The 230,686-nt window shown below is 28.1% G+C and carries 196 protein-coding genes, 4 tRNA genes and 5 pseudogenes (2 of these 205 only partly in view); 105 read left to right on the forward strand and 100 right to left on the reverse strand.

The window, feature by feature from the left end:
- Together BFL38_RS12070 and BFL38_RS12075 are read right to left on the reverse strand one after the other, a co-directional pair.
- Positions 1–96 carry the 5' portion of an STAS domain-containing protein gene (locus BFL38_RS12070; RefSeq protein WP_069727266.1) on the reverse strand. 276 nt of this gene lie to the left of the window's left edge, so only the first 96 of its 372 coding nucleotides appear in the window; it begins with the start codon at positions 94–96; the stop codon falls past the left edge of the window.
- A 27-nt stretch (positions 97–123) separates the two neighbouring features.
- Complete coding sequence (locus BFL38_RS12075) at positions 124–360, reverse strand: DUF3467 domain-containing protein (RefSeq protein WP_069727267.1); 237 nt, start codon at positions 358–360, stop codon at positions 124–126.
- A gap of 321 nt (positions 361–681) precedes the next feature.
- On the opposite strand from BFL38_RS12075, the gene BFL38_RS12080 reads away from it, so the two are divergent.
- The 7 genes from BFL38_RS12080 (at position 682) to BFL38_RS12110 (ending at position 9,660) form a co-directional block, all read left to right on the forward strand.
- Entirely contained in the window at positions 682–1,404 is a 723-nt protein-coding gene (locus tag BFL38_RS12080; protein WP_069727268.1) for a LolA family protein, read from the forward strand.
- 14 nt (positions 1,405–1,418) lie between these two features.
- The gene (locus tag BFL38_RS12085) at positions 1,419–2,795 is read left to right on the forward strand and encodes a helix-turn-helix domain-containing protein (RefSeq protein ID WP_069727269.1); all 1,377 of its coding nucleotides are present in this window, start codon (positions 1,419–1,421) and stop codon (positions 2,793–2,795) included.
- 67 nt (positions 2,796–2,862) lie between these two features.
- The gene (gene rimO, locus BFL38_RS12090) at positions 2,863–4,185 is read left to right on the forward strand and encodes a 30S ribosomal protein S12 methylthiotransferase RimO (RefSeq protein ID WP_069727270.1); all 1,323 of its coding nucleotides are present in this window, start codon (positions 2,863–2,865) and stop codon (positions 4,183–4,185) included.
- Positions 4,186–4,202: 17 nt separating this feature from the next.
- Positions 4,203–6,041, forward strand: a complete 1,839-nt coding sequence (gene clpX, locus BFL38_RS12095) for an ATP-dependent Clp protease ATP-binding subunit ClpX (RefSeq protein WP_069727271.1) — start codon at positions 4,203–4,205, stop codon at positions 6,039–6,041.
- 82 nt (positions 6,042–6,123) lie between these two features.
- Positions 6,124–6,696 (forward strand): RNA polymerase sigma factor, encoded by a 573-nt coding sequence (locus BFL38_RS12100; RefSeq protein ID WP_008722679.1) that lies wholly within the window; start codon positions 6,124–6,126, stop codon positions 6,694–6,696.
- The gene (locus BFL38_RS12105; RefSeq protein WP_069727272.1) at positions 6,693–7,022 is read left to right on the forward strand and encodes a hypothetical protein; all 330 of its coding nucleotides are present in this window, start codon (positions 6,693–6,695) and stop codon (positions 7,020–7,022) included. The genes BFL38_RS12100 and BFL38_RS12105 overlap by 4 nt, the downstream gene beginning before the upstream one ends.
- 151 nt (positions 7,023–7,173) lie before the next feature.
- On the forward strand, positions 7,174–9,660 hold the full coding sequence (locus BFL38_RS12110; RefSeq protein WP_069727273.1) for an ATP-dependent Clp protease ATP-binding subunit: 2,487 nt from the start codon (positions 7,174–7,176) through the stop codon (positions 9,658–9,660).
- 76 nt (positions 9,661–9,736) lie between these two features.
- On the opposite strand, the gene BFL38_RS12115 is transcribed toward BFL38_RS12110, so the two are convergent.
- The 5 genes from BFL38_RS12115 to BFL38_RS12135 all read right to left on the reverse strand — a co-directional run bounded on the left by BFL38_RS12115 (position 9,737) and on the right by BFL38_RS12135 (position 15,871).
- Positions 9,737–10,303 (reverse strand): DNA/RNA non-specific endonuclease, encoded by a 567-nt coding sequence (locus BFL38_RS12115; RefSeq protein WP_069727274.1) that lies wholly within the window; start codon positions 10,301–10,303, stop codon positions 9,737–9,739.
- A gap of 220 nt (positions 10,304–10,523) precedes the next feature.
- A complete protein-coding gene (locus BFL38_RS12120) occupies positions 10,524–12,389 on the reverse strand; it encodes a LysM peptidoglycan-binding domain-containing protein (RefSeq protein WP_069727275.1) in 1,866 nt (621 codons plus the stop codon).
- Positions 12,390–12,410: 21 nt separating this feature from the next.
- Positions 12,411–13,025, reverse strand: a complete 615-nt coding sequence (locus tag BFL38_RS12125) for a hypothetical protein (RefSeq protein WP_069727276.1) — start codon at positions 13,023–13,025, stop codon at positions 12,411–12,413.
- Positions 13,026–13,289: 264 nt separating this feature from the next.
- Positions 13,290–14,714 carry an NADPH-dependent glutamate synthase gene (gene gltA, locus BFL38_RS12130; RefSeq protein WP_069727277.1) on the reverse strand — a complete coding sequence of 475 codons (1,425 nt, stop codon included), beginning with the start codon at positions 14,712–14,714 and terminating at the stop codon, positions 13,290–13,292.
- A 242-nt stretch (positions 14,715–14,956) separates the two neighbouring features.
- Positions 14,957–15,871: a dihydrodipicolinate synthase family protein gene (locus tag BFL38_RS12135; protein WP_069727278.1), complete on the reverse strand. Its 915-nt coding sequence runs from the start codon at positions 15,869–15,871 to the stop codon at positions 14,957–14,959.
- A 444-nt stretch (positions 15,872–16,315) separates the two neighbouring features.
- Here BFL38_RS12135 and rpmB point away from each other — a divergent pair, with 444 nt between their 5' ends.
- Both rpmB and ispH read left to right on the forward strand, forming a co-directional pair.
- Complete coding sequence (rpmB, locus tag BFL38_RS12140; RefSeq protein ID WP_008727936.1) at positions 16,316–16,507, forward strand: 50S ribosomal protein L28; 192 nt, start codon at positions 16,316–16,318, stop codon at positions 16,505–16,507.
- 35 nt (positions 16,508–16,542) lie between these two features.
- Positions 16,543–18,288 (forward strand): 4-hydroxy-3-methylbut-2-enyl diphosphate reductase, encoded by a 1,746-nt coding sequence (gene ispH / locus BFL38_RS12145; protein WP_069727279.1) that lies wholly within the window; start codon positions 16,543–16,545, stop codon positions 18,286–18,288.
- Positions 18,289–18,362: 74 nt separating this feature from the next.
- Here the strand turns inward: ispH and BFL38_RS12150 are convergent, their stop codons facing one another.
- A complete protein-coding gene (locus BFL38_RS12150) occupies positions 18,363–19,130 on the reverse strand; it encodes a DUF4912 domain-containing protein (RefSeq protein ID WP_069727280.1) in 768 nt (255 codons plus the stop codon).
- 155 nt (positions 19,131–19,285) lie between these two features.
- Between BFL38_RS12150 and BFL38_RS12155 the strand changes: the two genes are divergently transcribed.
- Together BFL38_RS12155 and BFL38_RS12160 are read left to right on the forward strand one after the other, a co-directional pair.
- Positions 19,286–19,819 (forward strand): hypothetical protein, encoded by a 534-nt coding sequence (locus tag BFL38_RS12155; RefSeq protein WP_069727281.1) that lies wholly within the window; start codon positions 19,286–19,288, stop codon positions 19,817–19,819.
- 66 nt (positions 19,820–19,885) lie between these two features.
- A tRNA-Asn gene (locus BFL38_RS12160) sits at positions 19,886–19,958 on the forward strand.
- Positions 19,959–20,005: 47 nt separating this feature from the next.
- Here the strand turns inward: BFL38_RS12160 and BFL38_RS12165 are convergent.
- From BFL38_RS12165 to BFL38_RS12180, 4 genes are all read right to left on the reverse strand, one after another.
- Complete coding sequence (locus tag BFL38_RS12165) at positions 20,006–21,682, reverse strand: ABC1 kinase family protein (RefSeq protein ID WP_069727282.1); 1,677 nt, start codon at positions 21,680–21,682, stop codon at positions 20,006–20,008.
- A gap of 106 nt (positions 21,683–21,788) precedes the next feature.
- Positions 21,789–22,100: a phasin family protein gene (locus BFL38_RS12170; protein WP_069727283.1), complete on the reverse strand. Its 312-nt coding sequence runs from the start codon at positions 22,098–22,100 to the stop codon at positions 21,789–21,791.
- A gap of 129 nt (positions 22,101–22,229) precedes the next feature.
- The gene (locus BFL38_RS12175) at positions 22,230–22,445 is read right to left on the reverse strand and encodes a hypothetical protein (RefSeq protein WP_069727284.1); all 216 of its coding nucleotides are present in this window, start codon (positions 22,443–22,445) and stop codon (positions 22,230–22,232) included.
- 12 nt (positions 22,446–22,457) lie between these two features.
- Positions 22,458–23,213, reverse strand: coding sequence for a TM2 domain-containing protein (locus BFL38_RS12180; protein WP_069727285.1), 756 nt, complete (start codon positions 23,211–23,213; stop codon positions 22,458–22,460).
- A gap of 123 nt (positions 23,214–23,336) precedes the next feature.
- Here BFL38_RS12180 and BFL38_RS12185 point away from each other — a divergent pair, with 123 nt between their 5' ends.
- Positions 23,337–24,077: a DNA methyltransferase gene (locus BFL38_RS12185; RefSeq protein ID WP_069727286.1), complete on the forward strand. Its 741-nt coding sequence runs from the start codon at positions 23,337–23,339 to the stop codon at positions 24,075–24,077.
- Positions 24,078–24,147: 70 nt separating this feature from the next.
- On the opposite strand, the gene flcA is transcribed toward BFL38_RS12185, so the two are convergent.
- From flcA to BFL38_RS12215, 6 genes and pseudogenes are all read right to left on the reverse strand, one after another.
- On the reverse strand, positions 24,148–27,642 hold the full coding sequence (flcA, locus tag BFL38_RS12190) for a periplasmic flagellar collar protein FlcA (protein ID WP_069727287.1): 3,495 nt from the start codon (positions 27,640–27,642) through the stop codon (positions 24,148–24,150).
- Between the two features lie 42 nt (positions 27,643–27,684).
- On the reverse strand, positions 27,685–28,125 hold the full coding sequence (locus BFL38_RS12195) for a hypothetical protein (protein WP_069727288.1): 441 nt from the start codon (positions 28,123–28,125) through the stop codon (positions 27,685–27,687).
- Entirely contained in the window at positions 28,125–29,021 is an 897-nt protein-coding gene (locus BFL38_RS12200) for a hypothetical protein (protein WP_069727289.1), read from the reverse strand. Before BFL38_RS12200 ends, BFL38_RS12195 begins: the two co-directional genes overlap by 1 nt.
- Positions 29,018–29,665 (reverse strand): annotated as a pseudogene (locus BFL38_RS12205) (phage tail tape measure protein); the annotation flags it as partial. The gene BFL38_RS12200 and the pseudogene BFL38_RS12205, both read right to left, overlap by 4 nt.
- Positions 29,666–29,821: 156 nt before the next feature.
- On the reverse strand, positions 29,822–30,214 hold the full coding sequence (locus BFL38_RS12210; protein ID WP_069727291.1) for a LuxR C-terminal-related transcriptional regulator: 393 nt from the start codon (positions 30,212–30,214) through the stop codon (positions 29,822–29,824).
- A 1-nt stretch (position 30,215) separates the two neighbouring features.
- Positions 30,216–30,407 carry a hypothetical protein gene (locus BFL38_RS12215; protein ID WP_069727292.1) on the reverse strand — a complete coding sequence of 64 codons (192 nt, stop codon included), beginning with the start codon at positions 30,405–30,407 and terminating at the stop codon, positions 30,216–30,218.
- Between the two features lie 185 nt (positions 30,408–30,592).
- Between BFL38_RS12215 and BFL38_RS12220 the strand changes: the two are divergent.
- The 6 genes and pseudogenes from BFL38_RS12220 to BFL38_RS12245 all read left to right on the forward strand — a co-directional run.
- Positions 30,593–31,093: pseudogene (locus BFL38_RS12220) on the forward strand (ankyrin repeat domain-containing protein); the annotation flags it as partial.
- A gap of 26 nt (positions 31,094–31,119) precedes the next feature.
- Complete coding sequence (locus tag BFL38_RS12225; protein ID WP_069727293.1) at positions 31,120–32,223, forward strand: ankyrin repeat domain-containing protein; 1,104 nt, start codon at positions 31,120–31,122, stop codon at positions 32,221–32,223.
- Between the two features lie 275 nt (positions 32,224–32,498).
- Complete coding sequence (locus BFL38_RS12230; protein ID WP_069727294.1) at positions 32,499–33,590, forward strand: ankyrin repeat domain-containing protein; 1,092 nt, start codon at positions 32,499–32,501, stop codon at positions 33,588–33,590.
- Positions 33,591–33,805: 215 nt separating this feature from the next.
- On the forward strand, positions 33,806–34,669 hold the full coding sequence (locus tag BFL38_RS12235; RefSeq protein ID WP_069727295.1) for an Rpn family recombination-promoting nuclease/putative transposase: 864 nt from the start codon (positions 33,806–33,808) through the stop codon (positions 34,667–34,669).
- A 65-nt stretch (positions 34,670–34,734) separates the two neighbouring features.
- Positions 34,735–35,994, forward strand: a complete 1,260-nt coding sequence (gene icd, locus BFL38_RS12240) for an NADP-dependent isocitrate dehydrogenase (protein ID WP_069727296.1) — start codon at positions 34,735–34,737, stop codon at positions 35,992–35,994.
- 62 nt (positions 35,995–36,056) lie between these two features.
- The gene (locus BFL38_RS12245; RefSeq protein ID WP_069727297.1) at positions 36,057–37,400 is read left to right on the forward strand and encodes a citrate/2-methylcitrate synthase; all 1,344 of its coding nucleotides are present in this window, start codon (positions 36,057–36,059) and stop codon (positions 37,398–37,400) included.
- A 202-nt stretch (positions 37,401–37,602) separates the two neighbouring features.
- Here the strand turns inward: BFL38_RS12245 and serB are convergent, their stop codons facing one another.
- From serB to BFL38_RS12260, 3 genes are all read right to left on the reverse strand, one after another.
- On the reverse strand, positions 37,603–38,223 hold the full coding sequence (gene serB / locus BFL38_RS12250; protein WP_069727298.1) for a phosphoserine phosphatase SerB: 621 nt from the start codon (positions 38,221–38,223) through the stop codon (positions 37,603–37,605).
- Positions 38,224–38,241: 18 nt separating this feature from the next.
- Positions 38,242–39,846: a phosphoglycerate dehydrogenase gene (gene serA, locus BFL38_RS12255; RefSeq protein WP_069727299.1), complete on the reverse strand. Its 1,605-nt coding sequence runs from the start codon at positions 39,844–39,846 to the stop codon at positions 38,242–38,244.
- 439 nt (positions 39,847–40,285) lie between these two features.
- A complete protein-coding gene (locus tag BFL38_RS12260) occupies positions 40,286–41,431 on the reverse strand; it encodes a pyridoxal-phosphate-dependent aminotransferase family protein (protein WP_069727300.1) in 1,146 nt (381 codons plus the stop codon).
- A 210-nt stretch (positions 41,432–41,641) separates the two neighbouring features.
- Here BFL38_RS12260 and BFL38_RS12265 point away from each other — a divergent pair, with 210 nt between their 5' ends.
- From BFL38_RS12265 to BFL38_RS12275, 3 genes are all read left to right on the forward strand, one after another.
- The gene (locus BFL38_RS12265; RefSeq protein ID WP_069727301.1) at positions 41,642–42,253 is read left to right on the forward strand and encodes a hypothetical protein; all 612 of its coding nucleotides are present in this window, start codon (positions 41,642–41,644) and stop codon (positions 42,251–42,253) included.
- Positions 42,254–42,440: 187 nt separating this feature from the next.
- The gene (locus tag BFL38_RS12270) at positions 42,441–45,005 is read left to right on the forward strand and encodes a hypothetical protein (RefSeq protein ID WP_069727302.1); all 2,565 of its coding nucleotides are present in this window, start codon (positions 42,441–42,443) and stop codon (positions 45,003–45,005) included.
- A 212-nt stretch (positions 45,006–45,217) separates the two neighbouring features.
- Positions 45,218–45,646, forward strand: a complete 429-nt coding sequence (locus tag BFL38_RS12275) for a PepSY-like domain-containing protein (RefSeq protein ID WP_069727303.1) — start codon at positions 45,218–45,220, stop codon at positions 45,644–45,646.
- Between the two features lie 305 nt (positions 45,647–45,951).
- Here the strand turns inward: BFL38_RS12275 and BFL38_RS12280 are convergent, their stop codons facing one another.
- Together BFL38_RS12280 and BFL38_RS12285 are read right to left on the reverse strand one after the other, a co-directional pair.
- Positions 45,952–48,210, reverse strand: a complete 2,259-nt coding sequence (locus tag BFL38_RS12280) for a lytic transglycosylase domain-containing protein (protein WP_069727304.1) — start codon at positions 48,208–48,210, stop codon at positions 45,952–45,954.
- A 109-nt stretch (positions 48,211–48,319) separates the two neighbouring features.
- Entirely contained in the window at positions 48,320–50,575 is a 2,256-nt protein-coding gene (locus BFL38_RS12285) for a lytic transglycosylase domain-containing protein (protein ID WP_069727305.1), read from the reverse strand.
- Positions 50,576–50,755: 180 nt separating this feature from the next.
- On the opposite strand from BFL38_RS12285, the gene BFL38_RS12290 reads away from it, so the two are divergent.
- On the forward strand, positions 50,756–52,126 hold the full coding sequence (locus BFL38_RS12290) for an aldehyde dehydrogenase family protein (protein WP_069727306.1): 1,371 nt from the start codon (positions 50,756–50,758) through the stop codon (positions 52,124–52,126).
- A gap of 326 nt (positions 52,127–52,452) precedes the next feature.
- Here the strand turns inward: BFL38_RS12290 and BFL38_RS12295 are convergent, their stop codons facing one another.
- The 5 genes and pseudogenes from BFL38_RS12295 to deoD all read right to left on the reverse strand — a co-directional run bounded on the left by BFL38_RS12295 (position 52,453) and on the right by deoD (position 57,185).
- Positions 52,453–53,559: a SpoIID/LytB domain-containing protein gene (locus BFL38_RS12295; RefSeq protein WP_176720586.1), complete on the reverse strand. Its 1,107-nt coding sequence runs from the start codon at positions 53,557–53,559 to the stop codon at positions 52,453–52,455.
- A gap of 178 nt (positions 53,560–53,737) precedes the next feature.
- The gene (locus tag BFL38_RS12300; RefSeq protein ID WP_069727308.1) at positions 53,738–54,739 is read right to left on the reverse strand and encodes an NADP-dependent oxidoreductase; all 1,002 of its coding nucleotides are present in this window, start codon (positions 54,737–54,739) and stop codon (positions 53,738–53,740) included.
- 137 nt (positions 54,740–54,876) lie between these two features.
- Positions 54,877–55,920, reverse strand: coding sequence for a 3-deoxy-7-phosphoheptulonate synthase (aroF, locus tag BFL38_RS12305; RefSeq protein ID WP_069727309.1), 1,044 nt, complete (start codon positions 55,918–55,920; stop codon positions 54,877–54,879).
- Positions 55,921–56,049: 129 nt separating this feature from the next.
- Positions 56,050–56,186 (reverse strand): annotated as a pseudogene (locus BFL38_RS15790) (3-deoxy-7-phosphoheptulonate synthase); the annotation flags it as partial.
- 300 nt (positions 56,187–56,486) lie between these two features.
- A complete protein-coding gene (gene deoD / locus BFL38_RS12310) occupies positions 56,487–57,185 on the reverse strand; it encodes a purine-nucleoside phosphorylase (protein ID WP_069727310.1) in 699 nt (232 codons plus the stop codon).
- Positions 57,186–57,418: 233 nt separating this feature from the next.
- On the opposite strand from deoD, the gene BFL38_RS12315 reads away from it, so the two are divergent.
- Together BFL38_RS12315 and BFL38_RS12320 are read left to right on the forward strand one after the other, a co-directional pair.
- Positions 57,419–57,991 carry a GNAT family N-acetyltransferase gene (locus BFL38_RS12315; protein WP_069727311.1) on the forward strand — a complete coding sequence of 191 codons (573 nt, stop codon included), beginning with the start codon at positions 57,419–57,421 and terminating at the stop codon, positions 57,989–57,991.
- Positions 57,992–58,026: 35 nt separating this feature from the next.
- Entirely contained in the window at positions 58,027–58,389 is a 363-nt protein-coding gene (locus BFL38_RS12320) for a methionine-R-sulfoxide reductase (RefSeq protein ID WP_008725065.1), read from the forward strand.
- A 321-nt stretch (positions 58,390–58,710) separates the two neighbouring features.
- Here the strand turns inward: BFL38_RS12320 and BFL38_RS12325 are convergent, their stop codons facing one another.
- Complete coding sequence (locus tag BFL38_RS12325) at positions 58,711–60,114, reverse strand: alanine/glycine:cation symporter family protein (protein WP_069727312.1); 1,404 nt, start codon at positions 60,112–60,114, stop codon at positions 58,711–58,713.
- Positions 60,115–60,809: 695 nt separating this feature from the next.
- Here BFL38_RS12325 and BFL38_RS12330 point away from each other — a divergent pair.
- From BFL38_RS12330 to clpB, 3 genes are all read left to right on the forward strand, one after another.
- Positions 60,810–62,585 carry a hypothetical protein gene (locus BFL38_RS12330; protein ID WP_083249423.1) on the forward strand — a complete coding sequence of 592 codons (1,776 nt, stop codon included), beginning with the start codon at positions 60,810–60,812 and terminating at the stop codon, positions 62,583–62,585.
- Positions 62,586–62,750: 165 nt separating this feature from the next.
- Positions 62,751–64,490, forward strand: a complete 1,740-nt coding sequence (locus BFL38_RS12335; protein WP_069727313.1) for a hypothetical protein — start codon at positions 62,751–62,753, stop codon at positions 64,488–64,490.
- 317 nt (positions 64,491–64,807) lie between these two features.
- Entirely contained in the window at positions 64,808–67,387 is a 2,580-nt protein-coding gene (gene clpB, locus BFL38_RS12340) for an ATP-dependent chaperone ClpB (protein WP_069727314.1), read from the forward strand.
- 88 nt (positions 67,388–67,475) lie between these two features.
- On the opposite strand, the gene dnaE is transcribed toward clpB, so the two are convergent.
- Positions 67,476–71,186, reverse strand: a complete 3,711-nt coding sequence (gene dnaE / locus BFL38_RS12345) for a DNA polymerase III subunit alpha (RefSeq protein ID WP_069727315.1) — start codon at positions 71,184–71,186, stop codon at positions 67,476–67,478.
- A gap of 284 nt (positions 71,187–71,470) precedes the next feature.
- Between dnaE and BFL38_RS12350 the strand changes: the two genes are divergently transcribed.
- From BFL38_RS12350 to ybiA, 5 genes are read left to right on the forward strand one after another with little or no spacing between them, the layout of a single operon-like run.
- Positions 71,471–71,971: a chemotaxis protein CheX gene (locus BFL38_RS12350; protein ID WP_008725054.1), complete on the forward strand. Its 501-nt coding sequence runs from the start codon at positions 71,471–71,473 to the stop codon at positions 71,969–71,971.
- A gap of 9 nt (positions 71,972–71,980) precedes the next feature.
- Entirely contained in the window at positions 71,981–72,655 is a 675-nt protein-coding gene (locus BFL38_RS12355; protein WP_069727316.1) for a peptidoglycan recognition protein family protein, read from the forward strand.
- Between the two features lie 24 nt (positions 72,656–72,679).
- Complete coding sequence (locus BFL38_RS12360) at positions 72,680–74,068, forward strand: hemolysin family protein (RefSeq protein ID WP_008725050.1); 1,389 nt, start codon at positions 72,680–72,682, stop codon at positions 74,066–74,068.
- 38 nt (positions 74,069–74,106) lie between these two features.
- Complete coding sequence (locus BFL38_RS12365) at positions 74,107–75,276, forward strand: CapA family protein (RefSeq protein ID WP_069727317.1); 1,170 nt, start codon at positions 74,107–74,109, stop codon at positions 75,274–75,276.
- 48 nt (positions 75,277–75,324) lie between these two features.
- The gene (gene ybiA / locus BFL38_RS12370) at positions 75,325–76,131 is read left to right on the forward strand and encodes a riboflavin biosynthesis intermediates N-glycosidase (RefSeq protein ID WP_069727318.1); all 807 of its coding nucleotides are present in this window, start codon (positions 75,325–75,327) and stop codon (positions 76,129–76,131) included.
- Positions 76,132–76,142: 11 nt separating this feature from the next.
- Here the strand turns inward: ybiA and BFL38_RS12375 are convergent, their stop codons facing one another.
- From BFL38_RS12375 to BFL38_RS12400, 6 genes and pseudogenes are all read right to left on the reverse strand, one after another.
- Positions 76,143–77,039, reverse strand: coding sequence for an Rpn family recombination-promoting nuclease/putative transposase (locus BFL38_RS12375; protein ID WP_176720579.1), 897 nt, complete (start codon positions 77,037–77,039; stop codon positions 76,143–76,145).
- Positions 77,040–77,080: 41 nt separating this feature from the next.
- A complete protein-coding gene (locus BFL38_RS12380) occupies positions 77,081–78,175 on the reverse strand; it encodes an ankyrin repeat domain-containing protein (protein WP_069727320.1) in 1,095 nt (364 codons plus the stop codon).
- A 276-nt stretch (positions 78,176–78,451) separates the two neighbouring features.
- Positions 78,452–78,879 (reverse strand): annotated as a pseudogene (locus BFL38_RS12385) (nuclease/transposase family protein); the annotation flags it as partial.
- Positions 78,880–79,189: 310 nt separating this feature from the next.
- Positions 79,190–79,909, reverse strand: coding sequence for a hypothetical protein (locus tag BFL38_RS12390; RefSeq protein ID WP_176720580.1), 720 nt, complete (start codon positions 79,907–79,909; stop codon positions 79,190–79,192).
- Positions 79,890–80,192: pseudogene (locus tag BFL38_RS12395) on the reverse strand (hypothetical protein); the annotation flags it as partial. The pseudogene BFL38_RS12395 and the gene BFL38_RS12390, both read right to left, overlap by 20 nt.
- A gap of 196 nt (positions 80,193–80,388) precedes the next feature.
- Positions 80,389–80,883, reverse strand: a complete 495-nt coding sequence (locus tag BFL38_RS12400; RefSeq protein WP_069727322.1) for a hypothetical protein — start codon at positions 80,881–80,883, stop codon at positions 80,389–80,391.
- Between the two features lie 163 nt (positions 80,884–81,046).
- Between BFL38_RS12400 and BFL38_RS12405 the strand changes: the two genes are divergently transcribed.
- From BFL38_RS12405 to BFL38_RS12425, 5 genes are all read left to right on the forward strand, one after another.
- The gene (locus BFL38_RS12405) at positions 81,047–82,522 is read left to right on the forward strand and encodes a leucyl aminopeptidase family protein (RefSeq protein ID WP_069727323.1); all 1,476 of its coding nucleotides are present in this window, start codon (positions 81,047–81,049) and stop codon (positions 82,520–82,522) included.
- 385 nt (positions 82,523–82,907) lie between these two features.
- A complete protein-coding gene (locus BFL38_RS12410; protein WP_069727324.1) occupies positions 82,908–83,177 on the forward strand; it encodes an NAD(P)H-dependent oxidoreductase subunit E in 270 nt (89 codons plus the stop codon).
- Entirely contained in the window at positions 83,174–84,337 is a 1,164-nt protein-coding gene (locus BFL38_RS12415; RefSeq protein WP_069727325.1) for an NADH-ubiquinone oxidoreductase-F iron-sulfur binding region domain-containing protein, read from the forward strand. Before BFL38_RS12410 ends, BFL38_RS12415 begins: the two co-directional genes overlap by 4 nt.
- A 36-nt stretch (positions 84,338–84,373) precedes the next feature.
- Complete coding sequence (locus tag BFL38_RS12420) at positions 84,374–85,780, forward strand: 2Fe-2S iron-sulfur cluster-binding protein (protein ID WP_069727326.1); 1,407 nt, start codon at positions 84,374–84,376, stop codon at positions 85,778–85,780.
- 105 nt (positions 85,781–85,885) lie between these two features.
- Positions 85,886–87,439 carry an FAD-dependent oxidoreductase gene (locus BFL38_RS12425; RefSeq protein ID WP_069727327.1) on the forward strand — a complete coding sequence of 518 codons (1,554 nt, stop codon included), beginning with the start codon at positions 85,886–85,888 and terminating at the stop codon, positions 87,437–87,439.
- A 1-nt stretch (position 87,440) separates the two neighbouring features.
- Here the strand turns inward: BFL38_RS12425 and hisH are convergent, their stop codons facing one another.
- Both hisH and hisB read right to left on the reverse strand, forming a co-directional pair.
- The gene (hisH, locus tag BFL38_RS12430) at positions 87,441–88,070 is read right to left on the reverse strand and encodes an imidazole glycerol phosphate synthase subunit HisH (protein WP_069727328.1); all 630 of its coding nucleotides are present in this window, start codon (positions 88,068–88,070) and stop codon (positions 87,441–87,443) included.
- Positions 88,071–88,210: 140 nt separating this feature from the next.
- The gene (gene hisB, locus BFL38_RS12435; RefSeq protein ID WP_069727329.1) at positions 88,211–88,813 is read right to left on the reverse strand and encodes an imidazoleglycerol-phosphate dehydratase HisB; all 603 of its coding nucleotides are present in this window, start codon (positions 88,811–88,813) and stop codon (positions 88,211–88,213) included.
- 108 nt (positions 88,814–88,921) lie between these two features.
- Between hisB and BFL38_RS12440 the strand changes: the two genes are divergently transcribed.
- On the forward strand, positions 88,922–89,374 hold the full coding sequence (locus BFL38_RS12440; protein ID WP_176720581.1) for a hypothetical protein: 453 nt from the start codon (positions 88,922–88,924) through the stop codon (positions 89,372–89,374).
- 23 nt (positions 89,375–89,397) lie between these two features.
- Here the strand turns inward: BFL38_RS12440 and BFL38_RS12445 are convergent, their stop codons facing one another.
- Positions 89,398–90,528, reverse strand: coding sequence for a glycerate kinase family protein (locus tag BFL38_RS12445; RefSeq protein ID WP_069727479.1), 1,131 nt, complete (start codon positions 90,526–90,528; stop codon positions 89,398–89,400).
- Positions 90,529–90,708: 180 nt separating this feature from the next.
- Here BFL38_RS12445 and BFL38_RS12450 point away from each other — a divergent pair, with 180 nt between their 5' ends.
- From BFL38_RS12450 to BFL38_RS14975, 4 genes are all read left to right on the forward strand, one after another.
- Complete coding sequence (locus BFL38_RS12450; RefSeq protein ID WP_069727330.1) at positions 90,709–92,076, forward strand: GntP family permease; 1,368 nt, start codon at positions 90,709–90,711, stop codon at positions 92,074–92,076.
- A gap of 170 nt (positions 92,077–92,246) precedes the next feature.
- Positions 92,247–93,383, forward strand: a complete 1,137-nt coding sequence (locus tag BFL38_RS12455) for a CdaR family transcriptional regulator (protein WP_069727331.1) — start codon at positions 92,247–92,249, stop codon at positions 93,381–93,383.
- A 217-nt stretch (positions 93,384–93,600) separates the two neighbouring features.
- Positions 93,601–95,097 (forward strand): sodium-dependent transporter, encoded by a 1,497-nt coding sequence (locus BFL38_RS12460; protein WP_069727332.1) that lies wholly within the window; start codon positions 93,601–93,603, stop codon positions 95,095–95,097.
- Positions 95,098–95,121: 24 nt separating this feature from the next.
- The gene (locus tag BFL38_RS14975; protein ID WP_142950341.1) at positions 95,122–95,217 is read left to right on the forward strand and encodes a MetS family NSS transporter small subunit; all 96 of its coding nucleotides are present in this window, start codon (positions 95,122–95,124) and stop codon (positions 95,215–95,217) included.
- A 77-nt stretch (positions 95,218–95,294) separates the two neighbouring features.
- Here BFL38_RS14975 and BFL38_RS12465 read toward each other — a convergent pair whose 3' ends face one another.
- The 4 genes from BFL38_RS12465 to BFL38_RS12480 form a co-directional block, all read right to left on the reverse strand.
- Positions 95,295–96,128 (reverse strand): hypothetical protein, encoded by an 834-nt coding sequence (locus BFL38_RS12465; protein WP_069727333.1) that lies wholly within the window; start codon positions 96,126–96,128, stop codon positions 95,295–95,297.
- A gap of 26 nt (positions 96,129–96,154) precedes the next feature.
- A complete protein-coding gene (locus BFL38_RS12470) occupies positions 96,155–97,375 on the reverse strand; it encodes an AAA family ATPase (RefSeq protein WP_069727334.1) in 1,221 nt (406 codons plus the stop codon).
- 130 nt (positions 97,376–97,505) lie between these two features.
- On the reverse strand, positions 97,506–98,216 hold the full coding sequence (locus BFL38_RS12475) for a zinc metallopeptidase (RefSeq protein ID WP_069727335.1): 711 nt from the start codon (positions 98,214–98,216) through the stop codon (positions 97,506–97,508).
- Between the two features lie 195 nt (positions 98,217–98,411).
- Positions 98,412–99,386 (reverse strand): M28 family peptidase, encoded by a 975-nt coding sequence (locus BFL38_RS12480; protein WP_069727336.1) that lies wholly within the window; start codon positions 99,384–99,386, stop codon positions 98,412–98,414.
- 292 nt (positions 99,387–99,678) lie between these two features.
- Here BFL38_RS12480 and BFL38_RS12485 point away from each other — a divergent pair, with 292 nt between their 5' ends.
- Complete coding sequence (locus tag BFL38_RS12485; protein ID WP_008722293.1) at positions 99,679–100,515, forward strand: flagellin N-terminal helical domain-containing protein; 837 nt, start codon at positions 99,679–99,681, stop codon at positions 100,513–100,515.
- Between the two features lie 453 nt (positions 100,516–100,968).
- Here the strand turns inward: BFL38_RS12485 and BFL38_RS12490 are convergent, their stop codons facing one another.
- The gene (locus BFL38_RS12490; RefSeq protein WP_069727337.1) at positions 100,969–101,463 is read right to left on the reverse strand and encodes a tRNA (cytidine(34)-2'-O)-methyltransferase; all 495 of its coding nucleotides are present in this window, start codon (positions 101,461–101,463) and stop codon (positions 100,969–100,971) included.
- A gap of 152 nt (positions 101,464–101,615) precedes the next feature.
- On the opposite strand from BFL38_RS12490, the gene BFL38_RS12495 reads away from it, so the two are divergent.
- From BFL38_RS12495 to purN, 8 genes are all read left to right on the forward strand, one after another.
- A complete protein-coding gene (locus tag BFL38_RS12495; protein ID WP_069727338.1) occupies positions 101,616–103,109 on the forward strand; it encodes a hypothetical protein in 1,494 nt (497 codons plus the stop codon).
- A 138-nt stretch (positions 103,110–103,247) separates the two neighbouring features.
- On the forward strand, positions 103,248–103,988 hold the full coding sequence (locus BFL38_RS12500; RefSeq protein ID WP_069727339.1) for a hypothetical protein: 741 nt from the start codon (positions 103,248–103,250) through the stop codon (positions 103,986–103,988).
- Between the two features lie 28 nt (positions 103,989–104,016).
- A complete protein-coding gene (infB, locus tag BFL38_RS12505; protein ID WP_069727340.1) occupies positions 104,017–106,335 on the forward strand; it encodes a translation initiation factor IF-2 in 2,319 nt (772 codons plus the stop codon).
- A 125-nt stretch (positions 106,336–106,460) separates the two neighbouring features.
- The gene (locus tag BFL38_RS12510; protein ID WP_256097267.1) at positions 106,461–106,961 is read left to right on the forward strand and encodes a hypothetical protein; all 501 of its coding nucleotides are present in this window, start codon (positions 106,461–106,463) and stop codon (positions 106,959–106,961) included.
- Between the two features lie 19 nt (positions 106,962–106,980).
- Entirely contained in the window at positions 106,981–107,892 is a 912-nt protein-coding gene (locus tag BFL38_RS12515) for a hypothetical protein (protein ID WP_069727341.1), read from the forward strand.
- A gap of 13 nt (positions 107,893–107,905) precedes the next feature.
- Positions 107,906–108,571: a hypothetical protein gene (locus BFL38_RS12520; protein WP_083249424.1), complete on the forward strand. Its 666-nt coding sequence runs from the start codon at positions 107,906–107,908 to the stop codon at positions 108,569–108,571.
- 108 nt (positions 108,572–108,679) lie between these two features.
- The gene (gene purM, locus BFL38_RS12525) at positions 108,680–109,693 is read left to right on the forward strand and encodes a phosphoribosylformylglycinamidine cyclo-ligase (protein ID WP_069727343.1); all 1,014 of its coding nucleotides are present in this window, start codon (positions 108,680–108,682) and stop codon (positions 109,691–109,693) included.
- On the forward strand, positions 109,681–110,241 hold the full coding sequence (gene purN, locus BFL38_RS12530) for a phosphoribosylglycinamide formyltransferase (RefSeq protein WP_069727344.1): 561 nt from the start codon (positions 109,681–109,683) through the stop codon (positions 110,239–110,241). The genes purM and purN overlap by 13 nt, the downstream gene beginning before the upstream one ends.
- Before the next feature lie 223 nt (positions 110,242–110,464).
- Here the strand turns inward: purN and BFL38_RS12535 are convergent, their stop codons facing one another.
- From BFL38_RS12535 to BFL38_RS12550, 4 genes are all read right to left on the reverse strand, one after another.
- On the reverse strand, positions 110,465–110,983 hold the full coding sequence (locus tag BFL38_RS12535) for a zf-HC2 domain-containing protein (protein WP_069727345.1): 519 nt from the start codon (positions 110,981–110,983) through the stop codon (positions 110,465–110,467).
- A complete protein-coding gene (locus BFL38_RS12540) occupies positions 110,980–111,525 on the reverse strand; it encodes an RNA polymerase sigma factor (protein WP_069727346.1) in 546 nt (181 codons plus the stop codon). The genes BFL38_RS12535 and BFL38_RS12540 overlap by 4 nt, the downstream gene beginning before the upstream one ends.
- Positions 111,526–111,546: 21 nt before the next feature.
- Positions 111,547–112,005 carry a Spy/CpxP family protein refolding chaperone gene (locus BFL38_RS12545; protein ID WP_069727347.1) on the reverse strand — a complete coding sequence of 153 codons (459 nt, stop codon included), beginning with the start codon at positions 112,003–112,005 and terminating at the stop codon, positions 111,547–111,549.
- Between the two features lie 82 nt (positions 112,006–112,087).
- Complete coding sequence (locus BFL38_RS12550) at positions 112,088–112,486, reverse strand: hypothetical protein (protein WP_069727348.1); 399 nt, start codon at positions 112,484–112,486, stop codon at positions 112,088–112,090.
- 151 nt (positions 112,487–112,637) lie between these two features.
- Here BFL38_RS12550 and BFL38_RS12555 point away from each other — a divergent pair, with 151 nt between their 5' ends.
- A complete protein-coding gene (locus BFL38_RS12555; protein WP_069727349.1) occupies positions 112,638–113,717 on the forward strand; it encodes a hypothetical protein in 1,080 nt (359 codons plus the stop codon).
- A 112-nt stretch (positions 113,718–113,829) separates the two neighbouring features.
- A complete protein-coding gene (locus BFL38_RS12560; RefSeq protein ID WP_069727350.1) occupies positions 113,830–116,982 on the forward strand; it encodes an efflux RND transporter permease subunit in 3,153 nt (1,050 codons plus the stop codon).
- A 92-nt stretch (positions 116,983–117,074) separates the two neighbouring features.
- Here BFL38_RS12560 and BFL38_RS12565 read toward each other — a convergent pair whose 3' ends face one another.
- The 6 genes from BFL38_RS12565 to coaBC form a co-directional block, all read right to left on the reverse strand.
- Positions 117,075–118,268 (reverse strand): cation:proton antiporter, encoded by a 1,194-nt coding sequence (locus BFL38_RS12565; RefSeq protein ID WP_069727351.1) that lies wholly within the window; start codon positions 118,266–118,268, stop codon positions 117,075–117,077.
- A gap of 294 nt (positions 118,269–118,562) precedes the next feature.
- Positions 118,563–119,597 (reverse strand): N-acetylneuraminate synthase family protein, encoded by a 1,035-nt coding sequence (locus BFL38_RS12570; RefSeq protein WP_069727352.1) that lies wholly within the window; start codon positions 119,595–119,597, stop codon positions 118,563–118,565.
- Positions 119,598–119,712: 115 nt separating this feature from the next.
- Positions 119,713–119,785 (reverse strand) — tRNA-Thr (locus tag BFL38_RS12575).
- Between the two features lie 75 nt (positions 119,786–119,860).
- Positions 119,861–122,182, reverse strand: coding sequence for an ABC transporter permease (locus tag BFL38_RS12580; RefSeq protein WP_069727353.1), 2,322 nt, complete (start codon positions 122,180–122,182; stop codon positions 119,861–119,863).
- 6 nt (positions 122,183–122,188) lie between these two features.
- Positions 122,189–122,896, reverse strand: a complete 708-nt coding sequence (locus BFL38_RS12585) for an ABC transporter ATP-binding protein (protein ID WP_008726638.1) — start codon at positions 122,894–122,896, stop codon at positions 122,189–122,191.
- Positions 122,896–124,107 carry a bifunctional phosphopantothenoylcysteine decarboxylase/phosphopantothenate--cysteine ligase CoaBC gene (gene coaBC, locus BFL38_RS12590; protein WP_069727354.1) on the reverse strand — a complete coding sequence of 404 codons (1,212 nt, stop codon included), beginning with the start codon at positions 124,105–124,107 and terminating at the stop codon, positions 122,896–122,898. Before coaBC ends, BFL38_RS12585 begins: the two co-directional genes overlap by 1 nt.
- 756 nt (positions 124,108–124,863) lie before the next feature.
- On the opposite strand from coaBC, the gene BFL38_RS12595 reads away from it, so the two are divergent.
- From BFL38_RS12595 to tlyC, 4 genes are read left to right on the forward strand one after another with little or no spacing between them, the layout of a single operon-like run.
- Positions 124,864–125,523, forward strand: coding sequence for a PhoH family protein (locus BFL38_RS12595; protein WP_083249426.1), 660 nt, complete (start codon positions 124,864–124,866; stop codon positions 125,521–125,523).
- A gap of 31 nt (positions 125,524–125,554) precedes the next feature.
- Positions 125,555–128,032, forward strand: coding sequence for an HD family phosphohydrolase (locus tag BFL38_RS12600; RefSeq protein WP_069727356.1), 2,478 nt, complete (start codon positions 125,555–125,557; stop codon positions 128,030–128,032).
- A 6-nt stretch (positions 128,033–128,038) separates the two neighbouring features.
- Positions 128,039–128,464, forward strand: a complete 426-nt coding sequence (ybeY, locus tag BFL38_RS12605) for an rRNA maturation RNase YbeY (RefSeq protein WP_069727357.1) — start codon at positions 128,039–128,041, stop codon at positions 128,462–128,464.
- 21 nt (positions 128,465–128,485) lie between these two features.
- Positions 128,486–129,313, forward strand: coding sequence for a hemolysin C (tlyC, locus tag BFL38_RS12610; protein WP_069727358.1), 828 nt, complete (start codon positions 128,486–128,488; stop codon positions 129,311–129,313).
- Positions 129,314–129,544: 231 nt separating this feature from the next.
- Here the strand turns inward: tlyC and BFL38_RS12615 are convergent, their stop codons facing one another.
- Entirely contained in the window at positions 129,545–131,152 is a 1,608-nt protein-coding gene (locus tag BFL38_RS12615; RefSeq protein WP_069727359.1) for a peptide ABC transporter substrate-binding protein, read from the reverse strand.
- Between the two features lie 174 nt (positions 131,153–131,326).
- Between BFL38_RS12615 and BFL38_RS12620 the strand changes: the two genes are divergently transcribed.
- The 5 genes from BFL38_RS12620 (at position 131,327) to pncB (ending at position 135,478) form a co-directional block, all read left to right on the forward strand.
- The gene (locus BFL38_RS12620; RefSeq protein ID WP_069727360.1) at positions 131,327–132,016 is read left to right on the forward strand and encodes an ankyrin repeat domain-containing protein; all 690 of its coding nucleotides are present in this window, start codon (positions 131,327–131,329) and stop codon (positions 132,014–132,016) included.
- Positions 132,017–132,117: 101 nt separating this feature from the next.
- Entirely contained in the window at positions 132,118–133,062 is a 945-nt protein-coding gene (locus BFL38_RS12625) for an N-acetylmuramoyl-L-alanine amidase family protein (protein WP_069727361.1), read from the forward strand.
- Between the two features lie 79 nt (positions 133,063–133,141).
- Positions 133,142–134,041, forward strand: a complete 900-nt coding sequence (locus tag BFL38_RS12630) for a M23 family metallopeptidase (protein ID WP_069727362.1) — start codon at positions 133,142–133,144, stop codon at positions 134,039–134,041.
- Complete coding sequence (locus tag BFL38_RS12635; RefSeq protein ID WP_008726678.1) at positions 134,038–134,268, forward strand: AtpZ/AtpI family protein; 231 nt, start codon at positions 134,038–134,040, stop codon at positions 134,266–134,268. The genes BFL38_RS12630 and BFL38_RS12635 overlap by 4 nt, the downstream gene beginning before the upstream one ends.
- Positions 134,269–134,278: 10 nt before the next feature.
- Complete coding sequence (gene pncB, locus BFL38_RS12640; protein ID WP_069727481.1) at positions 134,279–135,478, forward strand: nicotinate phosphoribosyltransferase; 1,200 nt, start codon at positions 134,279–134,281, stop codon at positions 135,476–135,478.
- A gap of 479 nt (positions 135,479–135,957) precedes the next feature.
- On the opposite strand, the gene BFL38_RS12645 is transcribed toward pncB, so the two are convergent.
- The gene (locus tag BFL38_RS12645) at positions 135,958–137,439 is read right to left on the reverse strand and encodes a tetratricopeptide repeat protein (RefSeq protein ID WP_069727363.1); all 1,482 of its coding nucleotides are present in this window, start codon (positions 137,437–137,439) and stop codon (positions 135,958–135,960) included.
- A gap of 232 nt (positions 137,440–137,671) precedes the next feature.
- Here BFL38_RS12645 and flgE point away from each other — a divergent pair, with 232 nt between their 5' ends.
- The 6 genes from flgE (at position 137,672) to BFL38_RS12675 (ending at position 144,097) form a co-directional block, all read left to right on the forward strand.
- Positions 137,672–138,997 (forward strand): flagellar hook protein FlgE, encoded by a 1,326-nt coding sequence (flgE, locus tag BFL38_RS12650; RefSeq protein WP_008722355.1) that lies wholly within the window; start codon positions 137,672–137,674, stop codon positions 138,995–138,997.
- An 89-nt stretch (positions 138,998–139,086) separates the two neighbouring features.
- Entirely contained in the window at positions 139,087–139,311 is a 225-nt protein-coding gene (locus BFL38_RS12655) for a flagellar FlbD family protein (protein WP_008730646.1), read from the forward strand.
- A 49-nt stretch (positions 139,312–139,360) separates the two neighbouring features.
- Positions 139,361–140,152, forward strand: a complete 792-nt coding sequence (locus BFL38_RS12660) for a motility protein A (RefSeq protein ID WP_069727364.1) — start codon at positions 139,361–139,363, stop codon at positions 140,150–140,152.
- A gap of 20 nt (positions 140,153–140,172) precedes the next feature.
- On the forward strand, positions 140,173–140,973 hold the full coding sequence (locus BFL38_RS12665) for a flagellar motor protein MotB (protein WP_069727365.1): 801 nt from the start codon (positions 140,173–140,175) through the stop codon (positions 140,971–140,973).
- 16 nt (positions 140,974–140,989) lie between these two features.
- The gene (locus tag BFL38_RS12670; RefSeq protein WP_069727366.1) at positions 140,990–141,862 is read left to right on the forward strand and encodes a class I SAM-dependent methyltransferase; all 873 of its coding nucleotides are present in this window, start codon (positions 140,990–140,992) and stop codon (positions 141,860–141,862) included.
- Positions 141,863–142,072: 210 nt separating this feature from the next.
- Complete coding sequence (locus BFL38_RS12675; RefSeq protein ID WP_069727367.1) at positions 142,073–144,097, forward strand: hypothetical protein; 2,025 nt, start codon at positions 142,073–142,075, stop codon at positions 144,095–144,097.
- Between the two features lie 65 nt (positions 144,098–144,162).
- Here BFL38_RS12675 and ptsP read toward each other — a convergent pair whose 3' ends face one another.
- The 5 genes from ptsP to aroC all read right to left on the reverse strand — a co-directional run bounded on the left by ptsP (position 144,163) and on the right by aroC (position 150,053).
- Positions 144,163–145,908 (reverse strand): phosphoenolpyruvate--protein phosphotransferase, encoded by a 1,746-nt coding sequence (gene ptsP / locus BFL38_RS12680; protein ID WP_069727368.1) that lies wholly within the window; start codon positions 145,906–145,908, stop codon positions 144,163–144,165.
- A gap of 27 nt (positions 145,909–145,935) precedes the next feature.
- Positions 145,936–146,202, reverse strand: coding sequence for an HPr family phosphocarrier protein (locus tag BFL38_RS12685; protein ID WP_069727369.1), 267 nt, complete (start codon positions 146,200–146,202; stop codon positions 145,936–145,938).
- A gap of 467 nt (positions 146,203–146,669) precedes the next feature.
- Positions 146,670–147,452 (reverse strand): type III pantothenate kinase, encoded by a 783-nt coding sequence (locus BFL38_RS12690; protein WP_069727370.1) that lies wholly within the window; start codon positions 147,450–147,452, stop codon positions 146,670–146,672.
- 2 nt (positions 147,453–147,454) lie between these two features.
- The gene (locus BFL38_RS12695) at positions 147,455–148,849 is read right to left on the reverse strand and encodes a CCA tRNA nucleotidyltransferase (protein ID WP_069727371.1); all 1,395 of its coding nucleotides are present in this window, start codon (positions 148,847–148,849) and stop codon (positions 147,455–147,457) included.
- Between the two features lie 94 nt (positions 148,850–148,943).
- Complete coding sequence (gene aroC, locus BFL38_RS12700) at positions 148,944–150,053, reverse strand: chorismate synthase (RefSeq protein ID WP_069727482.1); 1,110 nt, start codon at positions 150,051–150,053, stop codon at positions 148,944–148,946.
- A gap of 222 nt (positions 150,054–150,275) precedes the next feature.
- Between aroC and BFL38_RS12705 the strand changes: the two genes are divergently transcribed.
- The 4 genes from BFL38_RS12705 (at position 150,276) to BFL38_RS12720 (ending at position 152,314) form a co-directional block, all read left to right on the forward strand.
- The gene (locus BFL38_RS12705) at positions 150,276–150,845 is read left to right on the forward strand and encodes a DUF2589 domain-containing protein (protein ID WP_069727372.1); all 570 of its coding nucleotides are present in this window, start codon (positions 150,276–150,278) and stop codon (positions 150,843–150,845) included.
- A 154-nt stretch (positions 150,846–150,999) separates the two neighbouring features.
- A complete protein-coding gene (locus BFL38_RS12710) occupies positions 151,000–151,650 on the forward strand; it encodes a DUF2589 domain-containing protein (RefSeq protein WP_069727373.1) in 651 nt (216 codons plus the stop codon).
- A gap of 35 nt (positions 151,651–151,685) precedes the next feature.
- Complete coding sequence (locus BFL38_RS12715) at positions 151,686–152,027, forward strand: hypothetical protein (RefSeq protein WP_069727374.1); 342 nt, start codon at positions 151,686–151,688, stop codon at positions 152,025–152,027.
- A gap of 17 nt (positions 152,028–152,044) precedes the next feature.
- Positions 152,045–152,314 (forward strand): hypothetical protein, encoded by a 270-nt coding sequence (locus BFL38_RS12720; RefSeq protein WP_069727375.1) that lies wholly within the window; start codon positions 152,045–152,047, stop codon positions 152,312–152,314.
- Between the two features lie 5 nt (positions 152,315–152,319).
- Here BFL38_RS12720 and map read toward each other — a convergent pair whose 3' ends face one another.
- Genes map through BFL38_RS12740 form a run of 4 tightly spaced genes read right to left on the reverse strand, consistent with a single transcriptional unit; the run spans position 152,320 to position 158,252 of the window.
- Positions 152,320–153,114, reverse strand: coding sequence for a type I methionyl aminopeptidase (gene map, locus BFL38_RS12725; RefSeq protein WP_069727376.1), 795 nt, complete (start codon positions 153,112–153,114; stop codon positions 152,320–152,322).
- A 14-nt stretch (positions 153,115–153,128) separates the two neighbouring features.
- Positions 153,129–153,392, reverse strand: coding sequence for a hypothetical protein (locus BFL38_RS12730; protein ID WP_069727377.1), 264 nt, complete (start codon positions 153,390–153,392; stop codon positions 153,129–153,131).
- Positions 153,393–153,419: 27 nt separating this feature from the next.
- Positions 153,420–156,170 (reverse strand): midas domain-containing protein, encoded by a 2,751-nt coding sequence (locus BFL38_RS12735; protein ID WP_069727378.1) that lies wholly within the window; start codon positions 156,168–156,170, stop codon positions 153,420–153,422.
- Positions 156,171–156,191: 21 nt separating this feature from the next.
- Positions 156,192–158,252 carry a hypothetical protein gene (locus BFL38_RS12740; protein ID WP_069727379.1) on the reverse strand — a complete coding sequence of 687 codons (2,061 nt, stop codon included), beginning with the start codon at positions 158,250–158,252 and terminating at the stop codon, positions 156,192–156,194.
- Between the two features lie 485 nt (positions 158,253–158,737).
- Here BFL38_RS12740 and BFL38_RS12745 point away from each other — a divergent pair, with 485 nt between their 5' ends.
- Together BFL38_RS12745 and BFL38_RS12750 are read left to right on the forward strand one after the other, a co-directional pair.
- A complete protein-coding gene (locus tag BFL38_RS12745; protein WP_069727380.1) occupies positions 158,738–159,340 on the forward strand; it encodes an HAD-IA family hydrolase in 603 nt (200 codons plus the stop codon).
- 13 nt (positions 159,341–159,353) lie between these two features.
- Positions 159,354–161,144: a sensor histidine kinase gene (locus tag BFL38_RS12750; protein ID WP_069727381.1), complete on the forward strand. Its 1,791-nt coding sequence runs from the start codon at positions 159,354–159,356 to the stop codon at positions 161,142–161,144.
- On the opposite strand, the gene BFL38_RS12755 is transcribed toward BFL38_RS12750, so the two are convergent.
- Complete coding sequence (locus BFL38_RS12755; RefSeq protein WP_008722389.1) at positions 161,139–161,495, reverse strand: response regulator; 357 nt, start codon at positions 161,493–161,495, stop codon at positions 161,139–161,141. The two genes, BFL38_RS12750 and BFL38_RS12755, sit on opposite strands and share 6 nt — an antisense overlap.
- A gap of 28 nt (positions 161,496–161,523) precedes the next feature.
- Positions 161,524–161,607: transfer RNA gene (locus BFL38_RS12760), tRNA-Leu, on the reverse strand.
- A gap of 167 nt (positions 161,608–161,774) precedes the next feature.
- On the opposite strand from BFL38_RS12760, the gene BFL38_RS12765 reads away from it, so the two are divergent.
- Together BFL38_RS12765 and BFL38_RS12770 are read left to right on the forward strand one after the other, a co-directional pair.
- Positions 161,775–162,785 (forward strand): hypothetical protein, encoded by a 1,011-nt coding sequence (locus BFL38_RS12765; protein WP_069727382.1) that lies wholly within the window; start codon positions 161,775–161,777, stop codon positions 162,783–162,785.
- A gap of 118 nt (positions 162,786–162,903) precedes the next feature.
- Entirely contained in the window at positions 162,904–164,043 is a 1,140-nt protein-coding gene (locus BFL38_RS12770; protein ID WP_069727383.1) for an HD-GYP domain-containing protein, read from the forward strand.
- Positions 164,044–164,046: 3 nt separating this feature from the next.
- Here BFL38_RS12770 and BFL38_RS12775 read toward each other — a convergent pair whose 3' ends face one another.
- Both BFL38_RS12775 and BFL38_RS12780 read right to left on the reverse strand, forming a co-directional pair.
- Entirely contained in the window at positions 164,047–164,379 is a 333-nt protein-coding gene (locus tag BFL38_RS12775) for a hypothetical protein (protein WP_069727384.1), read from the reverse strand.
- Positions 164,380–164,381: 2 nt separating this feature from the next.
- Positions 164,382–164,855: a chemotaxis protein CheX gene (locus tag BFL38_RS12780; RefSeq protein ID WP_069727385.1), complete on the reverse strand. Its 474-nt coding sequence runs from the start codon at positions 164,853–164,855 to the stop codon at positions 164,382–164,384.
- A gap of 201 nt (positions 164,856–165,056) precedes the next feature.
- On the opposite strand from BFL38_RS12780, the gene BFL38_RS12785 reads away from it, so the two are divergent.
- Positions 165,057–165,374: an SLBB domain-containing protein gene (locus BFL38_RS12785; protein ID WP_008722401.1), complete on the forward strand. Its 318-nt coding sequence runs from the start codon at positions 165,057–165,059 to the stop codon at positions 165,372–165,374.
- Between the two features lie 2 nt (positions 165,375–165,376).
- The gene (locus BFL38_RS12790) at positions 165,377–169,801 is read left to right on the forward strand and encodes a hypothetical protein (protein WP_069727386.1); all 4,425 of its coding nucleotides are present in this window, start codon (positions 165,377–165,379) and stop codon (positions 169,799–169,801) included.
- A 71-nt stretch (positions 169,802–169,872) separates the two neighbouring features.
- Here the strand turns inward: BFL38_RS12790 and pyrR are convergent, their stop codons facing one another.
- Positions 169,873–170,400: a bifunctional pyr operon transcriptional regulator/uracil phosphoribosyltransferase PyrR gene (gene pyrR, locus BFL38_RS12795; protein ID WP_008729178.1), complete on the reverse strand. Its 528-nt coding sequence runs from the start codon at positions 170,398–170,400 to the stop codon at positions 169,873–169,875.
- 231 nt (positions 170,401–170,631) lie between these two features.
- On the opposite strand from pyrR, the gene BFL38_RS12800 reads away from it, so the two are divergent.
- From BFL38_RS12800 to dapD, 8 genes are all read left to right on the forward strand, one after another.
- On the forward strand, positions 170,632–171,180 hold the full coding sequence (locus tag BFL38_RS12800; protein WP_069727387.1) for a flagellar basal body-associated FliL family protein: 549 nt from the start codon (positions 170,632–170,634) through the stop codon (positions 171,178–171,180).
- 40 nt (positions 171,181–171,220) lie between these two features.
- Complete coding sequence (fliM, locus tag BFL38_RS12805; RefSeq protein ID WP_008722421.1) at positions 171,221–172,252, forward strand: flagellar motor switch protein FliM; 1,032 nt, start codon at positions 171,221–171,223, stop codon at positions 172,250–172,252.
- A 4-nt stretch (positions 172,253–172,256) separates the two neighbouring features.
- Positions 172,257–173,333, forward strand: coding sequence for a flagellar motor switch protein FliN (fliN, locus tag BFL38_RS12810; protein WP_069727388.1), 1,077 nt, complete (start codon positions 172,257–172,259; stop codon positions 173,331–173,333).
- A 137-nt stretch (positions 173,334–173,470) separates the two neighbouring features.
- Positions 173,471–173,770 carry a flagellar motor switch protein FliN gene (gene fliN / locus BFL38_RS12815; RefSeq protein WP_069727389.1) on the forward strand — a complete coding sequence of 100 codons (300 nt, stop codon included), beginning with the start codon at positions 173,471–173,473 and terminating at the stop codon, positions 173,768–173,770.
- A gap of 377 nt (positions 173,771–174,147) precedes the next feature.
- Positions 174,148–175,329, forward strand: a complete 1,182-nt coding sequence (locus BFL38_RS12820; RefSeq protein ID WP_069727390.1) for a M20 metallopeptidase family protein — start codon at positions 174,148–174,150, stop codon at positions 175,327–175,329.
- Positions 175,330–175,395: 66 nt separating this feature from the next.
- A complete protein-coding gene (dapA, locus tag BFL38_RS12825) occupies positions 175,396–176,277 on the forward strand; it encodes a 4-hydroxy-tetrahydrodipicolinate synthase (RefSeq protein ID WP_069727391.1) in 882 nt (293 codons plus the stop codon).
- A 30-nt stretch (positions 176,278–176,307) separates the two neighbouring features.
- Positions 176,308–177,003 carry a 4-hydroxy-tetrahydrodipicolinate reductase gene (gene dapB / locus BFL38_RS12830; protein ID WP_069727392.1) on the forward strand — a complete coding sequence of 232 codons (696 nt, stop codon included), beginning with the start codon at positions 176,308–176,310 and terminating at the stop codon, positions 177,001–177,003.
- A gap of 43 nt (positions 177,004–177,046) precedes the next feature.
- The gene (dapD, locus tag BFL38_RS12835) at positions 177,047–177,751 is read left to right on the forward strand and encodes a 2,3,4,5-tetrahydropyridine-2,6-dicarboxylate N-acetyltransferase (RefSeq protein WP_069727393.1); all 705 of its coding nucleotides are present in this window, start codon (positions 177,047–177,049) and stop codon (positions 177,749–177,751) included.
- 94 nt (positions 177,752–177,845) lie between these two features.
- Here dapD and BFL38_RS12840 read toward each other — a convergent pair whose 3' ends face one another.
- Positions 177,846–178,031 (reverse strand): hypothetical protein, encoded by a 186-nt coding sequence (locus BFL38_RS12840; protein WP_069727394.1) that lies wholly within the window; start codon positions 178,029–178,031, stop codon positions 177,846–177,848.
- Between the two features lie 309 nt (positions 178,032–178,340).
- On the opposite strand from BFL38_RS12840, the gene BFL38_RS12845 reads away from it, so the two are divergent.
- On the forward strand, positions 178,341–179,474 hold the full coding sequence (locus tag BFL38_RS12845) for a pyridoxal phosphate-dependent aminotransferase (protein WP_069727395.1): 1,134 nt from the start codon (positions 178,341–178,343) through the stop codon (positions 179,472–179,474).
- A gap of 60 nt (positions 179,475–179,534) precedes the next feature.
- Here the strand turns inward: BFL38_RS12845 and BFL38_RS12850 are convergent, their stop codons facing one another.
- The 9 genes from BFL38_RS12850 to BFL38_RS12890 form a co-directional block, all read right to left on the reverse strand.
- Entirely contained in the window at positions 179,535–181,307 is a 1,773-nt protein-coding gene (locus tag BFL38_RS12850) for an SWIM zinc finger family protein (protein ID WP_069727396.1), read from the reverse strand.
- A 9-nt stretch (positions 181,308–181,316) separates the two neighbouring features.
- Positions 181,317–181,988, reverse strand: coding sequence for a DUF3226 domain-containing protein (locus BFL38_RS12855; RefSeq protein ID WP_069727397.1), 672 nt, complete (start codon positions 181,986–181,988; stop codon positions 181,317–181,319).
- Between the two features lie 6 nt (positions 181,989–181,994).
- Complete coding sequence (locus tag BFL38_RS12860) at positions 181,995–183,062, reverse strand: AAA family ATPase (RefSeq protein ID WP_069727398.1); 1,068 nt, start codon at positions 183,060–183,062, stop codon at positions 181,995–181,997.
- Positions 183,063–183,213: 151 nt separating this feature from the next.
- A complete protein-coding gene (gene secF / locus BFL38_RS12865; RefSeq protein ID WP_069727399.1) occupies positions 183,214–184,137 on the reverse strand; it encodes a protein translocase subunit SecF in 924 nt (307 codons plus the stop codon).
- Positions 184,138–184,173: 36 nt separating this feature from the next.
- Positions 184,174–185,685 (reverse strand): protein translocase subunit SecD, encoded by a 1,512-nt coding sequence (gene secD / locus BFL38_RS12870; RefSeq protein ID WP_069727400.1) that lies wholly within the window; start codon positions 185,683–185,685, stop codon positions 184,174–184,176.
- A gap of 34 nt (positions 185,686–185,719) precedes the next feature.
- Positions 185,720–186,154, reverse strand: a complete 435-nt coding sequence (gene yajC / locus BFL38_RS12875; protein WP_008722449.1) for a preprotein translocase subunit YajC — start codon at positions 186,152–186,154, stop codon at positions 185,720–185,722.
- Positions 186,155–186,461: 307 nt separating this feature from the next.
- Positions 186,462–187,436, reverse strand: coding sequence for an ABC transporter substrate-binding protein (locus BFL38_RS12880; protein ID WP_069727401.1), 975 nt, complete (start codon positions 187,434–187,436; stop codon positions 186,462–186,464).
- A gap of 46 nt (positions 187,437–187,482) precedes the next feature.
- Complete coding sequence (locus BFL38_RS12885; protein ID WP_069727402.1) at positions 187,483–188,205, reverse strand: ABC transporter ATP-binding protein; 723 nt, start codon at positions 188,203–188,205, stop codon at positions 187,483–187,485.
- Entirely contained in the window at positions 188,195–188,950 is a 756-nt protein-coding gene (locus BFL38_RS12890) for an ABC transporter permease (RefSeq protein WP_256097268.1), read from the reverse strand. The genes BFL38_RS12885 and BFL38_RS12890 overlap by 11 nt, the downstream gene beginning before the upstream one ends.
- A 135-nt stretch (positions 188,951–189,085) precedes the next feature.
- On the opposite strand from BFL38_RS12890, the gene BFL38_RS12895 reads away from it, so the two are divergent.
- Positions 189,086–189,170: transfer RNA gene (locus BFL38_RS12895), tRNA-Leu, on the forward strand.
- Between the two features lie 76 nt (positions 189,171–189,246).
- Entirely contained in the window at positions 189,247–189,447 is a 201-nt protein-coding gene (locus BFL38_RS12900) for a hypothetical protein (protein ID WP_176720582.1), read from the forward strand.
- Between the two features lie 7 nt (positions 189,448–189,454).
- On the opposite strand, the gene BFL38_RS12905 is transcribed toward BFL38_RS12900, so the two are convergent.
- The 6 genes from BFL38_RS12905 to BFL38_RS12930 all read right to left on the reverse strand — a co-directional run bounded on the left by BFL38_RS12905 (position 189,455) and on the right by BFL38_RS12930 (position 200,667).
- Positions 189,455–189,742 carry a DUF6506 family protein gene (locus BFL38_RS12905; protein ID WP_069727405.1) on the reverse strand — a complete coding sequence of 96 codons (288 nt, stop codon included), beginning with the start codon at positions 189,740–189,742 and terminating at the stop codon, positions 189,455–189,457.
- A 183-nt stretch (positions 189,743–189,925) separates the two neighbouring features.
- Positions 189,926–191,890, reverse strand: coding sequence for a methyl-accepting chemotaxis protein (locus BFL38_RS12910; RefSeq protein WP_069727406.1), 1,965 nt, complete (start codon positions 191,888–191,890; stop codon positions 189,926–189,928).
- A 146-nt stretch (positions 191,891–192,036) separates the two neighbouring features.
- A complete protein-coding gene (gene lpxD, locus BFL38_RS12915) occupies positions 192,037–193,077 on the reverse strand; it encodes a UDP-3-O-(3-hydroxymyristoyl)glucosamine N-acyltransferase (protein ID WP_069727407.1) in 1,041 nt (346 codons plus the stop codon).
- 107 nt (positions 193,078–193,184) lie between these two features.
- Complete coding sequence (locus BFL38_RS12920) at positions 193,185–193,610, reverse strand: OmpH family outer membrane protein (RefSeq protein WP_069727408.1); 426 nt, start codon at positions 193,608–193,610, stop codon at positions 193,185–193,187.
- Positions 193,611–193,654: 44 nt separating this feature from the next.
- Complete coding sequence (bamA, locus tag BFL38_RS12925) at positions 193,655–196,273, reverse strand: outer membrane protein assembly factor BamA (RefSeq protein WP_069727409.1); 2,619 nt, start codon at positions 196,271–196,273, stop codon at positions 193,655–193,657.
- On the reverse strand, positions 196,273–200,667 hold the full coding sequence (locus tag BFL38_RS12930) for a translocation/assembly module TamB domain-containing protein (RefSeq protein ID WP_069727483.1): 4,395 nt from the start codon (positions 200,665–200,667) through the stop codon (positions 196,273–196,275). Before BFL38_RS12930 ends, bamA begins: the two co-directional genes overlap by 1 nt.
- A 291-nt stretch (positions 200,668–200,958) precedes the next feature.
- Here BFL38_RS12930 and BFL38_RS12935 point away from each other — a divergent pair, with 291 nt between their 5' ends.
- The 10 genes from BFL38_RS12935 (at position 200,959) to BFL38_RS12980 (ending at position 209,155) form a co-directional block, all read left to right on the forward strand.
- The gene (locus BFL38_RS12935; RefSeq protein WP_069727410.1) at positions 200,959–201,393 is read left to right on the forward strand and encodes a PTS sugar transporter subunit IIA; all 435 of its coding nucleotides are present in this window, start codon (positions 200,959–200,961) and stop codon (positions 201,391–201,393) included.
- Positions 201,394–201,569: 176 nt separating this feature from the next.
- A complete protein-coding gene (locus tag BFL38_RS12940) occupies positions 201,570–202,001 on the forward strand; it encodes a PTS sugar transporter subunit IIA (protein ID WP_069727411.1) in 432 nt (143 codons plus the stop codon).
- Between the two features lie 37 nt (positions 202,002–202,038).
- The gene (gene ulaG, locus BFL38_RS12945) at positions 202,039–203,097 is read left to right on the forward strand and encodes an L-ascorbate 6-phosphate lactonase (protein WP_069727412.1); all 1,059 of its coding nucleotides are present in this window, start codon (positions 202,039–202,041) and stop codon (positions 203,095–203,097) included.
- 32 nt (positions 203,098–203,129) lie between these two features.
- The gene (gene ulaA, locus BFL38_RS12950; protein WP_069727413.1) at positions 203,130–204,596 is read left to right on the forward strand and encodes a PTS ascorbate transporter subunit IIC; all 1,467 of its coding nucleotides are present in this window, start codon (positions 203,130–203,132) and stop codon (positions 204,594–204,596) included.
- Positions 204,597–204,622: 26 nt separating this feature from the next.
- The gene (locus BFL38_RS12955) at positions 204,623–204,931 is read left to right on the forward strand and encodes a PTS sugar transporter subunit IIB (protein WP_069727414.1); all 309 of its coding nucleotides are present in this window, start codon (positions 204,623–204,625) and stop codon (positions 204,929–204,931) included.
- A 6-nt stretch (positions 204,932–204,937) separates the two neighbouring features.
- Positions 204,938–205,858, forward strand: a complete 921-nt coding sequence (locus BFL38_RS12960; protein ID WP_256097269.1) for an L-ribulose-5-phosphate 3-epimerase — start codon at positions 204,938–204,940, stop codon at positions 205,856–205,858.
- Positions 205,859–205,861: 3 nt separating this feature from the next.
- Complete coding sequence (locus tag BFL38_RS12965) at positions 205,862–206,557, forward strand: L-ribulose-5-phosphate 4-epimerase (RefSeq protein ID WP_069727415.1); 696 nt, start codon at positions 205,862–205,864, stop codon at positions 206,555–206,557.
- 28 nt (positions 206,558–206,585) lie between these two features.
- Complete coding sequence (locus BFL38_RS12970) at positions 206,586–207,224, forward strand: 3-keto-L-gulonate-6-phosphate decarboxylase UlaD (RefSeq protein WP_069727416.1); 639 nt, start codon at positions 206,586–206,588, stop codon at positions 207,222–207,224.
- A 3-nt stretch (positions 207,225–207,227) separates the two neighbouring features.
- Entirely contained in the window at positions 207,228–208,031 is an 804-nt protein-coding gene (locus BFL38_RS12975) for a Cof-type HAD-IIB family hydrolase (protein ID WP_069727417.1), read from the forward strand.
- 83 nt (positions 208,032–208,114) lie between these two features.
- Complete coding sequence (locus BFL38_RS12980) at positions 208,115–209,155, forward strand: hypothetical protein (protein ID WP_069727418.1); 1,041 nt, start codon at positions 208,115–208,117, stop codon at positions 209,153–209,155.
- Here the strand turns inward: BFL38_RS12980 and BFL38_RS12985 are convergent.
- Both BFL38_RS12985 and BFL38_RS12990 read right to left on the reverse strand, forming a co-directional pair.
- Positions 209,152–209,883, reverse strand: a complete 732-nt coding sequence (locus tag BFL38_RS12985; protein WP_069727419.1) for a ComF family protein — start codon at positions 209,881–209,883, stop codon at positions 209,152–209,154. The two genes, BFL38_RS12980 and BFL38_RS12985, sit on opposite strands and share 4 nt — an antisense overlap.
- Before the next feature lie 11 nt (positions 209,884–209,894).
- Positions 209,895–210,686: a prohibitin family protein gene (locus tag BFL38_RS12990; RefSeq protein ID WP_069727420.1), complete on the reverse strand. Its 792-nt coding sequence runs from the start codon at positions 210,684–210,686 to the stop codon at positions 209,895–209,897.
- 224 nt (positions 210,687–210,910) lie between these two features.
- On the opposite strand from BFL38_RS12990, the gene BFL38_RS12995 reads away from it, so the two are divergent.
- Positions 210,911–211,846, forward strand: a complete 936-nt coding sequence (locus BFL38_RS12995; protein WP_069727421.1) for an alpha/beta fold hydrolase — start codon at positions 210,911–210,913, stop codon at positions 211,844–211,846.
- Between the two features lie 244 nt (positions 211,847–212,090).
- Here the strand turns inward: BFL38_RS12995 and BFL38_RS13000 are convergent, their stop codons facing one another.
- From BFL38_RS13000 to BFL38_RS13030, 8 genes are all read right to left on the reverse strand, one after another.
- Positions 212,091–212,579 carry an NUDIX domain-containing protein gene (locus BFL38_RS13000; RefSeq protein ID WP_069727422.1) on the reverse strand — a complete coding sequence of 163 codons (489 nt, stop codon included), beginning with the start codon at positions 212,577–212,579 and terminating at the stop codon, positions 212,091–212,093.
- A 21-nt stretch (positions 212,580–212,600) separates the two neighbouring features.
- Positions 212,601–213,974, reverse strand: a complete 1,374-nt coding sequence (gene tilS / locus BFL38_RS13005) for a tRNA lysidine(34) synthetase TilS (RefSeq protein WP_069727485.1) — start codon at positions 213,972–213,974, stop codon at positions 212,601–212,603.
- A gap of 33 nt (positions 213,975–214,007) precedes the next feature.
- Positions 214,008–214,913 (reverse strand): DUF1848 domain-containing protein, encoded by a 906-nt coding sequence (locus BFL38_RS13010; RefSeq protein ID WP_069727423.1) that lies wholly within the window; start codon positions 214,911–214,913, stop codon positions 214,008–214,010.
- Positions 214,914–214,925: 12 nt separating this feature from the next.
- Positions 214,926–215,549 (reverse strand): MBL fold metallo-hydrolase, encoded by a 624-nt coding sequence (locus BFL38_RS13015; RefSeq protein WP_069727486.1) that lies wholly within the window; start codon positions 215,547–215,549, stop codon positions 214,926–214,928.
- Positions 215,550–215,565: 16 nt separating this feature from the next.
- Positions 215,566–216,321 (reverse strand): hypothetical protein, encoded by a 756-nt coding sequence (locus tag BFL38_RS13020; protein WP_069727424.1) that lies wholly within the window; start codon positions 216,319–216,321, stop codon positions 215,566–215,568.
- Between the two features lie 54 nt (positions 216,322–216,375).
- Positions 216,376–216,759 carry a PepSY-like domain-containing protein gene (locus BFL38_RS13025; RefSeq protein ID WP_069727425.1) on the reverse strand — a complete coding sequence of 128 codons (384 nt, stop codon included), beginning with the start codon at positions 216,757–216,759 and terminating at the stop codon, positions 216,376–216,378.
- A gap of 52 nt (positions 216,760–216,811) precedes the next feature.
- Complete coding sequence (locus tag BFL38_RS15210; RefSeq protein WP_008722499.1) at positions 216,812–216,952, reverse strand: hypothetical protein; 141 nt, start codon at positions 216,950–216,952, stop codon at positions 216,812–216,814.
- A gap of 516 nt (positions 216,953–217,468) precedes the next feature.
- Positions 217,469–217,924: a PepSY-like domain-containing protein gene (locus tag BFL38_RS13030; RefSeq protein ID WP_083249427.1), complete on the reverse strand. Its 456-nt coding sequence runs from the start codon at positions 217,922–217,924 to the stop codon at positions 217,469–217,471.
- 179 nt (positions 217,925–218,103) lie between these two features.
- Between BFL38_RS13030 and BFL38_RS13035 the strand changes: the two genes are divergently transcribed.
- Positions 218,104–219,462, forward strand: coding sequence for an MATE family efflux transporter (locus BFL38_RS13035; RefSeq protein WP_069727426.1), 1,359 nt, complete (start codon positions 218,104–218,106; stop codon positions 219,460–219,462).
- Between the two features lie 80 nt (positions 219,463–219,542).
- Here BFL38_RS13035 and BFL38_RS13040 read toward each other — a convergent pair whose 3' ends face one another.
- Positions 219,543–220,520, reverse strand: a complete 978-nt coding sequence (locus BFL38_RS13040; protein ID WP_069727427.1) for a cobalamin biosynthesis protein CobD/CbiB — start codon at positions 220,518–220,520, stop codon at positions 219,543–219,545.
- A 44-nt stretch (positions 220,521–220,564) separates the two neighbouring features.
- Positions 220,565–221,149 carry a histidine phosphatase family protein gene (locus tag BFL38_RS13045; protein WP_069727428.1) on the reverse strand — a complete coding sequence of 195 codons (585 nt, stop codon included), beginning with the start codon at positions 221,147–221,149 and terminating at the stop codon, positions 220,565–220,567.
- A 276-nt stretch (positions 221,150–221,425) separates the two neighbouring features.
- Here BFL38_RS13045 and BFL38_RS13050 point away from each other — a divergent pair, with 276 nt between their 5' ends.
- The 4 genes from BFL38_RS13050 to BFL38_RS13065 all read left to right on the forward strand — a co-directional run bounded on the left by BFL38_RS13050 (position 221,426) and on the right by BFL38_RS13065 (position 227,954).
- On the forward strand, positions 221,426–223,822 hold the full coding sequence (locus tag BFL38_RS13050; RefSeq protein WP_069727429.1) for a sodium-translocating pyrophosphatase: 2,397 nt from the start codon (positions 221,426–221,428) through the stop codon (positions 223,820–223,822).
- Between the two features lie 150 nt (positions 223,823–223,972).
- Complete coding sequence (locus tag BFL38_RS13055; RefSeq protein ID WP_069727430.1) at positions 223,973–224,734, forward strand: hypothetical protein; 762 nt, start codon at positions 223,973–223,975, stop codon at positions 224,732–224,734.
- A 284-nt stretch (positions 224,735–225,018) separates the two neighbouring features.
- Positions 225,019–226,851, forward strand: coding sequence for a methyl-accepting chemotaxis protein (locus BFL38_RS13060; RefSeq protein WP_069727431.1), 1,833 nt, complete (start codon positions 225,019–225,021; stop codon positions 226,849–226,851).
- Positions 226,852–226,967: 116 nt separating this feature from the next.
- Complete coding sequence (locus tag BFL38_RS13065) at positions 226,968–227,954, forward strand: P1 family peptidase (RefSeq protein ID WP_069727432.1); 987 nt, start codon at positions 226,968–226,970, stop codon at positions 227,952–227,954.
- 232 nt (positions 227,955–228,186) lie between these two features.
- Here BFL38_RS13065 and ftsH read toward each other — a convergent pair whose 3' ends face one another.
- Together ftsH and BFL38_RS13075 are read right to left on the reverse strand one after the other, a co-directional pair.
- A complete protein-coding gene (ftsH, locus tag BFL38_RS13070; RefSeq protein ID WP_069727433.1) occupies positions 228,187–230,280 on the reverse strand; it encodes an ATP-dependent zinc metalloprotease FtsH in 2,094 nt (697 codons plus the stop codon).
- 74 nt (positions 230,281–230,354) lie between these two features.
- Positions 230,355–230,686, reverse strand: the end of a protein-coding gene (locus BFL38_RS13075) for an NlpC/P60 family protein (protein WP_069727434.1). It continues 355 nt past the right edge of the window; the window shows 332 of its 687 coding nt (coding positions 356–687); its start codon lies beyond the right edge, outside the window — the gene reads right to left on this strand; it ends in the stop codon at positions 230,355–230,357.

A 230,686-nucleotide genomic window follows, 5' to 3' on the forward strand; every position in this document is an offset into this window, starting at 1 on the left:
GCTTAAATTAATATCTTTATCTATTATTAGTATTATATTTTTATCATCATTTATATAGTATTCTTTTATACTATTTTTTCTAATATTTTTTTCCATAAATTTACTCCTTTTTATTAATTGATTTTATATTAGATTTCCCCCTTCTCTAAATTTATCAACTTTTTCTTTTAATGTATCATAGAGCCTCAGAAAACTAGGCAAAGATAAATATACAGCAGTGTCAACATCTACAGTATTTTCTTTTCTCATTTCATTTCCAAGCAGAAGTACAATTTCTTCATCATTTTGTATTATGGCACTTCTATTACTGTATATGCTTCTTGATTTTTTCATATTGTATTTTGTATTATTTATTTTCATATTACCTCCTTTTATGATTTATCTATATCATCACAATGTTGTTGTTAATTTTATATTTATATATTTAAATATACTTTATATTTTAAATAAGTCATTAATATGATGTAATATATAGTTCCTATAAATATTAAAAAGTATATATATTATAAAAAAAACCGAAATTTATACGCATTTTTTACAAAAAACGAGTATGAATTTATTCGTTTCAAATAAAAAAATAAAAAAAATAAAATACTTGTTTTTTATACATTTTTATTATATCATATAATATTAGTAAAAAATTGAGTTCAAGTTTAATATTTAAGGAAAGAAAAATAATTTATGAAAAAAATTGTATTGTTTATTATATTGCTAAGTATTCAAGCCCATTCTCAAATAATGACTCCCGAAAAAGTTGTTAGTATGATATCTAATAGATTTTCTGCTATTAAAGGTTTTTCAGCTAATTTTGTAGAGAGAAATGGTGAAAGAGTTTCTTACGGAGATGTTATAACTAAAAATCCTAATTTATTTAGAATGCAATACTCAAGCGGGGGAAATGGACAGTCTATATACTGCAATGGGGAAACTCTATGGATAATATTTCCTAGAAATAATGTTGTTGCAGAGCAGAAATTAAATTATGGTGATTCAGGTGCTATATATACTCCCGAAGGAATTATGAGACTTACTACTAAATTTAATATAGATTTTTATAATGAAAGGGGACTTGTATCTGTAAATAGCTTTAACGATTCTGAATTGGGAATAGCTAAGTATAATAGTTCTTATGCAGCAAATGATAATAGAAAGGCCTATCATATGCTATTAACTTCAAAACAAGCTAGCGTAGACAGAACAGGTTTTACTAAAATACATTTATGGGTAGATAATACAGGTATGATTATAAGAATATTGGGAATAACAACTACAAATGTTCCGGTTGAGTATTTATTTACATCTATTAGATATAACCCAAATTATGAAGATAATAACAAGGATTTTGAACCAGAGATATCAGAAAATATGCAGGTTCTTAAAGATGGTTTAGTACCTAACAATTAATTTTAAGGATTTATATGGAAACTATAGGTCAAATATTAAAAAATGCTAGAGAAAAGAAAGGGCTTACAATAGAAGAACTTGAGGCTACTACTCATATAGTTGCAAGATTTATAAAGGCTTTAGAGAATGAAGAATTTGATGTTCTTCCGGGAGAGATATATGTAAAAGGATTCATAAAGAATTTAAGTGATAAATTATCATTAGATGCTGATATGGTTCTTGAAAGATATAATCTGCAGAAAAACGGCATTAAGTCTGAACAAGATTTATTAAAAGGTAATAAGGGAATAAAAAATATTAAAAAAAATAAAGAGCCTTTTAAAGAAATCAAAGACAATAAAGATGTTAAAGATACTAAAGAACAGGAAACTAATAAAGAAACCGTAAAAGATACTAATACAAAAGAATCTCTTAAAGATGTTATCAATACTGAGAAGCATGAAGAGAAAACTATAAAAGAAACAAATAAGAAAAATAAAAATAATAATGCCAATAACCGTGCCGAAACAGATTTGATTTTTATGGCAAGGAGAGATTTATATAAATTAAGGAATAAGGATAAATCTATAGTACCTACAATAATTGTTGTACTTGCGGTTATTGTTGTTATAGCCGTTATAGTTCTTAATTGGAAGAATATAACAGGATTTATATTTCCTTCAAACAATAAGAGACAAAATAGGAATGAAGTTGAGATATCAAAGAATATAGTTGATAGTAAGGCTAAGCAAAGTGTAAAGTCTGGGGATATTATATACTTTAAGCCTCTTGGAATATCAGCTACAATTAAGTTTAATAGCATAGGAAATGTTCTTCATATAAATATTAATGGACAGGACTTATCTTTCTCTAAAAGCAGTCCTATAATATTGGATTTGAACGGTAATGGAATAAATGATTTTAAGATAAGTGTTATAGAAGTTTATGATAATTCTGCTACTGTAGAAATGGAAAAACTTGAAGAAAATCAAATGGTTAATACAGGTTATACAACTGATATTGAAACAGCTGCTGCTTTAAATAGCACTAATTATAATAACACAGTGTCTACAAATTTACTTGTAATAAATGGAGAAACTTATATAGAACAGGATACTGAGAAAGTAGATATTAGAATAGAGATAACTGCTAAGCATTTTGTATATATAAGATATTTTATAGATTCAAACAGACCGGCAACTACTAACCTTTTAAGCGGTAAAACATTGTATTTAGAGGCTAAAGATGTTGTTATGCTTACTATAGGTAATGCTGGAGAGGTTGTAGTTAAAGTTAATGGGAAAATTATTAATGTAGGAGCTGCTGGGGAAACTGTTAATAAGACTATAAAATGGGTTAAGAATTTGAATGACTCTACTAGATATAATCTTATTATGTCAGATACTAAATAATTATTTATTTTTTATCTGAATATTTTCGGCAGACTATCATATTTAAAATTAAAAAAGGAAATTTAATTTGCAGAATATATATTTACATAGTTTAGGATGCGAGAAGAATACTGTTGATGGAGAGCATATATTAGCCATATTACAGAAAAAAGGCTTTAATATTACTAATAATCCGGAAGATGCAGATATAATAGTTATAAATACTTGTGCTTTTATAGAGGATTCAAAGAAAGAGTCCATTGATGCTATATTTGATCATTCTATGTATAAAAAATACGGAAAATGTAAGAGATTAATAGTATCAGGCTGTATGAGTGAAAGATATAAAGAAAATTTTCTTGAGATGTTCAAGGAAGTTGATTCTGCTATAGGTATATATGATTTGGAGAATATATTAAAAGCTGTAGAAGAAGATGGTTTTCATGATGCCAAAGAAAATACTGAATATAAAGAGTATGGTGATAGAGTAAATACAGGCACTAAATATAGTGTTTATATAAGAATAAGCGACGGATGTCATGCCAATTGCAGTTTTTGTGCTATACCTGGAATCAGAGGAGATCATAGAAGCAGAAGAATTGAAGATATAGTAAAAGAAGCTGAAAATTATGCTGAAAACGGAGCTAAAGAAATTAATTTAATAGCTCAGGAAACAACTTTTTACGGATATGATATATATAATAGATTAGCCTTACCGGATTTACTTAAAGCTCTTTCAAAAGTTGAAGGCATTAAGTGGATAAGAGTGCTTTATCAGAATCCTGTTGTTTTGAATGATGAGATAATAGAATCTTTTTTTACTACGGATAAAGTTGTTCCTTATTTTGATATACCTTTGCAGCATGTGGACAAAAATATATTAAAAGATATGAACAGAGGCACAAGAAGCTATAAATTTTATAGGGAAATGATAGACAAAATAAGAAGCTATAATAATGATGCTGTTATAAGAACTTCTTTGATAGTTGGATTTCCAGGAGAAACTTCTGAATCATTTAAAAAGTTAATAAAGTTTGTAAGAAATGCTCAGATTGATAGGGTAGGAGTATTTACTTATTCCGAAGAGGAAAATACAAAGGCTCTTCTTATAAACAAGCCTAAAATGGGCAGAAATAGAAAATTAATGCTTAGAGAAAGACTTATGAGGGCAGCTATAGAAGTATCCGAAAAAAGATTGGAGAGATTTATAGGAAGGACTATAGATGTATTGATAGAAAAAAAAGAAGATGATAATAAATTTATAGGCAGAAGCATGTACGATGCTCCGGAAGTTGATGGATATGTTGAAGTTTATAATGAAAATACTAATAATAATATAAATATTGGCGATATAGTGCAGGTTGCCGTTACTCATAATACAGAATATGATTTAATAGGCAATGTTATTTAATTAGGAGATCTTTTGTTATGAAGAAAAAAAAGCAGGAAAATGAATCCAGCAGTATTGGAAAAGAAGAAAAAAAATCATCTTATGCTGATAAAGAAGATGCTTTCAGGGCATATTTTGAAATAGTTACTAAAATAGTTTATACATTGAATCTAATATCAGATAGAAATGATATGACTAGAAGACTTTCAAGCAATATTGACAGAGCTTTGGGTTATGATGATGAGATGATGTCCAATAATGAAAAAATGGTTAATAGCAGTAATGAAGTTGAAATACTTATAAATTCTCTTAATACAGATGTAAAAAAGATATACTCTTTTAAGAAGTATAATTTTAATATAGAAAGATTTATATCAGATAAGAATTTAGATTTAGATGAGAGATTTATTTTATATTCTGTATTAGTCTATACTATTTACGGTGATTCTATGTCTGCTATATCTGTTAGAAGAATATTAGAGCTTATCACATTAAATAATGATATATATATAAATAAGTATCATTATTTTGATAATAATAGCAAATTAATATCAAGCGGCATATTTAATCTATCACATGAACCTTATCCAAGCAGCGGTATACTTGAAGTAACAAATACATTAATAACATTTATAAATTCCAGAGTAATATTTGCGTTTTTAGAAAAAGATAGCTACAATGTTATAGAAAGTATAATCAGCAATGAAGAACTTCTAAAAAAATACTCATTAGAAAGTAAAATAGGCAGTAAAAGCAAATCTTCAAAGTCAGATATTTTAACTCCTAAAGAAATAGTTGCTCAGCTAGATAAAACGGTTATAGGTCAGGACGAAGCAAAAAAGGCACTTGCAGTACATGCATATTTGCATTGTTTGAGAATAAACGGCAATAAAGATATACCTTTCAGATCAAATATTCTTATGATAGGACCTACAGGAGTTGGTAAAACTTATTTAGTAAAGACATTGGCGGATATATTAGGACTTCCTTTCGCCCGTGCCGATGTAACTACACTCACAGAAACAGGATATGTCGGTGATGATGTAGAGGTTGTTCTTTATAATCTTTATAGAAAAGCTAACGGCGATTTGGAGCATGCTCAGCATGGCATAGTATTTTTAGATGAAGTTGACAAAATTGCAAAGGCTGATGCTCATCAATCTACTACAGGTAATCCTTCTGATAAGGCTGTACAGGAAGCACTTCTTTCTATGATGAATGGCGAGGATATAAGAGTTCCTGAATTCGGAGACAGGCGTATGATGCATTCGAGCGATGGAATACTTATGAATACTAAAAACATATTGTTTATATTCGGAGGTGCTTTTGTAGGGCTTGATGATATAATTAAGATGCGTTTGAAAGGAGAAAGCAGTTTGGGATTTGGCTCTAATGCTGTTATAAATAAACTGCAGAAAAATAGGATATTGAGTCAGGTTGATGTTAAAGATATAGAAAAATATGGTATGATACCTGAGTTTATAGGAAGAATTCCGATAATAGTAACATTAAATGATCTTACTAAAGAAAATTTGAAAGATATCTTGACAAAAACTTCGGAATCTCCTATTATTAAATATACTGAATTTTTTAAAAGTATAGGTAAGAAGCTAGTAGTAACTGCTGAAGCTATTAATTTTATAGTTGATAAGGCTTCCAGCATGAATATGGGTGCAAGATCTTTAAAAAGTATAGTTGAAACAGCGATGGTTAATATACTTTTTAATTTAGACGGAGTAAAAGGTAATACCTTAACTCTTACTAAATATGATATAGAAAATGCATTCAGTGAGAAGGAGTTTGTAACTTCAGGCAATGAAAATGACAAATTAGATAATTCCGGTAAGAATTTTTCTAAAGAATCTTTTATGGCTTGATTTTACTTTATTTTTGTTTATTTGTTATAAATAATGTATATATAATTATTTAAGAACAGGTAATATATTGGAGTTTGTAGAGATGATAGTAACTAAAGAAAAAGAATTATTAAAAGATTATGAATTAATAGAAGCACATAAGAAAGGTGATAGTGAAGCATTGGATATATTATTAACAAGATATAAAAATTACATATTTAATTTATCATATCGTTTTATGCATAATTATGAAGATGCTATGGATTTAACACAAGATGTATTAATACGCGTATACAAAGCAATAGACAGATATGAAGAACGCAATTATTTTAAAGGCTGGCTGTATCGTATAATAAGCAATACCGCTATTAATATGTATTCTAAGGCTTATAGGAGAGAATCTCCTTATTTAGAAAAATTAGAAATAGTTGATGATAAAAGGTATAATACAGAAAAAGAATATGAAAGAATATATCTTCAGGAAAAAATTTATAATGCTTCTACTAAATTAAAGGGAAAACAGAGAGATGTCTTTATATTGAGATATTATGAGAATTACTCATATAAAGAAATATCAGATATTTTGAATATATCAAGCGATTCAGCTAAGAGTAATTATTCTTATGCTCTTAAAAAAATGAAATCGCTCCTAGAAAAAGAAAGGACTCTTTTATGAAACTACATGACATGATGCAATTTAAAAGCAAAATCGAAAAGAAACGACATCATTTTGATTTGCCAAGTTTGCCTGATAGAGAATGGCAGTATATGCTTCAAAGGGCTAAGATGGAAAGTATGAAAAAAAATGAAGTTACTCCATTTTACGCTTTTATGAGTTCTGCTAGGCTTTCTATAGCACTATCTACAGTAATAGTCTTGGTATTAGCTTTATCTTTGTTTTATGGAAATCCTAGTAAGGAAGACTCCCATAATACTAATACTGCATCATCTCGTAAAACTAACATAAATGTTGTTAATGTGGCTAATAGTAGTTTTATTTAAAATTTAAAACCTATAATAGAAATTCTAAATTATACATTGGCATACCTTTATGTTAATGTATAATTTTGTTTTATTTATAATAGTATTTCTATTATATCCGATAATGACTAGTAAAATATTTTTTACATAAAATATAATACAGGATTATAATATGTTTCAATTTCATTTAACAAGCAAAGCAAAAAAGGTAATAGAATTATATGCTCAAGAGGAGGCTAAGAGATTAAATCATGATATGGTTACTCCTGAACATATACTTTTGGGGCTTCTGCATGAGTCAGAGGCTTTGGCTACTCGTGTGTTATTGAGATTGAAAATTGATTTAGACAGACTTAAATTAGAATTAGAATCAGCTATGGTAAAATCTTCAACTACAAAAGTATTTGGAACTTTGCCTACTGCTCCAAGAGTACAGAAACTTATAAGCAGATCTGCCGAAGAAGCTAGAGCTTTAAGTCATAATTATATAGGCACTGAACATTTACTGCTTGGTCTTTTAAGAGAGGAAAGCGGTACTGCTTATAATGTACTTACAAGTATGGGACTTGAGCTTACTATATTAAGACAAGAAATATTAAAAATGCTTGGTGTTGCCGGAAGTAATATGTCTTCTATGGAACAGACTAATCAGGAAGATAATGTTAAAAAGGTTAAAACTCCTACTTTGGATCAATTTGCACGCGATTTGACTAAAATGGCTAGAGATAAGGCTTTGGATAAAGTTATAGGAAGAGAAAATGAAGTAATGAGAGTTGTTCAGATTCTTTCAAGAAGAAAAAAGAATAATCCTATACTTTTGGGCGAACCGGGAGTTGGAAAAACTGCTATAGTTGAAGGGTTAGCAGAAAAAATAGTGGCTGGAGATGTACCTGATATACTTCTTAGAAAACGAGTATTAACTTTGGATTTGTCTTCTGTAGTTGCTGGTACAAAATATAGAGGTGAATTTGAAGAGAGAATAAAAAATATAGTTTTAGAAATTAAAAAAGCAAATAATATAATAATATTTATAGATGAGCTTCATACATTAATAGGAGCAGGCGGTGCTGAAGGTGCTTTAGATGCTGCTAATATGTTAAAACCTGCTCTTTCCCGCGGAGAAATACAGTGTATAGGGGCTACTACAATCAATGAATATAAAAAATATATAGAAAAAGACGGTGCTTTAGTTAGGAGATTTCAGCCTATCAATGTTGAAGAGCCTAGCGTAGAAGATACCATAGAAATTTTAAATGGAATAAAACCTAAATATGAGGAACATCATAAAGTAAAATATACCGATGAGGCTATTACTGCAGCTGCTGTATTGAGTAAAAGATATATATTTGAAAGACACTTGCCTGATAAAGCTATAGATTTAATAGATGAGGCAGGTTCAAGGGCAAGACTTCTTAATATGACAAGACCGCAGGAGTTTAAAGATTTAGAGAAGAAAATAGAAGAACTTAATCAAAATAAGAAAAATGCAGTTGATAATCAGAATTTTGAAGATGCTGCTAGAATAAGGGATGAGATTAGTTCTTTGCAGGAAGAGCTTTCAATTAAAGAAGAAAAATGGCGTGGAGAAAGAGAGAAAATAGAAACATTTATTGAAGAAGATGATATAAGACATGTTATATCTGAAATAACTAATATACCTATAAAAAGATTATTAAATTCAGAAAGCAAAAGACTTATAGGTATGGAAGAAGAACTTCATCAGAAAGTTGTAGGACAGAAAGAGGCCATATCTTCTATATCTAAAGCTATTAGAAGAAGCAGAGCAGGGCTTAAAACCTCAAAAAGACCGCTTGGAAGTTTTATTTTCTTGGGACCTACAGGCGTTGGTAAAACTGCTTTAGCTAAAGTTCTTTCAGAGTTTATGTTTGGAGATAGCGATGCTCTTATCAGAATAGATATGAGTGAGTTTATGGAAAAGTTTGCTGTTAGCAGACTTATAGGAGCTCCTCCTGGATATGTAGGTTATGAAGAGGGCGGCGGACTTACTGAAAAGGTGAGAAGAAAACCTTATTCTCTTATACTTTTTGATGAAATAGAAAAAGCTCACCCAGATGTTACTAATATACTTTTACAGGTACTTGAGGAAGGTCAGCTTACTGATAACTTTGGAAGGAAAGTTGATTTTTCAAATACTATTATAATTATAACAAGCAATTTGGGTGCTAGAGATATTGTTAAAGGAAGTTCTTTAGGATTTAATGCTGTTGGAAGCGAGAAAGATGCTAATGATATTAAAAATTTCGCTTTGGAAGAATTAAAACAGAATTTCAATCCGGAATTTTTAAATAGAATTGATGATATTATAGTATTCCATACTCTTAGCAAAGATGATTTGAAAGATATTATTAATATAATGCTTAAAGAGCTTAATGATGCTATTAAAGAGAGAAATATTGTTATTAATTTAAGCGAAGAGGCTAAGAATTATATCATAGATAAAGGATTCGACAAGAAGTATGGTGCTAGAAGTTTGAGAAGAGCTATACAGAAAGAGATAGAGGATTATGTGAGTACCGAAATATTGTTCGGTAATATAGAAGATGGTGATACTATTAATGTTGATGCTAATGATGGCTCTTTGATATTTTCTTATGACAAGTCAGTTAGGACAGAAAATAAGGAATTATCTAAAAGTTAGTTAACATACTCCTATAAATATTTGTGATGCTTCCAAAATTATTTTATGATTTTGGGGCGTCTTTTATTTATAGATATCAGTCATTTGTCAGCATTTTTTTTACCCTGTAATTCGTATAATCTTTTTCTACATTATAATCTATAATAATCAAATATGGTCTTGTATTAGTATATATATATTTTATATCTATAATAATATTATTTATTTTCTCTCCATTTATTATGCTTTCTCTCCATTCCATTTCTGTTTTTTTCATTTCTCCCATATTTAGATTTTTATTTATTGGTATAAGATTATCAATATTAGGAGAGCCTCCGAATTGTCTACCTATTATATGTCCTCCTTGATCCTTACCCTTTATACCATAAAGCTCTACAATTTTTCTTTGGGCATAACCATTTCTTTTGGCATTTGAAAGTATTAAATTCTTTTTTCTTATTACTTTATATATTCTTGATGAGCTGTCAGTGCTGTATATGGTATCATTTATATTATATTTTATATTAGGTTTTAGATATTCTATTCTGTTTATTTTTATAATATGCTCTTTATCATCTTCATTTTTTATATTATATACCTGATTAGTAGTTTGGCATGATATTATAAAAATTATAGATAGTATACTGCAAATATATGTTTTCATAATCTTAATTTTTATTATGATTATATTTTTTATTTATTTAGTTACAACCTTTTAAAAAAGGAGTTTTTAATTTTTTTATATGAAAATACATTTTATATGCGGTATTTATTTTAGGAAATATTGATTTTATAAGAATTATATGTGTTATGTATATATATATATTAATAAAAAAGCCATGTATGAATTAATCATACATGGCTTTTTTTAATAACTGCTATTTTTAATTATTTGTTTGAGCAGTATTTTCTTCTTGCTGAGTATTATTCTGATTATTTTGCTGCTGATTTCTTAATATCATAGCTTCATCATAAGTTATATATTCCATATTAGGATCATAAGTACCAGCTCTTTCTTCACCGTTCATACTAGGTATAGTTAATACCTGTCCAGGAAGTATCAAGTCTGGATTATTAGGATCTCTCAATACATTTCTATTAGCCTGATACAATCTATACCATTGTATAGGATCATTATATATGAATGAGTAACCAGCTATTCTCCATAAAGCATCAGTTAGAGGAGTTCTTTGTACTACAGTATAATACATAGGAAGTACAGTAACTTTTCCTTCAGTATTAACAGTTTGACCTGTAGTAGCATCTATGATTTGACCTGTTTCATTATTGTTATTGTCGGTATCAACTAAATCACCATCTACAGGTCTTTTTGGTCCCATTTCATATATAGCATTCATAGATCTGTTAGCTTCTTCCAATTTTTCTCTAGCTAAAGTATTGTCATTATTAGCTAAAGCATCTTCAGCATCTTTTATTATTTGAGAAAGGTTTTGATCTTCTTCGCTATTTGGGATTATATAACCTTCATCAATTAATTGCTGATATCTAGCTTTTATATCATCTAATTGTCTTTGATTTTCTTCTCTTGCTATAGCATTATCACGATTATTAACTAAGTCGTCCATAGCTTTAGAAGCTTCCAATGCTTTCTGACTAGCAGCAGCAGGATCAGTTTCTACGAGATTGTTAGCATCAGCTAAAAGGGTAGATATATTCTGATCAGTTTCATCACCTCTTGTTATAGTGCTGTCATTAACAAGACTGTCATATTTCTGCTGTGCATTAGCAATATCTTGTTTAGCTTTAGCAACGGCATCTGCCTGTTCTTTAGCAAGTGCTTCTTGTTCTGCTTTTTGTCTGGCTTCTTCTTCAGCTTTTCTTTTAGCTTCAGCTTCTGCCTTAGCCTTAGCTTCAGCCTCTGCTTTAACTTTTGCCTCAGCAGCAGCTTTTGCTTTAGCTTCTTCAGCTTTTCTCTTAGCTTCAGCCTCTGCTTTAGCTTTTGCCTCAGCAGCAGCTTTTGCTTTGGCTTCTGCCTCTGCTTTTGCTTTAGCAGCAGCTGCAGCTCTTTCAGCAGCAGCTTTTGCATCTGCTTCGGCTTTAGTGATGCCAGCAAGAGCAGCAGCAACATTTTGCTGAACACTTGCAAAATTATCAGATTTTAAAGCTTCATCAGCTTTAGTTAAAGCACCGGAAACTGTTTTGTCATTATTATCACCTGCTTTTATACTTTTACCTAAAGCAGCATTATATTTAGATCTAGCATCAGCTATTGATTTAGAAGCAGTATCTCTCTCTCTTCCTAAATAACCTTCTTTAACCGAATTAGCAGAAGATAATGCATTATTATAGTATTGTAAAACTGTATTAAAAGTATTAGAAGCAGTATTAAACTCTTCATCATTTTGTGCTACTGTATCAGGACCAGGTATGCTTCCTATATTAGCATTTCCTTCTTCAAAATATTTCACAGCTTCTTCATACTGAGCTTTGAATTGATTATCACTTGCAGCTCCCATTTGATTTATTTCAGTTATTGCATTATTAGCATCATTTTTAGTTTTATTGATTCTAGCATTCATAAGTCTGTAGAACAATGCCATAGAAGCTTTATCTATGCTTACAGATGCCTCTTGAGATTTATCATAAGACTGCTGATATTGACCTTGATTTTGAAGATCATCAGCTTCTTGAGTTATTCTAGCAGCATCTTCGTAAGTTTGTGCCGGTAAAACAGACCATGTGAAAGATAATAAAGCTATAGTAGCCATTATTTTTTTTATTTTCATCATTTACTCCTTATAAATTTAGTTCTATTCCTGTTCAAAGGCTTCTATTTCCTGCATCATTTTTTCTAATTGAGCTAAACGCTCTTTAACTAATTTCAAAGCCTCATCACTTCTATCAAATTGTTCTTTAGTTTTATTGTATAGATCTGTATAAGCTACTTTAGCTTGATAAAGTTTATCTACCATAACTCTGTAATCTTTAGTTTCAGCTTTATACATTGCATTAGCTTCCTGATATACTGTATCAGCTTTAGTAAATTCATCACTGTACATTACACTAGCTTTAATATCAATAGCGTTAGTTGCACTTTCATCAGTCTGTTTTTTTAGTATTTCAGAATATGGCGGTAAACCTTTGTCTAAAACCAAATTATAATTAGTCTCAGCAGTTAATAATAATTCTTTAGCTTTTTCTGCTTCATCTTCCTTTTCTTCTTTCATTATGATATCAGCTTCAGCATAGCCTTTTTCTGCTATATCAAAATCTTCCTGAGCAAATGTTTGTATCTCTGGATATTTGTTTACTACAGTATCTCTTAGAGCAGTTACTCTTTCATACTCCTTTACAGGCAAACCGCCGCATGAAATAAGCATAAAAGCTATTAAGGTGATAAAACCTATTTTCAACTTCAATTTCATAATCAGATTAATCCTCCAGTATTTATAAAATATATTTTATGGCTTTCAATTAAGTAAAACCATAATTATTAAAATAAGAAAAAAAAATAATTGCATTTTATGAAAAAAAATGCAATTATGTTAACTATGTTATTATTAACGGTATAAAAGTCAATAGCTTTTGTAATTTTTTACTTATTTTACATATTAGATTATTTATTTTTTTGACAAAAAAAGAGACTCTTTTAAAAAGTCTCTTTTTATAGAAATATTTATAAAGAAATATTATTTATTCGATAAATATTTATCTATTCCGGCAGCAGCTTTTTTACCATCGCCAATAGCTAAAATAACAGTAGCAGCACCTCTTGCCGCATCTCCTCCAGCAAATACCCCTTCTATAGAAGTAGCACCTGTTTCTTCATCTATAACATAAGTTCCTTTTTTAGTAGTTTGTAATTCAGGCACTTTTCTAGCTATAAGAGGGTTAGGAGTAGTACCTATAGCAATTACAATAGCATCAACTTCTATATCTTCAGTTTGACCTTCAACAGGAATTGGTTTTCTTCTTCCGTCTGCATCAGGCTCTCCAAGTTCCATAACTTGAGTTCTAACTGCTATAACATTATCATTTTCATCGCCTAATATTTCTAAAGGTGCTCTTAAAAATCTAAAATCAACACCTTCTTCCATAGCATGGTGAATTTCTTCTAATCTTGCAGGAAGTTCTTTCTCAGTTCTTCTGTATATTATGTATACTTTTTCTGCACCTAATCTTACAGCAGTTCTGCAGGCATCCATAGCAACATTACCGCCTCCCAATACAGCTACTCTTTTATGTCTTATAACAGGAGTATCTACTTCAGGGAATTTATAAGCTCCCATTAAATTAACTCTTGTTAAATACTCATTAGCAGAATAAACACCGCAGAAATGTTCGCCAGGCACATTTAAAAAAGCAGGAAGTCCCGCACCTGTTCCTAAGAATATGGCATCATATTCTTTTCTTAATTCATTAAAATCTAAAGAAATACCTGCAACTTCATTAATTTTAAATTTTACACCATCTTTTTTAAGATTTTCTACTTCATGAGCTACTAATTCTTTTGGAAGACGAAACTCTGGAATACCGTACATTAATACGCCACCTATAGTATGCAAAGCCTCCAATACTGTAACATCATACCCTAATTTTATTAAATCTCCCGCACAAGCTAAACCTGCAGGACCTGCTCCGACTATACATACTTTTTTACCGTTTTTTTCTACTTTTAAATCTTCATGCTGAGCATGTTTTCTTTCATAGTCAGCTACAAACATTTCTAGTTTACCAATAGCAACAGGTTCTAAGTTTTTACCAGTAGCTTTATCTTTAGCATTACCTACAACACATCTTTCTTCGCATTGTTCTTCCTGAGGGCATACTCTTCCGCATGCAGCAGGCAAAGCATTAGTTTCTTTTATTTTTTTGGCCGCTTCTAAAAACTTTCTTTCCGCTATAAGTCCTATAAATTCAGGAATTTTTACCTTAGCAGGACAGCCTTCCATACAATGAGGAACTTTACAGTCCAAACATCTTAAAGATTCCTGATATGCCTGTTCCTCAGTATATCCTAGAGGAACCTCTTTAAAATCTTTACTTCTTTCTTCCGGACTTCTAGTAGGCATTTCCTGTCTAGGTATTTCTCCTAATTTTGATCTTGGTGGCATATATGTATCTCCTATTTTAGGTATTTTTTATTTTGGCTTTTTTATTATTGCCAAAGATTATACTATAATTTTAAATATAATCAATGCTAATATTATTTTTTTATTTTGAAGTTTTTTATTATTAGATTAATATACCTAATATAAATGAATATTATTATATGCTGTAATAAAATAAAAAACCGATCATTTAATTTAATGTGAATAAAAATGACCGGTTTTATATAAAAATTATACAAAAATAATTATTTTATACTGTTTATAGCATCATCTATCATTTTTGCACAATTTTCTATTTTCTTTTTATCTTCATCTATTATATTGCTTAATGGTTTTCTTACTCCGCCTAATTCTAAACCTTTTAATTTAAGAATAGCTTTCATTACGGCATACAAATTACCATGACATTCGCACATAGCATATATGATTCTATCTATTTTATACTGTATATCTCTTGCTTTTTCAAACTGACATTTATTAACAGCATCATTAGCAGCTAAGAATAATTCAGGCATTACGGCATAAGTACCGCCTATTCCTGCATCAGCACCTATTAATCTTCCTGCTACGAATTGTTCATCCGGTCCGTTAAATATGATGCTGTCATCGCCGCCTGCATCTTTAAACATTTGAATATCCTGTACAGGCATAGATGAGTTTTTTACACCTATAACTCTTGGGTTCTCTCTCATTTTTTTATAAAGATTAACATTTAAAGCAACACCTGCAAGCTGAGGTATATTATATATAATAAAATCTGTATTAGGTGCAGCAGCACTTATATCATTCCAATATTCTGCTATAGAGTAGTCAGGGAGGTGGAAATATATAGGAGGAATAGAAGCTATAGCATCTACGCCCAATTTTTCAGCATGAGCTGCTAATTCGGCACTATCTGCAGTATTATTGCAGCCTACATGTGCTATGATAGTGATTTTACCTTTTGCTGCTTCCATAACATTTTCTAATACTAATTTTCTTTCTTCTTTACTATGGTAAATACATTCACCTGAAGAACCGCCTACATATAAACCATTTACACCTTTGTCTATTAAATACTGTGTAAATTTTTTAACTCTTTCAGGGCTTATTTCTCCTTTTTCATCATAACAAGCATAAAAGGCAGGAATAATTCCTTTGTACTTATCTAAGTTTCTCATGTTTTCTCTCCTATATTTTATTTTTTATTAAAATTTATCTTAATTTTTTTATTCATCAAAAATATATTAAATAATTTTAATTAAACCTTAGATTAACTTTTGCAACCGTGTGCATTATTTATATTATACATCATTAATAGTTTTTTTGTAAACTAATTTCATAAAAAAAATAGTAATATACTATGAAATTATCATAATTTTTATGAAAGGTATGAATTGTTTTATAAAATTGTTTTTATATAATTTTTTATATAATATTATTTAAATATTAAAAGCTAAGAAATAAGACAATCCATCAGCTAAATAAATTTATTTGATGATTATAAGCATAACATATAATAATAAAAAATAATTTTAATAAATCATTGACTAAAATCATTTTTTAATATATAATCACTGCATTATAATTGTAAACTAAATAATATTATTTTTTTGGAGGAAAAAATGGCAAGAGTATGTGAAATATGCGGTAAAGGTAAGCAAAATGGTCATAGTGTAAGCCATTCTAATATAAAGACTAAACGCTCTTTTAATGCTAACTTACAAAATGTAAAAATAGAAGTAAATGGTTCTGTAAAAAAAGCTTTAGTTTGTACTAAATGTATTAAAGGCAATAAAATTTCTAAAGCTAAATAATAATATTATTATTCCTTATAAAAAATTATAAACAAATGAATGTAGATATAGGTAAATTTGCTGGTTTCTGTGACGGTGTGAAGTATGCTGTAGAAAATACTTTCTCTCAGGCTTCTAAAAAAGACAATGAAATATATATAGATGGACATTTAATACATAATCCTCAAACTCTTGATATGTTGGAAAATGTCGGTGTAAAAACTTATGAAGATGATGAGGATATGTCTATTTTAGATGGAAAAACTGTTATTGTAAGAGCTCATGGTATATCGCCTCAAAGAAGAGAGGCTCTTTCAAGTCATGCCAAAAAAATAGTAAATCTTACATGTAAATATGTTGCTAAAATTCAAGGACTTGTAAAAAAATATAGCTCTTTAGGATATAGAGTTATAGTAATAGGAAATCCTTCACATCCTGAAATTATAGGCGTATGCGGATATGCTGATGATGTTTATGTTGTTTATAAAGATGAGGATTTAAATAAACTTCCAAATGATTCTAAAAAAGCTTTAATCGTTGCTCAGACTACTTTGCAGAAATCTGTTTTTGACAAGTATGTAAATCAAATACAAAATAAATATAAAGATACAGAAATAATTATTAAAAATACTATATGTTCAGCTACGGATCAAAGACAAAATGAAGTATTAGAAATAGCAAAGAGAAATGATGTTGTACTTGTAATAGGCGGTTCTGAAAGTTCAAATACTAGAAATTTATATAATATAGCAGTAGCTATTAAGCCTGCATTTTATGTGGAATATAAAGAGGATTTGGATAAAATTGATTTATCAAACTATAAAAATATAGGTATAATGGCTGGAGCATCTACTCCTGATTGGCTTATAGAGGATATAGCTCAAACTATAAAAGATAGATATGCCGGTAATTTTGTTAGGTTTATGTCAAGGATATTTGACTTTCTAAATTACGGTTATATATTCTTTTCTGTAGGTGCTTTTTTGATGTCTTATGCTATATATGATATATTATCTCAGCCTTTTCAATATCAAATAGGCATTATAATATCTTTGTACTATTTATATATGAGTTTAGAAAATGGGTATAGTAATTATACTATAAAGATAAGCGATAAAAGAAGATATTTATTTTATCAAGAGTATAAGATATTTTTTAGATTTTTAATATTGATGAGTGCTGTTCTTATGTTTTATTTTGCCTATAAGATTAATGTGGGAATATTGATGCTTTCAATTCTTTCGAGTTTGCTTGGAATGGGATATAATATTAGTTTTGAAAATAAATCAAGATTTGAAAGTTCTTTTTTCTTCAGGTTATTTAAAAAACTCATACCTTTTAAAGCCATAGTAATATCTGTTGCTGTTACTGTATTATTAAATGGTTCAATATTTATTATGCATAGAAATATATTAAAAGAAAAACCGTTTTTATATTTATTTTCTATATTGACAGTATTTTTATTTATGTTTATAAGACAGGCTTTAATTGAAATAAAATTTTCTCAAAGTGATAAAATTGCAGGTGCTGTAACTTTAACTACATATATAGATTCTAATAAATTAGCATTTATAACAGGTATAATACCTATTGTTTTAGCTTTGTTTATGCTAGCGGGTATTATAATAGGCAAATTCCCATTAGAGATTAATAAATTGAAATATTGTATTCCAATTATATACAGCAGTATAATTTCATTTGTTGTGATGAAAAAGAAGATAATAACAAGCAGACATTTATTTTCTATATTGATAGATTCACCGCTTTATATATTATTTTTAGCGGCATTAATTAATATTTAATTTATAGAGTCCAATAATTGCAAAAACAGAAAAATTAATATTGTAATTTTATCAATTAATACCGCTGATTATTTTTAATTTTTTTTCATAAAAAGCGAAGATGAAGAAGAAGCTGCCAAATGATTTCTTCTTAAATCTATAAGTTCAAATATTGTAGCAGATGATAAGCTTTCTCTTAAAGCTTTAGGCGATTTTAAGAGTTTGATGATCTCTTCATTAACCATCCATTCTTCATCATAAACATTGCTCATAGAATCTCTAGGAGCATAAATCATATTACTTCTAGCTAATACTATAAATCTGTTATTTTCATCATAGTATCCAAGTTCGCCTATAAAATATGCATGAGGCATAGCCAAATTAACATATCTATCACCATAAATATAATTAACTTCTATTTCTTTATGAATTTCTCCATTAGTAATATCATAACCAAATACATGGAATATTCTTACAGATATTCTTTTTCCTTTTAAAGAATGGTAATTTATATCTTCATCGGATATATCCCAATAGAAAAAACACCATTCAGGATCACGCATCATAAGCACTAATTTTGTTTCTTTATATCTATCCGGCAATTCTCTTACTATATCAACTTCATCAGGTATATATTCATCTTTTCTGGCTTCTTCTTTTATTTCTTTTATCTCTTTTTCTATTTCTTTTTCAGATTTTTTCTTTGATTGTACTTTTTTGGCAGTAGTTTTCTTAGCGGCAGCTGATTTTACAGTAGCTTTTTTTGAAGTGCCTTCTGCTTTTTTTACAGCAGCTTTTTTTGAAGTTTCTGTTTTTTTATCAGCAGTTTTTTCAGATGCTTTTTCTGTTTTTTTAGTGGCCATAAAATTTCTCCATAAATTTATATTTTACAAAAATATTATAGAACAAATACTTTTATTGTCAAGAATTAAATTTAGTTTTTTACTTTTTTAGTTTTACTAGATTTTAATTATTACGATAATATTAAATACCATATATATTAAAAATTGGAGAATTAATGAAGAAAATAATTATATTTCTACTGTTTATATGCAATGTTATAGCATTTTCTCAAGAAAATTTTGTAGTACCTATAACACCTAGTAAAGATCAGGAATTAGATAAGGCTGCAGGATATTCTACTACATTATCTAAGTTTGACGGCAGTATGAATTCTTATATAAGATTAAAAGCATATATAAATATATTAGATTCTAAAGGAATGGCGGCATTAAAGCAGCATCCTTCATATCCGAAATTGGGCGATGTATATATGTACGGTGCTATATATTTAACTAAAGAGTTTAAAGAAGATAAAATTATTGAATTATATAAAAAAGCATTGGAGTTGAGAGCAGATCCCAATTCTAATTATCAATTAGCATCTATTTATAAAAGAAAATTTGATGCTGCTGTGAAGAAAAATGATGCAGAAAAAGAGCAGGAATATGGAAAAAATGTATATGAATATTTAAATAAGTATCTTGTTTTATCTGGAAATAATTCAAAAAAATATCAGGAAATATTAGAATATTTTAGTGTTTATAAATAAAAAAATATGTTTTATCTATTGACATTTTTTTTGCTTATGCTATAATACTTAAACATTAAATGATAATCCGAGATAGCTCAGTCGGTAGAGCAGGTGACTGTTAATCACCGGGTCGCAGGTTCGAGCCCTGTTCTCGGAGCATTTTTAAGCCCCTATTAAAGGGGCTTTTTTATTTATTAGTATTAATTATTTCTTCTTCACATACTTATTTATAAATCTGCTTATAATCATAATGAATCCCATTATTGCTGACAAGGCAAATCCTATCATTCCTATAACAGATGTTCCATGAAAAAGGGGAGGCATTTTACTTGTTATTATTAAAGCACTTGCTAGTATTAAAGAAGCTAAAACTATAGAATAGCTTAATCTATCTGCTAATCCATCTAAAGTAGAAGATAATGATTCTAGATTTTTATGCTCCATCTGAACTTTTACACTGCCTTTCTTTATAACTGATAGTAAATTCTCCAAGTCAGACGGAAATTCTTTTATTATATAGCTGTAATCATATAGCAGCTTTTTAATCTGTTTTAATAAATTATTAGGCTTCATTTGTTCTTTAACATATCTGAATGCAAATGGCTTAATATGTTCTATTAATTTAACATCTTTATCTAAATTTCTAGCAACTCCCTCAAGAACTATCAAAGATTTTATTAAAAGCATGATATTGCTAGGCAAAGTTAAACGAAATTCTCTTATTATACCTATAAGTTCATTGAATACATCTTCTATATTTATATTATCCAAAGGCATATCTACATATTTACTCACCAATATAAATATAGCCATATTAAATTCATCGATATTATTTATTTCACCATGATAGCATAAATCAAGTATTGATTTAGATAATTCCAAATAATCGGCAGAACTTATACTCATAATCAAAGAAGAAAAAGCATCTTTAGAGTTAGGTGGAATAAATCCTATCATACCAAAATCTAAAAAACATAATACATTATTTTCTAAAGCCATTAAATTACCCGGATGCGGATCTGCATGGAAAAAGCCTAACATAAATATCTGTTCCAATACAGCATCTATACCTATGGAAACAAGTTTTTTTCTGTCATATCTAGTATCGTTTTCTTCAATATCAGAGATTTTTATTCCTTCTATATATTCCATAGTTAATATGTTTTTTGTACTGTATTCATTGTATATTTTTGCTATTTTTATATTTTTATTATTTTCAAAGAATTTGGCAAATTTTAGAGTATTATTTTTTTCAAAGTTAAAATCTAATTCCTGAATAAGCTGAGATTTAAATGCCGCTATCAATTTTTGAGGCTGCATTAATGCAAATTCTTCATTATATCTTTCTATTATGTTTGAAAGCCATACTATAATTTCTATATCTGTAAGTATATTTTCTTCTATATTAGGTCTTTTTACTTTTATAGCTACTTTTTCTCCATTTTTTAATACAGCAGTATGAACCTGAGATATAGAAGCACTTGCTTTAGGTGTTAATTCAAATGATTCAAAAAAATCTTCTATTTTCCCTCCAAGTTCTTCTTCTATAATACTTTTAGCAATATTTTCATCAAAAGGTTTCACATGATTTTGCAGTTTGCTTAATTCAGTTGTAATATCTTTTGAAAGTATATCATTTCTATTTGAAAGTATTTGCCCTAACTTAATGAATGTAGTTCCTAACTCTTCGCAAGCCATTCTGATTCTTTCGGCTTTGCTGTATTTTCTTAAATCAATTCCTTTATATTTTATATTAATTTTATTTATTGGATTTTTTATTATTTTTAATATAGGAGTTATAGCTATAATATCTCTGAATCCGTAAGCTATTATTATAGAGATAATTTCTCTAGCTCTGTTTATAGATTTTATGTTATTCATATTACTTAATCACCCAAACTTTAATAAACTCATCATTTTTATAAAATAAGGAGTTTTTTTATTTATAAAAAATAATTAAAACTCCTCATAATTATCAAAAATTAGATTATTGTTCATCTTTTTTGATGGACTGTTTTAGTTCATCTAATTCTTTTCTCATAGCATCATATTCGTCTTTTTTCACATATCCCATTTTGTCAATAGCTTTTTTTACTCTTTCATCTATGAATTGTGAAATATCTTCTTTAGTTTCATTGGCTTTATTAACCATTTCTTTTACAAATTTTTCTCCTTCTTCAGCACTGACATTCTTATCTTTAATAAATTCACGTGCTGCTTCTTCCAATTTTTCTTTTCCTTTAAGCATCATACCAATGCTTGAATAAAATCCTGATTTGATATCATCTGATAATGACATAATTAAATCCTCCTATCTTGTTATATGTTTATTAATTTTTTATCATTGAAAAATAAAAAGTCAATACAATAAAATATACTTTTACGGCATAAAAACTTCTTATATATTGTTTAATAAGAATTTTTATTATTATTTTTTATCTATAGCATCAAAATAGCATGCCATAAAATCTCCTTCTCCGTTTTCAAAGTCCTGAACCATATCAGAAACTTTTTTATTAAGTTCCTTTATCATGATATACGCTATTTCCTGTGCTTTGCTTTCAGTTATATCATTATTATTTTTCTGAATATTTTTAATAACTTTATTTATGTTAACTCTCTTATATACTCCATCGCTATCCACTTTATTATCTCCTTAAACATAACCGTCTTTTTTTAATTCTGCTTTAAGTACATCTATATCGCTTGTTATATCCATAATATCATCTTTTTGTATATTTTCTAATACTTTATTTAAATATATTATTACTGATTCTATAGATTCTGTTATATCAGCTTTAATATTATTTAAATCTGATGTATTTGATAATGATAAATCTATATATGAATTAATAAGTTTTAATGTTGTAGGTATATTGTACTGAAGCATTCTATCAAGCTCTTTTTTAGGTCTTTCATTTTTCTTTAGACCGCATGATTTATCAATAATGCTTTTAAATAAGCTATTTAAATGTTTAACTTTAGATGAAAAATTATAGTCCTTTATAGAAATTGATGCTTCATTAATTAGTTTATAATATTCTAATGCCTTATTAATAATAATATTTTCTTCTGTATTTTCTTGATTATCATGATTTTCTTTTTCATCATCAACATAAGTATATTCAGCATCTATAGCATCATCAAATTTATTGCTGTAACTTTCATTATTATTTTCATAATCTATAGTTTCTATATATTTTTTATTGTATGTAATATTAAAGTCTTCTTCACTCATAAATATAAATCTTACTAAATCTATAATGCAAAGCAAATATGGTATGCCTGTCCAACAGAATAGAACATACAATATCCCTCTTTTAGTCTGACCTAAATAAAATTTTTGTATTCCTATTCCTCCAAATATCAGAGAAATAGCAGAACATATTATAGCTTTAATTCTTTTTTTCATTTATAATAACCAAATAATATTTACTGTTATATAATATCAAAGTATTTATTTTTAACAAGCAATTTTTTTATTCAGTATTTATTTTAAATGCTGATAATATATTATTTATAAAGCGAATAAAATATGAAAAAAAAGTTAGAGTTACAAACTACCACTTTATGGGATTATCCTTCTCAGCAGTATTTAAAAAGTGAAGAAGAAAAACATAAACATTATATAGGAGCAACACCTTCATATATAATTTGGAATCTTCTAAACAGATATACTAAAGAAAAAGATTTAGTTGTTGATCCTATGGCAGGAAGCGGTACTACTGTTGATGTAGCAAGAGAACTAGGAAGGAGAGCTTTAGGATATGATATAAATCCGAAAGCATTGCAGAGGAAAGATATTTTTAAAGCTGATGCCAGAAAAATACCAATAGAAGATGAAAAGGCAGATTTTGTATTTATAGATCCGCCTTACAGTACACATATAAATTATTCTGATGAAAAGAACTGTATTGGGAAATTAACTGCAAGAGAAAATGAATATTATGAAGCTATGGAAAAAGTGATAAATGAAATATTTAGAATAATGAAAAAAGATAGGTATATGGCTTTATATGTATCTGATTCCTATGAAAAGGGATTTCCTTTTATGCCTATTGGTTTTAAACTTTTTGAAATTATGAATAAATATTTTATGCCTATAGATATTATATCGGTTGTTCGTCATAATAAGACACTTAATAAAGGTAATTATCATATAGCGGCGGCAGAAAATAATTTTTATTTGAGAGGATTTAATTATCTATTTATAATGTATAAAAAAGGAAATAAAACTATAGATATGAATGGTAAGGTTCATCTTAGAAATTTATAATATTATTTTATATTTTTATCAAATAACAATAAAAAAGCAGAGACTATCAAATCTCTGCTTTTTTATTGTTTTATCTGACATAATACATATCTTTTGGTATATAATCATCTATAACAGCTGTCTGCTTCAAATTTCTTTTTCCTTGTACCGCCATTATATTATAAGCAGCTGCCCCTATATTTTGATTATCAACAAGTATGGTTCTTTTTTCTATTCTTTCTAAATCTATATTTGAAGTTCTTATCTGATCAAAATATTCGCTTGCTAATACAAAATATTTAAATGCTTCCTGTTCATTAACAATAGTATTTGTAATATTAGCGTTGTAAGCATAAGAAACACCTATATTATTGTAAAGGCTTGCTAAATAACTCACAAGTATAAAATCTCCTTCTGTACGCATTTCCAATCTGCCTAATCTGTCTCTCTTAGATAATACCTGACTTAAAGCATTTCTGTAGAATCCATTGGCTAAATTAGCTTTATCCAAATGTAAAAGCGAATTTCCTAAAGCATAAGAAACAACACTGTTGCTAGGATTTTTTTGGAATAATGCATTGAATCCTTCAAATGCTCTGTCATATTCTTCATCTGAATAATATATCCAAGACAAATTATATAAAAGTTTATCGCTTCTAAGATTAGGTGCTAAATTATCATAAGCTGTTTGATAATGCTGTTTTGCCTTTTCATAATCTTTTTCTCTATAGAAATAAACATTAGCCAAATTATAATTAGCATCAGGGTATATTGAATTAATAGCTAAAGCCTCATTAAAGTTTTTAACTGCATTTCCATATTCACCTAAATTATAATATATTTGACCTAACATATTATATACATATTCTTTTCCTCTATAGAAAGGATTAGATTCATATAAAGGAAGTGCTGCTGTATTAAGTATTTCCATAGCTCTGTCATAATGCTTTAATCTTGTTTCATAATCAGCATAACCTACTATAGATTCCAAATTATTAGGATATGCAGCTAATAGATTTTCAAACAGTATTCTTGAGCCGTAAAAATCATCTTTATCAAGTAAGTATTTGGCTAATTTAGGATAAACTTCATCATCAATATAATCTTTTTTCAATAAGTTTATATGATTTTGAAGTGCTTTTACCTGCTCATAATTATCCTGATAAATTTTTATAAGCATAGCTCTTTTTCTAGGAATTACACCATCTCCAAAGAAATTAACCATATCTCTATAATTATTATAAGCTATATCATAATAGTCAGGCTCTAGTAAATTTTTGGCTCTGCTTATCATGAGAAGACCGCGTTCATCATATATAGTTTCTTTTTCTTTTTTCTTTTCAGTATAAACTAACATATTATTATACAATTCTTCGCCTAATGTATAGTCTTCTAATGATAATTCTTTTTCTCCTTTCTTTCTATAATAGTATCCGAAAGTTATTCTAGTTTCAAAATCTCTAGGCTTAATATCTAAAGCAGCCTGTATTTTTTTAAGAGCATCATTGAAAGTTTCTCTGTCAATATAAGCCCTTGCATATTTATTATACCATTTTATCTGTTTTGGTTTTAATCTTTCACCTTCGGCAAAGTTTCTCTCAGCATCATCATAAGCTCCCTTTGATATGCTTAATAAACCTTGATTATAGTATTTATTTGCCATTACAGGTTTATAAATAAATTGGAAAGATAAAATCACTAAAGCTACAAATAATATTAAAAATACAGCCGCAACTCTTATTATTTTAGCATAATCTTTTAATGAATTAGGTATAGGTATAAGTTCTAATACATTTTTATTGCCTTCTTCTTTAAGGCTTAAACCTAATTCTTTATTTAATAATTCTGTAATGTTTTCATTAGACTCTCCTCTTTCTAAGGCATTAAGCAAAGATTCCATAGAGATTCTGTCTAATTTCTCATTAAGTATGGCATCTAAAACATGATATTGTGTGATAGAAGGAAGATGTTTTATAGCATTGATAACTTTATCAGTATCTACATCTTTATCCACATCCTCATATTTAGAAGCCGGCAGATTATTAGCTGTATCAGGAGATGGAAGAGTAGTACCTCCTGTAATTATATTATTAGAAATGCTTTTATTTTCTTCTTTTACATCATCATCGTCTAGATCTATGTTATCGTCCAGATCCAGATCATCTTTAACTTCATCTTTAGGTGATTGTCCGTATTCTTCTATAGCATCATCTAAAGATAAATCATCTAAATCTATATCGTCATGAGTCTCTTCTTCAGCTTTTTCATCTTTAATGTCTTCTTTAACTTCGTCTTTAGGTTCTTCTTCATCTTGAGTGAGGCTGTCTAAAGATAAGTCGTCTAAATCTGTATCGTCTTGAGGCACTTCTTCAGCTTTTTCATCTTTAGTGTCTTCTTTAACCTCATCTTTAGGCTCTTCATCACCATTATCTTGAGTGAGACTATCCAAAGATAAATCATCTAAATCTGTATCGTCTTGAGGCACTTCTTCAGCTTTTTCATCTTTAGTATCTTCTTTAACCTCATCTTTAGGCTCTTCATCACCATTATCTTGAGTGAGGCTGTCTAAAGATAAGTCGTCTAAATCTGTATCGTCTTGAGGCACTTCTTCAGCTTTTTCATCTTTAGTGTCTTCTTTAACCTCATCTTTAGGCTCTTCATCACCATTATCTTGAGTGAGGCTGTCTAAAGATAAGTCATCTAAATCAGTATTATCATGAGGCTCTTCTTCAACTTTTTCATCTTTAATGTCTTCTTTAACCTCATCTTTAGGTTCTTCTTCATCTTGAGTGAGGCTGTCTAAAGATAAATCATCTAAATCTGTATCATCATGAGGCTCTTCTTCAGTTTTTTCATCTTTAGCATCTTCTTTAACCTCATCTTTAGGTTCTTCTTCATCTTGAGTGAGGCTGTCTAAAGATAAATCATCTAAATCTGTATCGTCTTGGGGTTCTTCTTTTTTAGATTCTTCATCCAATTTGTCATCAGATAAAATATCATCTAAATTTGAATCTTCATTTTCTAGTATATCATCTAAGCTATTTTGAATATTATCAATGTCTAAATTGCTTATATTAGATTTTTGATTATTATCAGATTCCTCATTAGGCAAATCTGCATTGTCTTCATCTATACTAGGTAAACTATCAGGTAAAGGTAAATCATCTAATACAGGTAATTTTTCTGAATGAATATTGCTTTTTTCTGAATCATCATTGTTAATATCCATTGCTATTTTATCTTCCAATTCTTTATCTTCAGGAAGATCTAAACCATCAATATCAGCAGTTACTTTATCATCTAAATCTTCAGGTAATCCTAAATCATCTATATCATCAGATACTTTATCATCTCCTAAATCTTCAGGTAATCCCAAATCATCTATATCGGCAGATACTTTATCATTGTCTAAGTTTTCAGTAAGATCTAAATTATCTATATCAGCAGATACTTTATCATTGTCTAAGTTTTCAGTAAGATCTAAATCATCTATATCGGCAGATACTTTATCATTGTCTAAGTCTTCAGGAAGATCTAAATCATCTATATCGGCAGATACTTTATCATTATCTTCAGGAAGATCCAAATTATCTATATCAGCAGATACTTTATCATTATCTTCAGGAAATTATATGATAATATCAAAATAATCTATTTCATAATATCCGTTTTTTGTTATTACTAATGGAATATACTTGCTTATTCCTTCATTGTTGATCAAATAAAAACCTCCTAGCTCTTCATTATAATAGCAGTCTAAACTGCTTACTATTTGTGCATCTAAGTTTTGTCCATTATTAATTAATTTTAATAATATATATTTATTACTGTCATTATTTGTATTGTCTTTTAATATAATATGCTTTTTAGCTTCATATATTGAACAGCAAAACATACATACAGAACCTTTTCTTATAAATGGTATATTGTTTTTATTAGAGAAATCTATTTTTATACCCTCGAATGCAGTATGCAGAAATCTAGTATATTTTAATAATTCATTCTGTCTTTTATACGCATCTTCAATAGTAAGAGGTATGCATGAAGGCTCATAAACAAGTTCAAACATTATTTAACCTCTCTAAATGTAAGCTCTGTAGAATACTGATATAAATCATTCTTTCCTTTCTTAAAAGCTATTTCTTCATTAGTACATACATAAAGCCCAGATTTCATATAATATTTAACTTTAGATGATGTATTATCTTTTATAATAGTTGTATAGTTAACTGTATTTTGATTTTCTATTGTTTTTGTAATAGGGTTTGTTTTACTTGCATATTTAGATAATCCGTATTTACTTATATTATATTTTGCTGTTTCTATCTCTGATTCTAAAATCTCATCAGGGCTTATAGTTTCTTCTATCCATACTTGAAGTACAAAAGGCTCAAAATTACTAATATCAAAAAAGTTAATGATTTTTTCTCTGTCATCATTAGTTAGATACGGAAAAGATACTTTCCAAGTATCATAGCTTTTAGCAGGAAGTTTTCTATAAAAATAATGACCTGTTAAAGAAAAATATTGATTATGAGTATAATTTATAGTATGCGTTTTACTTTTATCATGAGGAGGAAAATCTACTCCTTCACCTATTATTAAATATCCGCATTCAAGTATATTGCTATCTTCATCTTTTATAAAAGTTATTTTGACTTTTATAAACTCTACAGCAGCTATATTATGAATAGCTTGTTTATTTATTATACTAATATTATATGTAAGCAAATCATTATTAATATTTATTATTTCTAATTTTATTTTTTGAGCATTTGTATTAAATACTGCTATTTCATTTATAATGCCGTTTCCTGATAGTGTTAAACTTCCTTCGCTTTCACTTGCAAACTTTCCAACTTCAAGAGTTTGATAATTAAACATATTAGAAATAGGGAAAAAATCATCTTCACTAGAGAAAGTATATTCAAAATTATTAAAAATATTATTCCATAATAGCCTCATAATATTCCCCTTTGTGATACTACCTTAACGCCTCGTTTGCTTAAATTAAGCATAGTACTTGCTACTATCTTTCCATCAAGCATTAAATAAACAGGCTGATTGAATACAGTTTCTGATGTTTTTGTATCAACAGAATAACTGCCATCTTCACCTTTGCTTGCTTCAAAAATCTGACTTCCTATTTTTGAAAGTATTCTATCTTCAAGAGGTATAACCGCTTCATCGCTTGCTCCCTCTCCAATTACAGCATTAATTCCTCCATTTCTTCTTTCGACAAGTCCGCCCCTCGCTAAGTATTTAGGCTCTTGCGGTTTAGCTTGGTTCATTGTTACCAAATTAATAGCACCGCTTCCTACAATTCCAAGTAAAGTAGCATAAGCAAGTAAATTAGCAGGGAAAGGGACTGCCATTGCTGAGGCTATAGCGTTTATTGCTGCCTGGGCTAAAGAAGCTGTTGCCTGAGCCAAAGACATTTTCCAACTTTCCATTTGAGAATTATATTCAAGCCTCATCTTTTCATTATTGTAGTTTTTTTCTACTTCCATTTGTTTGGCTTTAGCTTCTTCTTCTATTTGTATTTTAGCTAGTTCTTTTTGTTTCTCTTCAAGTTCAGCTTTTATTCTCTCCTGTTCATAAAGACTCAATATTTTCTTTATTTTTTTTCTCTTCATTTTTTAGTTTTATATATTTTTCTATTAATGAAGTTTCTTTTTTTGTAAGTTCTTTTATATCATTTTTTGACATAATTTATCCTTATATCTTTATTTATACTTATAATAAAAAATATAAGGATAATTCATTTAAACAACGTAAGGAATAACCTCAACAAGTGAGGTTTTTAATTCTCTCTTTATTGCCTCTAATTTTTGAGATATGCTGCTTTGAGTTACATTTAATTTTTCGCCTATTTCTTTTTGTGTATAGCCTTGTGAATATAATTGCAATAGCTCTATTTGATCTTTTGTTAATATTGCTATTATTATGCGTTTTACATCTCTATTTTCAATATCAGAAAGTCCGTGAGTATATATAATATTGTACATGTTATCTACATATAAATTATAGTCTTTAACTGTATTCTCAGAATAAGATTTATTTGTGCCTATACTATTATTTAAAGTTTTTTCCATAGCCTGACATAATTGTCTGCATGAACTTCTTTTATCACAAATATTGCATGTTAAATCCTTCATCTTAATCCTCCATATTATTAATATAATTAGCTATGACATAAGTATCATTTACAGAGAATGGTTTTTTTATATTAAGTTTTTTTGCTGCCATTTCTATATCTAATTTTAAGTCTATGCTGGAATACGAATCTTTCCTGTAAGCTATATCCTCAGTTGGCATTTCTCCAATATTTTTAACACCCAATGCTGTCATTATATAAACTCCTTATTATTATATTTGTCTTAGCTTAATTACATTATCAAAAATATTTAATTTGATAATTTCACAAAGGCATGGCTTTATATAATAACTTCCATCTTCTCTTTTATATTCTATCTCTACTATATCAAATAACTTTAGAAAATCTAAAGTTTTGTAATATTCAAATGTATAATACTCTTTTAATAGTTACAGGAGAGAATCCTTATGAAGCTTCAAAACTTTTAGTAGAAAATGGTGCCGATGTAAATGCTACAAATGATGGCGGAGTTGCTCCTGCTACTATACTTTCAGTGTCTGTTCCTGAAGTAGTTAAACTTTTAAAAGATAATGGTGCCGATTTAGATACAAAATTTTTAGATTATTATCCTCCTATAGCAATTGCTGCAGGTGAGGGTAATTTAGAAATAGTTAAGGCATTGCTTGAAAATGGTGCTGATGTGAACTATTATCCTAATGATATAAACTATACTGCGATATTTCATGCTATAGACCAACATAATTATGAAGTTGCTGAATATTTATTTAAAAATGGTGTTGATTTAAATATAAAAATGAAACCTGATAATGACTATGGCAGAAGTATAAAAGAAAGCTACAATGTTTTAGAATATGCTGAGGCTATTCAGGATAAAAAAATGATTGACTTAGTAAAAAAATATTATAAAAAGGAAAAATAAATTATAATAATGTGAGGAGTAATTAAATGAAAAAAATAATTATAACAGCTTTAATATTAATTGGTATAATAAATATAATAAGCTGCGGAGTTGGTAAAAGCGAAAAAACAAATAATACAAATAATTCAGAAGTAAATAATGAAAATGAATTAAATAATAATAATAATAATGAAATCTATCAGGGATATGCTTCTAATGATATGTGGAGTATATATAAAACTACAATGTTAGAAGATGAAGAAAAATTATTTAATGAAATTGATTCTATAAAAGATAAAAAATCTTTCGATGAATGGCAGTCAAAAAATCCTAGTAAATCTTCTTTAGTATTTGCTATTGATAAATTTCCTACAGAAGAAAAGGCTATTGAATTAATATCTTATGGTGCTGATGTAAATATGAAAGATGATAATGATAATAGGACTCCTTTAAAATTAGCTTCAGAAAATGGATATTTGAAACTTGTAAAAGAACTTATCAAACAAGGTGCTGATGTTAATTTTAGAGAAGAATATCAAGCAAATATAGATGCTTTATATTCTGCAGTAGAGTCTGAAAAAAATTATCATTTTGAAGTAGTAAAGGAATTATTAAATGCAGGAGCAGACACTGATATTATTTATGGTACTAAAGAAGAAAATGAAGATAATATATTATATCCTGCTATAAAAAGATGCGATTTAGAAAAGGTTAAACTTCTTACTGAACATGGAGCAGATATAAATTATTCAAATTTTGAGTATGGTCCTGTAATTGCTTATGCTATTTCTCAAGAATGTATTGATATAGTAAAATATTTAGTTTCTCAAGGTGTTAACCCTGCTATGACATATACCAATGGTTATTCATATTCAGGTAAAAGTTATTCATTACTTAATGCTGCAGTAGGAAATAAAAATACAGAAATAGCAGAATATTTAATAGAGCAAGGTGCTGATATTAATACTCAAACTGATAGTGTTTCTGATTTACCTTTAATATTTATTGCCCTTAGAGCTGAAAATATTGAACTTCTTAAACTTTTGATAGAGAAAGGTGCAGATACTTCTGTTATTGATAAAGACGGAAAAACAATTTTTGATTTAGCTAAAGAAGAAGGCTATGATGAGATTGCAGCTTTAGAGAAATAATAAAGTGAGAAAAAGCCGCCTCGATAAGTCATTATTGAGGGGATCATAGGCTTTTTCGAGCATAGCAGCAATAAATAAAAAATCGAGCAGCTGATAACTTTAGTTGTCAGCTATATTAAAAATAAAAAATTGAGCGTCTATCAGCTAAAAGCTGATAGAGATTTTAAAGCTAGATTTTTTATATATAATAATAAGTTTATCGAAATTAGTATTTTATTTACTTTTATATTTAGTTGTGATATTATAATAAAAAATAATGATTAAGGAGTAATTAAATGAAAAAAATAATTATAACGGCTTTAATATTAATCAGTATAATAAGCTGTAATTCTAAAAAAACTGATAATACAGAAGTAACTGCAAATACTAATGCTGTTAATACCAATAATACAGAAATATCTAATAATGACGAATATGCTGAAGATAATAATACTGAGGAAATTAATACTGATACTGAAAAAATTAGTGAAGTACCAGAATGGGATTTAGATGCTTTTAATGATCTTAAAAATGTAAAAGATGCAGAGTCTCTAAAAAGCTGGGAAGAGAAACATGGAGAAAGAAGTTTAATAATGGCAGTAAAATACGGTGATAAAAAAATGGTTACTCAATTACTTTCTTACGGTGTTAATGTTGATCAGACTTATGTTGATAATGATAGTCCATTAAAAATAGCTTCTGCAAAGGGAGATTTAGAACTTGTAAAAGAGTTTATAAAAAGAGGGGCAAATGTTAATTTTAGAGGAGAAGGAAATATTGATGCTTTACATTCAGCAGTAATGTCTACAAATGAAAATAGTTTAAAAATAATGAAAGAATTATTAGATGCAGGTGCTGAAGTAGATGTCGAGTACGGCTGGGAAGAACCTTTTCCTATATTACTTGAAACAATTGGAGTTGACGAATCAAAATGTGATTTAGAAAAATTTAAAATGCTTGCTGAATATGGAGCTGATATAAATTATGATAGTTATGGCTATCCTTTAATCCGTTATGCTGTTAATGCAGGCCGTTTAGATATAGTAAAATATTTAGTTTCAAAAGGCATTGACCCTGCTATGAAATATGAACTTAAAGAATACTATCCAAATGTAAATATTTCATTATTGGCTAGTACTCTTTATAATAGTGATACAGAAATGGCAAAGTATTTAATAGAGCAAGGTGCAGATGTAAATACTCCTACACCTTCAGAAGATGGTTATCCTTTACTGCTTCAGGCTATTGACAATGGAAAAACAGAGCTTGTTAAACTTTTAATAGAGAATGGAGCAGACACTACAGTTGTAAACAAAGAGAAAAAGACGGTATTCGATATAGCTAGAGAAAAAGGTTATAATGATATTTTAGAGTTAGAAAATAAATAAAAAGCGAGCACATAGTAGGTACCCTTTGGGTAGCCAGAAAATAAATTTATTTATTTGCTGATTATAGGCGTAGGCGACCAAGTAGGCACTCTTACTTGTAACATAAAAATAATAAAGTGAGAAAAAGCCGCCTCGATAAGCATTATCGAGGGTCTCATAGGCTTTTTCGAGCATAGCAATAATAAAAGAACAATAAATTATAATATAATGAAATTATGAGCGAAACAAAAAATATTAATGTATTGAATGATTATTTTGTGAGATATCTATTCTCATCTAAAGACAGTAATCTTATATTACTGGATTTTATTAATTCAACAATGCTTGATTCTGGTATGAAAACTTTTAGAAGCGTAGAAATTCTTACTCCGTCGCCAAAGGCGGGCAGTCGCCTTAATTATAAGGAGAACTATGAAGATAAAGAAACTATTGCAGATGTTAAATGCATAACTCAAAATGGAACCGTTGTTATTATAGAAATACAATTACAGGGCAATTCAAGGTTTCCAGAACGCATACTATATTATTGGGCTTCTAATTACAGTAAATTATTAAAACATGGTGAAAAATATGATGCTCTTACCCCAGTAATAAGTATTAATTTACTTGATTTCAATTTAGATGACTATGATAATATACATTCATGCTATATGATTTATGATACTAACAATAAAAGACTTCTTACAGATCATTTGCAGATACATATAATAGAATTAAAAAAGTTTAAATATAATTTACTCAAGCCTGATTTGAATTGCTGGCTTAAATTTTTTACTATGAAAGATAATAAGGAGGCGATTATGTCTGAATTGGTTAAAGAAAAACCTATAATGGAAGAAGTACAAAAAAGATATAACAACTTCATAAAAGACAGGCTAATGATGAATGAATATGACAAAAGACAGGCATATCTATATGGAAATCAAATAATGCTTGAAGAAGAACGAAGATTAGGAAAAGAAGAAGGTATTAAAGAAAACCAAATAACAACAGCAAGGAATATGAAAAATGATAAAATAGATTTCAATACTATTTCAAAATATACAGGATTAAGTGTAGAAGAAATAGAAAAATTGTAAAATATTATTAATAAAATAAAGTTTATTGATAACAACAAATTAATTAAAAGTAATAGGATTTTTATATGAGCAAATTAGAAATGAAAAACGGTAAATTAATAGTACCAAATCAAGTAACAATACCTTTTATAGAGGGTGACGGAGTAGGAGCAGAAATCACACCTGTTTCCCAAATGATAGTAAATGAAGCTGTTAAAAAAGCATATAACGGAGAAAAATCTATTGAATGGAAGGAAGTGCTTGCAGGAGATAAGGCACAAAAAGAATTAGGTACTCCTCTTCCTGATGAAACTATAAATATTTTTAAAGAATATCTTATAGGTATAAAAGGACCTTTAACTACTCCTGTTGGCGAGGGAATGCGTTCTTTAAATGTAACACTTCGTCAGACTTTAGATTTATATGTATGTTTAAGACCTGTAAGATGGTTTAAATGCACTTCTTCTCCTATAAAAGAGCCTAATAAAGTTAATATGGTAGTATTTAGAGAAAATACAGAAGATATATATGCAGGTATAGAATGGAAAACAGGCACAGAAGAGGCTAAAAAATTTTATAACTTCCTAAAAAATGAGATGGGAGTAACTAAGGTAAGATTTCCAGAAACTTCATCTTTCGGAGTAAAACCTGTATCAGAAGAAGGTTCTAAAAGACTTATACGCTCTGCTATAGAATACGCTATTGAAAATAAACTTCCTTCTGTAACATTAGTACATAAAGGAAATATAATGAAATTTACTGAAGGCGGATTCAAAAAATATGGATACGAACTCGCAAGAAAAGAATTTGCTAATGAAACTTTCACTATGGAAGAGTATGCCGAGATAAAAAAAGAGTTCGGAGAAGACAAAGCAAAAGCAAAATTAAAAGAAGCTAAAGAAAATGGAAAAATTATAATAAAAGATAATATTACAGACGCTTTTCTACAAAACACATTATTAAAACCTGAAGATTTTTCTGTAATAGCTACATTAAACTTAAACGGTGATTATATTTCGGATCAATTAGCAGCAATGGTTGGAGGAATAGGCATAGCACCGGGCGGCAATATCAATTATAAAACAGGGCATGCTATTTTTGAAGCAACTCATGGCACAGCCCCTGATATAGCAGGAAAAAATAAAGCTAATCCTTGTTCATTAATACTTTCTTCTGTTATGGCATTAGAGTATCTTAATATGAATAAGGCTTCTGAGTTAATAATAAATGCATTAGAAAGATCTTTTGAAAGCGGATATGCTACTGAAGATTTGGCTAGCTTTATGAATGACGGAGTATCGCTTGGTACTAAAGAGTTTGGAGAAAAAATAGTTTCTCTATTATAATTTTTATTAAAAACAAACATTATATTTTATAAACTAAAAATCAATAACAAAAGGAGTTTATTATGAAAAAAGAATACCTACTATACAAACTATACGACCATTCAAGCAAGCGTATAAAAATTGATAGCGAACTTTTTCAGAAATATAATGTAAAAAAGGGGCTTAGAAATGAAGACGGTACGGGTGTGCTTGTAGGACTTACAAATGTAGGCGATGTTGTAGGATATGATAAAGATGAAAATGGAAATGTATATCCTATAGACGGAAAACTCTATTATAGAGGATACAGCATAAATGATATAGCCGAAGACATTTTAAAAAATAAACGTTTCGGTTATGAAGAGGTTTGCTATCTTCTTCTTTCTGGAAAACTTCCAGATGAGGAAAGGCTGCAGTCTTTTAGAGAACTAATAGCAGAAAATATGTATTTGGATAAGAAAACTATTATGAATATAATAGATTTGGAAGGTCAGAATATTATGAATATATTATCAAGAAGTGTTCTTGAAATGTATATTCATGATCCTAATCCCGAAGATTTATCATTAGATAATTTAATGCTTCAGTCTATACAATTAATAGCAAGATTCCCAGCAGTTATTGCCTATGCGTATAATATGTATAAATATAGTGTTGACCAAAAATACTTAACTATTACACTTCCTAAACCTAAATATTCTATAGCTGAAAACTTTTTATATATGCTTAAACAGGAGTTCACACCTTTAGAAGCTAGAATGCTTGATTTATTATTAATACTTCATGCAGATCATGGCGGCGGTAATAACTCTACATTCACAGTACGCGTTACAAGCTCATCAAGAACTGACACCTATTCAAGTATCTCCGCAGGAATAGGCTCTCTTAAAGGAGATTTGCATGGAGGAGCTAATGCTAAAGTTATGGATATGTTTATCCATTTAAAAGACGCAATAGATAATTGGGAAGATAAAAATGAAATAGATGATTACCTTACAAAAATGCTTAATAAGGAAGCTTATGATAACAGCGGACTTATATATGGTATGGGACATGCTGTTTATACTTTATCAGATCCTAGAGCTGTGATATTAAAAGATTTGGCTCGTCAGCTTGCTAAAGAAAAGAAAAAAGAATGCGAACTTCAATTCTTGGAGTTAATAGAAGAAAGAGCTGTTGAATGTTTTATGAAAGTAAAAGGAGATAAAAAAAGAGTTTGTGCTAATGTAGACCTTTATTCTGGTTTTATATATGATATGCTTGGAATACCTAAAGAGATTTATACTCCATTATTTGCCATGTCAAGAATAGTAGGCTGGTGTGCACACCGAATAGAAGAGCTTAATTTCGATGACAGAAGAATAATAAGACCTGCATATAAAAATGTTATAGAGCCTCAAGAGTTTATTACTATGGATAAAAGATAATTATTAAAATATAGCCAACAAGAAATTAATAATAAAAAATTAAAAGGAGTTTTATTTTATATAGAACTCCTTTTTTTATTATAAAACAAGAATTATTAATTAGATATATTATATTTATATTAATTTAAATAATAAAAAAGAGACTTAAAATATTTAAGCCTCTTTTATTAATAAACTTTTTATATAAATAATTAATTTTTAATTAAATATTATCCAATATAAGCCTTAAATCTTTTTTATCTATTATAATATTAGCTTCTTTTTTAAGAACTTCTTTGGCACAGAAAGCTGCCCTATTTTTAGCATGCTTAAACATACTCAAATCATTAGCACCATCGCCAACTACTAAAGTATCATCATAAGAAACATTGAGAAGTTTTTGAAGAGTTAAAAGCATATTTCCTTTGCTGTCAGAAAACATCATCTCTCCGCCTACTTTACCTGTAAGTATATTATCTTTCACATGAAAAATATTTGCAAACTCAGCATCCAAATTAAGTTTTTGAGCAAATAAAACAGTAGCATTCTTAAAACCTCCAGAAAAGCATACACATTTATATCCTTTTTTATGAAGCTCATCAATAGTTTCTTTAGCACCATTCATTATAGGAAGAGAACTGCAAATTTCATTAACAGTTTCTAATTTGATTCCATTAAGCAAAGATACTCTCATTTGAAGACTCTCAAAAAAATCAATCTCACCTCTCATTCCTTTTGCTGTGATATCGGAAATTTCATCAGCAAAATTGGTTTCTCTTGCAATTATATCTAAAGTTTCTCCGTCCATTAAAGTAGAATCAAAATCAAAAACTGCTAATTTCATTTTATTAGTCCTTATATATTATAGAGTATACTCTGCTGTAAGCCTTACATATTTAGGTTCATGAACACCTTCTATATTAGAAATTTTTGTTATAACATCATTTCCTATACTTCTATCAACATTTATAGCCATTATAGACATATTGCTTCCTTTAATATTTTCTGATACGCTCATAGAACCAATATTAATTCCATCACCTGAAAGTACTGTTGCAACTCTAGCTATCATAGCTGGCTGGTTTATATGAGGAACAACCAATATATGAGGCTGAGGCTTAATTATAACATCATAATCATTAAGTTTAACTATTCTCGCAATATTTTTAGCTATTAATGATACTGATACGCTTGTTACATCTTTATCAGTAATTAATTTTACTTTAAGTATTCCAGTGAATGTAGAAGGAGCTTCTGATTTAACAGTTTTTACTTCGATTCCTCTTTGCTTAGCAAGATAAGGAGCATTAACATAGTTAACATCTTGGAACATATAAGATAATGCACCTTTTAATATAGCTACTTCAAGAGGCTGAATATCTAAATTGATTAAATCTCCCTGAGCAGTTATTTCTAATGATTTTATCTTACCATTAGCAAGCTGCATTATCATTTCCCCTGCATTTTCTGCTATTTTCATATAGTCTTTAACAGGCTCAAGTTTTTCTGGGTTAAGAGAAGGTATATTAACTGCTGATTCTGTATATCCTCCAGAAAGCACCTGTTTTATCTGCTTAGCAACATCCAAAGCTACATTTATCTGAGCTTCTTTTGTACTTGCACCAAGATGCGGAGTAAGTATTAAATTATTATTTTTATACTGTGTTAGAGGGCATGTTTCTATTTTAGGTTCATTTACAAAGACATCTACTGCCGCTGCTGCTATAGTTCCGTTTTCCAATGCCTCTTTTAAATCTTCTTCATTAACAAGTCCGCCTCTAGAACAGTTAATAATGATTGCAGTATTTTTCATTTTGCCCATATTATCTTTGTTGATAATATTATTAGTTTCTGGAGTTTTTGGTATATGAAGTGATAAATAATCAAGTTTTGGTAAAAAATCATCTAAAGAAGTTTCATAAATAGCTCCTGACTTTTGTACAATATCTTCAGTAGCAAAAGGATCATAAACTAATACTTTCATTCCAATAGACAAAGCAATATGAACAACCTTTCTTCCAATTCTTCCAAATCCCATAACGCCTAAAGTTTTACCGAAAAGCTCATTACCTGTAAACTTATCTCTTTCCCATTTAGCTTCTTTAGTTGATACAGCAGCTGGAACTATATTTCTTGATATGGCAAGCATTAAAGCTATAGTATGCTCTGATGCTGCAATAGTATTTCCATCTGGAGAGTTTACTACTATTACACCTTTTTCTGTAGCAGCTTCTACATCTATATTATCTACCCCTACTCCAGCACGTCCTATAATCTTTAAATTTTTTCCAGCTTCTATAATTCTTTTTGTTACTTTAGTCTGACTTCTTACCATTAAAGCATCATACTCACCTATAACCTTTACTAGTTCATCTTCACTCATTGTAGGAAGAAATACAGCCTCAGAAACATCAGCTATTATATCCTTTACACATTCATTTACCTTATCAGTTATTAAAACCTTCATGTATCGTCTCCTATTGTTGTTATGCTCGCCCACCTATAAGGTGCCTAATCGGTTCGCCTATAATTATCTGCCAAACAAGTTTGTCAGATGGCTTCGGCTCACTTTGTTGTTGTTACGCTTGAAAAAGCCTATAAACTCCTCGATAATAAATTATCAATACAGCTTTTTCTTATTGTTGTTATGCTCACCCACCTGTAAAGGTGCCTATAATCATCTGCCAAACAAGTTTGTCATATGACTTACCCAAATGTACCTAATTGGTCGGCTCACTTTGTTATTATTATGCTCGAAAAAGCCTATAAGCTCCTCGATAATGACTTTGTCCGCCTTAGGCGAATTATCAATACAGTCTTTATAGCTTCTTATTATTACTAAAAAAATAAAATATTCTAATATAATGAAAACATTATATTAGAATATATAAAACAATCCAAAATATTTATTTATTTAATTCTTCTATTAATTTTTTAACTCCGCTTCCTAGTTCAAACTTGTAGCCAAGTTTAACTAAACTAGCCTCCAAAGCACCAACTGCCATTATCAAATCGCGTTCGCAAACATATCCCAAAGTTCCTATTCTAAATATTTTATTTTCCAAAGCACCCTGTCCGTTTGCTACTATAATATCATAATCTTCTTTTAAAGTTTTTCTTATATCTGGAACGCTTATACCTTCTGGAGGAAGTATTGAAGTTATAGCATAGCTTGCATTACTATCATCTTCAACAAGAAGTTTTAACCCTATAGTTTTAACAGCAGCCCTTAAAGCAAGTGAAAACTTTTTATGTCTTTTATTAACATTTTCAATACCCTCTTCTTTTATCATTTTTAAAGCAGTATGAAGAGAAGCTATTAAATTAACTGCTGGTGTAAAAGGTGTAGTATCTTTAGCTATAGATTTTTTATGTTCTGCCCAATTAAAATAAAAACTAGGATATTTACATTTTTCATGCATTTTGAAAGCATCTTCGCTTGCTGTTAAAAAAGAAAGACCAGGGGCAATCATAAATCCTTTTTGAGAACCTGATATAGCTACATCAATATTCCATTCATCAGTTTTAAACTCCATAGCACATAAACTTGTTATTCCATCAACAACAGATATAGCTCCATGTTTTTTTATAATAGAACATAAAGTTTTTACATCATTAGCAGCACCTGTAGAAGTTTCACTATGAGTAAGCGTTACAATTTTTATATCTTTATCCTTATTTAATGCCTCTTCAAGCATTTCAGCTGTTATCACTTTACCTGCTTCAGCTTCTATTTTTGTTACAACAGCTCCTCTGCTTGCAGCAATCTTAGCCCATCTTGAACCAAAATTACCAATGGACAGACATAATACTTTATCGCCTTCATTAATAAGATTCTCTAAAGCAGCACACATAGCTCCTGTTCCGCTTGCTGTAAATAAAAATACATCATTCTTAGTTCTAAACACATATTTTAAATCTTCATAAACTTCTTTAAGTATATTTGAAAATTCTTTGCTTCTATGTGCCATAGGATGCTTTGCCATTTCTACTAATGCTGATTCTGGTACAGGTGTAGGACCTGGTATCATCAAAAAAGTTTTATCCTTCATAATACTATCAATTCTCCTTAAAGTTAAATAATTTACTATAGTATTTAAAAAATATTTATACTATTATAGTATAAATATTTTTTTTTACAATACTATATCTAGTAATATTTTTCTTTAATTTTTAAAATATATACATTTTATATAAAAAATAATTGTTTTTTATTATCTATTTTTTATATTTAAAATATTAATATGATAAAGGATAAAACAATGAAAAAAATATTAATTTTTATGCTGATATTAGTATTTGGCATATCATGCAGTAACACTAATAAAACAGGTTCAGATTATAGCGGAAACAGTAATACAGACCAAGGAGGAAGTGGAACAGATCAAGGCGGAAGCACTGCAACAGATTTTAATAAATTATGGAAAGAGAAAACAGCAAATCAAAAAATATCAAAAATGAGCTATTATTTTGATTCTAATGGTAATATAATAAGAAACTCAGATAGTACAACAATATATACATTTTATAAATCTTTAGGAAATGATACAGCAATATATTATTATGAAGGGGATCCTACAGACCTATATGGTATAGGAGATCCAGATTCTCCGTCAAATATTAACGTAAAAGTATATTGTCTTGTAAAAATACCTGAAGATGGAAATAATATATATTTTTTAGATGGAAAACAGCCTCAAAATTGTACACAACAATATGCACAAAAAATAACTTCTTTTGTTGCTGAAAATAATGATGAGCCGAATTGGACTAATTTTCCTTATATGACAGAAAATGATATAGATAATACTATAGATATTAAAGATAACAGATGGTCAGATTGGGGATATTTTGGTTCAAATATAGTGGGATAATAATTTATTTAATATAAAACTCAAAAGGTATTAGCTTATTTTTAAGTTAATACCTTTTTTATTTAATACAGAGTATACATCAAATATTTTAATACAAAACTTCTTGACAATACATTATCTTTTATATATTATTTAATATCTCATAATTACAATTATATAAGTTACTTTAATTTAAGGAAAACAAATAATGAAATCACTAAAAAAAGAAATTATATATCCTATTATATTTGCATTGCTTTCTATATTATTTTTCTACAGCAATTTAACATTTTCATACCTTCAAATGGGAGATGTTATTCTTTGGGATATTAAAAATATTAAAGATGCCATATTAAATGGAAATTTATATTTTTGGAATAATGCCTATTTTACAATAGCTTCTTCTTCAACAGTACCTATTCACCCAAAATCTTTACTAATAGCATTATTACCTAATAATATATATCCTCAAGTAAGTATAATGTTTCATATAACTGTTATGGGATATGGTTTGTTCTTATTTTTGAGAGAAAAGAAATTATCAATAAATGCTTCTATGTTTGGGGCTGTTGCTTTGATGTTTTCTAATGCTATTATAACATTAATACTTCCCGGACATTTGGGTAAATTTGAGACTTACTGTTATTTTCCATTCGTATTATATTTTCTTTCAAAAGCTATGAATACTGAAAAATGGATTCATTTCTTTTTTACAGGGGCATTTTTAGGCATAGCATTTTTAGGCGGAGCTTTGGATGTAGCTATGTACTTTGCTTTATTTTTATCATGTTATTTTTTGTATTTACTTTACAGCAAAAAAAACGAAAAAAAAATAATGGACTTTATAAAAACAGATATAAAAAAAATAATTCTGTTATGTGTAAAGTTTGCATTAGTTGCGGTATTTTCTTTTTTAATGTCTATACAAATAATAATGATTACAAGAAATACTCAAGACATGGGGGCAGCTGGAGTTACAGATAAAAATCAGTTATGGCAGTGGGCTACAAGATGGTCTTATCCGCCTGAAGAAGTATTAGGTTTCTTTATGCCTGGTTTTTTTGGATACTATTCTGGCAGCGAAACTCACCCTTATTGGGGTAGAATAGCCAATATGCCGGGAGAGCCCAAAACTTCAAACTTCTCTTTAACTTCTGCAAATATTGGGTATATAAGTTTCATCTTTATAATATTTGCAATATTTATAAGCAGAAAAAAATACAGCGAAAAACATTTTTGGATTGGTACTGCTTTATTCTTTTTAATAGCAAGTTTTGGAAGATATTTTCCTGTTATATACGGAGCTTTATTTCAAATACCAATATTCCAAGATGCAAGAAATCCTAATAAATTTATAGAAATTATACCTATTCCATTTGCAATACTATCATCATTTGCATGCGATTATATATTTAAAGCATTTGAGGCTAAAAAAGAAGATAAGCTATTAAAATATTTGGAAGACGATTATAAATATATCAATATAGCCCAAAAGATTATGTACATAATAACAATAGCTTCTGTTATATTAGCATTAATAACAATACTAACAAATGGAATGATATATAACAATTTTGCTGCAGATTGGAAAGAAGCCAATGCCGCTTTAATATCAAAAAATATATTTATGTCATTTATAAGATTAGCCTTAATATCTTCTGCTGTTCTTCTTTTAATTAATAATACAATTTCATTAAAAGAATTAACTATAAAAGATAAATTTCTTGTAATAGTACCGTTAATAGGATTTATATTATTTTCTGTATATGATTTAGGGCATATAGGTTTTCTCATTATAGGAAGTATTATAGTATTTTTCTATATTGTAATAGCAAATAAAGATAAATTATTCTATAAATATTTACCTTATATGTTTATTGCTGTTTTATTTTTGGATTTAGCACAAAGCGGAAACATGTTTATAGTAAAATCCAATTATGATCAGATGTACAACTCCACTCCTATAGTAGATCATATATTAAATGAAAAAGGAAATGAAACAACAATGCCTATATTGATTCCTTATCTATACAGATACACTACTCATACGATGCCTTACTATAAAATACCTTTAACAGAACCGCCTGCCGCAAGCCGATTATCAAAAGATATTACAGATGTATTTTCAGCATTTAGAATAAATGATTATGTAGGTTATCAGCCTAGACTTATGGATTTACTTGGAGTAAGATACATTTTAAGTCCTACATATTTGGATCAGTCTGTGCTTTCAAATGATTTAACAAAAATAACTGAATATCAGGATCAATTCTCTGCTGCTGTTTTATACGAACTTAAAGGCTATAGAAATAAATATGAATTCGTTAATAATGCCTATAATGCCGTAGATTTTAATGACGGTCTTGGAAGAATTACAATGCCTAATTTTAATTTAGCTAATGAGGTTGTTCTATTAAATAACTCAAATAATAATATTACATTAAATAATGGAAATGCAATATATACAGCTGAATTACTTGAAGAAACTGATAATAAAATAATTCTGAATGTAAAAACGCCTGAACCAGGAATTTTAGTATCTAAAGAACGTTATAATACTGACTGGTCGGTTACTGTAAATGGAGAAAAGAAAGAATTATTAAATGCCAATCTGCTATTTAGAGGTGTTTATGTTGATGCAGGAGATAATAATATAGTTTTTGAGTTCACACCTGCAATGAAATATTTATACAGTACAATAATTTGCTGGATAATATTTATAGCTTTATCTATTTTTAATATAATTCTATATTTCAAAAAACAGGATAATTAATACTAAATATTTATATTATTTAAAAAACAGTTTTAATAATTTTACATTAGAACTGTTTTTTAAATTTATAGAGAATATGTACGATAATATGTAAGTAATAATTATAAAAACAATAAACTTGTAAACAAGAAGTAAAATATTTGTAAAAAATATTGACATATAATAATAAACATGATATACTAAAATCAGAAAATAAAAGGAGGAGGTTATTTATGAAAATATTGAAAGTAATATTAACTATCATTATAATCTCTTCCAGCAGTTTATTTGCTGACGATTGGATTGTTTCTCCTGATTATTTACCCGAAAGAGCCAAGCAATTTGTAGCACAAGTATTTCCTGATGCACAGATATGGTATGTTGAAATGGATGACGGAAAATATGAAGTTGAGCTTTCAAATGGTATAAAAATAGATTTCTTAGGCAATGGAGATTGGAAGGAAATAGATGCAGAATATATAGGTATACCATATAATGTATTTCCTGCCAATGTTGCAAACACAATAAGAAATACATATCCGCAAACCGTTATAATAAGTGCTGAAAAGAAATGGGGTACTTATGAGATAAAGCTTAATAATATGATGGAGCTTTATATATCTTCTGACGGTCAGCTGATAGGACAAAAATTCGACGATTGATTTACTTTCCATCCCATATACAATGCAGGGTATTAGATTTTTATCTATGCCCTGTAATTTTTTAGCGGCACTTCATTTTATTAGACTTGTTTAAAAACTATTTTAATGATTATCTATAGTGTTCTAAATTATTTATTAGTATATACGAAATTGTACCAAGGCAGGTGTTGTCAGGTGAAAGAGACAGCATATTTATATAAAAATAGCAAATAAACAATATATAAAATATTATATATTAATTTTAAAAATTGAATTATTTTTATAATTTTCCAAAATAGTTTTGAAACAATTCTAATATATTAATATCAATCCTTATAATACTTACTGTAATATTCGTAGCTTTTAATAACTCTCTCTACATAATATTCAGTCTCTTCAATATCAATAAATCTTCCTGTACGATACATATTATTAGTACCATACTCTGCTTTCCATCTTCTTCCTCGTCCTGAACCTGCATTATAACTTGCTGCTACCAATATATAATTGCTTGCCTTTTGACTGCTGAATAGCCATCCCAAATGCGAAACTCCGAGATTAATATTTTGTTTAGGATCTGTTAAATCTAAAGGATTATATCTATATCTAGCTTTTTTATTTTCAGCTGCCGCAGTTGAAGGCATAAGCTGCATAAGTCCCATAGCCCCAACCCAAGATCTAGCCTTAGGATCAAATAAGCTCTCCTCTCTCATTATACCATATACAAATGCAGGCTCTATCTTATAATATTTAGCCTCCGGCACTACATACTCATCAAAATATCTAGGATAAACTTTTCTTCTAAGCTCATCTGGAAGCAAATCTGTATTATCTGAATATGGATATCCAAAATATTTGCCTATATTTGCTGATATCTGCATAAGCCTTTTTGTATTTTCAGAACTTATAAATATTTTTTCAGCAAAATAATATAAAGGATATGTTACCTGCGTCTTTTTAAATATCTTATCGAACTCAGTATATGCATTATCATAATCACCGTAATAATACAATATTATTGCTTTGTTAACTTCTCTTCTCGTTTGAAGTGATAATTCATTAAATAAATCTTTCTCGCTTCTATTGGCATATAAATCCTTTATAAATCTATTTCGCATAAGAATATTTTTAGCCATTGCCCTAGCCTCTTTAGTAAGTTCATCTTCTTTGCCTGTAGAAATATAATTTAAAAATTGTATCTTATCAAGCATCTGCATAGATTTAGTAAAATTAGAATCTGAATAATATTTTTTAGCTTCATTGAAATAATAAGTATTACTAAGTTCAACATTAGCTACCATCTCGCTATCAGCAAGACTCAGAGCTCCTTTAACAAAATAATGACTTTTACTAGTTAAAAGGCTCTGCATCAAATATTTATCTCTTATATCATTATCTCCAAATTCCTCAGCAGCCCACATATTCCAAGATAAAGCAAAATCATGCCTAAAATTAGGATACCTTGCCTCCAAAGCTTTAGTAGCAAAATATGTCTCTGTCTTATTTTTTAATTTGAATGCCTTTCTTAAATATGATTTCAAAGCTAATTCTGTCTGCCAACTTTTAGGAAATCTTTTCATTACATTTGTAAGATAAGTCTTTGCCTGAACAAGATTATTTCTATTAAGACTCAAATTTACAAAATTATTATATATTCTAGGAACATAATCATCTCTAGGATACTCTTTCAAAAAAGTATTATAAAGCTCAAATGATTTATCATAATCTTTCAATTTATTATAATTATCCGCAGAATAATATAAGCCTAATCTCCTATGAGTTTTATTATTAGCATTTGATAAATATTCATCAAATAAGGCAGCAGCATCTCTTCTATTTCCAGACTGCTGTTTAATTCTAGCCATATAGTATGTAGAACTTGCTTTATGAGAATTATTATCATACAAATCCTTAAAATAATTTAAAGATGCTTTTCTATATCCTGCTTCATAAAGTATAGCTGCTGTTTTAAATTTTAAAGCATTAGAAAAAGAAGAAATATCCTCAGAGAAATTATTATTATAATATATAGCTGCTTCGCTTGATCCGAATCTGCTTAAAAGTTCATAAGCTATCATTCTAGCTTTATTAGTATCATCTGTACTTCTTAAAGCTCTTATTCCTACAAATTCCTTAATCCATTTTTGAGCCTTTCCATTAAAAAAATTGCTTACAGGATAATCATCTCTGTAAAACTCAGCAAGTGCTTTATACTGCTCTGCATAAGGATATAATGATGAACGGGGATATTCTTTCATTAATAATGAATATAAATCTATTGCCTCATTATACATATTAGTAAGAAAGGCACTTTTAGCTCCGTAATATATAACATAATCTCTTATAATCATATCATCTTCTGTATTCATTATATTTGTAAATTGATTATATGCTTCTAAATATTTTTCTCTATTATGAAGTTCCAATGCTGTACCGTAATTAATTTTACTTTTTGATATAATATTCTTTTCTAATGATATATCCTGAGCACCTAATATAGATGTCATAACAATAACGATAATTTCAAAACAAAATGTAAATACTAAAATTCTTTTATTAAAGATTCTGAAAATGTTTTTTTTCATTTAATATTAGCCTAAAATAGTTTTTATATAGTAATTGTTATTGTATTACTTTTTTGATTTTTTGCAAATAAATTTTACATTTTCATTACATTTTTAATATATTTATACTTTAATCTTTATAATATTTACTGTAGTGTTCATAACTATTAATAACTCGTTCCACATAATATTCAGTTTCTTCAATATCAATAAATCTTCCCGTACGATACATGTTATTAGTACCATACTCTGCTTTCCATCTTCTTCCTCGTCCTGAACCTGCATTATAACTTGCGGCTACTATTATATAGTTACTTGCATTTTCACTTTTAAATAACCAGCTTAAATGCCCAATACCTATATTAATATTTTGCTTCGGATCTGTTAGATCTAAAGGATCATATCTGTATCTAGGATTTCTATTTTGCTCTTCAGCTGTTGCAGGCATTAACTGCATAAGCCCTGTAGCTCCAACCCAAGATTTAGCCTTAGGATCAAATGTACTTTCCTCCCGCATTATAGAATATACAAATAATGGATCTATCTTATAATATTTTGCCTCTGGTAAAACATATTCATCAAAATATCTTGGATAAACCATTTTTCTAAATTCATCTGGAAGCAAATCGGTATTATCAGAATAAGGGTAATTAAAATACTTTCCTATATTGACTGATATTTGCATAAGCCTCTTGGTATTGCCTGAATCTTTAAAAATTTTTTCAGCGAAATAAAATAACGGATAAGTTACTTCTTCTGCTTTCTTAAATATTTTATCATATTCTGTATATGCATTATCATAATCACCATAATAATATAATAATATAGACCTGTCAGCTTCATTAGTAGTTTGCAATGATAATTCATTAAATAAATCATAATCGCTTTTATTAGAATATAATTCTTTTACAAATTCATTTTGCATAAGAATATTTTTAGCCATATCTCTAGCTGATTTCATAAAATCATCTTCTTTTCCTGTAGAAATATAATTTAAAAACTGAATCTTATTAAGCATTTCCATAGATTTAGTATAATTTGAATCAGCATAATATTTTTCAACTTCATCAAAATAATAAGTATTACTAATTTCAACATTTTTAATCATCTCATCATTGGCTAAACTCAAAGCACCTTTCAAAAAATAATGATTTTTACTTGTAAGAAGTGTTTTCATTAAATATTCATCTCTTTTCTCATCATCTCCAAACTCTTCAGCAGTCCACATATTCCAAGATAATGGAAAATCGTATCGGAATTTAGTATATCTTTTCTCTAATGCTGAAGCTGCAAAATAAGTTTCTGTTTTATTTTTTAATTTGAATGCTTTTCTTAAATATGATTTTAATGCTAATTCTGTCTGCCAGCTATTTGGAAATTTATTCATAACATTAGTTAAATAAACTTTTGCCTGAACTAAATTATTTTTATTCAAACTTGTATTAACAAAATTATTATATATTCTTGGAACATAATCATCTTTAGGATATTCCTTCAAAAAAGTGTTATACAATTCTATTGATTTGCTATTATTTGTCAATTTAGAATAATTACCTGCAGAATAATAAAGCCCCATTTTTCTATATGTTTTATTATTGGCATTAGATAAATATTCATCATACAATTTAGCTGCTTCTACCCTATTTCCTTCTGCTTCATTTATTCTAGCCATATAATAAGTTGAGTTTCCCTTATTGTAATTATTAGAATATAAATATTGGAAAAGTTTTAATGCAGATTTTCTAAATCCGGCATCATACAGCACTGAAGCCGATTTATATTGTAAATTATTATCGAATAATGATATTTCATCTTCATAATTATTGTTATAATAAATAATAGCTTCAGTGTTTGTTAATTTAGTTATAAGTTCATAAGCTATCATCTTAGCTTTATTGGTATCATCAGTATTTCTTAAAGCTCTAATACCTACAAATTCCTTAATCCATTTTTGTTTCCTACTATTAAAAAAATTACTAATAGGATAATCATCTCTGTAAAACTCAGCTAATGCTTTATACTGCTCTGCATAAGGATATAATGGAGAATTTGTATATTCTTTCATAAGCAATGAATATAAATCTATTGATTCATCATACATATTTGTATTTAAAGCACTTTTGGCTCCGTAATATATAATGTAATCTTTAATAATTGAATCTTCATCTCTGTTTATTATATTTGTAAATTGATTATATGCTTCTAAATATTTTTCTCTATTATATAATTCTAATGCCGTACCATAATTTATTTTATTCTTTGAAGTTATTTTTTTCTTTAATGAAATATCCTGTGCGGTTAGAATAGAAGCAATAATAGCAATAATCAAAGAAAAAGAAATAATCAGTAGTATAAATCTTTTATTAAATAGAATTTTATTTTTCATTGAACCTCATCAAAAATAGTTTTTATATAGTAATTATTATTTTATTATTTTTTTCATTTTTTGCAAACCAATTTTACATTTTGACTTACTATGATGATTATATATTTAATTAAAATTTTTATAAAAAGTAAATAATTTTCTTATTATTTTTTATATATTTAAACAAAAAACGGAGGGAAAATGAATTTAACAGAATTAAGAGATAAACAAAAACAATTTTTCAAAAGTTCAAAAACATTATCATACGACTTTAGAATAGAACAATTAAAAAAATTACAATCAATGCTTATAAAATATGAAAGAAATTTTATAGATGCCCTGTATAAAGATATGCAGAAGTCAGAATTTGAAGCTATAGGAACAGAATTATTTTTTGTGATGGAAGAGATTAAAACATTCATAAAAAATCTAAAAAAATGGATGCATAACAAAAAAGCAAAAAGAAATATGGTAACTATAGATTCAAAAACCACTATAATAAATAAACCATTTGGAGTATCATTAATAATATCGCCTTGGAATTACCCTATACAATTAACTTTTCTTCCGCTTGTGGGGGCAATAGGAGCTGGAAATACAGCTATAATAGCACCTTCTCAATTAACTCCTACTGTTTATGATGTAATATATAATTCTATTAAAGATACATTTGATGAAGAATATATTGCCGTTGTAGATAAAAGTATACCCCCAGAAAATGTAAGTAAAATAGAATATGATAAAATATTTTTTACAGGCTCTCCTAGAGTTGGAAAAATTATTATGTCAAATGCTTCAGAGTTTCTTACACCTGTAACATTAGAACTTGGAGGAAAATCACCTGTTATAATTGATGATATAAAAGGAAATAATTTTAATAAAGCTATAAAAAGAATCATATGGGGTAAGTTTATAAACTCGGGTCAAACTTGCGTATCTCCAGATTATATACTCATAAGAGAAGATTTAAAAGAAAGATTTTTAAAAGCATTTAATGATGAAATAAAATTATTCAATGATGAAAAAAAGCTTCATAGAATAATAAATGAAAATCACTATAAAAGATTAAAATCATATTTAAATGACGGAAAAATTATTTACGGCGGAGAATATGATGATAATAATTTATCTATTTCTATAACATTAGTAGAACCTAAAGATTTAGAAACTAATATTATAAAAGATGAAATATTCGGAAGCATTTTCCCAATACTTTATTATAAAACAAAAGAAGAGGCCAGAGATATAATAGAAAAAGTATGTCCTAATCCTCTTGCTATGTATATCTTTTCTGAAGATATTGACTTTAATTATTACTTTATAGAAAAAATAACTTATGGAGGCTGCTCTGTTAATGACACTATAAGCCATATATTAAATTCTAATGCCCCATTTGGAGGAGTTGGAAATAGCGGAATGGGTAATTATCATGGATATTATAGCTTTAAATGCTTCTCAAAAGAAACAACCGTTTTAACTAAAGGATATGGTTTTGAAGTAAAAACTAAATATCCTCCTTATTCTACAAAGATTAAAGAAGTTAATTTATTATATAATTTGGTAAAGAAATAATAAACTTGTTTCAAAACTACTTGACAAGATTATATATAAAATTTTGATAATTTATAAATTATCAAATCAATGTCTTATATGTTGTATAACTTATTGTTTTAGTATATAAATATGCAGCCCTTTTGCTTCTTTGGGTCACCAAAAGAAGTGGGGTCTGGGGCAAAGCCCCAGTTATAAAAATAAAAATACTAAAAATTGAAATAGTATAAATATTTCTTAATTTAGTTTTGAAACAAGTCTAATTTTATTTTTATAACTTATAAAAATAAAAAAGGCTTGCATTAAAATTAATTAATACAAGCCTTTAATTTTATCTAGTTATAAATTTATTTTCCCCAAACATCAGGTTCAAACTCTTTATTAACTCTATTATAATCAACAATATCAATACCGTTATAATAAAACTTCAAAATTTCTTTGTAGTCTTTTTTAACCTGAGCCATACCGTAAGCACCCCATTGGCACATACCTACACCATGTCCGCTTCCTTTACCAGTGATTATTATACCATTATCTACTTTTTTAATAGTAAAATTAAGTGATGGTACCAATTTAGGAGAAAGTGTAGTTCTGAAATCTCTTGAAGTAATATCACTGTCATCTATTTTTATATTAGTAGCTTTTCCAGATTTAGGATCAGTGCTAATACCAATAGAAGATTTTTCACTTGCATGTACAGAATAATTAGCTAAATCATTATTAAGTTCATTATAGCTTAAAGCATTAGTCCAAGGTTTAATCTGAGCATTGCAGTAAGGACAAGAAACACCTTCCAAATAAGGTACAGCAACACCGAATACATTTTCAGCACTGTCAGTATGTCCGCCGCATAAAGCACTAAAGTATGTAGCTATAACTTTACCTTTATAAACAGCAATCTCATATCTTGTTCTGTCAACAGCCTGTTCAACAGACCAACTAATTTTTTCTTTGCCGTTATAAACCTGATATTTTGTAGTATTATCAACATCAAAAGGAAGTTTATTAGCATTTTTTAATATATGATACATCGCATAAGTACGGGCTGCAACTGCCTGAGCTTTTAATGCTTCCATAGGCCAATCTGGAGACATCTCATGAGGTAAAACACCTTTAACATAGTCTTCAATATTAAGCTCATTAACCACTATCATAGTATCATTATATGGAATAAACATTAAAGAACCATAATATTCTTTTCCATTTAAAGTAAATCCGTCTTGTGTTTCAAAGACTATACCCTCTTTATAAACCCCTACTTCATTAACTTTTAAACCTAATCTGTTTTCTACAACCATTACAGTTTCATTAGTTAGAGCTGATATTATTTCGCTTTCATATTTGTAATTGTACGCTTTATAAGGACCTTTGATATTAATAGTATATGGAGCTTTTACATCTGTTAATTGTACTCTGATAATATTTTGATTTGCAAATGCATATATACTATTCATTGCCAATAATACTAGCAATAAAAAGAAATACTTTTTGACTCCCATAATTTTAACGCCTCCTTGCTGTAAATAAAATTATTCGCTAAAATTATCGGCTATTTGAAAACTTGCTTTACAATATAATTTTATGTAGTTTTATCAATTATAAAGTAAGCAAGTTTTTTAATTTTAAAAACAATCACATAGATATGATTATCTTACCTTCTATACCGCCTTTAGACATAGTTTGAATAGCTTCTTTTGTATCTTCAATATTAAATACTTTAGAAAATATTTTAGGCTTTATATTTTTCTCTTCTACTATTTTTGTAATTTCTTTAAGCTCTCTACCATCAGCTCTTACAAACATAAATCTATACTCTTTTCCTTCTTTCATAGCTTTTTTATCGTATTTAGAACCTGCCAAAGAAAATAAAGTTCTTTTTAAGAAAGGAAATTGATTAACTTCAGCAAATTTTTTATTAGGGCTTGTTCTCAAACTCAAAATACGCCCTCCTTTCTTTAATACTGATAACTCTTTATCAAACTCTTTCGCCCCAAGTGTATCTATAACATAATCAGCTTCTGAAACTAACTCCCAATAATTTTCTTTACGGTAATCAATATATTTATCAGCACCCAAACTTATAAAATGCTCTTTTGACCTCTCATTACCAGAAACAATAACATTAAGCCCGAAATATTTAAAAATAGGAACTGCCATCTCTCCGAAACTTCCAGAGCCTCCTGTTATTAAAACAGTTTCACCTGTTTTAGCCTCTAATTCTTCTTTAAGTGCCTGATAAGCTGTGAGTGCTGTAAGAGGTATTGCTGCCGCTTCAATAAAACTGCAATTATTGGGCATAGAGGATAAAAACTTACTATCTACTGCAGCATAATCAGCAAAAGCACCTATTTTTGATATGGGCATACGTGTATAAACTTTATCGCCTACATTAAAATCTTTTACATTCTTACCTATTTTTTCAACCACACCAGAAAACTCATTTCCCAATGTAAGAGGCATTTTATAATCCTGTATAAGTCTTACACTGCCTGTTAATATTAATATTTCAAGCGGGTTTACTGCAGCTGCCTTTACATTAACCAATACTTCATCATCAGAGATTTCTGGCATTGGTATATCTCTAATCTTTATATCAATATCTTTTGAATATCTATCAATCTGTGCTGCTCTCATAATATCTCCTAAATTTTAATTTGAAAGATTTTATAATATTTTTTATAAAAATCAATGTAGAATATTATGCAAATAAAAAGATGAACAGAATAAAATCCATTCATCTTTTAAAAAATATAATAATAATTTATAAGTAATTATTTAGTATAAATTTTGCCGTTATGTTTTTCTTTTATTTTTTGAACAGTATCAGATATCATATTAACAGATTCCATAATATCAGCAAATACATCAGGTTTTATAGACTGTGCACCATCGCATAAAGCATGCTCTGGATCATTATGCACTTCTATTATCATACCGTCAGCACCTGCAGAAATAGCAGCCAATGTTAGAGGAAGTGCCATCCATGATTTTCCGCTTGCATGCGAAGGATCTCCTATAACAGGCAAATGACTTAAACGCTTTATAGCAGGTATTGCACTTACATCAAATGTATTTCTAGTATAAGTTTCAAATGTTCTTATACCTCTTTCGCATAACACAACATTTTCATTACCTTGATTGAGTATATATTCAGCACTCATAAGCCATTCTTCTATAGTGCTTGACAAACCTCTTTTTAAAAGTATAGGCTTTTTTAACTTTCCTACTTCTTTTAAAAGTTCAAAGTTCTGCATGTTTCTTGCACCAATCTGAATCATGTCAACAGTATTATCAAAATCTTCTAAATGCCTTATAGATACAATCTCACTTACAATAGGTATTCCAACCTCTTCTTTAGCAAGTTTTAATATTTTAAGTCCGTCCAAAGCTAAACCCTGAAATGCATAAGGGGAAGTTCTAGGTTTGAAAGCCCCGCCTCTAAGTATAGAAGCACCAGAAGCCTTTACACTTTTAGCTATATTAATAACCTGCTGTTCGCTTTCAACAGAACAAGGTCCTGCAATAATTACAGGCTTACCCTCTCCTATTTTTACACCGCTTACATCAACTATAGTGTCTTCTTTTTTGAACGCTCTATTTGCTCTTTTAAATGGTTCCTGCACTTTCAATACTTTAGATACTCCGGGCAAAGATGAAATTAAATCTCTATCTATTTTGGAGGTATCACCAACCATTCCTATTACTGTATAGTCTACTCCTACACTTTTATTAATCCCAAGACCTGCCTCTTTAAGTCTTTCTATAATGTTATTAATATGTTCTTCTTTAGCATTTGGTTTCATTACTACTATCATAATAAAGTCTCCTTAAATAAAATAATTAATTAAAAATTGATAAGCTAAAATATATAAAAATTGCGAGTGTCTGGTATTCGTAAGAATACCAGAGCCTTAAAACGAGCAATTTTTATTAGCAGCAATAAAAGTATCACCAACCATACTTATTACTGTATAGTCTACTCCTACACTTTTATCAATACCAATACCTGCCTCTTTAAGTCTTTCTATAATGTTATATTAATATGTTCTTCCTTGGCATTTGGTTTCATTACCACTATCATAATAAAGTCTCCTTAAATAAAATAATTAATTAAAAATTGATAAACTTAAATATAAAAATTAAGTATTAATAAAAAGTTTAAATATATATAAATTTGTTTTGGTTAGAAAAATAGATACTCTGGCGTCTCAAACGCCATAGCAGAAGAAGTAATAAGCGTAAATGCTTTTGAAATTAAGTGAAAATAAATTACCTTTCATTGTAACAGATTATATACAAAAAATATAAAAAGTCAAGCATTTATAAATTTTAGAACTTATAATAAGCATCTGCAAAAATACAGATGCTTATTAATTTAATATTATGCCAAAGATAAGGCAACTTCCATCATATTAGTAAAAGTTTTCTCTCTCTGTTCAGCAGTTGTAGCCTCACCTGTAACAAGAGAATCCGAAATAGTAACCATACAAAGAGCATTCACTCCAGCATAAGCAGCATTCATATATAAAGCAGCAGCCTCCATCTCAACAGCCAATACTCCCATTTTAGCCCATTTTGGCGTTGCATTATTGGCTCCGTAAAATACATCAGATGATACTATATTGCCCACATGATAGTTAATTTTCATTTCATCGGCTTTATTAACAGCTTTTCTAAGTAATTCATAACTAGCTATAGGAGCAAAAGTTCCTGGAAGTTCATACTGAGAAGCATAATTAGAATCAGTGCATGCCCCCATTCCTATAACCAAATCACCTATATGAAGTTTATCAGATAAAGCCCCAGCGGTACCAATACGAATCAAGTTCTTACAGCCGTAAAAATGAATAAGCTCATAAGAATATATACTGCAGGAAGGCATTCCCATACCTGTACCTTGAACAGAAACTTTTTTTCCTTTATAAGTACCTGTAAAACCAAACATATTTCTTATAGAATTATACTGAACAGCATTTTCTAAGAAATTTTCAGCTATAAATTTTGCTCTTAAAGGATCTCCTGGTAAAAGTATAGTTTCAGCAATATCGCCTTTATTGGCAGCTATATGAGGTGTGGCCATAGTATTTTACTCCTTTGTTTTTATATTTATTTGTCTTATTATAAATATTAATCTTTTTTATATCAAGCAAATAAATTAAATAATATTACAAGTGTAATTTTACTTATTTTTTCAATTATTTTTGCATCAGCTTTTTATTAATTTCAAAATTGACTTATAATTCGTTTTATAATATTATTTTTATACAATGAAAATAATAAAAAATACATGTATAGGAGCTATTGAATTAATATATGAAAATAAGGTTAGCAAATATTGAAGATGCTTCTCAAATTCTTTCAATATATTCTCAGTATATTGATACAAATATAACATTTGAATATACACTGCCAACTTTAGAAGAGTTTAAAAATCGTATAGAAAATATTATAGAAAAATATCCTTATTTAGTATGCGAAGACAACAGTAATAAAATAATCGGATATTGTTATGCCAATAAATTTCTTGAAAGAAGAGCATATAATTGGAGCTGTGAACTATCTATATATTTAGATAAAAATAATATCAGCAGAGGAATAGGCAAAAAATTATGTTCTATAATTATTGAAATTCTTAAATATCAGGGAATAAAAAATATTTATTCAAAGGTTACAGTACCAAATATAAAAAGTGATAAACTACATTATTCATTAGGTTTTAATCTGATAGGAAATTATAACAATATAGGATATAAAAATGGCAAATGGCATAGTGTGAGCATATTTGAAAAAGAACTTATTTTTGATTATGATAATCCAAAAGATATAATACCAATAAAAGAAATAAATGAAGAAAAAATAATTTCATTTATAGAAAATTATAAATAAATAATAATACATGTAATATATAAGGAGATAGTACAATGGAGAAAAGAGAATTAAATGAAGAAGAAAGAAATGTAATAATTTTTAAAGGTACAGAATACCCTTTCACAGGTGAGTACAATGACTTTTTTGAGGAAGGTATTTATTGCTGCAAACAATGCGGTGCAGAATTGTACCGCTCTGAAGATAAATTCAAATCTCATTGCGGCTGGCCTAGCTTCGATGATGAAATAGAAGGAGCTGTTAGAAGAACATTAGATGCAGACGGATACAGAATAGAAATAACATGCAATAATTGCGGAGGACATTTAGGTCATGTATTTACAGGAGAACATCTTACAGAAAAAAATACAAGACATTGTGTGAATTCTATTTCACTGATATTTAAACCTAAAAAATAATTATTAATTTTAAATAAAAAGGACTTATATATTTTTATATAAGCCCTTTTATTTTTATTATTATTGCTAATAAAAATTGTTCGCCAAAAATGTATAGCAAATAAATTTGCTATACGCTCCAATTTTTATATTTAGCTTCTTATTATTGCTAATAAAAATTGTTCGCTAAAAATCTATAGCAAATGACTTTGCTATACGCTCCAATTTTTATATTTAGCTTCTTATTATTGCTAATAAAAATTGTTCGCTAAAAATCTATAGCAAATGACTTTGCTATACGCTCACAATTTTTATATTTAGCTTTATAGTATCTTAAAATTATTATTTTTTCTTCATAATATTATTGTAATCTTTAAATAATGAAGAAACAACACCACCTAAAGCCAAAAGCCCTAAAAGGTTAGGTATAACCATAAGTCCATTAAAAGTATCTGCTAATGACCATACCAAATCAACTTTTAATGCAGAACCCAATAATACAAAACCAACAACTAATACTGCATAAACCTTTTTAGCCTTTACTCCAAATAAATATTTTATATTCTGCTCTCCAAAGAAATACCAGCCTATTATAGTAGTAAATGCAAAGAAAAATAAACATACAGCAACAAATATAACACCGAAATAACCGAATCCCAATCTGAATGCTTCCTGAGGCAAACCTACCCCTTTTAAAATCTCTGGTATATCGGCTGCAGATGTTAAAGGATATATTTGAGTTTGTAATATATTTGAAGTAAGTATAACCAAAGCAGTTAAAGTTACAACGATAAAAGTATCGAAGAATACACCTATCATAGCAACTACACCTTGTTCGCATGGATGTTTAACTTTAGCTAAAGCATGGGCATGAGGCGTAGAACCCATACCAGCCTCATTAGAGAATAATCCTCTAGCTACACCAAAACGCATAGCCTGCTGAACACCTATTCCTAATCCTCCTCCTATAACTGCCTGAGGATTAAAAGCAGCCGTAAATATTAATGCTATAGAGCTAGGAAGATTTTTTATATTCATCATAATTATTATTAAAGAACCTATTATATAAAATAAAGCCATTATAGGTACTATCTTTTCTGCAAATGATGCTATTCTTCTAAGTCCGCCTATAAATATAAACGCTGCTATTAATGCACAAAATATACCTACATATATAGGCTTAATTTGAGGAAAAGCATTAACAAAAGCCCCGCTTATGGAGTTAGACTGCACCATATTTCCCATAAATCCCAAAGCTAGTATTATAAATATAGCAAACAAAATAGATAAAAACTTACCAAAAACTCCTTTATAAGCAGCCTGTATATAATATGCAGGACCTCCTATAATATGACCGTCATCAGTTGTAGTTTTATATTGCTGACCTAAAGAAGCCTCTACAAATATAGTAGCCATTCCTAAAAAGGCAGATACCCACATCCAAAATATAGCACCGGGTCCTCCTGATATTAAAGCTGTAGCGGCACCAGCCAAATTACCTGTACCAACCTGAGCTGCAATTGCTGTAGCAAGAGACTGAAAAGAACTCATTCCCTCTTTATCAGCAGCTTTTCCGGCTAAAGAAAGACTTCCGAATGTTCTATCCCAGCCGTCTTTAAATTTTACAATCTGCACGAATTTAAATCTTATAGTGAAATAAATTCCGCTTCCGCATAACAAAATTATCAATAAATAATCCCATAAAAAACTATTAACCTTTGCTACTATAGATGACACCGTATCCATAATAAACTCCTAAAATTTTATTAATTAATAATACCAATATATATTATTTAATTTTATTACTACAAAAAACATTATCTTTAATAGTAATTAGTAAATTATTATATCATAAATAGTATTTTTTTGATATAGTAAAATTCATATTATAGTTATTAAAAAATAATTTTGATAATTATTTATATTAATTCTTCAATACATTCTTTATTTTATAATAAGGTTTTCATATTAAGTACATATAAAGTTTACAAATCATGTTCTTAATTCTGACTATTTTATTAAGAAAAAACATGTCAAGAGTTTATTAAATTTAGAAATTTGTTTTAACTCCCGCCCTTTAAGGTTTAAAACTTTATTCTGAAATAAGCATTTTATTGAGGCTCATTACTTTACCAATAAAAGCACACCCGCCCAAGCGTTTATTAAATTTATGACTTTAACATCACGCGGTAAATTTATTTAAATTTATAGTAAAAATTGTAATTATTGACCGTATTTATTTTTATAGCAAGTTTAACGCGTGTAGAAAATACTAATTGAAAAAAAAATATTTATAATGTAATATGGATATATGTTTGATTTATTATTAAATAATTTGCTTAAGGTTTCAAGTTCGTTATATGAGTATCAAGCATCAAAAAAAATTGCCTAAAATTTTTTAGTAATAATAATTTTATATATATCAGTAATAGGATTGTATTATGAAAAAGAATTTTATTAATAAGAAAATGTATTTTTTACTTCTTTTATTGATTTTAGTAGTAGTGATGATAATGTCATGTAAGAAGGTCAATTTATTAAGCCCCGCATATATACCTCCCCCAACAGCATTTCCAAATATAGAAGATGAGAAACCTGAAATACCAGACTACCCAAACCCAACTCCTGTTCCAACGCCTCCTGAAGAAACAGAAGAAAAGACAATAGAAATAAAACCCGAAGTAGTGGCAAACGGTACAGTATTCGGCGGATATGGAAGAAGGTTTAAGTTTAAAAATGACTGGTATGTTTTAGCTACTAATGAATACCAATATGACTACAACACAAAAACACTTAACCCCACAGGCAAAGGTGCTGTATTAAGAATAGAAAAAGACGGAAAAACAATAACCAAAATACACAGCCTTTCATCAGGCAGCGATTTAGAACAAACAGAGTATTGGACTAATCTAAATTCAAAAAAATTAATAATAGAAGCGAATAGTGTATCAATACTATCAAAATCTGAACAAAAATCATACGGCGGTAGTCACTATGTACCAAAACTTGCTCAACTAAATTTTGATGGTTTAGTACCTACTAAATATCATTTTGATGTCTATTCAAATTTTACTATAGCTTTTACCAGAAGAGAATCAGACAGTCTTATAAATTGGGCATACTCAGCAAATATAGAAAAGAAAACTTATAATATTCCGCAGCCTAATGAAGATAATCCTACTGTACAGGGAAGATATGGTTTAACACAGTTTGTTTTTACGTCACTATTTTATCTTAATGGCAGATTATTCATTTTTGCTGAAGAAACCACTGTGGATATAAATCCTGGAGCGTACAGAGATCCTTCAGCCCCTAAATTTAGTACTGGAATTAGATATTATAGTGTTGATGTAAATAAAGATACTTCAGATAATAATAATTGGGTAAAACATGAACTTCCTCTGCGCGAAGGAAGAGAAGACGTTACATTTCTTCGGTATGATAAAAACAAATTATATTTACAGGAAAATGCCTATAGTAATTATTATGAGTATAATAAAAATGATAAACGTTGGGAATTTGGTGGCGGAAAGGCTGCAGATGCCGCAAAAATATGGTCAACAGAAGACGGTATAAATTGGAAAGAAGAAAATGAAGTGCCAGATACAATAATCAATATATATAACTCAATATATTATACAATTCCTACATTATCATACGGATATCCTGACGGTACGCCTTTTGAGCCTTCTTATACTGAGTTAAACGGCAAATATTACAGAACCTTTAACAGCACTTATCCTATGCCGCCAATAAAAGAAATTATGGAGACAGTAAACAGATTTGAAACTAACTTTACCGTTACAGAAGAGCATATTAAAAAGTCTGGTTATTATCAATTACAAGTCTCTTCAATTCCTCCAGACAAAGCACAGGAATCCGACTGGGTCAATATTATGCCTAATAATCAATTAACTTCCGCTATAGGCTGGGAAAGCGGCGGTGCTGATTTATTTACTTTCAATAACAAAATAGTTCGTTTAGTGGATTATGACAGGGAATTTAAATTAAACACTCAATATGAAACTGCTTTGAATCTAGCAGAGAAATATTACAGCTTACTTTTAAACTCTGCTATATCAGACTTCAAAAATTATAATTATTATTTCTTATATTACAAAGCTATGGCTGATATGTTAAAAATAATTAAAGACAAGGGCAGCGATTATTTCCGTCCTGATGAGGCAGTTACGCATTATACTTTTGAGATTAATTGATATTATAAAAATAAGGCTTCTCTCTTCTATATAAAACTATAAAAGAGAAAAGTCTCAATTTTTTATAGTAATATTTTTTTATTGAAATATATTATTTATATTGTACAATATTAATATAAATATTTAACTATCTGTTGTTATATATTTATATTAAGGATTTTTATTTTGAAAAAAACATTTTACATTATATTATTATCAGTTTTATTTTTTACTCTATCATGCAAAAAAGTTAATTTGTTAAGTCCGTCAATAATACCTCCTCCAACTGAATTTCCAAATAACGGACAAATACCTCAATATCCAATACCAAGCCCAGCATTGCCGATACCTCCTGATAAAATAGAAGAAAAATACATAGTAGTAACCCCTGAAATAGTACAAAACGGAACAGTATTCGGAGGCTACAGCAGGAGATTTAAATTCAATAATGAATGGCATATACTTGCTACTAATGAATACCAATATGATCCGAATACTAAAAGACTAAGCCGTACAGGTAAAGGAGCCGTATTAAAAATAGATAATAATGGAAAAACTATAACAAAAGTATACGGACTTTCATTAGGTGATGATTTAGAAAAAAAAGAGTATTGGACTAATCTTAATTCAAAAAAAGTAATAATGGAGCCGAATAGAGTAACAATTCCTACAGCAGGTACTTATGGAATGACAATTGCATATCAAGAAAAGAAATATGAATATAAAAATGTAAAATTCTATAATGATAGGTTTAGGTATATACCAGAAATTTATCTTAATGTAAAGGGGAAAGCCACTTCAGATTTAATAAATTGGGCTGACTCTCCTGATTTTCATAAAAAGGTATATAAATTACCAGAATTAAATTTTGATAATCCTAATTTTCAAGGAAGAATAGGTACAGCCAATAGTGATTTGGTACTCTTATATTTTGAAGGTAAATTTTTATTATTTATACACCCTACAATATATGATTATTATAAAGATGGTTTTATTCCTCCGTCTAATGAAGATCTTTATTTAGATTCTAAGTATTATTATACATTAGATTTAGGAAAAGATTCATCAGACCCAAAAAATTGGATAACCAATGAAGCACCTTGGGGAAAAAGATATCTTGTTACCTATTTTCGTTATGACGGTTACAAAATGTATGCATCAGGAGGAAATACATCTAAATATGTATATGATTCTTCTGACGGATATTGGTATCTTACAATAGAAAACTCTTATGCTCCAGACGCTTGGGATGGAATATGGGGAACAAAAGACGGTATCAATTGGGAAAGGGAAATGAGTTCGGCACCTTTTAAAAATGCCCAAGATATTGCATATTTCTTTAAAGAAAACCCTTTGATTACATATAAAGCATCAGATGACGGTACTCCTTTTGAACCTGAATATACAGAACTTAACGGTATATATTATAGAACTTTTAATACTACATATCCAATCCCCCCTGTAAAAGAAATTATGCAGACAGCTGAAAGATTTGAAACTAATTTCACTATAACAGAAGAGCATGTTAAAAACTCTGGTATTTATCAAATTCAAATGTCTTATGTTCACCCTGATAATGCCAAAGAATCAGATTGGATTACAATAGTACCTAACAATCAAATAACTTCATCTACAGCTTGGGAAAGCGGTGGTGCGGCTTTATTTACTTTTAATGGAAAATTAGTTCGCTTAGTAGACTATGATAGAGAGTTTAAATTGAACACTCAATATGAAGAAGCATTGAATTTATCTAAACAATATTATAGTTTACTTGAAACTCGCCCAATATCAGAGTATAAAAATAATTGTTATTACTTTCTATATTATAAAGCAATGGCTGATATGATTAAAATAATTAAAGATAAAAGCAATGATTATTTTCGTCCGGAAGAAGCCTTCACACATTATACTTTTGAAATTAATTAAAAGTCAATTAGTATAAAATAATTAGTTTTAATGCTATATCAATACAGAATATATATTTATAGTATTATTTTTATACATAAATTATATTTTGATATATAAAAATAATACAATCATAATATATAGCTGTATAAGATGTTATTTTTAATATGATATAATTGTACAAAAATAAAACATTTCAAACTATTTATTTGGTATATTTTTTGCATATACAATAGTGTTCGGTAATTAAATGCTGAAACAAAATTATTTAATCAAAACTTAAATAATTAATTTATAAAGGAGTGAGGCGGTATAAAAAGCCGTCTATTAATTAGAATATGGATTATAATAAATATACAATAAAAGCTCAAGAAGCTATAAATGAAGCTGCAAATATAGCGAATGGTGAAGATCATAATGAAATAAAAAGCGAACACTTACTTCTAGCATTATTAAAACAAGAGGACGGACTTATTCAGCCTTTAGTAGAAAGAATAGGTGTTCCTATAAATACATTAATAGATAAAACTCAAAAACTAGTTGATGAAAATGTAAAAGTAACAGGAGAAAATGTTCAGCTGCATTTATCATCTAATGCTGGTAAAATTTTAGCAAAAGCAGAAAAAGAAGCTAATGCTTTAAAAGATCAGTATGTATCTACAGAGCATATATTCTTAGCACTCGTTGAAGCTGACAATAAAGCAGGAGATATGCTAAGAAAAAGCGGAATATCTAAAAAAGAAGTTTTGAGTGCATTAAAAGCATTAAGAAACGGTCAAAGAGTTAATAGCCAAGACCCAGAAGCAAAAATGCAGGCACTAGATAAATACTGCCGTGATTTAACAGAATTAGCTAAAAATGAAAAGATAGACCCTGTTATAGGAAGAGATGAAGAGATAAGAAGAGTTATGCAGGTATTATCAAGAAGAACAAAAAATAATCCTGTACTTATAGGTGAGCCGGGTGTTGGTAAGACGGCTATTGTAGAAGGACTTGCTAGGAGAATAGTTTCTCAAGATGTACCTGAAGGACTTAAAGATAAAAGATTATTAGCTTTGGATTTGGGAGCATTAGTAGCTGGTGCTAAATTCAGAGGAGAGTTTGAAGAGAGATTAAAAGCTGTTATCACTGAAATAGAAAAATCAGAAGGCAACATAATATTATTTATAGATGAGCTTCATACTTTAGTAGGAGCAGGTGCCACTGAAGGAGCAATGGACGCTTCTAATTTATTAAAACCTGCATTAGCAAGAGGCGAATTAAGAGCAATAGGTGCTACTACTTTAGATGAATACAGAAAATATATAGAAAAAGATAAAGCACTTGAAAGAAGATTCCAGCAGGTTTATTGTAAAGAACCTAGCGTTGAAGATACTATCTCAATACTTAGAGGATTAAAAGATAAATACGAAGTTCATCATGGTGTAAGAATAAAAGATGATGCTTTAGTTGCTGCTGCCGTATTGTCAAACAGATACATAACTAACAGATTCTTACCAGATAAAGCTATTGATTTGGTAGATGAAGCTGCCAGCCAATTAAAAATAGAAATAGACAGTCAGCCTACTGAACTTGATAAATTGGAAAGAAAAATATTACAGCTTAATATAGAAAAACAGGCTCTTTCAAAAGAAAATGATCCTGCTTCTAAAGAAAGATTAGAAAAACTTGAAAAAGAATTATCCGAACTTTCTGAAGAGCGTAATGCTATGAAACTTCAATGGGACAATGAAAAAGGAAGAATTGAAGAGACTAGAAAATTAAAAGAAGAACTTGAAGAGTTAAACATAAAAGAAACTCAGTACACAAGAGAAGGAAATCTAGCAAAAGCTGCCGAAATAAAATACGGTAAAATTCCAGAACTTCAGAAAAAACTTGATGAGGCTTCTAAAGCAATGGAAGATGCTAAAAACTCAGATAAAAAAAGACTATTAAGAGAAGAGATTTCTGAAGATGATATAGCAAGAGTTATCTCCGTATGGACAGGAATACCGGTAAGTAAAATGCTTGCTAGTGAAAAACAAAAATACTTGCAGCTTGAAGAAGTATTACATAAAAGAGTTGTAGGACAAGATGAGGCTATAACTTCCGTTGCTGATGCTATTAGAAGAAACAGGGCTGGACTTTCTGATGAAAATAAACCGCTTGGAAGTTTCTTATTCATAGGACCTACAGGAGTTGGTAAAACAGAACTTGCCAAAACTCTTGCTGACTTCTTATTCAGTGATGAACATGCTTTGACAAGAATAGATATGAGCGAGTATATGGAAAAATTTTCTGTTACTAGACTTATAGGAGCTCCTCCGGGATATGTTGGTTATGATGAAGGCGGACAATTAACAGAGGCTGTAAGAAGAAGACCTTATTCTGTTATACTCTTTGATGAGATAGAAAAAGCTCATCCAGATGTATTTAATGTACTTCTTCAGGTATTAGATGACGGAAGACTTACAGACGGACAGGGAAGAATAGTAGATTTTAAAAATACTATTATAATAATGACTAGTAATTTGGGATCTGATTTGATTCTTGAAGCTGATAATACTAATGACATAAAAGAAAAAATTCAGGAACTATTAAAAATGTCATTTAGACCAGAGTTCTTAAACAGAATAGATGAGATAATAACATTTACTAGACTTGACAAAAAATACATTGCTGAGATAGTAAGAAATCAAATAAATAGAGTTGCTAACAGACTTAAAGACAGAAGAATAACTTTAGATGTAAGCGATGAAGCTATAGATTATATTGCTGATATTGGTTATGATCCTCAATTTGGAGCAAGACCATTAAAAAGAGCTATACAAAACTACATAGAAAATCCTCTAGCTAAAGAAATGCTGGCTGGTAAATATTTAGAAGGAGATACTATAAAAGTAAAAAAATCTGGAGATACTTTAGTTTTTGAAAAATAATATTTAATAAACTCAATAATTAATTCCATAAAAATAAAAGGCTTACTGTTAATTTCAGTAAGCCTTATTTTTTAATAATTAAATTATTTTAAGCATATTCTATTTCTATTAATGATCTCAATGCACTTTTTGCTTCATTTAAAAATCTAGGATTAGGATCAACTTTGTAATTCTCACCTATTTTAAATACTTCCATACCGCTTTCAGATTTCAATTTTAGGAATATAGTATAGTCTCCCGGATTTGAAGATATAGCATTTTGCAAACATAATAAATCCATATCATCAAATATATTTTTATTCATATATAATGCTAATTGCTTCTTACCACTGTTATTATGTTTTACTCCAATACTGTTATTAGGTCTGCTTGTAAATGCTTCATTAGAAACAACATTATCAGATCTTTTAATATCATTCTCTTTATTAGAAGTATTTTTAAATGGAGCATCTTTTTTATTTACAGAAACCATCTTATTTTCAGATTTCATTTCGGAAGATTCTTCCCTTTTTATATTATCTCTTTTTACTTCTTTAAGTTTAAGATTTTTATCTTTTAAGAAAGAATCCAGCAATTTTATATCAACTATATTATTATATATTTTTTCTGAGAATCTATTTTTATCTCTTCGTCCTTTTATTAATATTCCTGTTTGTTCTTCTAGTATATCTCTAAATTTTTCTATCTGAGCATTGGCTGTAATATAAAATACATATTCAGTAAATATATCCATAATCTTTAATGTAATCATAGGAGTGTTTTTCTTTGTAGTTGTTTCAATAGCTGACATAACAACACAAGGAAGTAAAAACTCATCTTTATCTTTAAGATTATCAATATCCAAAGTATTATGGAAATATTTATAATCAATTTGAGAAACATATCTTGCAAAAGGATGATATCTTAATGAAAACCCCAAAACTTCTCTTTCATTTTCCATTAAAATATTAGAAGCATATTCTACTTGTTTTTCTATAACTAAAGAAGCACTTCCGCTGTCATCTTCGGACATAGAATCAAAAAGCATAGTCTGACCTGATAAAGTTTCTTTCTGATAATTAGAAGCATGAGCGAGTATCGCATCAAGAGAACCAAGCAATGCACTTTCAGTATGTCCGAATCCTGAAAAAGCACCGCATTTTATAAGAGTTTCATAAACTTTTCTATTGACCAAATGAACATCAACTCTTTTTACAAAATCTTCTAAGTTTTTGAATTGTCCGTTTTTTTCTCTTTCCTCTTGAATAGCTAAAGCAGCATGAAGCCCTACACCTTTAACCGCATGTAAAGCATAAACTATTTTACCATCTTTCTGAGAAAATAAAGCATCGCTTTCAAAAATGCTGGCTGTAACTATTTCTATGTTTTTCTGTTTAATTTCATTAAGATATAAAGCTATTTTATCAGTATCAGCTATAACAGTATTTAGTAAAGCTACATAATATTCCATAGGATAATGTGCTTTAATATATGCTTCCTGATATGCAATTAAAGCATAGCAAACAGAGTGTGATTTATTGAAACCGTATTCAGCAAAACCTTTCATAGTATCAAACAAATAAGTTAATAACTCTTTATCATAACCTCTTTCAAGTCCGCCCTTAATAAATTTCTCTTCCATAGAGTTCATTTTCTCTACGATCTTTTTACCCATAGCCTTTCTTAAATCATCAGCTTCAGCAGCAGTAAATCCGCCTATAACTCGGCTTATAGCCATGATCTGCTCTTGATATATTAATACTCCCTGACTCTCTTTAAGTATAGGCTCTAAATCTGGGTGCTTGTATACTATTTCTTTTCTTTTATTTTTTCTGTCAGCATAATCTTTATCCATTCCGGAGTTTAAAGGTCCAGGACGAAATAATGCTACACTTGATACTAAGTCATCAAATCCTGTAGGTCTGATATTTATAAGCATCTGACGCATACCAGCACTTTCAAATTGGAAAATACCGCCTGTATCAGCTTTTCTAAATATTTCATAAACAGCTTCATCATCTAAAGGAAGATTATCTATATCTATTTCAACTCCATATCTTTCTTTTATATCTTTTACAGCATCCTTTATGAGTCTCAAGTTTTTAATGCCCAAAAAGTCCATTTTTATAAGACCGGCACTTTCAACATAAGTCATTTCATATTGGCAGGCTCTAGTACCTGTTTTAGAATCCTGATAAACCGGTGCTAAATCCATTATAGGATGCGATGATATAATAACTCCAGCTGCATGTAAGCCTACATTTCTAACTAATCCGTCAAGTCTTGTAGATATTTCATACATATTTTTTAATTCTCTGCTGCTTTCTATTTCTTTAACCAAAGCAGCACAATCAGGATGATCATATATATCTACAACCCTTTTAATATCATCAGGTATACTTTTGGCAAGTCTGTCGGCAGTAGCTAAATCTATATTCATAACACGGCAAACATCTCTTATAACGGATCGTCCTCCCAAAGCTCCGAAAGTAGCTATTTGAGATACATTATCCTTACCATATTTATTTGTTACATAATCTATTACAACTTCTCTCTTATCATCTTGAAAGTCAACATCTATATCTGGCATGCTCTTTCTTTCAGGGTTTAAAAATCTTTCAAACAGCAAATTATAATCAAGAGGATTAACTTTAGTAATTCCTGTAGCAAATGCAACTATTGAACCAGCCGCACTTCCCCTACCCGGACCTACAGCAACATCATGATTTCTTGCATAGTTAATAAAGTCCTGAACTACAAGAAAATATCCTTCAAAACCCATCTTAGCTATGACACCCAATTCCATATCAAGTCTATCCATAGCTTCTTTTGGAATATTATTATTATAATGTTTATTAAGACCTTCTATACACATTTTTCTTAATGCTGTAGTTTCTGTCTCACCATTAGGAAGTTCATAATTAGGCATATAATAAGTTTTAGTCATTATATTTAAATCTTTGCATTGCTCTGCTATTTTTACAGTGTTTTCAAATGCTTTAGGAAGTTTAGCAAATGACTTCATCATCTCTTCTTCTGTTTTTAGATGAAATTCATTGCTTGGAAATTTATATCTTCTTGGCGAATCTAAAGTAGCTTTAGTCTGTATCGCTAAAAGTATCTCATGAGCTTTAGCATCTTCTTTTGATACATAATGAACATCATTTGTAACTACCAATTCTATATTATGATGTTTGGCTAATTGGTATAATGCACTATTTAAAGATTTTTCTTCAGGCATATTATGATCCTGAAGTTCTATATAAAAATCATTTCCAAAAATAGATTTATAATATTCAGCTAATTTTGAAGCCTGCTTATAATCTTTTTTTCTTATGGCAATAGGAATTTCTCCTCCCATGCATGCTGATAAACAAATTAAGCCCTTATTATATTTTTCTATTAATTCATGGTCTACTCTCGGTCTATAATAAAAACCTTCAGTATATCCGAATGTTACTAATTTACATAGATTATTATAACCTTCTTTATCTTTAGCAAGAAGAATAAGATGCATAGCACTTTTTTCTTCAGAGTTTTCCAGCTTTTTATCAAATCTTGTTTTAGGAGCAACATATACTTCACAGCCTATAATAGGAATAATACCTTTATCCTTAGCCTCAGAGAAAAATTCCATAGCACCGAACATATTTCCATGATCAGTCATAGCTATTCCCGGCATACCTAATTCTTTAGCCCTATCTATTAATCCCGGTATAAGTCTTTTAGTTTTATCCTTTTTAGAATATAATGACTTAATACGAGCAGCCCCATCAAGTATTGAATATTGTGTATGTACATGCAAATGAACAAATGACATATTAAACCCCTATTTGATGCTATTATTTTATATCATTTAAGTTAAATATCAAGTTAAATTTAACAAAATATATAAATAGTTTTTATTTGTCTACTATAAATATTTACGGTATTTAATTTATAAAATTAATATACACTATATAAAAAACATATAATTTTTTATTTTTTAAATTTGACAATTTCTCTTTTAATACTATAATTTTAATTAGATTTATTTTTTAATTGAAATAATAATCAATTATGTTATAATTAAAATATAAAAATAAAATTTAAAAGGAAATATACATGGCTACAACACCTATAAAATTTATGGACGTTAGATTCATTAATCCATTTATTGTATCTTTAGTATCAATATTTAAAGAGATGGCTGGTCTTACTATGGAAAAAGGTACTTTAGTTAAAGGACAAGGCCGTAAGCTCTTCTCCGGATACGGTGTTGCTATAGGAATTGTCGGCGATGTTAATGGACAGGTGCTTTATGAATTTCCTGAAAATTTCTCTCAGCTTCTTACTGAAAATCTTACAGATAAAAAACGCGGTGAATATGATTCTGAAGATGAATTTGAAGATATGATGAGAAGCGTTATCAATGAAATGGGAAATACTATAAGCGGTCTTGCAATTACTAAATTAGCTGAAGAAGGTATTAGCTGCGATATCACTCCCCCTATACTTTACTTTGGAAAAGAAATACAAATTATACCTAAAAATTTGCAAACTATAATTATTCCTTTCCAATCTTCTCTTGGATTTGTGAGTGTTAATATTGCTATGGATGCATAATAATATTAAATGATAAAAAACATCATATATATAGTTATAATATCTTTATTATTATCATCATGCAGTAATACTGTAAGTAATAATATAGTACATACTAATGATATAGTAGTAAAACCGTATATAAATGATAAATATAAAATCACTCCGAATGCTCTCAGATTAAAATTGTTATCTGAATATACAGAAACTCATTATGGAAGTAAACTAATATATTTAGATAATCCTCAAATAATAGTAGTACATTCTACAGAAACTCCGAATCTAAGTATAGCCGTAAATATATTTAAAAATGATACTTTAATAGGGAGACCCGATATAGAAGCAGGAGGCGAAGTAAATGTAGGAACTCATTTCTTAGTTGATTTTGACGGTACTATATACGAAAATACTCCCATTGAATATATAGCAAGGCATACTGTAGGATTTAATTATACTTCTATAAGCATAGAAAATATAGGTTATGCTGATAAATTAACAAAAGAACAATTAGAGGCTAATGTAAAATTGATAAAATACATAAAAAACAAATATAAAAGTATAAAATATATAATAGCACATTATGAATATAAAGATAAAACTTTGCCTCATTATTCTCTATATAAAGAATTAAATACAAAATACATAAATCCGGGAAAAAGGGATCCGGGTACTAATTTTATGAAAGAATTAAGAAAGAGAATTTAAATAAAAATATAAGGTTTATTATTTATGGAAATACTATTAGTTTATTTATTTGAAATATTTATCATTATTATTTTGATTATGCTCTCTGCTCTATTTTCAGGCAGCGAAACTGCATATACTTCTATTGATGATGTTACTTTGATGCGTTTAGTAAGAGAGAAAAAAATAAAGGAAGAGGATAAAAAGTATTGGGAAAAATCAAGTTCTATGATACCTACCCTATTAGTTGGCAACAACATAGTAAATATTTCAGCAAGTTCAATCATAACCGTATTTGCTGTGAGACTAGCAGACATTCTGCCTAATATATCTACTAATTTAATGGTTACAATATCTACTGCTACAATAACAATACTAATCATAATATTCGGGGAAATACTGCCTAAAGTTATTATGAGAGTTAATGCTGAAAAAATGATGCCTTATCTTCTATACTTTATGAAGTTCTGTCATTTTATATTCAAGCCTATAACTTTTTTAATGGATAAAATAACTACTTTTATAATGAATTATTTTGTACCTAAAAGATTAAGAGACGCTGAAAAAAGAAGTGCATTATCAAGCATGGACGATATAACAACTATAATACATTTGGGACATAAAGAAGGAATAATTAAAGAATATACTCATGAAATGCTTACAGGTGTAATAGATTTCAGAAATAAAACTGTAGAAGAAATAATGACTCCGCGGGTTGATATGGTATGCATTGAAGCTGAAACTGATGTAAATGAGATAATAAAACTTACTGTAGAAACAGGTCTTTCAAGATTTCCTGTTTATGAGGAGACTGTTGACCATATAATAGGAATTTTTCATACTAGAGCTTTATTTAAAGAATATGTTAAAGGCGGAGGAAAATTAAATAAAATAAAAAAGAAAGCTATTGATTATATAATGCTTCCATACTTTGTACCTGAAACTAAGACTATAAGCAGCTTATTTAATGATATGCAGAAGAAAAAACTTCAGATGGTAATTACTATTGATGAATACGGCGGAACTGCCGGACTTGTTACTATGGAAGACATAATAGAAGAAATAATGGGAGATATAGAAGATGAAAGCGATAAAAAAGAAGCTGATGTAATAAGATTTAAAGGTAAAAGAATTATAATAAATGGAAATGCTCCTATAGAAGATGTTAATAAAACTTTAAAACTGCAATTAGAGCATGAAGAATATCAAACTATAGCAGGATATGTAATTGATATGCTGGATCATATTCCTGAAATCAATGAGCGTTTCATACTTAAAGGATACAGGGTAAGAATAATGAAAGTTGAAGACAGAAGAATAGTTGAAATGGAATTCACCCCTCTAAAATATACAAGAACAAATGAAAATGAGAATACTGATACACAAGAAACATCTGATTTAGAAAAAAATGATTTAGAAATTTTAAATGAATAAGATAATTATAAAAATAATTACTAACTAGGAAAATAATTATGATAAAAAAAATAATAGTTGCTTTATCTTTAATATTACTATCTTCATGTGCTGATAATAAAGAGGAAAAAGAAAAAAAGCCGGAACCTCCTAGAAGTATTAAATTAGTATTTACAGGGGATATAATGACACACCCTACTATTGTAAATGCTTTTGAGAGTAATGATGTATTAATAGATTTGAAAGATTATTTTAAAGGGGACATTGTATTTGCTAATTTAGAATTTGTTGTAAATACAAATAAACCTCCTATGCCTTATCCTGAATTTAATGGCTCACTAGATTATTTAAAATATTTCTTTAATTATTTTAATACTTTTTCAATAGCAAATAATCATGCTTATGATCAAGGTGCACAGGCAGAAGCTGAAACTGTAGCAGAACTTCACAGAAATAATAAATTAACTTTAGGAGGCTCTACCAATTCTCCTAGTATAAGCCCTATTATAACAAATATTAATAATATACCTTTATTCATATCGGCATATACTATGCTTGATAATGGAATAAGTCATAAAACAAATAAAAACGGACATTTCTATTTTATGAATTTTTTTCCAAAACAGGAAGATTTGGTAGAAAAAGTAAAATCTGATTTAGCACTTGCTACAAACAATGAAATAAAAATAATATCTCTTCATTTCGGATTAGAATATACAACATATCCTGAAGAAAAAACAATTGAAACTGCCAGATCTTTAATAGAAAATGGAGTTGACATAATAGTAGGTCATCATCCTCATGTACCAAGACCTGTAGAAATTTATGAAGGAACTAATCATAGCGGAATAATAATATATTCATTGGGTAATTTCATTGCAAATCATAAGGGAAGATATCCGCATCTTGACATAGGTACAGTTGTATCATTAGAAATCAATGAAAATAAAGAAATTAATTTTTCTTATGTACCAACTTACTATGCTTTTTTCAAGCAAAACGGATTTGAAGTAATAATGAAGCCTATAAAAGAAGACCCTAATATTAATATGCCTGCTTTGGCAAGCAATTATGTGTACAGCACTTATGATACTAATGCTATAAAAAAAGGTTATGAGCTTATACATAATTTTTACTCTCCTCTTACAAATGATAAAGTAAAAACTATGTTTACTGACAATATAACTAACATAAGTATTATATCCAACAATAGTTTAGCACATAATTAATATTTATAAATATTTTGTTTATTTCTTATAAACTTGTAAGGATTTTTTATGCAAAATATAATGCCTCCAATATGGTTTGTCAATAGAAGTTCTTATAATAAAGTGTTCAGCAATTATTTTAATAAACTTTCAAATGATGATAAAGAAGAATATAAAAAACTTTTTGAAGAGCCTGTATTATTTAAAGGCTTTTATGACAGCAATCTAATTAATGATTATAAAACACTATATTATAATAATATAGAACTAAATCAAAAATATTCTTTGTTAAAACTTCAAAGAGATTTTAATTCTGGTAATAAGATTGACTTTCTATTCTTTTACGGACATACTAATGATAAAAAAGAAATTAATAAATCATCATTAAGTCAGTGGTATATTAAAGATTTTATAGAGAATGATTTGACATTTAACTGCATGGAAAAATATATGATGTACAATAAGGCATTATTATTTGATGACAAAAATATAGCCGATGAAATTTTGAATAATAATCAGCCTAAAGCTATAAAAGAACTTGGAAGAAAAGTTAAAAATTTCAATGATGAAGTGTGGGATAAAATGAAATACAAAATAGTATTTACAGGCAATTATTATAAGTTCTCACAAAATACTGATTTAAGAAATTTTTTATTAAGCACAAAAAACAAAGTATTAGTAGAAGCAAGTCCTTATGACAAAGTATGGGGAATAAAGATGAAATACGATGATGAAAATATAGAAAATCCGTTTTTTTGGAAAGGAGAAAATTTATTAGGCTTTGCTTTAATGCAAGTGAGAGATGAAATAAAAAGAGTATATCAAAATTATGATTTGATAGATTGTAGTAAATTAATAAATTATAAAGACATATAACTTCTATTAAATTATAATTTTTCTACTTCTTCTATACTCAAGCCCGTTAATTCGCTAATAAGATTAATATCCATATTTTTATTTTTCATATTTTTAGCTGTTAATATTTGATTTTCTCTTATACCTTTCTCTATACCTTTCTCTATACCTTTTTCCATACCTTCTTTTATACCTTCTTCTCTTTCTCTTTTAAGCATTAAAGTCTGCCCATATAAAAAAGCATCTCTGGCATTATAAACTTCCATTTCTTCTTTACTTGATATAAATCTTTCATATTTATCTATTACTTTAGGCATAATACTATTAACCTCCTTTAATTTATCTTTTACTTCTTCTAAATCTTTTACAGTAAAAAACTCTATCCAAGATAATATTTTATTTTTCTTAATATCATCTGTATTTGAATTATATAATATTTTTATAAATCTTGGTATTTCTATAATATGCATTTGAATAATATCCAATGACACATTATGATTTTGAGTATCTATGAGCTTAAAACATCTATGAGCTTTACCTTCATCATAAAAATCCATATTAAAATTCACAAAATTAATACTTATAACCTGACTAATAATATCATAAGATTCATTTTCATTAACTTCACTTACTATATTTTTTGATATGTAATAGTATATTCTCTTTACAAAATCAATATTTCCAGAAAGCTGTATCTCTATAATAATTTTTTTATTGTCTTTAGTAATTGCTTTAACATCTAAAACAGACTCTTTAAGATTAATATTTTCAGGCAGATTGTGCGGATTTATTATTTCTAAATTATAAACTTCTTCAAACCCTGAATCTCTAAGTACACAATTAACTATATTCTCAAGTATGTCCTCATTACCTACAGAGCCTAAAAGATAACGCATAAAGTAGTCATTCATTCTATTTATATTTCTCATAGGCAGATTATAACAAAAAATAAAACAAAAGTAAATATTTTTTATTTTGTAAGGAGTTTTATTACCTCTTCATTCTTTCCATATTCTCTTGCATAATACAATGCATCATAATTCCCGTCTTTTATATTTTTATCAGCACCAGCCTCTAAAAGCATTTTTGTCATTTCTAAATTTCCGCTGCGACAAGCCCACATTAATGCAGTCTTGCCATTATTTTGAACATTAACATCGGCATTATTTTTAAGAAGCACTTTTACAGCATTAATATTATTATATTCAGCGGCTTCTATCAATACAGTTTTGAAATCATAAGTTTTATAATTTACATCTGCACAGTTATCAATTATCTTCTGTAAAAAAACTTCATTGGTAGAATACACTGCGGCATTTCTCAATGGAACATTACCGCTAAGTAAAGTTGATTGATTAAGACGGCAAACTTTCAAACTTTTATCCAAAGAATCAGAACCGTTTTGAAGTAAAATATCTGCTATATCCTCATGTCCATACATATAAGCATAAATCAAAGCATTGGCATTATTGCTATTTCTTTTATTTATATCAGCTTTATTTGCAATCAAAATTTTTACAGTTTCTTTATAGCCTTTCATAGCAGCATACATTAAAGGTGTTTCTTCGTTTTCATTATCTCCGTCATAAGCTATATTAACATCAGCTTTATTTTTTATTAATAGTTTTACCATTTCAATATTTTCTTTTCTATTATACTCTAAAGCACAAAATAATGCAGTTCTTCCTCTAAAACCCTGATAATCAATATCAGCACCATAACTTAAAAGTAGTCTAACCATTTCCATATTATTATTATCAGCTGCAAGTATCAATGCAGTATCGCCATCATTTACTACAGTATTAACATCTGCTTTATATTTCAAAAGAAGTTCAGTCATTTCTATATTATTATCCATAACTGCATGTGATAATAATGTAAAATCTTCATAATCAAGATTATTAATATTTACATTATATTTCTTAAGAATATTCTCAGCTTCTTTAACATTACCTTCATTTACATAATTTATTAATTTTTCAGAAACTTTACTTTTATTATTATCATCATTTTGACTGTATAAGGTAAATAAAAACATACCAAATAATATAATAATCTTTTTCATATAGTCCCCATATGTATTGTGATTTTGTATAATAAATTAAAATGACTAAAATTGCAATATATTAATAAAAAAGTGCATACAAATGCATACATTTTTCATTATAACTTTTATATATTATAGATTTTCTATTTATTTATATTTATAAAAAATTACTCGTTTTTGAGTATTTTATAACTTTGGCAACCTTAAAATATTGATCATAATTTTTCTATTTCTTCCATATTTTATAAAAAAATTGTTCACTAACAATATCTATCAAGTGAACTTGATAGATGTTCACAAGTTTTTTATTTCTTCTATACTTAATCCTGTTAATTCGCTTATGAGATTAATATCCATATTTTTATTTTTCATGTTTTTAGCAGTTAATATTTGATTCTCTTTAATGCCTTTCTCTATACCTTGTTCTATACCTTGTTCTTTAGCCTTCTTTATATCTAATTCTATGCTCTTGTTAAAAAAATATGTGTCTACTTCTCGTTTTTTATATTTATCCATTACTGGACTATCATTAACAAATGTACGGCATTTTTTTCTACTTCTTCAAATATAGTATTTTCTTTCATCAAGACAGACATATCTTCCCCCTTAAAAAATTTTATCCAAGAAATGAATTCTCTATGTATATTATCTAAACTTTCTATTGCAGAAATATTTTTTAAATTGAATTTGGGAAACTCTAGGAAATGTAATTGACAACTCTCGTAATACTATATCCGTCTTCAAAATAAACAATAACATTTTGAGATTCTGCTAGTTTTTTGAACTTACTTTTAGTTTCAAGAGATTTACCTGTAGAGTCATCAAACTTTATAAAAGAAAAAGATTTAGTTTCTGTAGTTTCAACATCATAATATATTATGCCGTTTACTTCTGAAGGGGCTGTAATCTTATTACCTCATGAAGAAATAAATATAAAAATAATCAATAAAAATATGTAATTTATTTTCATACTAAATCCTTTATTTATAATAATTTTATTTTGTTTAAAAATACTATTTTATTATATAATCTTTAAAAAACTTTATCCATAAAATGATAGCCTTCAAGTGAGTCTAAATCAATTGATTTATATTTCATTGAAGAGTTAAGCCCATTTACCTGAGGCAAATTAATATCTACAATATCTGCTTCATCAACATACCCCACCTTTTTATTTTCAGAAGTATTTACTACAGCAGAAAAACCATTCCAACCCTGTCCGCTTAACTGCCTTGTCTTAATTTTGGCATCAGGAGGAATAGAATATGTATTATTATAAACTATCACTGATCTAGGCAATAATGGTATGCTTCCATTTTGACTTATAGCAGAAATACTTACTCCGGGAAGATCCCCTTTACTTAATCCGTCTATCCAATTAAGCATTACATCATCCATATTGTTTCCAAGACCATATTTAGATGTAATACCTGTAAGTCTTTCTTCGCTTGTTAATGAAGGACTAGAATGTGCTATTTCTTTGTAAATATTATAATTTCCGCCTGTTTTAGTATTTAGCCAGTTCATAAATATAGATGCAGAAGAATAACTTATAAAAATACCGCTTGATCCAAAGATATCATTTCCATTATTTAATTGCATATTCCAAGAATAAAAAGAATAATAAGGGGTTTCTACAAAATCCTTTTCTCTTGATTTTGTAATATACTCTGAAAATAAATAAGATGTTGATTCTGAAAGTGCTTCATCAAGCCAAACATCCATTTCTCTATTTCTGTATAACATACTCATCTATCATACCTTTTTCAGTAGAGCTTAAAGATTCTATATAAGAACCAACAATTCTTGCTACAATTTTATTTTTAGCATCCAATTCAGCTGCTTGTTTAGAAGTAAGTTCTCTCCTGAATTTATCATCTGAATCTATATCTTCTGCCGGAGAACCCATCCCCATTACTCTGAATGTATCGTCATTAATCCAACCCTCTGGTCTATTCCTGCTTACCCCGCTTCCGCATGAAATAACTAGCAGTGAAAACATTAATAGAATAATAAATAATTTTATAAATTTCATATTTAATCCTCCATAATTTTATTTTAGTATTATATATTTTGAATACTATATTGCAATAGCATAAAAAATAATTTTTATTACCATACAATATAAATATAATAAAAATAGCTGTTTTAATAATTATCTATCACAATTTTTAACTAAAAAATAATAAAGGCTCCCATTAAGGAGCCTTTATTTTATATTATTTTTATGATTATTGATAAGTTCTTACCATTCCTGCAACATCTTGAGCTGTATATTGCATTCCTACTTCATTAAGGTACTGAGTTACTAAATTATCCATTTGTTTTTTTAGATTTTTTGAATATAATTCCATGACAACAGTACAATTTTGTTTAGAATCCCATTGAGTTTCTATAACAGAAGTACCTCTTATTCTTCCGGCAACTCTTTCCTGTATAACATATTCATCTATCATACCTTTTTCAGTAGAGCTTAAAGATTCTATATAAGAACCTACAATTTTAGCGGCAATTTTATTTTTAGCATCCAATTCAGCTGCTTGTTTTGATACCACTTCTCTTCTGAATTTATCATCTATATCATCTGATGGAGATCCCATACCCATTACTCTGAATGTGTCATCGTTAATCCAGCCTTCTGGGTGGCTTCTGCTTACACCGCTTCCGCATGATATTATAAATAATACTAGAGAAATAGAAATGATAAAGCTAAATATTTTTTTCATATATTGTAAACCTCCTAAAGTAATAATATTTAAGTTTATATGTGATTATATACCTTTAGAAGTATATTGCAATATCTTTTATAATATTTTTTAATTGACATAAAATAAACATTATATATAATTATTAATCGAAAGTTATTTTAAAATCATAGAGGAACAAAAAATGAAATTAAAACATACAATCAATTTCATTAAAAAACATACTGTAGCTGTATTTGTCAAAGTTGAAAAAGAGCAGCTTAAAGTATGTTCATTTAATGAAGAGTATATAAAGTTATTTAATGATTTGGTAAAAGATAAATATTATAATACTTCTACTCCTTTTGCTTTTGCTTTTGCTAGTAATACTAGGGTAATTTATATTACATATAAAGAAGTAAAAAATTATATGTATGAAACTTGGAAGAATGCCGGTTCTTCATTAATTAAGATAATGAAAGATTTGCATATAGATGATATAGAAGTGGATATGGCTGAATTATTTGCTGAAATAGCTTCTGAAGAATCATATATTCAGTTTTGTTTGGGTATACTTCTTTCCTCTTATAGTTTTGATAATTATTTAGGTGATAAAAGATTAAAAGAACGATCCAATATTAAAAATATACTTTTAGTTTCTGAGCATAAAAAAGATACTGAAAATGCTATATCTAAAGCTACTCAGATAGCAAATAGTATATTTTGGGCAAGAGATATGGTTAATGAGCCTAGCAATGTTATAAACTCTTTGACATTCGTTGATAGAGCTAAAAAACAGGCTGAAAGCAGAAAAATAAGCACTTCAGTTCTTACTGAAAAAGAATTGAAAAATCTTGGTATGAATGGAATATTAGGGGTTAATGCTGGAAGTAAAAATCCTCCTAGAGTATTTGTTGCTCAGTACAAAAAAGCAAAAGCCAAAAAACATATATTATTGGTAGGAAAAGGTATTACTTTTGATACAGGCGGAATGATTTTAAAACCTAGCACTAGTATGCTTGGCATGAAAGATGATATGGCAGGTGCTGCTGCTGTTTGCGGGGCTTTATTTTTAATATCTGATATGAATTTAGAAGCAAATGTTACAGTAATATGTCCTTTAACAGATAATAAAACAGGAAGTGCTGCTATAAACCCAGGTGATATATTAAAAATGTATAATGGTGTTACTGTAGAGGTGGTTAATACAGATGCTGAAGGAAGGCTTATACTTGCCGATGCTTTGGCTTATGGAATAAAAAAATATAATCCAGATTTTGTTATAGATATTGCTACTTTAACAGGAGCCTGCTCAATAGCTTTAGGAAAGCATGCTTCAGGACTTATGTCTAATGACACAGCTTTATCAAGTGCTTTAAAAGATGCTGGGGACGATACTTATGAGAGGGTATGGGAGTTTCCTATGTTTGATGAATATAAAGAAGATATAAAATCTGATGTTGCTGATATAAAAAATTCAGGCGGAAGATATGCCGGAGTTATAACAGCAGGACAGTTTTTATCCTATTTTACAGAAGGAGCAAGATGGGCTCATTTAGATATAGCAGGTACTGATATGAGTGATGTAAATGTAAAATATATATCTAAAGGTGCTACAGGAGTAGGTGTATATCTTCTAGCTAAAACAGTAGAAAAACTTGTTGATGTAGATAAATTTTAATTATTAAATATTAATTTTTATTAGTTAGTTGTAAAATAATCATAGTGTTTTTATCAAATGCTATGATTATTTTTTTATTATATCGTTATTATGTTCAATGTATTATAATAATAATTAATTATAAAATAAATATAAAAAAATCAAATTAGTTTTTAGTTTTTACTTGAAATTATTTGTGTAAAATGTTATAATGAATATTCAAATTAGATAAAAATGGGAGTGTATATGCCTTCAGGAAGAAAAAGACTTCGTCAAAAGATGGCTACGCATAAACGCAAAAAACGTTTACGCAAAAATAGGCATAAGAAAAAATAATATAAAATAACATTATACATATTAATGTTTTTCATCTCTTAATATTTATGTTTTTAATTGGAATAATAGTATGGCAAGCAATGTTCAAACTGTCATAGAAGTATGCGTAGGACTTCATTGCTCTATGAAAGGTGCTTATGCCCTTTTAGAAGCTATTCGTTCTCATTATGATTTAAAAATAGGAGTGCCGTCTTCTGATGGTATGCTCCTTAAAGAGATGGAGTGTATGCATAATTGCCATAATGCCGTACCTGTCCTTATTAATGGTATGGAATGTACAAAATCGTCTTTTAAAAGTATTATTAAGTATATAGAAGCTATACATGTAAGAAAAAGATGAAAAAGTTTGTACTGCATAGTGAAAATAATATAACAGATATTCAGTCATATAAAGATAATTTCGGGGATTATTTAAATCTTCAAAGAATAGCTAATTCTTTTTTTGAAGATTTAAAAGAATATACAATCTTTAAAAGAGATATTACTCAAAGTTCTATATATCAATTATTAACCGACGGAAATATTAAAGAAGATTTTATACTAATAAATGCTGCTTCATTTGACTATTTGGTTTTTAAAGATAAATTTCTATTAAAAAATAATCCGCATCTCATATTAGATGCTTCTGTTTTTATAGCTAAGATTTTAAATATTAAAAGAATAGATATAATATTAAAAGATTATTATTTGGAAGAAAGAGATATTATATTAAAAGCTATAGTAGAGGCAGAGGATTCTAATTTTGTCAATGATATAGAAATAAATATATACGATGAATACGCTTATTATAATAAATATAATATCAGACTTACACCTTCTTTTTTAGAAAATAAAAAATACATATTTGATTTAGAAACTATATCTCAAATTGCATACTTGGCGTATATCGGAGGATTTACTTTTAAAAATTACGGAAACGGATATTATAAGGGCAGCTTTATACTTTCAGTTACAGGTGATATTATGAATCCGAATTTGTATGAATTTGAAATGAATACTCCGTTAAAAAATATTCTCAAAGCATCAGGCGGAACAGTTAAGGAGTATAGTATAAAATGTGTATTTACAAATGGTTTTTTGAATCCTCCTATAGATTTTGATACTTTTCAGAAAATGACTTTAGATTATGAATGTTTCGGAAGTTATAATATGAAAATTGGAAACGGCGGATTATGTTTTATACAAGAGGACAGATGTATGATAAGGGTTGCTGTAAAAATAATTCAGTTTGCTAAAAGTGTATCATGCGGAAAATGTTCTCCTTGTCATTACGGGTTTGATTTATGCGAATATTATATTAATAGAATGCTTTTGGGATATTCTAGTTTTGATGATTATTCCAATCTAAAATCGGCTGCTGAAATGATTAAAATAGGAGCTTCATGTTTATATATAAGAAGTATAGCTGACTGTATATTAGCTGTTATGGAAATGTTTAAAGATGAGTTTATTTATTTGATAGAAAATAAAATAACATTATATAGTTTTGTAAAAAGTTAAAAATCTTTTATAATTTTATATTAGAGGTTTTATTGAATGATAATAAAATTTAGTGTTGATGGAAAGACTGTATCATCTCAGAAAGGATATACCATACTTCAGGCACTGTCCTACATCAATGTAGATATACCTCATTTATGCTCATATAAAATAAATAGTACAAATACTTTTGAAAAGAAGAATAATATTCTAAGATGTAAATTATGCTTGGTTAAAGTAAAGAAAAAAAATGAAAATAGTTATTCTTATAGATATGCCTGCGATGAAATAGTAGAAAACGGAATGAGTGTTTTAAATGAAAAAGATGATGATATTATAAATTATAGAACCTCTTTATTAAAGGCTATACTTTATATGCATGAGCCTGTATGTGAAAGCTGTAAGGCTGATTATGTTTGCAATTTAAAAAAGTATTTAGATATTTACAATATTTCTATAGAGGCTTCTCCAAATGCTTTTAATAAAAATGATATTAATCTAATAGAATTAAAAAATATCGTAGAAAAAATGAATCTTCCAAACTTTATAAAAGCAAATTTTGAAAGATGTATTAACTGCGGTATATGCGAGGATTATAAAGTTATAGACGGATATAATTCTATGATAACAGATTTATGTCCTACTCATGTATTTGATGTTCAGAGGAATATAGATAATAAAATCAATGATGATATAAGTACAGTAAAAACTATAGAGAGTTTTTGTATAGGATGCAATTATCTATGCGATGCCAAGTACAGCTATATAAAACACAGCATAAAAGACATATCATCTCCTAAGGGTAAAAAATATGGGTTATGTGATTACGGCAGGAAATTGGATTATTATTCAAATAATACATTAGAAAAGCCTTTTTATAATGGAATGCAATGTGAATTCAATGAGGCTAAGGAACTTTATCATAAATTTATTAATGATATTGAAGCAGAATATGTATTGGCTGTAAATTCAAGTATGTATCCTATTGAAGAGATTAAGGCTTTTAATGAATTTATTGATTCTTTGGGAATACAAAATTTAGTATTTAAAAAGAATATAATGGCTACAAATTCAAAAAATATAAGGGATAATTATACAAATATTAATGATTTTTCCATAAAAGAGATTAGAGATTTAAATATGAATTTAAAGCATTCTATATTTGACGATAATATTATATATAATGGCAAATTTAAAAAATTTATTATAGTAGGCGATTCATTAGATGACAATGATAATATGATTGATTTTTCTAAGAAGAATAAGGGAAATTATATAGTATTCAGCCCGAATTTTTCTGTTTTGGCTTACAATGCTTATTTAAGTTTTCCTATATCCTATCTTGGAGAGTTTGAAGGGCATTATATAGATAATCATGGTAAGGTTAAAGAGATGAATTCATTTTTAGAAAAGAATAAAAATCGTATGAGTTTAAGAGATTTGTTAAAATATTTGTATTTATAATGATTTTGTATATACTAAAATATATAGAGTTTATATATTAATTATTATTTTTTATTATTGCTAATAAAAGTTATTATTTCCTATTATAAAAAAGGAGAGGTATTTATGGCAAAAACAAGAGATGAGATACTCCAGAATAGTAATAAAAAATATGATATTATCATTATAGGCGGCGGAGTTATGGGAGCTACTATAGCATTAAAGGCTTCTAGGGTAGGGCTTGCCGTTCTATTGCTTGAAAAGCATGATTTTGCTTTTGGTTCTTCTTCCAGAACTTCTAAAATGCTTTCGGGCGGATATAATGATATGGGCAGTAAGAATTTGATGTATACAATTCATAGGGTAAGAGAAAGAAATAACCTTATGTATAAGGCTTCAGCTTCAAATTTTGGTATTATAAATCCTATATATGAACATAGCAGAACGGGGCTTTTTAGAGAAGAGATAAAGTCAATATTATATGATGCATTTTCTTTGTTTGGTAAAACTAAAAAGCATAAATCTCTTAGCAGAAATGAAACTTTGGAAGCCTTACCTGATTTAATAAATAATGATGTCATAGCATCTATAGAATATTATGAAGGTTCATTAGATGATTCAAGATATGTTATAGAGCTTCTTTTGAAGGCGGAAGAATTTGGTGCGGATATATTAAACTATGCTGAAGTTAAGGGGTTTGAATATAATCAGAAAGAAATAGAAAATGTAGCTTTTACCGATAGAGTGGCAGGAAGAGTTTATACGGCAAGTGCTAAAACTATATTAGTAGCTGCAGGGGCTTGGGGACATAGTATAAGTTCTATGCTTCCTAATGGAAATTTTGAAGATAAGCTGGTTTATGTTAAGGGAAGTCATTTAATTATAGACAATGATTTGATTCATATAAATAAATCGGTAATCCTTCCTAAAATAAAATCAAGACCTAATGTATTTTTAATGCGTTGGAAAAATAATACGATTATAGGACCTACAATCAAAAAAAATACTCATGATTTAGATTGTATATACACTACAAGCGATGAAGCTGAATATTTGCTTGATATATATAATACTTACTTCAGCTCTATTGTTAATAAAAACCACATAATAACTACGCAGTCCGGCATGATGCCTCTTAATTCTTCGCAGGTGAAAATACATGTTCATCCGCAGTATAGATTATTTTTAGTTGAAGGAGGAAATTTTACAACTTCTTCCTCTGTTTCTATGAAAGCATTAGTAAAAATGTATGGTAAGCCTTATAAATGGTTCAGCACTCAGAAGGTTATTAATAATAAATTTGAAAAAAATACTGAATTAGTTTTGAATGAAAATTTGCTTAAATTCCTTATAGATTATTTCGGATCTGTTAATCTGATTTTAAAATTAAATGAGCTTTGTAAAAATGATTCATCTCTTTTAGTAGAAGTGGGACTTGATTATAGAATTAATAGAGGACTTATAAAATATTTTATAGAGATTGAACATGCTATTCATTTAGATGACATTATGATGAGAAGACTCAGATTCATATTGACAGAAAATGACTGCGGCACTTTAATTTCTGAGCATATAGCCGAAGAAATGGCTAATATACTTAAATGGGATAAAAGCAGAACTGAATGGGAAATAAAAAGATACAGAACAGAGATTAAAAGAACTAGAGTAGGGCTATTTTAATTTAGCCTTTTATCAAATCTTTAAATCCTCTTAATATATTAAGACCTGTATTTCCGCTTTTTTCAGGGTGAAATTGTATTCCGTATACATTGTCATTTTTTACAATGGCAGGTATTTGTACATCATACTCACTATCAGCTATTATACTCTCATCGCAGTCTTTACCATAATATGAATGTACAAAATATACATATTCCATATTATTAATATATTTAAATATTTTATCATCTTTTTTTATATTAAGATTATTCCAGCCCATATGAGGCACTTTCAAATCTTTATTTTTTAAATCTTTTTCTATAGGGCATATATTTCCTTTTATGAGTCCTAATCCATTGTACTCCCCATATTCATAGCTCTTATCAAAAAGCATCTGCATACCTAAGCATATACCCAAAATTAATTTTCCTTTTTTAGCTTCTTCCATAATAGTATTTTTAAGTGTTCCTTCTTTTCTGCTTTCAAGTTTTGCCAAAGCATCTCTGAAAGCTCCTACTCCAGGAAGTATCAAAGAATCAGCTTCTTTTATAGTTTTTTCATCATCTGTAAGTTTGGCATCTATTCCTACATACTTTAATGATGACATAAGAGAGAATAAATTTCCAACTTCATAATCTATTATAGCTGTCATAAAAAAATCCTATTAATTTTATTGAATTATTATACTAAAATAAAACATAAAAGTCAAAGTATAGGGGCGGGTGGGCGGGCTGAATAAATTAAAAAAATTAAACAGATTCCTTTTTTATAAAAAACAAAAAATCAAATTTTTTAATTTTTATTATTTTCAAGCATTCCCTTTGTAGATAATACTTCATTTTTATATTTTTCATCTATTTCACAAGCCTGTGCTAAGGCTCTTGCCGTACCTTTAAAAATGGATTCTATTATATGATGAGTATTTTCTCCATATAAAGTATTTATATGTAAAGTAATATTCATAGAATTAGTAAATGCAGTAAAAAATTCTTTAACTAGTTCAGTATCGAAATCTCCTACTTTTTCATGTTTTAAATCACTATTAAAAATTAAATGGCTTCTTCCGCATATATCAACAGCAGTTAAAGTTAAAGCCTCGCACATAGGCATGCTGAAATTACCGTATCTTTTTATTCCTTTCATGTCTCCAAGAGCATTAGCAAAACATTTTCCCAAAACGATTCCAACATCTTCAACCGAATGATGATAATCAATATGAATGTCTCCATCGCATACTGTTTCTAAATCGAATCTTCCATGTCGTGCAAACAGATCAAGCATATGATCTAAGAATCCTACTTTTGTATTGTTTTTATATTTTCCTGTTCCGTCTATATTTAATTTAATTTTTATTTTTGTTTCATTGGTGTTTCTTTCTATTTCTGATGTTCTCATCTTATAATCTCCTAAAATAAAAATTTATTTTGATAATAATATAATTATACTTTCATTTTTTTGCAATATTTATATAATTTTATATAATTATTTTGGAGATATAATATAATGGGTACTTTGGAAAATTTTGATGTTAATAATTTAAATAATTATGGTTCAAAAATGAGTAAGGAGGAAGTAAGAGATAAGGTTTATAAAGATAAAAATATAGAATTAGCTATAAAAGAGGGAGTAGAAAATTATTTGGATTTTACAATTTTAAAAATGTATCCTAATAATGCTTCTTGTGATTATGAATATACAAATAATTATACTATTATAACTACAGAAATATTTAAAGAGGGATATGTTATTTCAGATATTCATATAGATGTTACTATGATAGTATATGATTATATGAATAGAGATGATAATAAAAAAGAGAGGTATATTGCTTTAAACAAAACATATCTTATGGGACTTAATCTTAAATTCTTCTTAAAAAGTATAGATGAAGATATAGAAGATATTGAAGTGAGATATTTTAATATTTACGGAGTTTCTGACAACTTACATCAGTAATTAAATTTAAAAACTTAATATCTTTATTTTAATTCTATATTAATAAATCTTAATGCCCTTTCAGCTGCATTTTCTACTAATACAGCAGTGTTGGAAATAGATTCCTCAAGAGTCATAGCTTTTGTACATAAAGGCATTATGGATTTAATACCTAAATCATATACTATATCAGCTCCCTCTCTTATTTCGCCTACTATTGCTATTACAGGTACATTGCCAGCTCTTTTTGCCACACCTACAGGAACTTTTCCTTCTTTAGTCTGTCCGTCTATAGCACCTTCTCCTGTTATGATAAGTGAAGCATCTTTTATTTTATTTTCAAAGTCTATTATATCAAGCACTGCATCTATACCGCTTTTTAATTGAGCATTGCAAAAGGCAATAAGCCCTCCTCCAAGTCCTCCAGCAGCTCCTGAGCCTTCTATATAGTCTATTTCTTTACCAAATTGTTCTTTTACAATTTTTGCTATATTTCTAAGACCATTATCGAGTATATCAAAACTTTCATTAGTAACCCCTTTTTGTTTTCCATATACTGCTGTAGCCCCATTTTCTCCATAAAGAGGATTTTTTACATCGCATGCCGCAGTTATTTTTATATCGAATATTCTCTTATCAACATTGCTGTTGTCTATATATGCAGTTTTTATCATATTTTCAGCTGCGGCTTCAAGCTCATTATTATTTTTATCAAAGAACCTATATCCCAAAGCATTAGCCATTCCAATTCCGCAGTCATTAGTGGCACTTCCGCCTATGCCTATTAGTATTTCTTTAATATTATTATTAAGAGCATCTTTAATAAGTTCGCCCGTACCATAAGTAGAATATTTTAAAGGCTCTCTTTTTTTATCATTTATTAAAGTAAGACCAGACGCTTCGGCCATTTCTATAACTGCTTTATCTTTATTTATTATTCCGTATTTAGCTTCTATAATTTCTCCTTTAGGATTTCTAACATTTATTTTTTTTGTATGTCCTCCTGCCGCATAGAGTATTGATTCTACTGTACCTTCTCCTCCGTCTGCAACAGGTATTTTCTTTATATTAGCATCTTTAATAACTTTTAATACTCCCTTTTCTATGTAATTGCAAACTTCTAAACTGCTTGCACTTCCTTTAAAAGAATCAGGTATTATTATTATTTTTTTCATATTCATAGACTTTTCCTTTAAATACAGAATGTTAACTATATATTTCAAATATAGTATATTAATTTTAATTTTCCTTTTCCTTGTTTATTATATACAATAAATATTAAAAAAATTGTATTTATAATACAATGTAAACAGATATTATTTTTATATACTTGATATATAAATAAAGGAGGCATTATGCAAGGCGGTTTACTAATAATATTTTTTATTGTATGTATAATTTTAATGATATTGGCAATATCAAAATTAAAAATACATCCATTTTTATCAATTATGGGTGTGTCTATTCTTTTTGCTTTTATTTCTGGAATATCATTAAAAGAAATACCTAGTATAATTGGAAGTGGTTTTAGCGGCACTTTTACTAGTATAGGTATAGTAATTATTTTGGGGGCTTTAATAGGAACTGTGCTTGAAAAAACAGGAGGAGCATTAAAACTTTCAGATATGGTAATCAAAATAGTTGGTAAAAAAAGACCTGAACTTGCAATGATTATTATGGGCTGGATAGTTTCGATACCTGTTTTTTGCGATTCTGGATTTGTTATTTTAAACCCAATAAAGAAAGCATTGGCTAAAAGAACAATGACATCTTCTGTTTCTATGAGTATAGCACTTTCAGCAGGTTTATATATTTCACATGTATTTATACCTCCTACTCCTGGACCTATAGCAGCAGCTAATTCTTTGGGTATAGGAAATCATTTGCTTATGGTTATAGGTATGGGTGTTATATGTTCTATATTACCTCTAATATCTGGATACTTCTTTTCTAAATATATAGGCAGGAAAGTAAAATCAACAGATGAAATATCAAATGATGAAAATATTAAAAGCTATGAGGAGCTTGTGGAAAGCTATGGTAAATTGCCGAATGGTTTTTTAGCTGTATCTCCTATTTTAATACCTATTATATTAATGGCTTTATCTTCAGTATTTACTATGGCAAAAATAGAAGGCAGTATTTCAATATTTATACAATTTTTAGGTACTCCTATAATAGCTTTGGCTGTGGGGCTTATATTTTCTATTATTACATATTTTTCTCAAAAGAAGAATATGAAAGATTTAGAAAGTTTTTATGATATTACAAATGATACTTTAAAAGTTGTAGGTCCTATACTTTTTGTAACAGCTGCAGGCGGTGTTTTGGGTAAAGTTATCTCTTCTTCTAGTTTAGTTAAGTTTATTACAGATAATGCAGCTTTATTTGAAAGTGTAGGTATTTTCTTTCCTTTTATATTATCTGCTATATTAAAAACAGCTCAAGGTTCTTCTACAGTTGCTTTAACTACTACAGCTGGAATATTAGCACCTTTAATGGGGGCATTGGGTTTAGATACTCCTATTTTATCAGCATTAACAGTTATGGCTATAGGTGCCGGAGCTATGACAGTTTCCCATGCTAATGATAGTTATTATTGGGTTGTTACTAATTTCAGTTCTATAAAAGCTCAGGACGGTTATAAAACTCAAACTTTAATGACTTTAGTAATAGGTATTGCTGGAATAATTAATGTGTTTATAGTTTCATTGTTTTTTTAATAAATTTATATTTTCTATACTTTACTTTTATAAATATATACCTAGCTTTTACTTTATATAGTATTTGCTAGGTATATATCATATTTTAAATTATAAATATTTTTTGTTTTTTTATATATAAAGTATAATTATGTGTTATTATAAAATATTAAAAAGTTTTAAGGTTATTTATGTATATAGATAATGAAATTGCTCAAAGATTATTAGATAAAATAATGAAGGTTATAGATTATGAAGTAAATATTAACATTATGAATGAGTATGGTGAGATTATAGCAAGCGGAGATAAAGAAAGAATAGGAAAAATACATTTAGGTGCTTTAGATGTTATTAAAAATGTTAAAAGTATGAATTATTTTAATTCTATAGATAATGATAAAGAAAGCAGCAGACCCGGCATTAATATGCCTCTTATGCTGAGTAATGAACTTATAGGTGTTGTAGGAGTTTCAGGCGATCCAGATGAAATAAAATTAATAGCAAATATTATTAAGATGACTACAGAAATGCTCATAGAAAGGGAAATAGATATTGATAAAAAAATCTTGAAGCAGACAAATTTGAATAATTATATATATAAAATTATCTCTAAAGAAAATTATAAATATCTGCCTTCTATTAATATATGGGCTGAAAATAATGGTTATTCTTTTGATATAGATAGAATGGTATGCTTAATCAAATTAAAACAAAATGATGAATATGATATAAAAAAGATATCTGAATATATAATGCAGAAAATAAAATTAATAAAATATTTTAGCAAGCAGGATATAATCTCTCATATTGGAAACAGACAATTTATTATAATAAAAAGTTTTGATAATAGTAAAGATAAAAATAAAATGATATCATTATTTTTTAAATATCTTAGAAAAGAAATAAAGATTGATATAAAGTTTTCTGTTATGTGCGGCTGCATGGTTAATAATTTAGAGGATATGCCTAATAGTTTTGAACAGGCTAATTTTTTATTTAATTATATAGAGTATACAAATAATGATATTTATTTTATTGAAGATTATATATTAGAATACATTATTTTAAATGAAGGTTATTTTTCTTCTTCTATGATATTAAAAAACATATTGAATTTTATTAATAAAAATTCAATATTTAAAGAAACTATAATAACTATCAGCAAAAATGATTTGAATATTAACAAAACCTGTGAAGAATTGGGTATACATAGAAATACAGTTTTGCATAGAATGAAAAAAATTAAGGAAATTTTAGGTATTGATCCTATTAAAAATCATAATGACAGAATAAAATTTTATATTGTAGCAACTTTATTAGAAAAATAATAAAGATATAATATTGTGAAATTATTAATGTTTTAAGTTCTTTTAGTTATTATATTATTTATAAAAAATTCTTATATCAAAAATAAAATATCTTATTTAAAAATAATTTTATGTGAAAAAATAAATTAAAAATTTCTATACAAAGTATTGATATTTTATTATTTTACATATATTATAAAAAATTTATAATGAAAAAAATAAAAATAAGGAGAGAAAGATGAGTCATCATCATCACAGAGGACAATGGGGAACTAGAGCAGGTTTTATATTGGCTGCTATAGGTTCTGCTGTTGGTTTAGGTAATATATGGCGTTTCCCATATATGGTTGCATCTAATGGTGGCGGTGCTTTTATGATAGTTTTCCTTATAGCTATGCTTACAGCTGGTATACCTATAATGATACTAGAATTTTCTATAGGGCATAAAACTCATAAAAGTGCACCCGGTGCTTTAAAAGCATTAAACCCTTCTTGGGAATGGTTGGGTTGGCTGCAAGTATTTACATGTTTTGCAATAGTTATTTATTATTCAGTCATTATTGCTTGGTCATTATCTTACGGACTATTTTCTATTCAAGGCTTAAAATGGGGAGCTGATACAGCTGGTTTTTTCACAAAAGAGTATTTAAAACTTCAAGATGGTTTTTCACTTGGTAATTTTAATATTGGCGTTGCTGTGCCTTTAATTATTGTTTGGGTTATAATATTGATCTCTGTTATTGGAGGAGTTAAAGACGGTATAGAAAAAGCAAATAAAATATTTATGCCTTTATTAGCTATATTGGTAGTAATTATTCTTATTAGAGGTATAACTTTACCTGGTGCTTTATCCGGTCTTGATTATATGTTCAAGCCTGACTTTTCTAAACTTACTAATCCTAAAATTTGGATAGATGCTTATGGTCAGGTATTCTACAGTATGTCTGTTGCTTTTGGTATAATGATAACTTATTCAAGCTATTTGCCTGATGATTCAGATATAGCAAATAATGCATTTATGACAGGTTTTGCTGATACTAGTTTCAGTTTATTTGCTGGTATAACAGTATTTAGTATAATAGGTTATATGGCTCATTCTCAAGGAAAAGAAGTTGCTGAAGTTGCTGGAAGCGGCGGTATAGGTTTAGCATTTATGGTATTTCCTGAAGCTATCAACTCTTTACCTGGTTTAAATGGAGTATTTGGATTAGTATTCTTTTTGGTGCTTTCATTTGCAGGTCTTACTTCTGCTATTTCACTTGCTGAGGTTGTTATATCTTCATTTATTGATAAATTCCATTTCAATAGAAAAAAAGTAAGTATAGTTATTATAATAATACAAGGTGCTATATCTATGGTATATGCTACAGGAAGCGGACTTTCTATACTTGATATAGTGGACGCTTTTGTAAACAATTATAATATTGTAGTAAGCGGACTTATAGAAATTATATTAGTTGCTTGGGTATATAAACTTGGATCATTTAAAGAAACTATCAATACAGTAAGTGAATTCAGAGTAGGTATTTGGTGGGATTTCTGTTTGAAATTCTTAACTCCTATATTCTTAGCTGTAATGTTATCATTGAAATTAATAAATGATTTCAAAACACCTTACGGAGGTTATCCTACTTGGGCTTTAATTGCTTTGGGTTGGTCTATGCCTGTTATAGCATTTATAGTTGGTATATTATTTGCTAAATTTAAAGACAGACAGCCTAATATACCTCATTAAATAAAATAAAAGGAGAAATTAATTATGGGATTAGATTCTGCTATATTTATGGGACTTAGCTTACTTGTTATATGGGGAGGCTTTGCTTTCTTTTTAGGAATAGCTGTAAGAAAAATGTAAATTTATAATTAGATTAAAAATGTTGCGGCATAGGCTTATTTTTTAAGTCTATGCTTTTTTATATGTTTTTTAATTTCTTATATAAATTCTTTTTCTATAAAGTTATCAAACTCTTTTTCTGTATAATAATTAATATCTTTAAGTATATAATTTTTTAAATTATTTATTCTAGGAAAGTTAATAAATGATGTATTTTGTTTAGCCTGTTTTTTAACATTATTCCAAATTTTGTTAGTTGAATTCTTTTTCTCATTATATACTAGTATATATATTGTATTATTTTTAGTAGATTCTATAATATTAGGCTTTAGTTCTTTTGATATATTTGATAATATAAAAATGCTATCATATATTTTTTCTTTTAGATCATTTTCTATATTAATATAATTTATATAACCGTCTAAATTAGCTTTAATAGTTCCATTAAATTTTGATTTAATATTGTTATTATTATCAATATCACTGCCATCTATATGTCCATTAAATGTAGATTTCACATATCCGGAAAATTTATTATTTTCTATAGTTCCATTAATATAGAACAAAATGCCATTAATATTTCCTTCAAAATTAGTATTAATATATTGATTTATATCAAGTTGTCCTTTTATTTCACCTTTCATTTTACCATTAAATTGTATAATATTATTTTTTAACTTGCCATTTTTAAATTCTATAAAATAATAATTTTCATTTGATATATAAAGTGCATCATTGGATTTAGTTAAATTTTCAATACAATATTTATTTTTATATTCTATAACAACTTTATCAAAATTAATTACATTAATTTTAGATTCAGTCATATATTGAATATTGTTTTTATTAGAAAAATCTTTAGATGTATTTTTTAAAGTATCTATGTTATTTTTTAATATATCAGGTAAATTATTTATTATATATTGTTCCATCAAAATTCCAATTTGTAAATTATTAATTAATTTTCTAATTCGTCTATGGGTTCTGCCATTTTAGCATATATGTCTTCTATGTTATCATTGACTAGTTTAAAATACGAATATTTATTTTTTATATCTGATAAATAATAATTAGTTTTTTCATCTATATCATGTTTTTTAGAATATTTCTCTATAGCCTGTAAAAAATATGGGCTATGTGTAGTTATTAATATATATATATTAAATATTTTTTGTAGTAGAACTATTATTTCGGCATAAAGCAGCTGCCATTTTGGATGAAGATGTATTTCAGGTTCATCTAAAATTAAAATATCTTCTTCTTTTAATGCATTTCTTTCTAACAACATTTTTATTATTGTAAAGGATTTTAATCCTGCTGATAAATTATGTACTGATATTGGTTCTATAAAAATTTCATCTTCTTCTAAATAGAATTCATCATCTTTTTCTATAATTTTTCCATTAATAACTTTTGATAGCTTATCATATATTTCATAGAGTTTTTCCTCTATTAAAATTTTATCAATTGTGTATGGTTCTTCTGTATACAAAACATTATTTATTAAATGAGATTCTATTATTGATAGTGAATATGGGTAATCATTCTTGTCAAGTGTAAAAGGATTATCTATTAGATAGATATTATTATTATAAGAATAATTTAAATTTGTATCTATACATTCATCATTTTTGAATTTAAACATCAAATCTTTTATATTAATTTCTGAAATGGAATCTTTTTCTATTCTACTGTTTATTTGATTATTAAATATTTCTTTATAATATTCTGAAAGTTTTTTATATGCTATTTTTTCATAAGATATATCAATGTACTCTTTAACTTTTAATGAGGTTTTTTCTAATAAATCTATAACTTCTTTATTTTCTATATCCGTATAATCTTTAATATTATCTAGTAATATATTATATATTTCTATATCTGGATCATTTATAGAATCAAATATTTTTTCTATGATGGCAGTATAACTTTTTTGTATTTTAATTCTATTTTTATATCTAAATATAATATTAAGCATACTTAAAATTTCTCTTCTTATAGAATGTTCTCTTGATAGAGATATTTCCTTTTCAAGATTATTAAAAGAATTGAAACAAGAAAATAAAATTTTTCCTATTGTACTTTTTCCTGTATTATTTTCACCAGCTATTACAGTAATACCTTCTATTTTTATGTTTGCTTCTTTTATTTTGGCGAATTTTTGTATACTTAATTCCATTATTTTAATTAACCTAAAATGTATATATTTTTTATAATTATATCATTTAATAATATTTATTCAAATATAATAATTTATCGCTTTTAATAAGAAAGGCATTATTAAAAAATAATACTTTTTTTATTTTTTATTAATCTCTTCTTCTTTGTGCTAACATTAAAAGTCTTAAAAGTGTAAGTATAGCAGTAATAGCAGCAGCAACATAAGTTAAAGCAGCGGCAGATAATACTTTCTTAGCTCCGTCAAGTTCTTCACTGTCTAAAAATCCGCCTTTATCCAAAATTTTTATAGCTCTGTTTGAAGCATCAAATTCTACAGGTAATGTAACAAGAGAGAAGAATACAGCAAATGCAAAAAGCAGAATACCCGCCATCATTATGTAGTATGAAAAACTTCCAGCCCCTCCTATCATAATACCTATAAGCACTAGATAAGGACCGAATTGATCTCCTATAGCACATAAAGGATAGAAACCATTTCTTATAGAAAGAGGAGCATATCCTCTGTTATGCTGTATAGCATGTCCTACCTCATGAGCCGCAACTCCTAAAGCGGCAACATCAGTACCGTCATAAACTCCAGAAGAGAGTCTTAATACTCTTGAAGAAGGATCATAATGATCTGTTAAAGTTCCGCCTATTCTTTCTACAGGAATATCTATTCCATATCCTTCTAAAATATATCTTGCAGTTTGTGCTCCTGTAATTCCCCTTTTATTTTCAACTCTGCTGTATTTAGCATAAGTGCTTTTTACCTTCATCTGAGCCCAGAAACCTAAAAGTATACCAGGAATTAGTATCCATATATATCCGAAATAATATTCAAAATATCCGCCAAACATATTAAAAAACCTCCTTAAAATTGATAATTAGTATTTTTCATATTAAATATATGATTAATTGCAATATATTATAACATTTTTCTATAACAATGTTAATAGTTTTAATGTAAAATAAATTTATATCAAAACTATATTTTAGATATTTGATAATCGTTTTTAATTATCGTTATAACATACTTATTATAAAAGCGAAAATTAATAAATTTTATCGGCGTTCTTTATAGAGTATTCTATAGTTTTTCCTACAGCCTCCAAAGTTTTTTTATCTAATTTATCTATAGTATCCTGCGATGTATGATGAAAAGGATATCCCATATCTATAACATCAATAAAAGGTATTTTCTCAATTAGAAATGGTGTATGATCATCTACTATAGTTCCATAGTGTTCATCAATAAAATATTCTCCGTATCCTAAATCGTTTGCATACTGCCAAACTTTATTATATATTGGAGAATAATATGTATGAGCAAAACTTTCATATTTGAATTTGGCATTTTTGCTTCCAACCATATCAAGAAGAATTCCAAATTTTATTTTTTGTTTATCGATTATTTTATCTCTTGTAATAACTTCATTTACGAATGCAATGCTTCCCTGTATCCAGTCAGTTTCTATTAATGAATTGCCTTCTACATCAAATAAATTTCCATCATCTTCCAAGTCAAATAGTATAAAGCATACACTGTAAGGCAAATCATTATAATTTTTTAAAGCCTTCATAAGTTCTAGTAATACTCCGCTGCTGCTTGCTCCGTCATTGGCCCCGCTTATAGGTTTATTTCTATTGAATTGTATAGGGTCTTTTTCTGCCACAGAACGGCTATCAAAATGACTTGTAATAATTACATAATCATCTGTCTTTCCTTTAAGAAATGCGTATATATTTTCTCCGTTTCTTTCTTTTATGTATGGTGCTTGAAAATTATGACTAAAAACTTCATAACCCATATTAGAAATTTCTTGTTTAAAAAACTCTCTTACCTTTTTATGAGCTTCGCTTCCGTAGTTTCTAGGTCCTAAATCAGTCTGAGCTTTTATATAATCGTATGCATTTTCAGCATTAAAATAGAAATTAGTATTTATTTTATTATCAGTATTTGCATTTGCACTGCTGCATGAATTAAGCATAAAAAGCATTATAATCATAGCTGTTGTTATAAATTTCATAGTTTTTTATTCCAAAAAATGATGTTATGCTATTAGATTTTAAAATAATAGTGTTAAAAAGTCAATGTTATTATATTAATATGCAGTAAATTGCCCTATCGGTATTTTTTTATAAAAAATTAGTCTTTACTTTTTTTTTAAAAGATATTATAATAGTATTATACTATGAAGTTAATATTATGCAGCTGTTTTGTAGGGGATGACTAAACAGCAATTAAAAGCATAATATTTTAAAGCTTTAGAAAAATAAAAATTACAAAAATATTTTAAGCACTATTCATGGAGGGTAGTTATGATTATCAACAATAATATTTCTGCATTAAATGCAAACAGACAATTGAATTTAACAGGAAATTCAATGACTAAAACAATAGCACAACTTTCTAGCGGTATGAGAATTAATACTGCAGGAGATGATGCTTCTGGATTAGCTGTATCTGAAAAAATGCGTTCACAATACCGTGGTTTACAACAAGCTACTAGAAATGCTCAAAACGGTATATCTTTCATTCAAACAACTGAAGGTTATTTAAATGAAACTACTAACATTATGCAAAGAATGAGAGAATTAGCTATTCAATCTGCTAACGGTATTTATTCTGACAGTGACAGAGCTTTAATTCAAGTAGAAGTTAACCAATTAGTAGCTGAAGTTGACAGAATCGCTTCTCAAGCTGAATTCAACAAAATGAACATGTTAACAGGTCGTTTCGCTGCTGATGCTCAAACTCCTATGACTTTCCACATCGGTGCTAATATGGATCAAAGAGTATCTGTTAATATAGGTGCTATGACTGCTGCTAACTTACAAGTTGGAGGAGATACTCCTATTTCTATTTCTTCTGTAGAAACTGCTAACCAAGCTTTAGGAAGAATAGATGAAGGTATACAAATGGTAGTAGCTCAAAGAGCTGAATTAGGTGCTGTTCAAAACAGAATGGAATCTATGGTAAAAAGTTTAATGATCGCTACTGAAAACACTATTGCTTCTGAAAGTGTTATCAGAGATGCTGATATGGCTCAAGCTATGGTTGCTTATACTCGTGAACAAATCTTACAGCAAACAGGTGCTGCTATGTTAGCTAATGCTAATATGAAAAACCAATCTATAATGAGAATTATTGGATAATTTGATTTAAGCGACTTATTACAAATGTAGATATAAAGCCCATTGGTAGAAATACTGATGGGCTTTTATTTTAATAATTTTTAAAAAACTGCATGATTTAAAGTTCTTTTTGGAGACTGTATAGCACATTTTTATGATAGTTTTATAATATTAAATTTATTAATATCTATATAGAATAATTATTCTATAAAAAACAATTTAATAAAATATAAAAATGAATTTTATTAATATTTGATTTTTTGTTTTATTTACAATCCCGCCCTATATACTTATTGCTTATTTTAGTATCTATAATTAATTAATTTTTTTAATTTTTTCTGCAATTATAAACCCCACCCTAAATTTAATTAGAATGAAAATATTATTACCGCACGCAGAATAAAATTTTATATTTTGAATTAATTAATAAAATAATATTAATTATATAAAAAAATTCATTAACCGTGCGTTAAATTAATTATTACTTAAAATAATATGCCTATATGCCTCATAAGCAACTATAGCCGCAGTATTTGATACATTTATGGAACGAATATTATCACTCATTGGTATATATACAGAGTTTTCTAAATCATTTTCCCATAATGATTCTCTAAGTCCTGTTGATTCTCTGCCGAATAGAAGTATATCATTATTCTGATATTCAAACTCATCGTATCTGTTTTTTCCGAACTTTGTAATTGGAACTATTCTTTTATTATTGCTATTACAGTAATCTAAAAATGTATTTTCATTTTCATGTTTTACTAATTGCAGATTCCACCAATAATCAAGTCCGGCACGTTTTACTTCTTTCGAGCTTATTATAAAAGAAGGTTTTGATACTATATGCAAAGGTATATTAAGTCCAACGCATAATCTTCCAATGTTTCCTGTGTTTGCAGGTATTTCCGGACGATATAATGCTATAGTTATATTAAAATTATCATTTATTTTTTTTTGAGCCATAATTTAATATTAAAATTATAAATTTATTTTTGTTTTATTCTAGTATAGATTGCATTTTTTTCAATATGTTTTATAACATCTATTGATTTTTTTTGTTTATAAGTTAAAGTAATAAAATGCTTATTTATATAAAATAAAATTAAGGGAAGAAAGTGAACAAAATAGAAGAATTTAACCAATCCACTTCCAAATATGAATTATATACTCATTTAAGCGAAAAAATAGTATCAGGCGAAATAAAAACATTTTCCGGAATTTTTACTTATGCTAAAAATATTAATTTTGAAAAAGTACATGACAGTAGGAAGATCTTAAAAGGCTTATTTGATCTTATACGAAAAATTTATTGGGGATTTTTTAACAATTTAGATAAAGAGCTTTATCCTAAATTATGGTCTCAGTTCGTTACAGAAAATCAAAAATATAATTTTGCAGGCGATTTAAAATTAAGTCTTTCAATAGCTGATATTTATATAGCAATGCTTGATATACATGGATATACTAAATTCTGCGAAGAAAATAAGAATAATCTTTCCAAAATGCATGCTTTAGATGATTTAATGCAAAATAAGGTAAGTGAAGTAACAAGATTCTATAATGTTATATCACATAGGAAGCAGGGCGATGAAATAATTATGGTCTGTCCTACAGCGACAGATGCTTTAAGTGCCACTATAGCTACAATCGGTGTTTTAAGTAAAAAAAGATTATTAACTGAATATCCAGGTGTAGATACAAGCGGACTTCCTGAGTTTAAAATCAGTGCTGGAATATCCGGCGGTAATACTAATAGTTCTTTGATTATCACAGAGGATGGGGATTTATCTGGTTTTTTAATAAATAATGCTGCCAGAATGCAGGCTAGAGCAAACACTTTAGCACCAAAAGAAAATAAAGTAATAGTAACTAAAAATTTGCAGTTTAACTTTTTAAAAGAAAACAGCAAAGTAAAAAGTGAAATATTTGAAAAAAATATTATCTCATTTTATGATAATGGTATGATATCATTTAAAGGTACTGATATTCCTATAGTTGAAGCGATATTCAATCCTGATGAGAAATATAAAGAGCAGTTTTTTAATGAAATGGAAGAGCTTGTAAAAAGCGTTAAGGGTAATTTATGGAAGCAGAGAATGTTTACAGCTATTTTAGATTTGATATCGAAAGTTGCTAAATCAATGCCTCCTTTTCAGATAGATGAAAAAGTTAATGATTATATATCTAGTTATACTAATGGTACTATATGCGATTTATGTGATAAGGCGAACGGGGCTTATGTAGTTAAAGAAAATTATAAAGAGGCTATAGATACTTTTGCTTTGATTATTAAGCTGCTTAAAACTATTCCAGATTTTGATAAGATGGTTTTAGAATATGCTGAGAGTATTTGTGCAGGATATGAAAAGGTTTTGCCTATATATGATGTTGTTATAAAGAAAGATATAGAGGCTAATATATCTGAAATTTTCCCTGCTAATCATATATCAATATTTCAGAATGTTCAGAAGGCTAATGAAACTTATAATAAATTAATGAATATTGCTATGAGCAGTAAAACTTTAAAGAGAAGAAAATCTATATGGTACGGAATATTAGAAAAAGAACTTCCTAATTTAGTAATTAATATGTATTCCGGAAAAAAATAGCATTTATTTATTTTTTTATAATTAATTATTTTTATTAGTTTATGTATGTAAATTTTATATGTTTTTTACTTGCAGAAATATTTATATATGATACACTATACTATTATTAAATTGTTTTTTTTATTTTAAGGAGTATTTATGAGTTTGAAAAACTTGAAGAAATTAATATTGATAATATCATCATTTGCTATAATAGCTTGCTCTCAGAATCAAGGCGGAGTAAGCAGCTCAAAAACCCCATCAGATTCTTTGTCTTATTTAAATGGCGGAGCAGGAGATTGGGTTTTAAAAGTAGATGATTTTACTATTAATCAAACTAATTTTACTAAAGATTTAGAGGCTTCTTTAGTACTTCAAGGTGCTACAACTGAACAAATAGCTATGTATGCTAATGATGCTAATACTAAACAATTATATGCAGATCAGTTGATAAATTCTATTTTATTATTAAATAAGGCAGAAGAAGAAAAATTCTTTGAAACAGAAGAAGCTAAAGATTTTATTAATCTTTCAATCAGAAATATAAAGTTTCAATATTATGTAACAAAACTCATGGCAGATGCTTCTAAAAATATACCAGATCCTACCCCTGAACAGGCTCAGGCTTTTTTTGAACAGGCTAAAGATCAATTAACTCAAATGTACGGCATTACAGCATATAATACAGAAACAGCTCCTTATATTGCTCAATTATACAAAAATGCTTATGCACAGCAATTAGTAGAAAGAGATATACAAGATCTAAAAGATAAAGCAGTAATAGAAAGAAATACTGCAGTTTTAGGAGAAGCAAGCATACTTCCTCCTCAAATAGGAGACACTAATAATGCTGCATTGCCTCAGCAAACTAATAATTTATTACCAAGAACAAATAATTAAAATTTAATATTAATGGGAAAGGAAAAGAATGTCTCAAAAAAATGAGAATAATGAAAAAAATTTAAATCAGGAAAGTTCTGCAGCTGATAATAAACCTAAAGTTATTATAAAAAAAAATAATGCATCTAATAACAATAATGATGATAATCAAGCTGCAGCAGCTGTTAAGAAAGTAAAAAAAGTTATAGTAAAAAAGAAAATAATAATACATAATAAATCTGATAAGCCTTATGCTCAGAAACAGGATAATAATAATAACAATACTCCTGAAAAAAATAATATAGCAAAAGAAAATAGAGATAATAAAGAATCAAAAGGTAAACATTATTCTCATAATAGGGATAATAAAGATTTTAAAGAAAGTAAATCATATAAAGATTCTCCTGCTATAGAAGTTCCTGTAGAAGATGTATCATCATTCAAGAAAGATAATAAAAAAGATAATAAGAAAAGAGATTACGATAAAAAAGATAAAGAATACGATAAGAAATCATCTCAAAAAGATTCTAAAGCAGAAGCAGTTCAAAGGCAGGAAAATAAGATATTTAATAAACTTCAGGCTAAAAAACGTCAGCAGGAACAAAGACTTGCAAGTGTTGAAAAAGAAATCAGCATAATGGAAACAATTACTGTAGGCGATTTAGCTAAAAAGATGAATTTAAGAGCTTCTGACATAATATCCAAACTTATGGGTATGGGTACTATGGCTAGAGTTAATGATATAATTGATTCTGATACAGCTACAATTATAGCAGATGATTTTGGATGTAAAGTTAATGTTATATCTTTGCAGGAAGAGGCTACTATAGAAGTAAAAGAAGATAGAGAAGAAGATTTAAAACCTCGTCCTCCTGTTGTAACAATAATGGGTCATGTTGACCATGGTAAAACTTCTCTTCTTGATGCTATAAGACATAGTAATATTACATCAAAAGAAAGCGGCGGAATAACTCAAAATATAGGTGCTTACAAGGTAAAAATGCCTAGCGGTGAGATAGCTTTTATTGATACTCCCGGACACGCAGCATTCACTATGATGAGAGCTAGAGGAGCAAAAAGTACAGATATAGTAATACTTGTTGTTGCTTCAGATGACGGAGTTATGCCGCAGACAATAGAAGCCCTAAATCATGCTAAAGAGGCTAATGTACCTATAATAGTTGCGGTTAATAAAATGGATTTGCCTAATGCTACTATGGATAAGGTAAAAGCAGCATTGTCTGAATACGGACTTACCCCAGAAGAATGGGGAGGAGATACTCAGTATATAGGTGTTAGTGCTTTAACTAAACAGGGTATTAATGAATTATTAGAAGCTATTATACTTCAGGCAGAAATGCTTGAATTAAAGGCTAATCCTAATAGAGAGGCTATTGGTATAGTTTTAGAGGCCTCACTAGATCAGGGAAGAGGACCTGTAGGTACTGTACTTGTTCAAAATGGTACTCTAAAAATCGGAGACTATTTTGTATGCGGTCTTTCTGTAGGTAAAGTTAGAGCTATGGTTAATGATTTGGGTCAGAGAGTTACAAAGGCTTTGCCTTCTACTCCTGTTGAGGTTTTAGGATTTGAAAAAACTCCTGAGGCTGGAGAGTCATTTAATGTTATGCTTGATGAAAAAGAAGCTAAGGCTATAGCTGATAAGAGAGTTCAGTTAAAACAGCAGGAGGCTTTGAAGGCTAATGTTAAAGTTACTTTGGAAAACCTTTATGAGAAAATAGCTTCTGATGCTATGAAAGAGTTTAAGGTTATAATAAAAGCTGATGTTCAGGGAAGTGCTGAGGCTTTGAGAGATGCTTTAAGTAAAATACAAAGTGATAAAATAAGATTTGTTTCAATATATAGTGCATCAGGTGCCGTTACCGAAAGCGATGTAAACTTAGCTCATGCATCTAATGCTATTATTATAGCTTATAGAGTTCGTCCTTCAGGAAAGGCCAAAGAATTAGCTGAAAAACTCGGCATACCTATAGAAAGATATGATATAATCTATGAAGCAATAGAAGCTATTCAGAATGCTATGAAAGGTTCTCTTGAAAGAATTAAAAAAGAAGTTGATATTGGTACTGTTGAGGTGAGAGATGTATTCCATGTACCTAAAGTTGGTACTATTGCCGGATGTTATGTAACTAGCGGAAAAATAGAAAGAAATGCCGGTGTAAGAGTCATGAGAGATAATGTACTTATTTATACAAGCAAAATTTCTAGCTTAAGAAGAATTAAAGATGATGTTAAAGAAGTTGCAAGCGGTTATGAATGCGGTGCCTCTATAGAAAATTTTAATGATATTAAGAAAGGCGATTTACTTGAGATATTTAAGATTGAGGAAATAGCTCAGGATTTATAAAATATTGTTAAAGTATATTCTTATATTGTTGAAATTTATTTTATTTATTTTATCATTATACAAAATAATAGTTTATGTTAGGATTAGATATAAAATTATATGCAGTTCTTTTTTCGCTGTTAATTATGTTAATGGTTTCATGTACAAAAAATACAGGAGTTATTGTAACTAATCCCTATTCTAATTTGGTTCTAGATAAAATTAGATATGGTAATTTTAAAGGTGTAAGTTTAGATGGTAATACATTAACTATAACAGGAAGTCAAAATAATAATAATGGAACCTATCAATATTATGATTACTTTTTATCATTATTTTCTATGTTTAAAGATGGAAATGGAAATACTTTATTAGTAGTTCCATTAGGTGAAAAAGTTAATATAGTTAAGGTTAAGCAAGAAGGATTGGAGCTATTGCAGCTTCTTATGAATTCGAATAATCCCGAATATAAAAAAGTTTTAGGCAATTTATCTAAGCAGGCTATGGAAAATAATGGTCAAATAGATACTACTAAAACTGATGAAATATTTAAAGGTGTTAATTTACCTGAAACTGAACGTAATAAATTAGAGGATTTGTTAATAAAATCTAAGGATGATTTTATTAGCAGTGAATCTATAATATAATTTTTAAAGTATAATCAATATGAAAAAGTTTTTAATAATATTTTTTATTTTTATTTGTTCAATTCATACGGGATTTTCTAAGGGGCTTCCTTTATCTACAGAAGTTACAGGAGAAGATTACAGTTGGATAAAGGGAAGACAGATGATAAGTTTCAATCTCAATCCCGGTATTACAGTATTCACTCCTATGATTTTGGACACAATTTTTAAACATGGAAGGCATACAGTAGGTATGTTTGGAGCAGATCTAGGAAGTACAGGAGAATATTTACAGTATGTTAGCCTTGATGCTTTTGGCTGGTATATACCTTCTATTGAATATTCATTGTTTGTACATAATCAAATATCTGTTAGTGCCGGTATCGGATTATATGGAAGTGAATACTCTTTTAATATTAGCAAAGATAATGCGATTAAATTACTGCGAGATATTAAAGGATTAGATTTTGATTTATCTACTATTGTTGTAGGTGATACTAAATTTAATGCTTCTTTTGTAATTATGCCTGTTACATTCGGAGTGAAATTTTACGGTAAAAAAAGGCAGTTTTACAATCATTTTCGTTTGGCTATAGATGCATTTTTTTATGATATTCAAACGGAAAATGGTATCACTGGTGTTAAGGCAAGGCAGTCGGTAGCAGACGCTTCTGTTTATATTTCTTATGAAATTGGATGGAATATAGAATTATTTCCTACAAGAGAATGGAGAGTTAAGCCTACTATTGATATAGGATTGTTAGAGATAGGATATTATGTAAGACCTTGGGGAGAGAATATGGCTAATGCTTTGGCAGGAAATTTGCTGTATTTTTTTGCTGGAGGAATTTCAGGTAATTTAAACGTTTCTAATATGCCTGATTGGTCTAAAACATTACTTAATTTCAGAATAGCTTTATTTCCAAGAATAGGTTTTAGCATAAGGTTTTAACGGATATTTGATTATGAAAAAGGTTATAATATTTATATTATTATTTAATTCTTTAATTTATGCAGCAAATTATGAAAATGCTAGGCATGCTGTTGGTATAGATTTTGGCACTACAATATTTTCTGCTGCTACTTTGCCTGGTATAGCAAATTCAATATTCAAGCCTCAAAATGGAGCGACTGAACATTTGTTTAAAGGAGGATTTGGTATAGCATTTACATATAACTATGCATATTTACCAAAACAGGCTATAGATGCTTTTTTTGGAATATATAGTTTTAATGCTCATTATAATGGCACTATAACTGTTAATGGAGCAAGCAGTTATCAAAAAATATATAATGCTGATGTTGTTGTTATACCGTCATCTATAGGGGTGAGATTTTATTTTAATAAAAGTAATAGAGATAATGGTTTTTTCCTTCTTCCTAAGGTTGGTATGAATATATTTGCTGTTAAAGGGAAAGATTATGCGGCAAATAAAGAAACTTTAAGTGCTATAGTAAATTTTTATATATCTGGTGAGATGGGATTTAAGATAGATATGTTTACAAAAATGGGGGCAAATTGGCCTGTTCGTCCTTTTATTGATATATCTTTATTAGATTTGGGGTATTCATTTAATCATACTATAAGATTTGCACTACTTCCTAGATTGGCTATTGGTATAACATTCTAATAATAGTTTCTAAGCAAATAAAAAAATTTTTCTTGTAAATATATAAAATATTGGTATACTTAGTAGACATTTTTTCTATTATTAAATTCTAAAATAAGGAAATTATTTATGGGAGTTTCTTATAAAGACAGCGGAGTCAGCAGAGAAGAAGGCTATAAAGCTGTAGCTCTGATGAAAGAAGTTGTATCTAAAACTATGCATTCAAATGTACTTAATAATATAGGAAGTTTCGGTGCTTTGTATGAACTTGGTAAATATAATAATCCTGTACTTGTATCAGGAACTGACGGAGTGGGAACTAAATTAGAGATAGCATTTTCTATGAAGAAGTATGATACTGTTGGAATAGATGCTGTTGCTATGTGCGTTAATGATGTGCTTTGTCATGGTGCTAAGCCGATTTTCTTTTTAGATTATCTTGCTTGCGGAAGATTAAATGGAGAGACAGCTGCTTTAATAGTAAAAGGTATAGCAGACGGATGTTATGATGCGGGGGCTGCTTTAATAGGCGGCGAAACTGCGGAAATGCCGGGTTTTTATAAAGACGGAGATTATGATATAGCTGGTTTTTGTGTTGGTGTTGTGGAGAAAGATAAAATTATTGACGGCTCTAAAGTCAGCGAGGGCGATTCTATCATAGGTATTGCATCTTCAGGATTTCATAGTAATGGATTTTCTTTGATAAGGAAACTTGTACGAGATTACAATGCTGTATATGAAGGTGAAAAAATAGGAGAAACTCTTTTAATACCTACTAAAATATATGTAAAAAAAGTTTTGCCTTTATTAGAAAAATATAATATTAAAGGCATGGCACATATTACAGGCGGCGGTTTAATAGAAAATGTTCCGCGTTCTGTTGCTAAGGGATACAAAGCTGTAATTAAAAAGGATAGTTTTAATACTCCTAATATATTTAATTATATTCAGTATTTAGGTAATATAAAAGAAGAAGAGATGTATAATACTTTTAATATGGGGATTGGATTTGTTATAATAGCTTCTAAAGAGGATAAAGATAATATTATAAATGATTTGAAAGAACAAAATGAATCTGCTTATGAAATTGGGTATATTGCTAAAAATGATAATGAGGATAAGAGTGATATATGCTTAGAGTAGCTGTTTTAATTTCGGGCGGAGGAAGTAATTTAAAATCTTTGATAGATGCTCAGGATAATGATTATTATAAAATAGATATAGTTATTGCTGATAGGGATTGCGGGGGATTGAATATTGCCGAAAATGCTGGAATAAAAGCTTTATTATTAGATAGAAAAATATACAAAAAAGATTTATTTAAAAAAATAGATGAAAAACTTTCTAATATAGATTTAGTTGTGTTAGCTGGATTTTTATCAATAGTAGATAGTGATTTTATAAAAAAATGGGAAGGAAAAATTATTAATATTCACCCATCTCTTCTTCCTAAATATGGCGGAAAGGGAATGTATGGTATTCATGTGCATGAGGCAGTAATTGCAAATAAGGAAAAGGAATCAGGATGTACTGTTCATTATGTTACTGATACTATAGACGGAGGGGATATTATAATGCAGGCTAAAGTATCTGTAAAAGAAGATGATACTGCTGATATTTTACAAAAAAGAGTATTAGTAGAAGAACATAAATTGCTTCCTACTACTGTGAAAAAACTTTCTAAAATATGATTTAAAATAATGTTGAATTTATTCTAATTCTCCACCCTTTATATTTATTGTTATTATCATAAATATAGTTATTATTGTTTTTTTAATCCTCTAAGAAAAAGCAATGCCCGCCCAAGTTATGATTAGATTGAAAGCGGTATTAAACGCATGTATAATTGTTTTTAATAATATTGTGCTATTATGAATTACAAACTTTTTATATTTTTTGTCTATTTAACATGCGTTATTTACCCATATAATAAATATATGCAGACATTATAGAGATTTCTGAATTATTATCATCTAATGAATCATTTTCATCATCAATATCGCTATATGTAAAATAGCTTGATAAAGGTGCATAATCTTCTTGTGTATTATAATCATCTGCACTAGTTGTTATTACAGAATTGTTATTCATATCAGAAGCCATTAATGTTGGGGTATCATCTGAATTGCTTGTAATATTATTATTATTGTTATATATTGCACTAACAGCTCCGAATATGAGTAAAGCAGCCGCTATTGAACTTATAGATGCTATGACTCTCTTTTTATTAAATATACTTACAGGCTTTTTATCAATTTTTATATTTGATTTTCCTAGAAGTATAGATGACATAGAATTTAATTCATCTTTGAATTTCTGACAAGATTTGCAAGAAGCTAAATGTTTCTCCATTTCAAAGATTTCATTAGCATCTAAATCATTGTCCTTATATCTGCTAATAAGCATTTCATAATATTCATGATTATTTTTCATAAGCTCACCCCCATTTTTTTCATAATAGCCAAAAGTTTTTTTCTAGCTCTGAATATTCTGGTTCTAACAGTATTAACCGGCAGATCCAATTTTTCAGATATTTCATTGTAAGAATAATTTTCGTATTCAGCCATCATAAGCGGAATTCTAAAATCATCTTCCAATTTTTCCAATGCCTCAGCCAATATGATTCTATGTATGCTGTCGTCATTTCCAGATTCCTGTACTTCAGAATTTCTATATTCTTTTAAGCGGTATTTTTTTTCTCTTTCTTTTTTTCTTATATGATCAACAGCTCTGTTAAAAGAAACTCTATAAAGCCAAGTATATATTTTACTTCTGCCCTCAAAACTTTCTCTTTTTATATAAAAACTTACAAAAACATCCTGTACAATTTCTTCTGCCTCATCTTTATTAGAAATGATAGAATAAACCAAATTGAATAATGGTTTTTTATACATTTCTATAAGCTCTTTGTAAGCTTCCTCATTACCTGTTTTGAATGCATCTATATTATCTTCGTAAGCCATAGCACTGCTCATATTTATCCTTATAAAAATTTCCTATCTCATCATACGGCTGTTTAGCTGAGCTTTTTGCTCTGGAGTAAGAACATCTATAATATCTAAATCTCTGACTATTCTTAAATAATCTCTTAAAGCTTCCTGCTCTTTTTTCTGTCTTATCAGATTTTTAATTACTTCTCTGTTAGTATTATCTTTCATTAATTCTAATCTTATACTGTTATCAATTCTTTCTATTTCTAATCTTATAGGTTCTTCTTCTGTGATGAATCTGATGGCTATATCATACATTCTATCAGCTTGTTCTTCAGTTAGAATTATACCAATTTTTCTAAAAAATTGTAAAGGATCATGTCCTAATCTTTTATCAAATTCTCCGCCTCTTCTGTTTCTTCCATATCCAGGACCATGAGGACCAGGACCTTTAGGTCCCGGTTGTGCCAAAATTGACAAAGATAACAATAATATCAACGATATAGTATAAAATATTTTATTCATAAACTCTCCTCACCGCTCCATAATTTTTAATATTATATTATCTTTTCCTTATTAGACGAAATTATTATATAAAAAGTTCCCTCTATTTTCTAAAAATAATATAATATTTTATCCTTTTTATCTCATTATCTGAAAATAATGACAATATATCCAAGTCGCATGACATTATAGTATAATCAAAATCGGCTTCTTTTTCTTTTTTCTCAAATATTAATTTTTTTATATTATCCAAATTTATATCTTCTTTTTTAAACTCATCATTTATTTTCATATTGATTTCATTTAATTCATTTAAAATCTTTCTTACATCTTTCAAGTATCTTTTTATGATTGAATTTATAGTATATTTTTTTTCTAAACTTACATCTATTCCGGCATCAGTCAATATTTTAATAGAAGTATCATCTATTATGAAATTTTCATCGGCATATAAATTATATATATTAAAAATTAATAAAGCAGCAATTATTATTTTTTTCATATAAACTAAACCTCTAAAATTAGTTGGTTTATCTTTTAGACGAACTAGTTATTAAAAAGTTCCTAAAAATGATTTTATATTTTACACTTTAAAAAATAAAGTATTTATATTATAATAAAATTAATATATTTTTATGTAATTTGGATAGCTAATGTATAAAATAATTTCTTTAGATGAAAAATTAAAAATAATAAAATTTCTTTATGATAATAAAAGCAATGATATAAATGCTATGTTTTCACTTATGAAATATATAAAATCTAAAATAAATGCAAAAATAGAAGAATCAGAGGAAGGTTTTTTATTATACAATGATGAAAAAAAATATTTATTTTATATATCAAATAATGATGCTATATGTATAAAAGTGATTATGCATGATGATAGAGTTGCCTTTACAAATTTTAAATATATGGAAAGAGAGTTTAAAAGTTATATAGATGAAATTAATACATTGCTTGCAAAAGAGAAGATAGAAAATATCAATAATTCAATAAAGAATAATATGTGGATTGATTTTATGATTTCTAGTTATGAATATAATCTTCATATAGTAGGCGGAAATGATTTAAGTTTGGGGCATATTGCTGAGATAATTTTTAAAAATGCCTCTTTTGTGCAATGCTCAAAATATTTTAATGCATGCCCTAATGAGTATGATGTATTTTATTTATGCTCTAATGATGAGATTGAAGATATCATTAAAAAATATAAAAATGTAATCAATGGTAAATATTCCATTATGGTAAAAATTAAAGCTGATGATATGAACAGTTATTTTTATATAGCATGCGATGGAATAGATTTTATTTATAAAGAGGTAGTATATGATTATGATTTTACATCTCTTTATAGTTCGGATAAAGAAAACATCATAAAGAAATATGATCTAATAAAAGAGGGGGGATCTTGGTATCAGGAAAAAGAAAACTCGCATAAAACATTAATATTTACAGATAAGTTTTTAAATAGAAATGATACCATAGGGATATTATTTAGAATATATAAATTATGTTTTGCTAAAGTTAAATATTTTAGAACTTATATATTTAAATTTGAGCCTTATAAATATGATTATAAGAAAGGTTTTATAGCAACGGAACTTTGGGATGCTGAGTTTTTTAAACATATTGATTCCGGATATATGCTTGATTTAAGATATTTGCAGTCTATAAAAGTTTATGAAGATTTTCTAAAATTATGTGATGAATTAGAATCTTTTGAAAAATAGAGTAATTATTTTGACAAAAAATAGTTAGTCTTGAAACTTTTTTTATAGTTATTCGTCTAAGTTAAAAAAATTAAAATATATAGTATGCTATATAAGAGGTAGGGTAAAGCGAATGAAGAATTTTATAGAGTTAGTAGTAAAAAGACCTGTAGCTGTTTTTATGTGTATGATAGCGGTATTAATATTGGGTTTTGTAAGTTTGAGTAAATTAGCAGTTGATTTTTTACCTGATATGGAGCTTCCCTATATTACAGTAAGAACAGTATATGAGAATGCAGGACCTGAAGAGGTAGAAAAATCAGTTACAAGAGTAGTTGAAAATGCGGTTGCCACAGTAAGCGATATTAATACAATAACTTCTACTTCGCAAGAGGGAGAGTCAAGTGTATTTATAGAATTTAATTGGGGTACTGATTTAGCAGTTGCCACAGCAGATGTAAGAGAGGCAATAGACGGAGTAAAAAATTCTCTTCCAGATGATGCTGATAGTCCCACAGTATTAAAATTTTCTACAGATATGACTCCTATCATGGAAATAGCTTTTTTCGGTACGGATAATTTAGGAGCATTATACACATTAATAGATAATCAAATATTAAATAAAATAGAACAGGCTTCCGGAGTGGCAAGAGCAGAAATAAGGGGCGGACTTAAAAGTGAGATGAAAGTTGATTTAGTTTTGAATAGACTTCATGCCTACGGTATAGATATTAACAGTATAGTTTCTCTTTTATCATCAGAAAATCAGAATTTATCCGGAGGCGATACTTATGAAGGAGTTTACAAATATACTCTAAGAACTATGGGAGAGTTTACAACACCGGAAGATATTGAAAATACTGTTGTAGCATTAAAAACTAATGATACACCCATAAAATTAAAAGATATAGGAAGAGTTTATCAGGGATACAGCGATGACTCTGAAATAGTAAAGATTAACGGTATGCCGGCAATATCCGTATCTGTTAATAAAGAGTCTGGAGGAAATGCTGTTAATGTGTCAAAAGCGGTAAAAAGACAATTAGCTAATCTAAATCTTCCTGAAGGTGTGGAGTATGAAATATTATTTAATAGTGCTGATAATGTAAATGAAGCTATAAAAGGAGTATTAGATACAGCTTGGCAGGGCGGATTATTTGCAGTTATTATATTGATGCTTTATCTATGGAATGTAAAAACAGTTTCTATAATAGCGGTTTCCATTCCTATATCCATTATTATTACATTTACATTAATGTATTTTCTTGGAATCACTTTAAATATTATATCATTATCAGGACTTGTTTTGGGTATTGGTATGATGGTTGATAACTCTATTGTAGTTTTGGAAAATATATTTTATTATAGAAATAACGGATACGGAAAATATTCTTCTGCTATAAATGGTACTTCAACTGTTGCACTTGCAATATCGGCTTCTACTCTTACAACAATTGCAGTGTTTTTGCCGTTTCTTTTCGTTGAAGGACAAACAGGTCAATTATTTAGAGATTTATGTATTACAGTTACAGTTTCAATGATAGGTTCTTTATTTGTGGCACTTACTATAGTTCCTATGCTTGGGGCTAGACTTGTAACAAATAAAAAAATGAAATTTTTAATACCTATAGAAAATTTTGTTAATGATAAATTCCATAGTAAAATTAATAACTTATATTCTGCTTTATTAAGTTATTCTATAAAAAACAAAAAGAAAGTATTTATTTCATCATTATCAGTTGTGTTTATAATCATAATATTAGGCTTAATTTTTATAGGTAAAGAAGGATTTCCAACTTCAGATGAAGGACAATTTAAAATAGATGTAAAGATGCCTGTAGGTACTAAATCTGAGCAGACACAGGCTTTTGTCAGCAGAATGGAAAGCGATATACAGAATGCAATAGGAGAGGATTTTGATAGAATGCAGTCTAGGGTAAAATCAGGCTCTGAAGAGAATGCTGCTGAAATAAGAGTGCAGCTTAGAGAAAAAAGTGAAGGAAGAAAACTTTCTGTTGATGAATATATAGAAATAACAAGAAATGCATTAGTATCATACCCGGCACAAATTAATATATCAGCAATAACAACCTCAGCTATAAGCAGCGGAGGAAGAGACGGAGGAACAGGAGGTCAGGAAATAGAAATAGAGCTAGTAGGAGATGATTTAGATAAGTCTACAGAAATAGCAAATAATATAATAAACTCCATATCTGATATAGAAGGAATAAGAGAGCCTAGACTTACAAGAGATGATTCTAATCCTGAGCTTAAAATATATGTTAATAGAGAAATAGCTGCCAAAATGGGTATCAATGTAAATACTATAGCGAATATTATTAAAACAAGTTTTGCAGGAACTACTGCTACAACTATGACTCCGGCCAATTCTGATGTTACAGATATAGATGTTAATGTTCAGTTAGGAGAGCCTGACAGATTAAAAATAGATGATATATCAAGACTTATGATACCTACAACTTCGGGAATAGTACCTATATCATCAATAGCCTCTATAGAAAAAAGCTACGGACCTACGGAGATAGAGAGAAAAGACAGTACAAGAATAACAACTATAAGAGCATCAGCTTATAATAGAGCATTAAGCGAAATAATGCAGGATGTTCAGCAAATCATTTCAAAAGAAGTATTCCTTCCTTCCGGATTTAATATTAATTATGCGGGAGATTTTGAGGATATGAAAGAAGCATTTTTACAGCTTATTCAGGCATTTATATTAGCGTTAGTTTTGGTTTATGCTATAATGGCTAGTCAGTTTGAATCATTTATAGCTCCTTTTGTTATAGCATTAGCAATACCATTTGGTTTTGCCGGTTCTTTGGCAGCATTATTTATAGGAAGACAAACTTTAAGCGTATACAGCGGTATAGGGTTTATTGTACTAATAGGTATTGTAGTAAATAATGGTATTGTACTTATAGATTATATGAATCAGCTTATGCATGAAAAAAATATCAATGGTGATGAAGCAGCATTAGAATCAGGTCCTAGAAGATTAAGACCTGTACTTATGACAACTTTAACAACAATATTAGGTCTTTTGCCTATGGCATTGTCAGGAGGAAGCGGAAATGAAATGTACCAGCCTTTATCCATTGCCATACTAGGAGGGCTTTTAGTGTCAACAGCATTCACTCTTATAATAGTTCCTACTGTTTATGCTGCTATAAGAAATAAAATACCTCTTAAAGATTATGAGAAAAAAGATTTAGAGAGTAAAAATGATTTCACTGATTATGACACTATAAATGTTACAGGTAAATAATTTTTTCATACATTTTTTTATTTACGATTAAGGATTTGTTTATATAAAAAACAAATCCTTAATCATCTAATATTATTGTCAAAAAATTAAAACTATTTGTCATGCTCTAATAATGTTTTGTAAGAAGCCTCTATGGCAAAAGCTCCTAATGGAGCAGTTATTAATATGGCAAGAACCGCTATAACAAGTATAATTTCTCCTGAGGCAAAACCTAATGATAAAGGAATTGAACCTATTGCAGCCTGAACAGTTGCTTTAGGGCAGTATGCAATCATACTAAATATTCTCTCTTTTTTATTTAGTTTAGTTTTTATTAATGATATAAAAACTCCGAACATTCTAAATATCAAAACAGCAAATATTAATATAATTCCTAAAAATCCTGTTTTAAAAGCATAATTAATATTTACAGCAGCACCTACAAGTACGAAAAGCATAATTTCAGCAGCTACCCAAAGTTTAGAGTATTTTAATGAAAGCCTTTTTGATAATTCTTCCTTTGATTTTTTAAGATATGCTCCAATACTCATAACTGCCAAAAGACCAGATACTCCTACGATATTTCCTAATAAATTTGATATAGAATTTTCTATGCTCACAAGTATAAAAGATATACTCAGTATTATAACTACTTTAGCACTGTCTCTTATATGAAATCTAGTAAAGAATTTTGATAGTATAAAACCTATAATCACACCTAATAAAAGTCCGAATATTATTGAAGTAGGTATTTTTATAAAATCAATATAAGATATACTTCCTCCTTTTACAAGCGAAGTGAAAGATGTAAATAATACTATTACAAATATATCATCTACAGAAGCACCTGCCATTAATAACTGAGGTATGCTTTTATTAGTGCCGTATCTTTCATCTATAAGTTTAAGCATTTTAGGAACAAGCACTGCCGGAGATACAGCAGCAACAACAGCCCCCATTAAAGCAGCATCTAATAAGCTAATATCAAAAAGTTTAGGTGCTATTAAAATCATTCCTATTATTTCAAAAGAGGCAGGCACAAAGCACATAAGAACAGCAGGCCGCCCAACTTTTTTTAAATCTTCTATATCAAGATTAAACCCTGCTCTTGTTAATATTATAATAAGTGCTAATTCTCTTAAATCTGATGATATTGAAAGTATTGAATTATCAAGCAAATTAAAACAGTATGGACCTAATATTATTCCTGTGATTATAAGACCTAAAAGAGAAGGAAGTTTTAAAAGTGAGAATATTTTTCCAAGCAGCATACCGCATAAAAATATCAAGGCTAAACTAAGAAGCATAAATATATAATCCTTTTTTATTATTATTTGATTTTTTATGAGTATATGAATTATTAGATTGGCTTAAAATATATAAAAACTGAATCTGCAAATCCATATATCAATCATTAAAGATTTTATTTATTCTTTAATAATCATAAAAAATCATGAAATTTGCAGAAGTCATCAGCTTTTATATAAAAAATAAATATAAGCGGTTTAATTATTTAATAAAAATATGTATTAATTAAATAATTTAAGGAGACCTCATTCCTTATTTATTAAACTCTATCATAAAACATTTTTTATTTCAAGTTATTTTTTTAAATCCTTAAAACTTAAAGCGGTATTAGATTTTTTATCAACTTTTAATTTCATACCTAAAACTTTTTTATAATACTTAGCAGGTATTCCTACGCAAGGTCTTAAAGCAATTAAATCTTTTTCTGTAATTATCTCTCCTTTAAGCATAGCATGACTTAAATAAATTCCTCTTTTAGCATATACAAGTTCTTTTTTCTCCTGCTTGCTTAATATATGCTCTTTTTTGCTTGCAGCATCTCCTCCAAGCATAGTTAATGTCTTATCAATAGATTTTATCATTTCAGACATACCATTGGTTTCTAAACTTATGATATGATCTCCTGTTTCTTTTTCAGGTGTTACAGTGAAATGTTTTTCTATTATTTTAGCACCCAAAGAAACAGCAATTATGGGAGCCTCAATACCTATAGTATGATCTGAATATCCTATTATATTATTTTTAAATAGATTTTTCATAACGGATATTCTATTAAGTCTGGCGTTTTGCAAAGGAGTAGGGTATTCTACAGAGCAATGCAGTAACGCTACTTCATTTTTTCTCAATATTTTTAATGCTTCTTTTATATCTTTATTTAAGGCAAGTCCTGTTGAAAGTATAACCGGTTTTTGTGTTTTAGAAACAGCTTCAAGCAAAGGTATATTATCTATATCGCATGAAGCTATTTTTATTATAGGTATATCATAAGAAACAATATCATTCACAGAATCCACAGAAAAAGGAGTAGTTATAAACATGATTTTATTTTTTTTAGCTTCTTTTATTAAAGGCTCATACCATTCTTTTTTTAATATAACATTATCAACTCCTTCTAAAGCATCATCTTTTAATTTTAAAACCTTAGTATATTCTCTAGAAGCAAATAAAGTTTTTTGAGTGAAGCTTTGAAATTTTATGGCATCAGCACCTGATTTAGCGGCTTCTTTAATGAGTTTAATTGCGGTATTTAAATCGCCTTCATGATTACATCCGGCTTCAGCTATTATGAAATATCCTTTTTTATTTATAATATCTTTTAATTTTAACATATATACCTATCCTAACTATTATTTGCAATATATTATCGAAATATAGTGTTGATTAATTATTAAATATTTTTGATATTGAAAATTAGATTAGAAAAATAAATGGATAAAAAAAATGAGCTGGTGATGGGACTCGAACCCGCAACCGGCTGATTACAAATCAGCTGCTCTACCAATTGAGCTACACCAGCGAAGTGATTATCATTATACAATAATTAAAAAAAAAGTCAAGCGTTTATATATAAATTTGTATTATTTTTATTTAATTATTCTTCTCTGTCTTTTAATCCTTCAACCATATCCAATCTGTTTATATAATATGCACTCATTACAGATACAAGGAATATTACAGTTATAAGCAATGCTACGGCAAGTATATAACTTGATTCATATACATGCGGAACGAATGAGAATAGTTTGCTTGAGAAAGGTTTTTTTACTAAATACAATATTCCGTATCCTGCAGCTATTCCAAGCGGTATGGCAATTATTATCTGAGTAATAGTTTCTTTTAAAGATGCTATCATAATTTCTTTTGTAGTATATCCCATAACTTTTAGGAGAGTAAACTCATATCTCCTAGTTGCAAGAGTGATAACTCCTACACCATAAAGCGAAGTAGCACCGAGTAAGAATGCTATGAATATAAGTATTTGTACTAAAAGATATATAGTCGCTATCTGATTTTTATAGGCTTCATACTCATCATTTCTGAAACTATAATATGAAACTTCTTTGCTTTTATCTAATATATCTTTCATATCTTCTTTAGTAACATTATCTTTAGTAGATATAAATATGCTGTTATAAACATCTTGTATTTCAAATGTTTCTTCAGCAAATTTTTTATCTATATAAACATAAAACATACCTTGCTGATCAACAAATTTACTTACTTTGACTCTTCTGGAAATACTGTTTCCTAAACTGTATAATTCTATGCCAATATAATCATTTTCTTTAATATTTAGTTTTTCAGCCAAATATTTTGGAATCATTACAGAATCTTCTTTTTCATTATTATTTGGTATATCCATAGATGAGAAACTATCTTTATATATTAAAGCAGGTATATATAAACTTTCTGCATTATCTTTAAATGCAGGATATAATCTTGCCTGATAAATTGCTGCTTTGTCATAATATTTAATTCCGTCATTAGTTAATATATCAGAATTATCTTCCCATTTTGTAGAATTTACATTAACAACAACATCATATAAAGCAAATTTTTCGTACAAGTTATATAAGAAATAATCAAAGGAGTTATTAAATCCCTGAGCAAATATAGTCATACTTATAGCAGCAAACATTCCCCAAAGAGAAGCTAAATATCTTGTTTTGCTTCTTGAGGCATTTTTTATAGCATATCTTGTATTAAAAGAAAATTTATTCCAAATTGGTAATTGCTCTATAAATATTTTACCGGATCCTTTAGGCGGCTCTCCTCTCATAGACTGAGCAGGATTTAATTTTAATATTGATACAGCAGCTAAAAGATTTGAGAATATGCATACAAATAATATAATTACTGCTGATATTACCCATAAATCTATATAAGTGTTATGATTGAAATTAGGCATATCGAATATATTTCCGAGTGCATTGAATATAGGAGGTAAAAGAAAATTACTTGCAATAAAAGCTAAAAGTATTCCGAAAAATGATACTAAAAATGAATATTTTATATACATAAACATTATAGAAAAATCTGTAAGTCCTATAGCTTTCATTATTCCTATTTGTTTTCTTTCTACAGCTACATTTCTTCTTTGTATAATATAAAGTAAAAGTATTGCCATAAGAAGAAGTATAGAAGGACATATATATGAGAAAGAGTCTATTTGAAGTAATGTTTGCTCATAATTCACATAGTTCACTGATTGTTCTCTGTCTGTAGATAAGAATATTTTTTGTTTTAATTTTAATTTTATTAGATTTTCAACATTTTTTTTATTAGCATCATCAGTATATTTTATATATATTGAATTATAAGGTATATAATTAAAATGATCTTCATTAACTTCTATAACTGCAAAATCTTTAGCTTCTGATGCCGTGCTTGCTCCATCTTTAAAAAGAAACACATAATTAGGATAAGATACTAAAGCTGCTATAATAAATGAATTAGTTTTATCATTAAATACTACTTCTACAGTATCGCCTAATTTTAGAGAATTAGCTTCTGCAAAATTTTTATTGATTGCTATTTCATTAGTTTTTAATTCAGTCTTTCCTTCATATATATAAGGTTTATTTATCCTGTCTTTTGAATTATCAGTGCCGTAAATTATAGCATCAATATTTTCTATTTTACCTTGAAATCTATGTTTAGCAACTACTCTGTCAACTCCCTTCATCTCTTCAAGTGTTTCTATATCATTGGTATCAAACATACCGAATAATGCTAAATCATCTAATGTGTTTTCTTCAAAGTAATTTTCTGCTGAAAGTTTAAAATCTCTATATACTGTTTTTACAGCAACAAAAAAAAGTACAGCTAATGTTACTATGAATACAGCAGACATAAATATAGCAAGCTGTTTATTTATTTTTCTAAATAATAGTTTTGTTTTTATATTTATCATTATTTTTTACCACTCTATATCTTCAGGATTCAAAGGATTTTCCACATCATATTTATCTAATACTTCTCCGCTCAAAATTTTTACAACAGTATCAGCCATTTTGGCTATTTCTTTACTATGAGTTATAAGTATGATGCTTGTTCCCAAATTTCTATTGAGGTCTCTAAGTATTTTTAAAGCCATAACGCCTGTTTTATTATCTAATGCCCCTGTAGGTTCATCGCATAATACTACTTTAGGCTTTTTAGCTATTGCACGGGCTATACTTACCCTCTGCTGTTCTCCTCCTGATAATTCTGTAGGATAATGTTTTACTCTATTTTCAAGTCCCAATAATTTTAAAGCTTCCTCTGCATTAGTTCTTGAAAGACCTGTAATTTCAGTGGAAAATTCAACATTTTCTATAGCGGTAAGATTAGGAAGCAAATTATAACTTTGAAATACAAAGCCTATATTTTCTCTTCTGAATTTTGCCAATCTTTTATCGCTGTAATGAGATATATCCTCACCTAAAAATAATACTTGACCGCTTGTAGGCTTATCTAAAGCTCCTAATATGTTAAGTAATGTACTTTTTCCTGAACCGCTAGGACCTAATATAGCAGTAAGTTTTCCTTCTTCTATAGTAAGGTTAACAGACTTTAATGCCTGTGTGGCACCTCCTCCATGACCATATATCTTACTAATTTCTTTTATTTCATAAAGATAACTCATTATTTCAATCCCGTAATATTATTTTTTTTATTCCATTCTGAAACAGCCTCAGAAACTATTTCTTTGGCGCATTCTCTTTTATTTAAAACAGGAAAAGATTTAAATCTTCCGTCTTTGAAAAATATTGTAATTTTATTTGTATCTTTTCCTATAGCATCTTTTATTTTATTAGCAACTATCATGTCAGCATCTTTTCTATTCATTTTGTCTAAAGCATAATTTTTAAGTTCTTCATCATTTTCAGCAGTTTCCGCAGCGAAAGATACTATTACTGTTTGATTTTTCTTTTTATTTTTTGCAGATAGAAGTATATCATCATTTTCGATTAATTCTATAGTATTTATATTATGTTTTTTTACTTTTTTATCAAATACTTGTGCCGGTCTGAAATCTAAAGGAGCAGCAGCCATAATAAGTATATCTGTATTATCAAGCTCATTTAATACATTATCCTGAAGTTCTTTAGTGGTATTGACTTTTATTTTCTTATCATTATTTTTTACATTTAAAGGTTCATTAACTTTGCCTTCTATATATGTAGATATTCCGCCGTTTGAAGATATTTCTTCATATATAGAAGCTCCCATTTTACCGCTTGAATTATTAGTTATATATCTTATTGGGTCTATCCATTCTATTGTAGCCCCTGATGTAATTGTGAATCTTATATTATTATACTTTAATGATTTATTATATGAAGTTACTTTTTGTATTATAGTATCTATATCTGCAAGTCTTCCTACTCCTGTGTCATTGCATGCCATTTCTCCGCTTTCAGGCGATATCAATTCGTAGTTTAATTCTTCTATTAAATATTTTACATTTCTTTGATTTGCTTTATTAGCCCACATATTAGGATTCATAGCGGGAGCAAAGTATTTCTTTTTTGTATATGCACATGCCATTGTACTTATAGCATCATCGCATATACCATTTGCTATTTTTCCTATAATATTTACATCAGCAGGAGCTATTAATAATATATCTGTTTCTTCATTTATGTGGATATGTCTAAGTATATCATCTTCCTGCCATAGATCTGTTATTATTTTATTTCCGCTCATAGTTTCTAATGCTTTAGCACCGACCATATTTTGTGCATTTTTTGTAACGGCACAGATAACATTATGCCCTTGTTTTTTTAGATGGCTTACAAGAAATGGAGTTTTGTATGCGGATATTGAGCTTGTTATTGCTAGTAAAATTCTCATAATTAAATCAAAGTATTATAACTTTATAACCTTATAATTAAAATATATTATTAAACTATTATATACTACTATAAATAAAAAAAATAGTCTATATATTTTTATAATTTTTTTATTTTTATTTTAAGTAATAATATACTATATATTTAAAATTATTTTGTTTTTTAGTAATTATTAACAAAATTATACTAATAAAAGAATATTGTTATATATATAATATTATATATATAAATTATATATGTGAAATAATATTAAAAAATATCGCAAAAAATTTTAGTGTATAGTAAATCTATTTTTAATAATCAATTATAAATTTATTTAAATCGAACCAATAATTATACAGTATTTATACACTATAAATAATTATTGTAAAAAAAATTATATTTTTTTTAGTTAATATTGACAATAGATATGATTTTAGTATATTATTAAGTAAGCGATTTTAAATTATAAAGGACTTGTATAATTAATAATAAAATTTTAGATAATAAGGTAAAATTCAAAGATGTTGATTCTTTTATATCTATATGCGGAATAGAAGATAAGCATCTTGAAATACTAGAAAATAAATTTAATGTTTCCATATATCCGAAAGGAAATGAATTAACGATAAAAGGCGATCTGGTAAGAATAGAAGATACTGTAAAGGTTTTATATATTTTAAAAGATTTATATAATTCATCATCAGAAATAACTGAGCAAAAAGTAATTAATATAGCAGACAATATTTGGAATAATAAAGATAATAAATTTATATCTATGAAAATCAAACTGCCTTATTTGGGCAGAAATATTGAAATGAAAACTGTATCTCAAGGCGAATATCTTTATAAGATGCAAAAAAGCGATATAATATTTTCTACAGGTGCTGCTGGTACAGGAAAAACTTTTCTTTCTGTCGCTTATGCTATAAATTTACTTTCAGATGGAAAAATAGAGCGTATAATTATAACAAGACCTGTTGTAGAAGCAGGAGAAAGTTTAGGTTATCTGCCTGGTGATTTTAAAGAAAAAATATCTCCTTATATGCGTCCTGTTTATGATGCTTTATACAGCATTATATCTGCCGATATGATATCAAGATATACAGAAGAAGGAAAAATAGAAGTAGCTCCTCTTGCTTATATGAGGGGGAGAACTTTAAGCAGAGCTTTCATTATACTTGATGAGGCACAGAATACAACAATATCTCAGATGAAAATGTTTTTAAGCAGAATAGGGGAGAAGTCCAAAGTTGTAGTTACAGGTGATATATCTCAAAGCGATTTGCCGAAAAATGCTCAGTCCGGCTTGGAACATGCTTTAAATATATTAAGCAATATAAATGGTATTAGTTTTCACCATTTTGAAAAAAAAGATGTGATAAGGCATCATCTGGTTTCTAAAATATTAGAAGCCTATGATGGTGCTGATTATTAATAAAAATTTTATTTAGAAGGTATTATTGTTTATGAATACAAATAAAAAAATAGCAAAATCTGTTTTAAGTAAAACACCGAATATAGAAAGATTTTTTCAATTAACTATAGCTATATTATTATATCTATTTACTCTGTTTTTGGTTTTTCCAACTTACATTCAAAAAGTTGATATACCTAATGTAGGCGATATAGTTACAGAGCCTTTTATAGTAAAAAAGAATGTTAAGTATGAAAATAAAGCAGAAACTGAAAAACTTACATATTATACAGAAGCAACTATAGCTCCGATATTTGATATGCCTAAAAATATAGAGTATGAAGCTCTATCTAAAATAAGCAATATGTTTTCTTTTATTAGAATATCTCATGATAATAATATTCCTATTGATGAAATATATAATCAATTTCTTCTTATCTACGATGAGCCTATAAATAAGTCTGTATTCTCTAATGCTGTAGTTAGCGATCTTAATATAGGTTATGAGGCAAAAATAATAGAAACAATTAAAGAGTTATTTGGAGTTGGAATTCTTTCAAGAGGAAATTTGAGTTCTGATACATTAAGTTTGATATTAAATAATGGTATATTTGTATATAGTTATGATAATTATATAATAGAGGAAAGACTGCTTCCTAGAAATAGGGTTTTCTTTTTGGAAGATTTAAGAGTAGAACTTCCTTCAATCATAGGTACCAAATATAGAAATCTTAATATTAATCATATAAATTCTATATCAGCCATTGTAAATGCATTTCTGAAAGATAATTTAATATATAACTCTTCTAAAACAAAAGAGAAGATAAATGATGTTAAATCTAGTTTGGATCCTGTTTATAATTTGATAAAAAAAGGTTTCCCTATTTTAACAGTAGGAGAAAGAGTAACAGAAGAAAAAGCTGAATTGATTAGAAATTTATTCGGAAATAATTTTGGAGGATATAGTGTAGCTGTATTTACAGGACAGGCTTTATTTATTCTGATTCTTTTTTCATTTATTGGGTTTATAATTTTTAAATATAAGATACCTTTCTATATAAATTTCAAAAATTTTATATTGTTTGCTATAGAGTATATTGTAATAGTTTCTGTAACTTATCTTTTTTATAATCATGTTTCTTATAATTCATTAAATATTTATATTCCTTTTTATGTATATACATTCATTCCTATTTTCAGCATAATAAACTCTTTGCTTGGAGCTAAAAGAGGAATATCTTCTATAATAACATTATCTATAACTTTGCTTGCGGCAAATGTAGCACAGGCTGGTTTATTTGAAATATCAGCATTATTTCTAATATCTGTATTTGCTTCCATTTTGTCAAAAAAAATACATAATAGATATTCTATTCTTTTAATAGGTTTGCTTATAGGGGCATATTTAAGTATAATGTGTTTAATAGATGTATTATTGAATGACAATATAAAAATAAATTATTTAACTATTATATTTGCTTTTACAAGCGGTTTTGCACAGTCTATACTTGTTATGATATTTTTACCTATTATTGAATATGTACTTGAAACAGCTACTATATTCAGACTTCAGGAATTATCAGATTTGAATAATCCTCTTCTTAGAAAACTTCAAATGAATGCTCCTGGTACTTATCATCATTCTATAAGTATGGCAAATTTAGTAGAAACTATAGCAGAGGAAATAGGCGAAGATGCAAGGCTTGCATGTGTATCAGCATATTATCATGATATAGGCAAAATGGAGAATCCGCTTTATTATATAGAAAATAGTAATAAAACAGAAAATAGGCATAATAAATTAAAACCTACTCTTTCTGCTTCAATAGTAAAAGCACATATTCGTTTAGGGGTTGAAATGGCAAAAAAATACAGACTTCCTAAAGAAGTTATCGCCGCAATTAAAGAACATCATGGAACAACATTAATAAAATATTTTTATGTTGAAGCTTTAAAAGAAAATCCTGATGTGGATATAAATTTATTCAGATATCCCGGACCTAGACCGCAGTCAAAAATTACTGCTATATTGATGATATTAGATTCTATAGAAGCGGCAAGCAGATCTTTGGATTCTCCTAAAAGAGAGGATTTGGAAATGCTTATAGATCATATTGTAAATGATAAAATGTCTAGCGGCGAGTTAAATGACAGCGGACTTACTTTAAAAGATATAGAAATAATTAAAAAGATATCATTCCAACAGATTATGGCATCATTGCATGAAAGGATTAAATATCCTGAACTTAATAATAATAATAATGATGAAAATGATAAAAATAAAGAAAATGAAGAAAATGAAGATGATAATAAAAAAGAAGAAAAAGATTCTAAAAAACAAATAGTTAAATACGCAAAAGAAAATGATAAAAAAACTAAAAATAATGTTGAAAAGATTAAAGAAAATATAAAAGAAAAAATAGCCAAAAAATTACCTCTAAAGCATAAAGGGGAAAAGGATGCAAAGGAATTGAAATATAATAAGGAAATTAAAGAGAGCAAGGAAAATAAAGAGTCGGTAAAAAAATAGTATATTATGAAAGTTAATGTTTTTAATGAAACTAATTATGATATAAATATAAAGTATTATAAGTATTTTTTGTATTATTCAGTAAAGACTGCTGATATTTATGGGGAGGTTAATTTACTTTTTTGTGATGATGAATATATAAAAAATCTTAATAAAGAATTTAGAAATAAAGATAAAGCTACCGATGTACTTACATTTCCTATGGGGGATATAAATGAAGGAGGAGATATAGTTATTTCTTATGAATGGGTAGCAGCCAGATACAGTGAAGAAAAGATAAAAAAAACTATATTAAAATTGATTATTCATTCAATACTTCATTTAAAAGGAGTACATCATAATTACAGCAGAAAATCATTAATGGAAAATAATGAAAAGATGAAAGAATTATATGAAAAGGTTGTAAAAACTATAAAGGAAAATAGATCATAAATTTTAAGGATACATATAAAAATGCCAATACATAAATTAATATCTAAAATATTAAAGAAAAAAGATAATAATACTGATAAAAATAATTATGTAAATTTATCATCGTTAACAGAAGCAGAAAGAGAAATTATAACAAATACTATTGAATTAAAAACAAAAAGTGTGAGAGAAATAATGGTTCCTAGGGTTGATGTAGTTATGATACCTATAGAATCATCTTATGATAAGGTGATAAAGGCTTTTAATAAGGATAGAAATTCTAGAATTCCTGTATACAAAGACGGAATAGATGATATAGTTGGTGTTTTGTATGTTAAGGATTTAATTGATAGCGAAGAAAAAAATTTTTCGCTTAAAAAAATTCTTCATAAGCCTCTATTTGTTCCAATATCAATTTCATTAATGGAATTATTAAAAAATTTCAGAGAAAAACAGATTCATATAGCTATGGTTGTTGATGAGTACGGCGGATTTTCAGGAATTGTTTCTATGGAAGATGTACTTGAGCAGATTATAGGAGATATAAGAGATGAATATGATGAGGAAGATGAAGAGATAAAGAGTAATGATGACGGAACATATTTAGTTGATGCAAGAACTAGAATAGATGATTTCAATAAATATGATATACTTCCTCCTATACCAGATGATGAGGCAGACACTGTGGGAGGATTTTTATTTTCATATTTAGGAAGGCTTCCAAAAAGAAATGAAGATATAGAATATAATGGATATTCATTTACTGTTGTAGGTAAAAGCGGAAATATTGTTACTAAAATCCGAATAGAAAAATTAAAGAAAGATAATAATGAAAATAATGAAAATAAAGCGGAAGAAAATAAAGATTGATTTTATTATCTAATAATATTTAGAGTAATGTATATTATAAAAGTCCTCATCTTATTTAGATGAGGACTTATTTTTATTATTGCTAATAAAAATTGCTCGCCATTTTACAAATGACAGGTACTCACAATTTTTATATTATTCCAAATAAGCATAATGGAATTGATTTTTATTATTGCTAATAAAAATTGCTCGCCATTTTACAAATGACAGGTACTCACAATTTTTATATTATTATTCTAAATAAGCATAATGGAATTGATATTCTTGCAAAGGTGTTAATACATAATCTTTTAATCTTTTGCTTACTAAAGTAGGATTTGAGGGATTGTATATAGGTATTAACAAATTATCTTCTGCTATTAATATTTTTTCAGCTTCATGCATAGCTTTCATTCTTATTTCCTGATTAGCAGAATTTCTTGCAGCTTCAATATAATTATCAAATTGTTTATTGCTGTATCCTGAACTATTTTGGGATCTGTAGCTTAAATAATTTTCTAAGAAAGTCATAGGATCACTATAATCGCCAATCCATAAAGTTCTTATAAGCTGATAATTTTTTTCGCTTCTCATCTGCTGATAAGCTGCCCATTCCATAGATGATATTTGCAAATCAACCCCCAAATTCTCTTTCCACATCTGCTGAATTGCCTCTGCAACTTGTATATATACTAGATCTGCAGTAGTTTTATATTCAAGTACAGGAAAGCCCTCACCATTAGGGTATCCTGCTTCAGCCATTAATTGTTTAGCCATTTCTACATTATTAGAGTAAGCATCTTTTGATAAATCTATATATTCGCCTCCATTTTCTCTGAAATCTCCCTGAACATCATAAGCACCCACAGGAACCCAAGCACTTGTAGGAGATTTAGCTGTAGGAACAATATTTTCCACTATATAGTTTCTGTCTATTGCCAATGATAATGCTTTTCTTATTCTTGTATCTTTCAATACTTCATCAGCTGCATTAATACCGAATGCAATAGTAGAAAAATACGGAGCAATATTAACTATTCCTTCAGACTTTAATTTTTCTAAATCTTGTTCTATGATATAAACAGAAAAATCTAATGAACCGTCTTTAATTCCGGCTAATGCTAAAGTAGGATCTTTCATCATAACAAAAGTAATTTTTTCAGGTACTATATTATCTTTATTCCAATAGTTAGTATTTTTTACAACAACTATTTTTTCATCAGGGTTTCTTTCAGTCATAACAAAAGCACCATTTCCTATATAGCTTTCAGGGCTTAATGACCATTGATCTCCATACTGTTCTATTATATCTTTTCTTATAGGGGCAAATATAGGATAAGTTAATATATCCAAGAAATAACCTGTAGGAGCTTCTAAAGTTATTTCTAAAGTATAATCATCAATAGCCTTTACTCCAAGCTCTTCAACAGGAAGTTCGCTTGATAGTATTTTAACTGCATTTTTTATATATTCTATAAAAGAAGTATATTCAGCAGCACTTAGAGGGTTTGCTGCTCTTTGTAATGCATATACAAAATCATCAGCTGTTACATTTTTTTTACCATCAGACCATTTGGCATTTGTTCTTAAATTAAAAGTATATACAAGTCCGTCATCAGAGATATTCCAACTTTCACAGGCTCCGGCTTGTAAATTCCCTGATTTATCTTTTGTGATTAAAGTTTCAAATACATGCCTTGGATATACGAAATCATTTCCGGATAATGTAGGGTCTATTGTTTTTGGTTCTTCCCCGGCATTAATGAATAATTCTTTACTGTTTCTGCTTTTAGATGATGAGCATGATAGTGCAAATATCATGATAAAGCTGATTGATATAATCAGTATTTTTCTAAACATATTATTTTCCTTAAATATAGTATCAGTTATCATAATACTATAATAACTTATATAATGCAATTATTTTTTACTAATAATAGTAATTTATTTATAATTAAAAATTATTAAAAAGTATTTTACTAAATATAGTAATTTTTGTTTTAAAATCAAAAATTAAATCGGAGATATTATATTATGAAGAAGATAGTTAGTATTTTATTTATTTTAATTTTATCCATTCCTCTTTATTCTCAGACTGCAAGATTTAAAAGACTTACTCCAGAGCAGTTAACTAATCTTGCAAATCCTAGAAGACTTTCACATAGAATATTTTATACAAAACCTTCTCAGGGACCTAATGCTAAATGGTTTGATGCTGTTAAAGAAGGAAATCTTGATGAGATAAAGAAAATGGTTGAGTCAGGTCAGGATATAGAAGTTCAGGACACATACAGTTTGAAACAGACTGCTTTAGGCTGGGCTGCTTTCATAGGATATTTAGATGTTGTTCAGTATTTAGTATCTAAAGGTGCTAATCTTTATGCCGGCGATACTGCTGATGTTACAAGTGCTTTTAAATCTGCTATACTTGGCGGAAATATAAAAATTATAGAGTATTTATATCCTTTATATAATGGCAAATTAGATCTTAATGAGCAGGATAAAAGAGACGGAGAAACAATGCTCATGGTTGCTGCTGGAAACTCAAGAGAAGATGCCGTAAAATTTTTATTGGATAAAGGAGTTAATGTAAATATAGTAAGCAAGCAGTTAAATAAATCAGCATACACTTATGCATGCGAATCAAGAAATCAGAATATTATTAAAATGATATCAGATGCCGGCGGAATAAATGTACGAACAGGAAAGGCTTCTTGTCAGTAATAGCAATAATAATTAAATACTAAATAATGGGGCTTAATAAAAGCCCTATTTTTGTATATACATATTAATTTAATAAAATTATTTACGATAATTATACTATTATGAATAACAAGAACCGTTTTATTATATTTTCTACAGTAATTATTGTTCTAATAATAGTTTCTTTTTCATCTCTTATCGTTACTGCAAATATGAGAGTATCTGAAACTATAGTAAGAGAAAGCGAATTAAATAATACTGAAAGTCCTAGCAGAAAATTTAATGATATAATAGAAAATAGAAAGGTAAGAATACTTATAGATCCCGGACATAATGCAGCTACTAAAGGTGCTTTAGGGTATTTAGGTTATGAATATTATATGAATTTAAGGGTGGCAAGAGAATTAGCTAAAATACTTTCAGAGGATAATAGATTTGAATATTTTTTAAGCAGAGAAGGGGCATATTACAGCAGACCAATAAAAGAATATATGACTAATAATTATCAGGAACTTTTAGGTATATATAATACAAAAGTAAAAGGTGAAGAGCGAACTGGAAGATTGACTAGATATCAGACTTTAGAATTATATGCTATTAGACACTATGCTATAGATAATAATTTTGATTTGCTTTTAAGTATACATTTTGATTATATGCCTTATATAAGCAGAAGATCTAAAACTTCGGGTTTTCATGTTATAGTTAGTCCTTACAATAGAGAATTCCCAGCTTCTATGCAGGTGGCTTATAAATTGTCTGAAAGAATGCAGGAGAAATATAAAATTTCACCTATAATAGGACATGATAGAGTGCTTCCTAATACTGTATGGAAATTTTATGATAAAGAAGAGCTTATAAATAATGCCATATCATTAAGAGGATTAATAGTTATAGGTGATGCTTTTGAAAATGCTTATAATAAACAGGAAATAAAAAAAGATGTTCCTTCTGTACTCATAGAATCTGCTTTTATACATGAATGGCAATTTGGAAGCAACAAAGCTGTAAAAGAATTAGCTAATCAAATGTACTTAGCTTTAGTTGATATATATACTACAAAATGAACTATTTAACTGTTATTATATTATTGATTAAAAATCAATATTTTGTTAAAATAGCTATAAAATAGGCAGCAGTAGAATTATGTATATAAAACCTAAAAAAAAGAAAAATAATAAAAAATATATCAATAAAAAGACTAGCCCATTTCATTTGTTTTTTAATAAAATCGGCAGATTTCTCACACATAGAATTTATTTTATGTTTATACCTCATTCTAAGAAGAAAACTAAAACCTTATCGCTTCCTGTATATTCTATTATAATAATAGTATTAATAATTTCTTTATCCCTGCTTACAACTTTTTCTTTTCTTACAAAAAATACAGTTTTGGCTAGTAAAACTGAAGTGTTAAGCGGAAGTTATAAGGATAAATTATCTGAGATAAATTCGCTTGAAAATATATTCAGTTCTGTTGTTACTAATGACTATTATAGAAATGATATGTCTAATATTGCATCTCTAATGAAAGTAGATACAAATAATATTAATTTAGCAGCAAATTATGCAGATAATATTTTACTTATGAATTCAAGAGCCGAAGAGTTAGAAAAATTGAAAGTGTATTTAGATGAATTAAGGGCTAATATAACTTCAAAAAATAATGCATTAGAGCCAATACCTTCCATACTGCCTATAGATTCAAGATATGCTGTTATATCCAGACCTTATCAGGAAGGTTCTATTATATCAAAGGGAATAGGTTTTGAAACTATTGCTGGAACTCTGATTAGAGCTACTGCTTCCGGTACAGTTAATGATATATCTTACAATAAGGATACGGGGTTTACAATTACAATTTATCATAGATTTGGTATTATTACCAGATACAGCGGGCTTGCTACTTCTTTAGTATCAGAAAGAATGGATGTAAAGAAGGGGGAAATATTAGGAAATGCCAAAACGGGTGTTTTTGAGTATGAATTAAGAATAGCTAGTGAATATGTTAATCCATTAATATTTACAACAATGGAATATGAATGAATATAACTGAAAATAAAAAATTACAAAATGGAATAAAATATGCAGCACTTGGTGTTGAGTTTGGCAGTATGGTATTAGGTTTGACTTTTGTTGGATATTATGCTGATAAACATTTTAACAGTAAGCCTTTATTTACAATAATAGGCATATTCGTAGGTTTTGTCTCGGGGATTTATAGGCTTTATAAAATATCTAAGACTTTTGATAAAATTAATAAGAATAAATAAGGATAAAATAATGAAACCTATAATAAATAGTTTGCTAGATACTGATTTATATAAATTTACTATGCAGCAATGTGCCTTAAGACAATTCTCAGATGTTTGGGTTCGTTATGTTTTTAGAAGCAGGAATATTTTAGAGTGGACTGAATATATGCATGAGGAACTTTTAAAACAGATAAAATATTTTTGCGATTTAAGATTTAGAAAAGATGAATTGGAATATTTAGCATCTTTAAGATTTATAAAAAAAGATTATATAGAATTTCTCAAGTTATACAGACCTTTAGGGGAACATATAAAGGCATTATTTGATGATAATAAATTAACTGTAGAAATAGAAGGACCTTGGTATCAAACTATTCTTTGGGAAATACCGATTCTTGCTATGATTAGTGAAATTTATTATGCTTATACTGTTTGTAAAGACGATAATGGTAAAAGAGCTTATGAACAGGCTGAAATTAATTTAATAAAAAAAATAGATGAAAAATTACTGCCTATACATAAATCAGATAACGGATTTAGATTTTCAGAGTTTGGTACTAGAAGAAGGTTTTCTTTTGATTGGCAGAGAAAAGTTGTTAATATATTAAAAGAGAAACTTCCTGCTGAATGTTTGGTAGGTACAAGCAATGTATATTTTGCTAAGACTTGTGATTTGCTTGCCGTTGGTACTAATGCTCATGAATATTATCAAATTGGACAGGCATTGGATAAGGTAAGGCTTGCAGAAAGTCAGAAGTTTATGCTTCAGTCTTGGGTTAATGAATATCGGGGAGATTTGGGTATAGCTTTATCGGATACTTTAGGTACTGATAAATTTTTAAAAGATTTTGATTTATATTTTGCAAAACTTTATGACGGAATAAGGCATGATTCCGGAGATCCTTTTGTATGGGGACATAAGGTTATAAATCATTACAAAAATCTCAGGGTAAATCCTAAAACTAAAACATTACTTTTCAGCGACAGTCTTAATTTTGATAAGGCATATAATATATACAAAGAATTTAAAGATGAAACTAATGTTACATTTGGTATAGGTACTTATATTACAAATGATTTTGAACCTGTAGCTAAGCCTTTGAATATAGTTATGAAACTTCAAAGTGTTAATGGTAAGCCTGTAGCTAAACTGTCTGATGATGAAGGTAAGACTATATGTGAAGACGAGGCATTTTTGAATTATTTAAAAATCGTAGCAAAAGAATAGAATTTATAAACTAAATTATATAGTTTTTATTATTTTATAATTTGTATTTTTGCGGCACGCGTTAAATTCATTCTAAACAGTAAATTTAATCTATAATTGAAGTATTTATTATAAATTTAAATATATTTACCGCGTGCTGTAAAACTCATCTAATTTGAAAAAAACTAGGGTGGGTGCTTAAAAATCTAATTAGACAATATAAAAATAAAAAACAAAAAATTCAAAGTAAATTAAAAAGCCTATAGGGTGGGGAGTGAAAATAGGTTTTAAAACTTTATTACATACCCCGCCCTTTAGATTTTTTAAATTAATTTGTATATTTTTAATTTATTTATATTTAAAGTTGAAATTATTAAAGCACACCCGCCCAAGTGCTTTTTATATTAATTATTTTTTAACACTTAATAAATATTATTTCTCATTCTTAATTTATAACATTTTAATCAATTTATTATGTTTAAATTATCGTATAAGTTTGACTACTGTAATTCTTCTATTTTTTCTAAAGCTTTATTATTATAAGGATCTATTTCTAATAATTTTTTATATGAGTTAATAGCATTATTTTTATCATTAAGTTTTATATATAAATCAGCCTGTTTTTCCAAATGATATATATCTTGGGTTTCATTATATATTTCTATTGCTTTTTTATATGCTTCATTTCTTTTTTCTATATCTCCTAATTTTTCGTATAAATTTCCGATATTCTCAAAACTGTAAGCATCATTTTCTTTATTATATATTTCTATTGCTTTTTTATATGCGGTATTTCTTTCTTCTATGCTGCCCAATTTCTCGTATAAATCTCCTAATGCAATATATGCTTCAATATTATCTGAATCATTTTCTATAGCTTTTTTTAACATTTCAACAGCTTTATCATATTCTTTAATGTATTCATATAATGCTGCTATTGAAATATAATAACTAAAATCATTAGGATTTGTTTCTATAGCTTGATTGTATAGTTCTATAGCCTTATTATATTCTTTAATTTCTTTATACAATTCGGATAAATAATAATAATATTGATTATTTTTAGGATTTTCTTTTATCATATCATTATATGCTTTGATTATTTCTTTATATTGATTAATGTCATTATTATAAAATTTTGTTATTCTGCTCCATATAGAAGGATTAATTTTTATATAGTTTTTGTATAAGTTTTCAGCTTCTTTATCATTTCCGATTTTTATATATATTTTTGCAAGAGAATCTATCGCAGCAGAATAAAAGTCCTCTAATTCACTATAATAATCAGTTTTTAATAGTTTGCAATATGTGTCTATTGCTTTATCGTATTGTTTATTTTTATCATAAGATAATGCCAAATAATGAATAATTTCATTATTATCATCTTTAAAGTTTTCTAAAGATTTTTTAAAATATTTTACGGCCTCATCAAAGTTTTCAATTTTTAAATATTCTTTTGCTAAATTAAAAGGATAATATTGTTTATTATTATTAACTTCTGATGTATCATTTATATCATAAGCTTTTTTGTATGCAATTGCGGCATCTTTGTAATTTCCTATATTATCGTATATTTCTCCTATCAAAAACCAATATTCAGAGTCTTGATTGTTTATTTCTATTGCATTTTTTATATTTTTTAAAGCATCATTAATAACATTAGAAGAATAGCATACGCATGCAAGCCAATATAATGCTCTGTCATTTTTGCTGTCTAATTCAATTATTTTTTTTAATATTTCTTTGCTGTTTTTGTAATCAAAATTTAGATAGTATGCTTTTGCTAATAGGAATAATTTTTTGATATTTTTATCATCATCTTTTAAATATTCATTTAATATATTTATAATATTGGAATATTCTTTGTTATATACGAATTCTTTTTCATCATTTTCAAAGTCATTATTATCATAGAATTCATTATCATTGAGTATTTCTTCAATTTTTTCTAAAGTATAATACTTCATGTTATGTGAATTCATTTTATTCCCCCTATTTCATATTAATTATTTATATAAAAACTATTAATAGAGAACAATTCATATTTTAATTATATTTAATGAAATAGATATAATCAAATATAGATTAATTTTAACATATTTTTATGTTTATTTCAATTATTATTATAGTTAGAAATAAAAAAGTATTAAACAAATTTTAATTATACCGAAAATATTTTGTAAGAAATCTTAAAATTTTGGAGGAATACGCCTTATGATGCGTTCATTATTTGCCGGCGTGTCTGGTTTACAAAATCATCAAACTCGAATGGATGTAGTAGGAAATAACATCGCAAATGTTAATACTTATGGATTTAAAAGAGGAAGAGTTACCTTTAAGGATATGATAAGCCAATCTTTAAGCGGGGCAGCAAAGCCTCAGGAAGATAGAGGCGGTATCAATCCTCAGCAGGTAGGCTTGGGTATGATGGTTGCTACTATAGACACTATACATACACAAGGTGCTTTACAAGTTACAGGTGTAAACACTGATTTAGCTATTCAAGGAGAAGGTTTCTTTATTGAAAAAAGAGGCAATAATTCTTACTATACAAGAAACGGAGCTTTTTCTTTAGATAGAGACGGTTATTTAGTTAATCCTTCTATAGGTTATAAGGTACAAGGTTGGAATGCTGTACTTAATCCGGAAACAGGAGAAATGGAATTAAATACTTCAGCAGGAGTAGAAGATTTGATTATACCTGTAGGTTCAAAAGATCCAGCAAGAGCTACAGCAAATACAAAATATTTCTGTAACTTACAAAAAAGCGGAGAAACACATCAGTCAGATTTAACTATATACGATTCAACAGGAATACCTCGTCAGTTAAGAGCAACTTTCACTAGAACAGATGTTAACAGATGGGATATGACTATAGATATACCAGATGCAACAGAAGGAAGTGTAAGCGTATCAGCAGGAGATCCAGTAGAAGGCGGCGGAAATAATACTTTCCAATTAGTATTTAACGATGCTGGTTCTTTGATTTCTGTAAGCGATGGTACTAATACTCAGACAGAAGGAGTATTAATGCCTAATGTATCTTTCACTTATCAGGGAACAGAAGGCGAAGTAAATCAAACTATCAATCTTACTATGGGTGAAGTTGGTTTATTCAATGGTATTACACAATTTGAATCTCCTTCAACAACTAAAGCTATAGAACAAGACGGATACACTATGGGTATGCTTGAAGGATTTAGTTTTGATGACAGCGGTCAGATAACAGGCGTATTTACTAATGGAAATAGAAAAACTTTAGGACAGGTTGCTTTGGCTAAATTCAATAATGCAGGCGGTTTGGAAAAAGCAGGCGATACTTTGTTTGTAGCAAGCAATAACTCAGGAGCAGCTAATATTGGCACAGCCGCAGCAGAAGGAAGAGGTTCTTTAAAAGCAGGAGCTTTGGAGATGTCAAATGTTGATTTAAGTGAACAATTCACTGATATGATAGTAACTCAAAGAGGTTTCCAATCTAATGCCAGAACTATTACTACCGCAGATCAAATGCTTCAGGAAGTTATAGCTCTTAAAAGATAATAGATAGGTATTATTTAATATAAATAATATTATTAAAAATAGACTTTTTATAATTTTATAGTATAATAGAGTTAGGAGTTTCTGATAATATGATACATATAACAAGATTTGACGGAAGTATATTGTATGTTAATCCGCATCAAATAGAATTTATGGAGGAGACTCCTGATTTAGTAATAACTATGTTATCCGGAAGGAAGGTAGTAACTAAAGACAGCTTTGAAACAGTACTTAATAGAATAGTAGAATACAGAAGCAGAATAGTTTGCGAAGAGAGTGTAAAAAAACCTTCATTCTATGGTAATGAAGAATAAAAGAAATTAACTTAAATAAAGAAAATAAATTTTAGTTAGAGGTCAAAATATGGATATAATAGTACCTTTGGGTGTTTTTTTGGTTATAGGTATCAATTTATTTGGTATTATTTCAGGGGGCGGTAATGTCGGGCACATGATAGATATAGCATCCGCAGTAGTAACAGGACTAGGAGGAACAACTTCGCTTTTAGTTGCTAACGATATGGGTACAGTATTAGGTGTTCCTAAAGCTATTAAAGTACTTTTAAAGAAACCAGACTATGATGAAGCACAAATAATTATCACACTTTTAAGCTTTTCAGAGAAAGCTAGAAGAGAAGGCTTATTAGTATTAGAAGATGATATACAAGAGATTTCAGATCCTTTATTAAAGAAAGGAATGCAGCTGGTAGTAGACGGAACAGATCCTGAATTAGTAAAAAATATTTTGAATACAGAGATAGATAACGTAGAAGCAAGGCACGATACAGTAAGAAAAGTATTTGAAGATGCTGCTTCGTTGTATCCAGCTTGGGGTATGATAGGTACATTAATCGGACTTGTAATCATGCTTAGAAGTTTAGGCGGCGGCGGCGGTGTTGAAGCAATAGGTTCTGGTATGGCGGTAGCACTTATTACTACATATTACGGATCCGTTATAGCTAACGGTTTTGCTTTGCCTATAGCTGGTAGGCTTGCAGCCAGACACTCATCTGAGGCTACAGTTCAAAGTATTATGGTTGAAGGTATATTATCTATACAGGCAGGTGATAACCCTAGAATAGTAAAAGATAAACTTATATCCTTCTTGCCTCCAGCTCAGCGTCAGAAAGTTAATGAACAAGTTGGAGACAGATAATAATAATTCAGAGGTAAATAATGGCTACTATTAAATTTGGTAAAAAAGCTAAAAAAGTAGGTGATAAGGCTCAGGTACCTGGTCCTTCAGCTCCTTTATGGCTTCAAACTTACGGAGACTTTGTAACTTTGGTATTAACATTCTTTGTATTATTATTGTCTACAATGTCTACCTCTGTTAGTGATTCTTCTATACAGCTTATCGCTACAGCATTCCAAGGATCATTTGGCGTTATGCCGGGCGGTACTACTTTATCACAAAGCAGACTTATTTACGGCGGTGCTACAGTTGATAATCTGCCTTCTACAGATAGGGGATATTCTGTTGGAAGAAGTATTGATAAGGCAACTTCTGTTTTAGAATCAGAAATTAAAAGCAGGAAGGTTAGAGTAGAGGAAGATGAAAGAGGCTTTATCATAAGTCTTGGTGCAGATCAGTATTTTGAATCTGCTTCTACTAATTTAGTTGATAATCAGAATAATGTTGAAACATTTATAAAATTAGCCTCTGTACTTAGCGGTTTACCTAACGATGTAAGAATAGAAGGTCATACAGATTCTGGTTCTATAATTCCTGGAAGTATTACGGAACAGAAATTTGGTAATAACTGGGGACTTTCTTCGGCAAGGGCTATGGTCATTTTAGAAAAAATATTTGAAAATGATCAGGCTGGAAAATTAGATAGAAATAAATATTCAATTGCAGGATATGCTGATACTAGGCCTGTGGCATCTAATGATTTACCAGATGGAAGAGCGTTAAATAGAAGAGTTGATATTGTTGTAGTAAGAAATGATGTTACTTATTATAATCAAAGGTAAAGTGTAAAAAAATAAAATGCTCTTAGCTGATAAATGGAAAGACTATAAAATTATAGATTGCGGTGAAGGCGAAAAACTTGAGAATATAGGAGGATTTTTAGTATCTCGTCCGGATTCTCAAGTTATTTGGTCTAAACAGTTAAGTAAATGGGATAATTTAGATGCTGTATATCATCGTTCGGATAAGGGTGGAGGTTATTGGCAGTATATAAATAAGCCTAAAGATAATTTTATCATAAAATATCAAGATTTATCATTCAAAATAGAATTTACTAATTTTAAACATATAGGTATTTTCCCAGAACAGGCTGTTAATTGGCAGTTCATTATAGACAAAATCAAAGAAAAAAAATCTTCTATTCATAAAAATAAAGAAATAAAAGCATTGAATCTATTCGCATACACAGGCGGTGCAACAGTTGCTTGTGCTTATGCTGATTGCAATGAAGTTGTTCATGTTGATGCTTCAAAAAAAATAGTAGGGCATGCTCAAAAAAATATAGAAATAAACAATTTGCAAAATAAAAAAGTAAGATTCATTATAGAAGATGTCATTAAATTCGTTTTAAGAGAGATAAGAAGAGGAAGAAAATATGATGTCATAATAATGGATCCGCCTGTATACGGCAGAGGACCTAATGGAGAATTATGGCAGATAGAAACTAGTTTAAAAAGGCTTGTAGAAGAATGTGTAAAACTTTTATCTGATGATCCTATTCTTTTTTTAATAAATTGTTATACGGCAAGTTTTTCTCATATATCACTTAAAAATATTTTATCAACTTCTATAAAACATGATGGAACTTTTGAAAGCGGTGAAATAGGACTTCCTATAGAGAACTCTAATATTGTTCTTCCTTGCGGTATATATGCAAGATTTTATTCTTAAAAATAATTTTTTGTGAATTTATTTGACATTACATTATTTATGCTATATAATTACTGAATGATTAACAACACAACACAACACAACACAACACAACACAACACAACACAACACAACACAACACAACACAACACAACACAAAATAATACAAAATAATACAATATCAAATATTTATATTCTATTATATTTATATCTTTCTATTTGGAGTATTTTATGAAAAATAGAAACATATTTTATATAGTTTATATAATACTACTCATAGTTTCAGCGATAACACTTTTAACTTTATCTATATTAGGCAGTAAGACTAGAATAGGATACATAGAAATATTAAAAACTTATGAAAATACATATCCTAATACTTTTCGGTATTATGTAAAAGTTGGATATTATAATAAGATATTCAGACATAGCGATATATATGGTGTATATGTAGATACAAATAAAGTTTTAGATAATAATAATTTTATAAAAGAAATTAATATGGATGAAAATGGAAGTGCTTATGGAAATGTTATATCTAGCAAAGTGATAGATAGTAAAATAGATAATATTGAATATACATTGAAATTAAAGAAAAAATTTATTATATCTATAATAATTGTATATATAATAATATTATTTATATATTTAATTTATACATTTATCAGTAATAAAAAAATAGTTTTTTATAATATAAAACCATATAAATATAAAACAAAAATATTATATATCATTTTAATTATGTTATTTGGTTTATTTGTGAGGCTTTTTTGGGCATATCAGCAGGAAGGATTATATTGGGATGAATATCACAGTTTAAATTATTTAAATAAAGGAGAACAGTCAGAATATCATATATTATATAATGAATTTAAAAATATATTAGGATATGAAATATTAAGAAATATAACTATAGATAATTCTAGTATAAAAGACTGTTTTGATGATATAAAAAGATTATATAAAAATACGAATGATCCTTTTATAAGCAATTTATATTATAGTTTATTGAGATTAGCTTTTATAGGAAGAGAGGCCGTTAGTATAAAAAATATAATAATGACAGGTGCTATTTTAAATTGTATATTTTTTATAATATCATTTATTTTCTTATATAAAACACTTAAATTAATATTTGAGTATCAATATGATTGTATATTGTTTTCACTTTTAATTATGTCTTTATCTCCAATATCAATAAGTTTTTCAATGTTTTTGAGAGCGTATCAAATGCAGGAAACTTTTTTTGTAGTTATTACATATTTAGTTATTAACACAATTTACAATAATAAATATTCTATAAAAAATTTAATAATAACAGCTGTTATAGCGGGTATTGGATATCTTACTTTATATTCATCTATGCTTTTTGTATTAATATTATCTGCTATGCTCTTTATTAACTATGTTGAACATTTCAAAAATATAAAAAAAATTATCATATTTAATCCATTAATAAAAATAGAAAGCTATAAAGTTATAATATATTATGCTGTATCATTTATCTCAGCTTTATTAGTTTCAAGACTTTTATATGCTAGTTTTTTTTCATCATTATTCAATGCCAATGGAAGAGCAAGCACTTCATTAAAATTTTCAGGTGAATTATTAAATTACATTAATAATCTATCATTTGATGGTTTAATACCTTTGTTATCATTGTTAATAATAGTATTTTTATTTTTTTTAAAAAAGAATAATAAAGATTTATATATTAATCTAAATGAAGATAAATTTAAATTGTTAGTATTTATTATTGTACTTGGTATAATATATGCATTATTAGGAGATTTAACAAGCCCATTTAAACTTGAGAGATATTCGGCAACTAGTTATATACTAATTTTATTTATATTTCCTTTAATATTTTCTATGATTAATAATAATAAAATAAAATATATAGTATTTATTTTGATTTCTATAATTTATATTTATAATGTTACAAATAGTAAAAGATTTAGTTATTTTGAAAAAACAGATAAAGATAAATATGTTTTAACAGAAAATATTAAAGTTTATTCTTATAAAAGTTTTTATGTTTTTTATGAATATAATTATTTGAATACAAATTTATATTATACTTATATAGATAATGAAAATGATTTAACTATAATAACAAATTATAATAAATTTTATTTTTTAATTAATGAAGATACAGAATATATATTGACTAATAATTTATTAAAAGATTATCAAATTCAATATTTAACCAAAATGAACAGTGGCACTTCTATATTAAAATTAGATAAGAAATAAAAAACATATATAAGAAAAAGGGGAGCAATAAATTGCTCCCCTTTTTATATTTCTGTTAATATTTTTTAATAGCTTATTGTTTCACCCTTTTCATGTATCTCTAAAAATCTTAATAATTCTGCTTTTACCTCATCAGCAGTATCCAAAGTAAGAACCCTTTTTGCAAGCATCTTACACTCAGTTTTATCTAAAGATATAATCATTTTCTTAACTTCAGGTATTGATATAGCAGACATTGAGAATACATCAAGACCAAGTCCAAAAAGTAATGGCACAGCAAGTAAATCTCCTGCCAATTCTCCGCACATAGAAATAATAATTCCGCTTGCATGTGCTCCTTCTATAGCCATTTTTATAGCTATAAGTACAGATGGATTGTAAGGATCGCAAATGGCAGCTATTTTTTCATTTCCTCTATCTGAAGCCAAAGTATATTGTGTTAAATCATTAGTACCTATTGAAAAGAAATCAGATTCCCTTGCAAATGCTTCAGCCCTAAATACAACTGAAGGGGTTTCTATCATCATACCCAATTCTAAAGCCTCATTAAATGCTATATTTTCTTTCATAAGTTCTAATTTACATTCATTGAATATAGCTTTAGCCTTACGAAGTTCTTCTATAGATACTATCATAGGAAGCATAACTTTTATTTTTCCAAAAGCAGAAGCTCTAAGCAATGCTCTGAATTGTGTTTTAATAATAGAAGTTTTATCCAAACAGATTCTTAAAGCTCTCCATCCAAGTGCAGGATTTTCTTCTTTAGGCATTTCCAAATAAGGAAGATATTTATCTCCTCCTATGTCCATAGTTCTTATTGTAACAGTATGTCCGCTCATAGCAACAGCTACTTCTTTATAAGCCTTAAACTGTTCTTCTTCTGTAGGGAAGTCGGTATTTTCCATAAAAAGAAACTCTGTTCTATAAAGCCCTATACCATCAGCTCCATTTTTCAAAACCCCGCCTAAATCAGCAGGAGAACCTATATTAGCATATACTCTGATTTTTGTTCCGTCTTTAGATATAGCATCTTTATGAGCATATTCCTTTAATAAAGCTCTTTTCTTATCGAATTCTTCTTTAAGTTTTAGGCATTCATCTATAGATTCTTTAGTAGGATTTACTATCACCGAACCTGTATTTCCATTAACTATTATAATCTGCTCATTTTCTACATCTTTTAAATTATCGCCTACACCCACAACAGCAGGAAGCTCTAAAGATCTAGCCATAATAGATGTATGTGAAGTTCTTCCTCCTATTTCTGTAACGAATGCAAGAGTATTCTCCAAATCTAAATTAGCAGTATCAGAAGGAGTTAAATCTCTTGCAATTACTATGGAATCTTTAGGAAGATTAGAAACATCAACTATCTCTTCACCTTGAATATTTCTTATCCATCTGTCAGAAATATCAACTAAATCTCCAGCCCTCTCTCTTAAATATTCATCTTCAACTTCGCTTAACATTTTAGTATAAACTTCTACACCTTGTGATAAAGCATATTCAGCACAAACTTTATCATCAGTTATAATGTTATTAACTTCTTCCAGCAAATCTTCATCTTCAAGCAAAGTTATATGAGCATCAAATATTTCCGCTTTTTCTTCTGAAACTTTTTTAGCTGTAGTTTCTCTTATTTTTATAAGCTGTTCTTTTGTTTTATTTCTAGCTTCTAATAATTTAGCCTTTTCAGTATCTACATCTTTACATGGGCATTTAGAAATTACTATATCTTTTTTAAAAAATAGATAAACTTTACCTATAGCTATACCAGGGGAAACCCCTATTCCAGTAATTCTTTTTTCCATACTATAATTCCATAAATAAAAAATTAATTAGTCTTTTAAATTAGATATAAATTCTTCTATCTTTTTTAGATTTTCTTCTTCATTCTCTCCATCACAATAAACTGTGAGCACAGAGCCTTTTTTTACACCTAATGACAAAACTTTTAAAAGAGATGAGGCATTAACTCTTTTACCATTTTCATTTTCTACTTCTATTTTGCATCCTGCTAATGATTTTATAAATGTTACGAATTCATTACCAGGTCGAGCATGAAGTCCTGTATCGTTTTGTATAGTTACTTTACCTATAGTCATTGAAACTCCTCCATTCTTTTCTTATATATAATTTTAAGTATATCAGTTTTTTTTCATTTGTCAAATTATAGCGGTATTAAAAGTATATTTTTAGTACAATAAATAAAGAATTCTTATCATAATAAATAAAATACTGTACAATTATTATAATTTTTTTATAATTAACTTTTTTGTTCTAATATTGTGATTTGCTTATATATATTATTCATGTACTATATATTTATTGTTAAATATAAAATTAAATAAAATTTAATTATCTTTTTTAAGATTTATTAACTTTTCTAGCAGATTAATTTTGTATTTTAACTTTACAATTATTTAATATTTTTATAAATATTATTAATTACATAAGCGGGTATTTCATAAAGTCATTGATAAACTTTCTATTTTATAGAGTACATGTTTTTTATTATTAGCAAATTGTATATGTATTAAATAATATATCATTGCAATTTTATTATTTAAAATTATTTTTTATGTATCATATTAAAATAAATACCCTGTAAAACTAGAAACGGATATACTTTGCATTTCAATAATTTTAAATTGGATATTCCGCCTGTTAAAAATATTTTGCATTTAATATTATATTTAGATTTTATATATTTTTTGGTTTCTGATACAGCATAGTTAACAGTACCTATTGTATTGTATATAGCACCTGACATTATCGCATCTTTTACATTATTGTTTATAGGATTAGGAATTGATTCTATAGGACCTATTTCATAATATGGTAGAGAAGTAACATTTGATAATGCCTGATAACTTGTTTTTGTACCTGCTATAATCATACCGCCTAAAAAGGTAAAATCTGAAATCATAATGCTTATTGTAGTAGCTGTACCCATATCTATAACTATTGAAGCATATTTCTCTTCATTATTTGTGCTGCCGCCGTTTTCAAGACATATAGAGGCATAAGTGGATAATATTCTATCTATACCAACAGAATCTCTAGGCTGATAATAATTATCTTTTAATTCAATATTATTATGAGTAACTCTATGAGGTTTCATATTAAAACAATCTTCTATGCTGCCTTCAAATAGATCATTTACTTTTAGTGAAACACTGCTGTAAAATACATTCTTTATATCTGTATGATTATTTTTTATTTCATTTAATGCATTTACTAGATCTAAAGCATTGCTATGCTCTATAGCTTTATAGTATAAAGGTTTGCAATTTTTTTCTTCAAAAATTCCTAGCTTAACTCTAGTGTTTCCTATATCTGAAAGCAAATACATTTTTAAACCCCATCTTTTATATTGTTACTCTCTAAAAAGTTTTTTGTTTTTTCCATAAGGAATTCTTTATTATTCAATTCTGGTTCATCTAATATTAAATCCAATAAATAATTGAGTATTTTTCCTATTAAAGGTCCTGGATTTAAATTAAATTCATTGATTAAATCATTTCCGTCTATTTTTAGATCTTTTACTGTAATAGCATTTTCTTCTTCGATTATCTTGTCTATTCTAGCCAATAATTTAGGTATAGCTTTGCTTTCTTTATCTTTTCTGTTTCCGCTTCCAAGTCTGTCCGCTTCTCTTAATCTTAAAAGAGGTTTTATATTTTCAACGCCAATAGCACGCATAAATCTTCTAACCGCACCGTCAGTCCATTCATCTTGATAGTAAAACATATGCTGTCTTACCAATAATGTAACAAAATCTATTTCAGCATTAGAATATTTTAATCTCTTCATTATTTTTTTGGCAACATTAGCTCCTACAACCTCATGATTATAATAAACAGGATCATCTTGTTTAGACACTTTTTTTTGAACCATAGGTTTAGCTATATCATGAAATAGTGCTGCAAGCCTTACCAATAATGTTAATTCTTCAGTTTCTAAAGGTTCTACTGATTGTACTGTATGAAGAATATGATAATAAACATCATACTTATGGAATTTATTCTGATTTACTCCAAACCCCTGCATAAGTTCAGGCAGTATTAAAGATAATACACCTGTTTTTCTAAGTAATTCTAAACCTCTGAAAGGGTTTTTGGATAATAGTATGCCGTTAAATTCTTCTCTTATTCTTTCTGCTGCAATTGAAGCAAGCATTCCTGTAGAGTGCGTTATAGCATCAAATGTTTCTTTTTCTATATCGAAATCTAATTTTGTAGCAAATCTTATGGCACGCATTATTCTAAGTCCGTCTTCTCTGAATCTTTCATAAGGATTGCCTACAGATTTTACTATTTTTTTCTTTATATCTTTCATGCCGTCAAACATATCTATCAGACTTCCGTCTAAAATATTATACGCCATAGCATTTATTGTTAAATCCCTTCTAGGCAAATCTTCCTCTATACTAGAAGCATATACAACATTATCAGGGTGTCTTCCGTCACTGTAATTTCCATCACTTCTAAAGGTTGTTATTTCTACATGCATATCTTCTATAATTACTAGTATGGTTCCATGCTTTATGCCTGTTGGAATTGTATATTTAAATATTCTTTGTACATCTTCAGGTCTGGCATCTGTGGTGATATCATATTCATGCGGAGTAATGCCCATTATAGAATCTCTAACTGCACCGCCTACTAAAAAACATTGAAAACCTTCAACATATAGTATTCTTGCTACTTCTTTTATCGGATGAGGTATATCTGTAAATATTTTTTTCACTTAATATCCTATAATGTTTTATTTTATATAGTATATACAATTTTTAATTAATTACAAATTTTTAATACTGTAAAAATATACTATTCTTGCAGTATTAAATAAATTTTCCTTTCATATCTAAGCATAAATCTAATATTGAAACAGCAATAGCAGATTCTATAACAGGCACAGCCCTTACGGCTATGCAAGGATCATGACGCCCCTTAATAACAAGAGTTTCTTCTTCTTTGGTTTCTATATTTAAAGTTAATTGTTTTTTAGAGATTGACGGAGTTGGTTTTATTACAGTATTAATTATTATAGGCATGCCGTTGGATATTCCTCCTAGTATACCTCCGTTATTATTAGTTTTTGTTTCTATTTTTTTTATATTATTATCATCTTTTATTGTGTAGGCATCATTGCATTCGCTAGCTTTATAATTAACAAAATCAAAACCAAGTCCGAAATCGATTCCTTTTACAGCAGGTACAGCAAATACAGATTGGGCTATTCTGCTTTCTATAGATGAATAAAAAGGATCTCCAAAACCAGCGGGCATATTAAATACAGCAGCAGTTATAATTCCTCCAACTGAATCCATATTCATTTTTGCTTCTTCAATAGTTTTTATCATTTTATACATAGCTTCATTATCAAATACACTTAATTCTTTATTATAATTATTTACAAACTCTTTATAAGATGGGAATGTATTATTAGGGTATTTATCTTTTATATTGTATATTTGTTTAATATGGGCAGCTATTTCTATATTAAATTTTTCTTTTAAAGCTAATTTTGCTAATGCTCCTGCAAATACTAAAGGGGCAGTTAACCTTCCGGAAAAATGTCCTCCTCCTCTTATATCATTAAATCCATCATATCTGAGCATTGCAGTATAATCACTATGTGAAGGTCTAGGCAGAGTTTTTAAATTGGAATAATCACCGCTTCTTTTGTTTTCATTTTTAATTATTGCAGCAATAGGCATACCTGTGCTTTTATTTTCTAAAATGCCTGATAATATTTCTGGTTTGTCAGATTCTGTTCGGGCAGTTGTGAGCTTTGCATTTTTTGCTCTTCTTCTATCCATTTCTCTTTCTATAAAATCATTATCCATATTAATACCGTAAGGAAAACCGTCTATAACGCAGCCTATAGCCTCGCCATGTGATTCTCCAAATAAACTTAATTTAATATTATTTCCAAATACGCTTCCCATAAATATATTCCTCAAATTAAATTTAATATCAGTATATATCATTTTCTACAAACTTTCCATTACTAAATTAAATAAACAAAAAATAAATAGTGTAAAATGTATAGTAATGAATAAAAATAATATGTAGAATCATTAAATAGTAACTTTATGATAAAAAGGTGTACTATAATTTGTTTTAATAAGAAAAGTATTAATTATAATTATAAACATTAGGAGTTATTTATGACCAAGTTTAATGAAGTTATTACTGCCATTGCTAAATCAGTTGCTGAAGCAGAAGCCCAATTAGAAGAAACGCAATTAGCTAATTTATCAAAATACTTTAAGAAAAAAGAAAATAAATATTCTAAAAATAACAATGATGAATATTTATCAGGAGTATTTCCTATAAGATTAAAAATAGGTATACCTGATGAAAATAATCAATATGGTAATAAATATTATTGTGTTCCTTATATAAATTTGCTCCCAATAACACAATTAAATATAGATTCAATAACAGCTTCGTTTGATATTGGTGTCCTTGAGCTTGTAAAGTCAGAAAAACCTAATGATAAATCATCATTTAATAACCTTCATGAAGATGATGTAGTAGAAAGTTTAAGTAGCTTTAATAGTTGCCCTGATGTGTCTGTTGATATAAAAAATACTGCTATGAATGATAAAGGTACAAATATTCATATTCATATTTCAATAAAAAAGACAGAAAACAGTGAGGGTATGTCTAAACTTATGAATGAAATAGCAAATTCAAATCAGGGTTTTATAATGATGAAGGATAATAAAAAATAATAAAAATATGATCATGCAAAATCAGTATAAAATTAAATATCGCTAAATACAGTAAAATATGTGGTATAAATTTTTAATAGAATTTATTGAAATTTAAACCTATAAATTACTTATAGTGATTTTTATATAAAAATTAAATTTTTAGGAGGAAATTATGGGTAATACAGTTATACAAGACCAATTTACAGGTCTTCCAATGTCATCACTTATAGGAGGACCTTTAGAAGCAGTAGCTGAAGCTCAATTAAAGTTGGCTAATAGCACTAAAGAATTTATTGAAACAGTAGGTTTTGAGAAAGATGATAAATCTTCGAATAAAGATGAATATAGTAAACTTAGAATTGTTAGGATTTTATTTACAAGAAATGAAAAAACTTTAAAGGATGGTACAGGTAGTGAAAATAAACCTGCTGAGTATGAGGATACTCCAGTAGAGATGAAATTAGATGTTCCTTTGCTTAGCATAGTTAAAGTACCATCTTTATTTGTAGATACTGTTGATATTACTTTTGATATGGAAGTAAAAACTATGGAAGAAGTAAAATCATCAGATGATTCAAATGTAACAACAGATACAAGTGCTAAATTAGGATTTGGTATATTTTCTTCTCATACTAATATAAAAGGAAGTATAAGTTCTCATAAAGAAAATACTAGAAAAACAGATACTTCAGCTAAATATCATGTAGAAGTACATGCTTCTGATCAGGGAATGCCTGAGGGATTAGCTAGAGTTTTTGATATACTAAATGCTACAATTGCTCCTACAGCATCTAATAACTCTGGTAATAACTCTGGTAAATAAATTTTAATTATTTTTTAGATTAAAAACAACAAGTTATGATTATTAGTTTTAAGTCTATCAAAGATATTTTAGACGAAAAAGCTGTATTGATGAAAGAGGTTTATGAGAAAGAGCTTTTTAAAAAGTATTTTTCTCTTATACCTCTTTTACAATATCAATTCAATAGAAAAGATGTTTATAATTTTTTTTCTTATATAAATTATGATTTTGATATAAGTTTTAGTATTACTGCTTATCAACCATATAATAATGTATTTTGTCTATATGATTACTTTACAGATGATAAATATGAGATTTATTTCTCATCTGTAAATGGTGTAAAAATTAATAATCAATATATAAATAATCCTGAAAAAATAATGTTAGTTATAGTATAATAAAAATAGGAGATTTTATGTCTGAAAGTAAATATTTTGATTTAACTAATATAAGATATGTAAAAAGAATAATAGTTGGTCAAAATAATCCGAATGTTCCTTATAAAGAAGAAGATTATCAAAAAGCAGCTGAGCTTTTAAATAAATGTTTAAATGAAGTTCCACGTGGAAAAATTATAGGTATAGAAAGAAATTTTTATTTATTTAATTTGGGAGAACATCAAGTAGTTCTTCAATGGCTTACTTATCATGTAGGATTTGAAAAAAAACCTATGTGGCTTGAATAATAATTTTATTTTTTTATTCCAAGTATTTCCACGCCTGTTTGAGTGATTAAAACAGTATGTTCAAAATGCACAGCTAATGAATAGTCAGCAGTAGATAAAGTCCAGCCGTCTTTTTCTTTTTCGTATTTATCAGTACCGTTTGTTATCATAAGCTCTAAGGCAAGTACCATATTAGGTTCCAATATAACATCATTATTTGGGTGATAGAAATTAAATATATATGGAGCTTCATGATATTCATATCCTACACCATGACCTGTAAGCGATTTTATAACATTAAATCCGTATTCATGAACTTTATTTTCAACTGTTTTCCCGTATTCGCTTAAAAGTACATTCGGCTTTAATTTACAAATAGCATATTCTAAAGATTTTTTGCAGGCATCTATAAGTTTATATGCCCTATGATTAACAGAACCCATACCTCCTTCTATAACTATTGTTCTTGCACAGTCAGCATAGTATCCGTTATATTTAACTCCTACATCCACGCATACAGGCTCTCCATGAACAAGTATTTTATTGTTTGTGGGTCTGCCATGTGCTATTTCATTTCCGCTTGATATGCTTGTAGCAAATCCGTAATTAGGAACTTCAAGGTTAGCGGGGTAGGCATTTTTTGACTTTATGTATTTTTCTACTTCTTTGTCTACTTTAGAAGCCCTTACTCCAGACATGCAAAGTTTAAATGCTAAATCAATAGAATCCTGTGCTATTTCAGCTGCTTTTCTTATATTGACTATTGCATCTTCATCTTTTATAATTGGTTTTACTATTTCTTTTACTTCTTTTATAAACATTTATTATATATCCTTTATTTCAAAGATTTAGGAGTAAATATATATAAAAGAATCACCAATATAAAAGATCCTAATACAGCAGATGATAAATTTATTTTTATATATTGTATATTACTTATTCTAGGCAGATAGTAAGATCCAAGCAGAGCACCAACAGTTGCTATAAGAAACATCATCACCCAGCCTCCGAATACTTTTATTTTAAGTATTTTACCGAATACCAAACTGACAATGATTCCTATAACTATAAATGCTGATACTACTATAATATATTCCATATTTTTTTTATAACCTCTTTTATTTTACTAATTAGATGAGAGTCCTATAAAAAATGATTTTAATCCTCCTTCATCATTTTCTATCGGTACAAATATCATATGGGAAATATCCTTTCTATCTTCAGTATCAAATTTATTTTTTATAGAGTCCGAAGCAAATGGATCAGATACATATAATGTTTTTTTATGAGATAGAATCTTTTTAAATAAAGGCTCATTCTCGCTAATACTCAATTTATTTTTTGTATTATCTGATATATTTTGAGATTCTACTATATCATAATTTCCATTATCTTGTCTGCTAAGCATAGCAGCATGTATAATATCTAATCCTGACTGATCTTTTACCCATTCCAACATTTCTTTCATATTTTTATTAATAAATTTCTTACCTCTAAGAGCTTTTAAAACTTTTTTCCAATTAGAAGTCATGTTTTCTTTTACTTTTTCTTCTGCCTCTCTGTAAAAATCATTTGGTACTTTAGGCACTTCCTCAGGATCATATAAATCTTTATCTATTAGATCCTCTGTATCAAAAGTATCTTTTTCGCTTGCAGGTTTAATTACTTCTCCGTCATCGTATTCTTCATTGAAGTTAGGTGATATATTAGAATTTTCCTCATTACTATTATTATCTTCATCATCATAATCACCTAATAGAAAATCCTTATTAAGAGAAAAATTAAAGGCATCGCTTGAAGAAAAATATTCTTCTTCTTTTTTTACTATCTCATCTTCTAAAATAGAGCCATGACTTATCAAAATATCCCCCTCATTATTATCGTCTATAATATCATCTATTCCTTTTATAATATCATTATCTGATGAGTTATTCTTATTATCAATAGTTTCTTCTAGTTCTTCTTTATTATCTTCTCCATTATTTTCTATTTCATCTTTCAAATCAGGTATATCGTCCAAATTTTCTACAGTATCATTGATATTATTATCTTCATCATCATCTAGTATATTGTCAGAATCTAAAAGCTCATCATCAGAATACTCTTTCATTTCCGGCATATCATTATCTTTATTTTCTTCTTCAGATTCTTTATTATCATTGTCTTCTTCAAGTACATCATCTAAATTAGGTATATCATCTAAATCTTCTACAGTGTCATTGATATTATTATCTTCATCATCATCTAGTATATTGTCAGAATCTAAAAGCTCATCATCAGAATACTCTTTCATTTCCGGCATATCATTATCTTTGTTTTCTTCTTCAGATTCTTTATTATCATTGTCTTCTTCAAGTACATCATCTAAATTAGGTACATCTTCCAAATCATCATTGTCTTCTTCAAGTACATCATCTAAATTAGGTACATCATCTAGATTATCATTATCTTCTTCAAGTACATCATCTAAGTTAGGTACATCGTCTAAATTATCATTATCTTCTTCGATTACATCATCTAAGTTAGGTATATCATTTAAATTATCATTATCTTCTTCAAGTACATCGTCTAAATTAGGTACATCATCTAAATTTTCTAATTTTATACTTTCATCATCATCATTTTCATTATCTAATACTTTATCCAAATATGATAAATCTTCTAATTTTATATTTTCATCTTCATTATTGTTATCTTGAAGTGTTTCTCCTCCATCTTCTAATACATCATCTAATTTTATTATATCATCATTATCTGAGCTATCATTTTCAACTTTTATATCTTCTATTTCATCTATATTAGGTAAGTCAATTTTACTGTTTTTTGTGATTCTATTTTTTTTATTTAAATATTTTATACTTTCATCATCTAATCCTTCTAAATCATTATTGTAATCATCAATATTAAATTCTTCATCATTTACAATATTAGAATTAGCATAATTGTTTATAGGCGGTTCGCTTTCATCATATATATTTTCTTCTAAATCTTCTTCAGGCTCATTTGCTATATTATTACTAGCTGGTCTTAATCTTTCTATAAGAGATGTTGTAAGTAAGAAAATAAAAGACAGAGATAAAAGTCCTAATATTATATATTTTAAATATTTTTGAACTATAGGTACATTAAGTTCTAATATACCTATACTGAAATTCTCTATATCTTTAACTTTTCCAGAATAAAAAGCGAATGTATTATTATCAGCTTCAATACTTCCTGTACTTCCTATATCTCTATTCATATACTGATTTAAACTGTCTATTGATATGCTGTTAATGTCTATAGAAGGGTTATAATAAAGTACACCATTAGAGAGTACAACAAAGTTAAGATTATATGAAGTATTTTCAAATATTTTTTTAAATACACTTGCTACTATATATCCTACTTCTATTCCTCTGTCATTTTTTATAGGTTTAACAAAGTATACACCATCATAATCTTTATCGAAAAATGCAATAGCTTTAGAGTTTTTATAGCTTTCCAAATCTACAGGCTTAGTTTTAACAGGAGAAGAAAATACTGATTTACCATCTGCCAAATACAGAGCAACAGTATCAAATGGGTAATTGCCGCTTCTAAATATTGATATAATTCTATCTCTTTCGGCAGTATCTATTCCATTTAATATCACCTGCTGTAAAAGATTGATAAAAGGATAACTATCAACTATTTTATTAAGTCTTTCATCATAATCCTTAACCAAATTTACTATACTATTCTGACATATCAAAGCATTTCTATCAAGTTTTTTTGTATCAACATCAAAAGCATCTTTTTTCAGACCGAATACAAATGTAATAAATAAAGCAAGAACTATTAAATTTATAAGTATAGATATATATACAAAGATAGATATCTTATTTTTGTCAGACATATTAACACCTCTAAACAACTATTATTTTTTTGTTATGCTTCTTTTGGCATCTTCCTCTGCTTTGCTTATTATAGAGGATAACATTTTATCGAAAGCAGCAAACACATCATCTGTTTTTGAATTAGATGAATTATCCAAATTAGATGATTTTATATCTTCTTTAGAATCTTCGTCTTTTTCATTTTTATTTTTTATATTATCGATAGCTTTATTATATGAATTTAGTATATCCATACTAATATCATGAGAATCATTATTGATATGGTTCTCAGATTTTTTGCTATTAAATAAATTTCTCACATACTCTTTATTTTTTTCTTCTTCTTTTGCTTTGTAGCTTGATAACAGCTCATTTTTTATTATTTTTTTATTAAATTCATTATTAATATTTTTAGAGCTATTTTCTTCTTTTTCATAACTATCTGATATATTATTTTTTAGTATATTTTCATCTAAATATAAAGTTTCTTTAATAAAACTTGAAGAAACATTATTTAATTCTTCATTAGATATTGACATAAACTCTTCTTTATTATAATTTACTTCTTCTTTATGCTCACTTATAATATCATCATAGTTTTCTTCATACTGTTCTTCTTTTATCTCATAATCATTTACAATATTTTCATAATTTTCTTCCTGCTCTTCTTCTTTCACTTTATAATCATCTACAGATATATTATCATAATACTCGTCTTCATTATCGCTTCTAATATCATAAAGACTATCTTCTAAAAAAGTTTCTTCTATTGCTCTATTGTATTCTTCCTGCAAATCTTTTTTTATATCAGCAAATGCTGTTTCTATATCTATTTCAGTTTTTATTTCTTCTGTTTTGTTTTCTAAATTTTCTAATTTTTCCTCTAAATCTTTTTTATCAATAGCAAATTTATTTTTGCATGCATTTATTTCTTCTTTTATAGTTGATACTATATTTAATATATCTTTTCCTATATTGAATTTATCATCATTTTTGTACTCTGTATTATTTTTTATATATTCATCAGGTATTTTGTATTGTACCTTTTGAACTATAGGAGGCATTTCTTCTATAGGATTTGATTTAGGTAGTTGTGAGTTAACTATATTTTTACTTATAAGCTCATCATCTCCTTTTATGCTTTCCACATAATCTTTATTGCTTTTTACCTGCATAATATACTTGAAGAAATATACTATAGCTTTTATAAGTAATTGACAAACTAGTATTAATAATGCGGTTATAGCCAGCACTATAAGTTCAAAGTAGTTAGGATATTCTTTTCCTATCATAGAAACAGAAAGAGAATCATTAACCATGAAGCTAGGCTGTTTTTTATAGTAAGCATATCTATTTATAACGCTTGAAACTTTTTCTATATTATTATCTCCAACGGCTTCTCTGACATTGTAAACAGAGTTTCTAGCATCGCTTACATAAAGTCTTTTATCTGCTACTTGATAATACATAGCTATATCAGATACATAGGCATAATCATTTCTAGTGGCAACTATTATTTCACCATAAGGATTTTTTATATACTCCATTATATAGAATGCATTTTCATTTGTAGCATTCAGCACTAATGAACCTTTTGTTTTAATTTCATTTATTAAATTATCCTGAAGCTCTAAAGGCCAAGATTTATTTCTTGATAAATATAAATTAAGAAGCATTTTTCCTTCAATATTAAATACAGTCATACCTCTCAGATATGGATTTTCTACAGTCATTTTATAATAATTATTTTTATATTTATCTATTTGAGTTTTTGAAGGCGTATTATTAGGATTGAAATCTTTTAGTGAATCTGATGTTTGATACATACTATATCCTACATAATCAGATATAGATTGAGTTATTAAATTAACTTGATACTCAGATACGCTATTTCTTTTTATTTTCATTTTTACAGCTATTTTGTCTATTCTCTGCATCATCATGTCTAAATAATCATTTATGAACACTGCTATTGCATTATTTTCAGGCAATACAGTATTGCTTGCAGCACGGGCAAACATTGCCGCTATAAAAATGATAAGAAAAGATATCATTAAGCTTAAAATAGTCTTCATTATTTTTTGTTTTTCATTTTCATTCATAATATTTGACCTTTAGATATAGTTATCTTCTAATAAAGATACAAGAAACTATATTAGTTATCGGCTAAAGCGAATTTTACTTGAAATGTTTTCTTTGTTGGTTGGATTAATTTAGGGCTGTATATTATAAAGAGCTCCGCTGAGCCGTATACGACATAAATGCGCCTGACTTTTTTCGTCAGGTGGGCTCCTCAGAAACATGACCTTGATTTCTCAAAACCGTATCGCGATAACGGCGAGCCTATCATTAATGCTTCGCTCCAGATCCCTAATGCATTAATTTATACTGGCGCAAGAATGTACTATCGTTCAACGAGAACAGCAGAGTTCTTACAATATAAATTCTTTTTAATTATTTGTCAAGACTATAATAACAAAATTAACATAATATTTAAAAATTTATTTGCTTTTTGATTAATTTTTAATATACTTGACAAACATTTTATAGAAAATATAATATATAATAAATTTTTAAGGGTTATTTTATGATTAAAAATATTATTTCAGATATTGGAAATGTATTATATGAATTTAGCGTAAATGAATTTATGAATAAATATATAGCTTCTGAAGATAGAGAACAATTTTTACAAAGTTCATTTCTAAATGAAAATTGGAATCTTATGGATAAGGGTGATTTAGCTTTTAATGATGCAAGAAAATTATTTATACAAATGAATCCGAAATATAAAAAAATTATAGATGATTTATTTGATAGTGCATTAACATTATGCCTTAATAGAAATCATAATAATATATCTTTACTTAAAGAATATAAAAATAAAGGATATGATATATACTATCTTTCTAATATGCCGGCTGAAACATTTGAAGTATTGAGAAAAGAAACGGATTTTTTTGATAATACTTGTATAGGAGGTGTTGTTTCTGCACATGTAAAAATGATTAAGCCGAATAAAGATATTTATGAACATTTTTTAAATAAATTCTGCTTAAAAGCTGATGAATGTCTATTTATAGATGATAATATCAATAATGTTAATTCTGCTTTAGAGATTGGTATTAATGCTGTGCAATTAAAAAAAATAGATGATATGAAAGTTATATTACAAGATATGCTTAAATAAATAATAATATATTATGAATTTTATAAAAAAAATATTATCAAAAATAAAGATTAGATATGGTATATTATTTCCAAGTCTTATATGTTTATTTACTGTAATAAATTTTATAGCTACTTTATGGCTAAGCAGTTTTATATATGAGCCTAACATTACAAATCAATTTTATATGTTTGCCATAATGTTTTTTCCTCTTACAAGCATTATGATAGGCATTATAGTGATAATTAAATTTATTGTTGATGCTATAATGAAAAAAGAGGGGTCTCATTTAAAATTGGTAATAGTATTGATTATGGGGCTTATGACTGTGCTTCCAAGTATTGTTATAAGTAAAATATCTACATATATAATTAAAACAAATTTAAATTTATTTTTAGATCAAAATATAAACAGTTCTGTAGAATATGTAATGGATATTTCAAATAGAGAAATAATAGAGAAGCAGGAATTTATGCATGGAATTATAGAAAAAGTGGGGATAAATTATTTTAATAATTTGTTTGATAATTTAGGAACAGGCTATTCTAAGTATGAAGATATAAGTGATACTATAAAGTCTTCTAAATATTTTGATAATGTAGTATTTTTGTCAAATTCCTATAATGTAAATAATATAATTTTTTTTAATTCAGCTAATTATATACCTCTTGATATTAACTATAAATTAACTAATACTAATATAATATTTATTAATAGCGAATATAACGGTTCATTTTATGTTAATGCAATTATACCATTATCTCATAGCAATAATTATGTAATATGGTCTGAAACTATGCCCAAAAATTATATAGAAGTAAGAAATAATGCTTTAGAAAGCTTTAGGATATATAATTCTGTTAATATGTTTACTAATGAGTTTTCTATGATACTTAGCTTGATGTATATATTTGTTCTTGGTATATCTGCATTCTTTTCTATAATACTTGGAATAGCTTTATCGAGGTTAATAACAGGACCTATAAGCCTTATACTTAATGCTACAAACTCTATTACAAATGCTGATTTTAATATAGATATGAAGCTTGGAGGAGTACATGACATGAGAAATCTAATACATAGATTCAATGTAATGGCTAGGGCTTTAAAATACCATAGAGATAGAGAAAATACTAGAGCAAGACTTGAAACTTGGAGAGAGGCTGCTATTAAAGTGGCTCATGAAATAAAAAATCCGCTTATGCCTATAATAATGAATGCTGAGCTTATAGATAGGAAAATATCTGTGAATATGACTGAAAAAGATGTTGAAAGGGCTAAAAATTCTTCCAATATTATAATAAAAAATGCTAATGTGATTTCTAATTTGGTGAGATCCTTCTCTGAATTTTCATTTGCTATTAAACTTTCAGATGAGAAGCAGTCTATTAATGGTGCTTTAATAGAGGTTTTAGAATCATTCAAAAATATCAGCTCCATTAAATTTAGTGTAGTATTGAGTAAGCATGATTATTTTATTAATATGGATAGAGAAAAATTGATAATGGCTTTTAGAAATTTGATAAAAAATGCTGTAGAAGCTATGGAAAAGTCTTCAGGATATGTAATATATATATCATCATATCATGAAATTATAGATTTGAATGAATTTTTTATTATTAGTATTACAGATACAGGCATAGGAATAGAAAAAAATAATTTACATAAAATATTTGAGCCTTATTTTACTTCAAAAGAAAAGGGTACAGGTATAGGACTTTCCACTGTTGAGAAAATCATATCTGAACATAACGGAACTATAGAAGTGGAATCGATACCAAATGAAGGAACTACTTTCTTTATAAAATTTATGGTTGAATCATAGAGATTCTATTTTTGTTATTAATTTATTTATATGAAGAGGATATTTCATACATATTATATTATGTTTTTTTGCTTCTTTTTCCAAGTCTATGTCTATATTTTCATATAAAAAGAATATAGTAAATTCATTAAAATTTGGAAGTTTTTTGAGTTCTGCAATGAATTCCATGATATTTATCCATACAAGATTAGGATTGAATACCAAAATTTTTACACTGTATTTATATATTTTACTTATAAGTTCATATAAATTTTCAGCTATGAATACTTCTATTGAAGAACTTTCTAAGGCAGCTTTGATTTTATTTAATCTATTATTATCATCATCTATTATTATAGCTGAGTAATTCATAGGCAAACTCATTTATAGTAATTTAATGTGCCGAGAGAGGGACTCGAACCCTCACTGAGTTGCCTCAGGCAGATTTTGAGTCTGCTGCGTCTACCAATTTCGCCATCTCGGCAGTATGTCATATAAGGACATGTAAATTTAATTTTTTTAATGCCTAAATTATAAATTATACTGAATAAAAATCAAGTATTAATATGGTATATTTTTTCTTTTTTTGCGTATATATGTTTTATTTATTGTAAAATATGGTAAAATATCTTATAATGAAGGTTGTTTATTATGAAGATTACATTAGATATGTCTATATCAAAACTTCTTGATGCTTTTGACAGGGAATTTGGAGTATCTTTGGGAATATATAAAGGTGCACACAAATCTGACAATATTAAATTATTTGAAATATCTGACCCTAGAAAAAATCAAAAAGCATTTATAGTTATTAATAAAGATACTAGTGTAGAAAGTGCTGAAGCTATGTTCAGAAATACATTCGGAATCAGAGTTCAGATAAAGGATAGGAATGGAAATACCGTAAGTCAGGAAAGCACATTAGGCGGAATTAGAAAATTAGATAAGGGATTTAATAATAATGATGAGAATAATATTAATCTTATAGATAATGATGATGATGAAGAAATAAATGATAACTCAGATGATGAAAATAAAAAAAAGAAGAAAAAAAAATCATATTTTTTAAAGCCTAAAACAGTTAAACATACTGTAGAAGATAAAATAAAGGAGATAGATAAATATTATTTAGGATTTCAGAGATCTGAGAGATATAGATCTATGCTTAATCTTTTATCATGTATGGAAGAAGCTAAATTGACATATCCGGAATCTAAAGAACTTACAGATCATATTGAGGAGATAAAGTCAAAATCTTTAAATATATCGAATTTAAGCATAAAAAAAAGAAGATTTGCTATATTGGTATTAATTATAATAACTTCTATTTTATCATTAATAGGTGTAGGTACTTGGGGATATAACCTTTATAAAAATATAAAAAAAGACAGAGAAGCAGACAGTATAATACAGGAAATAGATAATTTAAGGATTAGAAAAGGTTCTCTAATGGAAAGCGGAAACATATCCGAAGCTAATGCCATAGATGAGAGTATAAATTCAAAATCAGCAAGACTTAATAGCATACAAAATGAGAATGCAGTTTCTATAGCTAATTATTTTATAATATTAGCATTATTTTTTGCTGTAATATTAGCGATGTTTATACTTAGGCTTAATAAATATAATGTAACATCAATAAGATTTGGAAAAAATACATAAGTTTATAATTAGTATAAAATTTTATATATATAAATTAACATAATTTTACTTGATAATATATAACTATATGATATTATATCTTTAATATAATGATTTATTATTTATAGTGAGGAACTAAATGCCAAAGATTATTATACCATTAAATGAAGTAAAAGAAGGAATGAAAGTAGCCAGCAATATATATAATAGTGATGAAAAAAGAATCGTAGATATTGGTACTGTAATTACAAAAGACATTATAGAAACTTTAAAAAGAAATTCTATTACTACAATTAGTGTAATGGAGCTTTTGGATTTAAAAAAAGAAAATACTGTTAATACTTCAGGAGACGGAAAAAAAGCTGTATTAAGAGGCGTAATAGAAGAGAATGGAAAAAAAATATTGAAAATAGATAGTCAGGAGGTTGCTAAAAAACAGGAGGCTGCTATAGAAAAAACTAAGTCATTGTATGAAACAGCTAAGAACGGCGGCGGAATAGATTTTGACTCTATGAAAAAGGAAGTTAATACTATGCTTTCTTCTATTGTTGAAAATAAAGATGCTCATTCATATCTTTCTATGTTAAAAAGAAAAGATGAAACTATGTATAAGCATGCTGTTGATGTAGCGACATTAGCGGCTATTACTGCCGGTGAATTAAATCTTACTAAAGTTGATATGTCTAATATTATGCTTGGTGCTTTAGTACATGATATAGGAAAAGTTCTTATACAGGAAAGTTTGCTTTCAAAAGTTAATCTTACTAAAGAAGAAGAAGCTATATTAAAAAAACATCCTACTCAAGGTTATAAATTGGTAAAAAGAGATAATTTAGATGACAATATAGCAGATATCGTATTAGAACATCATGAAAAATATGATGGAACAGGATATCCGTTTCAAAAAGACAATAAAGACATAAGTTTATATAGTAAAGTAGTATCTATTTGTAATACTTTTAATAATTTGATAACTAAAGGCGAACATGGTGTTCCATGCACTCCGGATAAAGCTGTAAAAATCATTATATCTTTAGCAAAAAAAGATTTTGACAGCGATGTTGTCAAAGCATTCCAAAAGGCGGTTGGATTTTACCCTAATAACACAAGAGTAAAACTTTCAAATGGAAGTATAGCAAGAGTCATAGAACAAAACCCTAATTTACCTTTAAGACCTGTACTATCTATTGTTAAGCATCTTGATGGTACTGTTAGCGATGGATTAGAGGTTATTGATTTGTCTGTATCTAGTGATTTATTTATTAAAGAAATAATGTAATATTTAATATTTTAATTTTTGTTTTTTAGATAAAAGACGAGTTAAATATTTTAATTCATATTTTGAATAGTAATCTTTCACCATTGTAACTCCTCTTTTATTAAAAAAAGAAAAATATTTATATTTTTCTAATGTAGATAAAAGCTGTGAGAAATGTTCTTTTTCTAATCTAAAAGCTGCTGAAACTTCTTCCAAAGAATATAATTTATTTTCATCTTTGAAATATTTATTTAAAAATTTATTTGATTTTACTGTTGTACGAATATTATCAATAATTATTTTTATAATTAAAGCTATAATAAATAATATTAATGGATATTGTATTATTTTGGGCATTATCAATTAGCTTGATTAAATAAAATTAAGTTCATAAATATTTCACCTAATTCAGTTTTATAACTTATAGATAATATTTTATCATTTTCCTTTTCCAGCATAGACATCTGTTCGCTCATAAGTATAGCAGGAGGAGTCATATCTAAATCTATATGTTTTGTTGATAAATCATTTATAGCACTTCCAGCAACCATATTAACAAATTCTTTAATAGTGGCAATAAATATATCGTCTATTGTAGTTATAGATTCCATATTAAGAACTGAAGCTAATTTAAAAGCGGTTGCTTTGCTCATATTAAACATAAGTCTTCCGCTTAAATCTCCTGTGATACCTACAAATACTATAACGCCTCCGACATGATTTGCGTTTCTGTATATTCTTACATCGCCTTTTCCAACTTTTGAATTGAAATAACTTTTTAATATAATTACTGTACCTTTGCTGAAAGCATTTACTACATCTAAATCAAACATATAAATAACACCATATAATTTATTTTGTAATAATAATCGGAAATAAATATCATATTCTTAAGAGTATACTACTATTATACAAATATTCAAGTAAAAAATACAATTATTATATATTAATTAACAGAAATCTTGACTACAAATAAAAAGAATGATATCATTAAATAAAATTATATAGTATATAAAATAGTAACCGATAATATTATGAGAGATAGAATACTTTGTTTATCTTTTACATTATTGATATTTGTATTTGGTATATTTATAAATCTTTTTTATAAAACTAATAATACAAATAATAAACTAATTAGTATTACAGTAAAAGGAGCGGTTGTTAATCAAGGAGTATATTTTTGTAAATATGGCATTTCAGTATCCGAAGTTTTAGAAATTTGCGGAGGAATGACTGAGCTTGGATATTTGCCGGTTGGGTTTGATTATAATATGCCTATAACCAATGATACTACGATTAATATACAAAAAAGATATTCAACTATAAGAAAAAATTATGAAGAGAATTGATAGTGGAAAAAGAATTCGCTAGTATTTTTGAAAGTAATAAAGAAATCTCGCTCGATGAGTATGAAATAAATAAACTTCTAGATAAAACTATAGAAATTAATGAAAATGAATTTCCTGTAATATCTATAGGGAATTCTGATAAAGAAAGTCCTAAAATATTAGCTACAATCACTACTAAAGAATATGAAGAAAGAGATAATTCTGAAAATATCAATTTGGAAGGCAGCGAAGAAATAACTAATAATGCTTATTCAGATGAAGAAACAAAAAAATATAAAAATCTTCAGGAAACTTTAAGCCTATCAGAAAATGATATAGAATCGGCAGGCGAAATAGTTGATTCTGAAATAGATATGTCCAGCTTATTTCCTAATTCTAATAATAGCCCTAAAATTGAAGAAGAAGAACCAGAAAAAAACAAGTCAGAGTTAACGGAAGAACAGTCTGAAATAATCAATAACATATATTCTGAAGAAGAGAATGATATACATAAAGAATCTGAAGAAGAATCTTTAGAGGGTTATGAATTAAGCAATATTGAAACGGTTGAAGATTTTAGTTTAGATGAGAGTTTCAAAAAAGTTTATGTATCAGAATATAGTGATGAAGATTTATTATATAATCAGTTAGAAGGTGATTCTGAAGATTCGTCTAATTCTGAAAATATTGAAGATGAAAACTTTAATGCAGAAGAGTTAAAGAGTTTAGATAATACTATAAAAGAATTGAAAATTGATAATGAAGAAGATGTTGATATAGAAAATTTAATTGGTGCAGATAATTTTTCAAATTTGGAAGAAGATATTAAAGATGAGAGTATTCGTTTAGGCGAAACAGATTTAAATAACTTAGAAGATACTCTAAAAAATTTATCAAATAATCAAAATACTTCATCTAAAGATCTTAATATAGAAGATTTAATATCTTTTGAGCATCTTAATAACTCAGAGGAATATTCTGATACTCAGGAAGAAGAAGAATCCAAGTTAGAGATGAAAGAGTATACAGATGAAGAACTTCTTGATTCTGATAATATATTAGAAGAAGAAACATCAGGAAACGAAGTTGCTGAAGAGCCTGAAAAAAATATTGAATCACAATCATCTTTAGAAGAATCAGAAAGTACAAAAGAAGCTGCTCCCTCAGAAGAAGAATCTGAATTAGAGATGAAAGAGTATACAGATGAGGAGCTTCTTGATTCTGATAATATATTAGAAGAAGAAACATCAGGAAACGAAGTTACTGAAGAGCATGAAAAAAATAGTGAGTCTCAATCATCTTTGGAAGAATCAGAAAATATAGAAAAAGAATTAATTGATGAAGGTTTATCTGCTTTAGAAGAATTAGAAAATATAGAAAAAGAATATTTAAAAGATTCTGATGCTTCAGAAATTGATAATGAATTATCATTAGATAAATATACATTAATTGAATTGGAAGATGGAACAAAAATAAAAAGAACTTCTTATGCAAAAGATAATATAGATGTTGATGATGCTGAATTTTCTGCCGAACAAAATTATGTTGTTCAGCATATATATTCAGAAGAACAAGATATTCTTATGAAAGAAGTATCTGAAAAAGATGCTCTTACAGAGGAAGAATTAGAAGATATTGATTGTGTTGAAGAATTTGATTTAAGTACATTTTTTAGTAATCAGAAAATTGATAATAATAATGATGATGAAATAGAGGTACCAGATTTATACGATGATATTTCTGTAATTGCTGATAATGATGATTCATCAGTAATAGATGAAGTATTGGAGTTGCCTGAAATAGATGATGAAGAACCTAAAGAAGTAAATTTAATAAAAGAAGATAATCTAAAAGAAGATGAAATAAACATACAATATAATGATAGAAATGTTGTAGTTCCAGATATAGATAATGTTGATTATATAGATGAATCTAATTATATAACAGAAATAGATAATGATGATGATATAATACAATTATCTGGAAATGAACTTGATTTAATAACTAGAGATGTTGAAATAGAATCTTCATCAAATGAAGAAAATATCACAGATGACTACAGAGAAAATAATTATACTATGTCAAAAATATCTGATGAAGAGTTGGAAGAGATAGATGACGGTTATGTAAATAATAATGAAGAAGATATCACAGATGACTACAGAGAAAATAATTATACTATGTCAGAAATATCTGATGAAGAGTTGGAAGAAATAAAAGATAAAGAATTAATTGATGAGTTAGAAGCAGAAGATATAAAAGAAGAAATATCATCAGCTATAGAAGAGTTAGAAGAAGCAAAACTAGATGAATTGATATCAGAATCTCAAGAAGAAGTAAAAGCAGATATTCAAGAAGAATCAAAACAAGAAGAAATAACTCCAGAATATCATGAAGAAGTAGAATCATATAGTGAAGAACCTAAGGAAGAAGATGTACAAGAATATGCTAATGAACCTCAAGAAGAAGTAAAAGCAGATATTCAAGAAGAATCAAAACAAGAAGAAATAACTCCAGAATATCATGAAGAAGTAGAATCATATAGTGAAGAACCTAAGGAAGAAGATGTACAAGAATATACTAATGAACCTCAAGAAGAAATAAAAGCAGATACTGAAGAGTTCAAGGAAGAAGCACAAGAAGAGATAATTAATAATGAAGAAGATCTTACAGAAGAAGAAAAAGAATTCTATAAAAGTTATTTATCTAATTCTTCAGATAATATTGAAGCAAAAGAAGAATTGCAAGAGGAATCACCAGAGGAAGTAAAAGCAGAAGAAATAATTCCAGAATCTCAAGAAGAAGAATTGAAAGAAGATATATCAGAACCTCAAGAAGAATCAGAGGAAGAAGATTCATCAATAGAGTCTATATCTGATACTGTTGAAAAAGAAGAAACTCCTGAATTAACTAATGATTACATATCTAAGATGTATAATGATTATTTGCAAAATCAAGAATCTAATAATGATGAAGATGTTTCAAATAATGATTATATATCTAAATTTCAGAAGATGAATGAAGAGTATGAAGAGAGTAAGAAAGAAATCGAGATAAAAGAATCAGAACCAGCAGAAGAAATAACTCCAGAATCTCAAGAAGAAGAATTGAAAGAAGATATATCAGAACCTCAAGAAGAATCAGATAAAGAAGATTCATCAATAGAGTCTATATCTTATACTGTTGAAAAAGAAGAAACTCCTGAATTAACTAATGATTACATATCTAAGATGTATAATGATTATTTGCAAAATCAAGAATCTAATAATGATGAAGATGTTCCAAATAATGATTATATATCTAAATTTCAGAAGATGAATGAAGAGTATGAAGAGAGTAAGAAAGAAAGTGATAAAGAATCAGAACCCGCAGAAAAATTGCGAGAGGAATCAACTTCTGAATCATCAGAAGAAGCGAAAGCAGAAGAAATAACTCCAGAATCTCATGAAGAAGTAGAAGAAGAGATAATCAGTAATGAAGAAGATTTGACAGAAGAAGATAAATCTATGATAGAAGGCTATTTGGATAAAGTAGATAGTTCATCAGAAGATTTAACGGAAGAAGAAAAAGAATTATATCAAAATTATTTATCCAATTCTTCAGATAATATTGAAGTAAAAGAAGAATTGCAAGAAAAATCATCTGGGGAAACAGACACAAAAGAAATAAAAGAAGAATCATCTACTGAATCATCAGAGGAAACAAATATAGAAGAAATAACTCAAGAACCTCAGGAAGAAAAAGTAGAAGAAGATATTCAAGAAGATGAATTACATGACGAAGATTATAATAATGAATTAAAAGAAGAAGTAAGCGATGAAGAATTAGAAGATCTTGTATATATAAATAATGTTCAAATAGATGAAATAAGAGATTCTGATTTGAATATGCTTGAAAATATCATTAAAGGTAATGATGAAGACGGTGTAGAACTTATAAAAATAAGTGACAAAATAAATGAAAATAATACTAAAGAAGATAATACTAAAGCAAAATCCATAGAAAATTTTGATTCTATGGAAGAGCTTTTAAATAAGGAGACGAATATGTCTGAAGAAAAAGAATTAGAAACTATTGATAAAGAAAATCTAGATAATAATGTAGCAGTTGAAGAAGAATTTAGTTTGGGTGATGATAATGAGCCTATACTAATGGAAGATAGAAAACATACTGAAGATGAAGAAGAAGATTTTGACGGAGAAATTACTCAATCTGATTTAGATTATGCCATTAAATTATTTGAATCTGAAGAGGCTAGCGGTAATACTAATGAGTATAGTTCTAAAGCTGATATACTATTATCAGAAAATGAAATTAATAAATTTAAGAAACTTTTCGGATATTTCAAAAATATTGTAGAAAAAATGTCTCCTGAAGATTTGAATGATTTTTCAAAAACAGAGTTCTATGATATGTATTCATCTCTATTTAGAAAATTCGGTGATTGAAATTAATTTTTACAAAATAAAAAAGGACTTTTAATAAGTCCTTTTTTATTGCAAATAATATATATATTTTTTTAATTTCTATCTTTTAGAAGAACTAGATCCTCTCCTTCCAATTCTTTCACTCTTACCGATACATATTGATCTTGAGGTACATTAAGAGCAAGTCCTACATAATTTGCGGATATAGGAAGTTCTCTTCCGAATCTATCAACTAAAACTAGTAAAGATACTTTTTTAGGTCTTCCATAATCAAATAGAGCATTTAGAGCAGCCCTGATTGTTCTTCCTGTATAAAGAACATCGTCAACAAGAAGTATAGTTTTTCCTGTAATATCAAAAGGTATATCAGTTTCTTTAATTTCCGGAAATTCAGAGAGAGAAGATAAATCATCTCTGTAAAGATTAATATCTATTGCTCCAATAGGCAATTCTTTTTTTATTTTTTCTTCTAAAAGTTTTTTTAATCTTATTCCTAAGAAATCTCCTCTTCTTCTTATACCCACAATAGCGAGCTTTTCCATATCTTCTTTTTCAATGATTTCAGCAGCAAGTCTAGGCAGAACCTTTTCATATTCTTCAGCTTTTAGTAAAACCCTCATTTAATACTCCTTTGATATTTAAAGATAATTTCAAAAATTATAACGATTAAAGCGAAAAAAATCAACATAATATTTTTTTACTTTTAGATAAAAAATATGTTAAGTGTTTTTTCAGTTTACCGATATTATATATAAGGACAGTAAAAAGTTAAAGTTAACATAAGAGTTGCTAATTTTATTTTACTGTTATATAATTGAAAACAAACATATTAATTTAAGTGAGGAAATTATATGGCAGACGAAGAAAACTTAGACTTGGAAGAAGGCGAAGAAGAAGGAGAACAAGCCGAAGCTGCACCAAAGAAGAAATTTGGTTTAAGCCCTATGATTGTTAAAATCCTTATGGGAATTGCTGCCATTTTAGTTGTGGCTTTAATATCCGGGCTTATAGCATTTTTTGTATCTAAAAGTGTAGGAAAAGCTGCAGGCGTACAGGGCGGTGTAGTGGACGATATGGTAAAACAGCCGCCACCATCAATTTATCGTATAGACCCTGAGTTTAATGTAAACACTGCAGATATGGATGTAGCAAGATATGTAAAGGTTAGTATTATATTAACTTATACTACTAATACTAAGCAGCTTGCAGTAGAACTTCCAGAAAGATTCTATATGATAAGAGATAGAATCACAACGATACTTAGTTCTTATACTTATGATCAGTTGAGAACTAATGAGGGCAGAGAGCAATTAAAAGCTGATATTAAGCGGGAAATTAATAGTATGCTTAGAAATGGTCAAATAGATGGTATATTATTTGATAACTTCTTGTTAAGCTAATGCTAAATACTACTAAAAATTATAAGAGAAGGATATTCGTATGACAGAAGTATTGTCACAAAGCGAAATAGATGCGTTGTTAAGTGCTATATCATCTGGTGAAAGTTTAGATAATATTGATACTAAACGTGTAGAAGTAGAACATAGAAAGATAAAGATATACGACTTTAAACGTCCCGATAAGTTTTCAAAAGACCAAATTAGAACGCTTCAGATGATGCATGAAAACTTTGCTCGTGTAACTACAACTTCATTATCAGCACAGTTGAGGACTTTGGTAGGTATTCACGTAGCAAGTGTAGATCAGCTTACTTACGAAGAGTTTATAAGAAGTGTTAGTAATCCTTCTACTTTGGCTATTGTAAGTATGGATCCTTTGAAAGGTAGTTCTATACTAGAGATTGACCCATCTATTACTTTTACTATTATTGATAGATTGTTTGGCGGACCTGGTGAGAGTCCTAAGAATTTGAATAGGGAGCTTACAGATATTGAGTTATCAGTTATGGAAGGTATTATAGTAAGAATACTAGGTAACTTAAGGGAGGCTTGGTCTCAGGTAATAGATTTAAGACCGCGTTTGGGTTCTATAGAAACTAACCCTCAGTTTGCTCAGATGGTTAGCCCTAATGACATGGTTGTACTTATTACTTTAGAAACCAAAGTAGCTGATGTTGAAGGTATGATGAACTTTTGTATACCATATATTACTATTGAGCCTATACTTTCTAAGTTTTCAGCTCAGTATTGGTATGCATCTATTAGAAGAGGAAGCACTAGCGAAAATTTAAAGATAATAAAAGAAAAATTACAAAATATATTTGTTGAAACTTCGGCGGAACTTGGATCTATGCAATTACCGCTATCAGACATTCTCAATCTTCAGAAAGGCGATGTTGTTAAATTTACTGATACTAAGATTACAGATCCTGTCATATTCAAGATAGGAAACAGAAAGAAATTCTTATGCCGTCCTGGTATATCAGGCAGCAGAATGGCTGTACAGCTTACAGGTGTTATGGATGGAGAGGCTGATATAACCGAAGACGATTTATTAAAAGAGGAGGATTAAGGTTATGATGAGTGACGGTGCATTATCTCAAGACGAAATAGAAGCTTTGCTAAAAGGTGCCGATGATGCTTTTGGAAGCGATGCTCCTAAGGCATCAGGTAATGGCGGCGGTAATGTAGATAAACAACTTTTTAATGAAGCTGCTAAAATGATAGCTGAAAATCAAGCCTTTTCACTATCATCTATTTCTACTAAGACTGTATCCATTACTAATATTACAACTACAGTTGGCGATGTTAATAACTTACATCAAATGCTTTCTGGTAAAATGATAGAAGCTAAGGTTGGTTATACAGGTTCTATCACAGGAAATGTTTATTACTTCATGGGAGAAAATGAGGCTTTAATAGTTGCTTCTCTTATGATGGGACAAAAAGAAGCTGCTTTAAATGATATGGTAGCTCAGGTATTGAAAGAGGCTTTCTCTCAAATGGTGGGAGTTTCTGACAGTGCTTTATCTTCAAGATTTGGGGGAAGTTTTACTAACTCTCCTATAGAAACTTCTATATTAGAAGATGCTTTTAGTATTAATATACCGGGTTCTTTAGCTATAGTAAGCGGTTCGCTTTCTATTGAAGGAGAAGTTGAAAATGCTCCTTATGTATTTGCTTTAGAACTTCCATTGCTTCAAAGCCTTATAGGTTCTGCCTCTAATAATGCTGCTGCTCCTGCTTCCTCAGGAAATACATCAAATGCCGGAGCTGCTAATAATTCTATGTCAGGACTTGTGGATAATCAAGCCTTTGACTCTTCACCTCAATTAGGTGTGCAGCATGCTGAGTTTAATTCTCTAATGCCTGCTTCTGATGTACAGGGAACAGGAAATATAGGTCTGCTCATGGATGTAACCATGAATATGACTGTAGAACTTGGAAGAGCCACTATGACTATCAGAGATATATTAGGACTTGGAGAAGGTTCTATTATAGAGCTTCAAAAGCTAGCTGGTGAGCCTGTAGATTTGCTTGTTAATGGTAAATTAATAGCTAAAGGTGAGGTTGTAGTAATAGATGAAAACTTCGGTGTTCGTGTTACTGATATTATTAACCCTATGGACAGACTTACTAATAAACCTAGATAATATAAGTTAAAATAATTACCAATATAATAAAAGCGGGAAGTAACTTCCCGCTTTTTTATTTTTTATAATAATATAATTGCAATTATTGCATAAAAGTATATAATATAGATATATTAGTATAATACAGAAGTAAAATAATGAGTAATGTAGACAATAAAAATTCTAATAGTGTACCTTCTAATAACATCGGCTTATTGATGGATGTTACTATAAATGTAACAGTAGAACTTGGAAGGGCTCGTTTGAGTATTAGAGAAATATTAGGATTAGGAGAGGGTTCTATCATAGAACTTCAAAAGCTAGCCGGTGAGCCTGTAGATTTGCTTGTTAATGGTAAATTAATAGCTAAAGGTGAGGTTGTAGTTATAGATGAATGCTTCGGCGTAAGAGTTACGGATATTGTTGATTCTTTATATAATATCGAAAAAAATAAATAATATATATTCTTTATTAATTCTTTGTTTTTTAGTAATAACATATAATTTTTTATATCTATAATAAAAAATCTTTTTTATTAAAAAATAATGCGGTTTTTCTTGACTTTTGCTATATTATTACATATAATAATATTACTATAAATAAAAATTTAAGGAGTTTAGAATGTACATTTCATTCACCTGTAATACAGGCCGTTCATATAATCATTCAAATATATGCTTTCAATTTTCTAAATTCTATAAATCTTCAAAACGCACTCTTTCAAAATCTAAGAAGTAATCTTTTTAATAATTCTAAAATTAATAATAATTACAATGTATATAATAATATTTTATATCTATATGGTATAATTGTTTTTTACAGAGGTGTTTAAACAATGCAGGACAATATAATATCAGAAAATGTTCTTTTATCTATGAAGGATTTTTTAATAGATTTAAGAAGGGATTTACATGCTCACCCTGAACTTGGATTTCAGGAGTTTAGGACATCAGAGAAAATTTCTTCTATACTTAATTCATTGAATATAAAGTATAAGAATAAGGTTGCTGAAACGGGTATAATAGCGAATATAGAAGGCGAGGATAAAAATTTTACTATAGCTTTTAGGGCTGATATGGATGCTTTACCTATGGAAGATAAAAAAAATTGTTCTTATTCATCACAGAATAAGGGTAAATGTCATTCCTGCGGGCATGATGTTCATATTGCAGTACTTACAGGTGTAGCGAAATATTTTTCTGAGATAAAGCCTCCTTGCAATATTAGGCTTATATATCAGCCGGCAGAAGAGACTACAGGCGGGGCTTTGCCTATGATAAATGAGCATGCTTTAGATAATGTTAATGTTATTTACGGGCTTCATGTTCGTCCTGAAATAAATGTCGGACAGATAAGTATTACTTATGGAGCAATGTATGCAAGTTCTAATATGTTTGAAGTTTATATTCATGGCAAATCAGCACATGGAGCTAAATCATATAATGGTATCGATGCTATAGTAATTGCAGCACATATTATAACTCAGCTTCATACTTTTACTTCAGTATTTACAGATGGAAGTATGAGGCTTCATATAGGTACTATAAACGGAGGAAGTGTGAGTAATGTAGTGGCTGATAATGTTAAGATGGAAGGTATTATTAGAATGTTATGCGATGATGAGACAAGAAATAAAAGACTAAACATGATAGAAAATATTATAAAAAATACTGCAAAAAGTTTTAATGCTGATGCAGAGTTTGTCAATATTCCATCTTATCCTGCTTTAATTAATCATGATGATGCTGTTAATATAGTGAAAACTTCTGCGGAATCTTTTTTAACTGAAGAGAATTGTCTTCTTGAAAAGTCTAATATGACAACTGAAGATTTTAGTTATTATCTTCAAAGGGTAAAAGGAGCTTTCTTTAGTTTGGGAGTATCCAATGAAAAAATAAATGTTCCTATTCATAATAGCTTGTTTGATATAGATGAAGATGCAATTAATATAGGAGTAAAAATTCAGCTGCTTAATGTTTATAATACATATAAAAATAAAGATAAATTTATAAAGTAACACTATTATTTTATTTTTTACTATAGAAAAAAAAAGAAATACAATATATAATTAAAGGAGATTAATATGTCATTATTTGAAGGAGCAGGTGTAGCTTTAATAACACCATTTACGGAAGATAATCAAGTTAATTATGAGAAATTAGAAGAGTTAATTGAATTTCAAATAGCAAATAAAACAGATGCTATAATTGCCGCAGGTACTACAGCAGAAAGTTCAACTCTTACACCTGAAGAAAGAATGCAGGTTATTAAATTTTGTATAGAGCGTACAAAAAAAAGAACTATAGTTATAGCTGGTACAGGAACTAATAATACAGCATCTGCAGTAGAGTTCAGTAAAAAGTCTTATGAGTATGGTGCTGATATGGTAATGGCGGTTACTCCGTATTATAATAAGGGAAATGAAAGCGGGATTATTGATTATTATACAAAAATAGCGAATAGTGTTAAATGTCCTGTGATTATATATAATGTTCCTTCAAGAACAGGGGTGAAATTATCTCTTAATGTAATAAAAACATTATCCGAGGTTTCTAATATTCAGGGAATTAAGGAGGCTAGCGGAGATATTAGTTATGTGGCAGATATTGCTAATATTGCCCCAAATTTGGATTTGTATTCTGGAAATGATGATATGGTAACTCCGATGATGGCTTTAGGTGCTAAAGGGGTTATATCTGTTACAAGTAATATTATTCCTAGAGAAAATCATGATATGGTTATGAATTTTCTTAATGGGAATGTAAATGAAGCTATTAAAACTCAGATTAAATATATAGATTTCGTGAGGGCTATGTTTATAGAGACTAATCCTGCTCCGATAAAAGAGGCTATGAATATTATGGGTTTTGGTGTAGGAGAATGCCGTTCTCCATTAGGTCCTTTAAGTGATAAAAATAGAGAGCATGTAAAGAACATTATAAATAAATACGGCTTAAAAAAATAATTTTTTATAAAAACTAAAAAGGAGAAAAATATGAAAGTATTAATACATGGAACAGGAGTTATGAGCTCAATTTTAAAAGAAGTTATAGAAGAAGAGGGCGAATTAGAAATATCAGGTTTTGCTGATGATTTTACAAATGAAAAAGGAGATATGATTATAGATTTTTCTCATTTTTCAAGACTTCCTGCTATGATAGATTACAGCTTGGCAAATAATATACCTATGGTTATATGTACTACAGGTTATGATGAAAATATGCTTGCAAAAATCGTAGAAGCATCTATGCAGGTGCCTATAGTATTATCATCTAATACTTGTATAGGAATAAATCTTATGAATGAAGTTGTAGCAAAGATGGCTCCTCAGCTTAAGAATTTTGATATTGAAATTATTGAAGCTCATCATAATAGAAAAGTTGACTCGCCAAGCGGAACAGCTAAAAGTTTATTTAATATTATTAATGCTGCTTTGGATAATGAAATGTTCTTGGTTAGCGGAAGAAATGGTCTTCATGTAAGAGATAAAAAAGAAATAGGTATGCATTCTATAAGAGGCGGTTCTGTTGTAGGAGAACATAGTGTTATTTTTTATGGAGATGATGAGATTATAGAAATAAAGCACTCTTCTACTTCCAGAAGAATTTTTGCTAATGGTGCTATTAAAGCTGCTAAATTCCTTATTGATAAGAAACCTGGACTTTATAGAATGAAAGAGGTTTTATCATAATAAATTGATAATGCTTTTAGAAATTATATAGGAGAATATGGAAATGGATATGTTAGAAAAGTCAGAAGATATTATTGCGTATATTAAAAATTCTAAAAAGAAAACGCCTGTTAAAATATACATAAAAGGAAATTTACCTAAAATAAAAACAAATGCTAAAGTATTTTCTTCAGGAGAATTTCATTTTGCAGTAGGAGATTATGAAGATATAAAAGCTATATTAGAAGAATATAAAGACTCTATAGAAGATTACTATTTGGAAAATGATAGGAGAAACTCAGGCGTACCTACTTTAGATTATTTTAATGTTAATGCTAGAATTGAACCGGGTGCTATAATAAGAGATAAAGTTACGATTGGTAATAATGCTGTTATTATGATGGGGGCTATTATCAATATTGGTGCTGAAGTAGGAGAGGGTACTATGATAGATATGGGGGCTGTTTTGGGCGGAAGAGCTATTGTAGGAAAAAACTGCCATATTGGAGCTGGTACTGTACTTGCTGGAGTAATTGAGCCTCCTTCTGCTAAGCCTGTTATTGTAGAAGATAATGTTGTTATTGGGGCTAATGCTGTTATTATTGAGGGAGTTCATATTGGAAAGAATGCTGTTATAGGGGCTGGGGCAGTTGTTATAGAAGATGTTGAAGAAAATCAGGTAGTTGCTGGAAACCCTGCTAAAGTTGTAAAAACTAAAGATGAAAAAACTTCAGATAAAACTAAATTGGTAGATGATTTAAGAAAATAATTTTTTTAATTAAAAATGATTTAAAAGCCTTTGCATAAAAATAATTATTTTATACAGAGGCTTTTATTTTTTTATCAAATTTATTAACTTTTACTTAAAAACTTTGTCTTTTATATTGTTCGGCTTTTTGTACATTTTCTCTGTAACCCTGATAGTATTTTTGAGAAAGTTTCAAATTTTTTTCTGCTTCTTTTTTATCACCTAATTCTTCTGATTTTTTATATAAAGCATAATATCTATCACCCTCTTTTTTAGCCCTATCAGCTCTATGTCTAAACATTTATTCTTTATCTTTATAAAATCCTATAATTAAAACTCTCCTTTTTTAATATTATAACAATGATTTTATTTTTAATGAATATTATTACTGCATTTTTTATTCATATATAATATTTCTAAGTAAATAAAGTCCTTAATTATAAAAAATAATAAAATTAATATACTTAATGACTTATTTTAAATTTTTTTATAATAAAAATTGACAAATTAAATATTTTTGGTAAAATATTTAATATTATTATATATAATATTATTGTATATAATATTGTGTCTAAATATTTTAATTAAAAAACACTTATGGAGAATCATCATGGAACTCAATAAAAATATACTTCAAGTACCATATTCGCTTATAAGAGAGCTTACAGAAAAAGCACAAAATAAAGAAAATGCTATAATGCTTACAATAGGAGAGCCTGATTTACAGCCTCCTAAAGAGTTTATTGATTATGCCTGTGAGTTCGCTAAAACTCATAGATTAGGTTATACTCATTCCGGAGGAAGCGAGCATTTAAGAGGATTGGTTGCTAATCATTACAATAAATACTATGGCTCAGATATTAAAGCTGATAATGTTACTATGCATATTGGTTCTATGGAAGGTATTTCTTCTGTATTTAGAACTATACTTAATATAGATGATGAAGTTATAATACCTACTCCTTTTTTCTCTCCTTATGAACAGGCTGTAAAACTTTCTTATGGTAAATGTGTATTTTTAGATACTAGGGCAGATCATCTTGTAATTAAGCCTGAAGCAATAGATAAGGTTATAACAAATAAAACTAAGGCTATACTTTTCAGTAATCCAGGAAATCCTTCAGGATATATGCTTAAAAAAGAAGAGATGGATGAGCTTGTTAAATATTTTGAGAAAAAAGATATATTTATAATAGCTGATGAGATATATTCGGCTATATCATTTTATCCTTTTACTTCATTTGCTTCTTATCCTTCTATAAAGGATAAAGTTATAGTTCTTAATGGTTTTTCAAAATCGCATTCTATGACAGGATGGAGAATAGGATACAGTATTTCTCCTGAATATGTGAGAAAATGTTTAGTTAATGCTAGTTTCAATAATGTTGGAAGTATGGTTACTGTTTCTTGTGCTCTTGCTGAGTTTGCTTTAGAGAAATATCCTGTTATAGAGAGTTTCAGAGATATTTATAAAGAGAGAGCTTTCTTTTTAGCTAAAGAGTTAACTGATATGGGATTTGATGTTATAGAACCTAGAGGGGCATTTTATTTGTTTGTAGGATATGAGAAATTTTCTAAAGAGCCTTCTCTTGATTTTGCTATAAGATTATTAGATGAAACAGGTGTTGCTGTAGTGCCGGGAATTGCTTTCGGAAGTGAAAATTACTTTAGAATAGCTTTAACTCAGGATATACCTATATTAAAAGAAGCTGCTAAAAAAATTAGAGAATTCGTACATAAATAAATCATAAATTTATATTTGACGGCAGGAAGAAATTAAAAACTTCTTGCTGTTAATGTATTATTAATTATCAAAAAATATATTTATAACGGCATTCACATTTATTATACTTATAGGTCTTATATAATATTTAGTTTTTTCCAATACTATGAATCTGTTTTTGTCTACATTTGAGTTTTTATAATCCATAATATATTTGATTCCATTTGAGTGAATGGATGTGTATTTTATATTTAAAGTTAATCTTTCTTCTTCATCTTCTTTATATTTATTTATGATATCAAAATAAAGCATTTGTTTTATTTTATCAAACTCTTGATTTTCTATTATTTGAAATTCTGCTATTATTATTTTTGACATATCATTCTTATTGAAATAATCATATCTAAAATCTATATTTTTTATATCATTATATGTTTCTGCAAATAGTTCTTCATTATTTTTTGACTCTTTTATATCTTTTAATAATGTATAATTAATTCTATCATTTAAGATAACTGATGTAAATTTACTTGATGATATTCTCTCTTCATTGTTAACTTTATAATTTATGAATTTAATTTTATATTTAGAAATTTCTTCTATAGATATGTTATTTTCAAAATGAATTTTCTTTCTGTAATTGCTTCTTACATCATCATAAGAAATTCTAGCATTATCATAAAATGTAGGTATAACATAAGAAAAGAATGATAATTTTTTAGTATTTAAATTATATAAATAAGCACTTACTCCCAAATATCCTGTAGAAGAAATCCAAGGATAAGCACCTAATCCCACTAATTCTCCGCTTTTTCTATTTATATATTTGCTTCTTATTTCTCCTGTAAGAAGTTTTACAGTTTTATTATCATTATTTTGCTTTGCTTTTTCTATATTTTTTATTGTATTATAAAGTCTTGAAAGTGAGGCAAAAGCAAATAATTTATTAAATGAAGCATGTTTATTTATCATAGAGTCAATACTCTCAGCAATACTTCTAAATATTTTTGCTAGTTCAGGCATATTTTTTACTTGAAGTTTTATACTTATTTGTTCTGCAATATCAAAATCTTTTTCACTGCATGAATAAAACCCTTTTTCAAATATATTTTCTATGAACTCATTTGCGAATTTTAAAATATTTTCATCTATCTCTTTATCTTCTTCTTTTATATCTTCTAAAGTTCCGTACATTTCTTTGTATTTTAATATAGCTATTATCTTATGTGCACAAAGTGAAGAATCTTTGCATGAACATACTGCCTTTTTTATGCTGTCTTTTTTAGGAAAATAAATAATTGTATTTTCTTCTGAAATATTAATTTCAAGCATAGCATCTTCTTTAATATCTGCTTCAATATTTTCATAAAACCTATCTAATGCATATTCAAAATTTCTTTTAGTGCTTAATTTTCTAATTTCATCGAAACTTATATTTTTGACTTCATCGAATGTATTATTTATTATATTATTGTTTGTTTCTTCTGTCTCTTTTATTTCTTCTGTATTATTATATTTGTTATCGTTTTCTATATTATCATTTGATTTATTTTCTGTATTAAAATGTTCTATATATAAAAGCGACATTATAATATGCTTGCAAATATCTTTTGAGGGGCATGTACATTTGCTTGATTTTATATCCTCATCATTAAGTATTACTTCTATTTTATCACCTGTATCTATTGTAACTTTTATTTTATCATCGGCTTCTTCGAGTTTTATTTTTTCAGGGCTATTATTTATAATGTTATCAATATCTTTTACTGATCTATTATATATACCTTTATTTGTGAGAGTTAGAAGAAATTTTTCATTTATATATTGTTTTAAGTTGTTGATTTTTTCATTCATTTTATAAACCTATTTTTGTTTGAAGATATTATTTAAAAAATCAATTAAATCATATAATACATTTGAATCCAAATAATGAGAGCATTCCTGAAATAATCCGCCTACTGTATTTCTCTTTTTGCATCTTACCGATATGAATGCGAGTATTTTTGCTTTTAATAAATGGGCTTCATTACTACCTTGATTAATATAATTATTGGCACAATTAAAAAAATTATTAACGCAGTCATTATATAAGTCTTTATCATTTTCTAAAATTATTTCTTCAACTAAATGTTCTAAATATCCAGAAGTTTTATCATCTGTTTTGGCTGTTATAAATAAGCCTTTATAATCATCATAATAAATATTGTTGTTTTGATTATATTCGCATTTTATAATATCATTAAAAATATTAAATCTTTTTTGAGCATTACTTTCAGCATCAACTACAATAGCAAGTTTTTCTATATTGTTGTAGTTGGAAGTTTTTATAAATGAAGTAATATTATTTTTATTCTCAACTTCATTGATTGTTATTATATGTATAGTGTCATCATCTTCTATAAAAGTTTTATCGTATTTACCTATTATGTATTTTAATTCTAATTTTTTATTAATTAAAAGAGAGCATAAATCTCTCTCATCATTTCCTTCAACAAGAAGAACTTTTTTAGCCATAGGATTCATTTTATTTTCCATTATTTTTTATCTTACCTCCCAATTATCCATAGCATTATTTAATTCTTCATTGTTATATATTATGGCTTTATATTTATACTTTTCTTTTTTGTCCGCTTCTATTCTTATACCTTGAATATCATCATTTGAATTGTATTCATCTTTTTTCTCATTATAAACATCATTAAAAGCTTTTATACATTCATAAGAGTGAGTAGTAGCAAAAAGCTGAACATTATTTTTGTGGCATGCTTCAAATAGAGATAGCCATAAATTTCTTAAAGCACTATAATGAAATCCATTATCAATTTCATCAATAAGTAAAACTCCATTTGAAATAAATGGTATGCTGACTATATAGTTAAATATTTTATATATACCTGTACCTAATGCATTTATTGGTAAATATCTGTCAAGACCAATATCCGCTTCACATATTTGTTCAGATGATATTCTTATTGATTCTATATTTGGTATTATAGTTTTTAAACTATCTACAACTATTTTATCCATTTTTAAATTTTGAAGTTTATCAAATGATGATACAACATTATTTTTTACACTTGTTTCTGAAGTACTGTAATCGTTAAAGAAATAAAAGTTAAATAATGAAGGAGCTAAAATTGCTGAACGTACATTTACATTGTTCATAGGAAAAGTATTATTAATAGGTACAAAACTATTATCCATTTGTCTGTTATTATTTATAAGCATTGGAAGTTTTATAGTTTCTCCATTATTATTTTTTACTTGATAATAAATACCATCTAAAGTTGCAAGCTCTAAGGATTTTATAGGGTATATATTTAGTTCTTTTTTTGAAGTTTTTATATTTATAGGGTTTGTATAATCAAAATTATGAAAAATTAATTCCAAATTATTATTTAGAGGTATATTCCTTTGAAAAAAAGAAGAAGATATAACTGTATCGCTTCTAAACATATTTGAGTATAAATATAATGCTTCCAAAAGATTGCTTTTTCCAACACTATTTTTACCGAATATTAAATTAAATTTTTTAAAGCTATCAATAGAAACTTCCTTGAAGCATTTAAAATTACTTATACTAATATTTGGTATTTGAATATCGCTCATAATTTTTATTCCGTTTTTTGTTTATTATTTTGTATAAAAAATAATATATTAAAATAAATATCTTGTCAAAGATTAAAAATAATTCAAATAAAAAAGAGCATACATAAAAAATGCATACTCTTTTTTGTATTATTAAAAAGCTAAAATATTTTTATGCTTTTTTAGTTTTCATAAATAATATTAAAAGACCGCTTGCTATAAAGTTACTAGCATAAGTACCTATAACAACACCGCAGAAAAATGTAAAGGCAAAATCATAAAGTATGAAGCCTCCCCATATCATTATGGCAAGTGCAGCAAGAAGTGTAGAAATACTAGTTATTACGGTTCTTCCTACAACATTGTTCAAACTTATATTAACAATCTCTTTAAATGGTTTTTTATTGTCGGTATTTTCTCTTATTCTGTCAAATACTACTATGATATCGTTAATAGTGTATCCGATTAAAGTAAGCATTGATGAAAGTACAAGTACAGAAAACTCTTTGTTTAAGAAAAGAAGTATTCCGAATACTATAACAACATTATGTATAAGCGTAATTATAGCAGGAAAAGCATATCTATAATTGAATCTTATTGTAATGTATATCATTATGATAACCCAAGAAACTATTATAAGTATGAATGCCAGCTTCAAGTTATCAGCAGATACTACACCGCTTATGATATTGCTTCCTATTAGAGTAACCTTATCTTGTCCGTATTTATCATAAAGGACTTTCATAGCTCTGTCGGATTCTTCATTAGAACCTCTGAATCTTAAAAGAAAAGCATTTATATTGTCTGCCCCTTCAAGCTCTTGTATATTAACAGTTTCTGTTCCGAAATTATTATATAAAGCTCTTATTTCAGCAATATTAATTACTTCAGGATTATTTATCTGCACTTTTAGTTCAACACCGCCTGCAAAGTCAATACCCATATTAAAACTGTTTGTGGTAAGTTTATTAACAAACAATGCAATAGAAGCTATGAATAATATAGATGATATCACAGCAGCTATGGGCATAATTTTAACAAACGGTATCTTGTTTTTTGTTAAATCATTATTTTCTTTTTTTATATCTTCACTCATTTACAAAATCCTATTTATTTTTAAGAAGTCATATAATTAAATAAAGAAGAATCCTGCTTTCTTTACTATTTTAGTTCTTATAATTTCTTCATAGATATATCTTGTAATAAATACAGCTGTGAATAGGTTTATCAAAATACCAAAGAACAAAGTAATAGCAAAACCTTGTACAGGACCGCTTCCGAATATCCAAAGTATTAAAGCTACAATTATAGTAGTAATGTTAGAGTCAAATATTGTGGCGAATGCTCTGTCATAACCTGATATAATAGCATCAGCAACACTAGATTTTATTTTTAACTCATCTTTTATACGCTCAAATATAATAACATTGGCATCAACAGCCATACCTATAGTAAGAATAAGGCCGGCTATACCAGGCAATGTCAAAGTAAATCTTAGAGGAGATAATACTGCTATAATGAGTACAACATTCACAATCATTGCAATAGTTGCTAAAACTCCTGATACTCTGTATACAGCTATCATAAATACGGCAACTAAAACAGCAGCCATAAGCAAAGCAGTAGCACCAGCCTTAACAGAGTCAGCACCAATAGACTGTCCTACAACCTCTTCTTCTACAATACTTACATTAAGAGGCAAAGCCCCTTCTTTTAAGATTCTAGCTAGGTCTTGAGCTTCTTCTAAAGTAAATCTTCCTGTTATAACACCTCTTCCGCCTCTAATTTCATCATTGATGTTAGGAGCACTTATAACTTTATCATCTAACACTATGGCAAGCATTCTGTTTTTATTTTGTGCAGTAACTTCAGCGAATTGAGTTGAGCCTTCTGCATTAAGTTCAAATTCTACAGTAACCTCTCCAAACTGACCTCCGCCTACCTGAGCATTTATTAAAGCACTTCCTTCTAATGAAGGTTCTTTATTAACAATAACAGGTGCACCTCTGATTCTTCTTCCGAAATCATCTTTTTCACTGTAGAAATAAAGCTGTTTTCCATATTCCGGAACTTTAGCAGTATTAGTAAATACACCCATAAGCATATCATTAGTAGTTAAAGCAGCTGTAGCCTGTTCATCAACCAAATTAAAAGTTAAAGCTCCCTGACTTAATACCACACTTTTTATTCTGTCCGGATCTCTTGCTCCCGGAAGTTCAACAACTACTCTGTCTTCACCCTGTTTTCTTATTCCTACTTCACTTACTCCGAATTGATCTATTCTGCCTCTAAGTCTTGATATAAGTCTTTCCATAGCATCATTTTTCTCTTCAGCTGTAAGAGATGATACAGTTCTGTCGATTCTGTTAGCATACTCTTCAAAATCAGCCTGAAGAACGATTCTTATGCCGCCTTGTAAGTCCAAACCCATATTTACAGATTCGCTTCTTAATCTTTTAAGAGATTGAATATTGTCAATTTGTTCTTTAGTGTAGCCCTTAGCTATCATTTCATCTAAAGACATATTACTTTCTTCTTTCTTGTCATCAGATGTAAAAAAATACCATCTTACTGTAGGAGTAATAAACCAAGCCATTACACCAAGTCCTATAATGATAAATGCTAGTCTTAAATTATGACTCATATTATACTATCCTATTATTATATTTTTTATTTTATTATTCTTTTTTATCTTCTGCCTGAGCTTTTTCTAAATCTTCTTTTATTTGATTCTTATCTTCTATAGCTTTTTTATCTTCTTTTTTCTTTTCTTCTTTTTTAGGAGGGTTTAACATTTCTTCTGTAACAACTGCTGATATAGAAGATTTAACAATTTCCATCTTAGTATTTTCGCCTACTTTAACTATTGCAACTCTTCCGCCTTCTTTATCAGAAACATATTCAGCGATTATGCCGCCTGCTATTATTACTTTATCTCCTTTTTTTAATTCAGCTATACTTTGAGCTAATTTTTTTTGCTGTTGTTTTTGCGGTCTTATTAATAAAAAGTAGAAAATGGCAAATATTACTACCATCATACCGATGGATACTAATGGGCTTCCGCCTGCCTGTGCTCCTTGGGCAGTTTGTGCGTATAATGTGGCTGTGAACATTCTTTAATTACCTCTTGATTTTTTAAAATTTTTTTGATTGTAACATATTAACAATATTTTATAGTTATGTCAATAGACTTGTGTTAAAACTAATTTTATTAATACTTATAGAACTTTTTATTATAATTTAGTTTTTTCAAAAAATACTAAAAGACTTTTTTAGAATATTACCTGCTTAATTATAAAGAGCAATATACATATTTTATACTTAAATGTTTGAGGAAAAATATAATAATTGCTAGTTAATTATTCATGCATATAATGAATGTAATAACTAGCAATTTTTATGTAAAACAATATCAAAAAATTATTTTATTATCAAATCATCTATATTAACTTCAGTTTCTATCATATTATTATTTCTCATAAACTCCTCAGTTTTTTTCATAGAGTTTATATCATTATCAGTAATATCTATACTAAAGTCATACATAGTATACATCTCTTTTACTGCTTCATCGCTAAGCCCTGTTTCTTTTGCAGAAATTGCCATAGCCTCATCATAATTATTTTCTATATAGCTTAAAACCTCTCTTTGTGCATTTATAAAATCATCTACCAATACTTTGTTGCTGTTATAAAAACTCTCACTTGTAGCAACTGCTATAGTGGCATCAACTAAACCCTCCCCTGTAGTTACAACATTATAACCGTCTTTTATCATATTATAAGCAGAAGGACCAGCAAGCAAAGCCATATCAACAGAGCCTCCAACTAAAGCAGCCTGAGATTCTGGTATGCCCATTGATATAAACTCTACATCGCTTTCTTTTAATCCTAATGTATTTAAATATGCTGTTAAAAGTTCATGAAGTATAGTCCCTTTTGGTCCTGCTATTTTTTTTCCTCTAACTTCATCTGCTGTTGTAAAAGATGTTCCTTTTTGAGAAAATAATGTAAAAGCCTTTGGAGATCTGCTGTACATATTGATAATTTTTATATCAGAACCGTTTGCTTTGGCTAGTATTACAGAAGTAGCACCTACTGCGTATAAAAATTGAATATCGCCTGATGCTAATGCCTGAGTTTGTTCCGGACCGGTTGTTAATTCAGAATATGTTACAGGTATATTGTATTTACTAAATGCATTGCTGAATATTGCTTTTTCTTTTTCAACTATTGATGGAACATTCAATGGTGCTTTTACATAGGTAATAGCTATTTTTTTAGCTGTAAAATTAGTTGATGAAGAATTAGATGAAGATTGATTATTATTGCAGGATATAGCAAATAATAATAAAAATACTGTTATGATAGTTTTGAAAAAAAATTGTTTTTTCATTTTTATAACTCCTTAAAAAATTATTTTAATATTATTTTTTCATTTTTTATCTTTTTTCATTTCTTATAGAATCTAAAATATCTTTTTTCATCTCTATAAACTCATTTGAAAGTATATTTCTTTTATAAGGCTTATCAATTAAATTATATTCTTTTTTTATACTTCCATTTTCAAATATTATAATCTTACCTCCTAAAATAAGAGCCTCATCAATACTATGCGTTACAAATATAATAGACTTTTTATTTTCTTTGTAAATATTAATAGTTTCATTCTGTAAAGTTTCTCTGGTAAAATAATCCAAAGAAGCAAAAGGCTCGTCCATTAATATAATATCTCCGTCATAAGCTAAAGCTCTAGCAATAGATACTCTCTGCATCATACCTAAAGAAAGTTCAGAAGGATAAGCCCTATCAAAACCATTTAATCCCATCATATTTATAAGACTATATATTTTTTCTTTATATATATTTTTTTCTTTTTTGTTCATATAAAAAGCAACATTATCAAATACATTAAGCCAAGGCATAAGTCTTGATTCCTGAAAGACTATTGATATTTTGGCATTATTTTCTACAATTACATTACCGCTGTCTGCTTTTTCTAATCCTAATAATAATCTTAAAAAAGTAGTTTTACCGCATCCGCTTTTGCCTAATATTATTGTAATGCCTTTATCTAAAGATTCAAAATTAACATTTTTGATAACATCAATTTTTCTATTATCAACTATAAATGATTTTGAAATATTTTCAGTTTTAATTTTCAATGTATACTCCTTTAGAATAAGGAAGTTTTTTGATAAGATAAGAAAATAAAATATCAAACATATATCCCAAAACACCTATTGTGATAATTCCAGCTATAACCTTATCAGACCTAGAAAGCTGCTGAGCATCAAGTATCATATAACCCAAACCGCTAGAAGCGGCTATCATTTCTGCTCCTATTATAGCCCTAAAACTATAACCAAGCCCTATTTTCATTCCGGCAAGTATGCTTGGCAAGGCACTAGGAAGCATTATTTTAAAAAATATTTTTGACTTTGTGAAGCCTAGAGAGTATCCCACTTCTATAAGTTTTTTATCAACAGAACCTATAGCCTGTCTTATATTTATGAATATAGGAAAAAAAGAAGCTAGTATTATAATGATTATTTTTGATTTTTCTCCTATTCCAAACCATAATATCAATATAGCTATCAAACTTATAGGAGGAACATTTCTCATAAACTCTATTATATTTCTAAAATATTCAAATCTCTCAGGCTTTATGCCAAGAATCATTCCAAATACAAAAGCAAAAACAAAAGCTATAGAAAAACCAATTATCACTCTCAAAAGGCTTACATATATATTTTTTATCAAATTGCCGTTCATTATTTCTATATAAAAAGCTCTAATTACACGCTGAGGCGAAGGCAGAACATAGGCACTCCATATATGGCTTTCACTTGCTATAAACCAAAGTATTAAAATTAATACCAATATAATATTTTGTTTTAGAATCTTCACACTATTATCAATTTGTAAATTATATATGTTATAAGAGGCTAACATATATGAATAATTTGTCAATACATAATGTTTTTTTATAAAATAAAACTTGATTTTTTTTTAATAATATGATAATATACAAAGCAACTACCAGCTCGGGTGATGGAATTGGTAGACATAGCAGATTTAAAATCTGCTGGTCCTTGTGACCGTGCCGGTTCGATTCCGGCCCCGAGCAAATAAAAATAAAGAACGGAGTAAAGTATAAGGTTTATAGCAATATTTAGGCTATGAACTTTTTTTGTATATTAAATATGGTAAATAATCATGATAAACTTTCTAAACAAAATCTAATTATCCTAATCATAGGGCTTGTAATATTTGCCTTAAGTTTTTTATTTATAGCAATGGTAGGGCAGCACCCTGAAGGTTTTATGGGATTTCTAGCTCCTTTTACTATGCTTGTGGGTATTATAGTTATAGTTACAGGTTTCTTGTATAAATCTAATTCATAATAATCTATCATTTGCCAAAAAGTTTTTTATAAATATCATTTTGATCTTCTAAATGTATCGCAAATCCTACTGCTATTTTATTTTCTGTAGCCTCTATTATTTTTCTAGCTCCTTCTTCTCCAAAGCCTCCGCATAACTCTATACAGTCAACTCCTTCTGATTGCAATTCTTTAGCTATTTGGCATGCTTCTTCTATATCAGCAACTCCTATAATTTGTGAAACTCCGTTATGTATAGATGCTTTATCTTTTTTGCTGTCAAAAATTGCACCCATTATTAAGTAAGCGAATTTCATTTTAAACTCCTTAAAAATATTTACTTTATTATAATATAATCGCAGAAAATATAAATATGGGGCGGGTGGGTGGGCAGAATAAATTTCTAAAAAAGAATAAAATGTAATTTTTTAAATAGCATAAAATTTAATTCTGATAAAAATTTTGAATATAGAAATTGGTATAATTCTATATAAATAACACTATTTTAAACTGAAAAATTTCATTAAATCAGCAAGTTTTTCAGTTTCTTTTTCCATGTCAATAACTATATCAGTATTTGTCCTCACCAAATTAGTATTTTGTTCAGCACTAATATCAACACTATTAACAGCACTTTGAACCTCTCTTGCAGATGCATCTTGCTGAGTGGAAGATTCAACCATTTGACTTACTATATCACTGCTTTCTTTAGCTTTATTTGTTATATCTTCCAAAGCGTCCATAGTTTCTTTTATTTTACTGTTTCCTTCATTGATTTTTTCTATACTGTTATTAACTATATTAGTAATATTTTTTACAGATTCCTGAGATGTTTGTGCTAAATTTCTAACTTCAGCAGCTACAACAGCAAACCCTTTTCCCTGCTCTCCTGCTCTTGCCGCCTCTACAGAAGCATTAAGAGCAAGTATATTTGTTTGCATAGCTATATCATCTATTATCTTTGTTATGTTTGATATTTCAGAAGTTGCTTTTGTAATATCTTCCATAAGAATCATAGATTCCTTTGATAAATTATAGCAATGTTCGCTTGAATTTGTGAGAACTTGTATTTTATCATTAGTTACTGCTATATCATTAGTTGTTTTATCTATTACTTTTAATGTATTTGTCATAGTTTCATTTATAAGTTTAAGGTCATCTCTCTGCTTTTCAGTTCTGTTTGAAAGATCAGCACTTCCTGCACTAACATTTTTGCTTGCATTTTCCATAGCATTAGTAGAATCTAATATTTGTTTTATTATATTTGATAATATATTCTGAGTATTTTGAATGGAATTGAATATCATTCCTATTTCATCTTTTCTTTTGCTTAATGCTTCATTTTTATATGAAGTTAAATCTCCGCTGCTTAATTTTTCTGAAACATGTAGAATTTTCAATATAGGATCTATTAAACTTTTCTTTATTAAAATATTTATTATAATTAAAAATATTATAAGTACAGCAATAGCAAGTATAGATGTTATAACAGCATTTATTATATTTTCTTTTACTATAACCATTTCAGGCACACTTACAAGTAGTGCTATAGAATTATAATTATCTTTTAATGAAGTTAAAGGCACTATAATATTAAACATTTTATGTCTATCTATTTTATTCATAAAAGAATATTTGACACTATTTTCTACAGCATTCATTATTTGATTAGCATTATCAGTATATATGCTTGAAATTTCTCTGCCTATATTCATAATATTTGTAGAGGCAAGAATGATACCAGACTGATTAATCAAATAACCTTCCATTCCTTCATTAGTAGATATATCAGAAACTATTTTCACCAAATTTTCAGCAGAAAAATCCACTCCTACCATACCTAAAAACTTTCCAGCATTATCTAGTATAGGCTCAACAATGCTTACAGTAAGTACAGTATCAGCTCCCACATAAGTATCATCTTTTTCTACATCGCTTATATAAATCTGTTTAGTATCTTTGGGTATAGTATAGTAGTCTGGATTTGCATCAAACTCTTCTTGATAAACTTTATCATAAGCAACAGTATTATCATCATAAAAAAATGCAGGTCCGTATCTTCCGTCATTTTCAGAACCGTAATCAGTATCTATAAAATCATTATCTCTTCCATCAAAGGCATTTTTCTCCCACATTTCATATATTGCAAATAATTCTTTATTGTTTTTAAGCATTTCTCCCAAAACTTCTGCATGCGATTGTCTTGTAATAGTTCTGCTCAAAATATCATTTTTTAGAGAAAGAGATATAGTTTTTAGCATAGATATATATGACATCATTTCTTTTTCTATATCTTTAGCATAAGTGCTAACCATATACTCAGTTGAAGCAAATCCTTTTTCTTTTGAATTGGATATATTATGAGACACCATATATGATATTATTGTTATGAACATTATCAATATTGATATACTTAATAATACAAATATTTTAAATTGAAGCCCTAATGATTTTTTATTTTCCATTTTATAATATATACCCTAAATAATTTTATTTTATTTAGTATAATAATATACTTAATTAAAAAAAACAACAATAAATTTTTTTAAAAATATATTACTTCTATTATATAATATGGGTATAAGCATATTTTTTTATTGTGATTAAAAAATTATTTCACTCTTTTTATTTTTACTTCAAAACGCTCTTCAACTAAATTAATTAATTCAGGTAATTTCTGTTCAGCAATCATTCTTAATTTTTCTCTTTCTATATTTTGTGCAGGAGCTCCAAGCATAATAGAATTAGAAGGAATTTTAACATTTGACATTACAGCAGTTCTTCCTCCGAATATTACTCTGTCTCCAAGAGTAACATGATCAGCCAAAGCGGCCTGTCCTCCTAATATACAATGATGACCTATTTTTGAACTTCCTGCAATTCCAACCTGAGAAACTATTATAGAATGCTCTCCTATATCGCAGTTATGAGCTATCTGAACCAAATTATCTATTTTTACGCCTTCTCTTATTATTGTAGAACCCAATGTGGCTCTGTCAATACATACATTAGCACCAAGTTCAACATCATTTTCTATAACAACATTTCCCCTTTGAGGTATTTTCATCTGTTTTCCATTAACTTCAAAGAAACCAAATCCGTCATTTCCTATGACAGTAGAAGAACCAATTACGACTCTGTCTTTTACTACACATCTGTCATGAATAGATACATTAGCATATATAGTGCAGTTCTCTCCTATAACTACATCATCACCCAAAAATACATTGGCTTCTATAACAGTTCCTTTTCCAACAACTGTATTTTTACCTATATGCACATTATCACCAATATATGCATTATCAGATATATTGGTATTTTCTTTTATAACGGCAGTTTTTTCAATGGTTCCTAGAGGATATTTTTTATCTTCAAATAAAAAGTAAAGTAATTTTATAAATGCTTCTTTAGGATTATCATGTATTAATAAAGTCTTATTTTTGAAATCTTTTATTTCATTAGCTGTTTCTTCTCTTAATATTAAGGCATTTGCATCACTGTTTAATGCAGCTTCAAGATATTTATTATTATCTATGCATACTATTGAATTTTCTATAATTTCATTAATAGGGGAGAGTGTGCTTATTTTTTTATTTTCATCTCCTATTATTTTTTTTGCTTGTATAAAATTAGATATATCTTTGACTTTCATAGTAAATTTTCCTTTATAAATTTATCCGTTTGTTTATATATAAAAAACTAAAATGCATTAAAGACTGTTAATGCATTTTAGTTATTATAAAAATTGTTTTTTAATGATTATTTTTGTAATGAAGCTTTAACATTAGCTATAACGGCTTCTGTTATATCAAAGTTTCTATCCGCATAAAGAATAGCATGCTCTGTTCTTTCTAATATTAAAGTATATCCTTCTTTTTTTACTATAGACATAAGAGAATTAGCAACTTGTCTTTTTACCTCTCCTCTCAAAGAATAATCTCTGTTTTGAGCTATAGAAGTATCTGCCATATTAGTTTGCATAGCATCTTGAGTTTTATATTCCTCTAATTTCATTTTTAATTTTTCAACAAATTCATCATCGCTAGTGAGTTCTTTGATTACTCTTTCAAGATCAATATATCCAACCTTTGTGAGTCTGTAAGATTGAGTAAAAACTCTAGGACTAATAATAGATACTGTAAGCACTGCTATAAATAATAAACTCATAATATAATACTTTTTCATTTTTTATCTCCTTAGAATTTAATAAAAATTATTTTTATATATTTTTAATAGAATGGGTGATTCATAGTAAATGCAATTCCCCATCCTCTTCCAAGCCAAGCCCCAAGAGGTGTGAAAGTATCTCCTTCAAAGTCCTGAAGACCTTTACCAAAACCAACATCATTTTTGTTATAAACGAATCTCTTAGCAATATAGAATCTTATATTGAATATCGGTATTGTAAGTCTGAATCCGAATCCTACAGAATATATGTATTGAGAAGGATCAAACATATCTTCAATTTTCATAAATTGAGAAGGATATGTATGAGCATCTCCATCCTGATTCCATCCCGTACTTCCCGGCATCCATAATTGTCCTGCATCAAAGAAAGTAACAAATCCTAATGTTTTAGGAACAATAGGTATACGAAGTTCGGCAAAGAATCTTACTTTAGCTCTTCCGTAACTCCAAGAATCTGTAGAATTATTTTCTCCTTTCATATCGTAAGTAGAAAGACCTCTATTTTTCTTAAATATAGTGTATTTAGAAGTATCCCATCCGCGTACATCTTCAAATGGGTTAAGATAATAAAGTACATCTGCATCATTTTTCAAAGAAAGTCCGGGAGTTGCAATTATTTGTCCTAATTCGCCATAGAATGCAAATGAAAGCCAATCTGTAGCAGGTATAGCCAAAAATCCTGTAGCACTTAATCTCATAAGCTGTGTATGCCCAAAATAGAAATCCACCATACCTCTTAAGAAACTTCCTCTAGTAGGGTTCAAGTAATCATTTCTGCTGTCTCTAAGTAAGGAATATGAAACTATAAATGTTGTAAACCAATCACTTTCCCATCTTTCAAATGAACCATCTTTTTTATTAACTCTATGGGTCAAATATTTTTTTACATCGCTAAGAACATAGTTAGGACCTGCATCGCTGGCTCCCTGATCATGCCATTGCTGATACTGCTGTACTATAGTGTCAAATGTTATAAATGTAGAATAATAGTCAGCAAAATAATAACCAAGCCTTACTATACCTTCAAAACCATGTCTAGTATAATATGAATATTTAGGTATACCAAATTGATCAGTACCTATTTCATATCCGGTATTTACTCCTTCATTAAAATAAGATAAATCAAGACCGAAATATATAGGCAAATTAAGCAAATAAGGTTCAGCAAAATTAACCGCTATACGCTTTTGCTGCTGTCCCAATTCTCCGCTTAATCCTAACTGTAAACCTCTTCCTAAGAAATTGTTTTCTCTAATAGAAGCGAATACTTTAAATCCTGAACCTGTAGAGAAACCGCCTCCTCCGGATATCATAGCTGTTCTTCCTTCAGTTACATTCAAACTTAATTCCATAAGTCCTTCAGCAGAACCCGGTTTTACTCCTAGATTAATATTATCAAAGAATTGAGTATTATATAATCTCTCCTGTACTCTTTGTATTTTTGCAGTGTTAAATACTTCTCCCGGTTTTATATCTATATATCTTTCTATAACAAAATCTTTGGTTTTGGTATTTCCAGATATAGTAATATTTTCTATATGTACTTTATCATTTTCTACTATATCATACATTATATTTACTATTTTGTTTTCTTCATTAACAGTAATTACAGGTATAACTTGTCTAAATATATATCCTCTTTCAGAATATTTATTTTGTATACCCTGATAATCTGCCATATGATATGAGTAATTATATAATGCTCCTTTTTTTGATTTTATATCTTTTTCTATATTATCAGAAGGTATAATAAAGTTTCCTTTAAATCCTATATCTCCAAAATAATATTTATCTCCTTCTGTAAGATATACATCTATTATTAAATCCTGCTCATTTTTTATCTCGGGATTTCTCCATTGATATGTAAACTTTACATTATCAACTTTAGCTCTGTAATACCCCCTGTCGGCATAATATTTAACAATTTTATCTTTATCGCCGTCAAATGTAAACTCATTAAATTTTCCAAGTGACATAAATCCGTTTTCTTTAGTTGACATTTGCCTTTTTAATTCATTATCTGTAAAATGAGTATTTCCATGGAATCTTATATGAGCAACTTTAACTTCATTACCTTCTACTATGTTCATTTGTATTAAAACATCAGAATTATCTTTATTTTCTATTACTTTAGGCTCAACATACGCTTTCAAGTATCCTTTATCCTGATAATTAGTAATAATAGCATTAACAGCATCATTTAATTTCTGAGGTATATAAGGATCTCCTGCTTTCATTATAGGTTTTACAGCATCATTAAGAGCAGTTCTGCTTAATCTTTTATTTCCTATATATTCTATATCTTTTATTATAAATCTTTCTGCTACTATGATATTTAAAACTACTCCATCACCTTCTCTATTAGCATCTATTGCTACTCTGTCAAATAATTGGCTGTCAAATAATTTTTTAATCGCTTCATTTATTTGTGTTCTTTGGAATTTATTTCCTGCTTTTATAGGAAAATTATTTATTATTTGTTCTTTTGTAATTCTTACTTCACCTGTAACATCTATACGATTTATTGTAAGACCTTCATATACAGCTATATTTCTTGCTGTTTGTAAGTTTTCAAAGTCGCTTTCTGCAGATATCAATAAAGATACAGCAATTAAAAGAAATGAAAATAGAATAATACAATTTTTCTTAATAAAATTCACTAAAATCTCCACCGAGTAACAATATTAAAATCTTGTCCTTTTCCTCTTATATCGAAAGGATTTATTTTATACTCAAACACAAAATTTGCAAGTTTATAATTTTTTAATAGAGAAACCTCAAAACCAAATTGATGGTCAAAATAGTAAGGATCTATATTTCTTCCGTTTATACTTGGTCTTGTTGTATCATTAACTCTATATGTAACATCGTATTTCAAATATAAATATTTAGAAACATATTTGCCAATACCAACGCTAGTATTATCCCATACCGATGTAGAATTTATACTGCTGGTGTTTGTAGCAAATAATAATAAATTATTTACTACTGTAGGACTTAAGTTTATATAATCAATACCTAAAAACTGTCTGAACCATCTTTCTACAGGTCTTAATACAGTGCTTCTTAATAGCAAATCGCTGTAATTCATAGTAAGCTGCTGTAATTGATAGCTGCTGTTTACACTGCTTCTATTTGCTGTACTGTCTGCAAACATTTGATCTTCTCGGCTTCCGAAAGTTCCTTGAGGTATTCCGGCAAGCTGATTAACCTGATATTGACCTAAAGCAGGTATTGTATAGAATCTTACAGGTCTTAATGCTCCATTTTGAGAAGATATTAGCTGCGAAAGTCTGGCATTCATTTCCATATATAAAGTTACACTTTCTCCTGCCAATTCATTTTCAAATGACTGAGAAGAGGTATTTACTGTTGAAGGGTAATATTTTTTATATGTATAAGCAGTAGCTTCTATTATAGGATCCAAGCTGTTAACACTTGGAAAAGTTACAGACCCTCTTTCCAACTGATATACATTCTGTAAATAGTATATGCTTCCTCTTTCTACATTTATAGTGCCTGCAAGTTCTATTCCGTTGAGAAGAGTATTGTAAACTCTCATTTTAGAACCCTCTTCTAAATATACATCTCCAACCAAGTTGTGAGCAACTCTAACCTGACGCCAAGCCTCTATAGTGAAATCCCAATATATTTTGCTTAATATACCATAAACTCTTTCTCTATATGTACTTCCTGAAGGCAGAGTAGAAAGCTGAACATCGCTTTTCATAAGGGTAAGTATTCCGCCTATTCTAGGTGCTTCCATATTTCCGCCTACTGTAAGATCAACATGCACTGGACCTTTTACTTTAGCGATACCTAAATTTAAATTGCCGTCTAAAAGTCCAAGCTGTTCATCTGATGACAGTAAATCAAATGCCATGTAATTTATATTGTTTTTAAAAATTTCTGCCTCGCCTGTTACTGTTAAATTTTTCTTGTTTTTAGATGTAAATGTTAAATTATTAACATTAAACATATTGCCATTAAAACTGAAATCTACTATTGTGTCATCAAATATATCATTGAAATATGATATTTTTACTCTTTTTCCATGTCCTAAAAATCTTCCGTCTATTGCTACATTATCGGCATCACCGTGTATACGGGCGTACAATGTATAAGGCTTACCATCTACTGTGAAATTTGTAGGAGATGAAACTATCTCTGTGAATAATATATTGAATATTTCAAAAATTTCTACATTTATTATATCTGATGTAACTAATAAGTCTACCTGATCTTTTTTTGTATTTTTTATGACACCATCTATATTAAGCATATCATCGTTATTGTATATATAAACTAAATCAGTTCTTTTATTTCCATCTTCTGATATTATAGACCCTTTTATACCATGATTTTTAGTATTTGTAAGTAATATATCATTTTCATATTTAATAACTGTAGTTCCAAATTCAGGCAGTTTTCTTTTGTTTATAGTAATAGGACCTGTTTGCAATCTGTATTCTTCTTTACCATCAGGCAGTTTTCTCATATTATAATTTATAGTTCCGGAGAATGAACTCATAAAACTCATATTATTAACTTCTACAGTCATATTCTGAAGTTCTTTTGAAAAATAAGCATAAGGAATTTTTATCTGTTGTTTTTTTGCAAAAGGTTTTGAATTAAGAGTTCCGAAATCTCCTGTTTTAGTTATTAACACATCTTTTATCTCAAGTTCATTTGCTCTATAATATCCATTTAAAGAAACATCGAACTGCATTCCGGGTATTTGAAAATCTTTTATATCAAATTTTTCAAGATAAATAACGGGATTATTCATTAAACCTATTACAGTAGCATTGGCAGTTAATACTCCGTAAGCCTGACCGCTGATATCGAAAGGCAGTTGATTAACGGTTATTGTACCATATATATTATTCTTATTTATAGATGTATCTATTGCAAATATTCCGTTATTTTCTAGATCTTTTAATAAGGCAGCAAATTTTGTTATGCCGTCTGTAGAATTTAATATTCCGTCTCCTGTTACTCTATTTTCACCATAATTTAAAATAATATTTGTAAACATTATACTTTCATTTGATAATTCAAATTGTGTATTTAAAGCAAATATTGGAGCAAGATTTTTGTTAGCCTTAACATTACCATATAAATATAAAGGCTGACGCATATAATTATTGATGTTTACATCCACATTTATATCTATATCTTTTATACTTAAAGTTTTAGGAGTTTTAATATTTAAATCTAATATACCATTTGTAGCTATTACCCCGTTTGCGATTATTTCTGAATTATCTGTAGAAGCGTATATTATTTTACTTCCATTTGTAGATGTTGTACTGAAGCCGTTTAGTCCGTAATTACCGGCAGGAGTGTTAATACCCCCGTTTATTTTTACATTGAAATTTTTGTCATATTCTATTTTAGCATTGGCATTTATTCCGCTGTCTTCAGAAAGTCTATAATAAATGTCATTAATATCTATTATGTTTTTATAAGCAGAAGCTCCTATTCTTATTAAATATTCCTCTGTATATATTTTTTTAGATGATGCTTTCAATACATGTACATTTCCCTTACCGCCTGTATACATTGCATTACTCATGGTATATTCTATATTTAAAGATGATAAATTGTCTATGATATTTTGTCCCAAGAATACTACAAATATATCCTGCGGTACTACACCTCTAGCAGAAGCTAGTACAGGGCTGCTATTATCTAATGAATAGCTGGCATAAAAAGGTTGCCCGTATATATTTTCTATTAGATTAAGGGATATTTCTTTTTCAGGTCTTTTATATAAAAATTCAAATGTCATAGGATTTTGCATAGTATTAGCATAACTAAGAGATGATATTGTAAATCTTGATCTTATCTCATTGTCATCTACATTTACAGGTTTCAAATATACTTTTGTTGATAGATAGTTTGCTCCCGCTTTTACATTGTTTACATCTAATGAAAGTATGCTTGATACAGGATCATTTAAAGGTACTATGCCGCTTGCTATAATATCGCCTTCTAATATATTAATATAAGCATTTGATAGTATTATATTATTGTTGGTTAATTCAGCATTCACCATTACATTAAATAATTTGTCCCTAACATTTAAATCAAAATTGATATGAGATTTTTCTTTTTCTTCAATAGAATAGTATCCATCCGCTTCTATTTTAGCATCTCTAAATGTATTTATAGAATTACTTATAGTGCTTATAGTTTTATTATCTAATTTTACAAACTTATAAATTATTGGAGTGTCCAAAACTATATTCATAATTTTGTATATTGTATCTTTTTTTACTTTTACATTTGTAATGGAGAAATCTATATCTTTGTTATCAAAATCATATTTGAAGTTTAACAAATTATTTTTATTTTCATTTTGTAAATTAGCCCCTAATATATTATATTCATTAGTTAAAAATAATGTATAATCAAATAAATCTCCATGTTCATCTTCTGCGTATATTTTTGAATTAATTTCTGATAAATTAGTTTTACTTTCCAATGAAAAATGTATTAATGTACTGTCAGGTAAATTTATATCATATGAAAGAAAATAACCGTAATTCCTGAAATTACCATTTAAAGAATTAAGTGATACTTCTGTAATATTATTATTATCTTCTATTATTCTAGTTGAAAAGTTATTAATGCTGATATTTTTATCCATAAATATAGGACTTATACTATCAACTATTTTCCTTATATCCTCTAAAGATGTTTTATTAGTATTATTATTATTTTGAAATATAGACATGTCCATTAATATAGGATAAAATACAGCATCATTAATATTTACATCACTTAAAATATATAATGGATCTCTTTTTATAAATATTCTAAAAATATTAAATCTTAATGAGGCTCTATCCATTTCAAAAAATGCTTTAGGATTATTTTTAGAATATAGTTTAACATCATCTAATACTAGTTCTAATTTATAGGATATGCTTATGTCTGATATATATATATTTATTGGACTTATTTTATTTATATACTCTATAACATTATCTAAATATTTTTGCTTATTAGATATTACTATAGATACACTGAATAAAGCTGGTATCATAAAAGCTAACAAGGTTGTAGCTGCATACATTCTAAACCTAGAATACCTATTTTTTTGTCTCAATTAAAATCCAATTTGTAAATATAGTTTTCATTATATATTATAACCTATTTATACAGAAATTGTTATATTTTAATAATTCATTATCGTAATTTATATTTTTATATATTAAAATATGGCATAATTTTATTATTTTGAAACTTTTATGTACATAAAAAATAATAATTGACAAATAATAAAATAAAAGTATAATTTTAAAATATATAAAAGTTTATTATATGGAGAGTTTACATGTTAAAAGAACTTATAAAAAACAAAATAGATATAGTTGATAGTATTGATAATTGGGAAAATGCTATAAAAAAAGGAGCTGAGCTTCTTCTCGAAAATAAATGTATAGAACCAAGATATGTTGACTGTATCATAAATAACATAAAAGAAACCGGTCCTTATATTGTGCTTGGAGATGGAATGGCTATGTCTCATGCAAGGCCTGAGGACGGAGTTTTAAAAGATGGAATTACTCTTTTAAAAATTAAAAATGGTGTTGATTTTGATGAAAAAAATAAAGTGTTTTTATTGTTTACATTAGCAGCAGAAAATAATGATAATCATCAGGGATTAATGGAAGAAATTGCCGATTTATTGAATGAAAGTGAAAAAATTAAAAGAATAATGTATGATGAATTAAGTGATTTAGAAATATATGATATTATTATACAATGATATGTTAATTTTTAGATTATATAAGATGATATATTTTTAAGTATATAATACTTATAAGGAATAATTTCTATATACGATAAAATTTTAATAGATATTTAAATCTGTAAATTTAATAATATAATTGACAAAAGATAAAAAATAATTATAATTAATAATAAATAAAGGATGGAGTTTTTATGTTAAAAGAGTTTTTAAAAGGCAATATTAAAATAGTAGAAAGTGTTTCAAGTTGGGAAGAAGCCTTAAAAATAGGAGCAAAGTCTCTAGTTGATAATGGTAATATAGAGGAAAAATATGTTCAAGCAATAATAGATAATGTATATCAATACGGACCTTATATAGTTCTTTCAGATGGTGTTGCAATGCCGCACTCAAGACCTGAAAATGGTGTTTTAAAAAAAGGAATGAGTTTTTTAAAGGTAAAAAATGGTGTAGATTTTTATCAAACAGATGAGAAAGTATATTTATTTTTTACATTAGCAGCAGAAAATGCAGATGGGCATCAGGATGCAATAGCTGAGCTTGCTGAATTTTTGGGTGATGATGAAAAATTAGAAAAAATGATAAAAGAAGACCTTACTGAGGAAGAAATTTTATCATTATTATAAAAAATTACTAAATTATATAAAAATAAAAGGAGTAAATATGAGTAAAATTGATTCAGTTACTAGAGAAGGTTGGATACTAGATAGTTTTCCTGAATGGGGAACTTGGCTTAATGAGGAAATAGAGGAAGAAGTTGTAGAACCAAATACATTTGCTATGTGGTGGCTTGGATGTGTTGGTATTTGGGTAAAAACACCAGGAGATACTAATATATGTATAGATCTATGGTGCGGTAATGGAAAAAGAACAAAAAAGACAAAAAATATGGTTGCTGGACACCAAATGGCCAATATGGCTGGAGTAAGAAAATTGCAGCCTAATTTGAGAGCTTCTCCTTTCGTTATAGATCCTTTTGCAATAAAAAAAGTAGATGCTATATTATCTACTCACTATCATAATGATCATATAGATATCAATGTAGCAGCAGCTGTATTGAAAAATATTAAAGAGCCTATACCTTTTATAGGTCCTAAATATTCTGTAGAAAAATGGATAGAATGGGGCGTTCCTGCTGACAGATGTAAAGTTGTAAAACCCGGCGATTCTATAAAAATAAAAGATGTTGAAATATTAGTTACTGATTCATTCGATAGAACTTGTTTAGTTACTACTCCTCCAGATGATTTAAGAAATATTGTACCAGAAATGGATACTAAAGCTGTAAACTATGTTATAAAAACTCCAGGCGGAAATATATATCATAGCGGTGATTCTCATTACTCTATATATTTTGCTAAACATGGTAAAGATTTTGATATTGATGTTGCTTTAGCTGCATACGGTGAAAATCCTGTAGGTATAGCAGATAAAATGACTTCTGTTGATGTTCTTAGAATGGCTGAAGCTTTAAGATGTAAGGTTGTTATACCTATACACTATGATGTATGGACTAATTTCATGGCTGATACTAGGGAAATAGAAGTTCTTTATGCAATGAAAAAAGACAGACTTCAATATAAATTTAAACCTTTTATATGGGAAGTTGGCGGAAAATATGTATATCCTAGAGATAAAGATTTAGTACAATATCATCATCCTAGAGGTTTTGAAGATTGCTTTGAACATGAGCAAAATATTCCATTCCGTTCTATGTTATAATTGAAAATGATAATAAAAATTAAGGAGATGATATGGAAATTTTATTAAAGATATGGACATATTTTGCAGAAAATATCTTAACTCAGCCGGCTTATTTTATTGGTTTTATAGTATTAATAGGTTATATTCTTCTAAAAAAACCTTGGTATGAATGCTTAGCAGGATTTTTAAAAGCTACAGTTGGATACCTTATACTTTCTGTAGGTTCTGGCGGACTTGTAAGCAATTTCAGACCTATACTTGTAGGACTTAAAGATAAATTTAACTTGCAAGCTACAGTTATAGACCCTTACTATGGTCAAAATGCTGTACAGGCGGCTATGGAGCATATAGGTAAATCTTTTTCACAAGTAATGCTTCTGCTTCTTATAGCTTTTATATTTAATATTTTATTAGTAGCTTTTAGAAAAGTTACAAAAATACGTTCTATATTTACAACAGGAAATGTACAAATACAACAGGCAGCAACAGCTTTTTGGCTAATATTTTTCTGTTTCCCTGAATTAGGCGATACCCCTATGCTTATTATGATGAGTATACTTCTTGGTTTATATTGGGCTGTCGGTTCTAACTTAACAGTAGAAATTACACAAGATTTAACAGAAGGCGGCGGTTTTTGTGTTGCTCACCAACAGATATTTGCATTAAAAATATTTTCTACTATAGCTGAAAAATTAAAAGGAAAAGGCGAAGGTAAAAAACTTGAAGATATACAATTTCCGGGTTTTTTATCTATTTTCAATGAAAACATGGTATCTACTTCTATATTAATGTTATTATTCTTCGGTATAATATTATTAACTTTAGGAAGAGATTACCTAGTAGCTAATAAATTTATGAAAGAAGGTCAAAGTTTCTTCTTCTATACATTAACAACTGCTTTGAATTTTGCTGTATATTTGGCTATACTTCAATTAGGTGTTAGAACTTTCGTTACTGAATTAACTCAATCTTTCCAAGGTATATCTACAAGACTTCTTCCTGGTGCTGTTCCTGGTATTGACTGTGCTGCTACTTTTGGTTTTGGTTCTCCTAATGCAGTTACTATAGGGTTATTATTTGGTGCTGCCGGACAATTCCTTGCAATTATCATATTAATACTTATGAAGAGTCCTGTTATAATAATAGCCGGATTTATTCCTGTATTCTTTGATAATGCTACTATAGCAGTATTTGCAAACAATAGAGGCGGTATTAAAGCTGCTATGATTCTTCCATTTATTTCCGGACTATGTCAGGTATTTGGTTCTGCTTTTATAGCTTATTGGGTAGGACTTGCTGCTTACGGAGGATATTTAGGTATGTGGGACTGGGCAGTATTATGGCCAGGATTTACAGTGATTATGAAATATTTAGGTTATGTTGGTGTTGGTATTGTAATATTAATATTAATAGCTATACCGCAGATCCAATATATGAGAAATAAAGATACATATTTCTTAATTACTGATGACTATGAAGCTTATAAAGAAAAAATGAAAGAAAAAGCAAAAGCTTAAAAAATAATTTATAAGGAGATTATTATATGCTAAAAGTTTTAGTTTCTTGTGCTAATGGCTCAGGCACTAGTTTAATGATGAAAATGACTGCTGAAAAGGCTCTTAAAGGATTAGGTATTAATGGTGTTAATGTGCATCACTGTGCCTTATCTGAAGGTAAAAGTACTGCTATTAATTATGATTTAGTATTCTGCCCTTTAAATTTTATTGATATGTTTAAAGATTCAATTGATAAAGGGGTAAGGGTTATAGGAATTAAAAATGTACTATCTGAACCAGAGTTCAAACAAAAACTTAGTGAATCTGGATATTTAGAAGATTTGAAAAACAAGTGATAATTTTTGAATGGGGAAATATTTATTTATAATTATTTCCCTATTTTTTTAATTATATTGGAGGGTGATACTATCAATAATTTATTTGGTATATATGAAAAGGCATTAGAAAAAAATATTTCTTGGCATCAGAGATTATTAGATGCTAAAGAATTAGGTTTTGATTTTGTTGAAATATCTATAGATGAAACAGATGAAAGATTAGCAAGATTGGATTGGACTAAAGATGAAAGAGAATCATTAGTAAAATCTATATTTGAAACAGGTATAAAAATACCTACTATGTGTTTCAGCGGACATAGAAGATTTCCTATGGGAAGTAAAAATCCTGATACTAGAAAAAAAGCTATGGAGCTTATGGAAAAAGCTGTTATCTTTGCAAGCGATATAGGTATACGAATAATACAATTAGCCGGATATGATGTTTATTATGAAAAAGGTGATGAAGAGACTAAACAGTTATTTATAGAGGGACTTAAAAAAGCATTGGAAATGGCTGCCAAATATCAAGTAATGCTTGCTATAGAAATCATGGATACTCCTTTTTTAAACTCTATTACAAAATTTTTAGAGTATGATAAAATTTGTAATAGTCCTTGGCTTACAGTTTATCCTGATTTGGGAAATTTAACTGCTTGGGGAAATGATGTGGAAGCTGAAATTAGAAAGGGATTTAATAAAATTACTGCTATACATATTAAAGATACTTTAGCTCCTAAAGGAGATTTTGAAGGAAAGTTTAAAGAAGTTCCTTTTGGGGAAGGCTGTGTAGATTTTGTGAAATGTTTTAAACTACTAAAAGAGCTTAATTATAATGGAACTTTTATGATAGAGATGTGGTCTGAAAAAGTTGATAATCCTAAAGAACATGTGATGAAAGAGAAAAAATGGGTACTAGAAAAAATGAAAGAGGGAGGATTTTATTAAAATATGCTTGAAGAATTAAAAAAGATAGTTTTTGAAGAAAATCTTGAACTTGTAAAAAGAGAACTTGTTATATACACTTGGGGAAATGTAAGCGGTTTAGATAGAGAATCTAAAACTTTTGCCATTAAACCTAGCGGTGTTGATTATGATATAATGAAAGCAGAAGATATGGTTGTTTTAGACTTAGATGGGAAAAAATTAGAAGGAAAATATAAGCCTTCTTCTGATACTCCTACTCATATAGAATTATATAAAGCTTTCCCAGAAATTGGCGGAATAGTTCATACTCATTCTAGTTATGCTACCAGCTGGGCTCAGGCAAGAAGAGATATACCTGCATTAGGTACTACTCATGCAGATTATTTCTATGGTGATATACCTTGTGCCAGACCTCTTACAAAAGAAGAAATTGAGGGTGAATACGAAAAAAATACAGGGCTTGTTATTATAGAAACTCTCAAAAAAAGAAATATTAATCCTATGGATATACCCGGTATTATAATAGCTTCGCATGGTCCTTTTGCTTGGGGAAAAGATGCTAAAGAGGCTGTTCATAATGCTGTTGTTATGGAAGAGCTAGCTAAAATGGCTTACAGAACTATACAGATAAATCCTCAGATTAAATCTGTAGAACAGTATTTACTTAATAAGCATTATTTTAGAAAACATGGTGCTAATGCTTATTACGGACAAAATTGATAATATTAATAATTCTAAGGAGAAAAATATGGCTATACCTTTATTACAAATTGCATTAGATAATACTACTTTAAGCGGAGCTTTAAAATCGGCTAAAGCTGTTGGAAATGAAGTTGATGTTATAGAAGCTGGAACTATTCTTTGTTTAGCTGAAGGAATGGAGGCTGTTAGATGTTTAAGAGCTTTATATCCTGATAAAATTATACTAGCTGATACTAAATGTGCTGATGCCGGCGGTACTGTTGCTAAAATGTGTGCTGATGCTGGTGCTGATTGGATGACTGTTATATGTTCTGCTACAATACCTACTATGAAAGCTGCTTTAAAAGAGGTTAAGGAGCTTCAAGTTGAGCTTTATGGCGATTGGACTTTTGAACATGCTAAGGCTTGGAAAGAAGCCGGAATTACTCAGGCTGTATATCATCAAAGCAGAGATGCTCTTTTAGCTGGTCAAACTTGGTCTGACAGTGATTTAGAAAAAATTAAAAAATTAACTGAAATGGGATTTAAAGTTTCTGTTACAGGAGGACTTGAAATAGATACTTTAAAACTATTTAAAGATATCAATGTATTTACATTTATTACAGGAAGAAGCATAAGAGATGCTGAAGATCCTGCTAAAGAAGCTAGAAAATTTAAAGAAGAAATATTAAAATATTGGAGATAATCTTTGGAAAATATTCAGATTATAGCAACCGATTTAGACGGCACTTTATTAAATAATAATCATCAAATAAGTGAATATAATAAAAATGTTATAAAAGAAGCCTCCAAAAGAGGAATAAAAACAATATTATCAACCGGAAGACCTACTTCTGCTGCCCATAAATTTTTGGCAGAACTTAATATTGATACGGAACTTATATCATTTAATGGTGCTATGATTACTGATAAAGATTTTAATATTGTATATCAGCAAAACCTTGATGCTAATATAGGAAAAGAACTTATAGATATTGCTAGAAAATATAATATTTATCATCAAGGTTTTTTAGCTGATAGATGGAATATAGGTTTTTTTGATAAGAAATGGATAGATTTTTATATATCAATAGCTAAAATAGATAATTATACTATAGGCTTTGATAATATTACTGATTTCTCTTTCAGTAAATTTATGTTTATAGGAGAAAATAGCCTATTAAAAATAATAGCAGAAGAACTAGATAAAACTTTTGGTGATAGTATTTATTTTACTTTTTCAAGACCTGTATATTTGGAAGTACATAATCCTAATGCTACAAAAGCTAAAGCATTATCTTATCTTCTTAACAAATATAATATAAAACCTGATAATGTGATGGCTTTCGGAGATAATAATAATGATTTAGAAATGCTTGAATTTGCGGGTATTTCTGTTGCTGTTGAAAATGCTGAAGATATAGTAAAATCGAAGGCTTTATATATTACTAAAAGTAATGAAGAAAATGGGGTAGGTATATTCATTAGTAAAATACTTAATTTAAATATGTAATTTTAATTATTCAATAATAAAAACTTCTTTGACAAATTTGCTTTTTATTGATATAGTTTCTTGAGTTCATTAGGAGTATGATTATGCAGATATTTCAAGAAAAATTATTAAAAGCTTTAGAAATGTATCAAAATGATTTTGATAATATAGTTAGCAGTTTTTTTGAAGATAAAGAAAAATATAATAATTTAATAAGCAAATATTCATGGGAAATGGAAGATAATGTTGATAAGAATTATTTATTAAGGGCAAGACTTTCATTTTCAATTATATATTATAAAAATGTGCAGGCTTTGAATAAAGAAGCTCTTAAAAATATAATCATTTATTTATTTAATGAAGAATTAAAAGACCGAGAAACTTCAAAGTATAAGGGAATAGGAATAGCATTAGAGTCTTTAACATTTCTTCTAAGTAAATACAATAAGGATAATAAAGAGTTATTTGAAAAAGCAAAAAAGATAAATAATGATTGTGCTATTGGATATGACAGCAATGTAAGATTTGAAACTGATATAGAAAAATTAAATATTCAGTATTGTATGCATTATGCTTTGGAGTTAGGTTTTAAAGATTTATATTATGAACTTATAGATATATGGAAATCGGGAATAAAAAAATGGGACAGAATTAATTTAGAAAGGCTCAGAGATTTTGAAATTGAAATAGGAAATATAGAAGGTGAATTAGAGGCTAATAAAAATCTTTATGAGATTGTGAAAAATGATTATGATAAAAACAAAGAAAATCAAGCATTATCAAAAAAGTATTTATTTTATTTAGTTTCATATTTAAGTACTTATACAGAAAATTTAATAAGGCTTTCAAATTATGATGAGGCTTTGAATATTATTTTATTAAATATTGATAATATAAAAAACATTAATAATAATGCTTTTTATAAGGTTCATGCTGGAATATCAGTAGTAGATAGTGCCTTAAAAGTTTTAGTTAATATAGAAAATAATGAGCAGTTAAACTTATTATGGGATTTTATAAAGACAGCATTTATCAATGAGCATGATACATATTCAAAAAGTTTATATGATTCTTTCTTTAAAGCATGCGATAAAATGAATGACCTAGAATTGAAAGAGAAAGTTTCAAAAGAGATTGAAAACTAAGCACGGGCTACTGTAAGCAAACCTATCTTATTTATGCATTCTAGTTTCTTAATCTCTTTAGAAATTTCATTTAAAGTGCTTCCCGTGGTAAGTACATCATCTATTATAAGAAGATTTATTTTGTTTGAAGAATTATAATCACTATTAATAGTAAAGGCATTTTTTATCATATTTATTCTTTCTGTCTTACTATTTAAAGAACTCAATGCTTTGGTTTCTTTTTTCCTGAATATTATATCATCTATTAATTTTATATTTAAAATTTTAGATATAGTTTCTGCTATAATTTCGCTTTGATTGTATCCTCTTTCTAAAAATCTGTTTCTTCCAAGAGGAACAAAAGTAACAGCATCATAGTTTTTAATATAATCTTTATAATAATAGCTAAGCATAGCAGCAAAATCTCTGCATATCAAATATCGATGAGAGAACTTCATTTTATGAATCAAATCTACAGTATAATTATTATAATAAAGCATAGATTTACATTCATCAAAATAAAGTTCTTCGTCTTTGCAAATGCACTTTGAGTTTTCATTTTCTAAAACTTTACCGCATCTTTGGCATCTTATATATTCATCTTTATGAATATAATCCAATTTTTTATTTATGCAATTAATACAAATATAATTCATATTATTGCTTTGCATTAACTCTCCGCATATTATGCAGTGATTAGGAAATATTAAAGAAAATATATTATTTATAATATGCTTGTAAATTTTCATTTATTATTTAATTATTTTATCTGTATTATAGGCGTAACCCCAGATCCTGATACCTGAGGCATTTTACCGTCCCATTTTTCTATATACATTCTCTGTATTAATAAAGGAGTTAAAGATTCCTGCATAATTCTATTAGCTTCGGAAACACCTTTAGCTTTTGTAATTTCAGCCTCTGCTTCGTATCGAACTTTTTCTAAAGCATTTTGTGCTGTTAGGGCGTCCTGAGATGCTATTAATTTTCTCTCTATTGCCTGGTCAAATTCATCAGAGAAATCATGCTCTATAATGGAGCAGGCTGCAACTGTTATTCCGTAATCATCAAAATCGGCTGTAACCTCTTTTAAGAGTTCTCCTGCCATTTCATTTCTTTTTGTGATAAACTCTTCTATAGTATATCTGGCAGAAACAGCGTTAAGACTTTCTGATATTCTAGGATTAATTAATTTGTTTTTATAATCTACTCCGAATTTTCTAAATAAATCCAAAGCATCTCCGCCTATAGAATACTGAACATTTAAAGTCATGGATATAGTCTGCATATCTTTTGATGATACAGAATATGTTTTTTCTACAGTTTGTTCTCTCACTTCCATAGTTTTTATAGTGTCTATAAATGGTATTCTAAAATGAAGTCCTGGCTCTTCCTGTGATATAGCCTTGCCGAGTCTGCTTCTTATTCCTACTTCGCCTGTAGAAACTATAGTAACGCTTGAAAATATTAAAAACCCTACTATTAATACAACAGGTAAAACTATAAAAAGCACAGAATGCAATTTGTTTGAACTAATATCGATAATTCTCATAAACCTCTCCTTAAAATAATATAAAACATATTAAAATATAAATAAATTTTTTGCAAGTATGTCCTATTGGGGTATCTTTCATTATATTAAAATATGTAAAAATTAATTGCATTAAGAAAAAAAATGCTATATAATTTATCCTATTGTTTATAACGATAGCCTCATTAATTATGTTAAGTTAAATAATTTTCTAACAACAGCAATTTTATTATCGGAGTATTTTTATGGAAATGCTAAATAGGGTATTAATATCAGATGACGGACACAGAATGTATACTTATATATTTATACCAGATTGCAAACCTAAAGCTATAGTTCAGCTTGTTCATGGACTAGGTGAGCATGCGGGAAGATATAAAGATTTTGCTGAGAAATTAAATAAGGCTGGATTTTTAGTTTGTGCTGATGATCATAGAGGTTTTGGAAGAAGCACTGTAAGTAAGGATCAAATAGGGCATATATCAGATAAGAATGGGCATGAACTTATAATAGAGGATATGAGACATTTGATGGTTAATACTAAAGCAGATTATTCTAATATGCCTTATTTTATGATAGGACATAGTATGGGGTCTTTTCTCACTAGATATTTTATAATCAAGTATTATAAAGAATTAAATGGGGCTGTTATAATGGGCACTAAGGGAAAGCCCAAAGGAATAGAAAATTTAGGAAAGGCTATAGCTAATATTCAGAAATCAATATTCGGCGGAAGAAAAAGAGCTAACTTACTCGATAAATTATCAGTAGGAGGATACGGTAAAAAATTCTTTCCTAAAGATAAATCGCCTTTAGCATGGCTTACTTCCGATAAAGAAGAGATAAAAAAAACTCTTGAAGATGAATATTTTGCTAATAAGCCTGCAAGTATAGAAACATATATACAGATGTTTGAGCTTATTGATAAAATTTCAAATAAGGATAATTATTCTTCTATGGATAAAAATTTTCCTATACTTTTAATATCTGGAGAGAAAGATCCTGTAGGAGATATGGGAAAAGGTGTAAAATGGGTTTATGACATGTATAAATCATTAGGATTTAATGATGTTAATATGAGTTTGTATAAAGACGGAAGACATGAAATACTTAATGATATTCAAAGAAACGATGTAGCTAAAGAAATAATAGAGTGGATTAATATTCATATAGATAAATAATTATTTTTTACGCACGGTAAGTTTACTCATATAAGTATAAAAATTATTTTTGCAGTAAATATTTTTTATTCATTTATAAATTAAACTTGCGTTTTACAAAGTTCTGTAATCTAAAGAAATTTTGGGCGGGCATGCTTTTTATTTTTAAGCAATAAAGAAATAATAATCTAATAATTTATATTTAGTTATAAAACTAATAGGGCGGGGATGCAGTATAGATTAAAAATATAAAAAATTATATAATTTAATCATAATAAGCATAGCTGCCAATTTCCCTTGAAGCATCATAATCTTCTTTAATACTCATTGCATATTTATTTTCTGAGTTAATAAATTTTAAACATGATTTTATTGCTTCTTTTGTAAGCGGAGGCACATCGCTTCTATTAAGAGCCTCTTCTATATTAATCCAAATAACTTCGCTGTTTTCGGAGTCATTAACTTTAGCTTCCCCTGAAATATAATCTGCCTTGAAAACCAAGTACCAATCATTAGCAGTAAAACGCATAGATACTATTTCTTTTGCAATTACTTTTACATTAGTCTCTTCTAATACTTCTCTTTGAGCTGCTTCTGCAGGCAGTTCTCCTTCATTAATAAATCCGCCCGGGATTATAAGAAGCCCATTTCCTCTGCCGTAATTATGTCTTCCTAAAAGAACTTTGCCTTCTTTTATTACAACACAGCCTACACCTTTTCCAAATATCATTCTTTCATTATCTGAAAATGCCATTTCTAATTATCCCTTTTAATTTTATGATTTTTTAATACCGCAATCATTATTAAAGCTGATTTTTAATATGTATTCATCTTCTTTACTTACAGCTTCTTCATTTGATATTCTATTTAATCCGTAAGGCTCTAAATATAAAGCCTTAATATTGTTATCATCTTCTGAAGTTATTACGGGTATTGTATCTCTTTTATATGAAGATATTTTTAAGTCTATAAAAATCTTTCTTAAATATTTTTTTTGATTATTAGGATATGCATATATAAAATCCCCATCTTTTCTGCTTCTTATTATAATTGGGTAGTTAGCTTTTATATACAGAGCTTCTTTATAATTAATATCTTTATTTAAAACTGTTTCTGTTTTTATTGTTTTATTGCAGAAAATATATAAGCCGTCTTTTTCTATTTTTATAAAATTATTTGTTTTGATATCATCAAGTTTTTTTTCTATAGATTTTATATTAATGAAGTCATATTCTTTTATAATATAAAAATTATCAAGTCTTAATTTAATATTAGGCTTATCAGATTTTATTATATTTAGTATTTCTATAACTCTTTTTTCTGTTATTTCTATATTATTTTTTGCTAAAAGTTTTATTATGATTTTTTTTATAAAAAGACTTTTTATATTTTTTATTTTTTCTATATTAAGTTTTTTATTTTTTTCGTATATATTTTTTTGGTATAATTTATTAATTTTTTTTCTTAGTATATAAGTTTCTTCATAGCTTTTTTTTGCAAATCTTATGATATTGTTTTTAGCATTTGTATTTATTTCTTCAAGCATTGGTATGATTAAATTTCTTATTTTATTTCTAGCATAATAATTTTTTTTATTTGAAACATCTTCTCTATGTTCAAGATTATTATTGGAAGCATACTCTTCAATATCTTTTCTATAAAAGTTCAAAATAGGTCTTAAAATATATCCTTTTTTTTCTCTAAGGCTTTTATAAACATTAGTTCCAGCCCCCTTAATCATTCTGTAAATTATAGTTTCAGCCAAATCATCTTTATTATGAGCTATTAAAAGATAATCATATATTTTTTTATTATAAAGCTCTTCAAAAAAAGCATATCTGTCATTTCTAGCTTCAAGCTGAATATTTTTTCCATTATAGCTGTTAGGAGGTATTTCTTTAACATATATTTCTATATTATATTTTTTAGCCATTTCTCGGGCAAATAATTCATCATTAGCAGAATCTTCCCCTCTAAGATTATAATTAACATGTATTATTATTAAATTAAATGATAACTTTTCTTTTAATCTGTATGCGATATTGAGCATAACCTGAGAATCAATACCTCCTGAATATGCTGCAGCTAATGTTTTATTTTTTATGTCATCTATATTTGAAAGTAAAAATTGTGAAGTTTCTTCCATCATTATATTCATCATATTCATTATGTTATCCGTAATTTATAATTTAAATACTTTACTCTTTTCATTAACAATTATTTTTCTTTCTTTTATATTTATATTATCATTTAAATATTTATCCGATAATATTTTACTATTTGCGTCATAATCTTTTAATATATTTTTTGAATTGGCATAGCAGTATATACAGCCGTTAGTACATGTATTATACATTCCTATATCAATACTTTCTATACAGCCGCATAATTTTCTTTGAGATTTGTCTTTTTTTTCTTTTATAGAATAGCCCAATATTTTTTGTATTCTTTCTTTATCTATGCATGCAGATTTTTCTATTGTTATATTGTAATTATTAAAATCTTGAGAGCAGGATTTTAATTTTATATTATTTTTTTCAGATATATCTTGCATATTTTCTATTAATAAAACTTTATTATCATTGTTTATATTTTTAATATTTTCTTTTATTTTTGAATATATTTCAACAAAGCTGAATATGCATTCATCTGTATAACCATTTAAATTATAAGCAAAGTTTTTGAAATGATTTATATGATAATTGATATCAAAATCATCATTTAATATAATAGGATCATATCTCCAAACTATTTTTTCTTTTCCGAATAACTTACTTATAGATTGAAATTTTTTTATTAAACTATTTTTATCAGGAATATTTTTTTCTATATTTTTATCATAAGCCGTAATAGTAAAATGCAGATAAAACTCATAACCTAAATCTTTTACTTCCTTCAAAAACTCTATATCAGGATTTTTTGACCAAAATACTATTATATCAACTATATTTTTACTTAATGTTATTTTATAAAAATTATTTTTGTTTATAGGATTTTGAGTAATTATATATCCTTCTTTTAATCTATTTATAAACCATTTAGTATGCAGTGATGGTATATCAGTTCTTCTGCTTGCACTTATTATCATTTTGTATTGAGATTAAAATACACCCATTCTTTTTCTTTGCGATAATTTTACACCATAAGCATCATGACCCGGGTATAATAAAGTGTCATCATCTAATGCAAATACTTTTTGAGATATGCTTTCTTCTAATGTAGTAAAATCGCCTGTAGGAAAATCTGTTCTTCCTATTCCGTAAGCAAATATAGTATCTCCGCAGAACAAGTGCCCTTTAGTATAATAGCATACCCCCCCTCTTGTATGACCTGGTGTATGTATAACTTTGAACTCTATATCTTTTAATTTGAAAGTATCACCTTCATTAAATTGTATTTCTGGGCTTTGGCATTTAATTACACTTCCTAAATATGAGCTTACATTTAAACTTCCGTCCTGAAAGAAATCATAATCAAGTCTATGCACGCAATGAGGAGCATCTGGAAACTCTTTTCTTATGTCATCTGCTCCTGATATATGATCGAAATGACCATGTGTATATATTACTTTAACTAGTTTTTTCCCTTCTAATAATTTTTTATAAATGCCGTAGTTATTTAATTGTGCTGCATCTATAATCATAGCTTCATCATCATAAGATACCACATAAGAATTCATTCCATACATGTTTTCGCACACACAATCAATTTTTAATTCACTCATTATTATGTCTCCTATTTTATTTTTTTTCTGTTTCCACAAGATAAATATCCATAGTATCAAGCATTCCTGTCATAGTATTGTATTTTATTATTTTTCTTGTTTTATCATCTTTTTCAATATAAGCTGCTATTTTTGGGAAAAATATTGAAAAAGGTATTCCTTCTAGTTTTATTTCCATTTCATAGCATTCTTTTTCTTCGTTATTTATTTTTATTTTTTTTATGCCATTGTTTAGTATTGATACTTTTAATTTACTGTCTTTAGAGGCCATAGGCATAACAATATTCATTTGATTTGTAGAGTCTATAGGAAAAGTTCTCGATATTTGATACACTCCATACATAGAGAATATAGCCAAATCTCCGTTTGAATTTGTATAGTTCACCTTGTCTCTTATATCAAATGTATGCTCCATATTTCCGAAATCATAATAATCTATGGTTTTATTATAAACAGTTCTCATATTTCCCAAATCTATAATGGAATACATTTCAGACTTTCTTACATTAGTCATCATGTTTTCTTCTAGTAGAAAAGGATCTTTTAATTTGTTTGTAACAAAGCCTTTGATATAAGTTTCTTTAATGTTCCAATAGCCTTTACTATCAACAGAAGTTTCTGTATATACTATCATAGCATTACTCTTTTTGCTGGATATTCCTTTATGTACAAAGTATTCCTGTTTCTGAAAAGAAGGTATATTAGTATAAGAGTAATACTGTGCAAATAAAAATGAATTTAATATAAAAATTATTATTAATATGTTTTTCATATCAATATAATAAACCTTAAAAATACAAATTTCAATACAAATTAATAATATTTTTTATACATTTCTAGTCTTTAAAATATTGCCTGCATTATCTATTATAATAATATTATTGTTAATTTCCATTTCATATTTATTTTTTCTTTTTGTTATTCTGTATATATTAAAATCTGTATATTTATTTTTTATAGTATTTATGACTTCTTTTTCTATGATATTATTTTCAGCAAATTTTTCTATTATAGAAAATGATATCTCATTGCCGTTTCCTATAATAGAAGTCCATTCACCTCTTGAAGTAAAGTTTACAGAGCTTCCGCCTTTAAATACAACACTGTATGATGAAGTAAATGTAGTCTTAAAAACATAATAATCATTAAAATATGTTTCTATAAAGTTTTTTGCTTTCTCTGGAAGTTTTTGATATGATATAATATCCATAATTGTAATCTAAATAATTTTCAATTTTATATAACTATCTCAAATACTTTGCTTATTGATTTTCATTTTTTTCTTTTTCTATCATATCTTCTAAATATGCTTTTAAGAAAATATAATTATGTGCATCATCTAGGTTTTGATTATTTTCAATTTTTCTATTTAGAAATTCAACTAATTCTTCTTTTGTTTTCATATTAATATCCTTATAAATAGTTTATGTATTTTAATTTTCAAATTATAGTAGTTTTAAACCTTATAATATTATTGTTGGTATGTCAATAGATAAATTGTGTATTTAATTCATCAAACTGTTTATATATTGAAAGCCTGAATTGTATAAAATAATTATAAAAGCACCTATAAAATCATATTTCAACATTTTTTTCATTTAATATAAGTTATTGAGTTTCATTCATACTGTAATTAAAAAGCTAATTTTATTTTTTTAATTGTATTTTACACCACGCGTTAAACTTGCTTAAAAAACAAGGTTATTTTTTATTACAGTGTCTAGCATAATTTGAAATTCATTTTACCGCGTGCTGTTATAGCAGCAGATTAAAAAACACTTGGGCGGGTGTTCTTTTTCTTTATAATCTGTAAAGAAAAAGAAAATATTTATAACTGAGCGGCATTTTAATATATAAAGGGCGGGGTATGTAATAAAAATTTTAAAATTTAATAAATGAAAATATATTAATTTATTATTTTATGCTTTTTTTATTTTTATTATATTGCCTTCATAGTCTATGTAAATATATTCTTTATCATCAGCCTTAAACTCTATTCCTTTGCTTTTTTTGTATATATTATTAATTGTTTTATATTTTGACCTAATTATATTTATTATTTTAGCCTCAATAAACTTTTCAGCTGTACTAATAGCTATTGTTTTTCTATTTCCTATTATAGAAGTCCATTCCCCTTTTCTATTGAAATTTATTGATGAACCGCCTTTAAAAATTACAATATAATGAGTGGAAACAGCAGCACTATGTATTTCATAATCTTTAAAATATGTATTTACAAACTCTTGAATATTTAAAGGTAAAGATGTGTAGGGAATAAAATTTATATTTCTATCATTGTCAAAAAACAAAAATGAAGAAGATGTCAAATATATAAAAATTATCAAAATATAAGATATAGTTTTATTTTTAAGCATAAGAATATATCCTTAAATGATTGCTGATTATATTTTAAATAATACTCTAAAAAATAAATATTGCAATAGTCAATAAAAAAGTAAAATTTCGTACTTTTCTATTGACAAATAAATAAACATGTATATAATACTTAATTACTAATAGTACGAAATAAGACTATTTTTAAAAGGAGTTTATCATGATTAATATTACACAAAATACTAAAAACATGGAAAAATCTTTTTTTAAGTATGTTATGCCGGCAATAGTTTCAACTATGCTTGGAGGATTTTATATAGTTGTAGACGGTTTTTTCGTTGGTAATTCTATGGGAGATATTGGGCTTACTGCAATTAATTTAGTTTATCCTATAGGTACTTTGCTTATGGCAGCAGCTATTATGCTTGGTATGGGAGGCTCTGTTATAATGTCCACATATCTTGGAGAGGGTAATATAGAAGGATTTAATAGGGCTAAAGTAAATACTTTTATTTCTTTAATATTCGCTAGTATAATATTAACAGTTGTTTTGCTTTTATTAAAAAACAATCTCATATATTTGCTTGGTGCAAGAGATGAAGTATTTAAACAGGCTGATTCATATATCACTACTATAATATTAGGAGGAGGTTTTCAAATAATATCATTTGGATCTATGCCTATAGTAAGAAATTCAGGAAAAACTATACATGCTATGAGTTTTATGGGAGTTGGACTTATAACAAATATTATTCTTGATTATTTATTTTTAATGGTTTTTAGATTAGAAATGTTCGGTGCTGCTTTAGCTACTATAATAGCTCAAGGATTAGTTGCTTTGATGGCTGTTTATTATCTATTTATAAGAAAGAAAAACAGAACAAAAATAAAATTATCAGATTTTAATTTATATATGACAAAAAGAGCTTTGCAAATAGGATTATCTCCATTTGGTTTAGTTATGGCTCCTTCTCTTATAGTTATATTTAATAATCTTCAATGCATCAAATACGGCGGATATTTAGGAACTACTGCATACTCTGTAATGAATTATATTTACGGTTCTATTTTGCATTTATTTGAGGGAGTGGCAGAGGGCTGTCAGCCTATGATAAGTTATTTTAAAGGTGCATGCAGAAATGACCTTATGAGAAAAGTATTTAAAAAAGGAATATTATTTGATATTATACTTGGTGCTTTTCTTATGATAATAGTATTGATTTTTAGAAATAAACTTGGAATATTATTCGGTGCTTCTATAGAGACTAATGCTATAATAAGTTTAGGTCTTCCTATAATATCGGCTGCATTTATACTTCAGCCTATAGTAAGGCTTGGAACTGCATATTTTTATTCATCAGGAGAAAGCAGATATTCTACACTTTTAACATATATAGACCCTTTACTTGTAAGTCCTTTATGTATATTGATACTTCCTTTATTTTTAAAACTTAATGGTGTATGGTTTGCTGTGCCTGTATCACAATTAATATTAGCTATTATATTTTTATTGATATTTTATAATACAAATTTAAAGAATGATAATTTAATAAGTAAAGCAGTTTATCAAAATGAATAATTAATAATTTTAGGCTTTAAATAATAATCAATATTTATATTATTTAAAGCCTAAAATTATATTCTTATTTATTATCTTGTTTAGAAAATTATTGAAGAGATTAACATAGAAATAAGTTTAATTATTATTAATGCTGCTAAAGCAAATATTGCAGAAGTTAATATTAGTTTATTGGCTTTTTCTATATGTTCAGCATTTAAATCTTCTAAGTATTCCCCAACTAGTGGTCTGTCATATATTTCGCCGTCTTTTATATATTCTCCTCCAAGCTCTATATTCATAGCACCTGCAATTGATGACTCTAATCTTGCTTTATTATTTTTACCGTCTTTTCTTAAAACAGCAAATGCATTTTTATATTCATATCTAAAGAATATAGATGTAACGATGCAAACTAAAGATGTAAAGAATGAAGGTATTATATTTAATATATAGCATAATTTGATATTAAATATACCGAATATATCACTACTTTTATTTTCATCTATATATATTGTCTCAGAAGAACTTTCAGAAAGTACATATATAACTTTATATGCTATACAAAGAGGGGCACCTCCCAATAACAAAAATATAGATGGATATATATAATCTTCTGAAATGCTTATTATAGTATATTCTATTGTAGTCTTTACTATTTGTTCTTCTTCCATATCTTCGGTATCAGCTTCTGTATTTTCTTTTAAAAGTGATTTTGACTTTTTTAAATCATTTGTAGTCAAGCTATGATATATATATGAACTTACTTCTAAAGGTTTTCTAATTCCTAATGTTATATAACATAGAGCAAGCTCAACTATCAGTCCTAGTATGAAATGCACTTTATATAAAAGCATTAAAAGAAAGAAAGGAATTAAAAAACATATAGCTATAAGTATTAAAGAAGATAATATTCCTACTGTATATGTCAATATTTTATTTTCAGGATTTCCTTTTTTTCTAAATAAATCTTCTGATATAAAATGAAGTCTTGATATAAAGACAAAAGGATCAAATTTTACATTTTTGATAAATATATTTAAAAGAAAAGATATAGGCAGTATTAATAATATTCTCATGTTGCTTATTCCAATAAAAGTTATTACTAATAATCATCGTAAAATTATAACTTTTCTATAATATTTATATTATTTTTCTCATCTATTTCTGTATAATAACCGCATCCGTTCTGTAAAAGGTATTCATAAAATCCTAATTTCTGCTTATCAAATCTGCTGAATATAGACATAATAACTCCTCCATGACTGACTACTGCAGTATAATCTAAATTATTTTTCTTCATATCTTCTATAATATATAGATATGCTTTTTCTGTTCTGCTAAAGAAATTTTCGGAAGTTTCTCCATTGGGTACATTGCTTTTCCAATTAGTTCTAAAAAATTCTTTATAATAAGGATTATTTTTTAATTCATCATGATTTTTTCCCTCAAAATCTCCGAAACTTCTTTCTCTTAAATCATTCAAAACTTCTTTTTTCATATCATTAAAGTATATATCAGCAGTTTCTAAGCATCTTTTTAATGGGCTGCAATATAATTTTTGCACAGGTTTATAACTATCTATTATTTTTTTTCTATCATTTAAAGCTTTTTTCCCATCTTCACATAATGGAGCATCTGTAGATCCCAGCCATCTTCCTTCAGCATTTAATTGAGTTTGCCCATGTCGTATAAAAAGAATTTTCATAATGATAACTCCTAGCTTTAAAATAATTTTCTATAATTTTTTAACATTAACATTGACATTATAATGATAGTTTATTTTTTTTCAATAATGCATTATTAATTTTTTACAATGATAAATGATATAAGTATATGTTGTATAGTTTTATAGAAATAAATTTTTTATATAGGTACGGTATGTATAAAAAATACTATAAAAAATAATTGACAATTTATAGAATTTGCGTTATAATCAATAACTGTACAAAAACTAACAAAATTCAAAAAATAGGGTATGTGTATGAATTATGAAATATTAGCTGAAAATGCCCGCTTTTTTACAATATCAGCGGCAATACTTACATTAGCTTTCGCATTCTATTTTTATAAATGGATGCGTAAGCAGGACGAAGGTAATGAAACTATGAAAGAAATAGCTTCGCATGTTCGTTCCGGTGCTATAGCTTATCTTAAACAGCAGTATAAAGTTATAGCTTTCTTTTTTGCAGGAGCTTTCATTATTTTTGCTATTCTTTCTTATGCATTAAAAGTGCAAAACCCTTTCATTCCTATAGGTTTTTTAACAGGCGGTTTCTTCTCAACTCTTTCTGGTTTCTTGGGTATGAAAACTGCTACTTATGCATCTGCTAGAACTGCTAATGCTGCTAGTAAATCTTTAAATGAAGGTTTAACAATAGCTTTCCGTTCCGGTGCAGTTATGGGACTTACTGTAGTAGGTCTTGCTTTGCTTGATATATCATTATGGTTTATAGTATTAAATTTATGGCTTGATAATAGTCTTTTTGGAACAGATTTCCTTAATTTAGCTTCTACAGGCATAGCTAAAGGTACTGCTGAATACACTGCTGCTAAAATGCACTTTGTAACTACTACAATGCTTAGCTTTGGTGTAGGTGCTTCTTTCCAAGCGTTATTTGCCCGTGTTGGAGGCGGTATATTTACTAAAGCTGCTGATGTTGGTGCTGACTTGGTTGGTAAAGTTGAAGCTGGAATACCTGAAGATGACCCTAGAAACCCTGCAGTTATAGCTGACAATGTAGGCGACAATGTAGGTGATGTTGCTGGTATGGGTGCTGACCTTTACGAATCTTATGCAGGTTCTATACTTGCTGCTATGAGTTTAGGTTCTGCCGCTTTCGGATATATTAACCCTGATGTAAGCCCAATATATGCTGTATCTCTTCCTATGATACTTGCTGCTATTGGTACTCTTTCTTCTATAATAGGTGTATTCTTCGTTAAAACTAAAGAAGGTGCTACTATGGGAGAATTATTGAAATCTTTAAGAGTTGGTGTTTATGTAAGCAGTGCTATTATTATAGTAGTATCTTTCTTACTTGTAAAAACACTTCTTCCAAATAATTTAGGATTATTCGTTTCTATCATTGTAGGACTTATAGCTGGTAATGTTGTTGGTTTCTTCACAGAATACTATACTGCAGCTGAATACAGACCTACTCAATGGGTAGCTGAACAATCTAAAACAGGTCCTGCTACTGTTATTATAGGAGGACTTGCTGTAGGTATGCAATCTACTTTAATACCTGTTGTTACAGTAGTTATATCTATAATGTTGGCATTTGGTTTTGCAGGCGGTTTCGGTTCAGGAGCTTCTTCTTTCTCTCAAGGTTTATACGGTATAGCTTTAGCTTCTGTTGGTATGTTATCTACTTTAGGTATCACATTAGCTACTGATGCTTATGGTCCTATAGCTGACAATGCAGGCGGTAATGCTGAAATGTCTGGTCTTCCAGAAAGTGTTAGAGAAAGAACTGATGCTTTAGACTCTTTGGGTAACACTACTGCTGCTACTGGTAAAGGTTTTGCTATATGTTCTGCTGCTTTAACTGCTATGGCTTTGATTGCTGCTTATATTGAGGAGATTAAAACTTCTTTGGGAAGAATGATAAATACAGGAAACCTTACTTCTATAGATATAGGTACTGTTCAATATACTGCTAACAGTGCTAAAGAATTATATGATAAAGTTGTTTATAGTTTAGGTATGAATGAGTTTATGAATGCTTTCAATATTCACTTGATGAACCCTAAAGTATTAATAGGTATATTTATCGGTGCTATGTTAGTATTCTTCTTCTGTGCTTTAACTATGAAAGCTGTTGGTCGTGCTGCTGCAGGTGTTGTAGAAGAAGTTAGAAGACAGTTTAGAGAAATTAAAGGCTTACTTGCTGGTGAAAAAGGTGTAAAAGCTGATTATGAAAAAGCTGTTCAAATCTGTACTAAATCAGCTCAAAAAGAGATGATTGTTCCTTCTGTACTTGCTATAATAGTACCTGTTGTAGTTGGTTTCTTATTCGGAGTACCTGCTGTTATAGGTATGTTAGTAGGCGGTTTGACTGCTGGTTTTGCTATGGCTGTTATGATGTCTAATGCAGGCGGTGCTTGGGATAATGCTAAAAAATACATTGAAGCTGGTAATTTGGGCGGTAAAAAAATCATAGATCCAAAAACTGGAGAAAAAATTACTAACCCTAACCATGCTGCTGCTGTTATAGGTGATACAGTTGGTGACCCATTCAAAGATACTTCCGGACCTTCAATTAACATTCTTATCAAATTAATGAGCTTGATAAGTGTTGTATTTGCTGGTGCAATAGTAGCTTTCTCACCAAAAATTCAGGCTTTATTAGGTATAGCTGATCAAATTATTAAATAATAACTTTATTTAATATTAATATATAAGCTGTCTGACTTTAATTAGTTGGGCAGCTTTTTTGTTTTAATTATTATTTTATTATTGGGTTTAAAGTAATTTACAATATTCATTTTATTTTGTTATTTTTTATATCAATACTTTGGATTTATTATGAAACTATTAAAATATTTTTTATTTGTAAACATTTTAATTATCACTATTACATACAGTGCATTTGCTAGTTTAGAGATAAATTTTAATGGTCATTATGGAATTGCTTTTCCTTTTAATTCTATAAAAGTAAATGATAATTATAAGAACACTATTTATGACAGTGTTGATGGTACTTTAGGTTTTGAAGGAACTTTGTTTTTACAAATAGGAAATTATTTTAAATTATTTGAAGATGATTATACAAGCATTATTAAAGGTGTGAGTTTATTTGGAGATATTGGTTTTAGTATTAATGCTTTGATGTCTGATTATAAAGAAAATAATAGAAAATATACAGAGGTACTTGGATTTTATTCTATGCTGGTTGGGGCAACTGTTAAATTAAATTTCAGTAAAATGTCTATAGGATTTGGTACAGGAATAATAGCTCCTTTATATGCTGTTATTGCTTCTAGTAAATACGGAGGAGTTATGGCAGCACCTAATTTGGATAATTGGAATGTTAATGATATGAGAAACCTATTTAAAGCTCCTATAATGCCTTATATAAAATTTACAGTAGAAGGATTTTTCTATTTAGCTCCTAATTTGGCAGTTACTTTAGGAGGATATATGATGTACAATTTTGGTATGCAGTACAAGACTGATGTTGTTAATAGCAATTTAGGCAGCAATATATATAAGCAATATAATTTTTCTTCTCTTTCTATTGGATTAGTTTTAGGTATATCATTAGGAAGAAGTGATGGATATAATTAATATATTCCTATTTTAATTAAATAATAATTTTTGTATAATGAAATATAAAGTATATAAATCATTATTTTTAGTCTTTATAAAAAATTATTAAAAAAATTTACTTTATATGCTATAAAAGTAAAAAAAATATATTTTTATTTGACTTTATATGATTATAATTTATAATGTTTATCTAAAATAATCAAAAATATTTACTTCTATTAGAATATTGTTTTTACTGCTTTTTTGTAAAAATTCTATTATTATTTTTTATAAAGATAAAATATCATATTAAGGAAAATATTATGAAAAAAATTCATTCCATTAGAGTAAAAATGCCTATAGCTATAAGTATTTTAAGTACATTATTTCTAGTTTTAATAGTAGCAATATTATCATACAGATCGCATTTAATAGTTAAAGATACAACATTATCAGGATTTGATAATACAGTAAATGGTTATAAAGACATGCTTGATGTTTGGCTTGATGATAATAGAAATTTAATAAAGACTTATGCCGTTTCTCCAATAGTGAGAAGTTATTTAATGAATAGAGATATCGATATAAGAAGCACACTTACAGAGTTTGAAACTATTAATGAATATGTGCTTGATATAGGTATTACAGATACTAACGGTATAATTTTAGATAATGTTACCGGTGTAAAAATAGGTGAAAATATAACAACGGTAAGACCCAATATTTTAAATATATTAAATAATAATAATAATGAAGCATCTTTTGATGATGGAATAAAGAGGTCTAGTGCTCATAATAAATGGTCTTTGGCGGCTATTTCAGGAGTTAAATATAATGGCGAGTATATAGGAAATGTGTATATGATTTTAGACTGGGAGGATTTAGCTTCTAAACTTCAGGAATTAAAATTGCCGGAAAGAACTAGAATATTTGCTATTGATGATAATAATACTGTTGTATTAGACACTAAAAATGAAATTAATACAGAAGCTAATGAGGCATATATTTCAATAATAAAAGGCGGAATGTCTTCAGGAGTTATGAATTACATATCTTCTGTAAGTGATGATCATAGAACAGCAGTTTACAGCAGAATTGAAAATTTGCATTGGTATTTGATTATGGCTATGGATGATAGAATTATTTATAAGGCTAATAATGATTCCATAATAATCTCTATTATTATAGGTATTTTATCTATTATTTTTATAAATATATTTTCTTTTCTTTATATTAAAAAAGTTACTCATCCGCTTAAAAATTTAATGAATTATGCAACTAGTATATCTGAAGGTAACATTACTGTTAACACCAAAAACAATTATGGAAAAGATGAGTTTGGAGAATTGGAGAGAGTATTTGATATTATGAGCAGCAGATTAGCAGAAGTGGTTTCTAATGTTAGTAATGCTTCAATAGAAATAATGACAGCAGCTCAGAGTATGATGGAAAGCAGTAATGAATTATCTATTAGAACTGATTCGCAGTCATCTAGCTTGGAAGAAACAGCTGCAAGCATAGAAGAAATGGTTTCTAATATAAAAATTTCAGCTGATAACTCCATACATGGTAAGGATATGATGTCTGAGTCTATTACATTTATTGAAGATGCTGCGAACATTATATCACAAACTGCTTCAAATATAGAAGATGTTCATCAGTCAAGTGAGAAAATAAAAGATATTACAAAGATTATTGAAGATATTGCATTTCAAACTAATATACTAGCACTCAATGCTTCCGTAGAGGCAGCACGTGCTGGAGATCATGGTAAGGGATTTGCCGTTGTTGCTTCTGAAGTGAGAAATTTAGCTCAAACTACTCAGGCTTCTGTAAAGGATATTACAGCATTGGTTGATAGTACCTCAAGTAAAATAGATATAGCAACACAAACTGCTAAGCAATCACAGGATATATTCTCAAAACTTCAAAGCAAAGTATTAGAAACTTCTAAGCTGATGGAAGATATCACTTCAAATACCTTAGAACAGCAGTCTGGAACTAATCAGATAAGCACTGAAGTTAATAATATGGAAACTGCCACTACACAAAATGCTGCTTTGGCTGAAAACTCAAGTGAGATATCAAAAAGTTTAGTCGAAAAAGCAAATTTTTTAGAAAAAAGTATTGAGTTTTTTAAAATTTCTCATAATTGAGAAGATTAAGTTATTATAATGTATAATACCTAATTATACAAATTATTTTATTTTAAATTTGCATTTCTTTTTATTTTGTTTTATAAATATAATAACAAATAAAATAGGATAAAATTATGAGAGAGATAAAAATAACAGATATAGAAAATATTAAAATAGGCAATGCCCAAAATAAAGATGCAGCAACAGGATGCACAGTTATAATATGCGAAAGAGGGGCAGTTACAGGATTAGATGTTAGGGGAGGAGGACCTGCTTCAAGAGAAAGCGAACTGACAAAACCTTTTGCTTCTGCTGAAGTTATACATGCTGTACTTTTAAGCGGAGGAAGTGCTTTCGGACTAGATGCTTCCGGAGGTGTTATGAAGTATTTGGAAGAGAGAAATATTGGTTTTGATGTTGGAGTTACAAAGGTACCTTTGGTTTGTCAGTCTTGTATATTTGATTTGCGTGTTGGTGATTACAAAGTTCGTCCTGATATTAATATGGCTTATGAGGCTTGTGTTAATGCTCAAAATAATAATCCTAAAATGGGTAATTACGGGGCAGGTACAGGTGCTAGTGTAGGTAAAATACTAGGTGCTGATTATGCTATGAAGTCTGGACTTGGTTTTTATGCTGTTCAAATTGATGATGTGAAAGTGGGAGCAATAGTATCTGTTAATGCTTTTGGCGATATTTATGATTATGATAATGGAAAAATGATTGCGGGGCTTCTTAATGAAAACAAAGACGGATTTAGGAGTTCTGAAGAAGAGTTTATAAAAATAACTCAGAATAATAATCTATCTTTTACTTCTAATAACAATATTGTTACAAATACAACAATAGGAGCAGTAATTACCAATGCCAAGTTCACAAAGTCACAAATGGGAAAAATAGCCTCTATGGCACATAACGGCTTTGCTAGAGCTATAAGACCAGTGCACACTACAGTAGACGGAGACAGTATTTATGCTATGAGTGTGGGTGATATTAATGCTAGTCTGGATTCAGTTGGAACTATTGCTGCTTTAGTTATGGGTAGGGCTATTAACAATGCTGTAAAGAGTGCTGAGGCTTCTTACGGTTTTCAATCTTATAATGATATAATAAAAAATTAAAAAATTAATTAAAACATTTTATTAAAAACAAACTAGAAGTGCTGACTAAATCTGTACTTCTAGTTTTTTAATTTTGTTTATTAAAAGAATAGATTTGGGGGTGGGCGGGCGGGCAGAATAGATTAATAAAAAAAATTAATTCTTTTATTTGTAATCATTAATAGTTTTTAAGCAATTAAAAAAGCCATAGTATAAAAATTACTATGGCTTTTATATTGAGAAATATTTGTTTTTATTCTTCTGTTGTTTTTTTCTTTTTAGAAGAAGGTACTTTTTTCACACTAGATTTTTTTATTGATTTTACTTCTTCTTTATTTTCTGCTTTCACTTTAAGAGGAGAATTAAATACTTCTTCTTTAACGCTTTTTACTTCTCCCTCCTGATAAGCAGAAGGATCTTCAAGCTCATCAGTTCCCCTTTTAGGATCTTTACCAGCATAAACTAATTTGTCTTTAACTTTATCCAATTTTACTTCGCATATTCTCTCTATATCTTCTATATCGAGAGATTCTTTTTCAAATAATTCTCTTGATAAAGCCTCAAACTTATCAGCATTTTCAGCTATTAATTTTTTAGTTCTTTCATAAGCTTTCATTACAAACTTATGAACTTCTTCATCTATTTTCTGAGCAGTCTCTTCGCTGTAGTCTTTATGTCTTGCTATTTCTTTACCCAAAAATATAGGCTGTTCTTTTTGTCCGAATGATATAGGACCAAGTCTGCTCATACCCCATTCGCATACCATTCTTCTAGCAAGTTCAGTAACTCTTTCTATATCATTAGAAGCACCAGTAGTAACAGAATCTTCTCCGAATTTGAACTCTTCAGCAACGCGTCCGCCTAAAAGCAAAGACATTTCATCAATAGCTTTTTTTCTTTGAAGAGTATATCTTCCGTCTGGAGGCAATGTCCAAGTAGCACCTAAACTTCTTCCTCTAGGAACTATAGTAACTTTATGCAAAGCATCAGTATTTTGAAGAAGCACTGCCATTAAAGTGTGTCCTGCCTCATGATAGGCTGTATTTAATTTTTCTTTTTCACTTATCAAAATACTTCTTCTTTCAGGCCCCATCATAACTTTATCTCTTGCCTCTTCAAAGTCAGAAAGTTCTACTCTTGATTTATCATTTCTAGCAGCAATTAAAGCAGCCTCATTAACCATATTAGCGATATCAGCTCCGGAAAAACCCGGTGTAGCTCTAGCTAAATGATACAAGTCTATAGAAGGATCATGCTGTATTTTGGCAACATGCACTTTAAATATTCCTTCTCTTCCTTTTACATCAGGCAAATCAACTACAACTTGTCTGTCAAATCTTCCCGGACGAAGCAAAGCAGGGTCAAGTACATCAGGTCTGTTAGTAGCAGCAAATATTATTATTCTAGTATCAGTATTAAAACCGTCCATTTCAACAAGCATTTGGTTTAAAGTCTGCTCTCTTTCGTCATGACCGCCGCCGTATCCTGCACCTCTAGTTCTTCCAACAGCATCAAGCTCATCTATAAATATAATACAAGGAGCAGATCTTTTTCCCTGTTCAAACAAATCTCTTACTCTTGAAGCTCCAACACCTACAAACATCTCAACAAACTCAGAACCAGACATACTAAAGAATGGAACATTAGCCTCACCTGCAACAGCCTTAGCAAGTAAAGTTTTACCTGTACCCGGAGGACCTACTAAAAGTACTCCCTTAGGTATTTTAGCACCTAATTTTGTGAATTTGCTTGCATCTTTTAAGAATTGTACAACTTCCTGCAATTCTTCTTTAGCTTCTTTACAGCCTTCAACATCTTTAAAAGTTACTTTTACATCTTCTTTAGTAAGAAGTCTTGCTCTGCTTTTGCCAAAGCTCATAGCCCTATTATTAGAGCCCTGAACCTGCCTAAACATAAAAAACCAAAGCAAAAATCCTATTAAAAGTATAGGCAGTAAGTTTACAAGTATAAGACTTAAATAACTAGGTTTTTCTGCCTCTCCTCTTACTTTTACATTGTTATCTATAAGTAAGTTAACAAAACCGCTTGCTGTAAATGGTATAAATGAATAAAAGTTTATCTCTGTTATTTTTCCATTAACAGTTTCTATAGCTTTACCATTTCTTATGTTTTGATCAACTATAGTAACTTCTTTAACGACACCTTCTTTAACTTTTTGTACAACTGTAGAATAATCCCATTCCTGAGCTTTTACCTGCGGTGTTTTTTGAAAGTACATTATAGCCATTACAACTACCATTGTAAGAAGAAGTATGATTATAATTTGATTTCCGCCGCCTCCGGATTGAGGCATAGATTGTCTTCTATTATTTCTTTTACTACTCATGTATTCTCCAAACTTATTTTAACTTTTTATATATAAATAAATATTAATAAAATATCAAATATTTACAAATTTTATTATTCAGGTATATCCAAGATAGTACCATAGCTATTAAAGCAATGAGATGCTAAAGAAGAAACTCCTCCGCCTCTCTTAAGATAGCTGTTTATTGTTTTCCCATCTTTTTTAGCCAAATCAGGGTATTTTAAATTCATATATCCAACTATAAGTCCTTTACTAGTAGAAGCATGAATATATGTTACAGTTTCATCTTCTTTATCAACTTCTATTACTATACCTGCATGCGTAAGTTTTTTATCATCAGATGTAGTTTTGTCAAACATTATTATATCTCCTACATTCGGCAAAACATCTTTATAAATTTTTTTGTATTTTGACAAAGTAGTAT

The organism is Brachyspira hampsonii (genome assembly GCF_001746205.1).
In the GTDB taxonomy this organism is placed as follows: domain Bacteria; phylum Spirochaetota; class Brachyspiria; order Brachyspirales; family Brachyspiraceae; genus Brachyspira; species Brachyspira hampsonii_B.

Bases quoted from the DNA above. Each gene is read 5' to 3' on its own strand.
- BFL38_RS12075 (WP_069727267.1), bottom strand. From the start codon at position 360: ATGAAAATAAATAATACAAAATACAATATGAAAAAATCAAGAAGCATA.
- BFL38_RS12080 (WP_069727268.1), top strand. From the start codon at position 682: ATGAAAAAAATTGTATTGTTTATTATATTGCTAAGTATTCAAGCCCAT.
- BFL38_RS12085 (WP_069727269.1), top strand. From the start codon at position 1,419: ATGGAAACTATAGGTCAAATATTAAAAAATGCTAGAGAAAAGAAAGGG.
- clpX (WP_069727271.1), top strand. From the start codon at position 4,203: ATGAAGAAAAAAAAGCAGGAAAATGAATCCAGCAGTATTGGAAAAGAA.
- BFL38_RS12100 (WP_008722679.1), top strand. From the start codon at position 6,124: ATGATAGTAACTAAAGAAAAAGAATTATTAAAAGATTATGAATTAATA.
- BFL38_RS12105 (WP_069727272.1), top strand. From the start codon at position 6,693: ATGAAACTACATGACATGATGCAATTTAAAAGCAAAATCGAAAAGAAA.
- BFL38_RS12110 (WP_069727273.1), top strand. From the start codon at position 7,174: ATGTTTCAATTTCATTTAACAAGCAAAGCAAAAAAGGTAATAGAATTA.
- BFL38_RS12115 (WP_069727274.1), bottom strand. From the start codon at position 10,303: ATGAAAACATATATTTGCAGTATACTATCTATAATTTTTATAATATCA.
- BFL38_RS12120 (WP_069727275.1), bottom strand. From the start codon at position 12,389: ATGATGAAAATAAAAAAAATAATGGCTACTATAGCTTTATTATCTTTC.
- BFL38_RS12125 (WP_069727276.1), bottom strand. From the start codon at position 13,025: ATGAAATTGAAGTTGAAAATAGGTTTTATCACCTTAATAGCTTTTATG.
- gltA (WP_069727277.1), bottom strand. From the start codon at position 14,714: ATGCCACCAAGATCAAAATTAGGAGAAATACCTAGACAGGAAATGCCT.
- BFL38_RS12135 (WP_069727278.1), bottom strand. From the start codon at position 15,871: ATGAGAAACTTAGATAAGTACAAAGGAATTATTCCTGCCTTTTATGCT.
- rpmB (WP_008727936.1), top strand. From the start codon at position 16,316: ATGGCAAGAGTATGTGAAATATGCGGTAAAGGTAAGCAAAATGGTCAT.
- ispH (WP_069727279.1), top strand. From the start codon at position 16,543: ATGAATGTAGATATAGGTAAATTTGCTGGTTTCTGTGACGGTGTGAAG.
- BFL38_RS12150 (WP_069727280.1), bottom strand. From the start codon at position 19,130: ATGGCCACTAAAAAAACAGAAAAAGCATCTGAAAAAACTGCTGATAAA.
- BFL38_RS12155 (WP_069727281.1), top strand. From the start codon at position 19,286: ATGAAGAAAATAATTATATTTCTACTGTTTATATGCAATGTTATAGCA.
- BFL38_RS12165 (WP_069727282.1), bottom strand. From the start codon at position 21,682: ATGAATAACATAAAATCTATAAACAGAGCTAGAGAAATTATCTCTATA.
- BFL38_RS12170 (WP_069727283.1), bottom strand. From the start codon at position 22,100: ATGTCATTATCAGATGATATCAAATCAGGATTTTATTCAAGCATTGGT.
- BFL38_RS12180 (WP_069727285.1), bottom strand. From the start codon at position 23,213: ATGAAAAAAAGAATTAAAGCTATAATATGTTCTGCTATTTCTCTGATA.
- BFL38_RS12185 (WP_069727286.1), top strand. From the start codon at position 23,337: ATGAAAAAAAAGTTAGAGTTACAAACTACCACTTTATGGGATTATCCT.
- BFL38_RS12195 (WP_069727288.1), bottom strand. From the start codon at position 28,125: ATGTTTGAACTTGTTTATGAGCCTTCATGCATACCTCTTACTATTGAA.
- BFL38_RS12200 (WP_069727289.1), bottom strand. From the start codon at position 29,021: ATGAGGCTATTATGGAATAATATTTTTAATAATTTTGAATATACTTTC.
- BFL38_RS12210 (WP_069727291.1), bottom strand. From the start codon at position 30,214: ATGAAGGATTTAACATGCAATATTTGTGATAAAAGAAGTTCATGCAGA.
- BFL38_RS12215 (WP_069727292.1), bottom strand. From the start codon at position 30,407: ATGACAGCATTGGGTGTTAAAAATATTGGAGAAATGCCAACTGAGGAT.
- BFL38_RS12225 (WP_069727293.1), top strand. From the start codon at position 31,120: ATGAAAAAAATAATTATAACAGCTTTAATATTAATTGGTATAATAAAT.
- BFL38_RS12230 (WP_069727294.1), top strand. From the start codon at position 32,499: ATGAAAAAAATAATTATAACGGCTTTAATATTAATCAGTATAATAAGC.
- BFL38_RS12235 (WP_069727295.1), top strand. From the start codon at position 33,806: ATGAGCGAAACAAAAAATATTAATGTATTGAATGATTATTTTGTGAGA.
- icd (WP_069727296.1), top strand. From the start codon at position 34,735: ATGAGCAAATTAGAAATGAAAAACGGTAAATTAATAGTACCAAATCAA.
- BFL38_RS12245 (WP_069727297.1), top strand. From the start codon at position 36,057: ATGAAAAAAGAATACCTACTATACAAACTATACGACCATTCAAGCAAG.
- serB (WP_069727298.1), bottom strand. From the start codon at position 38,223: ATGAAATTAGCAGTTTTTGATTTTGATTCTACTTTAATGGACGGAGAA.
- serA (WP_069727299.1), bottom strand. From the start codon at position 39,846: ATGAAGGTTTTAATAACTGATAAGGTAAATGAATGTGTAAAGGATATA.
- BFL38_RS12260 (WP_069727300.1), bottom strand. From the start codon at position 41,431: ATGAAGGATAAAACTTTTTTGATGATACCAGGTCCTACACCTGTACCA.
- BFL38_RS12265 (WP_069727301.1), top strand. From the start codon at position 41,642: ATGAAAAAAATATTAATTTTTATGCTGATATTAGTATTTGGCATATCA.
- BFL38_RS12270 (WP_069727302.1), top strand. From the start codon at position 42,441: ATGAAATCACTAAAAAAAGAAATTATATATCCTATTATATTTGCATTG.
- BFL38_RS12275 (WP_069727303.1), top strand. From the start codon at position 45,218: ATGAAAATATTGAAAGTAATATTAACTATCATTATAATCTCTTCCAGC.
- BFL38_RS12280 (WP_069727304.1), bottom strand. From the start codon at position 48,210: ATGAAAAAAAACATTTTCAGAATCTTTAATAAAAGAATTTTAGTATTT.
- BFL38_RS12285 (WP_069727305.1), bottom strand. From the start codon at position 50,575: ATGAAAAATAAAATTCTATTTAATAAAAGATTTATACTACTGATTATT.
- BFL38_RS12290 (WP_069727306.1), top strand. From the start codon at position 50,756: ATGAATTTAACAGAATTAAGAGATAAACAAAAACAATTTTTCAAAAGT.
- BFL38_RS12295 (WP_176720586.1), bottom strand. From the start codon at position 53,559: ATGAATAGTATATATGCATTTGCAAATCAAAATATTATCAGAGTACAA.
- BFL38_RS12300 (WP_069727308.1), bottom strand. From the start codon at position 54,739: ATGAGAGCAGCACAGATTGATAGATATTCAAAAGATATTGATATAAAG.
- aroF (WP_069727309.1), bottom strand. From the start codon at position 55,920: ATGATAGTAGTAATGAAACCAAATGCTAAAGAAGAACATATTAATAAC.
- deoD (WP_069727310.1), bottom strand. From the start codon at position 57,185: ATGGCCACACCTCATATAGCTGCCAATAAAGGCGATATTGCTGAAACT.
- BFL38_RS12315 (WP_069727311.1), top strand. From the start codon at position 57,419: ATGAAAATAAGGTTAGCAAATATTGAAGATGCTTCTCAAATTCTTTCA.
- BFL38_RS12320 (WP_008725065.1), top strand. From the start codon at position 58,027: ATGGAGAAAAGAGAATTAAATGAAGAAGAAAGAAATGTAATAATTTTT.
- BFL38_RS12325 (WP_069727312.1), bottom strand. From the start codon at position 60,114: ATGGATACGGTGTCATCTATAGTAGCAAAGGTTAATAGTTTTTTATGG.
- BFL38_RS12330 (WP_083249423.1), top strand. From the start codon at position 60,810: ATGAAAAAGAATTTTATTAATAAGAAAATGTATTTTTTACTTCTTTTA.
- clpB (WP_069727314.1), top strand. From the start codon at position 64,808: ATGGATTATAATAAATATACAATAAAAGCTCAAGAAGCTATAAATGAA.
- dnaE (WP_069727315.1), bottom strand. From the start codon at position 71,186: ATGTCATTTGTTCATTTGCATGTACATACACAATATTCAATACTTGAT.
- BFL38_RS12350 (WP_008725054.1), top strand. From the start codon at position 71,471: ATGGCTACAACACCTATAAAATTTATGGACGTTAGATTCATTAATCCA.
- BFL38_RS12355 (WP_069727316.1), top strand. From the start codon at position 71,981: ATGATAAAAAACATCATATATATAGTTATAATATCTTTATTATTATCA.
- BFL38_RS12360 (WP_008725050.1), top strand. From the start codon at position 72,680: ATGGAAATACTATTAGTTTATTTATTTGAAATATTTATCATTATTATT.
- BFL38_RS12365 (WP_069727317.1), top strand. From the start codon at position 74,107: ATGATAAAAAAAATAATAGTTGCTTTATCTTTAATATTACTATCTTCA.
- ybiA (WP_069727318.1), top strand. From the start codon at position 75,325: ATGCAAAATATAATGCCTCCAATATGGTTTGTCAATAGAAGTTCTTAT.
- BFL38_RS12375 (WP_176720579.1), bottom strand. From the start codon at position 77,039: ATGAGAAATATAAATAGAATGAATGACTACTTTATGCGTTATCTTTTA.
- BFL38_RS12380 (WP_069727320.1), bottom strand. From the start codon at position 78,175: ATGAAAAAGATTATTATATTATTTGGTATGTTTTTATTTACCTTATAC.
- BFL38_RS12390 (WP_176720580.1), bottom strand. From the start codon at position 79,909: ATGAGTATGTTATACAGAAATAGAGAAATGGATGTTTGGCTTGATGAA.
- BFL38_RS12400 (WP_069727322.1), bottom strand. From the start codon at position 80,883: ATGAAAAAAATATTTAGCTTTATCATTTCTATTTCTCTAGTATTATTT.
- BFL38_RS12405 (WP_069727323.1), top strand. From the start codon at position 81,047: ATGAAATTAAAACATACAATCAATTTCATTAAAAAACATACTGTAGCT.
- BFL38_RS12410 (WP_069727324.1), top strand. From the start codon at position 82,908: ATGGCAAGCAATGTTCAAACTGTCATAGAAGTATGCGTAGGACTTCAT.
- BFL38_RS12415 (WP_069727325.1), top strand. From the start codon at position 83,174: ATGAAAAAGTTTGTACTGCATAGTGAAAATAATATAACAGATATTCAG.
- BFL38_RS12420 (WP_069727326.1), top strand. From the start codon at position 84,374: ATGATAATAAAATTTAGTGTTGATGGAAAGACTGTATCATCTCAGAAA.
- BFL38_RS12425 (WP_069727327.1), top strand. From the start codon at position 85,886: ATGGCAAAAACAAGAGATGAGATACTCCAGAATAGTAATAAAAAATAT.
- hisH (WP_069727328.1), bottom strand. From the start codon at position 88,070: ATGACAGCTATAATAGATTATGAAGTTGGAAATTTATTCTCTCTTATG.
- hisB (WP_069727329.1), bottom strand. From the start codon at position 88,813: ATGAGAACATCAGAAATAGAAAGAAACACCAATGAAACAAAAATAAAA.
- BFL38_RS12440 (WP_176720581.1), top strand. From the start codon at position 88,922: ATGGGTACTTTGGAAAATTTTGATGTTAATAATTTAAATAATTATGGT.
- BFL38_RS12445 (WP_069727479.1), bottom strand. From the start codon at position 90,528: ATGAAAAAAATAATAATAATACCTGATTCTTTTAAAGGAAGTGCAAGC.
- BFL38_RS12450 (WP_069727330.1), top strand. From the start codon at position 90,709: ATGCAAGGCGGTTTACTAATAATATTTTTTATTGTATGTATAATTTTA.
- BFL38_RS12455 (WP_069727331.1), top strand. From the start codon at position 92,247: ATGTATATAGATAATGAAATTGCTCAAAGATTATTAGATAAAATAATG.
- BFL38_RS12460 (WP_069727332.1), top strand. From the start codon at position 93,601: ATGAGTCATCATCATCACAGAGGACAATGGGGAACTAGAGCAGGTTTT.
- BFL38_RS14975 (WP_142950341.1), top strand. From the start codon at position 95,122: ATGGGATTAGATTCTGCTATATTTATGGGACTTAGCTTACTTGTTATA.
- BFL38_RS12465 (WP_069727333.1), bottom strand. From the start codon at position 96,128: ATGGAACAATATATAATAAATAATTTACCTGATATATTAAAAAATAAC.
- BFL38_RS12470 (WP_069727334.1), bottom strand. From the start codon at position 97,375: ATGGAATTAAGTATACAAAAATTCGCCAAAATAAAAGAAGCAAACATA.
- BFL38_RS12475 (WP_069727335.1), bottom strand. From the start codon at position 98,216: ATGTTTGGCGGATATTTTGAATATTATTTCGGATATATATGGATACTA.
- BFL38_RS12480 (WP_069727336.1), bottom strand. From the start codon at position 99,386: ATGAAATTTATAACAACAGCTATGATTATAATGCTTTTTATGCTTAAT.
- BFL38_RS12485 (WP_008722293.1), top strand. From the start codon at position 99,679: ATGATTATCAACAATAATATTTCTGCATTAAATGCAAACAGACAATTG.
- BFL38_RS12490 (WP_069727337.1), bottom strand. From the start codon at position 101,463: ATGGCTCAAAAAAAAATAAATGATAATTTTAATATAACTATAGCATTA.
- BFL38_RS12500 (WP_069727339.1), top strand. From the start codon at position 103,248: ATGAGTTTGAAAAACTTGAAGAAATTAATATTGATAATATCATCATTT.
- infB (WP_069727340.1), top strand. From the start codon at position 104,017: ATGTCTCAAAAAAATGAGAATAATGAAAAAAATTTAAATCAGGAAAGT.
- BFL38_RS12510 (WP_256097267.1), top strand. From the start codon at position 106,461: ATGTTAATGGTTTCATGTACAAAAAATACAGGAGTTATTGTAACTAAT.
- BFL38_RS12515 (WP_069727341.1), top strand. From the start codon at position 106,981: ATGAAAAAGTTTTTAATAATATTTTTTATTTTTATTTGTTCAATTCAT.
- BFL38_RS12520 (WP_083249424.1), top strand. From the start codon at position 107,906: ATGAAAAAGGTTATAATATTTATATTATTATTTAATTCTTTAATTTAT.
- purM (WP_069727343.1), top strand. From the start codon at position 108,680: ATGGGAGTTTCTTATAAAGACAGCGGAGTCAGCAGAGAAGAAGGCTAT.
- purN (WP_069727344.1), top strand. From the start codon at position 109,681: ATGCTTAGAGTAGCTGTTTTAATTTCGGGCGGAGGAAGTAATTTAAAA.
- BFL38_RS12535 (WP_069727345.1), bottom strand. From the start codon at position 110,983: ATGAAAAATAATCATGAATATTATGAAATGCTTATTAGCAGATATAAG.
- BFL38_RS12540 (WP_069727346.1), bottom strand. From the start codon at position 111,525: ATGAGCAGTGCTATGGCTTACGAAGATAATATAGATGCATTCAAAACA.
- BFL38_RS12545 (WP_069727347.1), bottom strand. From the start codon at position 112,005: ATGAATAAAATATTTTATACTATATCGTTGATATTATTGTTATCTTTG.
- BFL38_RS12550 (WP_069727348.1), bottom strand. From the start codon at position 112,486: ATGAAAAAAATAATAATTGCTGCTTTATTAATTTTTAATATATATAAT.
- BFL38_RS12555 (WP_069727349.1), top strand. From the start codon at position 112,638: ATGTATAAAATAATTTCTTTAGATGAAAAATTAAAAATAATAAAATTT.
- BFL38_RS12560 (WP_069727350.1), top strand. From the start codon at position 113,830: ATGAAGAATTTTATAGAGTTAGTAGTAAAAAGACCTGTAGCTGTTTTT.
- BFL38_RS12565 (WP_069727351.1), bottom strand. From the start codon at position 118,268: ATGCTTCTTAGTTTAGCCTTGATATTTTTATGCGGTATGCTGCTTGGA.
- BFL38_RS12570 (WP_069727352.1), bottom strand. From the start codon at position 119,597: ATGTTAAAATTAAAAGATATTATAAATAAAAAAGGATATTTCATAATA.
- BFL38_RS12580 (WP_069727353.1), bottom strand. From the start codon at position 122,182: ATGATAAATATAAAAACAAAACTATTATTTAGAAAAATAAATAAACAG.
- BFL38_RS12585 (WP_008726638.1), bottom strand. From the start codon at position 122,896: ATGAGTTATCTTTATGAAATAAAAGAAATTAGTAAGATATATGGTCAT.
- coaBC (WP_069727354.1), bottom strand. From the start codon at position 124,107: ATGAGAATTTTACTAGCAATAACAAGCTCAATATCCGCATACAAAACT.
- BFL38_RS12595 (WP_083249426.1), top strand. From the start codon at position 124,864: ATGAAAATCAAACTGCCTTATTTGGGCAGAAATATTGAAATGAAAACT.
- BFL38_RS12600 (WP_069727356.1), top strand. From the start codon at position 125,555: ATGAATACAAATAAAAAAATAGCAAAATCTGTTTTAAGTAAAACACCG.
- ybeY (WP_069727357.1), top strand. From the start codon at position 128,039: ATGAAAGTTAATGTTTTTAATGAAACTAATTATGATATAAATATAAAG.
- tlyC (WP_069727358.1), top strand. From the start codon at position 128,486: ATGCCAATACATAAATTAATATCTAAAATATTAAAGAAAAAAGATAAT.
- BFL38_RS12615 (WP_069727359.1), bottom strand. From the start codon at position 131,152: ATGTTTAGAAAAATACTGATTATATCAATCAGCTTTATCATGATATTT.
- BFL38_RS12620 (WP_069727360.1), top strand. From the start codon at position 131,327: ATGAAGAAGATAGTTAGTATTTTATTTATTTTAATTTTATCCATTCCT.
- BFL38_RS12625 (WP_069727361.1), top strand. From the start codon at position 132,118: ATGAATAACAAGAACCGTTTTATTATATTTTCTACAGTAATTATTGTT.
- BFL38_RS12630 (WP_069727362.1), top strand. From the start codon at position 133,142: ATGTATATAAAACCTAAAAAAAAGAAAAATAATAAAAAATATATCAAT.
- BFL38_RS12635 (WP_008726678.1), top strand. From the start codon at position 134,038: ATGAATATAACTGAAAATAAAAAATTACAAAATGGAATAAAATATGCA.
- pncB (WP_069727481.1), top strand. From the start codon at position 134,279: ATGAAACCTATAATAAATAGTTTGCTAGATACTGATTTATATAAATTT.
- BFL38_RS12645 (WP_069727363.1), bottom strand. From the start codon at position 137,439: ATGAATTCACATAACATGAAGTATTATACTTTAGAAAAAATTGAAGAA.
- flgE (WP_008722355.1), top strand. From the start codon at position 137,672: ATGATGCGTTCATTATTTGCCGGCGTGTCTGGTTTACAAAATCATCAA.
- BFL38_RS12655 (WP_008730646.1), top strand. From the start codon at position 139,087: ATGATACATATAACAAGATTTGACGGAAGTATATTGTATGTTAATCCG.
- BFL38_RS12660 (WP_069727364.1), top strand. From the start codon at position 139,361: ATGGATATAATAGTACCTTTGGGTGTTTTTTTGGTTATAGGTATCAAT.
- BFL38_RS12665 (WP_069727365.1), top strand. From the start codon at position 140,173: ATGGCTACTATTAAATTTGGTAAAAAAGCTAAAAAAGTAGGTGATAAG.
- BFL38_RS12670 (WP_069727366.1), top strand. From the start codon at position 140,990: ATGCTCTTAGCTGATAAATGGAAAGACTATAAAATTATAGATTGCGGT.
- BFL38_RS12675 (WP_069727367.1), top strand. From the start codon at position 142,073: ATGAAAAATAGAAACATATTTTATATAGTTTATATAATACTACTCATA.
- ptsP (WP_069727368.1), bottom strand. From the start codon at position 145,908: ATGGAAAAAAGAATTACTGGAATAGGGGTTTCCCCTGGTATAGCTATA.
- BFL38_RS12685 (WP_069727369.1), bottom strand. From the start codon at position 146,202: ATGACTATAGGTAAAGTAACTATACAAAACGATACAGGACTTCATGCT.
- BFL38_RS12690 (WP_069727370.1), bottom strand. From the start codon at position 147,452: ATGTATTTGCTTTCAGATATAGGAAACACTAGAGTTAAGCTAGGAATT.
- aroC (WP_069727482.1), bottom strand. From the start codon at position 150,053: ATGGGAAGCGTATTTGGAAATAATATTAAATTAAGTTTATTTGGAGAA.
- BFL38_RS12705 (WP_069727372.1), top strand. From the start codon at position 150,276: ATGACCAAGTTTAATGAAGTTATTACTGCCATTGCTAAATCAGTTGCT.
- BFL38_RS12710 (WP_069727373.1), top strand. From the start codon at position 151,000: ATGGGTAATACAGTTATACAAGACCAATTTACAGGTCTTCCAATGTCA.
- BFL38_RS12715 (WP_069727374.1), top strand. From the start codon at position 151,686: ATGATTATTAGTTTTAAGTCTATCAAAGATATTTTAGACGAAAAAGCT.
- BFL38_RS12720 (WP_069727375.1), top strand. From the start codon at position 152,045: ATGTCTGAAAGTAAATATTTTGATTTAACTAATATAAGATATGTAAAA.
- map (WP_069727376.1), bottom strand. From the start codon at position 153,114: ATGTTTATAAAAGAAGTAAAAGAAATAGTAAAACCAATTATAAAAGAT.
- BFL38_RS12730 (WP_069727377.1), bottom strand. From the start codon at position 153,392: ATGGAATATATTATAGTAGTATCAGCATTTATAGTTATAGGAATCATT.
- BFL38_RS12735 (WP_069727378.1), bottom strand. From the start codon at position 156,170: ATGTCTGACAAAAATAAGATATCTATCTTTGTATATATATCTATACTT.
- BFL38_RS12740 (WP_069727379.1), bottom strand. From the start codon at position 158,252: ATGAATGAAAATGAAAAACAAAAAATAATGAAGACTATTTTAAGCTTA.
- BFL38_RS12745 (WP_069727380.1), top strand. From the start codon at position 158,738: ATGATTAAAAATATTATTTCAGATATTGGAAATGTATTATATGAATTT.
- BFL38_RS12750 (WP_069727381.1), top strand. From the start codon at position 159,354: ATGAATTTTATAAAAAAAATATTATCAAAAATAAAGATTAGATATGGT.
- BFL38_RS12755 (WP_008722389.1), bottom strand. From the start codon at position 161,495: ATGAATTACTCAGCTATAATAATAGATGATGATAATAATAGATTAAAT.
- BFL38_RS12765 (WP_069727382.1), top strand. From the start codon at position 161,775: ATGAAGATTACATTAGATATGTCTATATCAAAACTTCTTGATGCTTTT.
- BFL38_RS12770 (WP_069727383.1), top strand. From the start codon at position 162,904: ATGCCAAAGATTATTATACCATTAAATGAAGTAAAAGAAGGAATGAAA.
- BFL38_RS12775 (WP_069727384.1), bottom strand. From the start codon at position 164,379: ATGCCCAAAATAATACAATATCCATTAATATTATTTATTATAGCTTTA.
- BFL38_RS12780 (WP_069727385.1), bottom strand. From the start codon at position 164,855: ATGTTTGATTTAGATGTAGTAAATGCTTTCAGCAAAGGTACAGTAATT.
- BFL38_RS12785 (WP_008722401.1), top strand. From the start codon at position 165,057: ATGAGAGATAGAATACTTTGTTTATCTTTTACATTATTGATATTTGTA.
- pyrR (WP_008729178.1), bottom strand. From the start codon at position 170,400: ATGAGGGTTTTACTAAAAGCTGAAGAATATGAAAAGGTTCTGCCTAGA.
- BFL38_RS12800 (WP_069727387.1), top strand. From the start codon at position 170,632: ATGGCAGACGAAGAAAACTTAGACTTGGAAGAAGGCGAAGAAGAAGGA.
- fliM (WP_008722421.1), top strand. From the start codon at position 171,221: ATGACAGAAGTATTGTCACAAAGCGAAATAGATGCGTTGTTAAGTGCT.
- fliN (WP_069727388.1), top strand. From the start codon at position 172,257: ATGATGAGTGACGGTGCATTATCTCAAGACGAAATAGAAGCTTTGCTA.
- fliN (WP_069727389.1), top strand. From the start codon at position 173,471: ATGAGTAATGTAGACAATAAAAATTCTAATAGTGTACCTTCTAATAAC.
- BFL38_RS12820 (WP_069727390.1), top strand. From the start codon at position 174,148: ATGCAGGACAATATAATATCAGAAAATGTTCTTTTATCTATGAAGGAT.
- dapA (WP_069727391.1), top strand. From the start codon at position 175,396: ATGTCATTATTTGAAGGAGCAGGTGTAGCTTTAATAACACCATTTACG.
- dapB (WP_069727392.1), top strand. From the start codon at position 176,308: ATGAAAGTATTAATACATGGAACAGGAGTTATGAGCTCAATTTTAAAA.
- dapD (WP_069727393.1), top strand. From the start codon at position 177,047: ATGGATATGTTAGAAAAGTCAGAAGATATTATTGCGTATATTAAAAAT.
- BFL38_RS12840 (WP_069727394.1), bottom strand. From the start codon at position 178,031: ATGTTTAGACATAGAGCTGATAGGGCTAAAAAAGAGGGTGATAGATAT.
- BFL38_RS12845 (WP_069727395.1), top strand. From the start codon at position 178,341: ATGGAACTCAATAAAAATATACTTCAAGTACCATATTCGCTTATAAGA.
- BFL38_RS12850 (WP_069727396.1), bottom strand. From the start codon at position 181,307: ATGAATGAAAAAATCAACAACTTAAAACAATATATAAATGAAAAATTT.
- BFL38_RS12855 (WP_069727397.1), bottom strand. From the start codon at position 181,988: ATGGAAAATAAAATGAATCCTATGGCTAAAAAAGTTCTTCTTGTTGAA.
- BFL38_RS12860 (WP_069727398.1), bottom strand. From the start codon at position 183,062: ATGAGCGATATTCAAATACCAAATATTAGTATAAGTAATTTTAAATGC.
- secF (WP_069727399.1), bottom strand. From the start codon at position 184,137: ATGAGTGAAGATATAAAAAAAGAAAATAATGATTTAACAAAAAACAAG.
- secD (WP_069727400.1), bottom strand. From the start codon at position 185,685: ATGAGTCATAATTTAAGACTAGCATTTATCATTATAGGACTTGGTGTA.
- yajC (WP_008722449.1), bottom strand. From the start codon at position 186,154: ATGTTCACAGCCACATTATACGCACAAACTGCCCAAGGAGCACAGGCA.
- BFL38_RS12880 (WP_069727401.1), bottom strand. From the start codon at position 187,436: ATGAAAAAACAATTTTTTTTCAAAACTATCATAACAGTATTTTTATTA.
- BFL38_RS12900 (WP_176720582.1), top strand. From the start codon at position 189,247: ATGGTAAATAATCATGATAAACTTTCTAAACAAAATCTAATTATCCTA.
- BFL38_RS12905 (WP_069727405.1), bottom strand. From the start codon at position 189,742: ATGAAATTCGCTTACTTAATAATGGGTGCAATTTTTGACAGCAAAAAA.
- BFL38_RS12910 (WP_069727406.1), bottom strand. From the start codon at position 191,890: ATGGAAAATAAAAAATCATTAGGGCTTCAATTTAAAATATTTGTATTA.
- lpxD (WP_069727407.1), bottom strand. From the start codon at position 193,077: ATGAAAGTCAAAGATATATCTAATTTTATACAAGCAAAAAAAATAATA.
- BFL38_RS12920 (WP_069727408.1), bottom strand. From the start codon at position 193,610: ATGAAAAAGTATTATATTATGAGTTTATTATTTATAGCAGTGCTTACA.
- BFL38_RS12930 (WP_069727483.1), bottom strand. From the start codon at position 200,667: ATGATACCAGCTTTATTCAGTGTATCTATAGTAATATCTAATAAGCAA.
- BFL38_RS12935 (WP_069727410.1), top strand. From the start codon at position 200,959: ATGTTAAAAGAACTTATAAAAAACAAAATAGATATAGTTGATAGTATT.
- BFL38_RS12940 (WP_069727411.1), top strand. From the start codon at position 201,570: ATGTTAAAAGAGTTTTTAAAAGGCAATATTAAAATAGTAGAAAGTGTT.
- ulaG (WP_069727412.1), top strand. From the start codon at position 202,039: ATGAGTAAAATTGATTCAGTTACTAGAGAAGGTTGGATACTAGATAGT.
- ulaA (WP_069727413.1), top strand. From the start codon at position 203,130: ATGGAAATTTTATTAAAGATATGGACATATTTTGCAGAAAATATCTTA.
- BFL38_RS12955 (WP_069727414.1), top strand. From the start codon at position 204,623: ATGCTAAAAGTTTTAGTTTCTTGTGCTAATGGCTCAGGCACTAGTTTA.
- BFL38_RS12965 (WP_069727415.1), top strand. From the start codon at position 205,862: ATGCTTGAAGAATTAAAAAAGATAGTTTTTGAAGAAAATCTTGAACTT.
- BFL38_RS12970 (WP_069727416.1), top strand. From the start codon at position 206,586: ATGGCTATACCTTTATTACAAATTGCATTAGATAATACTACTTTAAGC.
- BFL38_RS12980 (WP_069727418.1), top strand. From the start codon at position 208,115: ATGCAGATATTTCAAGAAAAATTATTAAAAGCTTTAGAAATGTATCAA.
- BFL38_RS12985 (WP_069727419.1), bottom strand. From the start codon at position 209,883: ATGAAAATTTACAAGCATATTATAAATAATATATTTTCTTTAATATTT.
- BFL38_RS12990 (WP_069727420.1), bottom strand. From the start codon at position 210,686: ATGAGAATTATCGATATTAGTTCAAACAAATTGCATTCTGTGCTTTTT.
- BFL38_RS12995 (WP_069727421.1), top strand. From the start codon at position 210,911: ATGGAAATGCTAAATAGGGTATTAATATCAGATGACGGACACAGAATG.
- BFL38_RS13000 (WP_069727422.1), bottom strand. From the start codon at position 212,579: ATGGCATTTTCAGATAATGAAAGAATGATATTTGGAAAAGGTGTAGGC.
- tilS (WP_069727485.1), bottom strand. From the start codon at position 213,974: ATGATGGAAGAAACTTCACAATTTTTACTTTCAAATATAGATGACATA.
- BFL38_RS13010 (WP_069727423.1), bottom strand. From the start codon at position 214,913: ATGATAATAAGTGCAAGCAGAAGAACTGATATACCATCACTGCATACT.
- BFL38_RS13015 (WP_069727486.1), bottom strand. From the start codon at position 215,549: ATGAGTGAATTAAAAATTGATTGTGTGTGCGAAAACATGTATGGAATG.
- BFL38_RS13020 (WP_069727424.1), bottom strand. From the start codon at position 216,321: ATGAAAAACATATTAATAATAATTTTTATATTAAATTCATTTTTATTT.
- BFL38_RS13025 (WP_069727425.1), bottom strand. From the start codon at position 216,759: ATGGATATTATATCATATCAAAAACTTCCAGAGAAAGCAAAAAACTTT.
- BFL38_RS15210 (WP_008722499.1), bottom strand. From the start codon at position 216,952: ATGAAAACAAAAGAAGAATTAGTTGAATTTCTAAATAGAAAAATTGAA.
- BFL38_RS13030 (WP_083249427.1), bottom strand. From the start codon at position 217,924: ATGCTTAAAAATAAAACTATATCTTATATTTTGATAATTTTTATATAT.
- BFL38_RS13035 (WP_069727426.1), top strand. From the start codon at position 218,104: ATGATTAATATTACACAAAATACTAAAAACATGGAAAAATCTTTTTTT.
- BFL38_RS13040 (WP_069727427.1), bottom strand. From the start codon at position 220,520: ATGAGAATATTATTAATACTGCCTATATCTTTTCTTTTAAATATATTT.
- BFL38_RS13045 (WP_069727428.1), bottom strand. From the start codon at position 221,149: ATGAAAATTCTTTTTATACGACATGGGCAAACTCAATTAAATGCTGAA.
- BFL38_RS13050 (WP_069727429.1), top strand. From the start codon at position 221,426: ATGAATTATGAAATATTAGCTGAAAATGCCCGCTTTTTTACAATATCA.
- BFL38_RS13055 (WP_069727430.1), top strand. From the start codon at position 223,973: ATGAAACTATTAAAATATTTTTTATTTGTAAACATTTTAATTATCACT.
- BFL38_RS13060 (WP_069727431.1), top strand. From the start codon at position 225,019: ATGAAAAAAATTCATTCCATTAGAGTAAAAATGCCTATAGCTATAAGT.
- BFL38_RS13065 (WP_069727432.1), top strand. From the start codon at position 226,968: ATGAGAGAGATAAAAATAACAGATATAGAAAATATTAAAATAGGCAAT.
- ftsH (WP_069727433.1), bottom strand. From the start codon at position 230,280: ATGAGTAGTAAAAGAAATAATAGAAGACAATCTATGCCTCAATCCGGA.